This is a genomic window from Rhizobium sp. NXC24 (genome assembly GCF_002944315.1).
Classification (GTDB): Bacteria; Pseudomonadota; Alphaproteobacteria; order Rhizobiales; family Rhizobiaceae; genus Rhizobium.
In genome coordinates this window covers 1,225,427-1,455,225 of sequence record NZ_CP024311.1, presented here as the reverse complement: position 1 = coordinate 1,455,225, position 229,799 = coordinate 1,225,427, and the positions used below count along the sequence as shown (strand labels likewise).

The 229,799-nt window shown below is 59.8% G+C and carries 212 protein-coding genes and 2 tRNA genes (1 of these 214 cut by a window edge); 117 read left to right on the top strand and 97 right to left on the bottom strand.

Going from position 1 to position 229,799, the window contains the following annotated elements; translation table 11 throughout:
• The 6 genes from NXC24_RS07180 to NXC24_RS35040 all read right to left on the bottom strand — a co-directional run.
• Positions 1–231, bottom strand: partial view of a sulfatase-like hydrolase/transferase gene (locus NXC24_RS07180; RefSeq protein ID WP_245463942.1) — the beginning only. It extends 1,347 nt beyond the left edge of the window; only the first 231 of its 1,578 coding nucleotides appear in the window; its start codon is at positions 229–231; the stop codon falls past the left edge of the window.
• A 135-nt stretch (positions 232–366) separates the two neighbouring features.
• Positions 367–1,218, bottom strand: a complete 852-nt coding sequence (locus tag NXC24_RS07175; RefSeq protein ID WP_104822677.1) for an SDR family oxidoreductase — start codon at positions 1,216–1,218, stop codon at positions 367–369.
• Between the two features lie 18 nt (positions 1,219–1,236).
• Positions 1,237–2,658, bottom strand: coding sequence for an aminotransferase class I/II-fold pyridoxal phosphate-dependent enzyme (locus NXC24_RS07170; protein ID WP_104822676.1), 1,422 nt, complete (start codon positions 2,656–2,658; stop codon positions 1,237–1,239).
• Positions 2,655–10,112, bottom strand: a complete 7,458-nt coding sequence (locus NXC24_RS07165; protein WP_104822675.1) for a type I polyketide synthase — start codon at positions 10,110–10,112, stop codon at positions 2,655–2,657. The genes NXC24_RS07170 and NXC24_RS07165 overlap by 4 nt, the downstream gene beginning before the upstream one ends.
• A gap of 344 nt (positions 10,113–10,456) precedes the next feature.
• Positions 10,457–11,635, bottom strand: coding sequence for a polysaccharide biosynthesis/export family protein (locus NXC24_RS07160; protein WP_104825053.1), 1,179 nt, complete (start codon positions 11,633–11,635; stop codon positions 10,457–10,459).
• Between the two features lie 448 nt (positions 11,636–12,083).
• Complete coding sequence (locus tag NXC24_RS35040; RefSeq protein WP_158704430.1) at positions 12,084–12,956, bottom strand: hypothetical protein; 873 nt, start codon at positions 12,954–12,956, stop codon at positions 12,084–12,086.
• A gap of 326 nt (positions 12,957–13,282) precedes the next feature.
• Between NXC24_RS35040 and NXC24_RS07150 the strand changes: the two genes are divergently transcribed.
• The 6 genes from NXC24_RS07150 to NXC24_RS07125 are packed head-to-tail and all read left to right on the top strand — an operon-like array spanning position 13,283 to position 20,964.
• The gene (locus NXC24_RS07150) at positions 13,283–14,368 is read left to right on the top strand and encodes a hypothetical protein (RefSeq protein ID WP_104822674.1); all 1,086 of its coding nucleotides are present in this window, start codon (positions 13,283–13,285) and stop codon (positions 14,366–14,368) included.
• Entirely contained in the window at positions 14,349–15,647 is a 1,299-nt protein-coding gene (locus NXC24_RS07145; RefSeq protein WP_104825051.1) for a capsule biosynthesis protein, read from the top strand. Before NXC24_RS07150 ends, NXC24_RS07145 begins: the two co-directional genes overlap by 20 nt.
• A gap of 10 nt (positions 15,648–15,657) precedes the next feature.
• Positions 15,658–16,311: an ABC transporter ATP-binding protein gene (locus NXC24_RS07140; protein ID WP_104822673.1), complete on the top strand. Its 654-nt coding sequence runs from the start codon at positions 15,658–15,660 to the stop codon at positions 16,309–16,311.
• 29 nt (positions 16,312–16,340) lie between these two features.
• Entirely contained in the window at positions 16,341–17,606 is a 1,266-nt protein-coding gene (locus tag NXC24_RS07135) for a capsule biosynthesis protein (RefSeq protein ID WP_104822672.1), read from the top strand.
• Positions 17,603–18,724, top strand: a complete 1,122-nt coding sequence (locus tag NXC24_RS07130) for a hypothetical protein (RefSeq protein ID WP_245463941.1) — start codon at positions 17,603–17,605, stop codon at positions 18,722–18,724. Before NXC24_RS07135 ends, NXC24_RS07130 begins: the two co-directional genes overlap by 4 nt.
• A gap of 53 nt (positions 18,725–18,777) precedes the next feature.
• Positions 18,778–20,964 (top strand): glycosyltransferase family 2 protein, encoded by a 2,187-nt coding sequence (locus NXC24_RS07125; protein ID WP_104822670.1) that lies wholly within the window; start codon positions 18,778–18,780, stop codon positions 20,962–20,964.
• A 41-nt stretch (positions 20,965–21,005) separates the two neighbouring features.
• Here the strand turns inward: NXC24_RS07125 and NXC24_RS07120 are convergent, their stop codons facing one another.
• The 3 genes from NXC24_RS07120 to NXC24_RS07110 form a co-directional block, all read right to left on the bottom strand.
• Positions 21,006–21,401 carry a cupin domain-containing protein gene (locus NXC24_RS07120; protein ID WP_104822669.1) on the bottom strand — a complete coding sequence of 132 codons (396 nt, stop codon included), beginning with the start codon at positions 21,399–21,401 and terminating at the stop codon, positions 21,006–21,008.
• 108 nt (positions 21,402–21,509) lie between these two features.
• A complete protein-coding gene (locus tag NXC24_RS07115) occupies positions 21,510–24,971 on the bottom strand; it encodes a YhaN family protein (RefSeq protein ID WP_104822668.1) in 3,462 nt (1,153 codons plus the stop codon).
• Positions 24,972–24,974: 3 nt separating this feature from the next.
• On the bottom strand, positions 24,975–26,210 hold the full coding sequence (locus NXC24_RS07110; RefSeq protein WP_104822667.1) for a DNA repair exonuclease: 1,236 nt from the start codon (positions 26,208–26,210) through the stop codon (positions 24,975–24,977).
• Positions 26,211–26,429: 219 nt separating this feature from the next.
• On the opposite strand from NXC24_RS07110, the gene NXC24_RS07105 reads away from it, so the two are divergent.
• Both NXC24_RS07105 and NXC24_RS07100 read left to right on the top strand, forming a co-directional pair.
• Entirely contained in the window at positions 26,430–27,416 is a 987-nt protein-coding gene (locus NXC24_RS07105) for an aldo/keto reductase (protein WP_104822666.1), read from the top strand.
• A 209-nt stretch (positions 27,417–27,625) separates the two neighbouring features.
• On the top strand, positions 27,626–27,973 hold the full coding sequence (locus NXC24_RS07100; RefSeq protein ID WP_104822665.1) for a hypothetical protein: 348 nt from the start codon (positions 27,626–27,628) through the stop codon (positions 27,971–27,973).
• Positions 27,974–28,098: 125 nt separating this feature from the next.
• Here NXC24_RS07100 and hupB read toward each other — a convergent pair whose 3' ends face one another.
• From hupB to clpP, 4 genes are all read right to left on the bottom strand, one after another.
• A complete protein-coding gene (gene hupB / locus NXC24_RS07095) occupies positions 28,099–28,374 on the bottom strand; it encodes a DNA-binding protein HupB (protein ID WP_104822664.1) in 276 nt (91 codons plus the stop codon).
• 205 nt (positions 28,375–28,579) lie between these two features.
• Positions 28,580–31,000 (bottom strand): endopeptidase La, encoded by a 2,421-nt coding sequence (gene lon, locus NXC24_RS07090; RefSeq protein ID WP_104822663.1) that lies wholly within the window; start codon positions 30,998–31,000, stop codon positions 28,580–28,582.
• Positions 31,001–31,421: 421 nt separating this feature from the next.
• Positions 31,422–32,699, bottom strand: coding sequence for an ATP-dependent Clp protease ATP-binding subunit ClpX (gene clpX / locus NXC24_RS07085; RefSeq protein WP_028753990.1), 1,278 nt, complete (start codon positions 32,697–32,699; stop codon positions 31,422–31,424).
• A gap of 302 nt (positions 32,700–33,001) precedes the next feature.
• Positions 33,002–33,634 carry an ATP-dependent Clp endopeptidase proteolytic subunit ClpP gene (gene clpP / locus NXC24_RS07080; RefSeq protein WP_104822662.1) on the bottom strand — a complete coding sequence of 211 codons (633 nt, stop codon included), beginning with the start codon at positions 33,632–33,634 and terminating at the stop codon, positions 33,002–33,004.
• A gap of 409 nt (positions 33,635–34,043) precedes the next feature.
• Between clpP and NXC24_RS07075 the strand changes: the two genes are divergently transcribed.
• A complete protein-coding gene (locus NXC24_RS07075; RefSeq protein ID WP_104822661.1) occupies positions 34,044–35,297 on the top strand; it encodes a GGDEF domain-containing protein in 1,254 nt (417 codons plus the stop codon).
• A 41-nt stretch (positions 35,298–35,338) separates the two neighbouring features.
• Positions 35,339–36,583, top strand: coding sequence for a cytochrome P450 (locus NXC24_RS07070; protein ID WP_104822660.1), 1,245 nt, complete (start codon positions 35,339–35,341; stop codon positions 36,581–36,583).
• A gap of 171 nt (positions 36,584–36,754) precedes the next feature.
• On the opposite strand, the gene pstB is transcribed toward NXC24_RS07070, so the two are convergent.
• From pstB to NXC24_RS07035, 7 genes are all read right to left on the bottom strand, one after another.
• A complete protein-coding gene (gene pstB / locus NXC24_RS07065) occupies positions 36,755–37,513 on the bottom strand; it encodes a phosphate ABC transporter ATP-binding protein PstB (RefSeq protein ID WP_199773566.1) in 759 nt (252 codons plus the stop codon).
• A gap of 107 nt (positions 37,514–37,620) precedes the next feature.
• Positions 37,621–38,472 carry a phosphate ABC transporter permease PstA gene (pstA, locus tag NXC24_RS07060; RefSeq protein ID WP_104822658.1) on the bottom strand — a complete coding sequence of 284 codons (852 nt, stop codon included), beginning with the start codon at positions 38,470–38,472 and terminating at the stop codon, positions 37,621–37,623.
• A gap of 11 nt (positions 38,473–38,483) precedes the next feature.
• Entirely contained in the window at positions 38,484–39,455 is a 972-nt protein-coding gene (pstC, locus tag NXC24_RS07055; RefSeq protein WP_104822657.1) for a phosphate ABC transporter permease subunit PstC, read from the bottom strand.
• 74 nt (positions 39,456–39,529) lie between these two features.
• Complete coding sequence (gene pstS, locus NXC24_RS07050) at positions 39,530–40,501, bottom strand: phosphate ABC transporter substrate-binding protein PstS (protein ID WP_245463973.1); 972 nt, start codon at positions 40,499–40,501, stop codon at positions 39,530–39,532.
• Positions 40,502–40,827: 326 nt separating this feature from the next.
• Complete coding sequence (locus NXC24_RS07045) at positions 40,828–41,172, bottom strand: cupin domain-containing protein (RefSeq protein WP_104822656.1); 345 nt, start codon at positions 41,170–41,172, stop codon at positions 40,828–40,830.
• 34 nt (positions 41,173–41,206) lie between these two features.
• Positions 41,207–42,490 (bottom strand): O-acetylhomoserine aminocarboxypropyltransferase, encoded by a 1,284-nt coding sequence (locus NXC24_RS07040; protein ID WP_104822655.1) that lies wholly within the window; start codon positions 42,488–42,490, stop codon positions 41,207–41,209.
• A gap of 175 nt (positions 42,491–42,665) precedes the next feature.
• Positions 42,666–43,094: a CoA-binding protein gene (locus NXC24_RS07035; RefSeq protein WP_028753980.1), complete on the bottom strand. Its 429-nt coding sequence runs from the start codon at positions 43,092–43,094 to the stop codon at positions 42,666–42,668.
• A gap of 111 nt (positions 43,095–43,205) precedes the next feature.
• On the opposite strand from NXC24_RS07035, the gene NXC24_RS07030 reads away from it, so the two are divergent.
• The 8 genes from NXC24_RS07030 to NXC24_RS06995 all read left to right on the top strand — a co-directional run bounded on the left by NXC24_RS07030 (position 43,206) and on the right by NXC24_RS06995 (position 50,402).
• Positions 43,206–43,535 (top strand): hypothetical protein, encoded by a 330-nt coding sequence (locus NXC24_RS07030; protein WP_104822654.1) that lies wholly within the window; start codon positions 43,206–43,208, stop codon positions 43,533–43,535.
• A 463-nt stretch (positions 43,536–43,998) separates the two neighbouring features.
• Positions 43,999–44,835 (top strand): EamA family transporter, encoded by an 837-nt coding sequence (locus NXC24_RS07025; RefSeq protein WP_104822653.1) that lies wholly within the window; start codon positions 43,999–44,001, stop codon positions 44,833–44,835.
• Between the two features lie 238 nt (positions 44,836–45,073).
• Entirely contained in the window at positions 45,074–45,538 is a 465-nt protein-coding gene (gene rplM, locus NXC24_RS07020; protein ID WP_104822652.1) for a 50S ribosomal protein L13, read from the top strand.
• A gap of 2 nt (positions 45,539–45,540) precedes the next feature.
• Positions 45,541–46,008: a 30S ribosomal protein S9 gene (gene rpsI, locus NXC24_RS07015; protein ID WP_028753976.1), complete on the top strand. Its 468-nt coding sequence runs from the start codon at positions 45,541–45,543 to the stop codon at positions 46,006–46,008.
• A gap of 192 nt (positions 46,009–46,200) precedes the next feature.
• The gene (locus NXC24_RS07010; RefSeq protein WP_158704429.1) at positions 46,201–46,473 is read left to right on the top strand and encodes a hypothetical protein; all 273 of its coding nucleotides are present in this window, start codon (positions 46,201–46,203) and stop codon (positions 46,471–46,473) included.
• Between the two features lie 102 nt (positions 46,474–46,575).
• Positions 46,576–47,529, top strand: coding sequence for an agmatinase (speB, locus tag NXC24_RS07005; RefSeq protein ID WP_104822650.1), 954 nt, complete (start codon positions 46,576–46,578; stop codon positions 47,527–47,529).
• 83 nt (positions 47,530–47,612) lie between these two features.
• Entirely contained in the window at positions 47,613–48,545 is a 933-nt protein-coding gene (gene argC, locus NXC24_RS07000) for an N-acetyl-gamma-glutamyl-phosphate reductase (RefSeq protein ID WP_104822649.1), read from the top strand.
• 450 nt (positions 48,546–48,995) lie between these two features.
• On the top strand, positions 48,996–50,402 hold the full coding sequence (locus NXC24_RS06995; protein WP_104822648.1) for a tlde1 domain-containing protein: 1,407 nt from the start codon (positions 48,996–48,998) through the stop codon (positions 50,400–50,402).
• A gap of 34 nt (positions 50,403–50,436) precedes the next feature.
• Here the strand turns inward: NXC24_RS06995 and NXC24_RS06990 are convergent, their stop codons facing one another.
• The gene (locus NXC24_RS06990; protein WP_104822647.1) at positions 50,437–51,540 is read right to left on the bottom strand and encodes a COX15/CtaA family protein; all 1,104 of its coding nucleotides are present in this window, start codon (positions 51,538–51,540) and stop codon (positions 50,437–50,439) included.
• Between the two features lie 112 nt (positions 51,541–51,652).
• On the opposite strand from NXC24_RS06990, the gene NXC24_RS06985 reads away from it, so the two are divergent.
• Together NXC24_RS06985 and NXC24_RS06980 are read left to right on the top strand one after the other, a co-directional pair.
• Positions 51,653–51,862, top strand: coding sequence for a DUF2842 domain-containing protein (locus tag NXC24_RS06985; protein WP_104822646.1), 210 nt, complete (start codon positions 51,653–51,655; stop codon positions 51,860–51,862).
• A gap of 145 nt (positions 51,863–52,007) precedes the next feature.
• Positions 52,008–53,246: a GNAT family N-acetyltransferase gene (locus NXC24_RS06980; protein WP_245463940.1), complete on the top strand. Its 1,239-nt coding sequence runs from the start codon at positions 52,008–52,010 to the stop codon at positions 53,244–53,246.
• Here NXC24_RS06980 and NXC24_RS06975 read toward each other — a convergent pair whose 3' ends face one another.
• Positions 53,247–55,466, bottom strand: coding sequence for a Wzz/FepE/Etk N-terminal domain-containing protein (locus NXC24_RS06975; protein WP_104822645.1), 2,220 nt, complete (start codon positions 55,464–55,466; stop codon positions 53,247–53,249).
• Positions 55,467–55,658: 192 nt separating this feature from the next.
• On the opposite strand from NXC24_RS06975, the gene NXC24_RS06970 reads away from it, so the two are divergent.
• The 6 genes from NXC24_RS06970 (at position 55,659) to NXC24_RS06945 (ending at position 61,877) form a co-directional block, all read left to right on the top strand.
• Positions 55,659–56,234 (top strand): polysaccharide biosynthesis/export family protein, encoded by a 576-nt coding sequence (locus NXC24_RS06970; protein WP_104822644.1) that lies wholly within the window; start codon positions 55,659–55,661, stop codon positions 56,232–56,234.
• An 11-nt stretch (positions 56,235–56,245) separates the two neighbouring features.
• Positions 56,246–57,391: a glycosyltransferase family 4 protein gene (locus NXC24_RS06965; RefSeq protein ID WP_104822643.1), complete on the top strand. Its 1,146-nt coding sequence runs from the start codon at positions 56,246–56,248 to the stop codon at positions 57,389–57,391.
• A 76-nt stretch (positions 57,392–57,467) separates the two neighbouring features.
• A complete protein-coding gene (locus tag NXC24_RS06960; protein WP_104822642.1) occupies positions 57,468–59,030 on the top strand; it encodes an undecaprenyl-phosphate glucose phosphotransferase in 1,563 nt (520 codons plus the stop codon).
• Positions 59,027–60,289, top strand: a complete 1,263-nt coding sequence (locus NXC24_RS06955; protein WP_104822641.1) for an O-antigen ligase family protein — start codon at positions 59,027–59,029, stop codon at positions 60,287–60,289. The genes NXC24_RS06960 and NXC24_RS06955 overlap by 4 nt, the downstream gene beginning before the upstream one ends.
• A gap of 2 nt (positions 60,290–60,291) precedes the next feature.
• Entirely contained in the window at positions 60,292–61,491 is a 1,200-nt protein-coding gene (locus NXC24_RS06950; RefSeq protein WP_104822640.1) for a glycosyltransferase, read from the top strand.
• Positions 61,492–61,586: 95 nt separating this feature from the next.
• Positions 61,587–61,877, top strand: coding sequence for a DNA-binding protein (locus tag NXC24_RS06945; RefSeq protein WP_104822639.1), 291 nt, complete (start codon positions 61,587–61,589; stop codon positions 61,875–61,877).
• A 3-nt stretch (positions 61,878–61,880) separates the two neighbouring features.
• On the opposite strand, the gene NXC24_RS06940 is transcribed toward NXC24_RS06945, so the two are convergent.
• On the bottom strand, positions 61,881–62,900 hold the full coding sequence (locus NXC24_RS06940; protein WP_245463939.1) for a PHB depolymerase family esterase: 1,020 nt from the start codon (positions 62,898–62,900) through the stop codon (positions 61,881–61,883).
• 211 nt (positions 62,901–63,111) lie between these two features.
• Entirely contained in the window at positions 63,112–63,324 is a 213-nt protein-coding gene (locus NXC24_RS06935; RefSeq protein ID WP_104822638.1) for a hypothetical protein, read from the bottom strand.
• Positions 63,325–63,580: 256 nt separating this feature from the next.
• Between NXC24_RS06935 and NXC24_RS06930 the strand changes: the two genes are divergently transcribed.
• Both NXC24_RS06930 and NXC24_RS06925 read left to right on the top strand, forming a co-directional pair.
• Positions 63,581–63,973 carry a hypothetical protein gene (locus NXC24_RS06930; protein WP_104822637.1) on the top strand — a complete coding sequence of 131 codons (393 nt, stop codon included), beginning with the start codon at positions 63,581–63,583 and terminating at the stop codon, positions 63,971–63,973.
• Positions 63,974–64,066: 93 nt separating this feature from the next.
• On the top strand, positions 64,067–64,741 hold the full coding sequence (locus NXC24_RS06925; RefSeq protein ID WP_104822636.1) for a hypothetical protein: 675 nt from the start codon (positions 64,067–64,069) through the stop codon (positions 64,739–64,741).
• Between the two features lie 37 nt (positions 64,742–64,778).
• Here NXC24_RS06925 and NXC24_RS06920 read toward each other — a convergent pair.
• Positions 64,779–64,855 (bottom strand) — tRNA-Pro (locus NXC24_RS06920).
• A gap of 114 nt (positions 64,856–64,969) precedes the next feature.
• The gene (locus NXC24_RS06915; RefSeq protein ID WP_104822635.1) at positions 64,970–65,359 is read right to left on the bottom strand and encodes a BA14K family protein; all 390 of its coding nucleotides are present in this window, start codon (positions 65,357–65,359) and stop codon (positions 64,970–64,972) included.
• A 169-nt stretch (positions 65,360–65,528) separates the two neighbouring features.
• On the opposite strand from NXC24_RS06915, the gene NXC24_RS06910 reads away from it, so the two are divergent.
• Positions 65,529–65,789, top strand: coding sequence for a hypothetical protein (locus NXC24_RS06910; RefSeq protein ID WP_104822634.1), 261 nt, complete (start codon positions 65,529–65,531; stop codon positions 65,787–65,789).
• Between the two features lie 152 nt (positions 65,790–65,941).
• Here NXC24_RS06910 and NXC24_RS06905 read toward each other — a convergent pair whose 3' ends face one another.
• Entirely contained in the window at positions 65,942–67,042 is a 1,101-nt protein-coding gene (locus NXC24_RS06905; RefSeq protein ID WP_104822633.1) for a porin, read from the bottom strand.
• A gap of 393 nt (positions 67,043–67,435) precedes the next feature.
• Between NXC24_RS06905 and NXC24_RS06900 the strand changes: the two genes are divergently transcribed.
• A complete protein-coding gene (locus NXC24_RS06900) occupies positions 67,436–67,723 on the top strand; it encodes a hypothetical protein (RefSeq protein ID WP_104822632.1) in 288 nt (95 codons plus the stop codon).
• Between the two features lie 66 nt (positions 67,724–67,789).
• On the opposite strand, the gene NXC24_RS06895 is transcribed toward NXC24_RS06900, so the two are convergent.
• The 6 genes from NXC24_RS06895 to NXC24_RS06870 form a co-directional block, all read right to left on the bottom strand.
• The gene (locus NXC24_RS06895) at positions 67,790–68,329 is read right to left on the bottom strand and encodes a MerR family transcriptional regulator (protein WP_104822631.1); all 540 of its coding nucleotides are present in this window, start codon (positions 68,327–68,329) and stop codon (positions 67,790–67,792) included.
• A 227-nt stretch (positions 68,330–68,556) separates the two neighbouring features.
• The gene (locus NXC24_RS06890) at positions 68,557–68,895 is read right to left on the bottom strand and encodes an integration host factor subunit alpha (protein WP_104822630.1); all 339 of its coding nucleotides are present in this window, start codon (positions 68,893–68,895) and stop codon (positions 68,557–68,559) included.
• A gap of 107 nt (positions 68,896–69,002) precedes the next feature.
• Positions 69,003–69,974, bottom strand: coding sequence for a beta-ketoacyl-ACP synthase III (locus NXC24_RS06885; RefSeq protein ID WP_104822629.1), 972 nt, complete (start codon positions 69,972–69,974; stop codon positions 69,003–69,005).
• A 19-nt stretch (positions 69,975–69,993) separates the two neighbouring features.
• Positions 69,994–71,040, bottom strand: a complete 1,047-nt coding sequence (gene plsX, locus NXC24_RS06880; protein ID WP_104822628.1) for a phosphate acyltransferase PlsX — start codon at positions 71,038–71,040, stop codon at positions 69,994–69,996.
• A gap of 102 nt (positions 71,041–71,142) precedes the next feature.
• A complete protein-coding gene (locus NXC24_RS06875; protein WP_104822627.1) occupies positions 71,143–71,700 on the bottom strand; it encodes a DUF177 domain-containing protein in 558 nt (185 codons plus the stop codon).
• A 9-nt stretch (positions 71,701–71,709) separates the two neighbouring features.
• Positions 71,710–72,324, bottom strand: a complete 615-nt coding sequence (locus NXC24_RS06870; protein WP_199773535.1) for a ubiquinol-cytochrome C chaperone family protein — start codon at positions 72,322–72,324, stop codon at positions 71,710–71,712.
• A gap of 223 nt (positions 72,325–72,547) precedes the next feature.
• Between NXC24_RS06870 and NXC24_RS06865 the strand changes: the two genes are divergently transcribed.
• Entirely contained in the window at positions 72,548–73,057 is a 510-nt protein-coding gene (locus NXC24_RS06865; protein WP_104822625.1) for an outer membrane protein assembly factor BamE, read from the top strand.
• A gap of 72 nt (positions 73,058–73,129) precedes the next feature.
• Here NXC24_RS06865 and NXC24_RS06860 read toward each other — a convergent pair whose 3' ends face one another.
• The 3 genes from NXC24_RS06860 to NXC24_RS06850 all read right to left on the bottom strand — a co-directional run bounded on the left by NXC24_RS06860 (position 73,130) and on the right by NXC24_RS06850 (position 76,460).
• On the bottom strand, positions 73,130–75,268 hold the full coding sequence (locus NXC24_RS06860) for a sodium-translocating pyrophosphatase (RefSeq protein ID WP_104822624.1): 2,139 nt from the start codon (positions 75,266–75,268) through the stop codon (positions 73,130–73,132).
• A 249-nt stretch (positions 75,269–75,517) separates the two neighbouring features.
• Positions 75,518–76,000, bottom strand: a complete 483-nt coding sequence (gene nusB / locus NXC24_RS06855; protein ID WP_104822623.1) for a transcription antitermination factor NusB — start codon at positions 75,998–76,000, stop codon at positions 75,518–75,520.
• A 4-nt stretch (positions 76,001–76,004) separates the two neighbouring features.
• Positions 76,005–76,460: a 6,7-dimethyl-8-ribityllumazine synthase gene (locus NXC24_RS06850; protein WP_104822622.1), complete on the bottom strand. Its 456-nt coding sequence runs from the start codon at positions 76,458–76,460 to the stop codon at positions 76,005–76,007.
• A 201-nt stretch (positions 76,461–76,661) separates the two neighbouring features.
• Here NXC24_RS06850 and NXC24_RS06845 point away from each other — a divergent pair, with 201 nt between their 5' ends.
• Positions 76,662–77,165, top strand: coding sequence for a cupin domain-containing protein (locus NXC24_RS06845; RefSeq protein WP_104822621.1), 504 nt, complete (start codon positions 76,662–76,664; stop codon positions 77,163–77,165).
• Between the two features lie 4 nt (positions 77,166–77,169).
• Positions 77,170–77,739, top strand: a complete 570-nt coding sequence (locus NXC24_RS06840) for a GNAT family N-acetyltransferase (protein ID WP_104822620.1) — start codon at positions 77,170–77,172, stop codon at positions 77,737–77,739.
• Between the two features lie 44 nt (positions 77,740–77,783).
• Here NXC24_RS06840 and NXC24_RS06835 read toward each other — a convergent pair whose 3' ends face one another.
• The 7 genes from NXC24_RS06835 to NXC24_RS06805 form a co-directional block, all read right to left on the bottom strand.
• Positions 77,784–78,404 (bottom strand): riboflavin synthase, encoded by a 621-nt coding sequence (locus tag NXC24_RS06835; RefSeq protein WP_104822619.1) that lies wholly within the window; start codon positions 78,402–78,404, stop codon positions 77,784–77,786.
• On the bottom strand, positions 78,404–79,513 hold the full coding sequence (ribD, locus tag NXC24_RS06830) for a bifunctional diaminohydroxyphosphoribosylaminopyrimidine deaminase/5-amino-6-(5-phosphoribosylamino)uracil reductase RibD (RefSeq protein WP_104822618.1): 1,110 nt from the start codon (positions 79,511–79,513) through the stop codon (positions 78,404–78,406). Before ribD ends, NXC24_RS06835 begins: the two co-directional genes overlap by 1 nt.
• A gap of 2 nt (positions 79,514–79,515) precedes the next feature.
• Positions 79,516–79,992 (bottom strand): transcriptional regulator NrdR, encoded by a 477-nt coding sequence (gene nrdR / locus NXC24_RS06825; RefSeq protein WP_028753312.1) that lies wholly within the window; start codon positions 79,990–79,992, stop codon positions 79,516–79,518.
• A 9-nt stretch (positions 79,993–80,001) separates the two neighbouring features.
• Positions 80,002–81,300, bottom strand: a complete 1,299-nt coding sequence (gene glyA, locus NXC24_RS06820) for a serine hydroxymethyltransferase (RefSeq protein WP_104822617.1) — start codon at positions 81,298–81,300, stop codon at positions 80,002–80,004.
• A 177-nt stretch (positions 81,301–81,477) separates the two neighbouring features.
• Complete coding sequence (locus tag NXC24_RS06815; RefSeq protein WP_104822616.1) at positions 81,478–82,788, bottom strand: L,D-transpeptidase family protein; 1,311 nt, start codon at positions 82,786–82,788, stop codon at positions 81,478–81,480.
• Positions 82,789–83,306: 518 nt separating this feature from the next.
• Entirely contained in the window at positions 83,307–83,822 is a 516-nt protein-coding gene (locus NXC24_RS06810) for a MarR family winged helix-turn-helix transcriptional regulator (protein WP_028753315.1), read from the bottom strand.
• A gap of 131 nt (positions 83,823–83,953) precedes the next feature.
• Positions 83,954–84,391: a DUF6163 family protein gene (locus tag NXC24_RS06805; RefSeq protein WP_104822615.1), complete on the bottom strand. Its 438-nt coding sequence runs from the start codon at positions 84,389–84,391 to the stop codon at positions 83,954–83,956.
• Between the two features lie 145 nt (positions 84,392–84,536).
• Between NXC24_RS06805 and hemB the strand changes: the two genes are divergently transcribed.
• From hemB to NXC24_RS06775, 6 genes are all read left to right on the top strand, one after another.
• Positions 84,537–85,550 (top strand): porphobilinogen synthase, encoded by a 1,014-nt coding sequence (gene hemB / locus NXC24_RS06800; RefSeq protein WP_104822614.1) that lies wholly within the window; start codon positions 84,537–84,539, stop codon positions 85,548–85,550.
• Between the two features lie 175 nt (positions 85,551–85,725).
• On the top strand, positions 85,726–86,184 hold the full coding sequence (locus tag NXC24_RS06795; RefSeq protein WP_104822613.1) for an RDD family protein: 459 nt from the start codon (positions 85,726–85,728) through the stop codon (positions 86,182–86,184).
• A gap of 186 nt (positions 86,185–86,370) precedes the next feature.
• The gene (locus NXC24_RS06790) at positions 86,371–87,147 is read left to right on the top strand and encodes an arginyltransferase (RefSeq protein ID WP_104822612.1); all 777 of its coding nucleotides are present in this window, start codon (positions 86,371–86,373) and stop codon (positions 87,145–87,147) included.
• The gene (locus NXC24_RS06785; RefSeq protein WP_104822611.1) at positions 87,148–88,029 is read left to right on the top strand and encodes a DMT family transporter; all 882 of its coding nucleotides are present in this window, start codon (positions 87,148–87,150) and stop codon (positions 88,027–88,029) included.
• A gap of 62 nt (positions 88,030–88,091) precedes the next feature.
• Positions 88,092–88,313 (top strand): AbrB/MazE/SpoVT family DNA-binding domain-containing protein, encoded by a 222-nt coding sequence (locus NXC24_RS06780; RefSeq protein ID WP_104822610.1) that lies wholly within the window; start codon positions 88,092–88,094, stop codon positions 88,311–88,313.
• A complete protein-coding gene (locus NXC24_RS06775) occupies positions 88,313–88,702 on the top strand; it encodes a type II toxin-antitoxin system death-on-curing family toxin (protein WP_104822609.1) in 390 nt (129 codons plus the stop codon). The genes NXC24_RS06780 and NXC24_RS06775 overlap by 1 nt, the downstream gene beginning before the upstream one ends.
• A 95-nt stretch (positions 88,703–88,797) precedes the next feature.
• On the opposite strand, the gene parC is transcribed toward NXC24_RS06775, so the two are convergent.
• Positions 88,798–91,053: a DNA topoisomerase IV subunit A gene (gene parC, locus NXC24_RS06770; protein ID WP_104822608.1), complete on the bottom strand. Its 2,256-nt coding sequence runs from the start codon at positions 91,051–91,053 to the stop codon at positions 88,798–88,800.
• 225 nt (positions 91,054–91,278) lie between these two features.
• Between parC and NXC24_RS06765 the strand changes: the two genes are divergently transcribed.
• Positions 91,279–92,466, top strand: coding sequence for a hypothetical protein (locus NXC24_RS06765; RefSeq protein WP_104822607.1), 1,188 nt, complete (start codon positions 91,279–91,281; stop codon positions 92,464–92,466).
• Between the two features lie 66 nt (positions 92,467–92,532).
• Here the strand turns inward: NXC24_RS06765 and NXC24_RS06760 are convergent, their stop codons facing one another.
• Positions 92,533–93,189, bottom strand: a complete 657-nt coding sequence (locus NXC24_RS06760; protein ID WP_199773534.1) for a TetR/AcrR family transcriptional regulator — start codon at positions 93,187–93,189, stop codon at positions 92,533–92,535.
• 66 nt (positions 93,190–93,255) lie between these two features.
• On the opposite strand from NXC24_RS06760, the gene NXC24_RS06755 reads away from it, so the two are divergent.
• Positions 93,256–94,422: a serine hydrolase domain-containing protein gene (locus NXC24_RS06755; protein ID WP_104822606.1), complete on the top strand. Its 1,167-nt coding sequence runs from the start codon at positions 93,256–93,258 to the stop codon at positions 94,420–94,422.
• A 71-nt stretch (positions 94,423–94,493) separates the two neighbouring features.
• On the opposite strand, the gene aspS is transcribed toward NXC24_RS06755, so the two are convergent.
• Entirely contained in the window at positions 94,494–96,284 is a 1,791-nt protein-coding gene (aspS, locus tag NXC24_RS06750; RefSeq protein ID WP_104822605.1) for an aspartate--tRNA ligase, read from the bottom strand.
• A 266-nt stretch (positions 96,285–96,550) separates the two neighbouring features.
• Here aspS and NXC24_RS06745 point away from each other — a divergent pair, with 266 nt between their 5' ends.
• The 4 genes from NXC24_RS06745 (at position 96,551) to NXC24_RS06730 (ending at position 102,052) form a co-directional block, all read left to right on the top strand.
• Positions 96,551–97,945, top strand: a complete 1,395-nt coding sequence (locus NXC24_RS06745) for a multicopper oxidase family protein (protein ID WP_104822604.1) — start codon at positions 96,551–96,553, stop codon at positions 97,943–97,945.
• Positions 97,946–98,113: 168 nt separating this feature from the next.
• The gene (rnd, locus tag NXC24_RS06740) at positions 98,114–99,259 is read left to right on the top strand and encodes a ribonuclease D (RefSeq protein WP_104822603.1); all 1,146 of its coding nucleotides are present in this window, start codon (positions 98,114–98,116) and stop codon (positions 99,257–99,259) included.
• A gap of 206 nt (positions 99,260–99,465) precedes the next feature.
• Positions 99,466–100,518, top strand: a complete 1,053-nt coding sequence (locus tag NXC24_RS06735; protein WP_104822602.1) for an adenylate/guanylate cyclase domain-containing protein — start codon at positions 99,466–99,468, stop codon at positions 100,516–100,518.
• A gap of 175 nt (positions 100,519–100,693) precedes the next feature.
• A complete protein-coding gene (locus NXC24_RS06730; RefSeq protein ID WP_104825046.1) occupies positions 100,694–102,052 on the top strand; it encodes an esterase-like activity of phytase family protein in 1,359 nt (452 codons plus the stop codon).
• 38 nt (positions 102,053–102,090) lie between these two features.
• Here NXC24_RS06730 and ppx read toward each other — a convergent pair whose 3' ends face one another.
• From ppx to NXC24_RS06710, 4 genes are all read right to left on the bottom strand, one after another.
• On the bottom strand, positions 102,091–103,611 hold the full coding sequence (ppx, locus tag NXC24_RS06725; RefSeq protein WP_104822601.1) for an exopolyphosphatase: 1,521 nt from the start codon (positions 103,609–103,611) through the stop codon (positions 102,091–102,093).
• 10 nt (positions 103,612–103,621) lie between these two features.
• A complete protein-coding gene (locus NXC24_RS06720) occupies positions 103,622–105,823 on the bottom strand; it encodes an RNA degradosome polyphosphate kinase (RefSeq protein ID WP_104822600.1) in 2,202 nt (733 codons plus the stop codon).
• A 77-nt stretch (positions 105,824–105,900) separates the two neighbouring features.
• Positions 105,901–106,614 carry a DnaA regulatory inactivator HdaA gene (gene hdaA, locus NXC24_RS06715; protein WP_104822599.1) on the bottom strand — a complete coding sequence of 238 codons (714 nt, stop codon included), beginning with the start codon at positions 106,612–106,614 and terminating at the stop codon, positions 105,901–105,903.
• A gap of 1 nt (position 106,615) precedes the next feature.
• Entirely contained in the window at positions 106,616–107,746 is a 1,131-nt protein-coding gene (locus NXC24_RS06710) for an AI-2E family transporter (protein ID WP_104822598.1), read from the bottom strand.
• A 221-nt stretch (positions 107,747–107,967) separates the two neighbouring features.
• Here NXC24_RS06710 and purM point away from each other — a divergent pair, with 221 nt between their 5' ends.
• Positions 107,968–109,041 (top strand): phosphoribosylformylglycinamidine cyclo-ligase, encoded by a 1,074-nt coding sequence (purM, locus tag NXC24_RS06705; RefSeq protein WP_104825045.1) that lies wholly within the window; start codon positions 107,968–107,970, stop codon positions 109,039–109,041.
• A complete protein-coding gene (gene purN, locus NXC24_RS06700; RefSeq protein WP_104822597.1) occupies positions 109,038–109,715 on the top strand; it encodes a phosphoribosylglycinamide formyltransferase in 678 nt (225 codons plus the stop codon). Before purM ends, purN begins: the two co-directional genes overlap by 4 nt.
• An 11-nt stretch (positions 109,716–109,726) precedes the next feature.
• Here the strand turns inward: purN and NXC24_RS06695 are convergent, their stop codons facing one another.
• The 3 genes from NXC24_RS06695 to NXC24_RS06685 form a co-directional block, all read right to left on the bottom strand.
• The gene (locus NXC24_RS06695) at positions 109,727–110,896 is read right to left on the bottom strand and encodes an alpha-D-ribose 1-methylphosphonate 5-triphosphate diphosphatase (RefSeq protein WP_104822596.1); all 1,170 of its coding nucleotides are present in this window, start codon (positions 110,894–110,896) and stop codon (positions 109,727–109,729) included.
• Positions 110,897–111,057: 161 nt separating this feature from the next.
• Positions 111,058–111,651 (bottom strand): NUDIX domain-containing protein, encoded by a 594-nt coding sequence (locus tag NXC24_RS06690; RefSeq protein WP_104822595.1) that lies wholly within the window; start codon positions 111,649–111,651, stop codon positions 111,058–111,060.
• Positions 111,648–113,789: a molybdopterin oxidoreductase family protein gene (locus NXC24_RS06685; RefSeq protein ID WP_104822594.1), complete on the bottom strand. Its 2,142-nt coding sequence runs from the start codon at positions 113,787–113,789 to the stop codon at positions 111,648–111,650. The genes NXC24_RS06690 and NXC24_RS06685 overlap by 4 nt, the downstream gene beginning before the upstream one ends.
• Positions 113,790–113,852: 63 nt before the next feature.
• Between NXC24_RS06685 and NXC24_RS06680 the strand changes: the two genes are divergently transcribed.
• On the top strand, positions 113,853–114,704 hold the full coding sequence (locus NXC24_RS06680) for a 23S rRNA (adenine(2030)-N(6))-methyltransferase RlmJ (protein WP_104822593.1): 852 nt from the start codon (positions 113,853–113,855) through the stop codon (positions 114,702–114,704).
• Between the two features lie 24 nt (positions 114,705–114,728).
• On the top strand, positions 114,729–115,325 hold the full coding sequence (locus tag NXC24_RS06675; protein WP_104822592.1) for a glutathione S-transferase: 597 nt from the start codon (positions 114,729–114,731) through the stop codon (positions 115,323–115,325).
• Positions 115,326–115,336: 11 nt separating this feature from the next.
• On the opposite strand, the gene NXC24_RS06670 is transcribed toward NXC24_RS06675, so the two are convergent.
• Positions 115,337–116,239 (bottom strand): LysR family transcriptional regulator, encoded by a 903-nt coding sequence (locus NXC24_RS06670; RefSeq protein WP_104822591.1) that lies wholly within the window; start codon positions 116,237–116,239, stop codon positions 115,337–115,339.
• 124 nt (positions 116,240–116,363) lie between these two features.
• On the opposite strand from NXC24_RS06670, the gene NXC24_RS06665 reads away from it, so the two are divergent.
• Positions 116,364–117,206, top strand: a complete 843-nt coding sequence (locus tag NXC24_RS06665) for an oxidoreductase (RefSeq protein WP_104822590.1) — start codon at positions 116,364–116,366, stop codon at positions 117,204–117,206.
• 71 nt (positions 117,207–117,277) lie between these two features.
• Here NXC24_RS06665 and NXC24_RS06660 read toward each other — a convergent pair whose 3' ends face one another.
• Positions 117,278–117,910 carry an outer membrane protein gene (locus NXC24_RS06660; protein ID WP_104822589.1) on the bottom strand — a complete coding sequence of 211 codons (633 nt, stop codon included), beginning with the start codon at positions 117,908–117,910 and terminating at the stop codon, positions 117,278–117,280.
• A 360-nt stretch (positions 117,911–118,270) separates the two neighbouring features.
• On the opposite strand from NXC24_RS06660, the gene NXC24_RS06655 reads away from it, so the two are divergent.
• The 5 genes from NXC24_RS06655 to NXC24_RS06635 all read left to right on the top strand — a co-directional run bounded on the left by NXC24_RS06655 (position 118,271) and on the right by NXC24_RS06635 (position 122,606).
• Entirely contained in the window at positions 118,271–119,038 is a 768-nt protein-coding gene (locus tag NXC24_RS06655; protein WP_104822588.1) for an SDR family oxidoreductase, read from the top strand.
• Entirely contained in the window at positions 119,035–121,077 is a 2,043-nt protein-coding gene (gene uvrC, locus NXC24_RS06650) for an excinuclease ABC subunit UvrC (protein ID WP_104822587.1), read from the top strand. Before NXC24_RS06655 ends, uvrC begins: the two co-directional genes overlap by 4 nt.
• Before the next feature lie 211 nt (positions 121,078–121,288).
• Positions 121,289–121,876 (top strand): CDP-diacylglycerol--glycerol-3-phosphate 3-phosphatidyltransferase, encoded by a 588-nt coding sequence (gene pgsA / locus NXC24_RS06645; protein ID WP_104822586.1) that lies wholly within the window; start codon positions 121,289–121,291, stop codon positions 121,874–121,876.
• Positions 121,876–122,130 (top strand): molybdopterin converting factor subunit 1, encoded by a 255-nt coding sequence (moaD, locus tag NXC24_RS06640; RefSeq protein WP_104825044.1) that lies wholly within the window; start codon positions 121,876–121,878, stop codon positions 122,128–122,130. The genes pgsA and moaD overlap by 1 nt, the downstream gene beginning before the upstream one ends.
• A 5-nt stretch (positions 122,131–122,135) precedes the next feature.
• On the top strand, positions 122,136–122,606 hold the full coding sequence (locus tag NXC24_RS06635; RefSeq protein WP_104822585.1) for a molybdenum cofactor biosynthesis protein MoaE: 471 nt from the start codon (positions 122,136–122,138) through the stop codon (positions 122,604–122,606).
• A 19-nt stretch (positions 122,607–122,625) separates the two neighbouring features.
• Here NXC24_RS06635 and NXC24_RS06630 read toward each other — a convergent pair whose 3' ends face one another.
• A complete protein-coding gene (locus tag NXC24_RS06630) occupies positions 122,626–123,522 on the bottom strand; it encodes a branched-chain amino acid ABC transporter permease (RefSeq protein WP_104822584.1) in 897 nt (298 codons plus the stop codon).
• A 64-nt stretch (positions 123,523–123,586) separates the two neighbouring features.
• Between NXC24_RS06630 and NXC24_RS06625 the strand changes: the two genes are divergently transcribed.
• Positions 123,587–124,138, top strand: coding sequence for a CGNR zinc finger domain-containing protein (locus NXC24_RS06625; RefSeq protein WP_104822583.1), 552 nt, complete (start codon positions 123,587–123,589; stop codon positions 124,136–124,138).
• Positions 124,135–124,644 carry a hypothetical protein gene (locus tag NXC24_RS06620; RefSeq protein WP_104822582.1) on the top strand — a complete coding sequence of 170 codons (510 nt, stop codon included), beginning with the start codon at positions 124,135–124,137 and terminating at the stop codon, positions 124,642–124,644. Before NXC24_RS06625 ends, NXC24_RS06620 begins: the two co-directional genes overlap by 4 nt.
• 73 nt (positions 124,645–124,717) lie before the next feature.
• Here NXC24_RS06620 and ndk read toward each other — a convergent pair whose 3' ends face one another.
• Complete coding sequence (ndk, locus tag NXC24_RS06615; RefSeq protein WP_104822581.1) at positions 124,718–125,140, bottom strand: nucleoside-diphosphate kinase; 423 nt, start codon at positions 125,138–125,140, stop codon at positions 124,718–124,720.
• A 227-nt stretch (positions 125,141–125,367) separates the two neighbouring features.
• Here ndk and NXC24_RS06610 point away from each other — a divergent pair, with 227 nt between their 5' ends.
• The 6 genes from NXC24_RS06610 to NXC24_RS06585 all read left to right on the top strand — a co-directional run bounded on the left by NXC24_RS06610 (position 125,368) and on the right by NXC24_RS06585 (position 133,000).
• A complete protein-coding gene (locus NXC24_RS06610) occupies positions 125,368–125,877 on the top strand; it encodes a DinB family protein (protein ID WP_104822580.1) in 510 nt (169 codons plus the stop codon).
• Between the two features lie 160 nt (positions 125,878–126,037).
• Complete coding sequence (locus NXC24_RS06605; RefSeq protein WP_104822579.1) at positions 126,038–126,544, top strand: hypothetical protein; 507 nt, start codon at positions 126,038–126,040, stop codon at positions 126,542–126,544.
• 47 nt (positions 126,545–126,591) lie between these two features.
• A complete protein-coding gene (locus tag NXC24_RS06600) occupies positions 126,592–128,481 on the top strand; it encodes an ABC-F family ATP-binding cassette domain-containing protein (protein ID WP_104822578.1) in 1,890 nt (629 codons plus the stop codon).
• A 194-nt stretch (positions 128,482–128,675) separates the two neighbouring features.
• On the top strand, positions 128,676–129,566 hold the full coding sequence (locus NXC24_RS06595) for a polysaccharide deacetylase family protein (protein ID WP_104822577.1): 891 nt from the start codon (positions 128,676–128,678) through the stop codon (positions 129,564–129,566).
• 123 nt (positions 129,567–129,689) lie between these two features.
• A complete protein-coding gene (locus NXC24_RS06590; RefSeq protein WP_104825043.1) occupies positions 129,690–131,750 on the top strand; it encodes a prolyl oligopeptidase family serine peptidase in 2,061 nt (686 codons plus the stop codon).
• Between the two features lie 143 nt (positions 131,751–131,893).
• On the top strand, positions 131,894–133,000 hold the full coding sequence (locus NXC24_RS06585) for a TRAP transporter substrate-binding protein (RefSeq protein ID WP_104822576.1): 1,107 nt from the start codon (positions 131,894–131,896) through the stop codon (positions 132,998–133,000).
• Between the two features lie 80 nt (positions 133,001–133,080).
• Here NXC24_RS06585 and NXC24_RS06580 read toward each other — a convergent pair whose 3' ends face one another.
• Both NXC24_RS06580 and NXC24_RS06575 read right to left on the bottom strand, forming a co-directional pair.
• Positions 133,081–134,850, bottom strand: a complete 1,770-nt coding sequence (locus NXC24_RS06580) for a TRAP transporter large permease subunit (RefSeq protein WP_104822575.1) — start codon at positions 134,848–134,850, stop codon at positions 133,081–133,083.
• Positions 134,850–135,425, bottom strand: coding sequence for a TRAP transporter small permease subunit (locus NXC24_RS06575; protein WP_104825042.1), 576 nt, complete (start codon positions 135,423–135,425; stop codon positions 134,850–134,852). The genes NXC24_RS06580 and NXC24_RS06575 overlap by 1 nt, the downstream gene beginning before the upstream one ends.
• 232 nt (positions 135,426–135,657) lie before the next feature.
• Between NXC24_RS06575 and NXC24_RS06570 the strand changes: the two genes are divergently transcribed.
• The gene (locus NXC24_RS06570) at positions 135,658–136,581 is read left to right on the top strand and encodes a Gfo/Idh/MocA family oxidoreductase (RefSeq protein ID WP_104822574.1); all 924 of its coding nucleotides are present in this window, start codon (positions 135,658–135,660) and stop codon (positions 136,579–136,581) included.
• 71 nt (positions 136,582–136,652) lie between these two features.
• On the top strand, positions 136,653–137,201 hold the full coding sequence (locus tag NXC24_RS06565) for a GrpB family protein (protein WP_104822573.1): 549 nt from the start codon (positions 136,653–136,655) through the stop codon (positions 137,199–137,201).
• A gap of 29 nt (positions 137,202–137,230) precedes the next feature.
• Here the strand turns inward: NXC24_RS06565 and NXC24_RS06560 are convergent, their stop codons facing one another.
• Both NXC24_RS06560 and NXC24_RS06555 read right to left on the bottom strand, forming a co-directional pair.
• Entirely contained in the window at positions 137,231–137,680 is a 450-nt protein-coding gene (locus tag NXC24_RS06560; protein WP_104822572.1) for a DNA polymerase III subunit chi, read from the bottom strand.
• 32 nt (positions 137,681–137,712) lie between these two features.
• Positions 137,713–139,209: a leucyl aminopeptidase gene (locus NXC24_RS06555; RefSeq protein ID WP_104822571.1), complete on the bottom strand. Its 1,497-nt coding sequence runs from the start codon at positions 139,207–139,209 to the stop codon at positions 137,713–137,715.
• Between the two features lie 314 nt (positions 139,210–139,523).
• Here NXC24_RS06555 and NXC24_RS06550 point away from each other — a divergent pair, with 314 nt between their 5' ends.
• The 7 genes from NXC24_RS06550 to rsmA all read left to right on the top strand — a co-directional run bounded on the left by NXC24_RS06550 (position 139,524) and on the right by rsmA (position 147,955).
• Positions 139,524–140,201 carry a phosphatase PAP2 family protein gene (locus tag NXC24_RS06550; protein ID WP_245463972.1) on the top strand — a complete coding sequence of 226 codons (678 nt, stop codon included), beginning with the start codon at positions 139,524–139,526 and terminating at the stop codon, positions 140,199–140,201.
• A 103-nt stretch (positions 140,202–140,304) separates the two neighbouring features.
• The gene (locus tag NXC24_RS06545) at positions 140,305–141,480 is read left to right on the top strand and encodes an LptF/LptG family permease (protein WP_104822569.1); all 1,176 of its coding nucleotides are present in this window, start codon (positions 140,305–140,307) and stop codon (positions 141,478–141,480) included.
• A complete protein-coding gene (gene lptG / locus NXC24_RS06540) occupies positions 141,477–142,562 on the top strand; it encodes an LPS export ABC transporter permease LptG (protein ID WP_104822568.1) in 1,086 nt (361 codons plus the stop codon). The genes NXC24_RS06545 and lptG overlap by 4 nt, the downstream gene beginning before the upstream one ends.
• Positions 142,563–144,938, top strand: a complete 2,376-nt coding sequence (locus tag NXC24_RS06535) for an LPS-assembly protein LptD (RefSeq protein ID WP_104822567.1) — start codon at positions 142,563–142,565, stop codon at positions 144,936–144,938. It abuts the gene before it with no gap.
• Positions 144,939–145,199: 261 nt separating this feature from the next.
• On the top strand, positions 145,200–146,090 hold the full coding sequence (locus tag NXC24_RS06530) for a peptidylprolyl isomerase (protein ID WP_245463971.1): 891 nt from the start codon (positions 145,200–145,202) through the stop codon (positions 146,088–146,090).
• A gap of 12 nt (positions 146,091–146,102) precedes the next feature.
• Entirely contained in the window at positions 146,103–147,128 is a 1,026-nt protein-coding gene (pdxA, locus tag NXC24_RS06525; RefSeq protein ID WP_104822565.1) for a 4-hydroxythreonine-4-phosphate dehydrogenase PdxA, read from the top strand.
• Complete coding sequence (rsmA, locus tag NXC24_RS06520; RefSeq protein WP_104822564.1) at positions 147,128–147,955, top strand: 16S rRNA (adenine(1518)-N(6)/adenine(1519)-N(6))-dimethyltransferase RsmA; 828 nt, start codon at positions 147,128–147,130, stop codon at positions 147,953–147,955. The genes pdxA and rsmA overlap by 1 nt, the downstream gene beginning before the upstream one ends.
• 7 nt (positions 147,956–147,962) lie before the next feature.
• Here rsmA and gmk read toward each other — a convergent pair whose 3' ends face one another.
• The 7 genes from gmk to fabD all read right to left on the bottom strand — a co-directional run bounded on the left by gmk (position 147,963) and on the right by fabD (position 154,681).
• Positions 147,963–148,625, bottom strand: a complete 663-nt coding sequence (gene gmk / locus NXC24_RS06515; RefSeq protein ID WP_104822563.1) for a guanylate kinase — start codon at positions 148,623–148,625, stop codon at positions 147,963–147,965.
• 3 nt (positions 148,626–148,628) lie between these two features.
• Positions 148,629–149,516, bottom strand: a complete 888-nt coding sequence (locus NXC24_RS06510; protein WP_104822562.1) for a YicC/YloC family endoribonuclease — start codon at positions 149,514–149,516, stop codon at positions 148,629–148,631.
• A 102-nt stretch (positions 149,517–149,618) separates the two neighbouring features.
• Positions 149,619–150,857 (bottom strand): endolytic transglycosylase MltG, encoded by a 1,239-nt coding sequence (gene mltG / locus NXC24_RS06505; RefSeq protein ID WP_199773533.1) that lies wholly within the window; start codon positions 150,855–150,857, stop codon positions 149,619–149,621.
• Positions 150,858–151,060: 203 nt separating this feature from the next.
• Entirely contained in the window at positions 151,061–152,323 is a 1,263-nt protein-coding gene (fabF, locus tag NXC24_RS06500; RefSeq protein ID WP_104822561.1) for a beta-ketoacyl-ACP synthase II, read from the bottom strand.
• 114 nt (positions 152,324–152,437) lie between these two features.
• Positions 152,438–152,674, bottom strand: a complete 237-nt coding sequence (locus tag NXC24_RS06495) for an acyl carrier protein (protein WP_003547058.1) — start codon at positions 152,672–152,674, stop codon at positions 152,438–152,440.
• Between the two features lie 295 nt (positions 152,675–152,969).
• Complete coding sequence (gene fabG / locus NXC24_RS06490; protein ID WP_104822560.1) at positions 152,970–153,707, bottom strand: 3-oxoacyl-[acyl-carrier-protein] reductase; 738 nt, start codon at positions 153,705–153,707, stop codon at positions 152,970–152,972.
• Between the two features lie 29 nt (positions 153,708–153,736).
• Positions 153,737–154,681 (bottom strand): ACP S-malonyltransferase, encoded by a 945-nt coding sequence (gene fabD / locus NXC24_RS06485; protein WP_104822559.1) that lies wholly within the window; start codon positions 154,679–154,681, stop codon positions 153,737–153,739.
• A gap of 193 nt (positions 154,682–154,874) precedes the next feature.
• On the opposite strand from fabD, the gene NXC24_RS06480 reads away from it, so the two are divergent.
• From NXC24_RS06480 to rplI, 9 genes are all read left to right on the top strand, one after another.
• Complete coding sequence (locus tag NXC24_RS06480) at positions 154,875–155,918, top strand: aldo/keto reductase (RefSeq protein WP_104822558.1); 1,044 nt, start codon at positions 154,875–154,877, stop codon at positions 155,916–155,918.
• 251 nt (positions 155,919–156,169) lie between these two features.
• A complete protein-coding gene (locus tag NXC24_RS06475; RefSeq protein WP_104822557.1) occupies positions 156,170–156,559 on the top strand; it encodes a hypothetical protein in 390 nt (129 codons plus the stop codon).
• Positions 156,560–156,613: 54 nt separating this feature from the next.
• Positions 156,614–157,465: a helix-turn-helix transcriptional regulator gene (locus NXC24_RS06470; protein WP_104822556.1), complete on the top strand. Its 852-nt coding sequence runs from the start codon at positions 156,614–156,616 to the stop codon at positions 157,463–157,465.
• Between the two features lie 202 nt (positions 157,466–157,667).
• On the top strand, positions 157,668–158,114 hold the full coding sequence (locus NXC24_RS06465) for an SRPBCC domain-containing protein (protein ID WP_104822555.1): 447 nt from the start codon (positions 157,668–157,670) through the stop codon (positions 158,112–158,114).
• 119 nt (positions 158,115–158,233) lie between these two features.
• On the top strand, positions 158,234–159,292 hold the full coding sequence (locus NXC24_RS06460) for an adenylate/guanylate cyclase domain-containing protein (protein WP_104822554.1): 1,059 nt from the start codon (positions 158,234–158,236) through the stop codon (positions 159,290–159,292).
• A 309-nt stretch (positions 159,293–159,601) separates the two neighbouring features.
• Positions 159,602–160,048, top strand: a complete 447-nt coding sequence (gene rpsF / locus NXC24_RS06455; protein WP_028753379.1) for a 30S ribosomal protein S6 — start codon at positions 159,602–159,604, stop codon at positions 160,046–160,048.
• A gap of 12 nt (positions 160,049–160,060) precedes the next feature.
• A complete protein-coding gene (gene rpsR / locus NXC24_RS06450) occupies positions 160,061–160,309 on the top strand; it encodes a 30S ribosomal protein S18 (RefSeq protein ID WP_004122103.1) in 249 nt (82 codons plus the stop codon).
• A gap of 166 nt (positions 160,310–160,475) precedes the next feature.
• Positions 160,476–161,456: a DUF2232 domain-containing protein gene (locus tag NXC24_RS06445; RefSeq protein WP_104822553.1), complete on the top strand. Its 981-nt coding sequence runs from the start codon at positions 160,476–160,478 to the stop codon at positions 161,454–161,456.
• A gap of 20 nt (positions 161,457–161,476) precedes the next feature.
• Positions 161,477–162,055: a 50S ribosomal protein L9 gene (gene rplI, locus NXC24_RS06440; protein ID WP_104822552.1), complete on the top strand. Its 579-nt coding sequence runs from the start codon at positions 161,477–161,479 to the stop codon at positions 162,053–162,055.
• A gap of 96 nt (positions 162,056–162,151) precedes the next feature.
• On the opposite strand, the gene NXC24_RS06435 is transcribed toward rplI, so the two are convergent.
• From NXC24_RS06435 to NXC24_RS06425, 3 genes are read right to left on the bottom strand one after another with little or no spacing between them, the layout of a single operon-like run.
• On the bottom strand, positions 162,152–163,216 hold the full coding sequence (locus NXC24_RS06435) for an HlyD family secretion protein (RefSeq protein WP_104822551.1): 1,065 nt from the start codon (positions 163,214–163,216) through the stop codon (positions 162,152–162,154).
• A 17-nt stretch (positions 163,217–163,233) separates the two neighbouring features.
• Entirely contained in the window at positions 163,234–164,880 is a 1,647-nt protein-coding gene (locus tag NXC24_RS06430) for an MFS transporter (RefSeq protein WP_104822550.1), read from the bottom strand.
• 8 nt (positions 164,881–164,888) lie between these two features.
• Complete coding sequence (locus tag NXC24_RS06425) at positions 164,889–165,332, bottom strand: MarR family transcriptional regulator (protein ID WP_104822549.1); 444 nt, start codon at positions 165,330–165,332, stop codon at positions 164,889–164,891.
• Positions 165,333–165,676: 344 nt separating this feature from the next.
• Here NXC24_RS06425 and NXC24_RS06420 point away from each other — a divergent pair, with 344 nt between their 5' ends.
• Entirely contained in the window at positions 165,677–167,173 is a 1,497-nt protein-coding gene (locus tag NXC24_RS06420; protein WP_104822548.1) for a replicative DNA helicase, read from the top strand.
• Positions 167,174–167,280: 107 nt separating this feature from the next.
• The gene (alr, locus tag NXC24_RS06415) at positions 167,281–168,444 is read left to right on the top strand and encodes an alanine racemase (protein WP_104822547.1); all 1,164 of its coding nucleotides are present in this window, start codon (positions 167,281–167,283) and stop codon (positions 168,442–168,444) included.
• Between the two features lie 17 nt (positions 168,445–168,461).
• Here the strand turns inward: alr and NXC24_RS06410 are convergent, their stop codons facing one another.
• On the bottom strand, positions 168,462–169,097 hold the full coding sequence (locus tag NXC24_RS06410) for a LysE family translocator (RefSeq protein ID WP_104822546.1): 636 nt from the start codon (positions 169,095–169,097) through the stop codon (positions 168,462–168,464).
• A 154-nt stretch (positions 169,098–169,251) separates the two neighbouring features.
• Here NXC24_RS06410 and radA point away from each other — a divergent pair, with 154 nt between their 5' ends.
• The 11 genes from radA (at position 169,252) to rarD (ending at position 180,653) form a co-directional block, all read left to right on the top strand.
• The gene (gene radA / locus NXC24_RS06405) at positions 169,252–170,655 is read left to right on the top strand and encodes a DNA repair protein RadA (RefSeq protein ID WP_104822545.1); all 1,404 of its coding nucleotides are present in this window, start codon (positions 169,252–169,254) and stop codon (positions 170,653–170,655) included.
• A gap of 94 nt (positions 170,656–170,749) precedes the next feature.
• Positions 170,750–171,364, top strand: coding sequence for a CvpA family protein (locus NXC24_RS06400; protein ID WP_104822544.1), 615 nt, complete (start codon positions 170,750–170,752; stop codon positions 171,362–171,364).
• A 165-nt stretch (positions 171,365–171,529) separates the two neighbouring features.
• Entirely contained in the window at positions 171,530–173,014 is a 1,485-nt protein-coding gene (gene purF / locus NXC24_RS06395; RefSeq protein WP_104822543.1) for an amidophosphoribosyltransferase, read from the top strand.
• A 51-nt stretch (positions 173,015–173,065) separates the two neighbouring features.
• Complete coding sequence (locus NXC24_RS06390) at positions 173,066–173,806, top strand: SDR family NAD(P)-dependent oxidoreductase (protein ID WP_104822542.1); 741 nt, start codon at positions 173,066–173,068, stop codon at positions 173,804–173,806.
• A gap of 348 nt (positions 173,807–174,154) precedes the next feature.
• The gene (gene cysS / locus NXC24_RS06385) at positions 174,155–175,546 is read left to right on the top strand and encodes a cysteine--tRNA ligase (protein WP_104822541.1); all 1,392 of its coding nucleotides are present in this window, start codon (positions 174,155–174,157) and stop codon (positions 175,544–175,546) included.
• Positions 175,543–176,022, top strand: coding sequence for a GFA family protein (locus NXC24_RS06380; RefSeq protein ID WP_104822540.1), 480 nt, complete (start codon positions 175,543–175,545; stop codon positions 176,020–176,022). The genes cysS and NXC24_RS06380 overlap by 4 nt, the downstream gene beginning before the upstream one ends.
• The gene (locus tag NXC24_RS06375; RefSeq protein WP_104822539.1) at positions 176,019–176,510 is read left to right on the top strand and encodes a GFA family protein; all 492 of its coding nucleotides are present in this window, start codon (positions 176,019–176,021) and stop codon (positions 176,508–176,510) included. Before NXC24_RS06380 ends, NXC24_RS06375 begins: the two co-directional genes overlap by 4 nt.
• Positions 176,503–176,979 carry a GFA family protein gene (locus NXC24_RS06370; protein WP_104822538.1) on the top strand — a complete coding sequence of 159 codons (477 nt, stop codon included), beginning with the start codon at positions 176,503–176,505 and terminating at the stop codon, positions 176,977–176,979. The genes NXC24_RS06375 and NXC24_RS06370 overlap by 8 nt, the downstream gene beginning before the upstream one ends.
• Entirely contained in the window at positions 176,976–177,935 is a 960-nt protein-coding gene (gene pip / locus NXC24_RS06365; RefSeq protein WP_104822537.1) for a prolyl aminopeptidase, read from the top strand. The genes NXC24_RS06370 and pip overlap by 4 nt, the downstream gene beginning before the upstream one ends.
• 79 nt (positions 177,936–178,014) lie before the next feature.
• Positions 178,015–179,631, top strand: a complete 1,617-nt coding sequence (gene cimA / locus NXC24_RS06360; RefSeq protein WP_104822536.1) for a citramalate synthase — start codon at positions 178,015–178,017, stop codon at positions 179,629–179,631.
• Positions 179,632–179,741: 110 nt separating this feature from the next.
• On the top strand, positions 179,742–180,653 hold the full coding sequence (rarD, locus tag NXC24_RS06355; RefSeq protein WP_104822535.1) for an EamA family transporter RarD: 912 nt from the start codon (positions 179,742–179,744) through the stop codon (positions 180,651–180,653).
• Positions 180,654–180,691: 38 nt separating this feature from the next.
• Here the strand turns inward: rarD and NXC24_RS06350 are convergent, their stop codons facing one another.
• The gene (locus NXC24_RS06350) at positions 180,692–181,042 is read right to left on the bottom strand and encodes a hypothetical protein (RefSeq protein WP_104822534.1); all 351 of its coding nucleotides are present in this window, start codon (positions 181,040–181,042) and stop codon (positions 180,692–180,694) included.
• Between the two features lie 83 nt (positions 181,043–181,125).
• Positions 181,126–181,749: a TIGR00730 family Rossman fold protein gene (locus tag NXC24_RS06345; RefSeq protein ID WP_104825040.1), complete on the bottom strand. Its 624-nt coding sequence runs from the start codon at positions 181,747–181,749 to the stop codon at positions 181,126–181,128.
• Between the two features lie 155 nt (positions 181,750–181,904).
• Here NXC24_RS06345 and NXC24_RS06340 point away from each other — a divergent pair, with 155 nt between their 5' ends.
• The 6 genes from NXC24_RS06340 (at position 181,905) to NXC24_RS35440 (ending at position 189,241) form a co-directional block, all read left to right on the top strand.
• Complete coding sequence (locus NXC24_RS06340) at positions 181,905–183,968, top strand: LysM peptidoglycan-binding domain-containing protein (RefSeq protein ID WP_104822533.1); 2,064 nt, start codon at positions 181,905–181,907, stop codon at positions 183,966–183,968.
• Between the two features lie 199 nt (positions 183,969–184,167).
• The gene (locus NXC24_RS06335; protein ID WP_104822532.1) at positions 184,168–186,054 is read left to right on the top strand and encodes an ABC transporter ATP-binding protein/permease; all 1,887 of its coding nucleotides are present in this window, start codon (positions 184,168–184,170) and stop codon (positions 186,052–186,054) included.
• 131 nt (positions 186,055–186,185) lie between these two features.
• Positions 186,186–186,884, top strand: coding sequence for a phosphatase PAP2 family protein (locus NXC24_RS06330; protein WP_104822531.1), 699 nt, complete (start codon positions 186,186–186,188; stop codon positions 186,882–186,884).
• A gap of 311 nt (positions 186,885–187,195) precedes the next feature.
• Positions 187,196–187,894 (top strand): phosphatidylserine decarboxylase, encoded by a 699-nt coding sequence (locus NXC24_RS06325; RefSeq protein ID WP_104822530.1) that lies wholly within the window; start codon positions 187,196–187,198, stop codon positions 187,892–187,894.
• Positions 187,895–187,914: 20 nt separating this feature from the next.
• Positions 187,915–188,775, top strand: a complete 861-nt coding sequence (gene pssA / locus NXC24_RS06320; RefSeq protein ID WP_104822529.1) for a CDP-diacylglycerol--serine O-phosphatidyltransferase — start codon at positions 187,915–187,917, stop codon at positions 188,773–188,775.
• Between the two features lie 325 nt (positions 188,776–189,100).
• Positions 189,101–189,241, top strand: a complete 141-nt coding sequence (locus NXC24_RS35440) for a hypothetical protein (protein WP_199773532.1) — start codon at positions 189,101–189,103, stop codon at positions 189,239–189,241.
• 31 nt (positions 189,242–189,272) lie between these two features.
• On the opposite strand, the gene NXC24_RS06315 is transcribed toward NXC24_RS35440, so the two are convergent.
• Both NXC24_RS06315 and NXC24_RS06310 read right to left on the bottom strand, forming a co-directional pair.
• Positions 189,273–190,037 carry an SOS response-associated peptidase gene (locus tag NXC24_RS06315; RefSeq protein ID WP_104822528.1) on the bottom strand — a complete coding sequence of 255 codons (765 nt, stop codon included), beginning with the start codon at positions 190,035–190,037 and terminating at the stop codon, positions 189,273–189,275.
• Positions 190,038–190,080: 43 nt separating this feature from the next.
• Positions 190,081–190,401, bottom strand: coding sequence for a YnfA family protein (locus tag NXC24_RS06310; protein ID WP_104822527.1), 321 nt, complete (start codon positions 190,399–190,401; stop codon positions 190,081–190,083).
• A 133-nt stretch (positions 190,402–190,534) separates the two neighbouring features.
• Here NXC24_RS06310 and NXC24_RS06305 point away from each other — a divergent pair, with 133 nt between their 5' ends.
• The 7 genes from NXC24_RS06305 to NXC24_RS06275 all read left to right on the top strand — a co-directional run bounded on the left by NXC24_RS06305 (position 190,535) and on the right by NXC24_RS06275 (position 194,696).
• A complete protein-coding gene (locus NXC24_RS06305; RefSeq protein ID WP_104825039.1) occupies positions 190,535–190,954 on the top strand; it encodes an NUDIX domain-containing protein in 420 nt (139 codons plus the stop codon).
• Between the two features lie 102 nt (positions 190,955–191,056).
• Positions 191,057–191,494, top strand: coding sequence for a TIGR02301 family protein (locus NXC24_RS06300; protein ID WP_104822526.1), 438 nt, complete (start codon positions 191,057–191,059; stop codon positions 191,492–191,494).
• A gap of 104 nt (positions 191,495–191,598) precedes the next feature.
• Entirely contained in the window at positions 191,599–191,856 is a 258-nt protein-coding gene (locus NXC24_RS06295) for a hypothetical protein (RefSeq protein ID WP_028753410.1), read from the top strand.
• Positions 191,857–191,871: 15 nt separating this feature from the next.
• On the top strand, positions 191,872–192,639 hold the full coding sequence (locus NXC24_RS06290) for a hypothetical protein (RefSeq protein WP_104822525.1): 768 nt from the start codon (positions 191,872–191,874) through the stop codon (positions 192,637–192,639).
• A gap of 73 nt (positions 192,640–192,712) precedes the next feature.
• Complete coding sequence (locus NXC24_RS06285) at positions 192,713–193,552, top strand: folate-binding protein YgfZ (RefSeq protein ID WP_104822524.1); 840 nt, start codon at positions 192,713–192,715, stop codon at positions 193,550–193,552.
• The gene (locus tag NXC24_RS06280; protein ID WP_104822523.1) at positions 193,549–194,166 is read left to right on the top strand and encodes an HD family hydrolase; all 618 of its coding nucleotides are present in this window, start codon (positions 193,549–193,551) and stop codon (positions 194,164–194,166) included. Before NXC24_RS06285 ends, NXC24_RS06280 begins: the two co-directional genes overlap by 4 nt.
• The gene (locus tag NXC24_RS06275; protein ID WP_104822522.1) at positions 194,163–194,696 is read left to right on the top strand and encodes a tyrosine phosphatase family protein; all 534 of its coding nucleotides are present in this window, start codon (positions 194,163–194,165) and stop codon (positions 194,694–194,696) included. Before NXC24_RS06280 ends, NXC24_RS06275 begins: the two co-directional genes overlap by 4 nt.
• A gap of 59 nt (positions 194,697–194,755) precedes the next feature.
• On the opposite strand, the gene NXC24_RS06270 is transcribed toward NXC24_RS06275, so the two are convergent.
• From NXC24_RS06270 to NXC24_RS06260, 3 genes are all read right to left on the bottom strand, one after another.
• Complete coding sequence (locus tag NXC24_RS06270) at positions 194,756–195,172, bottom strand: hypothetical protein (RefSeq protein WP_245463938.1); 417 nt, start codon at positions 195,170–195,172, stop codon at positions 194,756–194,758.
• Between the two features lie 262 nt (positions 195,173–195,434).
• Positions 195,435–195,941: a superoxide dismutase family protein gene (locus tag NXC24_RS06265; protein ID WP_104822520.1), complete on the bottom strand. Its 507-nt coding sequence runs from the start codon at positions 195,939–195,941 to the stop codon at positions 195,435–195,437.
• 143 nt (positions 195,942–196,084) lie between these two features.
• Positions 196,085–196,417: a hypothetical protein gene (locus NXC24_RS06260; RefSeq protein WP_104822519.1), complete on the bottom strand. Its 333-nt coding sequence runs from the start codon at positions 196,415–196,417 to the stop codon at positions 196,085–196,087.
• A gap of 301 nt (positions 196,418–196,718) precedes the next feature.
• Here NXC24_RS06260 and NXC24_RS06255 point away from each other — a divergent pair, with 301 nt between their 5' ends.
• From NXC24_RS06255 to NXC24_RS06235, 5 genes are all read left to right on the top strand, one after another.
• Positions 196,719–199,472, top strand: a complete 2,754-nt coding sequence (locus tag NXC24_RS06255) for a DUF2339 domain-containing protein (RefSeq protein ID WP_104822518.1) — start codon at positions 196,719–196,721, stop codon at positions 199,470–199,472.
• Between the two features lie 73 nt (positions 199,473–199,545).
• Positions 199,546–200,199, top strand: coding sequence for an HD domain-containing protein (locus NXC24_RS06250; protein ID WP_199773531.1), 654 nt, complete (start codon positions 199,546–199,548; stop codon positions 200,197–200,199).
• Positions 200,200–200,208: 9 nt separating this feature from the next.
• The gene (locus NXC24_RS06245) at positions 200,209–201,057 is read left to right on the top strand and encodes an MOSC domain-containing protein (RefSeq protein ID WP_104822517.1); all 849 of its coding nucleotides are present in this window, start codon (positions 200,209–200,211) and stop codon (positions 201,055–201,057) included.
• A 125-nt stretch (positions 201,058–201,182) separates the two neighbouring features.
• On the top strand, positions 201,183–204,428 hold the full coding sequence (locus NXC24_RS06240) for an adenylate/guanylate cyclase domain-containing protein (protein ID WP_104822516.1): 3,246 nt from the start codon (positions 201,183–201,185) through the stop codon (positions 204,426–204,428).
• A 73-nt stretch (positions 204,429–204,501) separates the two neighbouring features.
• Positions 204,502–205,182, top strand: a complete 681-nt coding sequence (locus tag NXC24_RS06235) for a peroxiredoxin-like family protein (RefSeq protein ID WP_104822515.1) — start codon at positions 204,502–204,504, stop codon at positions 205,180–205,182.
• Positions 205,183–205,237: 55 nt separating this feature from the next.
• Here NXC24_RS06235 and recO read toward each other — a convergent pair whose 3' ends face one another.
• The 11 genes from recO to rpoZ form a co-directional block, all read right to left on the bottom strand.
• Entirely contained in the window at positions 205,238–206,014 is a 777-nt protein-coding gene (gene recO, locus NXC24_RS06230) for a DNA repair protein RecO (protein ID WP_104822514.1), read from the bottom strand.
• 59 nt (positions 206,015–206,073) lie between these two features.
• Positions 206,074–206,607, bottom strand: a complete 534-nt coding sequence (locus NXC24_RS06225; RefSeq protein ID WP_311319439.1) for a response regulator — start codon at positions 206,605–206,607, stop codon at positions 206,074–206,076.
• A gap of 200 nt (positions 206,608–206,807) precedes the next feature.
• Entirely contained in the window at positions 206,808–207,560 is a 753-nt protein-coding gene (locus NXC24_RS06220; RefSeq protein WP_104822512.1) for a Crp/Fnr family transcriptional regulator, read from the bottom strand.
• An 82-nt stretch (positions 207,561–207,642) separates the two neighbouring features.
• Positions 207,643–208,584 carry a GTPase Era gene (gene era, locus NXC24_RS06215; RefSeq protein ID WP_104825037.1) on the bottom strand — a complete coding sequence of 314 codons (942 nt, stop codon included), beginning with the start codon at positions 208,582–208,584 and terminating at the stop codon, positions 207,643–207,645.
• 28 nt (positions 208,585–208,612) lie between these two features.
• Positions 208,613–209,332, bottom strand: coding sequence for a ribonuclease III (gene rnc / locus NXC24_RS06210; protein ID WP_104822511.1), 720 nt, complete (start codon positions 209,330–209,332; stop codon positions 208,613–208,615).
• Entirely contained in the window at positions 209,329–210,075 is a 747-nt protein-coding gene (gene lepB, locus NXC24_RS06205) for a signal peptidase I (protein ID WP_104822510.1), read from the bottom strand. The genes rnc and lepB overlap by 4 nt, the downstream gene beginning before the upstream one ends.
• A gap of 115 nt (positions 210,076–210,190) precedes the next feature.
• Positions 210,191–210,595 (bottom strand): holo-ACP synthase, encoded by a 405-nt coding sequence (acpS, locus tag NXC24_RS06200; RefSeq protein ID WP_104822509.1) that lies wholly within the window; start codon positions 210,593–210,595, stop codon positions 210,191–210,193.
• Positions 210,596–210,635: 40 nt separating this feature from the next.
• On the bottom strand, positions 210,636–211,223 hold the full coding sequence (locus tag NXC24_RS06195; protein ID WP_104822508.1) for a DUF2062 domain-containing protein: 588 nt from the start codon (positions 211,221–211,223) through the stop codon (positions 210,636–210,638).
• Positions 211,224–211,452: 229 nt separating this feature from the next.
• The gene (locus NXC24_RS06190) at positions 211,453–211,602 is read right to left on the bottom strand and encodes a DUF3563 family protein (protein WP_104822507.1); all 150 of its coding nucleotides are present in this window, start codon (positions 211,600–211,602) and stop codon (positions 211,453–211,455) included.
• A 190-nt stretch (positions 211,603–211,792) separates the two neighbouring features.
• A complete protein-coding gene (locus tag NXC24_RS06185) occupies positions 211,793–214,018 on the bottom strand; it encodes a bifunctional (p)ppGpp synthetase/guanosine-3',5'-bis(diphosphate) 3'-pyrophosphohydrolase (RefSeq protein ID WP_104822506.1) in 2,226 nt (741 codons plus the stop codon).
• Between the two features lie 99 nt (positions 214,019–214,117).
• Complete coding sequence (gene rpoZ / locus NXC24_RS06180) at positions 214,118–214,522, bottom strand: DNA-directed RNA polymerase subunit omega (RefSeq protein ID WP_104822505.1); 405 nt, start codon at positions 214,520–214,522, stop codon at positions 214,118–214,120.
• A gap of 311 nt (positions 214,523–214,833) precedes the next feature.
• Between rpoZ and NXC24_RS06175 the strand changes: the two genes are divergently transcribed.
• A complete protein-coding gene (locus NXC24_RS06175) occupies positions 214,834–215,418 on the top strand; it encodes an NYN domain-containing protein (protein WP_104822504.1) in 585 nt (194 codons plus the stop codon).
• Between the two features lie 253 nt (positions 215,419–215,671).
• Here NXC24_RS06175 and smpB read toward each other — a convergent pair whose 3' ends face one another.
• On the bottom strand, positions 215,672–216,151 hold the full coding sequence (smpB, locus tag NXC24_RS06170; RefSeq protein ID WP_028753433.1) for an SsrA-binding protein SmpB: 480 nt from the start codon (positions 216,149–216,151) through the stop codon (positions 215,672–215,674).
• A gap of 138 nt (positions 216,152–216,289) precedes the next feature.
• Entirely contained in the window at positions 216,290–217,174 is an 885-nt protein-coding gene (gene dapA, locus NXC24_RS06165) for a 4-hydroxy-tetrahydrodipicolinate synthase (RefSeq protein WP_104822503.1), read from the bottom strand.
• A 218-nt stretch (positions 217,175–217,392) separates the two neighbouring features.
• Between dapA and NXC24_RS06160 the strand changes: the two genes are divergently transcribed.
• A complete protein-coding gene (locus tag NXC24_RS06160; RefSeq protein ID WP_104822502.1) occupies positions 217,393–219,447 on the top strand; it encodes a lytic transglycosylase domain-containing protein in 2,055 nt (684 codons plus the stop codon).
• Positions 219,448–219,531: 84 nt separating this feature from the next.
• On the top strand, positions 219,532–220,422 hold the full coding sequence (locus NXC24_RS06155) for an alpha/beta hydrolase (RefSeq protein ID WP_104822501.1): 891 nt from the start codon (positions 219,532–219,534) through the stop codon (positions 220,420–220,422).
• Between the two features lie 126 nt (positions 220,423–220,548).
• Here the strand turns inward: NXC24_RS06155 and NXC24_RS06150 are convergent, their stop codons facing one another.
• The 5 genes from NXC24_RS06150 to NXC24_RS06130 all read right to left on the bottom strand — a co-directional run bounded on the left by NXC24_RS06150 (position 220,549) and on the right by NXC24_RS06130 (position 226,503).
• Positions 220,549–221,643 (bottom strand): porin, encoded by a 1,095-nt coding sequence (locus NXC24_RS06150; protein ID WP_104822500.1) that lies wholly within the window; start codon positions 221,641–221,643, stop codon positions 220,549–220,551.
• Between the two features lie 476 nt (positions 221,644–222,119).
• Positions 222,120–223,181 carry a porin gene (locus NXC24_RS06145; RefSeq protein ID WP_104822499.1) on the bottom strand — a complete coding sequence of 354 codons (1,062 nt, stop codon included), beginning with the start codon at positions 223,179–223,181 and terminating at the stop codon, positions 222,120–222,122.
• 618 nt (positions 223,182–223,799) lie between these two features.
• Positions 223,800–223,890 (bottom strand) — tRNA-Ser (locus tag NXC24_RS06140).
• Between the two features lie 128 nt (positions 223,891–224,018).
• Positions 224,019–225,236 carry an FAD-dependent oxidoreductase gene (locus tag NXC24_RS06135; RefSeq protein ID WP_104822498.1) on the bottom strand — a complete coding sequence of 406 codons (1,218 nt, stop codon included), beginning with the start codon at positions 225,234–225,236 and terminating at the stop codon, positions 224,019–224,021.
• A 148-nt stretch (positions 225,237–225,384) separates the two neighbouring features.
• Positions 225,385–226,503 (bottom strand): Gfo/Idh/MocA family oxidoreductase, encoded by a 1,119-nt coding sequence (locus NXC24_RS06130; RefSeq protein ID WP_104822497.1) that lies wholly within the window; start codon positions 226,501–226,503, stop codon positions 225,385–225,387.
• Positions 226,504–226,736: 233 nt separating this feature from the next.
• Here NXC24_RS06130 and NXC24_RS06125 point away from each other — a divergent pair, with 233 nt between their 5' ends.
• Together NXC24_RS06125 and iolC are read left to right on the top strand one after the other, a co-directional pair.
• On the top strand, positions 226,737–227,612 hold the full coding sequence (locus NXC24_RS06125) for a MurR/RpiR family transcriptional regulator (protein ID WP_104822496.1): 876 nt from the start codon (positions 226,737–226,739) through the stop codon (positions 227,610–227,612).
• Positions 227,613–227,800: 188 nt separating this feature from the next.
• Positions 227,801–229,735, top strand: a complete 1,935-nt coding sequence (gene iolC / locus NXC24_RS06120; protein ID WP_104822495.1) for a 5-dehydro-2-deoxygluconokinase — start codon at positions 227,801–227,803, stop codon at positions 229,733–229,735.
• The last annotated feature ends 64 nt before the right edge of the window (positions 229,736–229,799 follow it).

Here is a 229,799-nt window from a genome sequence, read left to right as displayed (position 1 = left end):
CTGCGCACCATAAATCGGACGCCAGGAGATTGCGAAGAAGAAGCCGTAGATGAGAGCGATGACGGGAATTCTTGCCGCCCATTCGAACGCCAGCCGCTTCAAACTTCTCTCTGTATGATTTTGTTTGTTGACTGCGGCAGGCATCGCAAAAGGGTCGGTCAGGAAAATGACCACGCAGGAAAAAGCGAAGCAACCAAGCGTCAACAGCGCCGGAAAATCATGAAGTTTCAAAACTAAACCGTCCAAGATATATAGTCTGCGGCAGCTCGCTCCAAAAACCGGAAAAAGCCGCCAATTCCAAAATTCTATCGTTCTATGTGTCTCACCAGGCGCGCTGGAGCATGACATAAATTATGGAAACTTCGTTCAGCCCCGATCAAAGCCTTTGTCGATCGAGCGGGCAAGGCTTCCATCCCGTCCTTGCTCAATTATTTTTCGAAGCTTGCGAGAATACCACCATATCAACAGCGGCTTTATCAAGGGCCCGAAATAGGCGAGAGCGGTCAGCGACCATCCAAAGTGGATTCGGGCCTTGCCGCGGTCGAGACCGCCGACGATTTTTGCCGCCACGGCTTCGGCGCTCCACGGCTTGACCGTACCCATCAATAGCTCCGCCTCGGCGGGCCGCATCGACATTTCACGGTGATATTGCGGCGTGAGCGTATCCGGCGGAAAGCAGATCGCGACACGCACCCCGGCGATGGCCGCTTCTGCGCTCAGGGCTTCGGCAAAGCCGATCAGCGCCGACTTGGAGGCGCAATAGGCGGTGTAGCCGTAAATGCCGATCAAAGCGGCGCCAGAGGAGATCATCATGATCTTGCCGCTGCGACGGGTCTTCATGCCCTTATAGACAGCGCGCACGATATTCGCCGTTCCCAGGAGATTGGTGGCAATCTGCTCGTCGAAAACTACGGCCGGCATAATATCGAAAGCAGATGGCTCGACGATGCCGGCAGACGCGATCAGGACGTCGCAAGGTCCGAAAGCACGCTCGCAGGCCTCAACGGCTTCCAAAACCTGTTTGGCGGATGCGACATCGACGGAGGCAATCTGGATGCAAGAAAGATCGACGCCTGCCATGGTCGCAATCTCAACACGCGCCTCTTCCAGACGCCCGGGGTGGCGAGCAAGAAGAGACACCCGGTCGCCTCTGATGGCATAGAGCTTGGCGATCGCCAGACCGATCCCGCTTGAGCCTCCGGTGACGATGACATGCATGACCTGATCGCCTTAAGTCTATGGCTTGCCGGCGGCCTGGCGCGCCGGCAACAACTGCATCACCTTGTCCATATCGATGGACGCCAGGCCGAAATTCCGATCCTGTAAATCCTGGAGTTTCCGGGCCGTTACGGCGACTGAACGGCGGATTTGCTCTTCGGTGTGATTGCAGGTGATGAAGAAGCGCAGCCGCGCCATGCCTTCGGGCACGGCCGGGTGAATGATCGGCAGCACATTGATGCCTTCGCCCAGCAAATCATTGGAAAGCTGCACCGCTCGCAGCGAATCGCCGACGATGACGGGAACGACGGAAAAGCCAAGACTCAGACCGGTATCGAGGCCCGCCTCCCTGGCACGCTGCAGGAAGAGGCTGCCATTGCGCCTGAGCCGAGCGGCCCTCTCCGGTGCGGACTCCAGAATTTGTAAGCCGGCGATGGCCGCCGTGGCCAGAACCGGGGCAAGACCGACGCTATAGACGAAGCCGCCTGCCTCCGCCTTCAGGATATCGGCGAGCGCGCTGCTGCCGGCAATATAGCCGCCGCAGCTCGATGTCGTCTTCGAAAGCGTTCCCATCCAGATGTCGACATCGCGCGGATCGAGGCCGAAATGCTCGAAGGTGCCGCGTCCCTTTTCGCCGAGGATGCCGAGCGCATGAGCCTCGTCCACCATCAGCCAGAAGCCGTACCGGGCCTTCAGCTCCAGAAGCGCCGGGAGATCGGCGACATCGCCGTCCATGGAATAGATGCCTTCGACAATGACCAGGATACGGCGAAAGTCGGAAGACAGTGTCTTCAGGATGCTTTCAAGATTTTCTGCGTCATTGTGCTTGAACAGGCGCCGCGCCGCGCCGGAAAGCTTGATACCGGCAAGCGCGCTGTTGTGGATGAACTCATCGTGGATGACGAGGTCCTGCGGCCCCAGCAGACAGCCGATGGTCGCCACATTGGTCAAGTAGCCGCTGACGAAGCAGACAGCAGCATCGACGCCATAGAGCTTGGCGAGCTGCTGCTCCAGCTCGACATGCACCGGCCGCTCTCCGGCGACAAGGCGGCTGGCGGAAGCTGAGATGCCGAAACGGTCGATGGCTTCCTTGGCACGGGTTGCCACGAGAGGGTCGGTATTGGTGGCAAGGTAATCATAGGAGGCGAAATTGACGAATTCTCGTCCGCCCATCTTTGTCGTCGCGCCGGCGGCGGTATCATGCGAGCGGTAGAAAGGATTAGCGATACCGGCCATCTCGCCGGCAATCTTCTGCGTCATGACGCGCTTATATTCCGGCAAATCCTCGAAGCGCTGAGCCTGACGAACCGGCTGCTGCGGCTGCCTGTTCAACCGCTCCGCCCGGTTGCGTCCGGAAGATTCGTTGGCGCGGCGCATCTGCTCCAGCAGGCTGCTTTTCTTGTCGCCGGGCGGAACAACCCCATTGGCATCTTGCGTCATGAGCGTGCGGCCTTCTTCTGAAGGGAGTGGCTTTGGACCAATCGGCTGACCACTTGATCCTCGCTCGCCGCCGAACCCTCGACCTCCCCGCCACCACGATTCATGACCCTGTCACGCAAGCGGCTGACGACGTCGCTGACCGTCGTCCCCTCCCCGATCCCACTCAAGGGAATGTCGAAACCGGTCTTCTGCTGGAAGCTCATGCCGAGTTCCATCGCCATCAGGCTGTCGAGGCCGATATCCTTCAGCACCTTGTCGGGTGTAATCGTATCTTCGGTCACGCGCAGGATCGCAGCAATTTCCGAAGCCACGATCACGTGCAAAGCGGATTGCGCCTCCTCCTCGGATTTACCTTTGATCAATTCGCTGAGATCGATGATGTCGCCATCGTTCAGGGACTGATGATCGCCCGCATGGCGCATCAGCGGTTCGAACAGCGACCGGGCGGCGATCGGCAGCATGCGTGCCGCACTCCAATCAATTTCGGCGATCATAACGGCTGCGGCATCGATCTCGCCGGTATCGGCCAGCATGTAACGTTCGACCTGCTCCAACGCATCGCGCGCCTTCAAGGCGGCCTTGCCGATGCGCTTGGACAAGAGCTCGTTGACCTCGATATTGCGGGCAAGAAATCCTTTGTCCGCAATGGCGCCGAAGCCAACGGCGAGCGCCGGCAGACCGGTGGCGCGGCGCGATCGCGCTAAACCTTCGAGATAGCCGTTCGCTGCGACGTAATTCGCTTGCCCAGGATTGCCGAGCATCGTCGTCGCGGACGAAAACAGCAGGAACAGATCGAGGCTGTCATTCCGGGTCAATCGATGAAGATTGTCGGCACCCCTGACTTTCACCTCGATAACCGGCCGATTGCGCTCTGGTGTCAGGTTGGCGAGAAGTCCATCGTCCAAGACCATGGCGGCATGGATAATGCCCTTCAGCGCACCCTCGGAACGAAGCGAGCCAAGCAGTGCCTCGACAGCAACCTCGTCGGTGATGTCGCAGGCGTGCAGCGTTGCCACGACGCCTTTCTTCTCCCATTCACCAACGGTGTTCAGCGTCTCCTCATCGGCGACGCCCCGGCGCGAGCACAGAGCGATGCGGCGCGCACCCTTGGACACGAGCCAGTTGGCGGCCGCGAGACCGAAACCGCCGATACCCCCAGCCACGAGGAAAATGCCGGCGGGATCGAGCCGCAGCGATTTAGCCGGCGCCGGCAAGACAGGATCGACACCGAGAACAGGCGGGCGAACGACGATCTTGCCGATATGACCGGCATTCTGCATCAGCCGGAAAGCACCGGCGATCTCATCATAGCCGAAGGCACGATAGGGCAGCGGAGTGAGCTTGTGATCGGCAAAGAGCTGACCGATCTCCGCAAAGATCCGCTTCGTTAAGGCGGGAGCGTTGACCAGCAGTTGATCGGCGTCGATGCCGAAATAGCTGATATTGCGGCGGAAGGGGCGCAGACCGATCTTGCGGTCGGAATAATAATCGCGCTTGCCTAATTCCAGGAAGCGGCCGAACGGCTTGACCAGCTCGATGCTTCGCTCCATCGCCTCGGAAAACAGCGAATTCAACACAAGATCGACGCCTTCGCCCCGGGTAATGTGGCGAACGCCCGCAACGAAATCCAGCGAGCGGGAGTCAAGCACGTGGTCGGCGCCGAGCATTTGAAGGAAGCGGCGCTTCTCGACCGTGCCGGCGGTGGCGATCACCTTAGCGCCCTTGAGCTTAGCGACCTGCAACGCGGCAAGGCCGACACCGCCGGCAGCGCCATGGATCAGGATGGTTTCACCCGATTGGATACGCCCCAGCTCGACCATAGCGTAATAGGCGGTCAGGAAGGCGACGGGCACCGTGGCCGCGGCAAGCGTGTCCATCGTCTCCGGCAGCTTGGTGACACCATCGCGGCGCACGCGCACGTGGGTCGAAAACGCAGCGGGACCAATGCCCATGACCTTGTCGCCCGGCTGGAGGTCGCCGACGGCAGAGCCGGTTTGCAGGACGCGACCGGCGAACTCCATGCCGATCGTTGCGCCGGCAAACCCATCCTCCAGCGCTTCTTCTGGCAACAGGCCCATCGCCCACATGACGTCACGGAAATTGAGGCCGGTGGCTTCGACGGCAATGATGACCTCGTCATCCGACGGCGCCGACAAATCCGCCTCTTCCCAAACAACGCTGTCCAACCGGCCACTCGTATGTTGCCGGATCGCCGCCGAGGCTACATCGCGGCGGTTCATCTCGGTCGCCGCAAAAGGCCCGGCCACGGCCCGGATTTCGCGGATCTCGCCGGTTACCCTGTCGAGCATCCACTCCCGGTTATTGGTCTCGGCGAAAAGAAGGGTCTCAACGGCTGCGATCGCCCGCTCATCGTCGGTTTCGGCATCAAGCAGGTGCACGTCGAAGCCATCATATTCATTCTGCAGCACGCGCGCGAAGGCCCACAAGCCGGCATTGGCGCCATCAACCCGCTCTTTGGCAAGCGGCGAACCGCCCGGAGCCGCGATTACAAGGCGCGGTCTGTCACCCTCCGCATATCTCGTCAATGCATCGGCCAGCTCTGCGAACACGTCGAGCCGCATCCGCGACAGATCGGACGCGCCGCGCTCGCCCTCCCGCTCTGCCAGATAGAGAATATGGCGCGGATGGTGGGACGCGAGGACCTCGGCGAGGTTCGAAGACGCTGCTCTGACGTCGACTGCGATCATCCGCATATCGGAAAGGCCGATGCTCGCGCCACGCTCGGACAGAACTAAAAGCGGTGCGTCGGCGCGGGATACAGCAGGCTCGTCTTCGACTTGACCTTCGGATGCAGCCAACGCCGTGATCAGCACCCCTTCGGGGAATACCTGCTCCTCGATCCGAGGCTTGCCGAAACCGAGCGCCGCAAGGATATCCTCGACCTGCTGCAGCGTACCCAACTGGCCTACAGGGAATTCCGGCGACTGACTGTCGGCGAACCATCCCTCCGACAGGCCAAACGCGAAATCGTTGAAGACGCTCGGCGCTCGATCGGCAAACAGGAGTTGCGCGCCACGCGCGGCAGCGCTGCGGATGGCGGCTTTCAGCCCGTCGTCATGGGATAGAAGATGCTGGCTCTGATCACTACACGCAATGATAACGTCGGCGAGTGGCTGATCGGCAAGCTTGCCAGGCTCCGCGACGATGACATGTGCGGCACCCTCGAAGGCGATTTCAAGTGCACGGCGCACCTGCTCTCGCGGCTCGGTTATGATCAGGCTGGCGCCGGCCTTGGCGGCGATCGCGGCCAACCGCTGGCTAAAGGCTGCGGATGTCGACCCCGCTTCCAGAATAAAACCAATATCGCCGGGATTGGTCTCGATGGACACTGCGAGGGCCTCGGCAACAAGCGAAAGCCGCCTGCTGCTCAAGGGCGAGTGAACGAGCACATGCTCCAGCGTCGCTCCGCCAGTCGTATGAACAGTTGCCTCGGCCCGCTTTTGGCCAAGCACATGTCTATGAACGGCGGCCAGACGCTCCAGGGTTTCGCGATAGGCATTGTTGACGAGAATTGCTTCGGCGACCCGGCCGGCATCTTCGCGATAGAGCTCCTGCAGCACTTCGCCCACCGGCGGCAGAGTAAAATCGAGCGGAATATGCCATTTGCCATCATCAGCCGAAGCGATGCCGGCATCCTCCAAAATATAGAGGCAGTTGATCAGGAACGGGTGGAATTCCGGATCGTCCGGAAGGTTTGAAAGCGAAACCGCACCATCCCTGCCCGCGATCGCCAAGGCGATCTCATGGCATGCCCGGTAAATTGCTGCGTCAAGAAGCAGGGTTGCATTATTGAGCGAATGGTTTCCATTGAGACCGCGCAGTGCCGAAGCATCTGGCATAACCATGTCCGATGCGGATCGGCGGCCAAAAATCGCCGATGGCACGGTCTCATAGTGAAAGGAGACGGAATCGAGCGTCATATGCCGGCGCAGATAGGTGCGGCGGAAGCGGCAATCGTCGAAAACGGCAACCTCATCGCCGTCGCCGTCGAACATCCGGAAGCGGGCCTTGATCGAATTCCGGCTGAACCGATCGATCTCAATGACCGCTTTGACAACCGGTCTTCCCTTGCCAGCTACCCGCACAGTGCCGAAACGAACCGGGATATAGGGAGCTCCCGCCTCATCGCCCGACAGTTTATCGAAGAGCGCGACGAGGCCGTGGAACGCCGCATCGATCGACATCGGATTGAGGTTGTAGGTTACGAACGGATGGGCGGGAGCGGCAGCCGGCTTCAGCTCCACTTCAATGACGCTGCGCCCGAAAGCGACAGCCTTCGATAGAAGCTGGAAATGCGGACCATATTGCAGCCCGAAACGCTCGGCCGTTTCATAGGTCTTCTCGGACGTGAGAATGGATTTCTCTTCCTCGAACCGCCATGCGGCTCTGTCTTCGGCATCGCCCTTCCCGATCGGCTTGCGGCCGCGCGCGACCGCATGAACGGTCCAGTCGTCGTTGCTCAGCCTCTCACGCGAGCGGATCTCGATATCGCCCGTCTCCGGGGAAAGGATGGTCGACAGTTCCACCATCCGATCCTGCCGCAGTTCCAAGGGTCTGACGATTTCGAGATTGCCGATCTCAACCGCATCCGTCTGGTAATATCGCTGAGCTGCCGTGACGGCGATCTCGATGAAACCGCTGCCCGGCAAGATCGACTTGCCGTCGACGACATGTTCGGCGAGATCGGCGAAGAGATGCGCATCCAGATGGTTCTTCCAGGTGGAGGCGTTGGGGTCCGTGCGCCAGCCCAGCAGGGTGTAAGGGCTCTTGCCGTCGCGGCCAAAAATGTCGATTTCGTCCGTTGTTGGCTGCGAACGCAGCTCCACCGGTTCGAACGGCAAAGACGGCAGCTTAACGAAGGCATTGCGCGTGGCGCTGCCGCGCGAACGCAGCGCCGACGCGCCATGTGCGACAGCGCGCGCAAAAGCCTGCGAAACCGGATCCCGCCCGGAGAGCGGCGGCTCCCGCAGCAATGTCGGTATGGCAACCGCCTGGACGGACGCCTGCTTGGCGATCTCCGTCATGTAATTCGAAAGGATCGGGCGCGGCGCGATTTCAATGAACAGGTTGCATCCCATCGCCATGGCCGCCTGACAGGCCGTCTTGAAAAGCACGGGATCGCGAACATTGCGCCACCAGTATTGAGCATCGAGCAAACGGCCGTCGCAGGCAGCGCCGGTTACCGTTGAAATGAAGGTGCCGCTGCCGGCATCCGGTGCGACGTCAGGCAGATCGGCCAGAAAGGCGTCCTTTGCCCGATCGATGATCGGATGGTGAAAGGGATAGTTGATGTCGAGGATATGCGCGACGATCTGCGACTTGCGAGCTGCCTCCTTGAATGCTTCGATCTCATGGACCGGGCCAGAAATCGTTATCGAATTCGGCGCGTTGATCGCTGCGATGCAGATGTCGTGGAGACCGTGCAATTTGGCGAAGGCGAGCGCCGCATCCTCGTTGAGAACGACCGCAGCCATCTTGCCTTCTCCGGCGAGAAGATCCTGATGCAGCGAACGCTTGGCGACGATCGCGACCGCTTCGGCTGCCGTCAGCGCTTTGGCCGCATAGGCGGCGGCGATTTCGCCGACGGAGTGGCCAAAGACGGCATCGGGCTTCACACCGAGCGCCGAGAAGCAGTCCGATAGGGAGGCTTGAATTGCAAAAAGCAGAGGCTGCGCGATCTTGGTGTCGGCGAGCCGCATGGATAAATCGGAGGAAACCAGGATATCCGTAAGCTTCTCGGCGAGATAATATTCGAAGAGCGCGCTGAACGACTGAAAACACTGCCGGAAATGGCTGTTTTCCCGATAAGCCTCGACGCCCATGCCCGCCCATTGCGAGCCGTTGCCGGAAAAGACGAAGGCGATCTTGATCGCCTGTCCCGGCACTTCGCCGACCTCACCAACGGAATTTTCACCGTCAAGATGCGCATCGATCGCCGCAAGCACTGCGGCGCTGTCTTTGGCCTTGGCGGCGAAACGGTGGCGCATCGGTTCGCGATTGGCAGCGGCGGCCGCGATGATCTGCCGGGCTTCCTTGGGCTCTGCCCGTTCGAGCCGGCTCCTGTAGTCCTCGAGCAGCTTCGACAGCGCCGAAGCCGTATGAGCGCTCGCAACGAAAATCGTGCCCTCGCCCCGCAATGGTGGTTCGGGCGGAGCGACCGGATCGGGATCGCTGATGACGACATGGGCGTTCGTGCCCCCGAAGCCGAAGGAATTGATGCCGGCAAAGCGCGGCCGTTTGGCCGGAAGGAGCTCGATGGCCGATGTATTGACCCGAACGTTCAATCCTTCGAAATCGATGGTTTCATTCGGCTGCTCGAAATGCAGCGATGCCGGCAGAAAATTGTTCTCCAGCGCGATCATCGCCTTCAGCAGGCCGAAAAGACCGGAGGCGGGCTCGGTATGGCCGATATTGGACTTGATTGAGCCGACCGGCACCGGCGCCCGGCGGTTCCGGCCAATGATATTGCCGATCGCCCAAATCTCGGCGGGATCGCCAACCTTAGTCCCCGTACCATGACCTTCGATGAAGGCTATGCGGTTGACGTCGATGTTCTGCCCTTCATAGATCGAACGCAGCAAAGCGGCTTGTGCATCGCGCGACGGCAACGAAATCCCATTTGTACGGCCGGAAGAATTCACCCCGATCGCATGGAGCCGAGCGTAACTGCGATCCTTCTCACGCAAAGCGCGATCTGTCCTGCGCAGGATGATGGCCGCGCCGCCTTCCGCGCGAACGTAACCGCGGCCATTATCGTCATAGGCGCGGCAAAGCCCTTCCGGCGACAGCATGCGCGCCTGGGAAAAGCCGACGAACGATAGCGGGTGAACCAGAAGGTTGATGCCGCCGACGATCGCAGTATCGATATCGCCGCATTCCAGCGCCCTCACCGCCTGATCGAGCGCCACGAGCGACGACGAGCAGGCCGTATCGATCGTCATACTCGGGCCATGTAGGCCGAAAATATGCGAAATGCGGTTGGAAACGATCGAGAGCGTGTTGCCCGTCATGAAATACGGGCTGCCAGCGGCCGGATCTTCGGCGGTGAGATTGCCGTGGTCAAGCGAGGAAGCGCCGACATAGACGCCGACCCTTTCGCCTTCGAAGCTATCGACGGGCAAATTCGCATCTTCCAAAGCCCGCCAGACGAGGTTCAGAAGGATGCGCTGCTGCGGATCCATCTGCATCGCCTCACGCTGCGAAAGACCGAAGACTGCAGGGTCAAAAGAGTAGATGTCGGCCATGACGCCGGCGGCGTAGCTATAGGTTTTCCCTTGCGTACCGACGACGGGGTGCCAAAAACGTGCGAGATCCCAGCGTTCATCGGGGATCCGGTTGACCGTGCAACGTCCTTCCTTGAGGACGAGGTGCAGTTCTTCAATCGAATCCGCGCCCGGGGCAACACTCGCCCGTCCGATAATTTCAACCGTCATAGTATCTCGGCGTCGTCTCTAAAATTACATAGGATGAAAGTAGCCATATTTGCTTATCACCCGTTCACACCACAATTGTCCGCGGTTGTCACCTGCAAAAACCGAGGGCTGAACACCATATCGACAAACAACACGACCCTGATCCGAAGCGGGACAGGGTCGGCTCACCACAACCCTTCCTAGAAGAACCACCATCGGAATCTCAAAAGGAAGACGCATCCCGCCGGCTCTCGCAATCCTCTGTTGCTCAATGAAAGCCAGTCTTTCGACGATGCGATATGCTGACGTCGGCATTGAAACTGCGGCTAGGCGCGTTCCGCGCCGCCTCCGCGATCAAGCCAATGTCACTGCCCCAGATTGGCAGCGGTGGCAGCACCCTGCGAGGCAATATTAAGCGGCGCACCGACCAGCGTCAGGAATTTCCGAATGTCGACCGAGGGATGACGCGATACATAGATGACGTCCCGGCTCTTGACGGGGAACGTTTGGCCGACAATGAGACTGTCGGGATGCGACATGTCGAATCTATAGACGATCGGATATCGTCCCTTGGAATCCGGCGCCATTCCCTTACGCACCAGCTCCTGGAAACGAGCGGCACCGAGGAGGTTCTGAACGATTTCCGGTTCTTCGTACCGGAACAGGAAGAACCCTTGCGCATTGGCGGCTTCATCCACCGCGCCATGGCCCAGAGCGACAGCCTCCAGCAGGTTCAAGTCGTTGGCCCCGAACTCAAGGCGGCCGTCACCCTTAACGGCGCCAAGAAGGGTAAAGGTCCTGGGATCACGCACGAGGAAAATCTGATCGCCAGGCTGAACGTAAATATCTTCAGTGGGATGTTCGATGATCGACTTTAGAAGAACCGTTCCGGTCCTGTTGCCCCGAACCAAGGTCACATAGGTCTCATAAGGCTGAGTGACCGGTCCGCCAGCCTTGGCAATGACCTGGGTGATCTTTTCGCCGATCAGATCCAAAGGAACCATCGACGGACGGCCGACGGCGCCGGAAACGGTCACCGTGCGCGATGACGTACCGGTACTCGTCACGATAACGTCCGGCTCGACCGCCTTGGTAGCCAGCGCCGCCAGGATCGCTTGACGGGCCTGTTCCAATGTCTTGCCCGCAAACTTGACCGTGCCGGCATAGGGGATGGCTGCAGTCCCATCCGGCTGGACGATAATATCCAGGGATACCTGCTTCGACTGGGCCGTCGAGAACAAACCGTCGGCGCCAGCCTCGAAGATCGTCACTTTCAGCGAATCGCCGACACCGATAACGACACGTCCGACAGGGCCGCCTATCCCGAACCGACGATTGAGTGCGCTGGACACATAGTCCGAGACAAAGCGCGCCGTGCGGCTGTTTATATCGACGACATCGAAGACGGCCGCATTCTTGCGCCCGAGTTCCACGCCCGATTGCCCGGCATCATCATCTATCGCACCGGCCAGCGGCCCTTCGCTCGAGACGGAATTACATCCCGCCAGAACCACGCAAACGAGTAACGCCGCTCCTACGCGAATCAATTGAAAAACCTCAAAATCAATATCGGCTGCTGTTACCGAGTCGGTCAGGCCAGCGCATTATTCATAAAATCAGTCGGCGTCCTGAAAAGCATAGTGAGCGCCCCTCAACAAGCCGATTTTGCACTAATGCCGTTAAAAAAATTTATGTGCGTTCTTATGAGCATACTTCCGAACTCACGCCATGGCAGCACTACCTATGCGATATAGGCTGAAAACGGAAATAAGGCAATTTCTACCGAAATTCTCCAAGTAATTTAATTAATATTCACTGAATGATAAAGGAATTCCTTAAGTAATGACATCAAGCAAGATTGGAAATCTTGCACGTCCGAAACGGAAAAAACGGATCTGAGAACCTCCTCGTTTTTATGAGGGTACCTTGCTTATGATAGCCTCGCGCTCTAAACCGTGCCCGATATAGGCAGCCAAATAAGACAACCCAAGATTAGCCGAACGGCAGATTTATTCTTTGCAGATAATAGGGAAAATCGAAGCAAGGTTGGGTAAAGCTTATTCCCGAAAAAAGACCGTGACGTGGATTGTGCCGACCACTCAAGGCGCCGCGGCGATGTGGATCAGAGCGGTAGAAAATCGGCCTCTTATGCCGGCTTAGAGGCGCCTCGAAAACCGGACGAAAATACCGATGGAAATGAAGGTGCAATCGATGCTCGGTTTTGCAAAGCGATCCAGGAAAAAGGTGACGGGGAATTCTCTGGAGGCGATATTTGACCAATATGAGCAGGGCAAACCCGATCATCAGAATGCGATCGACGCCCTTCCCGGCTGGAACAGCGCCTTTCCCGTCGCCCTCAATTTGAAAGCCGGAATACATCATCTTTATGCGGACGGCCGAATAGATTGGGCGCTGCGGTCGTTTGGTTCGATTGAGGGAAAGACGATTCTGGAAGTCGGCCCGCTCGAGGGGATGCATACTTATATGCTGCACCGCGAGCGTCCGGCACGAATCGATGCCATCGAAGCAAATCGGCTCTGTTTCCTGCGATGCCTGGTGACAAGGCAAATACTCGATATCAACACCGCTTCGTTTTTGTTGGGCGATATTCAGGCGTGGCTTACCGACCACGATGAGGTTTATGATTTTGCCGTCGCTTCCGGCGTCCTCTATCACATGGCCGATCCCGGAGGGTTTTTGAGACTGTTGGCCCGCCGCGCGAGTGCCGTTTTCATCTGGACGCATTTTTTTCTCGAAGAGGCTATGCCGGCGGGCGATGTGCGTCGCAATCCTTTCAGCGGAAAGGTCGAAACGAGGATGATCGAGGGCGTTCCGGTACGCTACTACGAACGCAGCTATCAGCATGCCAACTCGAACGCGTCCTTCTGCGGTGGTATGAAGGACCGGCATTTTTGGATGCACAGAGACGATATATTAACGCTGTTGGAAAAGCTTGGATTCAGCGACATCCTAGTCAAGGATCAGGATTTCGGCCATTCCGGCGGACCGTGCTTTTCTCTCCTGGCACGCAAAGCGCAGGCGGCTCCCTGACGGGAACGCATGCCGACGCTCGGCGCCTGAGAGTATTTTGGATAATCTTGACGTGTTTGAAGGCACCTATGACAATCTGACGGCTGTTGAAGGCCAACGCCTCGCTCCTGCCTGCAAGCTTGAGACGCCGGAGGGCATCCGTGCTGTTTAATCTCGAATATGATCGGGGCACAGTTCTGGAAGGCTATCTCATTCCGGACGGATTTTCCGATCTGCCGCATATCAGGGTATCGGATGCGGATGGCGAGCTGATGGTCTTGCCCTGCGATCAGATCAAGCAAGCGGTGGTGGATTCGGGTCGACATGAGAATGGGCGGGTCGGCTTCAAGCTAAATGCATCGATCATTCCGGATATTGCCGAGCGAAATACGCTCATGATCCACGATGCCAAGTCCGGCTTGCTGATCTATCGGCGGCCGCAGGTGTCGCGACTGGTCCCGTTGAAGATCCTGCGGCTGGAGACCCAACTCCTGCCCATGGCCAAGTTCGACTATCACTGCGGCCGCCATTTCCAATATGAGCTGTCGTCCGTGGAACGCTTCGGCCATGAAACCGCGCTGCAAGCCTTTCATCTCAATGCCATCCAGTCGATCTACATCAGTGGGCGGCTGCTGCTGCGGAATTATGAGGAGTTTCTCGACAAGGGATTCAAGGCCATCGTTCTGCTTACGGACCCATATTACGAATTGGCCCTGCGCATATTCCTTTTGAAACGAATGGCAAAGACCCAGATCTCCTTCTTCGGCGACCGAGACAGGATCATCCTGGCGCCTGCGGCCGAACACTTCGCCGACGTCAATCTCGAAAGCGAGGCGTCCCTTAAATCGGCGCTCAAGAAAGCATCGCAGAACGTCAGAAACGTTCTGCTGTCCCCCGTTACCCGCCAACTGGTCGCGAAAACCCCGGAGCAACTCGTCACGCGCGGCGATGTCGCCGCGGCGGTCGACCTGCTGTCGCGTTTCACCATTGTCGGGCACGATGCCGACAGCCTTCACTTTCAGGACGCGATCGGTGAGCTGCTTGGCATCTCCGTAGGCGATCTTCCACTGCTCTCGCGCCATACCGCCCTGGAGGACGTTGCGACGCGATTGCGCTCATTGCATATTGCCGAACTGATACTCGAGGAAGATTTGATTTTTGATCATTATGTGCGTGAGGCGATGAAACCCACCGCGCCGGAATTGCGGAACACGAATGCAAGCCGACATGCCCAAAATAGCCATTGAAGAGACAATCGATCAGCCACATCCGCGGGTAAAACCGGCACGTCATATCCTGCCGTCATTGTTTCGACGCAGGGTGCCGGAACGGCTCCGGCCCAATGATCTGGAAGACATCGAGTATTTGCCGGTACCTGGCACGCACGACCCCGTGCCCCAAGCCGGCGGCAAGCCGCCGCTCCGACTCATCAGCTTCCTGTTGATCGTTATCCTGCCGTTTCTGGCGAGCTTGATCTATTACGTCTTCATTGCTTCGGATCAGTACGTTGCCGAAGCCCGTTTCGCCGTCCGCGCGCTCTCCGGCACCAGTTCGGATGACAAGGGCGACGGCAGCGGCGGATCCGAGAGTGGCGGCGGGGCGTCAGGCCTTCTCAACATGCGCTCCGCCTCACAGGATGCCTATGTCGTCACGAGCTTCATTCACTCCACCGAGATCCTCAGACGGATCGGTGAGAAACTCGACTATCGATCCATGTTCGCGCGGCAGGATGCGGATTTTATATCTCGATTTCGCTCTTCGGAATCCGATGAGGAGTTTCTGACCTATTGGCAAAACCATGTCAGCGCCTACATCGACGTGTCTTCCGGCATCATCACCTTGAAGGTGCGTGCATTCACGCCGGATGATTCCGTAAAGCTCTCCGACGCCATCATTCAGGAGAGCGAATCGCTGATCAACGAGCTCTCGCAGCGCGCACGCAACGATATCGTGCAAAGCATGCGGGCGGATGTCGAAAAGAGCGGGAAAGCCTATAGCGATACCCTGGCCGCGCTCAATCAGTTCCAACATCAATCCGGGCTTCTCAGCCCACAGACCCAGGCCAAAGACAGCAGTACACTGCTAACGGGATTGCTTGCGCAGAAGCTCGAATTCGAAACACGCCTGTTCGTGATGAAGCAGTCGCATGCCGAGGGGTCTCCGACCTATCAGCAGCTCAGCCTTGCCTTGCAAAGCCTTGACGCTCAGATCGATAAGAAGAAAGCGGAGCTCACCGGGCCGGAAAATGCGAGCCTTGCCCAAGCGCTGTTGGAATACTCCAAGCTCGACACAGACCGGATGATTGCGGAGAAGCTCTATGAGGCCTCCCAAAGGAATTACGACGCAGTGCTTGCGGAAGCACTGCGCAAGACGCTCTATTTGGCCGTCTTCGTAAAGCCGGCGCTTCCGGACGAAGCCATATTTCCGCACCGCGTCACCACACCGCTGATCATATTGCTTGGTTTGGCGGTTCTCTGGACCACCCTTTCATTGATTTGGGCGTCGGTGGAGGATCATCGGATATGAGAAATACGCGATGATCCGCTTCAAGAACGTGTCGAAACACTTCAAGACGCAGAATAGCAAGAAAGTCATCCTGGATCGTGTGAGCTGCGAATTCATGCCTGGCTATTCCTATGGTCTGCTCGGCGTGAACGGCGCTGGAAAGTCCACGACGATGCGGATGATCGCCGGCACCATGCTGCCAAATTCAGGCAAGATCACCAAGGACGTTCGGGTGTCCTGGCCGCTGGGCCTTGCCAGCGGCTTCAATCCTTATATGACCGGCCGTGCCAATCTTCACTTCGTCGCCCGCGCCTATGGAGAGGATGTCCGGCGAGTTTCCCGGTTTGTCGAAGAGTTCGCCGAACTTGGCGACTACATCAACGCGCCGGTGCGCACCTATTCTTCGGGCATGGGCGCACGATTGGCCTTCGGGCTCTCCATGGCGATCGAATTCGACTGCTATCTTGTCGATGAAGTTCTGGCCGTGGGCGACGCCCGGTTCCAGGAACGCTGTCGCATCGCATTTGAGAGCCGGCGGAAATATTCCGACGTGATCATGATCTCGCACAGCATGAGCATGATCAAACAGCATTGCGACAAGGGAATGGTGCTCGTCGATGGCAGGCTTATGGTTTTCGATCAGGTCGAGCAGGCCATCGAAGCGTACTACAGATTGAACAGATAAGATGCGACGGATTGTCAACAAGGTCCCATATGGCTCACGATACCGGAAAGACGTCTGAAACTGTTCAGCTCAGCGCGATCCAGCACAGCCGCGATGTTGCCGCGAAACTGTCGGTGACTGCGCGAAAGTTGCGCTTTTCGACATCGAAGCGAAGCCAGTTTTACAAAGCAGTCGGATTGCGCCCCCGCCCGCTGGAGCAAATTCTCAGCAGAGCGATACTGGCTTCCACGCTATTGCTTCTTGTCATCCCAAACGCCGCTTCGATCTATTACTTTGCGCGTATGGCCTCGGATCAATTTCAGTCCGAAACGCGCTTTACCGTCCGGTCGTCGACGCCGGCGCTCGGCAAGGACCAACTGGCCAAGGTAACCGGCTTGCCATCGGCACAAATCGTTCAGGATACCCAAATCGTTACCAATTTCATCGCCAGCAAGGACATGGTGACTGCTCTCCAGGCCAAGATCGACTTCCAGACACTCTACGGAAACGCGGAAATCGATCCGTTGGCGAGGCTGAAGCAGGATGCGTCATCGGAAAAGATGCTCGACTATTGGAAGGATATGGTCTCCGTCAAAACCGACCCCAACAGCGGTATCGTGACGGTCAAGGTCCGTGCCTTTTCGGCGACCGATGCGCAGAAGCTGTTGCAAGAGGTTGTTGCGGCTTCCGAAGCCGTGGTCAACGATGTCAACAACCGCATCTGGCGTGATGTCATCACCACCGCTCAAACCAATTTGGACAATGCGAAGAATCAACTGCAGACAACGCGGCAGAAGCTTCAGCTCGCCCGCAACCAAACGGGCGTCCTCAGTGTCGAGGGATCATCGGCAATCCTCACGGGCCTGATAACCAGCGTTCAGACCGACAAGGTCAATCTTCAGCAGAAATACGATGCTTTGGTCCGGACGGTATCGCCCAATGCGCCGCAAATGAAGGTTCTGAAGCGCGAAATCGACAGCAAGGAAAAGCAACTGCAAGATCTGAACAGCCAGGTGGCGGGGCAGAATAAATCCGAGCAGAACCTTGCCGACGTGTCGGTCGAGATGTCTCAGCGGGAGTTAGAACAAAGCCTGGCCGAACAGCAATTCGCCACAGCCATGAAAACGCTGGAGCAAGTGCAGTTTGTCAGCAAGCAACAGCTTCTCTATCTCGACACGTTTCTTGCCCCCGATCTGCCGGACGAAGCGGAATATCCGAAACGAGGGCTTTGGATCGGCGGCATTTTGGCGGCGACCCTGTTAATTTGGGGCATTGTCGTCGGCGTGCTGACCACAGTGCGAAATCGTTTGGGGTGATCACGCTTCAACCACCCATGCAAAGTCTGCGCAGCGCCATCTACGGATTGATACCCAGACCGCAGCCTTCGGCCGCGTCCGGTATTCGCCCGCCGGCAAAACGGCTGCTCATCCTGTCGCGATACCCCAATCCCAGCGTCAGCTATTATCTGGATGAGCGAAGCAAGGCCCTTGCCGATATTCCCGTCATCCTGAAGGGGCTCGACGACGGATTGGGCGACGTCGATTGCGAAGGGCTTTTCGTCATCATCTGCCGCTATATCAAGGCGCCGCAATTGCGCTGGCTGGAGCAGAGGCATGGACGCCTGGCGGGGATAGCCTATTTCGTTGACGACGATATCCCCGCCGTTATCGCGGGCGACGAAGCCAGTTGGCCCTATAAATTCAGGCTGCTCAATTTCGCCATCCGGCCACTCCCGCGCCTCAACCGATTGCTGACCCACCTTTGGGCATCCACTGAGCACCTAGCTGGGACGCTCACAAACTCGGACCATAAGGTCGACATTCTCGCACCCATGCCGGCGCAGCCCTCTCAGAAATCACCCGCCATGATCGGTGAAACGGCTGCGTCGCTAAAGATGGTCTATCATGCGACCGGCATTCACCGTCATGAGCACGAGTTCCTGATGCCGATCGTCAGGTCTGCCATGAACAAGCATAAGAATTTGCATTTCGAAGTCTTTGCCGATGGCGACCTTGCGCGTCGATGGCGTCGTCAGGGCATTGAACCGGCTAGGATGACGGTAAGCCCGCAGTTACCGTGGTCGTCCTATCTCGCGAGGACCACCAATCATGGTGCCGACATTGCCTTGGCGCCGCTCCTGGCGGGAAGGACCAACGACAGCCGCGCAGACACCAAGCGGATCGATATAAGCCGCATGGGGGCCGCCGCCATATTTTCCCGATGCGCGACATTCGCGCGTTGCGCCGTCGCCGGAGAGATTCACATCGGCAACACAGCCGAGGAATGGCTGACGGCAATCGACCAGCTTGTGGAGGATGGGCATCGGCGAGAGATCGCGTTCAATGCCACACTACAGTCCCTGGAAAAAATGCGACAGAGCGCGACGCTGGCATTTCCAGGCATACGTTTCGATGGGTTCGGTGATACGGCTTGATGGCCGGCCGTTGAGGCGCTATCCGCTGTTGGGATTTGGATATCAAGACATCAATGACACTTAAGATTTTACCCAACGACGATCTTGAACGCGCGATTTCTGCCGGTGCGAATTCCAATCTTTGGAAATCCCTTGGCGACGATCCTGCCTTCGAAATTCGATTCGCACCGGTCCGGAAAAGGCTTGTCGTTATTCATATAGCCAGCACCGATGAAGCCATCGACCCGAAGTTCTACGTCAATCGCGGTCGCGGCTTTCGGGAAAAGGATGCGGTCACGCTGTCGGCGGGGAGACGCTTCATTATTACGGCGGATGTGGGAGCCGTCGGAACCATCTGCTCGCTGCGCGCCGACCCCGCAAGTTTCCCCATCACCTTCAGCTTCGACGTTGCTGCCTTTTCTTCGGCGAAATCGGCCGAGAAGCATATTTCAACTCTGCTCGGCACACATGGGCAGGCAGAGCGGGTCGATCTCGGCAAACTTGCGCAATATTGGACGAAAATGCCGAAGCTGCCCTTCGGCAAGCGTTCGCCGAGCGCGGCGATACAATATGCGGAGGCGAGCTATCGGCTTGCTGCCGATCTTGCAGCATCACCCGTTTCCTCGACGGCGGGAGTGTGGCTCAGCGTTGTCGTTCCGGTCTACAACGCTCCCTCACGCTATCTCGACGATCTCATAAGCTCCTTCGAAGCACAAAGCGAAGCGGGTACGGAACTCATTCTGAGTGACGACGGCTCGACCTCGCCGGAAACGCGGCGATGGTATGAGACGCAAAAATCGAGGAACAACGTCCGTTTCGTTCTGAACGAGAAAAACGGCGGCATAGCGATCGCGACCAATGCCGGGCTTTTGCAGGCGCGCGGCCTGTGGGTCGCTTTGCTGGACCATGACGACGTGATCGCTCCTCACGCCTTCAAAGTCGTGCGGCATACGTTGGAGCAGAACCCCAATGCAAACTTCCTCTATACCGACGAACTGGTTGTCGACGATAGGCTGAAACCCAAGGGCTTGATGTTGAAGCCGGCCTATGACCCCGTTCTTCTGACGGGCGTCAACTACATCAACCATTTCTCCATCTACCGCCGCAGCCGGCTTCACGAGATCGGCTATCTCCGCACCGGATACGACGGTTCGCAGGACTATGATCTCCTGCTGCGCTATCTGGAAGGGCTGCCCGACAATACCGTCCTTCACCTGCCCTACCCCGCCTATTGGTGGCGGCGCAACGGCCACACCTATTCGCGGAAATTCATGGATGCCGCGACCGCCAATGCCAGGAAGGCGATCGTGGAACGATTTGAGCGTCAAAAGCAGCCCATTCATGTCGAGGAGGCCTTGACGAATACCCTGCATCGCGTGGTGTTCGAACGTTCGGAGACTTCATGGCCGAAGATCTCCATCATTATTCCCAGCAAGGATAGTTTCGACCTGATTTCCCGCGTTCTGAAGGATATCTTCGAGCAAACGGACTATGACAATTTCGAAGTGCTGATCATCGACAACGGTTCTTCGGACAAGGCCGTGCTGGACCTTTACGAGCACTACCGCGAAACGCAGCCGACGTTTTCCGCGACGATCACGCCCGAACCCTTCAATTTCTCCCGTTCGATCAATCGCGGTTTGCGCGCCGCCAAAGGCGAGCACTATCTGATCCTCAACAATGACGTCGAGATTATCGAGCCGGGCTGGCTGAAGGAGATGGTGGCCTGTCTCGCTTTCGAAAAGACCGGCATTGTCGGCGCCAAGCTTCTCTATCCGAACGACAAGATCCAGCATGCCGGCGTCCTCGTCGGCTTCGGCGGACTGGCGGGTCATTGGTACATGAACAAGCCCCGGGATTTCGGTGGCCCGATGAACAGGCTGCATGTCCGCAATTCGATGAGCTGTGTGACCGGGGCGGTGATGCTGATTTCCGGCGACTGTGCCGAAGCAATCGGCACGTTCGACGAAGAAAATTTCGCCGTCGCCTACAACGACGTCGACTATTGCCTGCGCGCCCACAAGGCCGGGTTTCGCATCATATGGACGCCATTCGCCTGCCTTTACCACCATGAATCGGTTTCACGGGGATCGGACAAATCGGGAGAACGGAAGAAACGATTTGAACGGGAGAAAGACAATCTGCGCCGGCTGCATGGGACGCAGACGTTTGAAGACCGCGCGATCAATCCAGCCTATAGCCGCGATAAATCAGACCCGAAGATCTTGATGCCAACGAAGCTGCGCATTCCATCGATGTAAGGTCTCGGCTGCTATCCCATCCAAACCACCGCGAGCCGCTTTTATCCGCGATATTGCTCTTCGGTTACATATTCCATCCAGTCGGCGGCCTTGCCGTCCTGCATTTCCTGAATGGCGATATGCGTCAGCGCGGTGTCCGGCCCGGCGCCGTGCCAATGCTTTTCGCCCGGGGCAAACCAGAGCACATCGCCGGCATTGATCTCGCGGATTTCGCCGCCCCAGCTTTGCGCAAGTCCCCTGCCGGAGGTCACCACCAGTGTCTGCCCGAAGGGATGTGTATGCCAGGCTGTGCGGGCGCCAGGATCGAAGCTGACATTGACCACCTGAACACGGGCCGGTGCCTGCGCCTGCATCAATGGTTCCTGGCGCACGCTGCCGGTAAAATACTCGGCCGGCGCATTGAAGGACGGACGCGATCCATTGGGCTTGATCTCCACGGCGTTTCTCCTGCTTCCACCAGCGCAGCGCCTGCCGCGCCTCGTTCTCTGCCGCAAGCCTATGCCATTCGATGACGTCATCCAAGCGACAACGCCGATGTCGGCGCTTTACAGTTGGATCAGGTCCAAGTCCTTGCCGATCTCCCGTTTGGCAATCTCGACCAGGCTCATTTCATGGGTGAAGAGAATAGTCTGGAAACGCTCCGCCGTGCCGGCGAGCGCCTTCAGGCCGGCGCTGGCGCGGTCATCGTCGAAGGTCTGGAAGATGTCGTCGACGATCAACGGCGCGGGCTCGTTGCGGGAGGAATAATCTTCGAGGAAGGCGAGCCGCAGCGCCAGATAAAGCTGATCGCCGGTCCCCTCGCTCAAGCCATCCAGCGGCACGCGCTCGCCACCTGAGCGCTCCGCCAGCAGTTGCAGCGCATCCCTCTCGTCATGTTCCTCGACCAGTCGCGCGAAGCGGTGGCCGGTCAGCAAGGAGAACAAATCCCCTGCCCGCTTGATGACCGGATCGGCCTGCCGCTCGCGATAGGCCTCCATCGAGCTTGCCAGCATCCGTGCCGCGAGTTTCAGCACCACCCATTGCCGCGCAAGGTCCTTGGCCTCCTGCTCGGCGGAGAGCTTCTCGAAGACGGCATGTTCGGCGCTGACACCGGTTTCCAGCGCACGCTGCTGGCGCTGGTTTTCCGCGTGGCGCGCCACCAGCTCGCCATGGGCGGTGAATTGCCGGAGATCTTCGGCGGTCAGCCGCTCGATTTCCAGCTCCGCGGCGATGCGCTCGAAGCCGGCGAGCTGCGCGCGGCTCTCATCCTCGCTGCCGCCATCGGCCTGCTGGCGGAAACGGTCGCGGCTTTCCATCAGCCTCGTGTTCAGCCGGGCACGTTCGCGCAGGCGCGACAGCAATGCCGGCAGATCGGCATCCTCGGGCAGATCGGCAGTCAGACGAGCAAGATCAGCCACCACCGTTGCAAGCGCGTCACTGCAGCGGAGGGCCTGTGCCTCGGCGCGCTGACGCTCCTCATCGAGCTGGTCGCGCTTCTTCTGCTCACCGCGCGCCCCATTGGCACGAGCGTGCAGCGCCTCGGCCGCGGCGTCCGGCGGCAGGTGGTCGAGTTCATAGCCGGCGGTTGCGGCAAGTGTTGCAAGCCGACGCTCGAAATCGGCCATGTCGCGGCGCATGCCGCTGACACGGCGTTGACGATTGTCATGCTCCGCCAAGACATCCGGCAGTTCCATCCATGCCTTCAAGGCAGCGGCAGCCATCTCCAGCGTCGCATCTGCGGGAAGACCGAACGGGAGGACAGCTTTACCAAACGCGTCGCGCCAACCGGCCTGCCGCCGCTCGATATCTTGGCTCTGTTCACCAAGACGCGTCAGCCGGTCGCGCGCCGAGGCGATCTCGCCTTCGCGCGTGCGACTTTCATTCCAACGCTCCGAAAGCAGGCGAAGATGTTTTCGCAACCCTTCCGCCATGGCGCCTGACGGTAGCCGGCCGCTCTTATAGCCGGTGGCGTCGGCGATATCTTTTAGCGCCGGAGACACACGCGCTTCGGCACGGGCAGCTTCATCCCGCTCGTCCACCAGATCGCGCAGAGCCCGACGCTCGCGGAACAACCCTTCAACCGCGCGCCGCCATTCCAGCATGGCCGCTGGATCGAGCGCGGCGATACCGCAGGGCTCGAAGAGCGCGGCAAAGGTGGCGAGCGCTTTTGCGGATTTCTCTTCGCACTGTTGCAGTCGCTTTGCGGCCGCCTCACGCTCCTGCTGCAGCCGCGCGCGGCGCAATAGATTATCCGCATGGCGAGAAACACGGTCCGCATCACTCAGCGCCGCATCGGCCAGCCGATCCGCTTCCGCAAGGCTCGTCGTGAACCTGGCGATGGCTTTTCCATCGGGAGCCGGTCCACCATCCGCCAGCCCGTCGCGGATCGATTGCCATAGGCCATCGCGAGCATTGCGTGCGCCGGCGATCTGTTCACGTGTGACGATCGGGCCCGTGCGCTCAGCATCCTCCAGCGCCTGCTCGATCTCAGCCAACTGCTCATCATGGAGGCGCACCTTGTCGGACGCCTCACGCAGGCTGCCGCGGGCAGCATCGATAGCCTCGCGATGCGTGGCGATCTCGGCACTGTCCGGCAGCGGCGCGGAAAATAGCGCCTCGACATCGGCAACAGGAGGACGCAGGCGGGCAGCGGCCTCGCCAAGGTCTGCCTCGGCACGGCGGATATGCGTCTCCAACGCGTCGAGACGGGCAAGAGCGGTTAGATCACCGGTCAGTGACTCCAGTTGGTCGACGTGGGGCCGGGGATCGATCAAACGGCCGGCAAGGCCATCCCTCTCCAGCGCCACGAGCTGCCCGCGCTCGCTGTCCAATTGCTCTGCAATTGCCTGGGCACGGAGCAGCAACCGCCTGCCCTCTTCCACCAGTTCCGAGAGGCGCGCGCGGTCGGCATCGCTCGGTTGCCGTTTTTCCAATTGCGCAACATCTGAAAGGCCGAGGCGGCGGGCAAGCTGTGCGAGCTCCGCATCATAGCTCGCCAACTCCTGATCGACACGCGGCAGGTCATGGCGCTGGCTGCGATAATTGCCGCTATCGGCAAAAAGCTGCGTGATGTCGTTCGATATCCGCAGCAGCGTTTCGTCTATCTCAATCAGCGACAGCTCTTCGCCGGTGCGTGCGGCCAATTGCTGGGCACGGCGCAGCTCGTCCTCGGCGGCGCGCTTGTCGCTCAGGCTTCGCTCCAGTCGATCCGCAAAATTGTCCGGTAAAACCGAGAGATCAGCGAGGCGGTCGAGAGCTGCGATCTCGCCATCGATTTCGGCCAGCAGCGGCTGCAGCGTCTTCAATCTCTGCAGCCGGTCTAGCGCCTGACGCGTCTGGCGACGCAGGTCCTGCAGGCGCTCCAATTCGCCTTCCAATTCGACGGCTTCCGCCAGCAACTTCTTCCAGTCACCGGATTTGAGCTCATTGTCGCGTTCGGCCCTACGGGCCTCGTCATGGCGGTCCAGAGCGCGGTAGAAACTGCGATCCTTCGACCGCCGCTGGGCATAGATGCCGTCCGCTTCACCATCGAGAGACTGCCGCAGCCGCGACAGGCCGGTGAGGCCCGAGGCGGCGGAAAACAACAGGCTGCCGATCTCGCCGCCGCTGCGCAGCATGGCCGTCGCGCCTTGCCGCAATCGGAGAGAATCGAGCCCGAAAGCGCGCTCGAAGACATCGCGGCTCAAATGGCCGAGGAACGGCGCCAAGGCATCTTCCGCAAGTGGCCCCTCCTTGTCGTCGGGGGCGAGCAGAGTGTTCTTGCGCCCGCGGCGGCGGCGGAAAGCCAGCGACGCACCATCCCGCGCGCTGATTGCAGCGCCGACACGAAGGCTCGTCGGCTCATGCAGGAAGCTTTGTTCGGCGGCAACGGGAAAGCCGAAAAGCAGATCCGAAATGGCACTGAGCGCCGAGGATTTCCCCGCCTCGTTCGGCCCATAAATCACATGCAGTTTCGCACCTGCACGAAAATCGAGCGTGCGGTCGGTGAGCGCGCCGTAGCGGAGAATGTCGAGCCGATCGAAGCGCATGGGTCAGCCTGCCCCCTGCCCGCGCGCCAGCAGCAATTGCCGCGCCTCCTCGATCAGCATCTCGATGGTGTCGTCAAGCGGCAACTCCGCTGCGCCGAGGCCGGAGGGCAAGCGCATCGCGATTTCGCCAACGAGCCTTTGCGCTTCCGCGACGATATCCGCATCACCGGCATGTTCGGCCAGCAATTGGCCGAGATCGAGCGTGCCGTTGGCCTCGACAGCGCTTGCGACAGGTGGCTCCAGGCGCAGTTCTAGCTTCTCCAGCCAGATATCCTCATGCACGCGATGGCAGGCGGCCTCGACCTCGTCGCGCCATTGCCGGCGATTGGCGGCAATGGCGCCCTGCAACGGCGTGATGCCCGATAGCCGAACGCGCAGCGCCGTCATGCGTCCCGCCATGTCACCGGCAAGTGGCTGCACCGCCTGCTCGACGCGGCGCAGGATTGCGGCCTGATCGTCCTCGGGATCGACGGCAATATCGGCCTGCGCAAACCGCGCCTCGTCGACGATCAAGCGTTCGTGGCTGACGCAGCCTTCCTCGACCGTGACCAGCACGGCGCCCTTTGCCCCGCGCTCGCGAATGCTGCGGCCCTGCAGGTTGCCCGGAAAAACCACCAGCGGGTCGTTTGCCACCACCTCATAGTCGTGCACGTGGCCAAGCGCCCAATAATCGTAACCGCGCGAACGCAGATCATCGACCGAACACGGCGCGTAAGGCGCGTGCGGCTCGCGGCCGGTGAGCGAGGTATGGAGAATGCCGATATTGAACCAGCCGGACACGGGCGCCGGATAGGCAAGCGCCAGATTATCGTTGGCAGAGCGCTCGGCAAAGCCCTGCCCGTGCAGCGCTACCTGCAACCCATCCAGCCTGACGGAGCCGGGCTTGTTGGTCGGGAATTCATGGACATTGGCTGGCAGGGTAATGGTCTTGGTGATGACGCTCGCCGCGTCGTGATTGCCGCGTAGCAGATAGACCCGGATGCCGGCCCGCTCCAGCCGCGCCATTTCCCGATTGAAGAACAGGCCGATCTTGTTGTCCTTCCAATCGCCGTCATAGACATCGCCAGCGATAAGGAAGAAATCGACCGCTTTCTCGATCGCCAGCCCCACCAGCGTCGAAAAGGCCTTGCGGCTCGCTTCCACGAAGACGGCGGCGATAGCAGCATCTTTCAACGCCAGCCCCTGAAAAGGACTGCCGAGATGCAGATCGGCGGCGTGGATGAAACTGAAAGAGGGCATAAGCTCCGGTCATCGTCAGATATCTGGCACCTTCTTTTTACGGAAATACGGGGCCGATGAACACCATGCGGGAGAGGTCATCCAACGCTTTCATCTATTGCCGGGTCCTGTCATGCTCCTATGTCACGCGATTGCGATCTTGCAATGTCGCCCCAGGCTTGTCCGCACTCTGAGCGGCTGGTAGTGCCTTGGCATTTCATCACGAACGGAGACAATTCCATGAAACACGATGCTTTTGGCCGCACGCCCTTTATCGTTACAAATGTCGGCTTCGGCGCCTGGCAAATCGGCGGCGCCTGGGGTGATGTCAGCGAGGCGGACGGCCGCGCCGCCTTGAATGCTGCGCTCGACGCCGGCATGACCTTCATCGACACGGCCGACGTCTATGGCGACGGCCGCTCAGAAAAGATCATCGCAGACGTGTTGAAGGCGCGCGGCGGCACGCACCCGATGGTCGCGACCAAAGCCGGCCGTCGACTCAACCCGCACGTCGCCGACGGCTATAACAAGGCCAATCTCGAAGGCTTCATCGACCGCAGCCTGAAAAACCTCGGCGTCGACAGCCTGGACCTCGTGCAGTTGCATTGCCCGCCGACAGAGGTGCTCTACCGCCCCGAAGTCTTTGCCGGCCTTGACGAGCTACAGAAGACCGGAAAGATCAAGGGCTACGGCGTCAGCGTCGAGAAAGTCGAGGAGGCGCTGAAGGCGATCGAATATCCGGGCGTGCTCAGCATCCAGATCATCTACAACATCTTCCGCCAACGCCCGGACCACCTGTTCTTCAAGGAAGCCAGGCGCAAGAACGTTGCGGTCATTGCCCGTGTGCCGTTGGCCTCCGGCCTGCTTTCCGGCAAGATCACCCGCGATACCCAGTTCGCCAGCGACGATCATCGCAACTTCAACCGCCACGGCGAGGCCTTCGATGTCGGTGAGACCTTTGCCGGCGTTCCTTTTGAGGTCGGCCTGCAGGCGGTCGAAGAAGTGCGCAAGCTGGTTCCGGCGGGCGCCAGCATGGCAGCGTTCGCACTGCGCTGGATCCTGATGAGCGAAGCAGTCACCGTCGTCATCCCCGGTGCGCGCAATGCCGAGCAGGCCAGAGCCAATGCGGCAGCCGCCAATCTTGCGCCGCTTTCGGCCGATGTCATGGCGGCAACGCGCGAGATCTACGAACGTCTGATCGCCCCGCACGTTCATCACCGCTGGTAACGATAGGAGTTTCTAGGAAAACGCATGGCCGGGTGCAGATCCGGCCGCAGATTTTTTGTCCCAACGCTTCTTTGATCGCCCTCTGGAATTCCGAGCCTCCACTACGCCAGCAATTGAGATTGCCGGGCAGCGAAAGTGGTGCATAAATCACGATCGGACATCAGGAAATGGGGGCTACAAGCACCCTCCAGGCGGGATAGGGAATTGATATGATTGTTCGTTCTTGGCGGGCCGTTGCTGGCTCTGACGAGGTGCTGGCAGCTTATGCGAAGCATCTTGAGACGACCACCTTTGTTGAAATGGCGCTGCTTCCCGGCCATCTTGGGGCGACCCTCGCCCGCAGGGTTCGTGGCGAGAACAATGAGCTGGTGGTTATGAGCTTTTGGGCCGATATGGCCTCTGCCGGTCACTTTGGCAAAGGTGATTTTGACGATGCGGTGGTGAAGGCAAGTACCCAGAAGCTTTTGCGCTCCTTCGATTTGAAGGTCGAGTATTTCGAGACCGTGGTTTCGACCGGGCTCGTCTCCGGTCATGATCGCCCCCGCAGCGGCGAGTAGAGTTGGCGTACCTAGCCGAAAATAGTCATTGGTGGCATTGCTACAAAAAAGGGGGTCCGAAATGCTTCGAACCCCCTATATCCTCCGCCACGGAGCAAAAGCCCCAATAGGCGGGTGAAAACGGATCAGCCGTTGACGGCGTCCTTCAGGCCCTTGCCGGGCGTGAACTTCGGCACGTTACGAGCCGCGATATCAACTTCAGCGCCGGTGGACGGGTTACGGCCCTTCGTAGCTGCACGGTGGGAAACGGTGAAGCTGCCGAAACCTGCGAGACGAATGTCGCCGCCCTTCTTCAGTTCAGACTGGACGGTATCGAAAACAGCGTCAACAGCGGAAGCAGCGTCAGCCTTCGTAATACCGGCCTTCTCGGCCACTGCGGACACGAGCTCATTCTTATTCATGTTTCCACCCCTTTCTACTGGTATGAAACGACTCATCTTGTAAGCGGGGCGCAGAATACGAGTGCTCTAGCCCGCCGCAACCCCCAAAAGCCCTGCAAATCAAGGAAAAGCAAGCGCTGTCAAAAGCTTTTCACAAAAAAGACCGGCATTTTGCCGGTCTTTTCTGGTTTCATGTCAATTCGGCGCAAATGAGGCTCAACCACGCCTAGTGCGCGATGGCAGCACCCACATCGTCGACGCCTTCAACCGTTGCGATCACGGGCGTTTCAACGGTGCCATCCCACTCGATCGGCTCCGGTCTGCGGATCAGCGCATGCTTGATCACCTCGCCCATGCGCGATACCGGAACGATCTCCATGTTGTTCTTCACGTTGTCCGGAATCTCCGCCAGATCCTTGGCGTTTTCCTCCGGAATCAGCACCTTCTTGATGCCGCCGCGAAGTGCAGCAAGCAGCTTTTCCTTCAGGCCGCCGATCGGCAGCACGCGGCCACGCAGCGTGATTTCACCGGTCATGGCGACATCCTTGGAAACGGGGATGCCGGTCATGATCGAGACGATGGCGGTCGCCATGGCGACACCAGCCGAGGGACCATCCTTCGGCGTCGCACCTTCCGGCACGTGCACGTGGATGTCGCTCTTGTCGAAGAGCGGCGGCTGGACGCCGAAATCGACGGCGCGCGAGCGGACATACGAGGCCGCCGCGGAAATCGATTCCTTCATGACTTCCTTCAGGTTGCCGGTGACCGTCATGCGGCCCTTGCCCGGCATCATCACGCCTTCGATCGTCAGCAACTCGCCGCCGACTTCCGTCCAGGCGAGACCGGTGACAACGCCGACCTGATCGTCGCGTTCCGCTTCGCCATGGCGGAAGCGCGGAACGCCGAGATATTCGTCGATATTCGCAGCGGTGACCGCGACGGACTTGGCCTTGCCCTTGATGATCTCGGTGACCGCCTTGCGGGCGAGCTTCATCAATTCGCGCTCGAAGTTACGCACGCCGGCTTCGCGGGTGTACTGCTGGCTGATCGCCATCAGGGCGTCGTCGCTGACCGAAAATTCATTCGGCTGCAGCGCATGTTCCTTGATGGCCTTCGGCAGCAGGTGCCGCTTGGCGATTTCGCGCTTCTCGTCTTCGGTGTAGCCGGCGATACGAATGATTTCCATGCGGTCCATCAGCGGCGCAGGGATGTTCAGCGTGTTCGCCGTCGTGATGAACATCACGTCGGACAGATCGTATTCGACTTCCAGGTAGTGATCCATGAAGGTCGAGTTCTGCGCCGGGTCCAGTACTTCCAGCAGGGCCGAAGACGGATCGCCGCGGAAATCCATGCCCATCTTGTCGATTTCGTCGAGCAGGAAGAGCGGGTTGGACTTCTTGGCCTTCTTCATCGACTGGATGACCTTGCCGGGCATCGAGCCGATATAGGTGCGGCGGTGACCGCGGATTTCGGCTTCGTCACGAACGCCGCCAAGCGCCATGCGGACATACTCACGGCCGGTCGCCTTGGCGATCGACTGCGCGAGCGAGGTCTTGCCGACGCCCGGAGGGCCAACGAGGCAAAGGATCGGGCCTTTGATCTTCGTCGCGCGCGCCTGGACGGCCAGATATTCGACGATGCGCTCCTTGACCTTGTCGAGACCGAAATGATCCGCTTCAAGGATCTTCTCGGCATTGTTCAGATCGGTCTTGATCTTCGACTTCTTGTGCCAGGGGATGCCCAGCAGCCAGTCGAGATAGTTGCGCACGACGGTGGCTTCCGCCGACATCGGGCTCATCTGACGCAGCTTCTTCAGCTCCGCATCGGCCTTTTCCTTGGCTTCCTTGGAGAGCTTCGTCTTGGAGATGCGCTCTTCCAGTTCGGCCATCTCGTCGCGGCCTTCTTCGCCGTCGCCGAGTTCCTTCTGGATCGCCTTCATCTGCTCATTCAGGTAGTATTCGCGCTGGGTCTTCTCCATCTGGCGCTTGACGCGCGAGCGGATACGCTTTTCGACCTGCAGAACCGAAATCTCGCCCTCCATGAAGCCGAGCGCCTTTTCGAGGCGGCCCTTGACGCTGGTGGTTTCCAGCATTTCCTGCTTCTCGGTGATCTTGATCGACAGATGCGAAGCGACGGTATCGGCGAGCTTCGAGTAGTCGTCGATCTGGCTGGCGGCGCCAACCACTTCCGGCGAAATCTTCTTGTTAAGCTTCACGTAGCTTTCGAATTCCGAAACGACCGAGCGGCTCAGCGCTTCCAGTTCGACCGGATCTTCATTCGGCTCATTCAGGACATGGCCGAGGGCCTCGTAAAAATCCTCGCGGCCCGTATAAGTGTCGATCTCTGCGCGTGCCCGGCCCTCGACCAGCACCTTGACGGTGCCGTCTGGGAGCTTCAGGAGCTGCAGCACATTGGCTACCGTGCCGACCCTGTGGATTGCGTCCGGGGCGGGATCATCGTCGCTGGCATTGATCTGGGTGACGAGCATTATCTGCTTGTCGGACCCCATGACCTCTTCCAGCGCGCGGATGGACTTCTCCCGTCCGACGAACAGCGGCACGATCATGTGGGGGAAAACCACGATGTCGCGCAATGGCAATACCGGATAGGCAATGCTCTCATTTGCCGCAGACGTTTTCTTAGTCATGTCATTTCCTTTCCGTCGTCCCGTTCCCGGGCTCTTCTGCCGGCATGGGGGGAATTAGCCGGCTCTCTCACTTGGGTTAGAAGTGGAGCTTCACATCATTCATTTCAAGTCGCGCAAAACGCGCTGCAGGGTGGCGAAACGCGCATGTCACGAGGAGGAACGCAACAACAAATACCGGGCCACGGCTACTCGAACATTGCCGGCAACACGGGCCCCACAAGGACCGAAGCCGGACGCAAAATCATATCCGCCGAGGATTCCCAGAATCACGCCATCATGGCCGCGGCAAGCGCTCTTCACAACCGGTTTCGTCGGCGTTCCAATAAGCTTATCCCGGACTTTATCAGGAAACTGTACGATTTTTCAAATAGAAAGGGGCCCGTCAACGACGAGCCCCTGATTTCAACCGCAAATCCGGCAATTAGGCAGTGGCGTTTGCCTTTTCTTCCTGCCGGTCGGCATAGATGTAGAGCGGGCGGGCGGAGCCGCGAACGACCTCTTCGGAGATGACCACTTCGCGAACACCTTCCAGCGCCGGCAGATCGAACATGGTGTCGAGCAGGATCTTTTCCATGATCGAGCGCAGGCCGCGAGCGCCGGTCTTGCGCACGATCGCCTTGCGGGCGATTTCGCGCAGCGCATCTTCGTGGAAAGTCAACTCGACATCTTCCATCTCGAACAGGCGCTGATACTGCTTGACGAGCGCGTTCTTCGGTTCCGACAGGATCTGGATCAGCGCATCCTCGTCGAGGTCTTCCAGCGTCGCCAGAACCGGCAGACGGCCAATGAACTCCGGGATCAGGCCGAACTTGACCAGGTCTTCCGGCTCCAGTTCGCGCAGCACTTCGCCGACGCGACGGTCATCCGGTGCCTTGACAGCGGCGCTGAAGCCGATCGAGGTCTTTTCGCCGCGGGCGGAGATGATCTTGTCGAGACCGGCAAAAGCGCCGCCGCAGATGAACAGGATGTTCGTGGTGTCGACCTGCAGGAATTCCTGCTGCGGATGCTTGCGGCCACCCTGGGGAGGAACCGAAGCGACCGTGCCTTCCATGATCTTCAGCAGCGCCTGCTGCACGCCTTCGCCCGAAACATCGCGGGTGATCGACGGATTGTCCGACTTGCGCGAGATCTTGTCGACTTCGTCGATGTAGACGATGCCGCGCTGAGCGCGCTCGACATTGTAGTCGGCAGCCTGCAGCAGCTTCAGGATGATGTTTTCGACATCTTCGCCGACGTAACCGGCTTCGGTTAGCGTCGTGGCGTCAGCCATGGTGAACGGCACGTCGATGATACGGGCCAGCGTCTGTGCGAGGTAGGTCTTGCCGCAGCCGGTCGGGCCGACGAGCATGATGTTCGACTTCGCCAGTTCGACATCGCCGTTCTTCGACGCATGCGCGAGACGCTTGTAGTGGTTATGAACTGCCACTGACAGGATCTTCTTCGCCTGCCTCTGGCCGATGACGTATTCGTCGAGAACCTTGATAATATCCTGCGGTGTCGGCACGCCGTCACGGGATTTCACCATCGAGGACTTGTTCTCCTCGCGGATGATATCCATGCAGAGCTCGACGCATTCATCGCAGATGAAGACGGTCGGTCCGGCAATAAGCTTCCGGACTTCATGCTGGCTCTTGCCGCAGAATGAACAATACAGGGTATTCTTGGAGTCGCCGCCGTTGCTGCCGCTGACTTTGCTCATATCATTTTCCTTCCAGCACGCCGCTGATTCCCAGATTGAAATCGCGGTCCACTCAATGCGCCCACCGGACCTGCCCCTCGTTTATCAGCAGATCGCGGCGCTCTTCGGGGTACTGAACGTAGCCCAGACAACATATCCGGGCTGCGGTGGCAACGAATCCCCCTTCGAATGCCGAATGCTATGTCATAAAATCGCTACATAGCATTAATGCTTACTATTACCGTGTTCTACACCACATTAAACCCCTATTCGATCACAAATGGGATAGAACTGTGGCGTAGAAGACACCGCCCGTGGATAACTCAGGCGGGGGTTTCACCTTCCATTTCAGTACGAGACGTCAGCACCTTGTCGATCAGACCCCATTCCTTCGCCTCATCGGAGGACATGAAATGGTCACGATCGAGCGTTTGTTCAACCTCTTCGTAAGTCCGGCCGCAATGCTTGACGTAGACTTCGTTCAGGCGGCGCTTCATCTTGATGATGTCGCGGGCGTGACGCTCGATGTCCGAAGCCTGACCCTGGAAGCCGCCGGAAGGCTGGTGAACCATGATGCGGGAATTCGGCGTGGCGAAACGCATGTCCTTGTCGCCGGCCGCAAGCAGCAGCGAGCCCATCGAGGCGGCCTGGCCGATGCAAAGCGTGGATACGGCGGGCTTGATGAACTGCATGGTGTCATAGATTGCCATGCCGGCGGTGACAACGCCGCCCGGGGAATTGATGTAGAGCGCGATTTCTTTCTTCGGGTTTTCCGCCTCGAGGAAGAGAAGCTGGGCGCAGACCAGCGTCGCCATTTGATCTTCGACCGGGCCCGTCAGGAAGATGATGCGTTCCTTCAGCAGGCGAGAATAGATGTCGTAAGACCGTTCCCCGCGGTTGGTCTGCTCAACAACCATCGGCACCAGAGCCATAGCTGTATCGACTGGATTTCTCATGTGCGTCCTTTACCAAGCTTGCCCCGGCGGCGAAAACGCCGGGAATCGAATAAAATCCCTTACCCTACATAGAGTGTCACTGCCCTGCACTTCAAGACGCGCGAAAGGATAACGTCAAAAAGGCCTAATGGCCCAGGAGATGTTGAGGAAGCGTTTCTAACCGCTGATTTCCTCATGCCAATAGCTCCGATGACGCTCTTCGCGCGGTCCACCGCTTTTCCCAACTGCAGGGTGAAGGAAGGATGAAGCGCAGACGAGCTTGGCACAGCGTAATCCCATGCGCAGGTAAAATTTACCAAGCGACTTAAGGAACTCACCATCTTATTCGGCGATGATGCCTCCATTGCAAGCGTTACCGTGTCCTTTGCGCCGACGAAATCCGCGCCACGGTAAAGGAGAAACGCATATCGTGCTCAATATCACAACGGGCCTCACCATCTGGTGTTCGGAAGCGATTACGCTCGCAACCGTGCTTTTCTTTGCCTGGCGGCATGATCGCCAGACGCCTGCCTATTTGATGTGGTCGCTGGGCTTCACCGTCAGCGCCGTCGGGTTCGCCCTCGTGGCAGCGCGCGGCTTCATTCCGGATTTCCTGTCGATCGAAGTCGGCAACGGCATCGCTCTGCTCGGCGAAAGTGCCTGGATCGCCGGCTTTTGCTGGATGGACAATCGCCGGCTGGACTGGCGGGCGCTGTTCCCGCCGGCCATCTGGTTTGCCGGGGTCGAACTGCCTTGGATTCACGAGAGTTTCGTCAATCGCGTCATCCTCTACGATCTCGCTGGCGCGGTCGGCGCGACGTTGCTCGCCGCTGCGGTCCGCCCGGCGGAAGGCCGGCGCGAAGGGGTGCGCGGTCTGCTCGGCTTCGTTTTCATGGCGCTCGCCTGCCTTTGCTTCGTTTCCGCCATGTCGATGACGCTTCTGCAGCTCAACCTTGAGGAAGCGCAGAGCTATCGCAGCTACTCCGCCCTTGGCAGCGCGTTGCTGATCACCACGGCAATCGCACTCACTGGCAAGCTGATGATGGAGCGGTCCGAACGACGCTGGCGGGCTATATCGGTCACGGATACGCTGACGGGCGTGCTGAACCGACGCGGCCTGCAGGATTATTTCGAACTTGTCGCCGGAAAGACGACCAAAGACTCGCAGAAGATCGCCACGCTGCTGTTCGATCTCGATCACTTCAAGGCGATCAACGACCGTTATGGCCACCAGACGGGCGATATCGTGCTTGCCGAATTCGCTCGCATCGGACGACAGTTCGTGCCTCGCAACGGCGCATTCGGCCGCATGGGTGGCGAGGAATTTACCGCCTTCATCCTCGTAGACGACCAAGCGGAGGCCGAGGCGATCGCCGAGACGATCCGCCTGGACTTCTGCCGTGTGCCGCTGCTTGCCGGCCGCTCGTTAGTGCCAGCGACCGTCAGCATCGGTCTGGCGATCATGCCATGCGAAAACGCCAATTGGGACCGATTGGTTTCCGCCGCAGATCGGGCGCTTTATGCCGCCAAGCGCGGCGGCCGCAATTGCACGATCGTCTTCAGCGAGGCGGAAGCGGCAATGGCCACCGATACCCCGCCCGATCCGAACGGCGGCGAGCTTGTGCCGACACTCGATGATCAGATTCATGCGCTGCGCCGCCTCGGTACGCTGGCACGGATGTAACGGCCTTTTCCCATCCGCTTTATTCCGATAATCCTTTCGTCATGACCACATCCTCCGTTTTCTCCATCGATCCCGTGGCGCGTCGCGTGTCCCTCAATGCGCGCGATCCCGCCTTCTACAACAATCCGAACGCCGTCTATGCCGCCCTGCATGCCGAATGTCCCACCTTCTATTGGGAACAGCAGAAGCAATGGTATTTCACCGGCTATGACCATGTGAACGGCCTGCTGCGCGACCGCCGCTTCGGCCGGCAGATCCTGCATATCGCCAGCCGCGAAGAACTCGGCCTGCCCGCGCCGCAGCCGCATCTCAAAAATTTCGATCTTGCCGAACAACATTCACTGCTCGAAATCGAGCCGCCCGAGCACACGCGGCTGAGAACCCTCGTCAACCGCGCCTTCGTCTCCCGTCACGTCGAGAAGATGAAGCCGGAGCTGGCGGAGCTCGCCAACCGGCTGATCGATAATTTCGAAGAAAAAAGCGAAGTCGAACTGCTGTCGGCCTTTGCCGATATCATTCCCGTCACCATGATCGCGCGGATGATCGGCATTCCGGAAGAGATGGGGCCGCAATTGCTGAAGTGGTCGCATGCCTATGTACGCATGTACATATTCGGCCGCACGCCCGAAGACGAGCTTGCCGCCGATCAGGCAGCCAAGGAATTTGCCGACTACGTGAAAACGGTCATTCGCGAGCGCCGCGCCAATCCGCAGGACGATCTCCTCACGCATATGATCACAACCGAGCATAAGGGCCAGTATCTGACCGAGGACGAGCTGGTCTCAACGACGATCGTGCTGCTCAATGCCGGCCACGAGGCGACGGTGCATCAGATCGGCAATTCCGTCCGTGTCATTCTGGAGAACGGCTACGCACCTGCCGCGCTTTTCAAGGATGAGGCGACGACGGAGCGTACTGTCGAGGAAACGCTGCGAATCTGCGCGCCCGTGCATGTCTTCCAGCGCTGGTGCCTGGAGCCGGCAGAAATCGACGGCGTGTCCTTCCAGCGTGGCGATAAGGTGGCGTTGATTCTCGCCGCCGCCAATCTCGACCCCACGAAGTTCTCCGATCCCCTCACCTTCAAGCCCGACCGCAACGAAGCACCCAATCTCTCCTTCGGCGCCGGTATCCATTTCTGCATCGGCGCGCCGCTGGCGCGGCTGGAATTGAACGTGGTGCTGCCGATCCTGTTCGAACGCCTGCCCGGCCTGACGCTCAAGAAGACGCCGGAGGTCAAGGATCTCTATCAATTCCACGGCCTCGACAAGCTGGAACTGAGCTGGTGAGTTAAGTATTGCCTTTGGCCGAGAGCCCGCCAATCCCGATTGCGCGTTACGCCTTGATTGCAGGACTATCCGCTAGGTTCATTGATCGCCTAAAACGCAAAATGGCGCGCCGGGCGGGCGCGCCATTGCAAAACCCTTGGCAGCGGGCGGCATGCGCCCGCCTCTGCCATATCAGCCGTAACGGCCGGTGATGTAGTCTTCCGTGCGCTTGACCTTCGGCGCCTGGAAAATCTGCTCGGTCGCGCCGTATTCGATCAACTCACCTAGATACATGAAGGCGGTGTTGTCGGAGATACGGCTCGCCTGCTGCATGTTGTGCGTCACGATGACGACCGTGAACTCGCCCTTAAGCTGCGAGACCAATTCCTCGACCTTGGCGGTCGAGATAGGATCGAGAGCCGAAGTCGGCTCGTCGAGAAGCAACACGGATGGCTTCACCGCGATGGCGCGGGCGATGCAGAGACGCTGCTGCTGGCCGCCGGAAAGGCCAAGTCCGCTCTGGTGCAGCTTTTCCTTCACTTCGCTCCAAAGCGCAGTTTCAGTCAGCGCCGCTTCGACGCGGGCGTCCATTTCCGCCTTGGAAATCTTCTCATAGAGCCGGATGCCGAAAGCGACGTTTTCATAGATCGACATCGGGAACGGCGTGGGCTTCTGGAACACCATGCCGACCTTGGCACGCAAATCGTTCAGATCGACGTCCTTGGCGAGGATATTGCGGCCATCCAACAGGATCTCGCCGCCAACAGTCTGGCCCGGATAGAGATCATACATCCGGTTGAAGGTGCGCAGCAGCGTGGACTTGCCGCAACCCGAAGGGCCGATGAAGGCGGTGACCGCATTTTTGCGGATGTTCATGTTCACACCCTTCAGAACGCGATGGCCGTTCTGATAGGTGAAATCGAGGTTCTTCACCTCAAGTTTCGCGAGCATGTCGGGACCCGACTGTGAAACGGCGTCCTTCCCCGACTGTGCGTTGACGCTCTGGAAATTGCTGTCGCTCATGTTCATGGTTTCATTCCTATCGTTCGGCGGCTGCGTCACTGGCGGCGCCCACTCAAGACACGGGCAAGGATGTTAAGGGCTAGGATGGCAACGGTGATGATCAGCGCGCCGGCCCAAGCCAGTTGTTTGAGATCCTCACCTGCATCGGCGGCGAGCGTGTTGATGGCAACCGGCAGCGTGGCGATTGGACCGGTCACGCCCGCATTCATAAATTTGCTGTAACCGGCGGTGAAGAGAAGCGGCGCGGTTTCGCCGCTGATACGGGCGACGGCCAGCAGGATGCCGGTGAGGATGCCGGTCCAGGCGGAACGGTAGATCACCATCATCATGGACTTCCAGCGCGGCGCGCCGAGCGCGGCGGTCGCCTCACGAAGCGCATTTGGCACCAGCAACAGCATATCCTGCGTCGTGCGGTTGACGACCGGAAGGGCGATCAGCGCCAGCGCGAGGATGCCGGCGATGGCGGAGTTGCCGTGCATGGGCACGACCACGAGGCCGTAGACGAACACGCCGATGATGATCGAGGGTGCGGACAGCAAGATGTCGTTGATGAACTTGGCGGCCTCGGCAAGCTTGGTGCCGTTGGCATATTCCACCAGATAGGTGCCGGCGAGAATGCCGATCGGCGCGGCGATCAGGATGGCGCAGCCCGTGACCAGCACGGTGCCATAGATCGCGTTGATCAGACCACCGCGCGAGCCCTGCGCCGGGATCGACATCGTGAAGACGTCGAGGCTGAGTGCCGATACGCCGCGATAAAGCAGGGTCACAAGGATCACGCTGAGAAAGAATATGCCGAGGATGGCCGCGAGGAAGCACAAGGCCATCATCACGCGGTTCTTCCCATAGCGCCTCGACACGAGATTCTGACGAATTGCATTTTCCATGGGTGTTTTCCTCAATGCGCGTCGCCGCGGCCGATCATCCATCTCGCCGCTGCTAGCACGCAGAAGGAAAGGACGAACAGGAGCAGGCCGAGCGCGATCAGGCTCGACAATTGTAGACCGTCGGCATCGCCGAAGTTGTTCGCGATCTGGGCGGAAATGGTGGTGGACGGCGAAATGATCGACGATTGCAGGCGGCTCACCGAGCCTACAACGAAGGTGACGGCCATGGTTTCGCCGAGCGCGCGGCCGAGGCCGAGCATGATGCCGCCGACGAGGCCGCGACGTGTATAGGGGATCAGGATGTGGCGGGCCACCTCCCATGTGGTCATGCCCATGCCGTAAGCGGATTCACGCAACATCGGCGGCACGGTGCTGAACACGTCGCGGGCAATCGCGGTGATGAACGGCAGGATCATGACAGCCAGCACGAGGCTTGCCGTCAACAGGCCGACGCCTGGGGCCGGCGGCTGGAACAGCAGGCCGATCAACGGCACCTGGCCGATCGTCATCATAAGGAAGGGCAGGATATAGTTCTGCATCAGCGGCACGAGAATGAACAGACCGACGATACCGTAGATAATGGAGGGCACACCGGCCAAAAGCTCGATGGCCGTGCTGATCGGACGTCGCAGGCTGCCGGGGCAAAGTTCCGTGAGGAAGATGGCAATGCCGATGCCGAGGGGAACGGCAATCAGCATGGCGATGAACGAACTCACCAGCGTACCGACCACGGCAGGCACTGCACCGTAAATATCGACGGGAGCGCTCCACTTTGTGCCAAAGAGGAACGATAAGCCGAAGGTCTGGAAGGTTGGCAAGGCATCGATGACAAGAACCACCAGGATTGCCAGCAGCAGAAGCACGACGAGAGTAGCCGAGCCAAGCGTCATAAAATAGAAAATCCGATCCTGCATCCGGAATTTTCTGGTGCTGGCGGTGGTATCTATAGCCTGGAAGGCAGCCGTCTGAGTCGCGTCAGCCATCGATTTCCCCTTGTCCGTGACGAAAGGCGGACAGGGCTATACCCTGTCCGCCGCAACTTCTCACCCAGCACAAATTACTTCGTGCCGAAGTCCTTCTGCCAGGACTTCTCGACAATCTCGACGACATTGTCCGGGACTGCCAGATAAGACAGGGCGGTCGCGTCCTTCTGACCGTTCTGATAGGACCACTTGAAGAACTTCAGGGCCTCTTCGTTCTTAGCGGCATCGGCCGGCTTCTTGTAGAGCATAACCCAGGTCGAAGCGGCAATCGGCCAGCTCTTTTCGCCCGGCTGATTGGTGATGATCAGGTTGAAGTTCTTGGCATGAGCCCAATCGGCGTTGGAAGCAGCAGCCTTGAATGTATCGAGGCTAGGCTCGACAACCTTGCCGGCAGCATTCTTCATCTTCGCGAAACCGATATGGTTGGCGACGACGTAAGAATATTCAACGTAAGAGATCGAACCAGCCGTCTGGTTGACAGTGGTGGAAACGCCTTCGGAACCCTTGGCGCCAAAGCCGACCGGCCATTCAACTGCCGTGTTCGAACCAACCTTTTCTTTCCACTCCGGCGAAACCTTCGACAGGAAATCGGTGAAGTTGAAGGTCGTGCCCGAGCTGTCGGCGCGATAAACGACGGAGATCGCGGTGGAAGGCAGCTTCACGTCGGGGTTCAGGGCCTTGATGGCTGCATCGTCCCACTTGGCGACCTTGCCGAGGAAGATGTCGGCCAGCGTCTTGCCGTCGAGAACGAGTTCGCCCGGCTTTACGCCTTCAACGTTATAGGAAACGACGATACCGCCGGAGATCATCGGGAACTGGGCAATGCCGTTCTTCTCGAGGTCAGCGTCGCTCATCGGCTTATCCGAAGCGCCGAATACGATCGTCTTGTCGAGGAGCTGCTTGATGCCGGCGCCCGAACCGACCGACTGGTAGTTGACGACGTTGTTCGTCGCAGCCTTATAGCCTTCAGCCCACTTGGACATAACCGGCGCGATAAAGCTCGAGCCGGCGCCCGTGATGTCGGCAGCCGAGGCCGACACGGACATAGCCGCGATGAAGCCTGCAGTCAGGCAAAGCGAACGAAATTTCTGATTCAACATGATTGAACTCACTTCCTCAAGTGATGAATGGATGGCGAGCAGGATCTGAGCACGGAACGTCCCCATCGGTTCGTAACCCCCACCTCAATCTCCTGGCGACAGTGATGGCTCTAATCTCGCAGTGTTTCAGTTTGATGACAGTTTGGTGAAAGGCCAGTGACACAACTTGCGGCAATGAAAACGGCTATTTGCGCTGGCCGGCTAACAAATGCCTGCGCGCGTCCGAACGGCGCTGGCCGTCCTGATTTGATTCGACCGGCTTTGCGGCGCCGTCAGAGACGGATCACATAATCCTTTCGGGTGGTTTCAATGACTTCCCACGTCCCCTTAAAGCCGGGTCTCAGAATCATGCGATCGCCGGCACGCAGGTGAAAAGCCTCGCCATTTTCGGCAGTTACCACCGAGTAGCCGGAAAGGATATGGAAATACTCCCACTCGTCATAGACGATTCGCCATTTTCCGGGCGTTGCCTCCCATATGCCCGCGTAGAGGCCGCCATCAGCTTCCTCGACATTCCAGGTGCGGAACTTTGGCGCCCCGGAAACGATGCGATCGTCGGCGGGAGCACCGGTTTCCGGCTCGACGCCTTCGGGGTCCAATCGTAAATACGTTGTCATAAATCTTCCGTCCCGATCTGGAAACGCTTCCGTGTCATGCCTTCGCCAGCGCCTGCTCAAGGTCGGCGATGATGTCCTTGACGTCCTCGATGCCGATCGACAGGCGCACCACATCCGGACCGGCGCCGGCTGCGATTTTCTGCTCGTCGGTGAGCTGCTTGTGCGTCGTCGAGGCAGGGTGGATGACCAGGGAGCGCGTGTCGCCGATATTGGCGAGATGGGAAAAGAGCTCCAGGCCTTCCACAAATCCCTTGCCCGCTTCATATCCGCCCTTCAACCCGAAAGTGAAGACGGAACCCGCCCCCTTGGGCGAATAGCGCTGTTGCAGCGGATGGTTCGGGTCGTCCTCAAGGCCGGCATAGTTCACCCAGGCCACCTTGTCCTGCCCTTTCAGCCAGCGGGCGACGGCGATCGCATTGTCGGAATGGCGCTGCATGCGCAGCGGCAACGTCTCGATGCCCGTAAGGATCAAGAAGGCATTGAAGGGGGAGATGGCAGGGCCGAGATCGCGCAGGCCGAGGACGCGGCAGGCGATGGCGAAAGCGAAATTGCCGAAGGTGGCGTGCAGCACGATGCCGTTATATTCCGGCCTCGGCGTCGACAGCATCGGATAATTGTCTGACGCGGACCAGTCGAAGGTGCCGCCATCGATGATCATGCCGCCCATGGAATTGCCGTGGCCGCCCATGAATTTGGTCAACGAATGGATGACGATGTCGGCGCCATGCTCCAACGGCCGGATGAGATAGGGGCTGGCCATTGTATTGTCGACGATCAGCGGCAGGCCGTGCCGGCGGGCAACGGCGGCGATCGCCTCGATGTCGACGAAGGTACCGCCGGGATTGGCGAGGCTTTCAATGAAGATGCCGCGGGTGCGGCTGTCGATCTGTGTCTCGAACGTGGCCGGATCGGCGGAGTCGGCCCAGCGCACATGCCAATCGAAATTCTGGAAGGAGTGGCCGAACTGATTGATCGAGCCACCGTAGAGCTGCCTGGCGGCGACGAAATTGTCGCCCGGCTGCATGATGGTGTGAAAGACGAGCATCTGAGCAGCATGACCAGAGGCGACGGCGAGGCCGGCCGTGCCGCCTTCGAGGGCTGCCACCCGTTCCTCGAGTACGGCCTGGGTCGGGTTCATGATACGCGTGTAAATATTGCCGAACTGCTGCAGCCCGAAGAGTGCGGCGGCGTGGTCCGCATCCTGAAAGACGAAGGAGGTCGTCTGATAGATCGGTGTCGCGCGGGCGCCCGTCGTCGGGTCCGGCTGCGCGCCCGCATGAATCGCCAGCGTGTCGAAACCTGGATTGTTGGTCGGCATGCCCTCTCCTTCCGCCCATACTATTATAACGGGAGGATCATAGCGTCTCAGGCCTTAAAGTTAACCGCGAACTTTGCCGAGCTTTTCCGCTCACGAAAAAAACCTGCCATCTTTCGGCGATATCGCGCGACAAAATGGTCAGCTTTTCGCAGTAGTCAGGCGCAGGCTGTCGGGGTCAGGCGACCAGGCGCGGATATTCGATGGCCGGGCAGCGATCCATGACGACCTTGACGCCGGCCGCTTCCGCTCTCGCAGCGGCGGCGTCGTCTCTGACGCCGAGCTGGCCCCAAATGACCGGCGGCCTCGGCTCGATCATGATCGTCTCCTCGACCACCGAGCGCAGATATTCCGGTGCACGGAAGACATCAACCATGTCGACCGGCTCGGGAATATCGGCCAGATGACCAAAGACCCATTGTCCGAGGATCTCCTTGCCGGCCTGCCCGGGATTGACGGGAATGACGCGATAGCCTCGCGCCATCAGGTAGGCCATGACGCCGTTGCTAGGCCGCGCGGGATTGGGCGATGCGCCAACAAGCGCAATGGTCCGTACGGATAAAAGGATATCGGCGATATAAGAATCCTCGTAGCGGTCATGGTTCATCACGGAGCCTCCCTTTGGATCACACTTGCGTTTTGCCACAAATCCGGAAACCACGGCCGCGGCTTTCGCGTATATATAGGTATTATAACAATTTCAGGGAGAATTGCTCCGATGAAAAAAATCATCCTGCTGAGCCTGCTGATTGCCTCCGCCGCCAGCCCGGCCTTGGCGATCTCACGGTACAACTCCATGTCCTTCACCTGTGGCCAGGCTAAGGCGATCATAGACCGCGAACGGGCGGTAATCATGCGCTATCCGTCCACCAGGGTGCGCAACATGACGCTCTATGATCGTGTCGTTTCTGACAGCAATGCCTGCGATCCCGGCTACTATGCCTATCAGGACTATATTCCGACCAAGGACAGGCCCAACTGCCCCGTCTACACATGTCGGCCGTCGACCGATTTCGACGACGATGATTTGCTCATCCCGCATCGATAGCAGCAGGGCAAAGCAGGTTGCTAGCCTCTCTCGATCTCGATTTGCGCATGGGATTGTGGTTCAGCCTGCATCGCGTTGATCGCGATGCGGTGCAGTTTTGCCCCGCGGCCGCAATTTGGTTACTCCCCAAAACGTTCCGTTCCTTAATCATGATAGCACGATAACATCCTCATAGCGCTTTGGATGTTATCGGAATAACCCCAGACAATGCGTTCACCCGGCATGCAATTTTTGTTCTCTCTTCATTCCCCTGTAAATTAGAAACACCTCATGGTTGCGCGAATAAATAGAACAAATAGCGAACGCTCAACCGCACTTTTCTATGGATTTATTGAGGAAAGCAACAGCCAGAAGCATGTAAACCCACACATGTTGTTGCTTTTGGAGTATTGAGCGTCAATGGCATCCCGTATACCCACAAATCATCAAACTCTCGCCCGTTGCCGCGCAATTCGAGGTCTCCGTGTCCGCTGACGTTATCGCTCTCGTCCTCTTCGGCGCCCTGCTGCACGCAACGTGGAACGCAATCATCAAGGCGGGAACGGAGAAGTCCCTGGATGCCGCGATGGTTGCAGCAGGCGGCGCGGTCACTGCCCTGCCCTTTCTGCCGTTTCTGCCGTTGCCGGCTTCGGCCGCCTGGCCCTTCATCGGCGCCTCGGCGATCCTGCAATTTGCTTATTTTCAGTTGGTAGCCGCGGCCTACCGCGCCGGCGACATCGGTCTCGTCTATCCGCTGATGCGCGGGGTGGCGCCGCTGATCATCGTTGCGACCAGCGGCTTCATCCTTCGGGAGACGCTGTCCAGCGGTGCTCTGCTCGGTACGATGACGATCTGCGCCGGAATATTGACGCTTGCCTTCGAAGCCCGGAAGGGCGGCCGGCAGGCCATCGTCCTTGCTTTGTCGAACGCGGTGGTCATCGCCACCTATACCTATGTCGATGGTATCGGCGCACGCCTTTCCGGCAATTCCATATCCTATACGCTGTGGATGTCGCTCCTGCCGCCGGTGCTACTGTTTGCCTGGGCAATCTCGCAGCGCGGCTTTTCCGTTGTCGCCGCCCATGTCCGCTACAATTGGTGGCGCGGCCTGATCGGCGGCGGCGGTTCGCTGACGTCCTATGGCCTGGCATTGTGGGCGATGACCAAGGCGCCCGTCGCCATGGTGGCGGCGCTACGCGAGACATCGATCCTATTTGCACTGGTGATTTCGGTGGTCATCCTGAAGGAGCGATCGAGCATCTGGCGTTATGTCGCCGGTGCGATTATTGCAGGCGGCGTGTTGGTTCTAAGGCTGGCCTAAAGATGAGAAATATGGGGTATTGAAATACCGTATATTTAACATATTGATTCTGTTCACGAATTTTTCAGACAGCCAAATCCTGTCTTATTGACCTCAACAGCTATTCCCTTTATAAGCCGCGCCAGATCGCAGCCTTTCCGGGCTGCTTTCTTTTTGGCGCGCGTTTCGCTCGCCAAACCAAGCAACAAGAAACGCCCTGATGCCTTCGGGTCCAGGGTCCCAAAAGAGAGTATTCAACATGGCAACCTTCTCCCAGAAGCCTGCAGAGGTGGAGAAGAAGTGGGTTCTCATCGACGCCGAAGGGCTCGTCGTTGGCCGTCTCGCTTCTCTCATCGCAATGCGTCTGCGTGGCAAGCATAAGGCTACCTTCACGCCGCACGTCGACGACGGCGACAACGTCATCGTCATCAATGCCGACAAGGTCGTCTTCACCGGCAAGAAGTACGAAGACAAGGTTTACTACTGGCACACCGGTTACGCCGGCGGCATCAAGGAGCGCACCGCTCGCCAGATCATCGAAGGCCGCTTCCCGGAGCGCGTTCTCGAGAAGGCTGTCGAACGCATGGTTCCGCGCGGCCCGCTCGGCCGTCGCCAGATGAAGAACCTGCGCGTCTACGCCGGCTCCAACCATCCCCATGAAGCCCAGCAGCCGGTCGTTCTCGACGTGGCCAAGCTGAACAAGAAGAACGTAAGGAGCGCCTGATAATGGCTGATCTCTCTTCCCTGAAGGATCTCGGCACGGCATCGGAAGCTGCTGCTCCGGTTCACGTCCGCAAGGTTGACTCGCTTGGCCGTTCCTACGCGACCGGCAAGCGCAAGGACGCCGTCGCCCGCGTTTGGGTCAAGGCCGGCTCCGGCAAGATCATCGTCAACGGCAAGGACTACACGGCTTATTTCGCCCGTCCGGTTCTGCAGATGATCCTGCGTCAGCCGATCGTCGCAGCTGCCCGTGATGGCCAGTTCGACATCGTTGCAACCGTTGCCGGCGGCGGTCTTTCCGGCCAGGCCGGTGCCGTTCGCCACGGCCTGTCCAAGGCGCTCACCTACTTCGAACCGGGCCTGCGCTCGGTCCTGAAGAAGGGCGGCTTCCTGACCCGCGACAGCCGCGTCGTCGAACGCAAGAAGTACGGCCGTGCCAAGGCACGTCGTTCGTTCCAGTTCTCCAAGCGTTAATCGCTTATCCGAGATCGGATTTTGGAAAGGCCGGGTTCGCCCGGCCTTTTTGTTTATGTGATGTGCCGTCCCGGCTTAGGTCTTCCGGTCGTTCAGCCAGCCCGGCAATGTCAGGATGGGTTAGCGCTTTTTTGCTTCCTGATCGTATGATCGATTATAGAGGAGCGGGACAGGAACCGTACGGGGACGGAAATGAGATCTGACGGGCTAAGCTTGATCTCTTCGCTGGCGCTTGCGGTTCTCTGCGCAACCGCGGCTTTTTCAGCGGATACCGTAACGACGATCGAGGCAACGCCGGTACCCATGGAAAGCATGCGGGATTTCCTGCAAGCCAATCCGGACTGTCAGCAATTTACCGATCAATGTTCGATCTGCACCGTTGCCAACGGAAAGGCCGAATGCTCCACGCCGCAAATCGCATGCGTGAAAAAGGCGTATCAATGCACTGCACGCGCAAAGCAGTAGCTGGGAAAGCCGCCTGCTTGCAATTAGCGCCGATGTCTCCTAACTCGAGTCAGCCGAAGGCACATCACGACCCGGGCCTAGTTTCCACGCAAGGAGAATCCCATGCCGAGCACGTCGATCGATCACGCCTTTTCAGCCACCAGCCTGACGTCGGCGGCCAGCGATCCGACTTTTGCGGGCGCGCTCTCCTTCATGCGCCGGCGATTCACCAAGTCGCTTGAGGGCGTCGACGCCGTCGTCTGGGGCATTCCCTTCGATGCGGCCACATCCAACCGCCCCGGAACGCGTTTCGGGCCGCAGGCGATCCGTCGCGCGTCGGCAATCTTCGACAATGATCCGCAATATCCTTTCCATCGCGACCTCTTCGCCGAAATGGCCGTCATCGATTACGGCGATTGCCTGCTCGACTACGGCAACCACCAGGAGACGCCGGCGGCGATCGAGCGGCAGGCCAACACGATCCTCGATAGCGGCGCATTTTTGCTGACGCTCGGCGGCGACCATTTCGTCACCTGGCCTTTGCTGAAGGCGCACGCAGCCAAACATGGCCCCTTGGCGCTGGTGCAGTTCGATGCGCATCAGGACACGTGGTTCGACGACGGCAAGCGCATCGACCACGGCTCCTTCGTCGCACGCGCTGCCCGTGACGGCTTGATCGATGCCGACCGGTCCATCCAGATCGGCATCCGCACGCATGCGCCGGAGGATTATGGCATTCGGGTTCTCTACGGCCATGAAGCCGAGGATATGAGCGCTGCCGATATCGCGTCGGCGATCATCTCCCATACCAAAGGCGCGCCCGTCTACCTGACCTTCGATATAGACTGCCTCGATCCGGCCTATGCGCCCGGCACAGGCACACCGGTCGCTGGTGGTCCGTCGAGTGCGAAAATCCTCTCGGTACTGCAGCGCCTGCGTCAGCTCGACATCAGGGGCGCCGATGTCGTCGAAGTCTCCCCTGCCTATGACCATGCCGACATCACTGCCATTGCCGGAGCAACGGTGGCGATGTATATGCTCGGTCTCCACGCCGAAAGGCGTGCGATCAGCCGCTGACCGCGACTGTTATCATTTTGAATCAACTCCATGGCAAACTGAGTCCGGAAACACTCTGAACCTATTGAAAGAGCAGGATTAAAATGGCACCGAAAATCTTCATCGACGGCGAACACGGAACCACGGGCTTGCAGATCCGCACGCGCATGGCCGACCGCCGCGATGTCGAGCTTCTGTCTATTCCGGAAGCCGAGCGGCGCAATGCCGCGATGCGCGAAGACATGCTGAACAACGCCGATATCGCCATTCTCTGCCTGCCCGACGATGCGTCGAAGGAAGCGGTGAAGATGGTTTCGGCCAACAACAATGTCCGCGTCATCGACACCTCCACCGCCCATCGCGTCAATCCCGGCTGGGCCTATGGTTTTGCCGAAATGGACAAGGATCAGGGCGACAAGATCAAGGCCGCCCGTTTCGTCGCCAACCCCGGCTGCTATCCGACCGGCGCCATCGGCCTCATCCGGCCGCTGCGTGCTGCCGGCATCCTGCCCGACGGCTATCCCGTCACCATCAATGCCGTTTCCGGCTATACCGGCGGCGGCAAGCAGATGATCGCGCAGATGGAAAATGCCGATCATCCCGATGCGATCACCGCACCGCACTTCCTCTATGGCCTGCCGCTGACCCACAAGCATGTGCCGGAGATGACGACGCATGGCCTGCTTGACCGCGCGCCGATCTTCTCGCCGTCGGTCGGCAAGTTCCCGCAGGGCATGATCGTGCAGGTGCCGTTGCATCTCGACGATCTCGCTGAAGGCGCGACGCTGGAAAGCATCCATGCTGCGCTGGCCGCCCATTATGCCGGTCAGGATATCGTGCAGGTCATCTCGCTGGCGGAGAGCCGCGCGTTGCCGCGCGTCAACGCCATCGAACTGGCCGGCCAGGATACGATGAAGCTGTTCGTATTCGGCACGCCAGGCACCACACAGGTCAACCTCGTCGCCCTGCTCGACAACCTCGGCAAGGGTGCTTCGGGAGCTGCGGTCCAGAACATGGACCTGATGCTGAGCGCCTGAACTTCCCACCCTAATCAACATCCAAAATTAAGAGAGCCCCAGCCAATCACCTCATGCAGGTCGATCGGCTGGGCTCGATCTATTCCAGACTGAAGTCACCTTCGGTGCGCCTGCCATTTGGAATCATCCCGGGTCACTGACGGCAACGATTTGCAATGCGCAGCGATGTCGATCCGGCCGATCGTTGGCTTTCTGATATATTTGAACGCACTTTATTAGCCTCTCGCCACAAATCAGCCCCGATCACCTGTTCGGGCTTTCGCCGCCGCAATAGTCGCGGTCATGGCAACAGACAATTCCAAGATCGGGTCGGCGTAAAGGAATTGGTTACCATAATTCGGCATGCTTTCCGACAGTCGGCAATGTCACGACCGGACGCAGGTTTTGTGTCCCGGCGTAGGCACTTTTGTGAGCCGGCATGGTGCGTATGTAGTTTGGATAACGAGTATCATGGCGTTTGCGACCGAGACGTTCGGTAACTTCAATTCCCGTTCCGGGTATGCTCTGCGCCGGAAAAAATCCCGAGGGATCAGTCCGGGTACGGCCATCACCGGCGTCGCGGTGGTGGTGTTCGCATGGGTGGCCGCCACTTTGATGACCACGCAATCGATGGTTCTGTCTCTGCCCGGTGCCGATATTTCGTCGGAGACTTCGCTGACGCCGAGAGCATCCGCCTTCATCGTGCCACAGGGGAACATCCCACATGCGGCGCGCCTTGCCAGTCAGACCGTGCCCATGGGCGGAAGAATACGGGTAGGAGGTATGTCCGCCGACGAGAAGCGAGAAGCCATTGCACACTCCAAAGCGATCCTGGCGCGCGCACTGATCAAGCAGCAATTGGCGAGCGCGCTATCGCAGCAGGCCTCAGATCTCGCACGGGCTCAAACCGCGTCGGCCGTTGCCAAGAACGACGCACCGACCTCGCCGGAAACGGTCGTGCATCTGCGCGATGCCGAGGTTGCGCTGGGCAAACCCGCAATCCAGGCCGTAGGGCCAAATACGGCTGCTCTGGATCATCCGGGCAAGGACGGTCTGCCGGTCGCAGCGCCCGCAAGCGATGCACCGCCCACCGAGATGGCGTCGGCCGCCGGAACGATCGACCGCGCGGTTGCGGAGAGCCTCGCGACGACGGCTTCCAGCGATCTTGCATCGCAGCCTTTCAACATCATCCCGATGCCACGTCCGGACCTGGTGCCCGCCACAGATGGCGCATCATCGGACGCCGGAACCATCGATCTTGCGGAAGCGGAAGACATGTCGGCTGTCGAGGACTTACCTTCCGTCGTGCCGCTGCCGCGCCCGGCCCATGTTGTTGCAAGGGCCACCGCCTCGGACGCTGCCGACGAAGCTGACACGTCGCCGACGCAAGAGTTGGCCTATGCCAAGCCGGAAGAAGAGGTGAAGCGGTCGCGGCCGTTCCTCAACCCGTTCGCCGCCCTTACCCCGCGGGGCGGCACCGCCATCTACGATATTTCGGCCGGAACCGTCTACCTGCCGAGCGGCGAACGCCTCGAAGCGCATTCCGGCCTCGGCCACATGCGCGACAATCCTCGCTATGTCGACCGCAAAAACACCGGCCCGACGCCGCCTGAAACTTATAACCTGACCTATAGGGAAAGCCTGTTCCACGGCGTGCAGGCGCTGCGCCTGACGCCCGCAAACGGCGCCCGCGTCTATGGCCGCGTCGGCTTGCTGGCTCACACGTACATGCTCAGAAGCGGCCGTGGCGAATCGAATGGCTGCGTGGTCTTCAAGGATTACAGCCGCTTCCTGGCTGCCTTCAAGCGCGGCGAAATCAAGCGTATACAAGTGGTGGCGCGTCTGTCGTCGGCACCCAGCAATATTGCATCGCGCTGAGTTTTGCGAAACGGGAGCGAGGCGATTGTCCGCCTCAGTTCCTCACAGCGATGACTGTCTGATGCGGATATTCGCCATAGAAACCGCGCCAATTGGCGATGGCAAAGCCGAAGACGATGAGGGCGCCGGCCTGATGAGCCAATGCCAGGTGTAGCGGCACCTGCAGGAGCAACGTCGAAATGCCGAGGATCGCCTGGATCAACACTAGAACGAACAGCACGACCGAACGGCGGGCATGCGTCGTCTGCGCCGCAGCAAGCAGCGAGATGATCATGTTGATGGCAACCACGGTAAAAAGCGCATAGGCGCCGAGACGGTGGACATATTGCACCATCTTCGGGTTTTCGAAGAAATTGATCCAGCCCGGAGATTGCGCGAACAGCCCGCCCGGCACCACAGCGCCATCCATCAGCGGCCAGGTATTATAGGAGAGACCGGCGTCGAGGCCGGCAACCAGCGCGCCGAGATAGATCTGGAATAGCGCCATGAAGGTGATGAGGCCGGCAAGCTTTGCCGAATAACGCGTCGGCGCCGGGTCGTTGGAATGCGGCGACAGCGCGCGCATGAACCACATGCAGGCGGCAAAGATCAGGCAAGCGGTAACGAGATGAGTGGCGAGGCGATACTGGCTGACGTCGGTGCGCGCTTCGAGGCCGGACGAGACCATCCACCAGCCAATCGCCCCCTGCAGGCCGCCGAGCACGAAAATACCACCGAGCGGCAGCCATAGCTTGCGCTCAACGCGGCCGGTCAGAACGAAGAACAGCAACGGCAGGCCGAAGATGACACCCATGGCGCGGGCGAGCAGCCGATGGGCCCATTCCCACCAGAAGATGCCTTTGAACTCATCGACCGTCATATCCTTGTTCAACTGCTCGAACTGCGGGATGCGTTTATAGAGGTCGAATTCCTCCTGCCATTCCTGCGCATTGAGCGGCGGGATGACACCATGGATCGGCTGCCATTCGGTGATCGACAGGCCAGAATTGGTCAAACGCGTCGCTCCGCCGACGAGCACCAGGGCAAAGAGCGCCAAAAGCACACAGGCAAGCCAGATGCGGATAGCGCGGCGATTGCGGTCCTGGCGGGCCACTTCGTTCAAAACGGCCTGTTCCGACGTGAAATTAGCGACAACCATGGGATCTCCCTTCAATCCGGCTGTTGATTTGCCTGATAGGGGCGTGCAAAACAAGTCCCGAGACTTTGCGGCATGCCGTCGCGGCACGCCGTCGAGAGAGGAGAGACCAACCTTGCCCCTTCGCCTGCGCAAATTCATCGGCATGATCCTGCTCGTTCTGCTGGTCGTCATCTATGCGATCGTGGCGATGATCGTGGCGGTGCGCACGCTTGGCGACCAACCCGGCTGGGTACATTTCCTCTATTTCCTCATCAGCGGCATCATCTGGGTGCTACCGGCGATGGGCATCATCAAATGGATGGCCGGGCCTCGTCCACAATAGGCCCCACCTTATTCAAGCGATTTCGGATTTACTTAGGGATAACCGTGATCAACGGGAAACCTGTCTGATCATCTCGCCTTAAACCAAAAATAAGTCGCCTGCGCTGAAGACTGCGTGCAAATGCCGTCCGATTGGAGACGCCCAAATGCAGGCGCAGAAGATGCAAACGCAGAAGCTCGATATCGGAGCCATGCCCGTTGCGGCTGCGATAGGCGACGGCATGCGCCTCGACGTCTTCGACAGCATGGCACCGCTTGAGGCCGAATGGCGGGCGCTGGAACAAGACGATCTTGCCTCGCTACATCAGAGCTACGATTGGTGCGCCGCCTGGGTCGAGACCTTTGGGTATCCGCTGGCAATCATCCACGGCTCTTTCAACGACCGCACCGCCTTTATCCTGCCGCTCGAAATCATCCGCACCCAGGGTATCCGCCGTGCCGAATTCATCGGCGCGCGTCACAGCAACATCAATACCGGCCTGTTCTCCGGCGAATTTCTGGAAACAGCGGAGAATGGCCTGTCGGCAGCGCAGCAGGCAGAGATCGCGCAGGCATTGCGAGGCAAGGCCGACCTGATGGTTCTGCGCAACGTGCCGCTGGAATGGCGCGGCCGCAAAAGCCCCCTCGCCTCGATGCCGGCTATCGAGAACCAGAACCATGCCTTTCAATTGCCGTTCCTCGGCACTTTCGAAGCGTCGCTGAAGCAGGTCAATGCCAAGCGACGGCGCAAGAAATTCAAACATCAGACCCGCATTCTCAATGAAAAAGGCGGCTACGACTATGTGATCGCGGCCCCTGATGAGCGGGATGCCCTGCTCGATCTGTTCTTTCGGCAGAAAGCGGTGCGCTTCGAAGCGGCGGGCCTGCCGGATGTGTTTCAGGATGCGCCGACCCAAACAGTGCTGCACAGGCTGCTAGAGCTTGATAACAAGGAGCGATCCTATGCTGCGCTGGAAATGCACGCGCTGCGGCTGAAGGGTGAGCATGAGGGGCATATCCCTGCGGTCGCCGCTCTGTCACGCAAGGGCGATCATGTCATCTGCCAGTTTGCCTCGATCGACGAGACGCTGGTTGCCGAGGCGAGCCCTGGCGAACTGCTGTTCTGGCTGATGATCGAGCGGTTTCACCGCGAAGGTGTCAGCCTCTTCGATTTTGGCATCGGCGACCAGATCTACAAGCGCTCCTGGTGCCCGACAGAAACGACACAGCACGACCTGATCCTGCCGGTTTCGGGGATCGGCCATGCGGCGGCTTTCGCGCAACGGGGAGTGACGCGCGCCAAGGCGGCCATCAAGGCCAATCCGCAGCTCTATGGATTCATCCAGCGGCTGCGAGCGCGGCAAGGCGGCAGAGACGCCCCTGCGGCGGAGGCTGAGAAGGACTGATCAGGCGGCGTGCTGGCGCGCGTCAGGGCCATGTTCCTGACGCCAGCCGGACATCAGGATGATGTGCTCATAGCCGGCCTTCTGGAATTCCGTCATTGCCGTCATGAATTGGTTCTCGTCCGGCTCCGGCATGGAGAGGATGATTTCGGTATCCTTGCTGCGCGTCAGCCGGGCGACGCCCGAGACGTCCGCGGCGCCACACTCGACCAAGACGATATCATAGGCCGAGCCGAGTGCATCGAGGATGAGGGACAGGCGGTCGGCGCCGCGCATGGCCCGCCCGAGATCGCTGGTGCCTTGGGGCACGAGATGGGCATCGGAAAGACGGTCGGGATGAATGGTATCGGCAAAGGCGGCCTCGCCGCAAAGCAGATCGGTTACCCCGGAAAGGCCGGCAGTTTCGGCCATCAATCGCGACGGGCAGCCCGTTCCAGTCATATCGACCAGCACGATGCGGCGTCCGGCATCCGATATGGTGCGGGCCAGCATCACGGTCGCCGTGGATCCATTGTCGCCGGTCGGCGATATGGCGATGGCGAGGCGGGAGTCGCGTTCGATCAGATAATCGGCAACCGACTGGATGGAAAAATCCTCTTCGTCTTCCACCTCGTCGATGATCTCTTGTGGCCGATGACCAAGATCGACCGCTGCTTCCATCTCCCGCGCCAGTGCCTCGTCGGCAACGACGGAGAGCATGCTGGCGGGCACGTCTCCTCGACGGGATGCGGGAACGACTTTGGCGGGGACGCCGTCGATTACGGTTTCCGCAAGAGCGGCAGGTTCCTTCCGGGCCACGACTTCGGGCTCGAGCGGGCCAACCGGACGCAACGCACGGCCGCTGAAGAGTTCGGCCAGCATGATGACGATTGAGGTCAGAATGAAGGTTGCAAGCGTCGCGACGACGACGATCGGACCGATCTTCGGGAAATAGGGATCGACCGGTTCGACGGCCTGGGAGACCACGCGGGCATCCGCCGGGCTCGAATTCTTGTCGACGCGGGAAGCGGCTTCGCGGTAGCGGGCGAGATAGGTTTCCAGCAATTGCCGCTCAGCGGTCGCTTCGCGTTCCAGTGCGTTGAGGCCGACTTCATCTTCCCCTGCCCTGGCGCTATCAGCCTTCAACGTGTTCGACTGGCCGACGAGCTGCTGCTCGCGCAGTTGCGCCACCTTGGCTTCATTCTCGATGCTGGCAAGGATCTTCTTAGTTTCACGGTCGATCTGCTGGCGGATGTCGGCGAGCTGAGCGCGCAGGCTCCTCAGCCGCGGGTGGCCATCCATCAGCGTCGTGGAGAGATCAGAAATCTGCGATTCCAGATTGGACTCTGTCGCCTTCAGCCGCTGGATCGTCTGCGAGCCCGAAACATCGGCGAGCGTATCGGTGGAACGGCCGGTGGCCAGTGCGCTGCGAACGGCCTGGGCCCGTGCCTCGGCATTGGCCCTCTCGCCGCGCACCTGCGCCAGTTGGCCGGAAATGTCGGCAAGCTGCTGCGTCGCGAAGGTATTGTTATCGCTGGTTTGCAAGAGACCGTTGGCGGAGCGATAGTCGGCGACCTTCTTCTCGGCTTCGTTGACCTTGTTGCGCAGATTGGCGATCTCGGGCTCCAGCCAGCGGGTCGCCTCGGTATTGGAATCAAGCTTGGCACCGCTTTGCATCGACAGGTAGACCTGCGCCATAGCGTTCGGAACGCTGGCCGCCAAATCCGGAGCGCGGGAGGTGAAGCTGATACCAATGACGCGCGAGCTGTTGATCTGATAGACCTGAAGCTTACTGGTGAAGGCGTCGAGCATCCGCTCTTCCGGCGCCTTGTCGAGCGGGCTCTTTTTCAGGTGCAACATGACAAGAATGTCGGAAAACGCCGAGCTCTTGGTGGCGGCATCGAACTCCGGGCGCTCGTAGAGCTTCAGGTTGGTAATCACCTGCTTGATGAGATCGGCCGATTGCAAGATCTGCACCTGGCTGGCGATGTTGAGTTCATCGAGCAGCGGACCGGAGCTGGCATCATTGTTCTGCGTCGTGGTCGCAAAGGCCGGCGCACGCTGTTCGATCAGAATGCGCGTTTCGCTGCGATATTCCGGCGAGACGATCTTGGCAACGGCAAATGCCAGACAAGCGCCGACCAGAGTGATGGCGATGACGCGTACCCGGCGCTGCCAAACGGCGCGAAAAAGCTGCGCTAGGTCAATATCGACATCCTGCTGGCTGCTGTTGACGCCGGGCATACACAAGAACTCCGTAATATAAAGCCGATTGAAGTGTAAACGACTATGGTAACCCAAGCGTTAATTGTATTTTTCATGTATTATTTTCGAGTTACCTAATAAAGAATGTAGAATTTTTCTTGCCCTTTACCGACCGTTAACCCTAACGGATCGATAACGGCGCTAGTGATTTTCCTCTCCTGAGAGCGCGAAATGCCCTTCGCAACGCCAAAGATTGTCCTGGCACTCGGCATGGCTGCCGTGAGCGCTGCGCTCAGTGGCTGCAATACCTATCAGCCGGCGCCGAAAGCCTTCAGTGAAGCAACGATTCAGCCTTATACGCTTGACAGCGGCGACCGCCTGCGCGTCACCGTGTTCGACCAGGAAGGCTTGACGAATACCTATACAGTCGATCAGGCCGGTTATATCGCCTTCCCGCTGATCGGCCAGGTCCCTGCCCGCGGCCGTACGCTGCAGCAGCTTTCCGGCCAGATCGCGCAGAAACTTCGCCAGGGCTATATCCGCGATCCCGATGTCACCATCGACATCGATCGCTATCGCTCCGTCTATATCATGGGTGAAGTCGGCCAGCCCGGTCAGTATTCCTACGTGCCCGGCATGACGATACAGAATGCCATCGCTGTTGCCGGCGGCTTTACCAGCCGCGCGAACCAGTCAAATGCCGACGTTACCCGCAAGATCAATGGTCATGTCATGACCGGACGGGTCGGCATCTCCGATCCGGTGCTGGCAGGCGACACGATCTACGTCCGCGAACGGCTATTCTGACCGCCCCGATCATGGCTAGACCGCTCCGCATCCTTCATTGCTTCAGATCTCCGGTCGGCGGGATATTCCGCCATGTCCGCGATCTGGCGGAGGAACAGAGCAAGGCGGGACATGCGGTCGGCATTCTCTGCGACAGCCTTACCGGCGGGGCGCATGAGGACCGGCTGTTCGACGATGTCAGACCTTTCCTGTCGCTCGGCGTGACGCGCCTGCCGATCCGGCGCCAGATTAGCCTGTCGGACGCCACGACGCTCTGGGACAGCTACAACAAAGTCAAAAGTTTGCGGCCGGATGTGCTGCATGGGCATGGCGCCAAGGGCGGCCTGCTTGCGCGCATCATCGGCTCAGCCTTGCGGGTGAACAGGTATCGCGTTGCCCGCCTTTATACTGCGCATGGAGGCAGCTTGCATTTCTCGCGCGCCTCGCCCCAAGGCATGCTGGTGCACAGCTTGGAGCGGATGCTGGAGTTTCTGACCGACGGACTGATCTTCATCTGCGAATTCGAGCGCCGAAGTTACGAAAGCAAGATCGGCAAGCCGCGGACGCGCACCGCAATGATCTACAACGGCATCAGTGGGCGCGATTTCCGGAACATACCCACACGATCTGACTCTGTGCATTTCGTCTATATCGGCATGCTGCGGGACCTGAAGGGTCCCGATCTGTTTGTGGAAGCCTTCGCCAAGACCGAACGGCGGATCGGCCGGCCTTTGTCCGCATTGATGATCGGCGACGGACCGGACAAGGACAAATACCGTACTATGATGATACAGCGTGGCCTTGGTCACCGCATCGGCATGCTGCCCGCCATGCGCGTGCATGAGGCCTTCGCCATGTCGCAGAATGTCGTCGTTCCCTCACGCGCCGAAGCCATGCCCTATATCGTGCTGGAGGCTCTCGCTGCCGAGAAGACGGTGATCGCCTCGCGCGTCGGCGGCATTGCCGAAGCGCTTGGCGAGCAAAGCCCTGCGCTTGCCGAAGCAGGCGATGCCGACGATCTCTCCCGTGTCATGGCGGCGGCAATCAGCGAGCCGCAATGGCGTCAGCACACCATGCCGAAAATCGAGACGATCCGGTCGGCATTTTCGGCGTCCGTCATGGCGAAGGAAACTATAGACCTATATTATGATATACTTGAATTGGGCGGCAAACATTAGAATACAATCAAGTGTTGTAAACGTTTATTAGCTCATATCTGTTAGGCCATCTCCGGTAACGACCGGATGAATTGCCATGAACCATATTGAAGAGTCCTCGCAATTTAACTTGGACAATATTCGCAAGCAGGTCTCGGAAATTCGCACTCGCGGCACTGAGGAACAGAGCGGCGATCATCAGGCCGGCGACATCAACGCCTATGCCCGCCAGATCGCCGAACAATTTCGCGAGAGCAATCAGACGCCGGCCATCATCATCGGGCAATACCGGCTTTTCGAATTCCTGTCGTTGCTTGCCGTGGGGCTGGCGGTTCTCTTCTTCCAGACCACGCCCGGCGCCCATCCCTTCCTGTCGCAGGCGGCGGTGACGATCGCGCTTTGCGGTCTCGCCATCGTCTTCCTGCAGGTGGCCGACGCCTATCAGATCCCGATACTGCGCGCGCCGCATCGTTTCCCGCAGCGTATCCTGGTGTCATGGGTGGCCGCGTTTGCTGTGATGGTTCTTGCCCTCCTGCCCTTCGACGTCAACCATATCTATTCGATCCGCGCTCTCGGGATCTGGCTTGCCGCCGGCACAATCTTCCTCGTCGCCGCACGTGCCGTGTTCGCCTATGGCATCCGCAACTGGGCCCGCAACGGTCTCATGGAGCGGCGCGCCGTCATCGTTGGCGGCGGTGAACCGGCCAAGGAGTTGATCCGCGCGCTGGAGCATCAGTCTGACAACGATATCCGCATCTGCGGCATCTTCGATGATCGCGGCGAGAAACGTTCGCCGGTGATGGTCGCCGGTTACCCGAAACTCGGCACTGTCGCCGAGCTGGTGGAATTCGCCCGGCTAACGCGCATCGACATGCTGATCATCGCGCTGCCGATCAGCGCCGAGGATCGCATTCTGCAGCTTCTCAGGAAGCTTTGGGTGCTGCCCGTCGACATTCGCCTGGCAGCGCATGCCAATAAGTTGCGCTTCCGCCCGCGCTCTTATTCCCATGTCGGCGCGGTGCCGATGCTCGATATCTTCAACAAGCCGATCCGTGATTGGGACGGCGTCGCCAAGCGCATTTTCGATGTCTTCTTCAGCCTGCTCGCGCTCTGCCTGCTCTGGCCGATCATGCTCGGAGCCGCAATTGCCGTGAAGGCGACATCGAAGGGACCGGTCTTCTTCATGCAGAAGCGCCACGGCTTCAACAACGAGATCATCAACGTCTTCAAGTTCCGCTCGATGTACACCAACATGAGCGACCCGACGGCCCGCATTGCCGTGACGAAGAACGATCCCCGGGTGACACCGGTCGGACGTTTCATCCGCAAGACCTCGATCGACGAATTGCCGCAGCTCTTCAACGTGCTGCTCGGCAATCTGTCGCTCGTCGGCCCGCGCCCGCATGCCGTATTGGCGGCGAGCCACAATCGCATTTATGCCGATGTGGTCGAAGGCTATTTCGCCCGCCATCGCGTCAAGCCCGGCGTCACGGGCTGGGCACAGATCAACGGCTGGCGCGGCGAGATCGACAGCGATGACAAGATCAAGTTCCGCACGGCTTACGATCTCTACTATATCGAGAACTGGTCGCTGTATTTCGATCTGAAAATCCTGTGGCTGACTCCCTTCCGCCTCCTCAACACGGAAAACGCCTATTGACCGCGATCGATCTCCCCTATCGGCGCGTCGACCGACCTCAGCTCGCAGCATTGCGGCTGGTCCGCACGGCTTGCGTTGCTTTCGGGGTCTTTCTATCGGGCTTCGTCATCGCCGAACCGGCGCCCTATGAGCTATGGGTCGCCTTTCTCATCGGCACCTGGTTCATCCTTGGGCTGAAGATCTCACGCAATGTCGCGCCGCTTCTGGCGCTGTTCCTGACGTTCAACGTCGGCGGCATGCTGTCGCTGACGCAGATGCGCGACCTCGGGGCAAACTCCCATCTCGACGGACCGATCTATGTGGCCGTTTCCACCTTCCTGGCGCTGAGCTCGGTCTTCTATGCCGCGATTATCGAAGACAGCGAAAAGCGGTTGAAGCTAATCTTCAACACCTGGGTAGTCGCCGCGCTGATTACGGCAAGCCTCGGCATTCTCGGCTATTTCCACGCCTTTCCAGGCGCTGAAATCTTCACCCGCTATGACCGCGCCATGGGCGTATTCCAGGACCCCAATGTCTTCGGTCCCTACCTGGTGACACCGAGCATCTATCTCATGCACGGCATCCTGATCGGCGACCTGAAGAAGGCGCCGATCAAGGCGCTCTGCCTGTTCGTGCTGGCCTTCGGCATCTTTCTCTCCTTCTCTCGCGCCGCATGGGGCTTGTTCTCCTTCGCGTCGGCGATGCTGATCTTTTGCATGCTGCTGCAGCACCGCAGCAATGCCTTCCGGCTGCGCATTCTGGTGATGTCTTTGGCGGCAATCATTTTCATGGTCCTGCTCCTGGTCGTCGCGCTGCAGTTCCATCAGGTGAGCGACCTGTTCTCGACGCGCACCCAGCTCGTGCAGGATTATGATGGCGGTCATCTCGGTCGTTTCGAGCGCCATCGCATCGGATTCATGCTGTCGATGGAAAGGCCGCTCGGCATCGGCCCGCTCGTCTTTTCCACCCTGTTTCGCGAGGACGAGCACAATATCTGGCTGAAGACGCTGACCACCTATGGCTGGCTCGGCTTCTTCTGCTGGGTCAGCATGATCTGCTGGACCATCTATATCGGCTTCCGCAACTTTTTGAAGGACCGGCCCTGGCAGCCCTACTTGACGATCGCCTGGATCGTCATTCTCGGCCATGTCGGCATCGGCAATGTCATCGACACCGATCATTGGCGCCATCTCTACATGCTGATCGGCATCGTCTGGGGCTGCGGGGCACTCGAGCAACAGTATCAGCGTAGCTTGGCCCGAAGGGAAGCAGCATCGTGAACATGAATGTCGGCATCAAACGCCTGTCGCTGCTGCAAGTTCTCGAACCAAGCGGCGGCGGTTCCGGGCGGCACTTCCTCGATCTCTGCCGCGCCATGCAGCGCCGCGGCCATTCGGTGACGGCGATCTATTCGCCTTTGCGCGCCGAAGCAGCTTTCGTCGCCGAATTGGAGGGGATGGGCCTCGACAGCGTCATCTCTCTTGCCATGCGGCGCGCGCCGGGACCTTGGGATATCACCGCTTGGTGGCAAATTCGGAAAATCGTCGCACAGCACGGGCCGTTTCATCTCATTCATGGCCACAGCTCCAAGGCCGGAGCGCTGACGCGGCTGAGATTACCAGGCCCGCATATCCCGGTGCTTTACACCCCGCACGCCTTCCGCACCATGGACCCGACACTCGGAAGCCGGGGCCGGATGATCTATGGCGGCATCGAGAGGCTGCTTGGTAACTGGCTGTCCGACCGCCTGATCTGCGTGTCCCGCGATGAATATAATCATGCGCTGTCGATCGGTATTCCGGAGGGGCGGCTGCGGATCGTCGTCAACGGCGTCAGCGCCCCGCCATCCGGTCAGCGCGCCGCCATCCGTGCGCGTTATGGAATACCGCAGGACGCCCTGCTCTTCGGTTTCGTCGGCCGGCTGACGCCGCAGAAAGCGCCGGAGCGGCTGGTCGAAGCTTTTGCCCGCGTCGCCAAAGACTTACCACAGGCGCGCCTGCTGATGATTGGCATCGGCGAACTGGCCGAGACCGTCGGCAGCATGATCAAGGCCGCCGGCCTCGAAGATCGCGCCCATCTCGATAGCTCTATTCCCGGCGCCACCGCGGTCGACGCCTTCGATGTCGTCGTCATGCCGAGCCGCTACGAGGCCATGTCCTATGTCATGCTGGAAGCTGCCGCCGGCGGCAAGCCGCTGCTGCTGACCGATGTCGGCGGCGCACGCACCGTGATCGAGCCCGGCAAGAACGGCTATATCGTCGCCAACAGCGACGACCCCGCAGAACTGGCCGCGGCGATGATGCGCTTTGCCGATCCCAAATTGCTGCGCAGCTTCACCACCGAGGCCCGGCGACGCAAGGACGGCTATACGCTCGCCGGCATGGCGGATGCGACGGAGGCAATCTACTTCGAATTGCTCGGCCATCGCGTCCCTAACTTCCTGAGAACGCCGGAAAAAGTGGCGCTGCGCAGCGCGTCCTGAAGCAAGCGACGGGAATGCAACCACATCTCAAATTTGCGCATGATCCGATCCGAAAATCGGTTCCGATTTTCAGATTTATGCGCTAAATTTCAGTCATGACCACATCAGCGCAACTACGCGGCGCACGCGCCATGCTCGGACTGACAATAGAAACGCTTGCCGTCGAGAGCAAATTGTCCGTAACGACGATTGAAACGCTGGAAGAGGACGTCAGTTCGGGGGATGCCAAGGCGTTGGTCGCCTTGCGTACCGCCCTCGAAGCCCGCGGCATATCGTTCATCGCCAGCGGGAGCGACGAAGCCGGCGGCGCCGGCATCCGCTTCAAGCATTGGGCGGAAGATGGCGGCATCCGGCCGGAAAACCTGAACGCCACCAACGACGATTGAGGCTTACGCCAGGCCCCAGTTCCGAACCAGTTGCTCTGGCGCGGAGAGAGCAGCGCGCAAGATGAAGCGTTCGGTATCGTTGGCCGGCTCCCTGCCCTCGGCGATGGGACCAATCGGCAAGCCATGGCCGAAATCGTTCAAAGTCACCAGTTCCAGCACGATATCGCCATAGTCGTTACGCCATTCGCGCCGCTCGCCGCCTTCGAACAGGCGCAACCGGCCCTTGGTCTGCGGCCGCCCATGCACGGCCAGCCACTGCGCCACCGACGCTTCGGCATTGCCGAACGAAACGACGCCGTCATCGGTCCCATGCCAGATGGAGACCGCCGGAAAACGGGTGGCATCCGGCGAGGCTTCGCGGACGAGTTCGGCCCATTTTTCGGCCGGGCGCGCGGCGGCTCTCTTCATCACATCCAGCGCAGACATGGCATCGCGGGCGGCACCGAAAGGTAAGCCGCCGATGACGGCGCCGGCAGCAAACAGCTCCGGATAGGTGGCGAGCAGCGCCGACGCCATGGCGCCGCCGGCCGACAGGCCCATGACGAAGATCTTGCTGTCGTCGATATCATGCAGCCGGCGGCTGAAATCGATCATCTCGCGGATCGAACCCAGCTCGCCGCGATCGCGCGTCACCAGGCTCGGGCGGAACCAATTGAAACAGAGATTGGCATTGTTGGCCGGCTTCTGCCCGGCATAAAGCACGGCGAAACCGTGCTGGCGCGCCAGGGCCGTCCAGCCGCTGGCGCGATCGAAATCCTCGGCATTCTGGTGACAGCCATGTAAGACGACGACCAGCGGCATCGGACCTTGGACACCTGCCGGCACATATTCCAGCATGCGCAGATCGCCAGGGTTGCGCCCAAACCACAGGACCTCCGTCAGACGCTGCGGCACTAGCTGCGTGGAGACGCGCCGGCGTGCCGGCTGCGATCGCGGCCGCGTCACGGGGAATTTGAGCTGTGGCAGCTCAACGGAATCAACGAGCAAACGGCGAAGCCGGCTCGGAACTTTGAAATTCATCATGGACCTTTCAAATTATCCGCGCCCACCGTAGTTGATTTCATTTGGCGGGCGGGCCGCACATCGACCCCGCGGGGCAACGAGATCGAGTAATCGACTCTCCTTGTGCGATGCAGCAAATATAAGGCAGCGACGCAGGTTCGAGCAGGCACAATGCGTCATTGCTGCTATGTGAAATCGGCTTAAAGCGATCAGATGATTGAAGAAAAAAGCGTCAGAGATAGGCTTTCGCAAGCGCAAGAAGCTTTGCATCTTCTTTCACGCCCTGGCGATAGAGCTGAATCATCAGGGCACCCAGGCGTTCGCCCTCCTGGCTGCGGGGACTAATGCCGCGATCCATGCAGACGGCATCCAACACCTTTTCCAAACGATCCAGATCGTCGGAAAACAGGGGTAGATCCTGCGGGTGAATGGAGGTTTCTAACATGGCGCCGCCTCGTCCGTCGGGCCGCACGCAAATACGGTCGCCGGTGCCCGTTTGTTTAACCGACGATACAGAAAGTGACTATGCGCCCTGCCCGGAGGCTTGGCAAGCAAGGTTTTGTGGGAACGGCTCTTTATCTCGAAGCACTCTGACTCCGAGGAATATGCTCGCAATTCTCACAAGACTACAATTTTAAGTTACGCCATCACCAAGCCTTCACCGATGCCTGACATAAAGGACAAGAAACGGAGGCTTCCTGATGAACAAACGTCTGATCTCGGCGACACTTTGCATGCTTCTGCTCGGCGCCGCGGCGCCGGCCTCTTCGCAGTCCCTTTCGGCGTTGCCGCTGCGCAACCCGCGCCAGGTTCCCGATGGCTATATCTCCGTGCAATCCGGGATATCGCTTTCCGTCCCGATCACGGATGGCAGCGATGAAAAACAGCAGCAGGATGCGATCAAATCCTTCTATCGCATCGCCGCCAGCAACTGCACCGTGCTGCTCGATACTATTGCCGACGATTGCCAGATCAACGCGCTTTCCAGCAACACCGATGTCACCAATATGGACGGTCGCGGGCCGAAGCTGACAGTGCGCGGCCAGATCACGATGGCTGTCAAGCTGAAGCCTACCGCCGGCGCCGCGAAGTGAATAAAGGTTCCGCTTAGGCATCCGGCAGCAGGGAAGCCAACGGATCGGTAAGAAATCTTGGCGATAATTTCCTCGCAATTGAGGAATGAAGCCATGGCAAAAACGAAACGACGCACGCGGCGCAAGCCGCAAGCTAAAGCGGGCAATTCGATGTGGCTGTGGGGCACGGTCGGTCTGGCCGCCATAGCAGGCATTTTCGCCTATGAGCATCGCCGGGATATGCCTTCGTTGCAGGGCTATGCCGGCGCCGCCGCCGTTCGGCACGTGCCGCAGGACGCGCCGTTGCCGACGGCCAAGCCGAAGCCCAAAATGGTTGCCGTCGTTCCCGAACACCCGACCTCGGCGCTGCCGGTCCCGCCAAACGTTATTCCCGTTGCCGTGCCGGCGGATCGGACGCTGGCCGCTGCCCCGCCTGAAGCCGCCGGACGATTCGGCCTGTGCGGCGGCGAAACCGGCATCAACTGCGTCGTCGACGGCAACACCTTCTGGCAGAATGGAATCAAAATCCGCCTGGCGGATATCGATGTCCCTGACATCGAGCCCTCGCATTGCGCCGGCGAGCGGCAAAAAGCCACCGCCGCGAAGCTGCGACTGCAAGCCCTTCTCAACCGCGACACCTTCGTGCTCTCCGCCAGCGGGCGGGGTGACGATCAACAGGGTAGCAAATTCCGCATCGCCATGCGGGCCGGCCGATCCATCGGCGATCAAATGGTTGCGGAAGGACTGGCCCGCCGCTGGACGGGGCAGACAACATCGTGGTGCAGCTAAATCAATGAAAATTTGATTGGGAGTTCAAGGAGATAAATGGTCGGGGCGACTGGACTCGAACCAGCGACCCCTTGACCCCCAGTCAAGTGCGCTACCGGGCTGCGCTACGCCCCGACCTGCCGAAAAGGCTTGATTGCATTAGTCTGTCGGGCATGGCAGCGCAAGAGGTAAAATCGCACGTCGGGATAAAAACGGCATCAAGAGCGAGAAAAATTCTCGCTCTGCCGATCACCTGCATACGCGCCGAGGCCCGTGGCTAGGTTGGTATGTGTTGTCCGAGACGCGGTAGGACGGGTAGCGGTCGGCGCAGGCTTGCGCATGGCTGTCGTAGTAGCCTTCCGTGCGCTGCCTGTTGAAAAGCGTGCCGGTCACGAAGGATTTGAACAACACACCGCTGTCGGAATCATCCTCATAGTAACCGTCGAAGCCATGGTACTTATGGCCGCCGCGCCAATGGTTATGGCTGTGGCCATGCCCATGGTCGTGGACCTGAATGATATCGGATTGCTCCGGCACCGAGAGCGTGGGCATGGTGATGGCGCCGGCGGGCACAGCGGCGCTTGCTGCCAATAACAGACCAAAACCCAAGGCCGCTGCCGATCTTTTGATCGTACGCATGTGCAACTCCTTCGAATTCCAGCAGCAGCAAGCTCAACTTCGTAAGAGCCTTGCCGCCGACCACTCCGGCATTAGCTTTATATAGTGGCTTTGAACCAAGCTCACAGATGCCTTGCCGTCTTCCAGGCGGATTTTTCATTGAATAAGAAGTGATTAGAAAGTTACGGCGATGAAGCTCCTGATTGCCTTGCTGCTGTGCGGACCTTTGCTTGCCGCATGCACGACGACCAACCAATCCCTGCAGCCGATTCCCGGCAGCATCACCTATGGCGGCCAGCCGCATTTGAAGCTGACGCTATCGCCTCCGGGCACCCGATTGCCGCACCATTTCGTCAATCAGTGGGGCCAGGATGTCTATGAAACTTACATCATCCAGCCCGATCGCAGCCTGAAGCTCGTGAGTAGGGAAGAGATAACCCGGCCGTTCTAGCAGCGGCGGCACCCATCAACAAAAAACTCCGCCGGCGCAACACCGGCAGAGTTTTCATTTTTCGGCGAGATGATAGCCGTGGTGGTAGTGATTGTCGCTGACCGCAGCGCCGACGAGGACGTCGCCCGCTTTCGGTCGAAGATCGCTTCCGCTTAGAAATTCCGTTCGAAACGGAGGATGCCGGCGACCGTATCATCACTGATGAAGTCATAGTGCATGTAGGTCAATTCCGGCTCGATGAGCAGATCCTTGACCGGATTGAACTTGACGTTGGTGGTGGCCTCGAAAATCTTCGACTCGGTGTAGGCAAGCTGCAGGTTCCACTTCAGCTTTTCGTTGATGGGCACGCCCACGCCGCCCCATACGGCCCAGTCACCCCAGCCGCACTTTGCCCCGTGAACGACACCATCTGACGTCGTGCAGGCCGATTCATCCTGATAGGAGCCGGCATACTGGTTGAGCTTGTCACCATCCGTATTCCAACCGCCCATCAGGAATGCTTCCACGCCGCCGAACTTGGCATCGATGCGGGCCTTGATGGCACCCTCCTCGACGATTGAGTCATAACCACCGACGATTTTGAAGCCGAGGTTGCCGGTCGTGTAGCCCAAACCTGCAACAACGTCCGGCAAATAATGATCGGCCTTGGAGGTTACCCAAGCACCGCCATAGCTATCGGAATCCGATGTCGAGTTGCTGTCTTCCAGCGAAATGACGCCGGTGAAGCCGTTGCCGGCGTCATAGTTGTACGTCAACTGGTTGAGCTCATAGGGGCCGTCATAGATCGCATCGTCGTTGATGACGTCGCCGGCGTAACCGGCATAGAGGTTATACTGCGAATCGAGCTTGCCGACGGTGAAGCCGCCAAGGCTGATATTGGCAAACAGCAGCTTCGACGCGGTATCGCCTCCATCGTTCCATTCCCATCGCAGGATAAGATTTGTCTTCAGAGGACCGTATTCCGTGTCCGTCGCCGTATCGACCTTGAGCTCCGCGCGGTCATGCCAGAGCGTGCCGACCCTGCTGTTCGGATTATAGGCATCGTACCATTGGCCTTCCGTACGAACTTTGCCGCCGATCTTGAGGCAGGTTTCCGTGCCTGGAATGAAGAAATAGCCGGTGCCGTAGGCGTCGCAAATGCGCACATATTCCAGCGGCTCGGGTTCTGCCGCGACAACGGCGTCTGCCGCATGGGCACCGCTCACCGATGCCAATGCGGCGGCGGAGCCGAGAAGAAGGCTCTTGATGTTCATGGTGTCTCCATTCGAATATCCACCAGGATGGCTTTGCGGCGGGTGGTATCGGGCCGTGCCATAACCTGATTTAAGTCCCCTCATCTCGAGGGCGAAGCAACGAAGCTTCATCGCCGAAGCTGGACCCGGTATCGGGAGCTTGCAAGTTAATAAGCAGAGCAAACCAATCGTCACATTAATGTCGAATTCCATACGTGACAAAAATAACACTTACATTTGCTCAGTCGTCTGGCAAATGCTCGACATCCACATCTAAGAACTGACCCGGTTCAGCCAGCACGTATTTTAGCTGTATTGAATGACAGCAATAAATAATTACAATCCGCCGGTCGGGATTACCATCGTCTGCTGCAACCGGAACGGTGCAGATGACCAGATCAGCGGGAAAAGCCCATGTTTCTCAGAGTGCTCAGCATATCTCTCCTCACTGTCGGCATGGTCACGACAGCTATGGCAGCGTCAAGCGGTCATGGAGCTGGCGGCGATCGCGGTGGCTGGGGCGACAGTCCGGGCGCGGACGACCCTGGCAATTATCGCAACACCATTGTCGGTGATCGCGACACGAGCGACACGGTGGAGAAGGACCCGAACGCATGCTGGACGCTCCCTCGCTCCGCCGATGGAAAATCCATCGTTGCGCCGAGCCAGGCTAATCCCACTGTTCCACGCAGGTGCAACTGACCTCTGAAAATCATAACAGAAACTCAAACGTTGCAGGTTGTCAGCTTTTCCGGCGCGACCTCTGTCTTACCGCACCTGATCGAGCAAGCGCTTGCATTCCAGCAGGTCATAAAGCGTTTCCTGCAGCAGCGCCCGATCTTCCTTGCCGACGCTCGACTTGCCGATGGAAACATCGGGAGCTTCGTCTTCACCGCTGACGAAGTTGAAGAAGCGACGGCTGATCGGCGCCTTGGGACGGCCGACGATTTGGTCGTCGTCCGGAGAGCCGACGCGCGGCTCGGCTACGACCGGCTCCTGCGCAGTGGCCAGCGCCTCGACGCTCGCAAGATCGCCATGGCCGACGGCGATGACGAATTTGTTGCCATTGGTCTTCAGAAGCTTCTGAACGCCCTTGATCGTATAGCCGTGGTCATAGAGCAGATGACGGATGCCGTTCAGCAGATCGACGTCTTCCGGGCGATAGTAGCGCCGGCCGCCGCCGCGCTTCATCGGCTTGATTTGCGGGAAACGGGTCTCCCAGAAACGCAGGACATGCTGCGGCAGATCAAGGTCTTCCGCGACTTCGCTGATCGTGCGAAATGCATCCGGGCTCTTGTCCATCGTCATACCCCCACAGCATGGTTCCGGCGCCAGTCAGGCCGGATCATGCGAAACCCGATATCCGCACCGCGCCTTATCGCGATACGACTCATCATATTTCAACGGTTTGCCGGGAGAAATTCAAGTCGCCTCTTCAGCTCTTTCACAAGCAAGCCGAAAAATAACCGCGAACAGTCTGGAAAACTGCGTGCCAGAGCACATGCCCCGGCACAGCCAATATCTGTTTTGATGGATCAGGAAACGGGATTTGCCGGCCGGACTTTCGCCTTGCGGCTGGCATGGGCCTTCAGGATACGCGTCTTAAGGACGTTGGACGCCTTGAACGTCATCACACGGCGCGGAGAGATGGGCACCTCTTCGCCGGTCTTCGGGTTTCGACCAATGCGTTCGTTCTTGTCGCGCACCTGAAACGTCGCGAAGGAGGAGAGTTTTACCGTCTCGCCACGCACGATGGCGTTGCAAATTTCATCAATCACCGTTTCGACCAGTTCCGCCGACTCAGTCCGGGAGAGGCCAACTTTCCGGAATACCGACTCCGCCAAGTCCGCGCGCGTCACTGTCTTGCCCGTCATAGTTCCCCGCCCATATTGCTACGTAATTTTATCTAAGCTGCAAGAGACTATTGCCCTTGCACCAAACGGTCAAGCTCTTGTTAGGAATCGGATTTTAGAGACGCGGCCTACCAGCGCAGCAGGACGGCGCCCCAGGTAAAACCGCCCCCCATGGCTTCCAGCATCACCAGATCGCCCTTCTTGATCCGGCCGTCGCCTGCCGCTACGGCAAGCGCAAGCGGGATCGACGCCGCTGACGTATTGCCATGGAGATCCACGGTAACCACAACCTTCTCGGGAGCAATTCCGAGCTTCTTGGCTGAGCCGTCGATGATGCGGCGGTTTGCCTGATGCGGCACCAGCCAGTCGAGATCGTCCGCTGTCACTTCCGCCGCTTCGAAGGTGGCCTGGATGACATCGGTGATCATGCCGACGGCATGTTTGAACACTTCCCGGCCTGCCATATGCAGCACGCCAACCGTTCCTGTCGAGGAAGGGCCGCCATCGACGTAGAGCTTGTCCTTGTGGGCACCGTCTGAACGCAGGCTCGCTGTCAGCACGCCACGATCAGTGCTGACGCCGGTCCCCTCGCCTGCTTCGAGGATCAGCGCGCCGGCACCGTCGCCGAAGAGGACGCAGGTCGTGCGGTCCGTCCAGTCGAGAATGCGGGAGAATGTTTCGGCGCCGATGACGAGCACGCGCTTGGCAACGCCGCCACGAATATAGGCGTCGGCGGTCGTCACCGCATAGACGAAGCCCGAACAGACAGCCTGGACATCGAAGGCAAAGCCATGATGCATGCCGAGGCGGTTCTGGATGTTCACCGCGGTGGCGGGAAAGGTGTTATCCGGCGTCGAGGTGGCGACAATGATCAGGTCGAGATCGTCGGCCGTCAGGCCGGCATTGGCAAGGGCTGCCCGCGCCGCCTGCTCACCGAGCGAGGCGGTGGTTTCGCCTTCGCCGGCAATGTAACGCTGGCGGATGCCGGTGCGCTGGATAATCCAATCATCGCTGGTGTCGACGACTTGCTCCATCTCGCGATTGGTCATGACGCGCTTGGGGAGCGCCGAGCCAAATCCGCGAACAACTGAACGGATCATTCTTGTTATACCCCGTCGCTCATGCCGCTTCCGGTCCGATCGGCGGCTGCCGTTTGGCATGATATTTTTTCAGATCGTTTTCTATCTTTTGGGTGAGGCCATTCTTGGCCATGTCATAGCCGACATCGATGGCCGCCGCAAAAGCCTCGGCATTGGCGCCGCCATGGCTCTTGATGACGATACCGTTGAGGCCGAGGAAGACGCCGCCATTGACCTTGCTCGGATCGAGCTTCTCGCGCAGCAGGTCGAAGGCGCCCTTGGCAAAGATATAGCCGATGCGGGCCAGCAGCGTGCGCGTCATGGCCGCGCGCAGATAAGCGCCGATCTGCTTTGCCGTGCCCTCGGCCGCCTTCAATGCGATATTGCCGGAGAAACCCTCCGTCACCACCACATCGACGGTGCCCTTGCCGATATCGTCGCCCTCGACGAAGCCGAAATATTCGAGCGATTCGAGATTGGCTTCGCGGATCAGGCGGCCGGCTTCCTTGACGTCTTCCTGGCCCTTGATTTCTTCAACGCCGACATTCAGCAGGCCGATGGTCGGTCGCTCGATCTCAAAGAGCGCGCGCGCCATGGCGCCACCCATCAAGGCGAAATCCAGCAATTGCTGCGAATCGGCGCCGATGGTCGCGCCGACATCGAGCACGATGCTTTCGCCCCGCAGCGTCGGCCAGATTGCGGCGATCGCGGGACGTTCGATGTTGGCCATCGTGCGCAGGCAGAATTTTGCCATAGCCATCAGCGCACCGGTATTGCCGGCGGAAACGACGACATCGGCGTCGCCGACCTTCACTGCCTCGATCGAGCGCCACATGCTGGAAATATAGCGGCCGCGGCGCAGGGCCTGGCTCGGCTTTTCATCCATGCTGATGGCGACATCGCATTCATGAAAGACGGATTTTTCCCGAAGTTTCGGATATTTGCCGAGGACCGCTTCGCAACGATCCTTCTGGCCATACATGACGAACGTAATGTCGGGATGCCTATCCAGCGCCTTGGCCGCGCCAGGAATGACAACCTCAGGGCCGAAGTCGCCACCCATTAGGTCAAGAGAAATTCTGATCACGCGTCCCTAGTCCTTTTTGTCCGCCGGGCCCGGCGAATTTGGCGTCAAAATACCGGTTTCTCCTCGCGTTACAACTGAATTGTGTTCAATTGCCAGAGGGGTCTATTCCTTTTTCCAGTCTTTCAGGACAGCGAAAGGCGACGGTTTCTTGTCATCTTCACCACTGTCCTCGATATGACCTTCGAACTCGATGCCGGGCTTGCGCGGATAGGGATCAATGGCGAGCGCGGCAAATTCGGTAACGACTGCCCCGGCATCGATCGTATCGCCGATGAAGGTTTCCGGAAGATCCGGGCCGTCGGGGTCGAGCACCATTTCGCCTGCATCCATGGACGGCGCCCGCGCGAGCTTCGAATCCTCGGGGATGAAAATATGCTCGAAATCCTCGTCGATCTCCGATTCGACCGGCTCCAGCGTCACCACACAGGCCTGGACGATCTTTGCGCGAACATTGCCCTTGAGGCGGATGCCGTCGCGCTTCCAGCGGGAAATCTTCAGATCTGCCGAGAGGCTCTCCACGGAAAGCACATCCCAAAGCGCAGCCAAGCCAACAAGCTCCCTCTTGTCGGCTTCGAGATGCACGTCCACCGGGTTGGCGGAGATATGGCCGACCTTCACCGGATAGGAAAAGGGCGTTTCGTCGGAGTTGGTTCTTTTCATTTTTGTCTCCTAAGGTGCGTCTTTGCCGATTTCAGGCGGCTGCGGCAGCGTTGCGGAGCCGGTGGCGATCTCGGTTTCTGCGATCCCTGACAGATGCGTCTCGGCGGTCATCATCCAATCCGCAAGAGCAATCATCGAGGGAGCTCCCTCGCCTGCCTTGGGATAGATATTGCGCCGGAGGGCAGCGGCCAGCGCGACACGGTCGTTCCCGTCCATCGCGGCGGCATAGCTCTCCAGCCGCCCGTAAAACATACCGGCCAGTTTCTTCATCCGCTTCGGCACGCTGTTGTCGCCGATTCCGAGTTCGCGGATCGAATAGTCGATATCCTCAAAAAAGGCATCGACGATTTCCTGGGCAAGCTCCTGGCCGCTGGTTTCAGACGAACGTGTACGGCGGAAAAATAGGATCATCACCGCCGACAGCAGCTCGAAACGACCCATCACCGTGTCCGGCACATCATAATCCGTATAGAAAACCGGCAGGCGCGCCATCGCGGTCAGGGTGTCATATTGCCTGACGACGATGAGCTGGTTGTGATTTCTTTTGCGGAAGAGCCCAAAAATCATGAAAATTCCCGGAATTGGCTCATTCAGAGCGCCCCGTTGCGCTCGGCCTTGTTGCATCCACTTGAAAGCTGGTTTACCGAAGCAGGCGCGAATTGCAATGCCGTTTGTGCCCGCTTCAAGGTCCCGCCCCAGCCGTCGTCACTCTCCGTGCATGATTGGTGATGAAGAGTGCCGAACAACATCGTTGAGCCTTCCGCAATCGCGGAATGGCCACAATGATGTGCACAGCAAGGTCATATCGGCCGTTCGGCCATCGGTTTGATTCATTAGGGGAGATGAGATGTCGTTGACGAGACGGTATTTCAAGTCTGACAGAACTTTCATCAGTAGTGCCGCTATCGCTCTGGTGATTGCCACCGCGGGGCTCGCGGGCTGCCAGACCAGCGAGGTCATGAACAACGGCTACATCTTCGACCAGCAAGCGCTCAATCTCGTGCCCGTCGGCTCGAGCCGCGAGCAGGTGCTGCTTTCGCTCGGCACGCCGTCGACGACGGCGACCTTCGATGGCGAAGTCTTCTATTACATCTCCCAGAAACGCACGCGCGCCGTGGCCTTCATGAAGCCGAAGCTGGTCGACCAAAACATTCTGGCGATCTATTTCGACAAGGACGGCGTGGTGAAGCAGGAAGCCAACTACACGCTGAAGGACGGCCGGGTTTTCGACATGATCAGCCGCACGACGCCGACCGGCGGTCGCGACATGACCTTCCTGCAACAGATCCTGCAGGGCGGCGGCAACGGCATCAACGGCGCGAAGAACTTCCTCAACAACCTCAACGCCGGCCAATAAGCTGGCGATACCCCATCAAAAAACCCGCGAAGCGCAGGCTTCGCGGGTTTTTCATTTGTTCAGCCCTCGCTCTTATCCGGCGAGAACGGCAAGCAGCAGCAGCGCGACGATATTGGTGATCTTGATTGCCGGGTTGACGGCGGGACCGGCTGTGTCCTTGTAGGGATCCCCGACAGTGTCGCCCGTGACGGAAGCCTTGTGCGCCTCCGAGCCCTTCAGGTGACGCGCACCATCCTTATCGACGAAACCGTCTTCGAAGCTCTTCTTGGCATTGTCCCAGGCACCGCCGCCCGACGTCATGGAAATGGCGACGAACAGGCCGTTGATGATGACGCCCAGCAGCGAGGCGCCGAGCGCGGCAAATGCCGAAGCTTTCGAGCCGGAGATCAATAGCACGCCGAAATAGACGACGATCGGCGCCAGTACCGGCAGCAGGGACGGAATGATCATCTCGCGAATGGCGGCCTTGGTCAGAAGGTCGACAGCGCGGCCATAATCGGGGCGTTCGGTGCCCTTCATGATGCCCGGCTTTTCACGGAACTGCTTACGCACCTCTTCGACGATTGCGCCGGCCGCACGGCCGACGGCCGTCATGGCGATGCCGCCGAAGAGATAGGGAATCAGGCCGCCAAACAGCAGGCCGGCGACGACATAAGGGTTGGAGAGATCAAAGGATATCGTACCCACATTCGTGAAATAGGGGAACTGATCGCCATGGGCCGCGAAATATTTCAAATCGTTCGAATAGGCGGCAAAGAGCACCAGAGCGCCGAGACCGGCCGAGCCGATGGCATAACCCTTCGTCACCGCCTTGGTGGTGTTACCGACAGCGTCCAGCGCGTCGGTCGATTTGCGCACTTCCGGCGGAAGATGCGACATTTCGGCGATGCCGCCGGCATTGTCGGTGACCGGACCGAAGGCGTCCAGCGCAACAATCATCCCGGCGAGACCGAGCATGGCTGTGACCGCGATACCGGTGCCGAACAGGCCGCCGAGCTGATAGGTGGCAAGGATACCGCCGACGATGACGATTGCCGGCAGTGCCGTCGATTCGAGTGAAACGGCGAGGCCCTGAATCACGTTGGTGCCATGGCCGGTGACCGAGGCCTGGGCGATGGAATTGACCGGGCGCTTGTTGGTGCCGGTATAATATTCAGTGATGACGACGATCAGCGCCGTGACGATCAGGCCGACGATACCGCAAAAGAACAGCCTCGTGCCGGTGACTTCGAAACCTGCGGTAGCGCCGATCGAACCCCAGCCGACGGTCACAGACGTGGCGGCAGCAAGACCAATGATCGACAGAACGCCCGTGGCAATCAGGCCCTTGTAGAGCGCGCCCATGATCGAGCCGTTTACGCCGAGCTTGACGAAGAAAGTGCCGATGATCGAGGTGATGATGCAGGCGCCGCAGACCGCCAGCGGATAGATCATCGCGGAGGCGAGAATTGGCGTGCCGGCGAAGAAGATCGCGGCGAGCACCATGGTCGCCACGACGGAGACCGCATAGGTTTCGAAGAGGTCGGCGGCCATGCCGGCGCAGTCTCCGACGTTGTCGCCAACATTGTCAGCGATGGTGGCGGGATTGCGCGGGTCATCCTCGGGAATGCCGGCTTCCACCTTGCCGACGAGGTCGCCGCCGACATCGGCGCCCTTGGTGAAGATACCGCCGCCGAGACGGGCAAAGATCGAGATCAGCGAGGCGCCGAAGCCGAGCGCCACCAGCGCATCGATGACGTCGCGCGAGCCCGGCTCATGGCCGAGAATACCCGTCAGCACGTAGAAATAGATGGAGACGCCGAGCAGAGCGAGGCCGGCGACCAGCATGCCGGTGATGGCGCCCGACTTGAAGGCGATGTCGAGGCCGGCCGACAGGCTATGCGAGGAGGCCTGTGCGGTGCGGACATTGGCCCGCACGGAGACATGCATGCCGATGAAACCGGCGGCACCCGACAGGATAGCGCCGATCAGGAAACCGATGGCGGCTTCGCCCGACAGGAGCAGCCAGGCCAGGATGAAAACGATGACGCCGACAATGGCAATGGTTCTGTATTGACGCGCCAGATAGGCTTGCGCGCCTTCTCGAATATAGCCTGCAATCTCCTGCATGCGTGCATTGCCCTGGTCGGCTGACAGCACCGACCGGGTTGCCCAGACGGCGTAGATCACCGAGAGCAGTCCGCACGCGATAACACCTAACAGAATCGACATTTCGCTTTTTCCCTCCAAAAAAGCCGGCGGTTCACTCCCCCTCCGGCCGCCCGCGACAATGGCCTGCCCCCTCCTCCCAAGGGGGTCGGCAAATGTGCAAGGGGAGATTGCGTTTGGGAAAACGTCGCGTCAAGACCGCCCGCGGGTAAAACACCCGATGGAAGTTCAAAAGAATGTCGCTTGGTGAAATCAGGCGCGAGCGAAAGAAACGAAACCGGCAGGGATCAAGCGCCGGCCTGACGTCGGGCCTTATTTCTTGGCTTCGCTGCGAACCTGCTTGGCGATTCGGTCGAGCACGGCGTTGACGAGCTTCGGCTCATCCTCTTCAAAAAAGGCGTGAGCGATCTCGACATATTCGGTGACGATGACCGGGACCGGCACGTCCTTGCGGTCGAGAAGCTCGAAGGTGCCGGCACGCAGGATGGCACGCACGGTGCTGTCGAGACGCGATAGCGCCCAATCGTCCTGCAGGGCGGAGCCGATCAGCGGATCGAGCCGGGTCTGCTCGCGCACGACACCGGCGACGATGGAACGGAACCAGGATGCGTCGGCCTTCAGATAGGTCTCGCCGTCCAGCTCCTGTCCGAGACGGTGTGCCTCGTATTCGGCTACCACCTCCAACACGCCGGTACCGCCGATATCCATCTGATAGAGCGCCTGAACGGCGGCAAGGCGTGCTGCCCCCCGCTGGTTCGCGGTCTTTGCCGGTCGCTCGTTATCCTGATTGCTCATGAACTTATGCACCCAACTTTTGTTTCAGCGCGATCATCGTCAGCGCTGCGCGGGCGGCGAAGCCACCCTTGTCCTTGTCCGAGCGGCGCACGCGCACCCAGGCCTGATCGTCGTTTTCGACCGTCAGGATCCCGTTGCCGATCGCCAGAGATTCGCTGACGGCCAGATCCATCAGCGCACGCGAAGATTCGTTGGAGACGATGTCGAAATGATAGGTCTCGCCGCGGATGACCATACCGAGGGCGACATAGCCGTCATATTCGGTGCCCCCGTTGTCGGCGCCGTCAAGTGCCATGGCGATGGCGGCCGGAATCTCCAGGGCGCCGGGCACGGTGACGACGTCATAGGTCGCGCCGGCTTCTTCGAGCGCGGTCTTGGCGCCGTCGAGAAGAGCGTCGGCCATGTCATCGTAGAAGCGGGCTTCAACGATGAGGATGTGGGCATTGGTAGAGCTGGACATACGTCACCTGCTAAATGAGAGGGCGGGCAGCACCTTGATAAGGGCGGGTCAAACCACGGCGGGCCGCGCTTGGCAAGTGTTTTTCGGATGCCTGCGCCAATTCTAATCCGGATTTGAGGAACATTGATCCGTGCCAGAAATTGTATCTTCCGCCAGCTCACTCGCTTCGCTAATAATTTGCTACTGGCAGGGAGGAACCTGATGACAGAAAAAACCAGATGCGCTGTCAACCTCGGCGAGCTACACCTCGATCATTGGCAGCAGGGAGATTTTTTTGCCGGCAGCGATGTCTCCTTCGGCGCACTGCTCGGGCTGAAGGATCTTGGCATCAGCTACAATGAAGTGCCGCCCGGCAAATCCGGCTGTCCATTTCACAATCATCACGTCGAGGAAGAGCTCTTCGTCATTTTAGAGGGCGAAGGCGAATATCGCTTCGGGAGCGAACGTTTCCTGGTTGCGAAAGGCGATGTCCTCGGAGCGCCCGCCGGCGGCCAGGAAACTGCCCATCAGCTCATCAATATCGGCCCGAGCGTGCTGATCTATCTCGTCATCTCAACCAAAGCCAGGACGGAGATCGTCGAATATCCCGACTCCGGCAAGTTCATGGCGAAAACCAATCGCCCCGGCGAGGCGCCGCGACGCTTCAGCTTCATCGGGCGCGAAGACGGCGCCGTGGATTATTGGGACGGCGAGCCGGGAGCATAAACAGATGCACATGAACGCAGAAACGGCAGACAGGAAGGAAGCCGCTCCCGCCATGACCATAATTCCGACGCTGATGACCGAACGCCTCATCCTCCGCTCGCACCGGCTGGAGGATTTCGAAGAATATACCGCCTTCTGGACGCAGGAAGATCTTGTCCGCTACATCGGCGGCGAGACGTCGACGCGCGAACAGGCCTGGTCGCGCCTGCTGCGTTATGCCGGTATGTGGCACCATCTGGGCTTCGGTTTCTTCGCCGTCGAAGAACGTCAGAGCGGCCGCTTCATCGGCGAAGTCGGCTTCCTCGACCTGCATCGCGACATGCACCCGACCACTACGGAGGGGACCTTGGAATCCGGCTGGGGGATCACACCAGCGCTGCAGGGCAGAGGTTATGCAACGGAAGCCGTCAAGGCGGCGATCGCCTGGGCTGACGACACCTTCCCCGGCCGACGCATGACCTGCATCGTCGATCCAGAAAACAGGCCGTCACTGCGGGTCGCCGAAAAGGTAGGATTCCGCCGGATCGGCGAAGTCTTCTATAAGGACAAGCCCAACGTCATGTTCGAGCGGTAGTGGCGGAACCGACCGCGGAGATTGGGGCCGCGAGAAACCTACAATCAGCTTTCCCGCGCCACCGGGAATTCCGCCAGCCTTGCGGCATAGCGGGCCATGGTGTCGACTTCGAAATTGACGAAATCGCCGGCCTTACGTTCGCCCCAGGTGGTGACCTCCAGAGTGTGGCGGATCAGGAGCACGTCGAAATCCGTGCCGTCGACGGCGTTTACCGTGAGCGACGTGCCGTCGAGAGCGATCGAGCCCTTAGGAGCAACGAATTTTGCGAGATGCGCCGGGGCGCGCAGGCGAAAGCGGGTGGCGTCGCCCTCCGCCGTCACCGACAGGATTTCGGCCTTACCGTCGACGTGGCCGGAGACGATGTGGCCGCCGAGCTCATCGCCGATCTTCAGCGAGCGCTCGAGATTGATATGGCTGCCAGCCTGCCAGGTGCCGATGGTGGTCAGCCGCAGGGCCTCTTCCCAGGCCTCCACTTCGAACCAGCGGCCGTTGCTGCCGGCTTCCGGCAGGCCCGTCACCGTCAGGCAGACGCCGGAATGGGAGATCGAGGCACCCATATCGATCGTTGCCGGATCGTAATTGGTGGCGACCCGCAGCTTGATGCCTTCCTTGAGAGGGGAAACGGATTCGATCTTGCCGATATCGGTGACAATTCCGGTAAACATCAAAAACCTCTTTCAAATTCGTCGCAGCGATCATCGCCAAACCGGCTCGCGCGGATATGCCTGAAACTGGGTGGGATATTGGTCTTCGTGATCGGCGATGCAATACCACCCTCGCCGATGGTAGCCGGCCCCTGGAACAGAAGGATGCGGTCGACGAGGTCGGCATCAAGGAAGCGCTGCGCCGTCCTTGCCCCGCCTTCAACCAGCAAAGAAGAGATGCCGCGCGTTCCCAGCGCTTCAAGCAGCTCCCCCAACTCGCCGGAATCGGATTGCAGCACTTCAGCGCCGGCGGCATCCAGCGCGGCGCGGCGGCCCATGAAGGCCTTGTCAGTGTTTTCATCGAATGGCGGCGGATCGCCGGCGACGATCATCAACCCATATTGCTCAGCCGTCTTCACGAGCTTGCTGCCAAGCGGAAGCTGAAGCTGGTCGTCGATGACGATACGCAATGGCGTACGGCTTTCTAGCCCCGGCAGACGGCAGGTCAATTCCGGATCGTCTGCCACCGCCGTGCCGATGCCGACAAGAATCGCGTTGCTTTCGGCGCGCAGGACCTGCACCTGGGCGCGGGCGATATCGCCGGTGATGCGCACCTGCCCCTCGCCGGTTTTGCCAATCATCCCGTCTGCCGAAACAGCAAGTTTGAGAGTCACATACGGCCGTTTTCTCGTCTGGCGCATGAGGTAGCCGGCAAGAGCACGCCTGCCCTCCTCCTCGAGAATACCGGCATCGACCTCGATCCCCGCCTGCCGCAGCAGCGCGATGCCGCGGCCGGAAACACGCTGATCGGGATCGGTGACGCTGATGACGACGCGGGCGACGCCGTAGGCGATGAGCGCCTCGGCACAGGGCGGCGTCTTGCCGTGGTGCGAACAGGGTTCGAGGGTGACGTAGGCCGTGGCGCCCCGCGCCGCTTCGCCGGCCTCGGCCAAAGCTTGCGGCTCGGCATGCGGCCTACCGCCAAGCGCGGTAACGGCGCGGCCGATGACAGCACCATCCTTGACAATCAGACATCCGACGGACGGGTTGGTGGAGGTAAGCCCCAGATGCGTGCGCGACAGACGGATCGCCGCGGCCATGAAACGCTCGTCTTCAGGCCGGAGCGCCATGGTCAGGGATCCAGCGGATCGCGGGCGATCTTGGCGTTGATCTCGGTGATCACCTGCTCGAAATCCTCCGCATGCGAGAAATCACGATAAACGGAAGCATAGCGCACGAAGGCGACATCATCGAGGCTCTTCAAGGCTTCAAGCACCTGCAGGCCGATCTGCTCCGAACTGATTTCCGTCTCGCCGGAGCTTTCCAGGCGGCGGACGATACCGGAGACGGCACGCTCAATGCGATCGCGGTCGACCGGGCGTTTGCGCAGTGCGATTTCGAAGGACCGCACCAGCTTATCCCGGTCAAAAGGCACCTTGCGGCCGGTCTTCTTGATGACCATCAGCTCGCGCAGTTGCACACGCTCGAAGGTGGTGAAGCGGCCGCCGCAATCCGGACAAATACGCCGCCGGCGGATGGACGTATTGTCCTCCGCCGGACGCGAATCCTTGACCTGCGTATCTTCCGAACCGCAATAAGGGCAGCGCATGCGCTCTCCTTAGCCCATGTAGCCGTACATGGGGAAGCGGCCGGTGAGGTTGACCACCTTCTCGCGCACTGCGGCCTCGACGGCGGCATTGCCTTCATCGGAGTTGGCGACCTTCAGGCCATCGAGCACTTCGATGATGAGATTGCCGATTTCGCGGAACTCAGCTTCCTTGAAGCCGCGCGTCGTGCCGGCCGGCGTGCCGAGGCGGACCCCAGAGGTGACGAAAGGCTTTTCCGGGTCGAAGGGGATGCCGTTCTTGTTGCAGGTCACGTAAGCGCGGCCGAGGGCAGCTTCGGCGCGCTTGCCGGTGGCGTTCTTCTTGCGCAGGTCGACCAGCATCAGGTGGTTGTCCGTGCCGCCGGAAACGACGTCGACACCGCCGGAAATCAGCGTTTCGGCAAGAGCCTTGGCGTTCTTGACGATCTGCGCCGTATAGTCCTTGAACTCCGGCTGCAGTGCTTCGCCGAGCGCCACGGCCTTAGCGGCGATGACGTGCATCAGCGGGCCACCCTGGAGACCGGGGAAAACGGCCGAGTTGAACTTCTTCGCCAGATCCTCTTCATTGGTGAGGATCATGCCGCCGCGCGGGCCGCGCAGAGACTTGTGGGTCGTGGTCGTTGCAACGTGGCAATGCGGGAACGGCGACGGATGCTGGCCGCCGGCAACGAGGCCGGCAATATGGGCCATGTCGACCATCAGGTAAGCACCAACGCTATCGGCGATCTCGCGGAAGCGCTTCCAGTCCCAGATGCGGGAATAGGCGGTGCCGCCGGCGATGATCAGCTTCGGCTTGTGCTGCTCGGCCTTGCGCTGCACTTCATCCATGTCGAGAAGGTTGTCGCCTTCGCGCACGCCGTAGGAAACGACGTTGAACCACTTGCCGGACATGTTGACCGGCGAACCATGCGTCAGGTGACCGCCCGAATTGAGGTCGAGGCCCATGAAGGTGTCGCCCGGCTGCAGCAGCGCGAGGAAGACGGCCTGGTTCATCTGGGAACCAGAATTCGGCTGAACGTTGGCGAAGTTGACGCCGAACAGCTTCTTGGCGCGCTCAATGGCGAGCTCTTCGGCGATATCGACGAACTGGCAGCCGCCATAGTAGCGCTTGCCCGGGTAACCTTCAGCGTACTTATTCGTCATGATCGAGCCCTGCGCTTCCAATACGGCGCGCGAGACGATGTTTTCCGAGGCGATCAATTCGATTTCGTGCCGCTGACGACCCAACTCCTTGCCGATCGCGCCAAAGATTTCCGGATCGGTATCGGCGAGCGAGCGATTGAAGAAAGGTTCGGTGGAAGCATTGGTCATCGTGGAAGCTCCTGAACAGGCCGGAACGGCAATGGAGACGGTATTAGCGTCAGGGTAGCCCGAGAGCAATACGATCAGCGACATTTGCTGAGCATTCTACGATGGAGGTCCCCAGCAAAGAAAAAAGCCGCATCCGAGGACGCGGCTTTCTGAGACTGTCGTCGCTATGGCGCCGGATTATTGAACCGGCTGCTCCATGCCCTGTGTCGTATCCAGCGCTAGCTGGGAATTGCCGTCGAGCTGATAGATATCGTCGCGGAACTGAACGATGCCGTTGCCAGCGCCCCATGCGGAGATATAGACGAAATAGACCGGCACTTCCGTCGCCAATGTGATCGGCGTGTTGACGCGGGTCGAAATGACCTGCTCGATATGCTGGCGCGGCCAGCCCGGCGTTTCGGCAAGCAGCCAGTTCGTCAGGTCGCGCACGTTCTGCACGCGCACGCAGCCCGAGCTGTCGAAGCGCATCAGCTTGTTGAACAGGCCCTGTTCGGGGGTGTCGTGCATATATTCGTTGTTGGGGTTGTGGAAGTTGATCTTCGTAGACGCCATGGCGTTGTTCTTGCCCGGATCCTGGCGGAACATCAGGTCCGGCGCCTTGTCCGAATTCCAGTCGATCGTCTCAGGCGCAACTTCCTGGCCCTTGCCGTCGAGCAGGCGGATATTGTTCTTCGTCAGGTAGGTCGGATCCTTGCGCATCAGCGGCATGATGTCCTTGACGACGATCGAGCGCGGCGCCGTCCAGTACGGGTTGAGAATGACCTCGTAGATCTTGGAATTGATGAGGTGCGTCGGGCGTGAGATGCGGCCGACGATCGCCTCGTGACGCAGCGCCACCTGACCGTCCTCAACGGCTTCGATATAGGTCGCCGGAACGTTGACCATGACGTGACGTCGACCGAGGTCGGACGGGAACGTCTGCAGGCGAACGAGGTTGGTGTTCAATTGCTGCAGGCGGACTTCGGCGGGGATGTTCATCGCCTTCAGCGTGAATTCGCCGATCACGCCATCCGGCGGCAGGCCATGGCGGGCCTGGAAGCGCTTGACGGCGCCATCGACGTAGGAATCGAACGCCGAGGACATGCCGGCTTCCTTCGGCAGGTCGCCGGTGACCATCAGGCGCTGGCGGAGCGCCTGTACGGAACCGTCGGTGACGCCGAGCTGAAGCTGCTGCTCGCCAGGATTGATCTGCGGCCAGCCGCCATTGGCAGCGATGCTCTGATATTGGGCGATCGCCTGCTGGATGTTCGGTACGGAATCAGGCCCGAGGATCGGCGTGTTGGAAACAACCGCTGCGGCAGTGCGCGCGGCAGCCTTCGCATCAAACTGATCGTCCCAGTTGCCGCGGGCGCGGTTGTTGATCAGCGCATCGAGAGGCGTCTGGTCCTGTGCGAAAGCCGGGGCTGCCAAAGCGGCCACGCCAAAAGTTGCCGCAGACCGCAGGAAGGAGCGGCGCGAGAAGGGTTCAATTCCGGTTTTCTTCGACATATCCCACCGTTCGACGCTGCGACCCAATTATCCGCAGCCAAGAGAGAAAGCAGTAAATCACTGCAGCTCGCGCCAAGTAACGCAGCTCTGTGTCAATCCGTTGCCTTAGCGCACACTAAAACTTCGCTCCGGACCATCACAATATTGCGAGCCCAAAGCGCTAAGGCATGAAGATCAAGACTTGAAAAGCGCCGTTTGCCGTTCGTTTCCGCTGTCATAGCAATATGGCCAATTCGTGTCGCCCGGCATGAAACTTGCGTTCGCCTGCCGTAGCGGAAGAAACTCCATTTTGCGTTGCTAAAATACCACTAAATGATTGTGGTTCATAGCGCGTGCTAATCCGGCGTCAATGGCGCAGATGCAGCATACATGGTGTGCATCGCAACGTCGCGGCGGGGGCGTGGCAAAAAGCGCACAGCCGATGTGGGATCTTTTGCTCGGAACGAGCACAGCCGGACACGCAGGGAACGTATCCGGTCTGTTTGCTGGAGGTTCCGCGGCAACTCCGCCGCGGTGACTTACAGGCGATACAAAATCTGATCGTTCCAGAAGCGGTCGAGGCGCTGCAGGAGCTTGTTCATCTGGGTGAACTCGTCCGTGCCGATGCCGCCGACCTTGTCGATGGAGGCGATGTGGCGCTCGTAGAGCTTGGCGACGGTTTCGGCGATGTCCTGGCCGGTTTCCGTCAGGCTGATGCGGACCGAGCGGCGGTCGATGCGCGAGCGCTGATGGTTGATGAAGCCGAGGTCGACCAGCTTCTTGACGTTATAGGAAACGTTGGAGCCGAGGTAGAAACCGCGGGAGCGCAGCTCGCCGGCGGTCAGCTCGGAATTGCCGATGTTGAAGAGGAGCAGCGCCTGGACGGCATTGACGTCGTCGCGGCCTTGGCGGTCGAATTCGTCCTTGATAACATCGAGGAGACGGCGGTGGAGACGCTCTACCAGGTGGAGCGATTCCATATACAGACCACGGATATCTTCGATCTGCTGGTCCCGAGCATTCGCAACTGCCTGCGGCTTGATTTTCGTGTTCATCATGACTTGGCCTCACTGTTTTGTTTGGCGGTGTCGTTTTCTTCCCGCCTTGAGTGAGACCCTATCGAATACACATAAAATTCTACTTAAACTGCAGGCTTAACAGCACCTTACCAGGAAGTCTTGGTGTCTCAGGGTAAATCAACCATTACCTGCTGTTCGCGTCGGCGCTTCTCCAGCCAGAGCAAAACACGGAAAATACAGTAGAGCACGGCGACGCCTGCATGCAGGATGACGATCAACGGATTGGAGCCGAAAATCTGTGGCCAGAGGCCATACATCAGCGCCTGACTGCCAGCCGCCAGCACCCAGATAACCGGTCCCCAGGAGACCGTCAGCCATAGGCCGAGGGCGGCGACCGGGAAGACGACGGCCAGCCCGGCGCCCGCCACCTTCCAGGGCAGGTTGAGGAGATCGAAACGCGCCTGGCCGTCCAGCGAATAGCCGACCAGCATCGACCAATATTGCAGGCCAAGCCAGAAACAGGCGATCGCAATCAGCCGCAGGAACAATACGAACAGAATGTCGGTCAGCGTATTCTTGGGTATGGTCGGAGAATCGGGTTCCATGCGCAGACAATAAGTAGAAGGCCAAAGGCTCGCCAGCGCTATAATAGCTGCGGCCTTTCGCCGGGTTTTGTTTCCGGGGGACAGCGTGATAGGTACGCTGCTCACCAATTGAGGCCATAGATAGACTAAAAAGGATGGCGGCACCATGCAGGACAAGACGCATCTTGTTGACGAGATCACCGGGCACCGGCGCATGCGGCGCAACCGCAAGGCCGACTGGACGCGCCGCCTGGTGCAGGAAAACCGCCTGACCGTCGACGACCTGATCTGGCCGATCTTCCTCATCCCCGGCAGCGGCATCGCCGAACCGATCCCCGCCATGCCCGGCGTCTTCAGGCTGACGGTCGACAAGGCCGTAGAAGCGGCAAAGGAAGCAGCCGATCTCGGCATTCCCGCGCTCGCCACCTTTCCGAACATCGAAATGGAGCTGCGCGACGAGACCGGCTCGAACAGCCTGGAAAAAAACAACCTCATCAATCTCGCCACCGCCGCCATCAAGAAAGCCGTGCCGAATATCGGCGTCATCACCGATGTCGCCCTCGACCCCTTCACCAGCCACGGCCATGATGGCATTTTGCGCGGCAACGAAATCGTCAATGACGAGACTGTCGAGCAGGTGGCGCGCGCCGCCGTCTATCAGGCCGATGCCGGCGCTGATATCATTGCGCCATCGGAAATGATGGACGGGCGCATCGGTTTCATCCGCCGCGCGCTCGACGCCGCCGGTCACCAGAGCGTCGGCATCATGAGCTATGCCACCAAGTTCAGCTCCGCATTCTACGGCCCCTATCGCGAGGCGATCTCGACGGGCGGCCTGCTGAAGGGCGATAAGAAAACCTATTATATCGATCCGGCCAACGGCACAGAGGCGGTGCGCGATGCCGCGCTCGACGTCGAAGAGGGCGCAGACATGCTGATGGTCAAGCCCGGCCTGCCCTATCTCGACATCTGTTGGCGGCTGAAAGAGGCTTTCGGCCTGCCGACCTTCGCCTACCAGGTCTCCGGCGAATATTCGATGGTCAAGGCTGCCGCAGCCAGTGGCTGGATCGATGGCGAAAGGGTGATGCTGGAAACGCTGCTTGCCTTCAAGCGGGCGGGCTGTGACGGCATTCTCACTTATTTCGCACCGGAAGTGGCAAGACTGCTGGCAAAGAGGTAATTCCCGGCCACAAAGCTTATTGCATTTGCCGGACCTCACACCATATGTTCGGCAAATGTTTCCCTGCTGCCTGCGCACCCTATCGAACGCGCAAGGAATGCAGTGGGATCTTTAGGCTGCGCATAAGCCTTTTCATCGGAGCGATAGAAAGGGTTATGCGCGAAGGAGAAAGACAATGAGCCTCAATCCAACCCCGCTTTATGCAGCACCGGACGACTGGCGCGCCTATAGTGGTGTGCTGAGCCGGCGCATCTTCGCCTTCATTCTCGACTATGTCATCGTCGGCTTGCTTTGCATCCCGGCAGCGGTGGTATTGTTTTTTGTCTCCATCCTGACGCTTGGGCTGGGCTTCGTGCTCTATCCTGCCCTCTTCCTCATCGTCGCGGGTCTCTATTTCGGCTGGACGCTCGGCGGACCGCATCAGGCCTCGCTCGGTATGCGCGCCATGGGCATCGCCATGGTGCGGATCGATGGCCGGCCGATGGATTTTCTCACCGCGATCGTACACTTGGCGCTGTTCTGGATCCTGAACTCCGTGCTGACACCCCTCATCCTGCTTGCAGGCCTATTCATCGAACGCAGCCGCCTAGTGCATGATCTCCTGCTCGGCACGGTCATCGTCCGAACGGCGTAAACCAAGGTTATTCCACTCAACCTCATACCCAACGGTTTGGTTGTCCCCATCATCATAAGAAAGCCCGCTTGCTTCTGAAGAAGCTGGGAAACTATGGCCTTGGACAAAGGACATAGTTGACGTTTTCTAAACTTGGGCCATGCTTGTGAGGAGTCGAATGCCGAACGGAAGGTTAATCAACGGCAGATGAACACGCAGTCGACGCCATCCCCGCAGTTTTATCTGACGGCACCGGCTGCCTGCCCGTACCTGCCGCGGGAGATGGAGCGCAAGGTCTTCACCCATCTCGTCGGACCGCGCGCGGCGGAGATGAACGACATTCTGACCCAGGGCGGCTTTCGTCGCTCACAGAACATCGCCTACCGCCCCGCTTGCGAATCCTGCCGCGCCTGTATTTCCGTTCGCATTCTCGCTCAAGAATTCGAACCCAGCCGGTCGATGAAGCGCGTCCTGTCGTCGAATAGCGATATCATCGCCACCGAATTCCCGGCGCAGCCGTCCAGCGAGCAATATTCCCTCTTCCGCCGCTATCTCGATTATCGTCATCAGCAGGGCGGCATGTCCGACATGACAGTGCTCGACTACGCGATCATGGTCGAAGACACCCACGTCAACACCCGCATCATCGAATATCGTCGGCGCGAGGAAGGCTCCGGGCTGGAGCAGCGGCCCAAAGGCGAGCTGCTGGCGGCAGCATTGACCGACGTGATGAGCGACGGGCTGTCGATGGTCTATTCCTATTTCAATCCCGATCTCGACCAACGCTCGCTCGGCACCTTCATGATCCTCGATCATATCAAGCGGACCAAGGCGCTCGGGCTGCCGCATGTCTATCTCGGCTATTGGGTCAAGGGCTCCCGCAAGATGGACTACAAGACGCGGTTTCAGCCGCAGGAACATCTGACGCCGCGCGGTTGGGAGCGCTTCAATCCCGCCGACGCCTGCCAAGATCCCCCTCGCTGAATGGTCTCCCATCTCTCAGATCACCGAAAAGGCTTGCTGCTGACCACGATCGGCGGCCTTGCGTTGTCGATGGACATTCCGCTGATCCGGCTTTCGAGCGGCGACGTCTGGTCCGTCCTGTCGGTGCGCAGCATTGCGACGATCATCGTTGCGCTTGCCGCTCTGATCGTCATCCGCCGCGTTACAGGATCGTTGCGCACCACGCTGCCGGGCTGGATCGGGCTTCCCGTCGGCCTTTTCTACGGCCTGACGACCATCACCTTTCTCCTCGCCATCTACTATACGACGGCGGCGAATGTGGTGTTCATCATCGCTCTCAACCCGATGTTCGCTGCGCTCTTTTCCTGGATTTTCCTAAGGGAACGCCCCGCTCTTTCCACCATCGTCGCCATGATCGCGATGATCTTCGGCGTCGGCCTGATCGTGTGGGACGGCATGGAGGGCGGCCATTTCCTCGGTGACGCACTGTCGGTTCTAGCGTCTTTCTTCATCGCCTGCGCCATTACCATCGGCCGCGCCTCGCGAAGGGATATGGGCTTCGCCTCTCTCTTGTCCGCCATCGTCCCTGCCGCAGTCGGACTCTATCATGTCATGCCTTCGGGCATCGCCATCGATCATCCCGGCTGGATCCTGCTCGACGGCGCAGTTCTGATGCCCCTCTCCTTCTGGTGCCTTGCTACCGGCACACGCTTTCTCTCGGCACCGGAGGTGGCGATGTTCTATCTGCTGGAAACGATCCTGGCGCCGATCTGGGTCTGGCTGATCTTTGCCGAAGCGCCAAGCGACATGACGCTTGCGGGTGGGCTGGTGCTGATCGTGGCGCTTGCGGCGCATTCGTTGTGGCAGGCACGGGTGAGAGCGAGAGTGATGGCGGCGGGGTGAGCCGCGTTGCGACCGCGATGGCCCTATGTTATAACAACGTTATTACATAGGGAGCAGACACCATGAACGTCGTGATCCGCAAGATTGGCAATTCCGAAGGGGTGATTATTCCTAGAGAAATTCTTGATCGTATGGGTCTTGAAGCCGGCGACACGCTGGAACTCAGCATGCAAGATGGCGAACTGCGCCTGCAGCCTACGGACGCAGATTTTGCGCGTCAAATGGAACATGCGCAGCGTTTCATGGATCAATACAAAGTGGCGCTGAAAAAATTGGCAGAATAATGCCTATTATTTTCCTGACGCGAACGCTCGTCGAACAGTTGCACAAGATACAAATCAAACGATTTGGAGGCTCGTACGGGTTAAGGGACGAAGGTGCCCTCGAATCCGCATTGGCGCGTCCTATCAACAAAGCTCAGTACGGCAGCGACGATGTTATCGAACTTGCAGCAGCCTATCTGTTTGGCTTGGAGAAAAACCATGCATTCGTTGATGGCAACAAGCGTATCGCCATCGTGGCGGCTGCGATCTTTCTCATGGACAATGGTTACGAGATCCAGACAACGGACGCTAATCTCTACAGCTTTGTTCTTGCCATAGCCGCCGGTGAAATTGATGAAGAAAGCGCTATCCGTTTCTTCAGAGACGTCTGCATTCCCTATGCGGGCTGATGGCTCATGTTCTGCCCCACCCCTTCGCTCAAGCTCAGGGCGTTCGTCCCTCGAAACGCCCCACCGGGCGTTTCGTCGGTTACGCCGACCGCTCCTCACCCCGAAAACTTGCCGCTTCTCGGGAAGCCTTTCGGCACCGTGCGCCCGGCCGAGGCGCGTTCGGCAAGCCATTCTGTCAGTTCGTCCCTGGTCTTGGTGAAGGTGCGGCCGGCGCTGTCTTCCCAGGTCAGGCCATCGGCTATGGCGAAGCACTTGATATCGCCGACGCCGCCGTCCTTGTAGCGTTGCAGGCGCACGCCTTTGCCGCGCGACATTTCCGGGATCTGGGACAGCGGAAACACCACCATCTTGCGGTTCTCGCCGACGACAGCGGCGTGATCGCCCGAGATCGGCACGAGCAGTTTCGTCTCATCCGGCGTCGTCAGGTTCATGATCTGCTTGCCCTTGCGGGTATTGGCGACCAGTTCCACTTCCGGCACGATAAAGCCGTTGCCGGCGGTCGAGACGACCAGTTGCTTGCGCTGCGGATCGTGGACGAAGGCGGTCAGCACGTCCTGGTCGTTTTCCATGTCGACCATGATGCGCAGCGGCTCGCCGTGACCACGGCCGCCGGGCAGCTTGTCGCCGCCAAGCGTATAGGCCTTGCCGCCGGTCGTGACGATCAGGATCTTGTCGGTCGTCTGCGCCGGGAATGCCACCTTCAGCCCGTCGCCCTCTTTGAAGGTGAGCGTCGATGTATCGGAGATGTGGCCCTTCAGCGCGCGAATCCAGCCCTTTTCTGAAACGACGACTGTGATCGGTTCCTTCTCGATCATCGCCTGCTGGATAGCAGCGTCGTCGGCCTCAGGCGCTTCGGCGAACTGCGTGCGGCGGCGGCCGATCTCGGTCGCTTTCGCAAATTTCTTCTTCACCTCGCCAATTTCCCAGGCGACTGTCTGCCACTGCTTGTCGTCGGAGGCGAGCAAGGCCTCGATATCGGCCTTCTCCTTGGTCAGGCCGTCGAATTCCTTGCGGATCTCGAATTCTTCGAGCTTGCGCAGAGAGCGCAGCCGCATGTTGAGGATCGCTTCGACCTGATTGTCCGTTAGGCCGAACCGCTCCATCATCACGGGTTTCGGCTCATCCTCCTCGCGGATGATGGCAATGACCTCATCGATGTTGAGGTAGGCGATCAGGAAGCCGCCGAGGATTTCCAGGCGTTTTTCGATGGCCGCGAGCCGGAAGCGCGAACGGCGCAACAACACTTCACGCCGATGATCCAGCCATTCCTTCAGCACATCGTTCAGCGCCATGACCTTCGGGATGCGGCCCATGGAGAGAACGTTCATGTTCAGCGGAAAGCGGCTTTCCAGCTCCGTCAGCTTGAACATCGATTCCATCAGGATCATCGGGTCGACGGTGCGGCTCTTCGGCGTCAGGACGACGCGGATGTCCTCGGCGGATTCATCGCGCACGTCCTCAAGCAGCGGCAGTTTCCGCGCCAGAAGCAGCTCGGCGATCTTTTCGATCAACCGCGATTTCTGCACCTGGAACGGGATTTCGGTAATGACGATCTGATAGCCGCCGCGGCCGAGATCTTCCGTTTCCCACTTGGCACGGACGCGGAAGCCGCCGCGGCCGGTCCTGTAGCTTTCGATGATGCTGTCGCGATCGTCGATGATGATGCCGCCGGTCGGGAAATCCGGGCCGGGGATGAACTCCACCAGCTTTTCGACGGTCGCGTCGCGATCACGGATCAGATGCAGCGCCGCGTCACAGAGTTCGTGGGCATTGTGCGGCGGGATCGAGGTCGCCATGCCGACAGCGATGCCCGAGGAGCCGTTGGCGAGCAGGTTCGGGAAAGCACCGGGTAGGACGACCGGCTCTGAATTCGACTCGTCGTAGGTGTCACGGAAATCCACGGCATCCTGGTCGATGCCTTCGAGCAGCAGTTCCGAGACTGCCGTCATCTTGGATTCGGTGTAGCGCATCGCGGCGGGGCTATCGCCGTCGATATTGCCGAAATTGCCCTGGCCGTTGACCAGCGTGTAGCGTTGCGAGAAATCCTGGGCCAGGCGGGCCAATGCGTCATAGATCGACTGGTCGCCATGCGGGTGATAGTTACCCATCACTTCGCCGACGATCTTGGCGCATTTGCGGAAGGCGGCGTTGGGACGCAGGCCCATCTCGCTCATCGCATAAACGATACGGCGATGGACTGGCTTCAGGCCGTCGCGAACATCCGGCAGAGCGCGATGCATGATCGTCGACAAGGCATAGGCCAGGTAGCGCTCTTCGAGCGCCGCCTTGAGATCGACCGGAAGGATGCTGTCGTCGTCGCCGCCACCGGGCGGTAAAAGATTTTGTCCCATGGCCCTTGACTACCCGAGAAGCCGATTCCCGGCAAGAAATCAGTGGAAAGCATTTGTGGATGAAGTCTCAGTTCAAGCACGATCTGACGTAAGGTCAGACATAATTCTCGTGCATATATTTGCCATGATCATGGCATTGGAATTTTAGACGAACGCGAATATAAATCGCGCACTACACGCAAAATATGTATACCCGCCTACACCAGCTCAATGAGGAAAAGCCATATGACTTTTTATCGGACAACACGGCTGATGCTGTCCAGCGCCGCCATACTGTCTTTCGCCAGCTCCGCCTTCGCGCTCGACGGTAACGATCTTCTGAAGAAGATCAATGACGTCTACGGGCTGCAGGGCGCTTCGATTGCCGCCACGGGCATCGATATCGACGGTAGCACGGTCACGCTAAAGGGCGCCAGCTTCAAGGCAGCCGGAATGGACGACGGCCTCCCGCTCGGCGACATCACGATGGACGGTGTCGAAGAGAATGACGGCGGTTACACGATTGACGAAATCGCTTTTGCTGATGTCGACCTCAAAAAGGATGGCGCTGCCATTTCCGCCACCGACCTCACGCTGAGCGGCGTCGAAATTCCAGCCGACGCGACCAAGGGCGATCTCAGTTCGCTGCTCTATTACAAGAGCGCTCATGCCGGCGCCGTATCCGTCACCAAGGACGGCACCAAGGTATTTTCGCTCGACGATGCCGACGCCACGATGGATAGGCGCGAAGACAAGTCGGGCATCGACTTCGACGCCAAGATCAACGGAGTCAAAGCCGATCTCAGCAAAGTCGACGACGCGAAGACCAAGGACGCGATCGAGGCGCTCAAGCTGCAGCAGATCAATGGCGCAATCGCCATGAAGGGTAGCTGGGAAATCGGACCCGGCACGATCGACATCACCGAATACTCCTTGAACTTCAATGACATCGGCAAACTGAACCTCGCCTTTAGCATTTCCGGCTACACGCCTGCTTTCGCGAAATCATTGCAGGAAGCGCTCAAGACGGTCCGTTCCAATCCGAACCAGCAGGAAGCTCAGCAGTCGGCTGGCCTCGCCATGCTGGGCCTCCTCCAGCAGCTAACTTTCAACAGCGCCCAGATCCGCTTCGACGACGCTTCGATCACCGCACGTGCGCTCGATTTCGCCGGCAAGCAGCAGGGCGTTTCCGGCAAGCAGCTCGCCGACACGCTGAAGGCAATGACGCCGATCATGATGGCGCAGCTCAACATTCCGGAGCTGCAGAATGCCGTTTCCACTGCCGTCAGCGCCTATCTCGACAATCCGAAAAGCCTGACGGTCAAGGCTACGCCGGACAAGCCGGTGCCGGTGCCGATGATCATCGGCGCTGCCATGGGGGCCCCGCAGTCGATCCCGCAGGTCATCGGCCTCAAGGTTTCCTCGAACGACTAAGCTGTCGTTCTCCAAGCTATTCGAAAACCCGGCGATCTCGGTCGCCGGGTTTTTCTTTGCCGCTGGTCAGATCTCCGGCCGAAGCTGATATTTCTTCAGTTCACTGAGAGCATGAGCCATCAGCGCAAGCAATTCATCCGTCGTTGCACCGTCGCGCGCCTGGACGGACATGCCCTGCACGATTGCGCCCAGAAAGCGCGCAAGCGATCTGGCGTCGGCATCCGGCCGCATGTCGCCCTCGGCGATACCGCGCTCGATCCGTGCCGTGAAAATAGCCAGCGCCTGTAGGCGCATCGATGCGACGTGATGGGCGATCGGCTCGTTTTCCTCTGCGCAGTTCAGCACCGCCGTCGATATCATGCAGCCTTTTGGATGCTCCGGCGCCGTGAAGATCTTGGCGGAATTCGTCAAAAAGCGCTCGAAGGCGGTCACCGTATCCACCTCGTCCGTAAACGGGTTCCCGGGCTCCGGTCGCGGCATGCGCCGATATTGCTCGAGCGTTTCCCGGTAGAGCTCGGCTTTAGAGCCGAAGGCGGCATAGAGGCTTTGCGGCGTGATCCCCATGGCCGCCGTCAGATCGGCGATGGAGGAACCATCATAGCCATGCTTCCAGAACGTGTTGCGCGCGGCGGCAAGAACCGTCTCGCGATCGAAAGCGGGTGGGCGTCCACGCTTCCGAGGCACGGAATTTTCGGCCTCTTCATTATTTTTCACAATGGTCACTCTAGAAATAATCTCCGATCTGGTTTATTCAGGAATGGTCATTGTGATTATAGAAGGTTTTGCCCCATGAGTCTTCCCCTGGAAAATTCCGCATACCGGAGCGGCAGCCTTGCTGAAGGCGTCGATGCTGCGATTGATTCCGCCCTGGCGGATGAGAGGCTGGTCGGCACCGTAGTCCTCATTGCCCGGGACGGAGAACTGATCTACGGCCGCGCTGCCGGCCTGGCGGATCGCGAGAACGAGGTGGTGATGCGGCGGGATGCCATCTTCCGTCTGGCCTCCATCACCAAGCCGATCGTCGCTATTGCCGCCATGCGCCTCGTCGAACAGGGTCGCATTGGGCTGGACGATCCGATCACCAAATGGCTGCCGGACTTCCGGCCGCGGCTGCCCGACGGAGGCGAGGCCGTTATCCGTATCCGGCACCTTCTCACGCACACATCCGGACTGAGTTACACATTCGCCGAGGAGCAGGACGGCCCGTATCATCGCGCCGGCGTATCCGACGGCCTGGACATACCGGGCCGGTCGCTGGCCGATAACCTCACGCGTCTCGCCAGCGCTCCCCTTCTCTTTCCGCCCGGCGAAGCCTGGCATTATTCGCTGGCAATGGATGTGCTCGGCGGCATCATCGAAAAAGAAACCGGCGGTGCTCTCGGCGATGCCGTTGCGGAATTGGTGATGAAGCCGCTCGGCCTTTCCGACACGGCCTTTTCGGTCCGTGACCGCAGCCGCCTGGCGGCCGCCTATATGAATGGTGCATCGGGGCTGCAGCGGATGCGAGATGAGACGCTCGTTCCGATACTTGACGGCATGATCCGCTTCGCGCCGGACAGAATATTCAATCCCGGCTCCTATCACTCCGGCGGCGCGGGCATGGCCGGAACGGCAAGCGACCTCCTCACTATTCTGGAAGCGGTGCGCAAAGGCGGTGCGCCGCTGCTAGCGGCCGACACGGTGAAGATGATGACGACCGATCAGGCTGGCGGCCATATGCAGACGCTGCAAGCCGGCTTCGGTTTCGGCTATGGCTGGTCCGTCGTCACCGACCCCGTTGCGGCGCAGGCTCCATTCTCCAAGGGCACAATCAAATGGGGTGGAGTCTACGGCCATAGCTGGTTCGTCGATCCCGAGAAACGGATCACCGTCGTGGCGCTCACCAACACCGCTCTCGAAGGCATGTGGGGCCAATTCACGATCGATCTTCGCGATGCGGTCTATGCCGCTCACTAGGTTCTAACAGAGCACGAAAAACCCGGCGATTTCGGTCGCCGGGTTTTGTATTTCATCAAGCTTGAAAAGCCTCAGTCCTTCTTGACTGGCGGTACCGGACGGATTGCCAGTTCGCGCAGTTGCGTCGGCGTTGCGGTCGAGGGAGCGCCCATTAGCAGATCCTGCGCCTGCTGGTTCATTGGGAACAGCGAGATTTCGCGCAGGTTCTTGGCGCCGACCAGCAGCATGACGATGCGGTCGATACCGAAGGCAGCGCCGCCGTGCGGAGGCGCGCCGTACTGGAAGGCGCGGTAGAGGCCGCCGAAGCGCTCCTCGACATCCGCCTGGCTGAGACCGACCTTTTCGAAGGCGGCAACCATGGTTTCCGGCGACTGGTTACGGATCGAGCCCGAAGCGATTTCGAAGCCGTTGCAGACGGCGTCGTACTGGAAGGCCTTGATCGTCAGCGGATCCTGGCTCTGCAGCGCCTCAAGGCCGCCCTGCGGCATGGAGAACGGGTTGTGTGCGAAATCGACCTTCTTCTCTTCCTCGCTCCATTCGAAGAACGGGAAGTCGACAATCCAGCAAAGCTCGAAACGGTCGCGGTCGACCAGGTTCAGCTCCTCGCCGGCCCTGGTGCGGGCCTCGCCGGCAAACTTGTAGAACTTGTCCGGATCGCCAGCGACGAAGAAGCATGCATCGCCATCATCGAGACCGAGCTGGGTGCGGATCGCATCCGTGCGCTCCTCGCCGATGTTCTTGGCAAGCGGGCCGGCGCCTTCGAGCTTCTCGCCTTCCTTGCGCCAGAAGATATAGCCGAGACCCGGCTGGCCCTGGCTCTGCGCCCAGGCGTTCATCCGGTCGCAGAAAGCGCGCGAACCACCGGTCTTGGCCGGGATCGCCCAGACCTGAACCTTCGGGTTCGAGGCGATCATGTTGGCGAAAACCTTGAAACCGGAGCCGGCGAAATGGTCTGTAACCGCTTCCATGACGATCGGGTTGCGCAGGTCCGGCTTGTCCGAGCCGTATTTGCGGATCGCTTCGTCATAGGGAATGCGCGGCCATTCCTTGGTGACGGGCTTGCCTTCGGCAAACTCTTCGAACACCTGGGTCATCAGCGGGCTCATGGTGTTCCAGACGTCTTCCTGCGTGACGAAGCTCATCTCGAGGTCGAGCTGATAGAATTCGCCCGGCAGACGGTCGGCGCGCGGATCTTCGTCGCGGAAACAGGGCGCGATCTGGAAATAGCGGTCGAAGCCGGCAACCATCAGGAGCTGCTTATACTGCTGCGGTGCCTGCGGCAGGGCGTAGAAGGTGCCGGGATGGATGCGGCTCGGCACGAGGAAGTCGCGCGCGCCTTCCGGCGACGAGGCCGTCAGGATCGGCGTGGTATATTCGGTGAAGCCCACTTCGCCCATATGGCGGCGCATGGAGGAGATAACCTGCGTGCGCTTGACGATGTTCCGATGCAGCGTTTCGCGGCGCAGATCGAGGAAGCGATACTTCAGGCGAACGTCTTCCGGATATTCCGGCTCGCCGAAAACCGGCAGCGGCAATTCCTTGGCAGCGGAGAGCACTTCGATCTCCTGCGCATAAAGCTCGATTTCGCCGGTCGGCATGTTCTTGTTGATCGTGTCTTCGGTACGGGCCTTCACCAGACCGTCGATGCGGATGACCCATTCGCCGCGCACGGTCTCGGCAAGCTTAAAGGCCGGAGAATCCGGATCGGCGACAACCTGGGTGATGCCGTAGTGATCGCGCAGATCGATGAACAACACGCCACCATGATCTCGGACGCGATGAACCCAGCCGGAGATGCGGACGGTCGAACCGACGTCGGACTTGCGCAGGGCGGCGCATGTGTGGCTGCGATAGCGATGCATAGTATATATCCTGGACTTGGCGGACGGCGGCGAATGAGGACAAAAGCCCCTCGCCTGCCGACGAGAAAATCGGGCGGAAAAGCGCATGGTGCGCCTGATTTGTCAAGGCTCGAACGCCAGCGAGTAGGTTTAAAGCTGCTTTCGTGAACTCGCAACATCGACAGCCGGAGGTAGGGATGCGGCAATTCAGCTACCCCAGCCCTATTGCTGAAGACCATAGTCAACTTTAAACAGGCAGGCACATCCCCGTGTCCCCGGAGCTTCGCATGCCCATCCTTACCCGCCGCAATCTTTTGAAAGCCTCGGCCGTTGCCGGTGCCTATGGCGTGGGGCTTGGCATCGCCAGCAGGTTTGGCGGCAGCGCGGTAGCAGCGCCGGAGCCGCAGGTGCTGAAGGCTGCGAAGATCCAAGCCAGTTTGATGGACGTCGGAGCCACCAAGGATGTCCTGACCTATGGCGACGCCGGCATGCCGCCCGTCCTGCGCATGAAAAAGGGCGAGCCCTTCGCCGCACGCCTGATCAACGGCATCGATGACCCGACGACGATCCACTGGCATGGTATCCGCCTCCCGAACAAGATGGACGGGGTGCCCTTCCTGACGCAGCCCTACGTCTACATGGGCGACCATTTCGATTATGCCTTCACGCCGCCCGACGCCGGCACCTTCTGGTATCATCCGCATTGCAACACGCTGATCCAGATGGGACACGGCATGACAGGCGTCATCGTCGTAGAAAATCCGAAGGATCCGGCATTCGATTCGGAAATAGTTCTCAATCTTCGCGACTGGCGGCTCGGCGGCGACGGCCAGTTCATCGCTCCGTTCCGCCCGCGCGATTCCGCCAAGTCCGGCACTTATGGGACGGTGCGGACGGCCAACTGGCAGCAGCAGCCGCAATATGACGCGCCCTCCGGCGGGCTGGTGCGGCTGCGGCTCGCCATCACCGACGTCACGCGCATCTATTCTTTCCGCATGGATGGAGCCGAGGCAACGGTGATCGCCGTCGACGGCAATCCGGTGCCGCAGCGCTTCCCGCTCGATCTGCTGCAGCTCGGACCCGGTCAGCGGCTGGAATTGGCCGTGCGCATGCCCGATAACGAGGGTGCAATCGTCAAGCTCGAGGATATCAAGGGCACCGATCCCAAGGTGCTCGCAACGCTGCGATCAGTCGGCAGCTCGCTGAAGCGCGACGTTCGCGATCTGGCGCCCCTCGAAGGCAATCCGGTCGCAAAAGCCGATATCGGCTCGGCGGAGCACATCCCGCTGATTCTCAGCGCCACGGCGGAAAATACCGCCGACAACAGCATTTGCGGCTCGCTTGGCTACAGCTTCTGGGCCATCAACAAGGTGCCGTGGCCGGGCGATACGCCCGATCCGACCGCACCGCTCGCCGAATTGAAGCTCGGCATGAGCTATGTCATCGACATGGAAAACGTGACGCCGCATTCGCATCCGATTCATCTGCACGGCATGAGCTTCACCGTGCTCTCCTCTTCGACGCGCCAGGTGCAGCCCTTCGTCTCCGACACCTACCTGATCCAGCCCAATGAAAAGGTGCAGCTCGGCGTCGTCGCCGACAATCCCGGTGACTGGGTGTTGCATTGCCACATTATCGAACATCAGAAAACGGGCATGACCAGCTATGTGCGCGTGGCTTAGGCACGATCCCGAAACGTGCTTCATGCTCGCTCAGGACGACCCCAAGTACTTTCCGCAATTCCACTTAAAAGCGGCGGCCGTACCGGGCTTGCCCTTTCGACGTATTGACATCTCCCATCGAAAGGGGAAGGAAGGTTAACGGACTATTTTACCGATGAATGTGTTGATATGATCGAAACTACCGCCCAATTGGAGGCGGCCTGCCAAGAGCTGGCCAAGTCAGAATTCATTACCATCGACACCGAATTCCTGCGCGAGACGACCTTCTGGCCGGAGCTTTGCCTGATCCAGATGGCGAGCCCCACGACCGAAGTGCTGGTTGATCCGCTGGCCAAGGGCCTGGACCTGAAACCCTTTTTTGAGCTGATGGCCAATCCCGCCGTCATGAAGGTGTTCCACGCCGCACGCCAGGACATCGAAATCATCTTCAATCGCGGCAACCTCATACCGCATCCGATCTTCGACACCCAGGTGGCCGCCATGGTCTGCGGCTTCGGCGATTCGGTCTCCTACGATCAGCTCGTCAGCCGCACCAAGAACGTTCACATCGACAAGTCTTCGCGCTTCACCGACTGGAGCCGCCGGCCGCTGTCGGAGAAACAGCTCGACTATGCGCTGGCCGACGTCACTCACCTGCGCGACGTCTATCTTTCGTTGAAAGAGCAGCTCGAACGTGAAGGCCGCGCCTCCTGGCTGCTCGAAGAAATGGCGATCCTCGAAGCGCGCGAGACCTACGATCTGCATCCGGACGATGCCTGGCAGCGGCTGAAGATGCGGCTGCGCAAGCCGCAGGAACTGGCCGTTTTGAAATATGTCGCCGCCTGGCGCGAACGCGAGGCGCGCGCCCGCAATGTGCCGCGCGCCCGTGTGCTGAAGGACGATGCAATTTACGAAATCGCCCAGCAGCAGCCGAAGGACATGGAAGCGCTCGGCCGCCTGCGCACGATCCCGAAAGGTTGGGAGCGATCCGCCTCCGGCACGGCCGTATTGGAGGCAATCAATCAGGCCCTGGCCTTGCCCAAGGCCGAAATGCCGCATGTACCGCGCCACCAGCAAGCGCCGGAAGGCACAGCCGCAGCGGCTGAACTGCTGAAGGTTCTCCTGAAGCTCATCGCTGAAAAACACGGCGTCGCCCCGAAAGTCATCGCCAACAGCGAGGATCTGGACAAGATTGCCGCCGAAGGCGAGAAAGCCGAAGTGGCCGCCCTCACCGGCTGGCGACGCGATCTTTTCGGCGAGACGGCGCTGCAGCTCATCCAGGGCCAGGTGGCCTTACGCTTCGTCGGCAAGCGGGTCGAGACGGTCAGTTTGTAGTCACGTGACCTTTGCCGATCGGTCGGCGATGCCGAACATTTGGCGGTTGCGCGCCATTTAAAAATAGAGATGCTGGTTGCGGACGCGATTGTGCCGCACATCCGCCAGGATGGGCGCTTAGCGCAATCACATAATTGATGGCGCACAGGCCTTTTCCCGAACCAATCCCGGTTTGGAGGCGCGCCGGCTCTTGGCGGATCGGCAGCATGGGAAGATTCCCCTCAGCGCTCAACTGGATTTTGACCGCGGCCGTCGTCGCCGCAAGCGGCGTCCTCTATGGCAAGCTGTTTTTCCATGCGTCACCGCTGTATATCGGCGCAATCTACGCATTGTTCTGCGGCATGCCGGCGCTGGCCTTCGAACGCCGCATGATTCTGCCGCGCTTGAACCATTGGATGCATAGCCTGCCTACGCCGGCCTTCATCCTATCAGCCTTGATTGTCGATTTCGCCTTGATCGCCATCGGTTTTGCAATGGCCGGCGGCCTGATGAAATCGCTGAACCTGATCAACGACACCTGGGCCAACGTCATGCTGCTGCAGGTCGATGTCTATATCTATGCCGTCCTGGTGACCGCGATGATCATTTTCGTCGGGCGCGTGCGGGAGCTGCTTGGCCGCGACGTCTTCCTCAGCCTGTTGACCGGCCGTTATCGCAATCCGATGCAGGAAGAGCGCGTGTTTCTCTTCATCGATCTCGTCGGTTCGACGGCCTTCGCCGAGGAGCATGGCGACCTCAGGACACAGCAATTTCTAGGCTCGGTATTCAGCGCGTTCGCCGAGCCGGTGAGGCGATATAAGGGTGCGATCGACGACTATATCGGCGATGCCGCCATCATCACCTGGCCTCTTCGGCGTGGCGTGAAGAATGCCCGTTGCATTCGCTGTGTCTTCGACATCCTTGCCGATATCGAGGCGAATGCGGAGACATGGCTGAAATCCTACGGCAGGGTGCCGCGGCTGAGGGCCGCCTTGCACGGCGGCAGCATCGTCACTGCCGAAATCGGCATCGACCATCACAAGATCGCCTATTTCGGCGACACGGTGAATACCACCGCGAGGCTGGAATCGCTCTGCAAGACGCTGGAGCGACAGGTGCTGATCTCAGCCGATCTTGCAAGACGGATCGAGCTTCCCGACGATATCGCCAGGGAAGACCTTGGCGACCATGCCGTTCGCGGTCGCGACCAGACACTCGGGGTGATTGCCCTGCATAGGGCGAGGAGGCCAGAGCGGAAGGCGATAGGTGGGAGGTCGTAGGCAGGGAGTTATTATCTTCCTTGCCTATTGCCTATTGCCTATTGCCTAGTCCCCAAGACCCTACACCCTATCGGTTGTCCACAGTCACCAAAGCTTCACCTAAGCGTTAATTCGCCGACATAGCTCGCCTGTTAAGCGGGAGTTGTTTGCCAATCCCCGCCAACAAGGTGACATGATGACCCGAATTCTTTTCGCTTCCACGGCACTTTTTGTTCTGATTGCCGCCTCGGCCCAGGCCGATGAAACGCAGTTTCCCGCAAAGCTGACCTCGCAGGCCATCCTGCCCGCCAACACGATTGTCGCGGCACCGGTCGACGCGCCGGAATTTCTGAAGACCTCCGGCAAGTTCACGACGCCGGATCGCAAGCGCACGGAGGCCCTCGGCACGGTTCCGGGCAAAGACGGCGCCCGCGTGACCGATCTGAAGCTGCCCTTCAATGGCCAGGCGATCCAGGGCTTTTCCGGGATCAAGACCATGCCGGACGGCACCTTCTGGACGCTGACCGACAACGGCTTCGGCTCCAAGCAGAATTCGAGCGACTCCATGCTGTTCCTGCACCAAATCAAATTCGACTGGGACAATGGCAAGGTTGATGTCGTCAAGAACCTGTTCCTGTCCGACCCGAACAAGAAGGCTCCCTTCCCAATCGTCCTCGAAGGCGCCGACAAGCGCTATCTGACCGGCGCCGATTTCGATATCGAATCAATCCAGCCGGTTGCCGACGGCTTCTGGATCGGCGACGAATTCGGTCCCTATCTGCTGAAGTTCGATATGAACGGCGCGCTGACCGACGTTTTCCCGACGACACTCAACGGCAAGCCCGTCATGTCTCCGGACAATCCGCTGCTGCAACTGCCGGCCAACCCGACGCAGAAGATGCCGGCCTTCAACCTGAGACGCTCGGGTGGCTTCGAAGGCCTCGCCATGTCGAAGGACGGCAGCAAGCTCTATGGCCTGCTGGAAGGCGCGATGTATCAAGACGACGGCAAGATGGAAAGCGTCGACGGCCACACCGCGATCCGCGTCATCGAATTCGACGTCGCCTCGAAGAGCTGGACCGGTCGTAGCTGGCTCTACCCCTTCGCAGACAAGGGCACCTCGATCGGCGATTTCAACATGCTGGACGACAGCACCGCTCTGGTGATCGAGCGCGACAACGGCGCCGGCACGAAGGACAAGGCTTGCGCCGATCCGAAGCAACCGAAGCCGGATTGCTTCGAAGCGCCGGCCGAATTGAAGCGCGTCTATAAGATCGAATTCAACGACGCCAATGTCGGCAAGGCCGTCCGCAAGATCGGTTACATCGATCTGCTGCATATCGAAGATCCCGACCACAAGCGTCGCCAGGGCGGCGGCGAAGGCTTCTACGACATGCCCTTCGTCACCATCGAAAACGTCGACCGCGTCGATGCCACCCACATCATCATCGGCAACGACAATAACCTGCCCTTCTCGGCCGGCCGAGCTGTCGACAAGGCAGACGACAACGAGTTCAGCATTCTCGAAGTCGGCGATTTCCTCAACGCTAAGTGAGCGATACCCTACCTTCTCCCCATCGGGGAGAAGGTTTTTTACTCAAACCGGAATGCAAGCCGTCTATTCGTCAGCTTGCCCAGTTGTTGCAGCCGGCCTTCCAGCCGCTCGCCGGCGAAATCGTGGTATTCGGCTGGAACGACGAATTCGAGATCCAGCTCCGGGCTCGGCGAACGTCGAAATGTCAGATTGCGGACGACGCCTGGCATGGAAGCCGAAAAGAGATAGACGACGCGCAATAGGCCGCCGAGCAGTTTGGCGCGTTCGACGAATTGCGGCGTGGCGATCGCTGCCAGCGGTTCGGTGGCGCCGTCATCGTGAAGGCCCTCGAAACGGTAGTAATTGGCGAGAGCGATAAAGGCGCGGCCGGCGTGGGTGATGCCGACGAAGGACGTGTGGGCGATGATGTTCAGCGCCTGCAGGCCGCGATAGTCGGGATGGGCACGCCAACTGATGTCGGCAAGCAAGCAAGCGGCCTGGCGATAGCGGCTCTCCTCCTCCGTCTCGGTAACGCCGAAGAAGGGCATCATGCGACCGGTCCACTCGGCAAGTTCCCGCGCATGCTCCGGCGAACGGGCGCGCAGGATCGCAAGTTCGCCGGCGGCGACCAGCAACGGGTCGCTATGGCGTTCCGCCTCGGTCAGCAGCGAATAGAGGTAGCCTTCACGCACGCCCTGGGCCGAGAAGGATATGACGGAGGGCTTCATTTCCGCCAGCACCTCGCGCATCGCCACCGCGCCGAAGGGCAGCAGCGAACGGCGATGCTTGGAGATGGCCATCAGCGCCGGCTCTTTCGATTCCTTCGCCTCGCTGATCTGATCGAGGAAACGCATCATCTCGTCCAGCGGCACTTCATAGCCCTGCATCATATGCAGCGCATATTTACGCATTTCCATGTGCAGCTTGGCGATGTTTCGCCAGGTGCCGCCGACCGCATAAAAGGTGCGTCCCTCGCCCTTGCTCAGCAGTTTCGCTGTTTTCACATGCTTGCGGGCAAAGCTGCGCGCCCTGGCGAGCGAACCGTTGGCATATTCGGAAAGCCTGAGGCCGCCGAGCGGCAGGGTGATGCCCTTGCCGATCTCCTTGCCCTTGATGTCGATGAGCTCGAGCGAACCGCCACCGAGGTCGCCGGCGATGCCATCCGGGTGGAAAAAGCCGCTGATGATGCCAAGCGCGGAAAAACGCGCCTCTTCCTCGCCTGAAAGCACACGCACCTTGCGCTGCAGGATCGATTCTGCCTGATGGATGAATTCCGGACCGTTGCTTGCCTCGCGGGCAGCCGCCGTCGCCAGAACGTAGATGGTCGATGCGCGCGCCTGGTCGGACAGCGCCTTGAACCGGTGCAGGGATGCGAGCGCGCGCGCGACGCTCTCCTCATCCATCTTTCCGGTCAGCGCTATGCCCCTGCCAAGGCCGCAAAGCACTTTCTCGTTGAAAAGGATGGTCGGCGACCGCGAATGGCCTTCATAGACGACGAGACGAACCGAGTTCGACCCGATATCGACAACGGAGACCGGGGCAATACCGGGAAGGCGCCCCTGGGCTTCTGATTCAACCATGCAGGTCCAGTTATTTCTTGCGGCCCGACAACAGCCCGGCGATCAGTTTCGGCGCACTGGATTTCAGAGCTTCACCACGGCCGGAAAGGCTGGGATTAGTCATGAAATACTGCTGCGCGTTGAATGGCTCTTCCCCCTTGCGCACCTCCATGCGCCGCGAAGTACCGTCCGGCAATATCTCGTAGCTCTGCTGATTGTCAATGATGTTGCCCAGCATGATCTGCGAAAGAACCTGCTCGTGCACGGTCTTGTTGGTCAGCGGAACAAGGGTTTCGACGCGGCGGTCGAGGTTTCTCGGCATCATGTCGGCGGAGCCGATATAGACCAGCGCCTTCTCCGACGGCAGGCCCTGGCCATTGCCGAAGCAGAAGATGCGGCTGTGTTCGAGGAAGCGGCCGACGATGGACTTGACGCGGATATTTTCGGAGAGACCCGGCACCTGCGGACGCAGGCAGCAGATGCCGCGCACGACGAGATCGATCTCCACGCCGGCATTGCTTGCGCGGTAGAGCGCATCGATGATGTCGGGGTCGACCAGCGAATTCATCTTCATCCAGATCGCCGCCGGCTGGCCGTTTTTGGCGTGCTCGATCTCCTCCTCGATATGCTGGAGGATGCGCGAGCGCAGCGTATAGGGCGAAACTGCGATCTTCATGCCGTCTTCCGGCTCACCGTAACCGGTGATGAAGTTGAAAATGTTCGCCATGTCATGGGCGATCTTCGGATCGCAGGTGAAGTAGGAAAGGTCGGTATAGATCTTGGCGGTGATCGGGTGGTAGTTGCCTGTGCCGAGGTGGCAATAAGTGCGCAGCTTGCCGTCCTCACGGCGCACGACCATCGACATCTTCGCATGCGTCTTGAGCTCGATAAAGCCGAAGACGACCTGCACGCCGGCGCGTTCGAGGTCGCGCGCCCAGCGGATATTGGCCTCTTCGTCAAAGCGGGCCTTGAGCTCGACCAGCGCCGTGACCGATTTGCCGGTATCGGCGGCATCGATCAGCGCGCGGACGATCGGGCTGTCGTTGGAGGTACGATAGAGCGTCTGCTTTATCGCCAGAACGTCAGGATCGCGCGCAGCCTGGAGAAGAAACTGGACGACCACGTCGAAGGATTCGTAGGGGTGGTGGACCACCATGTCCTTTTCGCGGATCGCGGCGAAGCAATCGCCGGCATGTTCGCGGACGCGCTCAGGAAATCGGGCATTGTAGGGCTCGAAGCGCAGATCGTCGCGCGGCGCCTTGGCGATTTCGGACAACGTGTTGAGGGCCAAAAGGCCCGGCAGAACGGCGATGCGGTTTTCCGGCACGTTCAGCGATTCCACAACGAACTGGCGCAGCTCGAGCGGCATTTCCGAATCGGTCTCGATGCGGATCACCGAACCGCGGCGGCGGCGCTTCAGCGCCGTTTCGAAGAAGCGCACCAGATCTTCGGCTTCTTCTTCGACTTCAATATCGCTGTCTCGGATGATGCGGAACGTACCCGAACCCTGCACTTCATAGCCCGGATAGAGCCGGTGAATGAAGATGTTCACCACGTCTTCCAGCGTGATGTAGCGGATGACGTTGCTGGCGTCCGGCAGGCGAACGAAGCGGTCGAGCGCCGGCGGCAGGCGCAACAACGCCGTCATCGGCTCGCGGCCGTTCATGCTGTTCAGTTGCAGCGCGATCGAGAAGCCGAGGTTCGGAATGAACGGGAACGGATGCGCCGGATCGATAGAAAGCGGCGTCAGGACCGGGAAGATCGCCTGATCGAATTCATTGGCAAGCCATTGCCGGTCGACCTCGGAAAGGGCCGGCGGGCGCACGATCAGGATGTCTTCCTTGGCGAGATACTGCTGCAGCACGGCAAGCGAGGCCTGCTGTTCCATCTGCAGATTGTCGATCTCGCGCAGGATGTCGTCGAGCTGTTCGGCGGGTGTCTTGCCGTCCGGGGTGCGCATGAGGATCTTCTGGCGGACCTGGCCTTCGAGGCCGGCGACGCGCACCATGAAGAATTCATCGAGGTTGGCGGCGGAAATGGAGAGGAAACGGATGCGCTCCAGCAGCGGATGCGCCGTGTTCAGCGTTTCCTCGAGAACGCGGCGGTTGAACTGTAGCCAGGAAAATTCGCGGTTGATGAAGCGCTCTGGGCTCGTCAGAAGCTCATTGATCGGCGGCGCGGCCTCCGGCGCTTGCTGGTTGGCTTCCTGATGTTCCGTTAGTGCCGAGTCCATGTTCCACCTGCCTCATCTTATAACCTTGCGCCACGTATAGCAGTTTGACGACGGAACTGTGACAGTTCATCGAGCACTCAATCAGCCGGAGCGGAATTACCCAATTCATTCAATACCTCAGCAGCCAGAATGCGTGTGATCCTGGTGCCGCGGCCGAGCGCAAGGCGGTCCAGCCGATCGACGATCAACTGGGCAGCGTTTAGGGACCGTTCCATGCGGTTGACGATATAGAGAACAAGTTTGTCATCGATATAAAGCTGACGGTCCGCAAAGAGCTTTACGATAACTTGCGACAACAATTCCTCGTCCGGCTCGCCGATCTCCACCACCGTCGCCGCCTTCAGCCGAGAGCGCAGATCGGGCAGCGTCACCGGCCAGGACATCGGCCAGAGCCTGCTGGTCATCAGCAACCCTGTGCCATTTTCCCTGACGCTGTTGATGACATGGAAAAGCTCGGTGTCGTCAAAGCCCAGGCGATCGACATCCTCGAAGATGACCGGGCCGTTCGCCGCCGCCACGGCTGCGCCGGAGCCGGCTTTCGGATGAATAGCGATCGCGCCGCTTCTCTCGCGCCAGATATTGGCAAGGTGCGATTTTCCCGAACCGACCGGCCCAGCGAGAATGACCACGGGCGACGGCCAAGATGGCCATGAATCGACGATCTTCACCGCCGCGCTCAAGGGATGGGCGACCAGCAGGTCGTCGCGGCCGCTCGCGGCGTCGTGCGCAAAAGCCAGGGGTAGCTGTTCGGCGGGCTTGCGCCTCAAATCAGCGTTCTTCGCGTCGGTCATGCTATTTGTTCTCAGGATTGCCGGCCTTGGCTTTGCGCGCCTTGCCGGCTTCCGAGCGTCCATAATAGAGGTCGCTTTGAAGGTAGCGCGAAAGGGCAAAACGGACAAGGACGCCACAGGCGGCTGCGGCCGGAACGGCAACCAGCAGACCGACGAAACCGAAGAGCGCGCCGAAGGCAAAAAGGGCGAACATCAGCCAGACCGGATGCAGGCCGACGCTTTCGCCGACCAGCTTCGGCTGCAGCACATTGCCCTCCAGGAACTGGCCGGTGAAAAAGACGGCGAGCGTGAGGCCGACCCATAGATAATCGGGCCAAAACTGCACCAGGGCGACGCTCAGTGCCATAAACAGGCCGACGAGCGAACCGACATAGGGGATGAAGCTGATCATGCCGGCGAAGAGGCCGATCAACAGGCCGAAGTTCAGCCCCACAAGCGACAGGCCGACGCCGTAATAGACACCGAGGATAATGCAGAGCGAGCCCTGCCCGCGGATGAAGCCGGCGATCGCCTGATCCACTTCCCGGGCGATCTCGCGCACGGTCGAGACGTGATCGCGTGGCACCCAGGCATCGACCTTGGCGATCATGCGATCCCAGTCGAGCAATATATAGAAGGCGACGACCGGCGTGACGACCATCAGCGAGATGATGTTAACCAGCGCCTTGCCGGAGCTCCATATTTGCGCGAACAGGCCGCCGACAAAGCTCAGCCCATCCGACAATATGCTGGAGAAATTATCCTTGATAGCACCGAGCTGATCGCGAATCCAAATCGGCAGCATCGTCGTCTGCGTATGGGCGATGAACTTCTGGAATTGCTGCACATAGCCCGGTATATGTTGAATGAAATCATTGAACTGATTGATGATGATCGGGATGAAGATCGTCAGTGCCAGCGCAAAGACCAGCACGAAGGCAACGAGGATCACCACCGTCGCCATGAAGCGGCTGAGGCCGATCCTTTCCAGCCGGTCTGCGACCGGATCGAGGAAATAGGCGACCGACATGCCGGCGATGAAGGGCAAGAGGATCGAGCTGAAGAGATAGAGAAAGACAATGAAGAGGACGAGCACGATCACCCAGAAGGTGACCTGGCGCTTGAGGCTCGCCCCGCTGACTTGTTGCTCCATCGACTTCCCCATTCTTCGCCGCCCGTTGCCGCCCGCTTAGGACATAGGATGACGCCGCAATTATGGTCAAGCCTGCGGCCGGAAATCGGCCTTGGAGCGCTGTGAAGCGGGGAAAATCGAGGGTTTGCCTGCGCTAGCGCCTTGCATAAAGGTTCCTGTCATGCAATGGCGACCCGATTAAAATTGTTCCAATTGGAACGATGGCCACCGGAGGCGAAAGCATGAGCCAGTCTGGAAAAAACGGTCTGACCTATAGCGACGCGGGCGTCGATATCGATGCCGGCAATCTGCTGGTCGAAAAGATCAAGCCGGCGGTTCGTTCGACCCGCCGCCCCGGCGCCGATGGCGAAATCGGCGGTTTCGGTGGCCTCTTCGACCTGAAGGCTGCGGGCTTCACCGATCCGGTGCTGGTGGCCGCCAATGACGGCGTCGGCACCAAGCTGAAGATCGCGATCGACGCGAACTATCACGACACCGTCGGCATCGACCTCGTCGCCATGTGCGTCAACGATCTTGTGGTCCAAGGCGCCGAGCCGCTGTTCTTCCTCGATTATTTCGCGACCGGCAAGCTCGATCCCGATCAGGGTGCCGCGATCGTCGGCGGTATTGCAGCCGGCTGCCGCGAGGCGGGTTGCGCGCTGATCGGCGGCGAGACGGCGGAAATGCCGGGCATGTATTCCGATGGCGATTACGATCTCGCCGGCTTTGCCGTGGGTGCGGCCGAACGCGGGCAGCTTCTCCCCTCCGGCGATATCGCCGAGGGTGACGTCATTCTCGGTCTTGCCTCCTCCGGCGTTCATTCCAACGGGTTTTCGCTGGTACGCAAGATCGTCGGCATCTCCGGTCTTGGCTGGGACGCGCCGGCTCCCTTTGCCGAGGGCAAGGCGCTCGGCGAAGCCCTGCTGACGCCGACACGCATCTATGTGAAGCCGCTTTTGAAGGTGATCCGCGAGACGCATGCCATCAAGGCGCTCGCCCATATCACCGGCGGCGGTTTCCCGGAGAATATTCCGCGGGTGCTGCCGAAGCATCTTGCTGCCGAGATCGATCTGGCCGCCGTCCAAGTGCCGCCGGTCTTCTCCTGGCTCGCCAAGACAGGCGGCGTCGAGGCCAAGGAAATGCTGCGCACCTTCAATTGCGGCATCGGCATGATCGCTGTCGTGGCGGCCGAGAATGTAGCGGCCGTCAAGGCAGCGCTTGAAGCCGAGGGCGAAAGCATCGTCACGCTCGGCCGTATGATCGCCCGCGACGAAGGCGCTGCCGGCACCGTCTACAAGGGCACGCTGGCAATATGAGTTCGAGCCGCAAACGCGTCGTCGTCTTCATCTCGGGCAGCGGCTCCAATATGATGGCGCTGGTCAAGGCTGCGGCGGCTTCGGATTATCCAGCCGAAATTGTCGGTGTGATCTCCGATAAGGCAGATGCCGGCGGTTTGGCGAAAGCCGCAGCCGAGGGCATTGCTACCTTCGCCTTCGTCCGTAAGGATTTTGCCAGCAAGGAGGCCCATGAGGAGGCAATCCTTGCGCAGCTCGAGGCGCTGTCACCCGATATCATCTGCCTCGCCGGCTATATGCGTCTTCTCTCCGGGCGCTTCATTCAGCGCCACGAAGGCCGGATCATCAATATCCACCCTTCGCTGCTGCCGCTTTTCCCCGGGTTGCACACGCATCAACGCGCCATCGACGCCGGCCAGCGGATCGCCGGCTGCACCGTGCATTTCGTCACCGAGGGCATGGACGAAGGCCCGGCGATCGGCCAGGCAGCCGTGCCGGTGCTGACCGACGACACGGCCGAAACGCTTGCCGCCCGCGTGCTCACGATCGAGCACCAGCTTTATCCGCAGTCGCTTCGGTTGTTGGCTGAGGGCAAGGTGCGCATGGAAGACGGCAAGGCAATTGCTGCCACCAAGACGCCCGTTGCCCGTGCCCCGCAGATTATTTCACTGCTCGGTGACATCGATCAGATCTAGCCGCTTTCCCCTTACGCAGCCATTGCCATCAGGGGATGAAGCGTACCGTCGCTGTAGACGACGCGGCCGTTGCGGAAGGTGGCGCGGATGCGGTGAACAGCACCGTGCTCGACGGCAACCAGATCGGCCTTCTGGCCGACGGCGATCTCGCCGCGATCAGTGAGCCCCGCAGCGCGCGCGGCACCAGCCGTCGCCATGGCCACGGCTGCCGGTAGACCACCACTGGCAACCTCAGCGATCTTGAAAATGGCCGGCACGAAAGCGGCCGGGTGATAATCGGCAGCGATGATGCCGAGAAGGCCAGCGCCGGCCGCATCAAGCGCACTCAGATTCCCGGACATGGATTGGCCGCGCAACGCGTTCGGCGCCCCCATCAGCGTCCAGAGGCCGCGACGACGCGCCTCTTCGGCGGCCGGCAGCGTCACCGGGAATTCGCTGATCGTGACACCGAGATCGAACATTTCGGCCACCTTTTCGGCGCTGTCATCGTCATGCGAGGCGAGCGACAGCTTGTGCTTCAAGGTTAGGCCGATGATATCGCGCAGTTTCAGCTCGATATCCGGATCCTGCCGCAGGGCGATGCGCCGGGCCAGCACTTCCTCGGCCGCTTCACGGGTGATGCCGCGGCGCTCCGACATGCTGAGAAGATAGGCTTCAATATTGTTATATTGCCCCTGCCCTGGCGTATGGTCCGTCAGCGAGACCATATCGACGACACCATCTTCCAGGAGCCGCTCCAACGTGGGCGCCGCGCCGACATTGGTGATCTCGTAGCGAGCATGAACGCGGTGGTCGATCAGCAGGTGATCACGCAGGCTGTTGATGCCCTTGATCACCGCCGAGGTGGTCTCCAGCGAGCGGACATGGCCATAGACACTTTCTGTGGCGAAGGAGACGGCGGCATAGGCGGTGGTGACCCCGGCGGCGGCGAGTTTCTTGTCGAGTTCATGGATACCGAAATCGATCGGCATCGTCGCATTCGGCCGCGGAGCGATTTCGCGCTCGATCATATCGCCATGCAGATCCACAAAGCCCGGCATCAGCAGCCGTCCGCCGCCATCGAATGTCGCAGCTTCCACCGGTTCGGACCGGATCTCGGCGATCACGCCATCTTCGATGCGGATAGCCCCCTGATCGACGACTTCATCGGGAAGAACGAGCGTGAAATTGCTGAGCCACATCGGCTTTCTCCTGAAATAGCGTCAATCGTTTTGAAGGTATGGCTGTGGACCGGACCTTTCCGGCGAGCGCCCCTCGGTAGTCGCGATTCGTGACATCATAATGAAAGCTGCGACGCTGATTTTGGCAGCCATTAAGCACCGCCGAACGGTCTTATTTCAGGCTATTTCAGGCTTGCCTTGTTCAACATCGCCCATTGCAACAGCATGATCGTCTTGGCGTCGTAGATCTCGCCGGCTTCGATCATCGCCATGGTTTCGGCGAGCGGCACTTCGAGCACCTCGATATCCTCATGTTCGTGGGCAAGCCCGCCGCCGTTGCCGATGCGGTCCGTCGTATCGACCACAGCAGCAAAGAAATGAATGATCTCGGTAACAGCGCCCGGCGAGGTGAATGCCTTGAACAGGAAGCGGACATCACGGACGCGGAAGCCGGTTTCCTCCATTGCCTCGCGGCGGATCGCCTCTTCCGGATGATCACCGTCGAGCAAGCCGGCGGGTACCTCGATCATCCAGGCTGGAAAGCCGGTGAGATGGGCCGGCAGGCGGAATTGCCGCACGAGGATGACCGTTTCGCGCTTGGGGTCGTAGAGCAGAATGCAGGCGGCAGGCGTGCGGTGATAGATTTCCCGCTTCACCCGATGCGTCTCGCCCGTCGAATCCGTGTAGTCGATGTCGAAGCTGCTGAGCCGCGTCCATTGGTCCGAAAGCGTCTTCTCACTGACGATCTCGGCCTTCGCCTCGTCGAACTTGTTCATGCTCTATCCTTGCGCAGCCAGACCTTGTTGTCGTGAACAGCCGCGCCGCCATAAGGGGCAACAGGATCGGCGCCGGTCAGAACATTGATCCCTTCGCCGTCCACATGCGCCTTGTTCGGCCATAAGCCTTCGGCGATCAGCACGCCCGGCTTCACCTCGGCCGTGATGCGCGCATGAATGCGGATATCGCCCCTGAGATTGCCCAGCTGAACGAGGTCGCCATGGGCGATGTCCAGCGCTGCGGCATCCGCGGGATTGATCATAACTTCCGGGCGACCTTCCTTCTGGCGAGAGGTCTTCGTTTCCGCGAAGCTCGAGTTCAAGAAATTGCGCGACGGCGATGTGGCAAGCCGGAATGGATGATCGGGATCGGCAACTTCGATGACGTCAACCTGATCCGGAAACTCCGGCAGCGCGACATGAGGGCCGAGCAGGCCGACAGCTTCCGGCGGCCGGTTCGGAGCCGGCTGGTTGATCCAATCGGGACGGAAGCGGAACTTGCCATCGGGATGGGCGAAGCCATTGAGGAAATGCGCATCCTCGAAAGCCGGCTGACGATCGAACCATTTGTGTTCGAGGAAATGATCGTAATCCGGCAGACCGCTTCGCTCCAGAATGCGGTCGATCATCTCGCGGGCCGAAAATCCGAAGCCGGGACGATCGGCGACGCCGAGGCGCTTCGCCAGTTCCTCGATGACGAAGAGATTGCTACGCACCGTCGGTGGCGGCTCGACCAGCTTCGGGCCAAGCAGGATGTGGTTTTGCCCGCCGGCGCGGTAGATGTCGTCGTGCTCGACGAACATGGTGGCCGGGATGACGATATCGGCCATCTCGGCAGTATCGGTCATGAATTGTTCGTGCACGGCGACGAAGAGATCGTCGCGCGCAAAGCCGCGCTTCACCAGCCGCTGTTCCGGCGCGATGTTCACCGGATTGGTGTTTTGGATCAGCATCGCCGTCACGGGGCCGCGATGGCGCAAAGCGACGGCATCGCCGGTCAGTGCCCGGCCGATCTGCGACTGGTCGATCGTGCGGATATCCGGGTCCAGCATCGACCGGCCGGTCAGCTCGCTCGCGTCCATGCGGAAGATATCGCTGTTGGAATGAAAGGCGCCGCCGCCCTCATATTGCCAGGAGCCGAGCACGGTGGCGACGGAAGCTGCCGCGTGCATCGCGACCGCGCCGTTGCGCTGGCGGGTAAAGCCGTAGCCGAGGCGGAAATAGGTCTTCTTCGTCGTGCCGACCAGCTTGGCAAAGGCTTCGATCTCATCGACGGATAAGCCGGTGATCGCAGCCGCCCATTCCGGCGTCTTCGTCTTGAGATGCGCTTCGAGACCTGCCGGTTCGTCGGCAAATTTGGCCATGTAGGCATGATCGGCATAGCCGTCGCGGAAGGCGATGTGCATGACGGCGCAGGCGAGCGCGGCATCCGTGCCCGGCTTGACGATGAGCGCTAAGTCGGCCTGTTTCATCGTCGGATTGTCGTAGATATCGATGACGACGATCTTGGCGCCGCGCTCCTTGCGCGACTTCACGGCATGGGTCATCACATTGACCTGGGTCGCGACCGCGTTTGTCCCCCAGATAACCACGCAATCGGTACGGCCCATCTCGCGCGGATCAGGACCACGCAGCGTGCCCGTCGCCATGGTGAAGCCGGTCCAGGCGGGGTTTGTGCAGATCGAGGAAAAGAAACCGGAATAGCGCTTGGCATGGCGCAGCCGATTGATGGAATCGCGCTGCACCCAGCCCATGGTGCCGGCATAGTAATAGGGCCAGATCGCTTCGCTGCCGTCTTTAGCCTCAGCCTTGACGAAAGCATCGGCAATTTCGTCCAGCGCGTCGTCCCAGGAGAGTTCCTGCCACTGGCCCTCTCCCTTCGCCCCGGCGCGGCGCAAGGGCTTCGTCAGCCGGTCCGGATGGTAAAGCCGTTCGGCATAACGGGCGACTTTGGCGCAGATGACGCCTGCGGTATAGGAATGATCGCCCGCGCCACGCACGCGGCCGATCCTGCCGTCCTCCGTCAGATCGATCTCCAACGCACAGGTGGAGGGACAGTCGTGCGGACAGGCCGTGTGGCCGACCGGGGATTTGGCGTGAATGGGGGTCGCAATGTTCATGCCGTTTGTATATTTCATGCCTTGTCCGGCCAAAAGGCATAATCTGGCCCATCGCAACAATTCATGCGGACTTCACCGACAATGAACTATCGGCATATCTACCACGCGGGCAATTTCGCCGATGTGCTGAAGCACGCGGTACTAGCCCGTCTCATCCGCTACATGCAGAACAAGGACAAGGCTTTCCGTGTTCTCGACACCCATGCAGGCATCGGGCTCTACGATCTCTCTTCGGAGGAGGCGCAGAAGACAGGCGAATGGCTGGATGGTATCGGCCGGCTGCTGAAAGCCGAACTTGTGCCGCAAGTGGCCAATCTGCTGGAGCCCTATCTGACCGCCGTCCGCGAGCTCAATCCCGAAGGTGGCCTGCGGTTCTATCCGGGCTCCCCGAAGCTTGCCCGCATGCTGTTCCGCCCACAGGACCGGTTATCGGCGATGGAGCTGCATCCGGAGGATTTCCAGCGGCTGCATCGGTTGTTCGAGGGCGATCACCATGCGCGCATCACCGAGCTCGATGGCTGGCTGGCGCTCGGCGCGCATCTGCCGCCGAAGGAGAAGCGCGGCATCGTGCTGGTCGATCCGCCGTTCGAAGAAGACGGCGAATATGAACGGCTGGCGGACGGACTTGCGAAAGCCTGGCGCCGCTTTCCCGGCGGCACCTATTGCCTATGGTATCCACTCAAGAAGGATGCACCGATCAAGGCTTTTCATGAGGCATTGCAGGCTTTGGAGATTCCGAAGATGCTCTGCGCCGAGCTGACGGTCAAAAGCGATCGCGGCTTCACCGGACTAACCGGCTCCGGCCTCATTATCGTCAATCCGCCATTTACGCTGAAGGACGAGCTGCATGCCTTGCTGCCGGCCCTGAAGGATATGCTGGCGCAAGACCGCTTCGCCTCGCAACGCGCCTTCTGGCTGCGCGGCGAACACTGATATTTCTTTCGCCCAGGTGATCCCATGAAGCTTCTCTGCTCGCCCGCTTCCCCCTTCTCCAGCAAGGTGCGGATGGCAGCCCGCCACCTCGGCATCGAGTTCACCGAAATCCATGTCGACACCAATGCCGGTCCGGCCCTGCTGGTCGACAACAATCCGCTCGGCAAGATTCCGACGCTGCTGACGGAAGACGGCGTGTCGATCTTCGACAGCCGCGCGATCATGCATCATTTCCATCGGCTGAAGGGCAAGACGCTTTATCCTGCCAAGGAGAGCAAACGCATAGACGCCGAGGTGCTGGAAGCGCTTTGCGACGGCACCAATGACTGCCTCCTGTCGATCGTCTACGAGCGGCGCTTGCGCGATCAGGACAAGCAGCATCAGCCATGGATCGACCGGCAGTGGACGAAAGTGAGCCGCGCGCTCGCCCACCTCAACGCCGAACCGCCGAAGATCGGCAAGAAACTGCATGGCGGGCATTTCGCTCTAGCGTCCATGATAGGCTATCTGCAACTGCGCTTCGAGGGACAGTGGGAAGCGGACCATGCTGACCTTATCGATTGGGCAAGCAAGTTCGAAAAACACTTTCCGGACTATCAGGCTATGAAGCCGCGGGCCTGACGGCGCCTCTCTTAGCCCTGGCGCGAACTGTCGATTTTGATGAAATCGACGAAGGCGCGCAAGGCGGTCGGCAACTGCCGGCGGCTTGGATAATAGAGAAAGAAGCCGGGATAATAGGGGCACCAGTCCTCCAGCACACGGATCAGCCGGCCATCCTTCAAAGCCGGCAGCGCGAGATCCTCGAACATGAACGCAAGACCGGAGCCGTTGACGGCGGCTTCGAACATCATGTCGAGGTCGCCGAGCGTCAGCGGCCCCTGTACCTCAATCTCCAGCTCAATGCCGCCGCGTTCGAATTCCCAACGATAGTAGGTGCCGCTCGGGAAACGATAGCGGATGCACGGGTGATCCTTCAGATCATGCGGCGTGACCGGTTTGGCGAAACGCTGAAAATGTTCGGGCGAACCGACGATCGCAGTCCGCTGGCGGGGGCCGATGGCGATGGCGATCATGTCGGCGGCGATGCTTTCGCCGAACCGCACGCCGGCATCGAAGCCGCCGGAAACCGTGTCCACGAGCGCATCGTCCGCCACGATTTCCATTTCGACAGCGGGATAAGCCCTCAGGAAACGGGATACGATCGGCAACAACACCATCTTGGCGGCGGGGCGCGGGGCGTTGATACGCAGCTTGCCATAGGGTTGGCCGCGGAATTTATCGAGATCCTCAAGCGCATCGTCGATATCGAGGAAGGCCGGGCGGATACGCTCGAACAGGCGCTCGCCGGCCTCCGTCAAGCCGACGCCGCGGGTGGTGCGATTGACCAACCGCACGTCCAGCCGTTCCTCGATCGCCCGCAGCGAATGGCTGAGCGCTGAAGCCGTCACGCCGAGTTCGACCGCGGCTTTGCGAAAGCTGCGGTGTTGGGCGATGGCCAGGAAAATTGCCAGATCGGTTGAACGGATGCGCCGCATTGATGAGATTTTCTCAGCACTTCAAGGAGGAGAAGATAGATTACCTCATCAGAGCCATCAAGCTATCTTTCCCCTGCAAGCAAATTCCGCGCACGGAATTGCAACCCCACGAAAGGAGAAAGTCATGCGCGTTTGGTTCATTACGGGTGCATCCCGCGGCTTCGGCGCCCTCATAGCTCAGGAAGCCCTCAAAGCCGGCGACGCCGTTGTCGCCACGGCCCGCAACCCCGCAGGCCTTGCGGAAAAGTTCGGCAATCATCCGAACCTCCTGCCCGTTGCCCTCGACGTTTCGAACGAGGCACAGGCCCATGAAGCGGCTGCAGAAGCCGTCAAGCGCTTCGGCCGGATCGACATTCTTCTCAACAATGCCGGCTACGGCCTGTTGGGTGCAGTTGAAGAGGCTACAGCCGAAGAAATCGAGAAGATCTATGCCACCAACGTCTTCGGCCTGCTGAAGGTCACGCGCGCCATCCTTCCGCACATGCGCCGCCAACGTTCCGGCCATGTGATCAACATGTCGTCGGTCGGTGGCTACCAGAGCTTTGCCGGTTGGGGCGTCTATTGCTCAACGAAATTCGCAGTCGAAGCTCTGTCCGAGGCAATGGCGTCGGAACTGCAGCCGCTGGGGATCAAGGTCACGGTTGTCGAACCCGGCTTCTTCCGGACCGACTTCCTTGACGAAAGCTCGCTCGCCGTCAGCCCGAGCTCGATTGGCGACTACAAGGACACGCCTGCCGGTGCGATGCGCGATTTCGCCGCCGGTCACAACCACGGCCAGCCCGGCGATCCGGCACGGCTTGCAAAGTCGATGATCACGCTTGCACATTCGGCCAACCCGCCGCTGCGCATGCCCTTCGGCTCCGATACGGTCGGCGTGATCGAGACCAAGAATGAATACGTCGTCAAGGAACTAGCCGACTGGCGCGAACTGGCCGTCTCGACGGACTTCCCGAAGGACGCCGCGTAAATATCAGAACCATGAAACGGAAAAAGCCGGGGCGAGAACCCCGGCTTTCGTTAGATTATGCCATCAAATTATCAGAACTTGACGCCGATACCGACCTTGACGCTCTGCTCGTCATAACCGCGCGAGAAGCTGCCGGAGTCGAGGTTGAAATCCTTCTTGCCGTAGTCGGTGTAACGGTACTCAAGACGAGCCGTGATGTTGTTGGTGATGAAGGTTTCAGCACCTGCACCGACCGTGTAGCCAACAGCCGTCTTGCTTTCAGACGAGGTAGCGTCCTCGAGCTTGTTCTGGCCGATTGCCAGACCGGCAGTGCCGTACAGCATGAACGGGTTGAAGTCGTAACCGATACGGCCGCGAACCGAGCCGTTTACGCCGTTCTTGGCGGTAAGGCCATTGCGGGTCGAGTCGGAGTCGGCGTAGCCGAGGTCGCCTTCAACACCATATACGATCTGGCCCTGCTGCCAGTTGTAGCCGGTGAAAGCCTCACCGCCGAAAGCGTAGGAGTTGCCGTTGTGATTGAAGTGGCCGGCATTCCAGTCGCCAGCACCACCGATGTAGAAACCGGCCCAGTTGTTGACAACCGGCGGAGCCTCCTGGGCGACGGGCGGCTGCGGAACCTGCTCCACAGCGTCGGCTGCATGAGCCGCGGTGAAGCCGCCGAGGGCGAAACCAGAGACCATGAGGGTCGTGATGAGAGTACGCATACTTTTCTCCTTTCAGTCCCGTGTTCTTCGTCTACTGATGACCTCGAAGCACCACGAGCAATTACAAGATGTCCCTCCCGGATCGGGACTGAAATTGGAATGCAAATGAGGAATTCGAAGAGCTAAAATATGATATCATTGTGGCGCAGAGGTGGCTGAATTTCGATGTTGCTTGAGCGCAACAGACGAATTGTTAACCCTAATGCTTGGTTAAAGCATGTATACTTATTTTAATCGAAATATAACTGAAGTTTTACATAGGTCGCCGCTGCGGATCTCCGTGCAGAAGCATCTTTTCATATGGTGTATCGACGACCTATATGAGTGCCAGTTGGGTAATGGCGACGAAAAGGCAGCATCTTGAGCCAGGAAAAACTACGCACAGCGCTTATATCAGGTGCATCAAAAAGAATAGGCCGGGCAATCGCAGAGGATTTGTCGGCTAACGGCTTTGCGGTGGCGCTGCATGCCAATCAATCGTTCGCCGAGGCAACCGAAGTCGTGGCGAAATTGCGGCAACAGGGCAGAAAGGCAATTGCGATCAAGGCCGACCTGCAAAATTCGGCGGAAACATCGACGCTGATCGAAAGGGCCGTTTCGGAGCTTGGACCGCTGGATCTCCTGGTCAACAACGCCTCCGTTTTTCAGGGTGATTCCGCCGACAACTTCGACGCCGAAGCCTTCGACGCGCATTTTGCCGTGCATGTCCGCGCGCCCTCCATCCTCGCCGCGGATTTCGTGCGGCAGCTTCCGGAAGGCATCCCGGGGTTGATCGTCAACATTGTCGATCAGCGCGTCTGGGCGCTGAACCCACGCTTCTATTCCTATACCTTGTCGAAGGCCGCCCTGTGGACGGCGACCCAGACGATGGCGCAGACCTTTGCGCCGCGCATCCGCGTCAACGCCATCGGCCCCGGTCCGACGGTGCGCAGCGTCCGACAGACGGAAGAGGACTTCCAAGCGCAGATCGATGGTCTCATATTGAAGGCTGCGCCCGGCCTCGAGGAATTCGGTCGCACCGTCCGCTTTCTTTTTGACACGCCTTCGATCACGGGCCAAATGATAGCGCTCGATGGTGGCCAGCATCTTGCCTGGGAAACGCCCGATGTGTCGGAGAGCATGGAATGAACGGACGAAAGCTGCCCGACGGCGGCATTCTCTATGACGAATCAGAGGACATTGAGGACGACATCGAGGTGGAAGCCGATGCCGGCGCTTCCCCCGTCGTGCCCGTCGACTGGAACGAAGGCGGGAAGAATGAAACCGGCCTTCAGGGCGCGGAACTGATCGCAGAATTCGTCAAGCGCCTGCCGAACAATCCCGGCGTCTATCGCATGTTCAACGAAGCCGGCGACGTGCTCTATGTCGGCAAGGCGCGCAGCCTGAAGAAGCGTGTTGCCAACTACGCGATGGGCCGCGTGCATTCCAACCGCATCGCCCGCATGGTGCGCGAAACCGCCAATATGGAGTTCGTCACCACCCGCACCGAGACCGAAGCGCTGCTGCTGGAAGCGAATCTGATCAAGCGCTTACGGCCGCGCTTCAACGTATTGCTGCGGGACGACAAGTCCTTTCCCTATATTCTCATCACCGGCGATCATCGGGCACCGGCGATCTTCAAGCATCGCGGCGCGCGTGCCCGCAAGGGTGAGTATTTCGGCCCCTTCGCGTCAGCGGGCGCCGTCGGCCGCACCATCAATTCGCTGCAACGCGCCTTCCTGATCCGCACCTGCACCGACAGCGTTTTCGAGACCCGGACCCGACCCTGCCTGCTCTATCAGATCAAGCGCTGCTCAGGGCCTTGCACCCGCGAGATCAGCGATGAGGGCTATGCGGAGCTGGTGCAGGAGGCGAAGGACTTTCTCTCCGGCAAGAGCCAGAACGTGAAAGCCCATATGGCGGAGGCGATGAACGCTGCCGCTGAGGATCTCGATTTCGAGCGCGCCGCCGTCTATCGCGACCGGCTGGCGGCGCTGTCGCATGTGCAAAGCCATCAGGGCATCAATCCCGCCGGCGTCGAAGAAGCCGACGTCTTTGCCATCCATCACGAGGGCGGCATTTCCTGCATCCAGGTCTTCTTCTTCCGCACCGGGCAGAACTGGGGCAACCGCGCCTATTTCCCGAAGGCTGACCCGTCGCTTTCCGGCGCCGAAGTGCTGAATGCGTTTCTGGCGCAATTCTACGACGACAAGCCGGTGCCGAGGCAGATCCTGCTATCGGAGACGGTCGAGGAAATCGAGCTGCTGGCAGCAGCGCTCGGCGAAAAGGCCGGGCACAAGGTCACGATCCTGGTGCCGCAGCGCGGCGAGAAGCGCGACCTCGTCGATCACGTCGTTGCCAATGCCCGCGAAGCGCATGGCCGCAAGCTTGCCGAGACCGCCTCACAATCGCGGCTGCTCGAAGGCTTCAAGGAGACATTCCAGCTTCCCTATGTGCCGCAACGCATCGAGATCTATGACAACTCGCACATCATGGGCACGAATGCGGTTGGCGGTATGGTGGTGGCTGGGCCGGAAGGGTTCGTCAAAGGCCAATACCGCAAGTTCAACATCAAATCGACCGACATCACGCCCGGCGACGATTTCGGCATGATGCGCGAAGTCATGACCCGGCGCTTTTCTCGCCTGCTGAAGGAAGAGGGCAAGCCGGACCGCAGCCCGAATACGGAGAGCGCAGCCGTTGACGCTGCGGATCAGCCCTTCCCCGCTTGGCCGGACGTCATCCTCATCGATGGCGGCCAAGGACAGATGACAGCGGTGCGCGCCATTCTCGAGGAGCTCGGAATTACCGACAGCGTCATCGCCATCGGCGTCGCCAAGGGTGTCGACCGCGATGCCGGACGCGAGCGCTTCTTTGCGCCCGCCCGCGAGAGCTTCACCCTGCCGCCCCGTGATCCCGTGCTCTACTTCATCCAGCGCCTGCGCGACGAGGCCCATCGTTTTGCCATCGGCTCGCATCGAGCACGCCGCAAGAAGGAAATGGTGAAAAACCCGCTGGACGAAATCGGCGGCATCGGCCCTTCGCGCAAGCGGGCGCTGCTGCAGCATTTCGGCACCGCAAAGGCCGTGTCGCGCGCGGCCCTATCCGACCTGATGGCCGTCGAAGGCATATCCGAAGCCGTGGCGCGGCAGGTCTATAACCATTTTCACGAGGACGCCGCGAAATAAGAAAAGCTGGTCGCAAATTCCACGCAATGACGGTGAAAAAACAGAAACAATATTGACGGCAAGCTCCTCAAACCGCCATCTAAGGCATGATCTCAAGAGGTGCGGGACGGTTTTTGGATAAGATCATGCTAAATCAAATAGCTGGAACGAGATGACGCCTTGGGGGAAGGCTATTTTAGTCCGGTGAAACAACTGAAACGAAACGATTTCCATGGCTTCGCGCGCATATAGCATTCCCAATCTGCTCACCTATGGCCGCATTCTCTGCGTGCCGTTGATCGTCCTGTGCTTCTTCGTCGAAGGCAAACTGGAGGGGTCCGATTTCGCGCGCTGGGTGGCGCTGTGGATTTTCATCATCGCCTCGATCACCGATTTTCTGGACGGCTATCTCGCGCGCATCTGGAATCAGACGTCGAATATCGGCCGCATGCTGGACCCGATCGCCGACAAGCTGCTGGTCTCGGCGATCCTGCTGCTGGTCGCTGCCGACGGCACGATCGCCGGCTGGTCGCTCTGGGCTGCCATCATCATCCTTTGCCGCGAAATTCTCGTCTCGGGCCTGCGCGAGTATCTGGCGGCGCTGAAGGTCAGCGTGCCGGTGACGCGCATCGCCAAATGGAAAACGACCGCTCAGCTCGTCGCCATCGCCTTCCTGCTGGCTGGGCCGGCCGGCGACAAGGTGATACCCTATACGACGGAGATGGGCATTGTCCTGCTCTGGGTCGCAGCGCTACTGACCATCTACACCGGCTACGACTATTTCCGCGCCGGCTTGAAGCATGTGGTGGATGAGGAATGATGACGAAGCTCGTCTATTTCGCCTGGGTACGTGAGCGGATTGGCAAGGGAGAAGAAGAGATTTCTCTTCCCGCCGAGGTGATCACCGTTGGCGATCTCTTGAATCATTTGAAGAGCTTGGGCGAGGAATACGAGACGGCGCTTCAATTTCCGGAGGCGATCCGCGTCGCCATCGATATGGAACATGCCGATCATGACGAACCGATTGCCGGGGCGCGCGAGATTGGATTGTTCCCGCCGATGACGGGTGGGTGACGACCATGGCTGCCGGGCCGTTTGTCAGGGTTCAAAGCGACGATTTCGACCTTCAGGCCGAGATCGACCGCCTGACCGAAGGACGGCATGATATCGGCGCTGTCGTGACCTTTTCCGGCCTCTGCCGCGACGAAGGCGGCATGCTCGACGCTCTCGAACTCGAACACTATCCCGGCATGGCGGAGGCGGAAATCACCCGCATCGCGACGCTCGCCATCGAACGCTTCGAGCTTCGCGGCCTGACCGCCATCCATCGCTACGGCAAAATTGCGCCGGGAGAAAACATCGTCCTCGTCATCGCCGCCGCCTCGCATCGGCAAGCTGCCTTTGACGGCGCCAATTTCGTCATGGACTTTTTGAAGACTTCGGCGCCCTTCTGGAAGAAGGAACATGCAAAAGACGGCAGGCAAGGCGATTGGGTTTCGGCCAAGGATGCGGACGATGCCGCGCGGGCCAAATGGGCCGATAAAGAATAGGCTTTAGAGCGCAATTGCTCTACGGGGCCACACGCTCCCGCCGGCTCAACACCAGCAGCAGGACGAGCAACGAGAAGATCACGAAATCGCGCCAGAGGAACGGCCCGTAGGCGCCCCACATGGTCTCGAAAAGGCCGAGCAATGCCGCGCCACCCGCCGATTTCAGCGGATCGGAATAACCGCCGACAGCGGCAATCATCAGCACCTTCAGCCCGAACATCAGCCCGGCGCCGAAATCCATCGTGCCGTAATAGCAAGTCGCCAGCAGGCCGCAGGCGGTTGCGACCAATGCCGAGGCCATATACGCCAGGAGAAAGACGCGGTTGGCACTTGTGCCGCAAAGCTCGGCCGCCAGCGCATCATCCGTCACCGCCCGCCAGATGCGCCCCCATCCGGTATATCTCAGCACATAGGCGCCCCCGAGGATCACCACAACCATTAGCGCCGTATTGATGAGCTGGATCTCGGTCAGCGTCACCCGGAAATTGCCGCTGTCCCAGAAGACGATCATCTCATTGAGGAAAGGCGGTAGCCAAATACCGCGTGTATTGGAGGCCAGTCGCGCAGTCTCCATCAATATGATCATCATTCCGAGGGCTGCGACGATGATCGTATTGGGCGATTTGCGCGACAGCGGCAGCATGACCGAACGGCCGATGAGGAAGCTCGTCCCCAGCGTATAGGCGAGCGCAATGACAGCGCCGAAGGCGAGTGCGGCCGGAAGAATGAGAAACATCCTCGTGTAGCCGACGTCGGTGAACAGGACCAGCATCTGGCCGGCAAAGGCGAACAGCGCGCCATAGGTGATATCGGCCCGCTTCATCACACCGAAAGCAACGGCATAGCCGAAAGCCAGCGCCGCATAGAGTGCGGCAAGCGGAACGGCATTTGCCAATTGCTGCAGGAGATAGGCCATGGAACCTCCGGATATCGACGAATAGTAACTAGTAAAATCCATTTTACTAGTTATAATTTTGAGCATGAGCTTTTCCTGGACCCCACATCGGTTTTCCGGCGGCGCACTGGCGCTGGACGTCGCCAACAGCGTCATAATGCGCCACGACGATGAGCGGCGCACCGATCGTTTCGAGGCGCCGGGGCAGATGGAAAGCTTTCCGAAAGCGGCGATGAATTTCTGCGCCGAGCGGGCCTTGTTCGGCGATATCCTGCCGGTGAGGCAGGAGAATAGATCCGGCTTTCTCGATCTGCGTGAAGCGATCGATCGCTATTTTCGCGCCCGCATCCTCGACCGTGACGCCGACGCGCTGTTGGCCGATCTGCTGGAGGCGCTGTCGAAGGTGCTGCGTCGGGCCACCTCGCCCGATGGGCTCGACGCCGCGACGGTGCATTCGACGCTGCGGCTCATTGCCATGCCTGATCCGGACCGCATGAAAATCTGCCGCAACTGCGGCTGGCTGTTCATCGACCGCAGCAAGAACAAAAGCCGGGCCTGGTGCGACATGGCGGTCTGCGGCAACCGCGCCAAGGCGAACCGGCACTATCGCCGCAAGAAGGAGGAGAGTGCGCCATGAGAACCCAGGCGATCGTCTTGATGGCCGCAATTGCGGGCCTTGCGCTTGCCGGCTGTCAGCGGCAGGCCGACAACGGTCCGACCGAACTCAGCGGCCGGCTCTTCGTCTTCAACTATCGCGTCGCGAGCGCGAGCTACATGATCACGCTGAAGAAGATCGCGCCGATCCCGGAGGGCACGACGGCGGTCGCAGAATTCGAAAACCCGATGGGCGGCGATCCACTGGTGGTGCGGGAGAAGATCTATACGTTCTGGGACAAGATCACGCTCGAAAGCCCGGATCTGCGCTGCGTGCGAAAGGACCGCCCCTATTCCGTCTCGATCAAGCTGGTCGATGCCAGCGACAAGACGATCCAGATCATCAAGACCGAGGTGAAATCCGATCTCGACCAGACCGTGCTGCCGACGAGGCCGCTCGTGGTCGGCCCGAGCTATACAAAGAACCCGGATGTCTTCAAAGCCGATGGCAGCATAGACTATGGCCACGACCAGGCCTGCCCGGCATGAAAAAGCCGGAGCGCAAGACCCCGGCTTTCTTCTATGAATTCAATTGCTTCAGCGCGCAGGCTGAATGACTGATTCAGCCGACGATTTCGGTTTCGGAGAACCAGTAGGCGATTTCGATCGCAGCGGTTTCCGGAGCGTCCGAGCCGTGAACGGAGTTTTCGCCGATCGACAGAGCATGGATCTTGCGGATCGTGCCTTCGGCAGCGTTGGCCGGGTTGGTCGCGCCCATGATTTCGCGGTTCTTCAGGATGGCGCCTTCGCCTTCCAGAACCTGAACGACGGTCGGGCCGGAGGTCATGCCTTCGACGAGCTCGCCGAAGAAGGGACGGTCCTTATGAACGGCGTAGAAGCCTTCGGCTTCGCGCTTGCTCATCCAAACGCGCTTGGAAGCGATGACGCGCAGGCCATTGTCCTCAAAAATCTTGGTGATGGCGCCGGTCAGGTTACGCTTGGTTGCGTCCGGCTTGATCATCGAAAAAGTGCGTTCAATCGCCATGGGTCACGTCCTTGTCGTCAGAGAAAAGTGGGCGGTCTTTACCCGCCCCACAGCCTGAAAACAAGGGGGACGCGCCAATTTCACGCTGCTGTCACACTCAGGATGCCCGATTCGGAGCGAGACTGACGGCCAGTTGACAACCCATCAGCAAATTTCGTGGGCGCCATCAGCCCCATTTACTCCTTTCCATTTTATGCTTGCTTCATTGCTTTTGGAGGAAGGCCGGGATGCTGAGACATTACAGAATGTTCGCCGATTACAACCGCTGGGCCAACGCCCTGCTTTACGATGCCGCCGCTGAGCTCAGCGATGCCGAGTATCGCGAGGACCGAGGCGCCTTTTTCGGCTCGCTGCACGGCACGCTCAATCACATTCTGGTCGGCGATCGCGCCTGGATGCATCGCTTCACCGGCATCGGCGAAATGCCGGCAGCCTTGGACATCATATTGCACGACAATCTTACGGATCTTCGTGCCGCTCGCGAGGCTGAGGACCGGCGCATCATCGATTGGATGGACACGCTCGATGATGAGGCGCTTGCTGCCGACATCACCTACACGCCGATTACCCGGCCAGGTGTCATCACCCATCCGTTGATGCCGGCGCTCACTCATTTCTTCAACCATCAGACCCACCACCGCGGCCAATGCCACATGATACTGACGGCAATGGGCAAACCGTCGCTAAGTCTCGATCTGATTTATTTCGTGCGCACGGACGGAAAGCGCTGGATGTGAAGCAGGGCGCGAGCCAGCATTCCCCAATACAGTTTGGCGTTGTTCGACTGTCTAATTTTATTGCAATATCCCGCCAGTATGACGTTCTGTTCATGTTGCCTTAACCTGCGCACCTGCAATTTGCGAAATATATCAGGTAGCGGATCATCAGAGAGCAGGCATGAAGAGTTCGCAGGCAGGTGTTTCAGCATATCCCATCGGCAATGACGACATCGAGGCAGCGACCGACCTCGAGATGATCGGCCGCCATATGGCCAAGCTGAAAGTCAAAGCCCTGCCGCGCAATTACCAGCTTTTCCATGAAGCGCTCCACGGTTCGGATCGCAAGATCGCCAGCGAGATCGCAGCGCTTGGCCCCGCCCCCTCGCAAGCCAGCCTCGACGATATCGGCTTGAAACATCGCCTCGTCAGCCATTGCGGCCTGGTCGCGCGGAAATCCGAGGCGGATGCGGCCGAGATGCTGCGCGAAGTCGCCGCGCAACTGGCTGAGGGGCTGATGAAGAAACAGTGCTTTGCCCGCGAGATCGAAACGGCGCCGCATGTCGCCGCCGCCATGGACAGTCTCAACGCGTCACTGAGCAACCTGCTGCTTTACGAAACCGAGCTGACGGAGCGGCTGAGAGACTGCGCCGGCCTGCCGTCGCGAGCGGGCGGCACCCGCGCCTAAGCGCTCCGGCTCTTGCCTTCGGCGCGGAGTTCGGCCAAAACCGCGCCATGATTTCGATTTCCGATCTTTCCGCCCGCATTGCCGGCCGCCTCCTCATCGACCATGCCAGCGTGACGCTTCCGGCGGGCACGAAGGCGGGGCTTGTCGGCAAGAACGGCGCCGGCAAGTCGACATTGTTCCGTGTGATCACCGGCGATCTTGCCGCCGAAAGCGGCTCGGTCTCCATTCCGCGCAATGCCCGCATCGGCCAGGTGGCGCAGGAAGCGCCGGGTACCGAGGAGCCGCTGATCGAGATCGTTCTGAAGGCCGACAAGGAACGCACCGCCCTGCTCACGGAAGCCGAAACGGCGACCGATCCGCATCGCATCGCCGACATCCAGACGCGCCTTGCCGATATCGGCGCCCATTCGGCCGAAGCGCGCGCCGCCAGCATTCTCGCCGGCCTCGGCTTTGACCATGAGGCACAGCACCGACCCGCCTCCTCCTTTTCCGGCGGCTGGCGCATGCGCGTGGCGCTCGCAGCGGTACTTTTCTCCGAGCCGGACCTGCTGCTGCTCGACGAGCCGACCAACTATCTCGACCTCGAAGGCACGCTCTGGCTGGAAGATTACATCCGCCGCTATCCGCACACGGTCATCATCATCTCGCATGACCGCGATCTTCTGAACACGGCCGTCAATTCCATCGTCCATCTCGATCAAAAGAAGCTGACCTTCTATCGCGGCTCCTACGACCAGTTCGAGCGGCAAAAGGCGGAGGCCGACGAGCTGCAGATGAAGGCGAAGGCGAAGAACGAGGCGGCGCGCAAGCACCTGCAGAGTTTCATCGATCGCTTCAAGGCCAAGGCAACCAAGGCCCGGCAGGCGCAATCGCGTGTCAAGGCGCTGGAACGCATGGGCACGGTCGCCGCCGTCATCGAAGATCATGTGATGGGCTTCAGCTTTCCGGAGCCGGAAAAGCAGGCAGCGTCGCCGATCATCGCCGTCACTGGCGGCGCGGTCGGCTACGAGCCCGGCAAGCCGATCCTGAAACGCCTCAACCTGCGCATCGACGCCGACGACCGCATCGCCCTGCTCGGCTCCAACGGCAACGGCAAGTCCACCTTCGCGAAATTCGTCTCCGGCCGCCTCGATGCCGAAAGCGGCGATGTGAAGCTGGCGCCGAACCTGAAGATCGGCTTCTTTGCCCAGCATCAGCTTGACGATCTCGTGCCCAACCAGACCGCCGTCGAGCATGTGCGGCGCCGCATGCCCGACGCGCCGGAAGCGAAGGTGCGCGCCCGCGTCGCCCAGATGGGCCTTGCGACCGAGAAGATGGACACGCAGGTGAAGGATCTCTCCGGCGGCGAGAAAGCGCGGCTGTTGATGGGGCTTGCCGCCTTCGATGCACCGAATCTTCTGATCCTCGACGAACCGACCAACCATCTCGACATCGACAGCCGCAATGCGCTGATTCAGGCGCTGAACGACTATTCCGGCGCGGTCATCCTGATTTCGCACGATCGCCACCTCATCGAGGCCACTGTCGACCAGCTGTGGCTCGTGCGCGACGGCACGGTTGCCACCTTCGACGGCGACCTGGAGGACTATCGCAGCCTCGTCGTCGCCAGTCCCAAGCCGAGGGACGACAAGGGTAAGACCAATGGCGCTGACGATTCCGTCTCCAAGGCGGATCAGCGCAAGCTCAATGCCGACCGCCGCGCCTCGCTGGCACCGCTCAAGAAAAAGATCAACGAAATCGAATCCTTGACCGGCAAGCTGGAGAAACTGATTCAGGCGCTTGATGCGGAACTTGCAGATCCCGCCCTCTATGAGAAGGCACCTGCAAAGGCGGCCGAGAAAGCCAAGCAACGCTCCGACGCGGCGGAAAAGCTTGCAGCCGCGGAAGAGCAATGGCTTGAGCTTTCGTCTGAATATGAAAGCGGGATGGCCGGCTAGAGCATCCCGCATCACCAACAAACGGATGCCTTATATCCAAAATATCGGAGCGGTCTTGCTCGTTCGGAAGGACGCGCAGCCCTCTTCAAATGGTTAATTCCCTCGGCATCCGTGCGTCAATCCTAACCGATCATTAACCATAATCGGAAAAAATACGCCCAACATTCATTGACCTATATTGTTGAGCGATTCCCATGACCTTCCGTCTTCTCTTGGCCGGCCTTGCCGTATCCCTATCCCTTGCCGGCTGCGCCACAAAACCGGGCAACGAGGCGTCACTGAAGACGAGTTTTGCAGCGGAAGAGCTGCGTCATAAGCCGCTGAAGGCCAACGACCCAGTCGAAATGGAGCCGACCAAATGGGCCAGCGCCGAGCTTGAAACCAGGGAGACGGTCGATAACGGCGGTCCGCATCACCTCGCCGGGCGCACGCTGGAAGTTTCTTCGCTGCACGATCTGAAGCTGGACGACAAGGAAGTCATTCTCAGCTTCGACGACGGTCCGGCTCCGGGCAAGACGGAGCGCATCCTCTCCACGCTCGACAAATTCGGCGTCAAGGCGGCCTTCATGATGGTCGGCCAGATGGCGGAGGCGCACCCGGCCACCGCCCGCAAGGTCTTTGCCGACGGAGACACCATCGGCAGCCACACCTTCCGCCATCCCGATCTCGACAAGATGAGCTTCGACATGGCAATGGCCGAGATCACCCGCGGCGAGCACGCCGTTGCCAAGGTCATCGGTACGGATGTTTCCTTCTTCCGCTTCCCCTATCTCGCTGATTCCAAGCACCTGCGCACCGCCGTCGCCATGCGGGATCTCGTCGTCATGGATGTGGATATCGACAGCAAGGACTATTTCAACTCGACGCCCTCAGCCGTCGTAACCCGCACCATGAACCAACTGTACAAGCGCGGTCGCGGCATCATCCTGATGCACGACATCCACCAGCGCACGGCCACCATGCTGCCAACCCTACTGTCGCGTCTCGAAAGAGAGGGCTACAAGGTCGTGACGCTGAAGTACAAGGGCACCTCCGCACCTGCAACCAACCTGATCGCTCAGGCCAGCGTCACGGTTGTGCGCTGAAGACGGGATAAGCCTCGGAAAACTGTAAGATGAAACACATTCGGGGAAGCACTGTTGCTTCCCCGAATGTATTTTGATTTGATTATATATGACTCACTTCATCAATGGCATATCAGGTCCCTTATGAATCTCCATCTCGAGCATGACGACGATCCACTGACACTGCAATTCGTCGCTGAAAGGGATGCACAGTCTGAACAGGCGCTGATGACGCCTGAGTTCGAGGTGGACCGGGCGGCGATCAAGGCTTTGATCGAGCGTAAGGACCGGCTGATCCAGGTGGTACGCCGCGGCAAGTGGTTGTTCGACTTCCACCGCAGCGCAGATCACCCCCTCGGCATGTGGTTCCGATTGCCTGCCAATCTCGCCCCTTTGCCCGACGCACCCTGGGAGCCGATCTTCGATCTCGACGCTTTCTGCGCATCGGAAAACAAGCTTTGGCTCTGGCGTGGCGCAATCACCTGCCCTTGGGAACCGACGCGGGTATTGCTTTGTCTTTCCGACGGCGGCTCCGATCTTGGACGCCTGCTGGAGTTCGATTGCGAAGCCAAAAGCATTGTCGAAGGCGGATTTGACACGCCGCCGACACGTTGCCACGCCACCTGGCTTAATCGCGACGAGATCGCCTATTTCGGCTCGATTGACCGCCTCTCCTCGACCCGCTCCGGCTGGCCCCGCGTCGGTCGCCGTCTGAAGCGTGGCCAGGCGCCGGCAAAGGCACCCTTGCTTTACGCAACCGCCGATACAGACGTCTATGGCTCCTGCCTGGTCTTCGATCCGGTGCTTGCCGGCATCGCAAAGAAAGGTACGGCCAAGCCGATCCGGCTGTTCATCACCGGCCACGAAATCGGCAATTCCAGCGTTTTCGTCAAAGAGCAGGATTTTTCGCTGCGGCGGATCGATCTGCCGAGGGACATCGACGTCCAGCTCAACTATTCCTATTGCCTCTGGCTCGCCAAGACCGACGAGCGCATCCCGGCCGGCAGCCTGGCGCTGCAACCCTTACCGCGGGAGGCTACCGATGCCGGCGCCGAGGCGATGCGCGTGTTGTTTTCGCCCGGCGAGCGACAGTCGGTGTCTCAGTTCCTGCTGATGCGCGAATGGTGCGTCTTCGTCGTCTCCGACAAACTGCAGCCCCGCCTTTTCGTCTTCGACCTGACCAGGGCCGATGCGGCGATCGAGGAAATCACGCTGCCGGCCGATGTTCAGACTGTAACAGTCTGGCCGCTCTATTCCGACCTCCATCTCGGCGACGACACGCTGCAGGTCTATGGCGAAGGCTTCCTGCAACCGCCCTCCTGCTATCGCCTGGAGCTTGCCGACCGCAGAAAGCCGCTTGAACTCATTCACGCCGCGAGCTCCCCGGCCTATTTCGATACCGACGGCATGACCTCCGAATTGCTCGAGGCCACGTCAGAAGATGGTACGAAAGTGCCGTACCGCCTGGTATTGCCGAAGACATGGACCCACGGTGAACTGCCGGTCTTGATGTATGGCTATGGCGGCTTCGATTTTTCGGTTCGTCCGCAATATTCGGCAGTCATCGGCCGCTGGCTGGAACAGGGCGGTGCCTATGTGCAAGCCTATATCCGCGGCGGCGGCGAGCTCGGTCCGAACTGGCATCGTTCCGCCAAGGGGCATGGCCGCCACAGAGCTTTTGCCGATTTTGTCGCCGTCGCCCGCGATCTCGTCAACCGCGGCTACACCAAACCACAGCGCATAGCCGTCAATGGCGGCAGCAATGGCGGGCTGCTGACCGGCGTGATGCTGACACGCTATCCGCACGACTTCGGCGCGGCCTGGTGTCAGGTGCCGGTGCTCGATATGTCCCGCTTCCACGTCTTCCCGGCCGGCAAGGCCTGGATCGACGAATATGGCAATCCCGACGACCAGGCGGACCGGGACTATCTGCTTTCCTATTCGCCACTGCACAATCTCAAGCCGGCTTCGGAGATCACCTATCCGCCCATCTACATCGAGAGTTCCAGCAATGACGACCGGGTTCATCCCTCCCATGCGCGGCGGTTTGCTGCGCGCATGGAGGAACTCGGCCATCATCCGCTGTTCCACGAATTCCACTCGGGCGGCCATGGCGGCGACGGCGCATCGACGCAGCTCGCGGCGCGTATCGCGCTGGGTTACAGCTTCCTTCGCGAGACGATCGTGAAGCCGCGTGAGAATTGAAATCAGTCCTTTAGACATCAAACGAAAATCGGCAGTTGTAAGATTATTCGACGCGCTTGAAACGCGCTTGACGACATGATTAGTTGCGGCGTGATCACGAAGAGCGGGCCAAACCGCCCGCTCACCTCTGGGGGAGTAGATAGATGGATCGTCGTTCATTTCTGAGGAAAGCCGGTGTTGCCGGCGCAGGCTCGGTTGCTGCCGCAGCCCTGGCGGCTCCGGCCATTGCTCAGAGCAATCCGAAGATCAACTGGCGTTTGACCTCGTCGTTTCCGAAATCGCTCGACACGATCTATGGCGGCGCCGAGGTGCTGTCCAAATTTGTCTCGGAAGCGACCGACGGCAACTTCACCATCCAGGTCTTCGCCGCCGGCGAAATCGTGCCCGGCCTGCAGGCTGCCGACGCAACATCCGCAGGCACGGTCGAGGCCTGCCACACGGTCTCCTACTATTATTGGGGCAAGGATCCGGTTTGGGCGCTGGGCGCGGCCGTTCCTTTCGCGCTCAATGCCCGCGGCATGAACGCCTGGCAGTACCATGGCGGCGGCATCGACATGTTCAACGAATTCCTGGCGACGCAAGGGCTGATTGGTTTTCCGAGCGGCAATACCGGCGTGCAGATGGGTGGCTGGTTCCGTAAGGAAATCAATACCGTAGCCGACCTCAAGGGTCTGAAGATGCGTATCGGCGGCTTTGCCGGCAAAGTGGTGGAGCGCCTCGGCGTTGTGCCGCAGCAGATCGCCGGCGGCGATATCTATCCGGCGCTGGAAAAAGGCACGATCGATGCGGCCGAATGGGTAGGCCCCTATGACGACGAAAAGCTCGGGTTCTACAAGGTCGCTCCCTATTACTACTACCCCGGCTGGTGGGAAGGCGGTCCGACCGTACACGTCATGTTCAACAAGGCCGCCTATGAAGGCCTGCCGAAGGCCTATCAGTCGCTGCTGCGCACCGCCGCCCAGGCAACAGATGCCGACATGCTGCAGAAATACGACTATCTCAATCCGGCAGCCATCAAGCGTGTCGTGGCCGAAGGCGCGAAGCTGCGTCCGTTCAGCACCGACATCCTGAACGCCTGCTTCGACAAGTCGAACGAAGTCTACGCCGAGATGGAAGCATCGAACCCGACCTTCAAAAAGATCTGGGAATCGATCAAGGCGTTCCGCGGCGGCCACTATCTTTACGCGCAGGTCGCCGAATACAGCTACGACGTGTACATGATGACGCAGCAACGCGCCGGAAAGCTCTGATCATTGGATTCGAAACAAGAAACCCCGGAGCGATGCTCCGGGGTTTCTCTTTGGAATGCGGCAGCCGCTTCGTCCCCTGCTCAATTGAATGACGGCGGCTGACTGAGATCATTCGCAGGCGGGTTCTTCTTTTCGCCGCCCTGATCTGCCGGCTTGTTGTCGAGCGGATTGGCACCCGGGAGCTGCAGGCCGCCCGGCAAACCGAGACCGCCGCCATTATCCTGGCCGGGCGCACCAAAGCCGGGCACTTCGATCTTGATGGTATTGGGATCTATCCCGGCGCCCGCTCCCTTGTAGTGTGTGACCATCTGCGGAAACATGATCGTCAGCGCCACCATCAGGATCTGAATGCCGACAAAGGGTACCGCCCCCCAATAGATCTGTCCCGTCGTCACCGGCGCCGTCTTCTTGCCGGTGACCTTGTCGAGGTAAGGCACCTTCGCAGCCACCGAGCGCAAATAGAACAACGCAAAGCCGAAGGGCGGGTGCATGAAACTCGTCTGCATGTTGACGCCGAGCAGGACGCCGAACCAGATCAGGTCGATCCCGAGCTTGTCGGCGGCGGGCGCCAGCAGCGGCACGATGATGAAGGCGAGCTCGAAGAAATCGAGGAAGAAGGCCAGCACGAAAACCAAAAGGTTGACGGCGATCAAGAAACCGACCTGCCCACCCGGCAGCGACACCAGCAAATGCTCCACCCAGACATGACCGTTGACGCCGTAGAAGGTCAGCGAAAATACGCGCGAGCCGATCAGGATGAACAGCACGAAGGAGGAGAGCCGTGTCGTCGATGCGAGTGCCGAGCGAACCACATCCATGTTCAGCCGCCCCTTCGCTGCCGCCATCACCAGCGCGCCGGTTGCCCCCATCGCGCCGCCCTCCGTCGGTGTTGCGATGCCGAGGAAGATGGTGCCGAGTACGAGGAAGATCAGCGCCAAAGGCGGGATCAGCACGATGATCACCTGCTGGGCCAGCCGCGACATCAGGTTGAACTTCAACGTCTTATCGATGACGGCGACGACATAGATGAAAGCGACGCCGACGGTTGCACCAAGAATATCGGCATTCTCACCGTAGATCGGCGTCAGGTAGACATGAGCCGCATAGGCAACGCCGCCGCCGACCAAGAGCGCGATGAAAAGCGAGGTCACCCCGGAGCCGAGCGAGCGCGCCTCCTTCGGCAGCGCCGGCATCGAATTCGGCCGGACGATCGACATGATCAGCACGTAGAGCATGTAAATGCCGGTCAGCACCAGACCGGGGATCAGCGCGCCTGCATACATGTCGCCGACCGAACGGCCGAGCTGGTCAGCCAGCACGATCAGCACAAGCGACGGTGGAATGATCTGCGCAAGCGTTCCAGACGCGGCAATGACACCGGACGCAAGGCTGCGGTCATAGCCGTAACGCAGCATGATCGGCAACGAGATCAGGCCCATGGCGATGACCGAGGCCGCGACGACGCCGGTGGTGGCGGCAAGCAGCGCGCCAACGAAGATCACCGCGTAAGCAAGACCGCCACGAATCGGGCCGAAGAGCTGGCCGACGGTATCGAGCAGGTCCTCCGCCATCCCCGAGCGTTCCAGCACGATGCCCATGAATGTGAAGAACGGGATCGCCAGCAGCGTGTCGTTGGACATCACACCCCAGAACCGATCCGGCAGCGCGTTGAGCAACGGCCAGGAGAGATGGATGGAACCGCCCGAATAAGGCGCCAGCTCGACGCCGATCCAGAAGAACAGCAGTCCGTTGGCGGCGAGCGCAAAGGCGACAGGATATCCGATCAGTAGGAAGATGATTAGCGAAGCGAACATGATCGGGGCCATGTTCACGGCAATGAATTCAATCATCAGCGCGCCTCCCCGGCAGGCGTTTCGGCATCAAGGGGCGCGTGCGTCGGCACGTATGGTGTCGGGTCCTCCATATCGCCGCGCATGACGGCGATCTTCTTGATGATTTCGGAAACACCTTGCACCGCCAATAAAAGGAAGCCTACCAACAATAGCGCCTTGCCCGGCCAGATAATCAGGCCACCAGCACTGGACGAAACCTCGCCCGATAGGAAGGACGTGCGAACATAGGGCACGAGGTCATAGACCATCAGAAGCACGAAGGGCATGAGGAACAGGCAATGACCGAGCAGATCGATCCAGTGCTGAACGCGCCGCGGTAAGGCGCCGTAGACGATATCGATGCGGATGTGCTCGTTCTGCCTGAGCGTATAGGCGGCGGCGAGCATGAAGGCGGCGCCGAACAAATACCATTGCGCTTCCAGCCAGGCGTTGGACGAGGTGTTGAACACCTTGCGGACGATCGCGTTTCCGGCGCTGACAAGCACGGCGACCAGAATGAGCCAAGAAACCGATTTGCCAATGAATTCGGTGACAGCATCCACGAGCCGGCTGAAGCCGAGCAATGCTTTCATCATTTTTCTCCCCCGCAGCGGTCTTCCCCGAGATCTCCTTGCCGCGTACAGGCAGAGTGCCGATTTTACGCTGTGAATCAAGAGTGTAAGCTGGTTTTCCAAATGTGACAGCGCAGCAGCAAGAAATGCCAGGCGTCCACCTGATTGCCAGCAATTGCGCTTGCCGGCCTTGCCCGCCCGCTGCATTCTGATAAAAGATCATGCAAATAATCATACTAATCGAGAGACACCCATGTCCCCCATCAACCTCGCCATCGTCGGCGTCGGCAAGATCGTCCGCGACCAGCACCTTCCTTCCATCGCGAACAATTCGGATTTCAAACTGATCGCCACGGCGAGCCGCCACGGCACCGTCGACGGCATTCCGGCCTTCACCAGCATCGAGGCCATGCTGGACGCCGTTGCCGGGATCGATGCCGTCTCGCTTTGCATGCCGCCGCAATATCGCTATGAGGCTGCCTACAAGGCTCTTCAGGCCGGCAAGCATGTGTTCCTGGAAAAGCCGCCGGGCGCCACGCTGAGCGAAGTTGCCGATCTCGAGGCGCTTGCCAAGGCAAAGGGCGTTTCTCTCTTTGCGAGCTGGCATTCGCGTTATGCGCCTGCTGTCGAGGCCGCGAAGGCTTTTCTCGACGCGACGACGATCAACAGCGTCCATGTCATTTGGAAGGAAGACGTGCGCCACTGGCATCCGAATCAGGAATGGATCTGGCAGGCCGGCGGCCTCGGCGTCTTCGATCCGGGCATCAATGCTCTATCGATCGTCACCCACATCCTGCCGCCGCTATTTCTGACGGGCGCAGTACTGGAATTCCCCGAAAACCGCGATTCGCCGATTGCGGCCGACCTGCAGTTCAAGAGTGGCCAGGGACTTGCCGTCCATGCCGAATTCGACTGGCGCCAGACCGGCAAGCAGAGCTGGGATATCGTCGCTGAAACCGAAGCCGGCCAGATGGTGCTCTCCGAGGGCGGCTCGAAGCTTTCGGTGAACGGCGAATTGAAGTTCACCGCCCCCGAGGCGGAATATCCTTCGCTCTATCGCCGCTTCGCCGAGATCGTCAAAGCCGGCACGTCTGATGTCGACCTGGCGCCGCTTCGCCACGTCGCCGACGCCTTCATGCTCGGCAAGCGCAAGTTCGTCGAGGCTTTCCACGACTAAGCTCCATTGACCGATGAGATGCGCCGCGCAGAATGCTAAAGTGGCGCATCTTCATGGGTGGGGAGATTGCGATGTCGTCCGAAAGCGGGGAAAGCTTCGGGCTGGGCGTAAGACACAAGCTTGTCACGCTGGCCGAGCCGAATGCAAGATGGCGGGAAGCCTATGCTCTGGAAGAGATCGCTATCCGCAAAGCCCTCCGCGATCTCGCACTCGACATCCAGCATTTTGGCAGTACGTCTATACCGGCGATCAAGGCCAAGCCAATCATCGATATCGCCGTTGGTGTTAGGCGTTTCGACGAAGGATTCCGTTGCATCAAGCCAATGGAAAAGATTGGTTATGAGTATGTCGGCAACGACATCGTCCCCGACGATCATATTTTCGGCCGCGGCATCAAAGGCGAAACGCGCACCCATCTCGTTCACATTGTCGAACATGGCGGCGCCCAATGGAACCGGTTTATCCTGTTCCGCGACAGGCTCCGCGCAAATCCCGCTCTCGCCCAAGCCTATGAGGCACTGAAAATCGGGCTAGCCGACGAATATGCCGACAATCGTGCCGCATATACGGAGGCGAAGAAGGTCTTTATTGACAAGATTGTTGCAGCGACTGGTGATTAAGCCTTCTCCCAACGGGAAAAGAAGAATGATCACGCCTTCTTCTCCCAGCGCCCATCCTGGGTCTGCTGCCAGTAGGTGAGGTTATGCCCCTCGCCCTTCAGCTTCTTCCACTGCGCCCTGGCGCCTTCCAACTGCTCTTGGTCGTAGCCATCGAACATGAAAACAACGCGCTGATAATTCTCGATATCCGAGGCTTCGGCGCCATCGACGAAGAAGCGGACCGTGGCGTTGTTCGCATTGTCGGGCGAGACGGTCAGCAACACCGGCTGTTTGTCCGGCATGTCTCCATCATCCGTGCCATGCGGCAGAAAACTGTCCTCGCGATAGGTCCAGAGATGCACGTCAAGAGCATCCCGCCGCGCCGCTTCGCGTGCCTGGATGGCAACCTGCCAACCGCGCTCGACACTTTTGTCGATCAGCGGAGGAAGGGCGTCTTCCAGCTTCGATTCGGTCAGGTGATAGAAGAGAACGTCGGTCATGCCGTTCCTTCTATCTCAAACACCTTCGAAGGTCACGATTCGTAATTCTGGCGGACCAGCTCGTCGAGCAGGCGCACGCCGAAACCCGAGCCCCAGGACTGGTTGATTTCGTCCTGGATCGAGCCCATGGCCGTGCCGGCAATATCGAGATGTGCCCAAGGCGTTTCCTGGACGAAACGCTTGAGGAACTGCGCGGCGGTGATCGAACCGGCATGGCGGCCGCCGGTATTTTTCATGTCGGCGAACTTGCTGTCGATCATCTTGTCGTAGTCCTTGCCGAGCGGCATGCGCCACAGGCGCTCGTTGGTGGCAAGGCCGGCGGCGGTCAGTTCGTTCGCCAACTTGTCGTCATTGCAGAACAGGCCGGCATGCAGATTGCCGAGCGCGATGAGAATGGCGCCGGTCAGCGTCGCGAGGTTGATCATGAACTGCGGCTTGAAGCGGTCGTTGGTATACCAGAGCGCATCGCAGAGCACGAGCCGACCTTCCGCATCCGTATTGATCACCTCGATCGTCTGGCCCGACATGGAGGTGACGATATCGCCGGGACGCTGGGCATTGCCGTCCGGCATGTTTTCGACCAAGCCGATGACGCCGATGGCGTTGACCTTGGCGCCGCGCGCCGCGAGCGCGTGCATCAAGCCGGTGACAGCGGCAGCCCCACCCATATCGCCTTTCATGTCCTCCATGCCGGCAGCCGGCTTGATGGAAATGCCGCCGGTGTCGAACACCACGCCCTTGCCGATGAAGGCAATCGGCTTGTCTTTCGGTTTGCCGCCCTTCCACTGCATGATCACCAGGCGTGGCGGACGCACGGAACCCTGCGCCACGCCAAGCAGCGCCCCCATGCCGAGCCGGCGCATTTCACGCTCCGTCAGGATCTCCACCTCGACACCAAGCTTTTCCAACCCCTTGGCTTTGGCGGCAAACTCGACCGGGCCGAGAGCGTTCGGCGGCTCGTTGACGAGATCGCGGGCCAGAATCACGCCGTCGGCGATCGCTTCCGATGCCGCGAGGAGCTTCTTCGCCGCAGCGGCATTCGAGGTAACGATCGTCACCTTGACGGACTTCGGCGTGCCGTTCTTGTCCTCGTCGTCGTTCTTCTTCGTCTTGTAGGTATCGAAGCTATAGGCGCGCAACAGCATGCCGAGGGCGAAATCGGCCGCTGCCGTGGCCTCGGTCTCACCGTCATGTGCATCGATGAAGATCGCAGCCTTTTCCACATTGCGGATTTTCGCGGCCGCGCCGCCGCCGAGCTTCAGCCAATCATGCGCATTCAGCTCCTTCGCCTTGCCGGTGCCGATAACGATGATACGGTCGACCGGCGAGCCTTCGGGCGCGACGATATCGAGGCTGCTCAAGCCTTTGGCGGTGAACCGGGCAATCCGTGCGGCCTTGGCGAAAACATTTGCCGGATCGGCACTTTCTGCCCCTGCCGGCAACTCGCTGTCCGTGTCTTTCAGGAGAATGGCCAGACCGCCAGTCAGCCGAACCGATTTGGCAAAGGAAATCTCGAATTTCACAGACATTTCTGCTCCGATAATACGTGTCGTGCAAAATAGAATTACACACTCCGGATCATTCAAGGTTTCCATATCAAATACAAGCTTTTGGCGAGGCATTCCGCGAAGAAACACCTTGAGACATTCAAATCCCTGTCATCTACCGCCGCTAGTTTGCCGGAGCATCTATTGGGTCTCGCCGCCTGCGCGACGCGATCATCTATCGGAACGCCGCCTTGATCATAGACTCCGCCAGCTTCGATCATCGGGATCGTTTCCCCGAAATCCTGCGGCCGCGCACGGCGGGCGATGCCTTCGTCGTTCTCTTTTGTCTTTGGTGGATGCTGCTCGGGCTGTTTTCGATTCTTCCACAGATCGATCTTGCTGTGGCCAATATGTTCTTCCTGCAGGAACAATGCGCCACTCCCGTCAGGCCCGGCCAGATCTGCGGCATTTTCCCTTATAATGACGATGCGCACATGCGTCTGCTCAGGGAAGTTTTCTTTCAGGTTCCCTATATCGTCGCGATTGCTCTCTGTTGGATGCTGGTCGAGTGCTGGCAGCAACACGGCGCAACCTTCCGGACGCTGCGGGCCCGCAATTTGAAAATCGCGCTCGGTTCGTTGTTTCTCGGCCCCGTGCTGATCGTCAATCTCTGGCTCAAATCCTTCTCGGGCCGTCCTCGGCCACGGCAGACCGATCTCTTCGGCGGCATGCTCGATTTCGTTCATGCCGGCTCTTTTGCCGGGAAATGTGTGAGCAACTGTTCCTTCATTTCCGGAGAATCCGCCGCTGCCGGCTGGCTGTTTTGCCTGATCTTCATCATCCCGCAGCCGGCGCGGACGGCCATCGCCCTGCCGATCGCAGCCGTGTCTATTCTCATTCCAGCCCTCCGAGTAGCCTTCGGCGGTCACTACCTCTCGGATGCCGTTTTGGGTTGGCTTTCCTCGCTTGTCATATTCACCGCTCTCATGGCGTTATCCCAAACGACACACAGCAGAAAAAATTCAGAAAATTAACGAATTTTTTGCGAGTGGGCTGTCGCCAAAAAAACGCAAACGGCGTAGAGGAGGATGAATCTCTGCCGGCTCGCACGGCGGAGTGTTGCGTTTAAGGGCCGGCATGAAGTTATTCGAAACATATATCGTACGGCGTGTCGGCATGATGTTCCTGGTAGCGCTGCTGCCGGTGCTCGCCATCATCTGGACGACCCAGGTGCTGCAGCGCATCAACCTCGTGACCGACAGCGGCCAGTCGATCGGCTCGTTTGCTAAGCTTGCGACTCTCATCCTGCCGACGATCATTCCCGTGGTTCTGCCTTTCGCTCTGGTGATCGGCATCACGCAGACGCTGACGGCGATGAACAGCGATTCGGAACTGACGGTTATGGAGGCGGCGGGTGCGCGGCGCAGCATCATCGTCCGCCCGATCATGATTCTCGCGATAGCTATCAGCGTTTTCTCATTTGTGGTCGACAATATGGTCGAGCCGAAAGCGCGTGTAGCCGCCCGCGAGATGGTCGCAGAAGCCTATGCCGACCTTCTCTCGACCGTCATCGAAGAGAAGAATTTCCGCCGTATCGAAGACGGGCTTTATGTGCAGATCACCCAGCGCCTGTCGGGACGAATCCTGAAGGGCCTGTTCGTGGTGGATTCGCGCGATCCCACTTTCGATCTCATCTATTATGCCAAGGAAGGCGCCGTCGATGCGAGCGGCACGTCGCTTTTGATGAAGGATGGCGAAGTTCACCGCAAAACGCCTGACGGCAACGTCTCCGTCATCAATTTCGACTCCTATTCCTTCGATCTTTCCGACATGACGCAGAGCCGCGGCCAGGCAACGCTGCGCGCCGGCGACCGCGGTCTTGGCTTCCTGCTGAACCCGGATCCGAACGATCCAGATTATAAAGCAAAACCAGGCGGCTACCGCGCGGAGCTACATCGGCGTCTCACCGACTGGGCGTTGCCGGCAATCTTTGCCCTGATATCCCTGGTGATAGCCGGCGATGCGCGATCCCATCGCGAAGCACGGCTGCATCCGATGGTGTCGGCGCTTACCATTGCTTTTGCCTTGCGCTGGGCGGATTTTTATGCGGCAAACCAGATCGAGAATGCTCCCTATTTCATCGGCGTTCTCTATGCGGCCAACATCTGCGCAGCTTTGATTGCGATCGCCCTGCTGTTCAGGAACCGGAAGATGTCGGTGCCCAGGTCCATCCGCAACCGCTTCGCCAATCTGCGGCAGAAGATCCAGGATCGCATGCCGGCGCCCGGCGGCTCGAATGGGGGCGGCGCATGATCTTCAATACGCTCGGCCGCTACTTCTTCATGCGCTACGTCGTGACAACCTTCTGGTTTTTCCTCGGCGTTGTCTCGATCGTCTATCTCGTCGACTTCAGCGAGACCGCCGGCCGGCTTGCCGGCCTTCCCGGGTACACGGTCAGCCTCGGCTTGCTGATGACGGCCGTCAGGCTGCCGTTCATCCTGCAGCAGACGGTGCCGTTCATCGCCCTGTTCGTCGGCATGACGGTGCTGATCGCGCTCAATCGGCGTCGTGAGCTCGTGATTGCGCGTGCGGCCGGCATCTCCGTCTGGCAGTTCATGACGCCGTTCGTGATCGGCGCATTCTTTGTCGGCCTGCTGACCATGTTTGCCCTCAATCCTGTTGCGGCGTGGGGACAACGGCAGGCGGAAACGATGGAAGCCGACCTACGCGGCGATCCATCCTATCACAACAAGCTCTCGATTCCGTGGCTGCGCCAGTCGAACGGCAAAGACGACGTCATCATTGGCGCCAAGGCCGTTCTCGACAACGGAACGACGCTGATGAACGTCGTGTTTATCCACTTCGATTCACAAGGGAATATCGTTCTCAGGCAGGACGCGCAGTCGGCAAAGTTGCAAGATGGTTACTGGCTTCTTAACAGTGTCGTCGAGCGCAGACCGGGCGAAATTCCGGATCATAAGAGTACGGTACAGGTTCGTACGAATCTGAAACAGGATTTCGTCTCAGAGCGCCTGGCACAGCCGGAAACCATTGCTTTTTATGATCTTTCTAATCGAATAAAGATTGCAAAGTCCTTTGGCATCTCAACCAAAGCTCTTGAGACCCAATTTCACTCGCTGCTGTCGCAGCCATTCCTTCTGGTGGCAATGACGCTGATCGCCGCCACCGTCTCGTTAAAATTCAGTAGATTCAACCAATCGCGCTCCGTGATTCTGGGTGGAATCCTCTCAGGCTTCGTGCTTTATGTTGTCACCGTGCTGGTAAAGGCATTCGGGAGCAGCGGAGTGGTTCCTCCTTTCGTGGCGACATGGATACCCGTGATCGTCGCTTTGGCATTCGGAGCAACGATCCTGCTTCATCAGGAGGACGGCTAAGTGGCGGCAGGCAACCGCAAGAGTATCAAGGAATTTGTCGCTGCCCTCGTCATGGGCGCGGCTGCGTATGCATTTGTCATGAGCCCGGTCGTAGCTTACGCCCAGGACAACAATAATAACGGCGGCGCTGGCGCTGCGACCTCTCCCGTTAAGGTCAAAGTGCCGGAAGGCTCCAAGCTGATCCTTTCGTCAAACGAACTGGTCTATAACAAGGATACTCAAATCGTTACCGCCAGCGGTGCGGTTCAGATCAACTATGGCGGCTACAAGATGGTCGCGCAAAAGGTTGAATATAATCAAAAAAGCGGACGGATGACGGCGATTGGCAATGTGGAGCTGATCAGCCCGGACGGCAACCGGATGTACGGTGACAAAATGGATGTCACCGACAGCTTCTCCGACGGTTTCGTCAACGCTCTGCGTATCGAAATGCCAGACAATACCCGCATGGCCGCCGAAAAGGGCGAACGTGTGGGCGGCAACCAATTGATTCTGACGAAGGGCGTCTATACCGCCTGTTTGCCGTGCTCCGAGCAGGGCCGCGCGCCGCTATGGCAGGTCAAGGCTCAGCGCGTGGTGCAGAACGGCGTGACGCATACCGTCCGTCTCGAGCATGCCCGCTTCGAACTGTTCGGCCAGCCGATCGCTTATGTTCCCTGGATCGAAGTTCCCGACAATACGGTGAAGCGCAAATCAGGCTTCCTGTTTCCGTCGATGAGCTATTCGGAGAACCTCGGCTTTGGCGTGAAGGTTCCCTACTATTACGTCATCTCGCCGAGCATGGACGCGACGATCAGCGCCACCGGCTATACAAGCCAGGGCTTGCTGCTCGAAGGCGAATTCCGGCAACGCTTTGAAAACGGTACGCATATTCTGCGCGTCGCCGGTATCAATCAGATGAGCCCGGACCAGTTCACCGCCAATACCAGTGACGCCGAGCACAAAACCCGCGGCGTGATCTCGTCGAAGGCCGATTTCAGAATCAATCCTCGCTGGACGTTTGGCTGGGATGTCATGGCGCAAAGCGACAATAACTTTTCGCGCACCTATGGCTTGCAAGGTCTCAGCCAGAGCACCCACACGAACGACATCTATTTGACGGGTCTCGGCAAGCGCAATTATTTCGATATGCGCGCCTTCTACTATGACATTCAGGACGCTGACGACAACAGCACCGCCGAAAAGCAGCAGGCGGTCGTCTATCCGAGCGTCGACTATCATTATGTCGATCCGAACTCGGTCTATGGCGGCGAATTGTCCGCGACGATGAACTTCACGCATTTGTCGCGTGACAAGGCGTCGGTGCTCGACAACGTCAACAATCTCGGCGACGCCAGCCTGAACGACCGCTTCCTCGGTCTTTCCGGCAGCTATACGCGTCTTACCACCGAGCTACAGTGGCAGCGCACCTTCACGACCGATCAGGGTCTGGTCTTGACGCCGCTTGCCGCAGCTCGCGGCGACATCTATGGCCTCGGTATGGATGCGCCTAACGGCGACTATTCCGGCAACTATGACACCAGCGATTACGCGACGCGCGGTATGGTAACGGGAGGCCTCGAAGCCAAGTACCCGTTCCTCATTTCCACCAGCAACAGCACGCATGTGTTCGAGCCGATCGCACAAATCTATGTGCGTCCTGACGAGCAACTTGCAGGACGGCTGCCGAATGAAGACGCCCAGAGCTTTGTTTTCGATGCGACCAACTTGTTCGATCGCGACAAATTCTCCGGCTTCGACCGTGTAGAAGGCGGCACGCGCGCCAACGTGGGTTGGCGCTATACGGGCAGCTTCGACAGCGGTTACAAGTTGCAGCACATCTTCGGCCAATCGTACCAGCTTGCCGGACGAAACTCGTTCGCAACCGACGATCTGGTGGGTGCCGGTTCGGATTCGGGACTTGAAACCACCCGCTCCGACTATGTGACCATGTTCGGCCTCACGACGCCGCAGGGCATCTCGCTTTCGCAGTCCTACCGCTTCGACGAAAAGGACTTCGCGTTCCGTCGCGGCGATACGCAGGTCGGCTTTGCAAACGACGACTTCCAGACCTCGGTGACCTACACCCATATCGCCGCTCAGCCGCAATATGGCTTCACCTCGGACCAGGACGAAATCCAAACCCGCGCCCAGATCAAATTCAAGAATTATTGGTCTGTCTTCGGCACGGTCAGCTATGATCTCAACGACAGCGAGATCACGCGCCAGGGCATCGGTCTTTCCTATGAGGACGAATGCACGATCTTCAGCGTCTCCTTCCTCGACAAGAAGGATTCGACGAACCAGTCGGGAAGCGACTGGTCGATCGGCGCCCGCATCACGTTCCGTACGCTCGGCGACGTCAATCTGGGCAATGTCCAGGACGCGACGTTCTGATCACTCAAATCCAAAAGGGCCGGCTCCAAAGCCGGCCCTTTTGCTTTGAAGCGATCGCCATGTCTCTCCGCGTCATTGTTTCGCCGCAAGGATTTTGCAATTCGTCGTGCTTGTTGTAGATATTGGCGCGAATTTGCCGTATTGCGCCAATGGCGTTCCAATGTGACGCAGTGCAGACAAGGACCTTTGGGAAGGGGTTAGTTGATGTTCTCTGGAAAGACACCGATGCGCGCTGTGCTATTCGGCGCCGTAGCGTTGGTTATGGCTTCTTTTGCCGTGCCAAGCAGCGATGTTGCCTTCGCGGCAAGTGAGGTGAAGGTCGTCGTCAACAATACGGTGATCACATCAGGCGATGTCGCCAAGCGCATCAACTTCCTGAAATTGCAGCACGCGAAAGGCGACCTCAACAAGCTGGCGCAACAGCAGCTCGTCGATGAGACCCTAAAGCGCTCGGAAATCTCCCGCGTGCGCATGTCGGTATCGACGACGGACGTCGACAACGCATTTGCCCGCTTCGCCGCCAGCAACAAAATGTCGCCGCAGCAGCTTGGACAGATCCTGGACAAGATGGGCGTCACCGTCGACCATTTCAAATCCTATATCGCCATTTCCATGAGCTGGCCGCGCGTCGTCAATGCCCGCTTCGGCTCGAGCGGCGGCCGCATGTCGAATGATGCCCTCGTGACGCGCATGACGGAAAACAAGACAAAGCCGGTCACGACGGAATATTTCCTGAAGCAGATGGTCTTCGTCGTCCCGTCTGCCAAGCGCAACGCAATTCTCGGTAAACGCAAGGCCGAAGCGGAAGCCTCGCGTGCCAAGTTCCCCGGTTGCGACCAGGCGAAAGTCTTTGCCGCGACGATGCACGACGTTTCCGTCCAGGATCTTGGCCGCGTGCTTGCGCCCGATCTGCCGGAAGCCTGGAAGCCGCTGCTTGAGAAGGCAAAAGGCAACACGACCGATGCGATCGTGACCGATCGCGGTGTTGAATATGTTGCCATCTGCTCGCAGCGCCAGGTGAACGACGACATCGCCGCCGCGGCCGTTTTCCGCGCCGAAGATCTCGGCAAGGCGAATGCCCAGGGCGTCAGCGCCAACGACAAGAAGTATATGGATGAACTGCGCTCCAAGGCGCAGATCCTCTATCGCTGATCGTTCCTTCCGATGCCCTCCCGCCCTTCCCGCCCCCTTGCACTCACGCAAGGGGACCCAGCAGGTATCGGACCTGACATCACGCTCGCCGCCTGGCTTCGCCGCGGCGAGCTTGGTTTGTCTCCCTTCCTGTTTCTCGGCGACCCGAACGTTCTTTCGGCGCGAGCGCGCCAGTTGAACCTGACCGTGCCGCTTCAGGAAGCCGACGCATCGACGGCCTCCGGCGTCTTTGCCGATGCCTTGCCGGTGCTGCCGATTGCCGCCGGCATGGATGTGGTTGCAGGCGAACCGCATGTCGTTACGGCGAAAGCCACGATTGCGGCTATCGAGATGGCGGTCTCGCTCAGCATGAAGGGAGATACCTGCGCGGTCGTGACCAACCCAATCGCCAAGTCAGTCCTTTACGACGCCGGCTTCGGCTTTCCCGGCCATACCGAATTCCTCGCCGATCTTGCGACACGCGCGACAGGCAAGCCGGTAATGCCGGTAATGCTGCTCGCCGGACCGAAGCTGCGGGCGATTCCCGTCACCATCCATATTCCGCTGAAGGATGTGCCGCAGGCGCTGACCTCGGATTTGATTGTCGAGACCTGCCGGATCACCGACCACGACCTCAGGACTCGTTTCGGCATCGCAAAACCGCGACTGGCCGTTGCCGGCCTCAATCCGCATGCCGGCGAGAACGGCGCGATCGGCACGGAAGATGAGGCCATCATCCGTCCGGCGATCGAGGCACTGCGCAATGAAGGCATCGATGCCTTTGGCCCCCTCCCCGCCGACACGATGTTCCACGACGATGCGCGCCGTCACTACGATGTCGCCGTCTGCATGTATCACGATCAGGCTTTGATTCCGGCCAAGGCGCTCGGCTTCGACGATTCCGTCAATGTCACACTCGGCCTCCCCTTTGTCCGCACTTCGCCGGACCACGGCACCGCCTTCGGTATCGCCGGCAAGGGTATCGCCAAAGAGGACAGCCTCGTGGCGGCGCTCAAGCTGGCGAGCGAGCTCAGCCGCGCGACGGGAAGCAATCGCTGATGGCTGCACTCGACGGTCTGCCGCCGCTTCGCGACGTAATCCAGCGCCACGGCCTCGACGCGCGCAAGGCGCTCGGCCAAAACTTTCTGCTGGATCTTAATCTGACCCAAAAGGTTGCCCGCACCGCCGGATCGCTGGAGGGCGCCACCGTCTTCGAAGTCGGCCCAGGGCCAGGGGGGCTGACGCGCGCCATCCTTGCGCTTGGCGCCGCCAAGGTCATCGCCGTTGAGCGCGACGCGCGCTGCCTGCCGGCGCTCGCCGAGATCGCCGATCACTATCCCGGCCGGCTCGAGGTCATCGAAGGCGATGCGCTGAAGACGGATTTCGCGGCACTGGCGCCAGAGGGACCGGTCAAGATCATCGCCAACCTGCCCTATAATGTCGGGACGCAATTGCTGGTGAACTGGCTGCTGCCAGGCCATTGGCCGCCCTTCTGGCAGTCCCTGACGCTGATGTTCCAGAAAGAGGTCGGCCAGCGGATCGTTGCCGACGAGGATGACGATCATTACGGCCGCCTCGGCGTCCTCAGCGGCTGGCGCACCAATGCGCATATGGCCTTCGATGTGCCACCACAGGCCTTCACGCCGCCGCCGAAGGTGACCTCGACGGTCGTGCATCTGACGCCCAAGGAAAACCCGATCCCCTGCTCCGTCGACAATCTGGAAAAGGTGACGCAGGCCGCCTTTGGTCAGCGGCGCAAGATGCTGCGCCAAAGTCTGAAATCGCTTGGCGGCGAAGCACTGTTGCGGAAAGCCGACATCGACCCTCAGCGACGCGCCGAAACGCTGTCCGTCGAAGAGTTCTGCCGGTTGGCAAACTCGCTTTGATCGCGATTTACAGCTTCGGCGTTTCTTCCAGCAGACCACGAACGAAGTCGAACATGCCGTGGCGGCGGTCGCGGCGCAGGCGTTCGGCCTTGACGATCGACTGAACCGCGTCGAAAGCGGCGTTCAGATCATCGTTGATGATGACATAGTCATACTCGCGCCAATGGGCGATTTCGGCTCTGGAATTGGCAAGCCGCGTGGCAATCACCTCTTCGGAATCTTCGGCGCGGCGGTGCAGGCGCGATTGCAGCTCCGTCATGGTGGGCGGCAGCACGAAGATCGATACGACGTCGGCCGGCATTTTCTCCTGCAGTTGCTGCGCACCCTGCCAGTCGATATCGAAGAGCATATCGCGGCCCTCGGCCATCGCCGTCTCTACCGGCTCGCGCGGCGTGCCGTAGAAATTGCCGTGTACCTCCGCCCATTCGAGCAACGAGTCGGAATCGCGCAGCCGCTCAAATTCCCGCAACGAGACAAAATGATAATGAACGCCGGCAATCTCGCTCGGCCGCCGTTGCCGCGTCGTGACGCTGACGGAAAGACCGATCTGCTTATCGGTCTCCAGCAAGGTGCGCGCAATTGTCGATTTGCCCGCACCGGATGGCGAGGAAATGGCAAGCATCAGCCCCCGGCGCGCAATCGGAATGGATGTGGATATCGCCGGCTTCATGGCTTACTCCAAATTCTGGACCTGTTCGCGGAACTGGTCGATGACCACTTTCAACTCGATGCCGGCGGCGGTGACCGCTGCGGCATTCGACTTCGAACAGATAGTATTTGATTCCCGGTTAAATTCCTGTGCAAGGAAATCGAGTTTGCGTCCGACCGGTCCACCCTTGGCGATAAGGTCGCGAGCTGCCACCACATGCGCCTTCAGCCGGTCGATCTCCTCGCGCAGATCCGCTCTGGTGGCGATGAGAGCGGCCTCGGCATGCAGCCGGTCACGATCCAGGCCGGAGGTTCCGTCCAGAAGCATGGCAATCTGCGTCGCAAGCCTCGCGGCAATCTCCTGCGGCGAGCGGGACGGATCGCTCTCAACCGTTGTCGTCAGCGTCTCGATGGCGCCGACATGGCCGAGCAGGATTTGACCGAGCGCCTGCCCTTCCCGACGGCGCATATCGCTGAGATCGGCGAGCGCGGCTTCGAGACCCGCCATGATGTCGGCGTCGCGTGCGGCAAGCGCATCGTCGCTCTCTTCAGCTTCCTTGAACTCTACGATGCCGCGGATTGCGAGCAGCGTGTCCAGCCGCAGCGGCGCAGGATCGATGACGCCTGAGAGCTGACCGCGTAAGGCCAGCACTGTCGCCAGCGCGTCCTGATTGACGACCGCCTCGACGCGGCTTTCATCGACGGACAATGAAAGACCGACCTGCAGGTTGCCGCGCGCAAACCTGTCGGTGATGAGCTTGCGTATATCGGTTTCCAGCCGCTCCAGCCCTTGCGGCAGGCGCAGGCGGAAATCGAGACCCTTGCCATTGACCGATCGCAATTCCCATGCCCAACGAGAGCGCCCACTCGTTCCCTCACGCCGGGCGAAACCGGTCATGGACTGCAATACCATGCAAGCCTCCGATAATTCTTGTCCACAATCGCTCAACAATCATGGACCAATGCAAGGTGAGACTACGCCGTCCGTTCGATCGAAAGCACAGCGCAGCAGAGATCAGTTCGTCTTCTTTTTTTGCTGTGTGCCGGAAGGGGCCGTACCGGCTGCGGCTCCGCTATCGTCCGGCTGACCGTCAACGGCGATCGCGCTGGGATCCTCGCCCTTTTCGGCGACGAGCTTGCGCCAGCGCTTAACGTTGGCATTGTGATCTTCCAGCGTCGCGGCGAAGACGTGGCCGCCCGAGCCATCCGCAACGAAATAGAGGTCCTGCGTCTTCCATGGGTTGGCAACGGCATCGAGTGCGTCCTTGCCCGGATTGGCGATCGGCGTCGGCGGCAGGCCCTTGATCATGTAGGTATTGTAAGCCGTTTCTTTTTTGAGATCCGACTGGAAGATCGGGCGATCGGCCGGCTTGCCGTCGCCACCGAAGAGCCCATAGATCACCGTCGGGTCGGATTGCAGACGCATGCCCTTGCCGAGACGGTTGAGGAAGACCGACGCCACATGAGCGCGCTCATCCGCAAGCCCGGTTTCCTTTTCAACGATCGACGCCAGAGTGACCAGATCCTGTTTATTGGTCAGCGGCATCGACGGATCGCGCTTGTCCCATATCTGGTCGACGAGCTTTTCCTGCGCTGCCTTCATCTGATCGATGATTTCCGTACGCTTGGCGCCACGCGTGAATTTATAGGTATTAGGCTCCAGGCTACCCTCCGGCGGCAGCGCCGATGGCAGTTCGCCTTCCAGCACCGGATCGGCCTGCAGCTTGTTGAAGATCTGCCGCACGGTCAGGCCTTCCGGCAAGGTAACCGAATAGAGGATCGATTTGCCGGATTTCAACAGCTCCATGATGTCCTTCATGGAGGCGCCGGCCTTGATCTCATATTCGCCGGACCGCAGCGTCTCGCCATTGTGTAGATAGGTGGCCGTCAGGTAGCGGAAGATGCGGGCATCGGAGATGATGTTGTTGGCTTCGAGCCGGCCCGAAATCTCGGCAAGGCCCCAGCCGTTGCGCACGATGAAATTGGTGTTGGTCGCCAGCGGTCCGGGGCTCTGGTAGGCGGAGATGGCGTAATAGGTGCCGACGATCGCGAGAACGATCACGAAGACGACCAGCGTCATCAGAAAGTTCAGGAAAATCACCATCTGGCTGCGGGCTTTGCGGGAGCGCTTCGGCGGATCCGGAACACGCTCCGGACGCAGAGCTTCGTTGGCCGATTTCGGGATAATCGGCCCCTTCTGCCCGTTCGGAGTTCCGTTGTTCTGGTTCGTATCGCTCACCGGCAATCCCTTCATTTGTCATTGCCTGCTCTTTGACCAAGCAATGCGGCAAAAAACAGGTTCAGAAGATAAAGCGGAGCCTGGTGAAGATCCGCTTTCGACCGATTAGACATTGCTGCGGCGCATCCATGGGACACGCAAAAAAACACAACAACATTCAAGGATCGCGCATAGTTTTGCCGAAAAACGCTACAGCTTTCCGGAGTTATGCGCTGTTATTATGCCTCATAGCGACGCAGGACAAGTGATGCGTTCGTACCGCCGAATCCGAAGGAGTTCGACAGCGCGACATTGATGTCCCGCTTACGGGCCTTATGCGGCACGAGATCGATGGCCGTCTCCCGCTCCGGATTGTCGAGGTTCAGCGTCGGCGGCGCGATATTGTCGCGAATGGCAAGCGTCGAGAAGATCGCCTCGATCGCACCGGCCGCCCCCAGGAGATGGCCGGTCGCCGACTTGGTCGACGACATCGAAATCTTGGAAGCAGCATTGCCGACCAGCCGCTCGACAGCGCCGAGCTCGATCGTATCAGCCATGGTCGAGGTGCCATGGGCATTGATGTAGTCCACATCAGCCGGCGTCAAGCCGGCGCGCTTGAGGGCCGACGTCATGCAGCGGAACGCGCCCTCGCCATCCTCGGACGGGGCAGTAATGTGATGGGCGTCGCCGGAAAGGCCGTAGCCGACCACCTCGGCGTAAATCTTCGCGCCGCGTGCCTTGGCATGTTCCAGCTCTTCGAGAACAACGATGCCGGCGCCCTCGCCCATGACGAAGCCGTCACGGTCACGATCGTAAGGACGCGAAGCCTTCTGCGGATTGTCGTTATAATCGGTCGACAGAGCCTTGCAGGCGGCAAAGCCGGCGAGCGAGATGCGGCAAACCGGAGCTTCGGCGCCGCCGGCGACCATGACGTCGGCATCGCCGAGCATGATCAGACGGGCCGCATCGCCGATCGCATGCGCGCCGGTGGAGCAAGCCGTGACGACGGCATGGTTCGGGCCGCGCAGCTTGTGGCGGATCGAGACCTGGCCGGAAACGAGATTGATGAGACGGCCCGGAATGAAGAAGGGCGAGATGCGGCGCGGACCCTTGTCGCGTAGCGTATATCCTGCCTCGACAATGCCCTCCAGGCCGCCGATGCCGGAGCCGATCATGACGCCTGTTGCGATCTGGTCTTCATCGGAGGTCGGATGCCAGTCGGCATCGTTCAGCGCCATATCGGCCGCTGCCATGCCATAGATGATGAAAGGATCGACCTTTCGCTGTTCCTTCGGCTCCATCCAGTCGTCGGCATTGAAAGTGCCGTCGCTGCCATCACCGACCGGAACGCGGCAAGCGATCTTTGCGGCGAGATCTTCGACCTCGAATTCCGTGACAAGACGCGCGCCGTTGTGCCCAGCAATCAAACGCGACCAGGACACCTCAGTGCCACAGCCCAAAGGTGATACCATGCCGGTACCCGTGATAACGACACGTCTCATCGCCCGCAGACCCCCGTCTTTTTATCATGCCATGCGTATGAATATGATCCGTCCGACCTCGCCGGACGAAATAGGGCGGACTCAGAGAGCCCGCCCGTGACAAAGCGCAAAAGATTAGGCCTGGGCCTTTTCAATGAACTTTACCGCATCGCCGACCGTCAGGATCGAGTCGGCAGCGTCATCAGGAATTTCAACGCCGAATTCTTCTTCGAAGGCCATGACCAGTTCGACCGTGTCGAGCGAGTCCGCGCCCAGGTCGTCGATGAAGCTTGCGCTTTCAACAACCTTGTCGGCGTCGACGCCAAGATGATCAATAACAATTTTCTTTACGCGTTCTGCGATATCGCTCATGTCGGTTTCCTCGACCTTATTTATGTCCTGATCAGAATGCCGTGTGACATCCCTACCCTGTTCAAGCCTGCAGCACCTGCATGGCGCCGCTGGCAAACCCGTTCAACCCGGCCTTCACATCCGGTCCCGGCCGCCGTACACGCGGCCCGGTCCATCTGCATTTTCGGGACGACTGATCACAGTCATGGCCCGCTTAACACGGTTTAAGTCTGTCGCAAAGCCAGAAAATCGCCGCTTCCAGGTTGCTCAACATGCTATTGGAGGGGAAAGCTCCCCCCAACAGACTTTTCCTTTTTCAGATCATTGCCATGCCACCGTTGACGTGGATCGTCTGACCGGTGACGTAGCTGGCTTCGGAGGAAGCGAGATAGGCGACGGCGGATGCGACTTCTGCACCGCTGCCCATGCGCTTCATGGGAATGGCGCCCATGATCGCCTCTTTCTGCTTGTCGTTCAGCTTGCCGGTCATGGCGCTCTCGATGAAACCGGGAGCGACGCAGTTGACCGTGACGTTGCGCGTTGCGATCTCCTGTGCCAGCGACTTGGTGAAGCCGATCATGCCGGCTTTGGAGGCGCAGTAGTTGGCTTGGCCGGGATTGCCGGTGACGCCGACTACGGAGGTGATGTTGATGATGCGGCCATAGCGGCGGCGCATCATCGGATGCGTCAGCTCGCGCGTCAGGCGGAAGACGGCCGTCAGGTTCACTTCCAGTACGGCGTCCCAGTCCTCGTCGCTCATGCGCACGAACAGGCCGTCCTTGGTGATGCCGGCATTGTTGACGAGGATGTCGACGCCACCGAGTTCTTCTTCAGCCTTGGCGCCGAGCGCCTTTACCTCGTCGCGATCGGAAAGGTTGGCCGGAAAGATCTTGACGCGGTCGCCAAGTTCGGCAGCCAGTGCCTCGAGCTTCTCGACGCGCGTGCCGTGCAGGCCGACGATAGCGCCCTGCTTATGCAGCAGCCTTGCGATTTCTTCGCCGATACCACCGGAAGAACCGGTTACAAGGGCCTTGCGGCCGGTCAAATCGAGCATGTGGTGTCCCTCGTTCGTTAATTTATGTATCAGCCAAGCAGGCCTGCGAGAGCTGCGTCGATGTCGGCCGCCGTGTTGACGGCGATGCCGTTCACCGATTTGTCGATGCGCCGGGCAAGACCCGTCAGCACCTTGCCAGCGCCGATTTCATACAATGTTGTCACATTGTTGGCGGCGAACCATTCCACCGTCTCGCGCCAGCGCACTTGCCCCGTAACCTGCGCAACCAGCAGATCGGCGATCTCGCCGGCGTCCTGCACCGGGGCGGCGCGGACATTGGCAACGACGGGCACGACGGGATCGGATTTTGCCACTTCCGCCAAAGCGGCGCGCATCGCCTCGGCGGCGGGCGCCATCAACGACGAATGGAAGGGTGCGGATACCGGCAGCAGAATGGCGCGCTTGGCGCCCTTTTCAGCCGCAAGCTCGGCAGCCTTTTCGACGGGAGCCTTCTCACCGGAGATAACGATCTGACCGCCGCCATTGTCATTGGCGATCTGACAGGCGCCGATGGCCGAAGCTTCCGTGCAAACCGCGACGACATCGGCATGTTCCAGGCCGATGATCGCCGCCATGGCGCCGACGCCGACCGGAACCGCAGCCTGCATGGCATTGCCGCGGATGCGCAGCAGCCGCGCCGTATCGGCAAGCGAGAAAGTGCCGGCGGCACAAAGCGCCGAATATTCGCCAAGCGAATGACCGGCAACATAAGCAACCTTGCTCTTCAGATCGAGGCCGCGCGCCTGCAGAACGCGCATGACAGCGATCGACACAGCCATCAGCGCCGGCTGCGCATTCGCCGTCAGCGTCAGCCTATCATCCGGGCCGTTGAAGATGATGTCGGAAAGCTTTTCACCGAGCGCTTCATCGACTTCCTCGAAGACGGCGCGCGCTTCGGCGAAATTATCAGCAAGATCCTTGCCCATGCCGACGGTCTGGCTACCCTGGCCGGGAAATGTGAAAGCAACAGTCATTATATCGGGCTTCCTTAGGGGTCGTTTCGCTTCCCAATGACATTGTTTGCGGTGGAGTCAATAGCGCAGCCCCTGCAGTCACTGCCTTTTGCGTTTGCGAGGAGTTTCTATTTTCTTCTTGCGCTTGCTCATTTCCCACCTAGATTTACGCGATCTTTCCCCAGACTTTTTCCGCAAGCATCAAGGTTTTCCCATGAACTATAAGAATTTAGGCCGCACCGATATTTCGGTTTCGCAGATTTGCCTGGGCACGATGACCTGGGGCACACAGAACAGCGAGGCAGAGGCGCACGAGCAGATGGACTATGCCCTTCACAAGGGCGTCAATTTCTTCGACACGGCTGAGATGTATCCGACGACGCCGGTCGGCGCGGAGACCCAAGGCCGCACCGAGGAATATATCGGCACGTGGTTCGAAAAGACCGGCAAGCGCAGGGATATCGTTCTTGCCACCAAGGTCGCCGGCCCTGGCCGCGACTATCTGCGCGGCGGCCAGGGCGCCGATGCCGCCAATATCCGCGCGGCCATCGACAGCAGCCTGAAGCGGCTGAAAACCGATTATATCGATCTCTATCAGGTGCATTGGCCGAACCGCGGCCATTTCCACTTCCGCCAGAACTGGCGCTACAACCCCTTCACCCAGGATCGCGAAAAGGTTGTCGGTAACATTACAGATATCCTGGAAACGATGGGCGAATTGGTGAAGGCCGGCAAGATCCGCGCCATCGGCCTCTCCAACGAGACGACCTGGGGCATCCAGAAATATCTGACGATCGCAGAGCAGAAGAGCCTGCCGCGCATTGCCACCACGCAGAACGAATACAATCTGCTTTACCGCCACTTCGACCTCGACCTCGCCGAGTTGTCGCACCATGAAGATGTCGGCCTGCTCGCCTATTCGCCGCTCGCCGGCGGCATTCTCAGCGGCAAATATGTCGGCGGCGCACGCCCGGCCGGTTCGCGCGGCTCGATCAATACCGACATCGGCGGCCGTCTGCAGCCGTTGCAGGAGCCGCCGGTCAAGGCCTATCTGGAGATCGCCGCCAAATATCATCTCGATCCGGCCAAGCTGGCGCTCGCCTACTGCCTGACCAAGCCCTTCATGACCTCCGTCATCATCGGCGCGACCTCGATGGCCCAGCTCGAAACCGACATTGCCTCAGCCTATGTGACGCTGCCCGAAGAGGCGATTGCCGAGATCGAAAAAGTACACCGGCAGTATCCGATGCCGATGTGATCAGTGGAAGCGCCTTGCCGCGGTGGCAAGGCGCAACCTGGCAATCGGCACAATGACGGCCAAACAAGCCGCGAAAGTATGACCCCTGACGTAATTGAGGCGCGTCATACCCACGCGTAATTTTGGGACATCTCCACAAGAGATAGGCACCGAACCGGTGCCGCTAAGAGACCATACCTCAAGCGCCGGCGGCTTCGCTCCGGCAGCTCCGGTCTCTTCGTGCCCCAAGCAAATACGTCAGGAGACATACTATGAATAAGATGATTTTCACGAAGCGCGAAACACCGGACTGGCTGTTGGCCTTCTGGAGGGAAATTGACGACAAGACCTTCGGCTCCGGCTTCGACTGCTTCGCAGAAGACGCCACCGCCAATTTGGGTATTGCCGAATGGAAGGGCCGCGAGATTATCCGCGAAAGTCTGCGCGCTTTCATCGACACCGGATTTACCGCCCTTCATGATGTGACCGAATATTGGGACGGCGGGTTCCTCAAGGTCTTCCGCGGCTTCGTCACGATGACCCCGGACGATCCGAACCATCCTGTCGTCAGGCCCGTCATGACGCACTTCTTCTACATGGACGAGGCTGATCACACTAAGGTGCGCCACTGGTTCGGTTCCGTCGGGCCGGTGCAATTCTGATCTTGCCGAACCAGGCATAAGATGCCGCAGGCATAGCCCACAAAGAGGCCCTCCATGACGAACAGCAACACAGCGATATCGGTCTCGAAACAGCTTGGACCGTTGCTGCGCCACTGGCGGGAGGTGCGCGGCAAGAGCCAGCTCGACCTTTCGATGGAGACGGGCGTTTCGCAGCGTCACATCAGCTTCGTTGAAAGCGGCCGCAGCGTTCCCAGCCGCCAGAGGCTGCTGACCGTTGCCGAGGCACTCGATGTGCCATTCCGTGAACGCAACACGCTGCTGCTCGCCGCAGGCTACGCGCCGATCTATTCGGACGATTCCTGGGACGCACCGGAAATGCAACCCGTCGCGGATGCTCTGCGGCGGATGTTGCGTCAGCATGAACCTTTCCCCGCGGTTGTCATGGACCGCTATTGGAACGTTCTGCTGTCCAATACCGCCGTGCCCCGCTTCTTCAATTGCTTCGTCGATATGGCGGCGCGCAAATCGCCACGCAACCTGCTGCATCTGATGTTCGATCCTGTCGGGATGCGCCCCTTCATTCGCGACTGGCCGGAGACATCGAGAAGCTTGCTGGCGCGCGTCCATCGGGAGTCCATCGGTCGGGTGGTCGACGATAAGACCCGGGAGCTGCTGAAAGCGCTGCTTGCCTATCCGGATGTCGATGTCGACTGGAAAGCACTCACCGCGCCCAGCAGCACACCCGTCATTCCTCTGGTCTTTGTGAAGGACGGCAAGAACCTTGGCTTCTTCTCACTGATAACGACAGTCGGCACTCCGATGACCATTGCATCGCAGGAACTGAGGCTCGAATGCATGTTCCCGACGGATCAGCAGACCGAACGGCTTTACGCCGAAATGATGGAGGATGCGCCGATGCCGATATTTCCCGCGGATCATTATTAGAATTGCCCAGGATAGTGTCGCTTTCCGCCCGTTGCGAACATTGAAGATCGAGCGCACAGCGCGGCAACACCATCGAAGACAACGCTCTTGTTGAGGGCGAGCCTGCCCCAAAATGCTGTCGCGTAAGGACGTTCCGCGATAGGATGCGCCTGTCCATTCTCCGCCTCCGGTGAGGCAGGCCATGCAACCCAAGGAGAGACCGATGCCAGAGCCCCTTGTCGTCCGCCAAGAAAAGCGCATCCCGGCGCCACCAGCCGCGGTGTTCGCCCTCCTGACCGATCCGGAGAAGATATTGCGCTGGATGGGAACGGAGGCACAGGTCGAGCCTCAGCCCGAGGGGCTCTATCTCATCAACGTCACCGGCGCTCGCTTCGCTCGCGGTTCCTTTCGCGAGGTGGTACCAGTACACCGCCTGGCCTATAGCTTCGGCTGGGATGGCAGCGAGGTGGTTCCACCGGGATCGAGCCTGGTCGAAATCGACCTGATCGAGCAGCCGGACGGAACGCTGCTGCGCCTGACCCACACCGGCCTGCCCAATGCCGAACAATGCGCCGGTCACGCTGAAGGCTGGGCTCACTATCTCGGACGGCTGGCCGAAGCTGCAGCCGGGCGTGACCCGGGTCCGGACCCCATGGCTGGCAGGAAATGACCGCTTTCCGTTCCCGAACTCACTAGTCCCGAGCGGCAGTTTCGTGGACCAGCATCACACGCAGGAGCACCACCGCAACGGCGGATGACAGCCTGCGGCTGCCGTGGCATGATCGACAGATGGATCTGCCCACCCCTCTTGCCTGGCTGGTTGATGAGGCCGATGCCTCTCCCGGCCCTGAACGGTTTCTGGCCGAGCTCGGCGGCCGGCTGTTGGCTGACGGGCTGCCGCTTGCCGGAGGAGCCCTGACGCTCGCCGTGCCGCATCCGATCATCGCCCGGCGCATCTGGCTATGGCGGGCGGAAACCGGGGCCGTGATCGAGGCGTTGGGCTTCGCAGGAGGTCCATCCAGCCAAGCCGGACACGAGTGGCTGGCCGGGCTTGGCCCCGTGCATGAAGATACGGTCGGTACGGCTGCGGATAGTCCGGTGCTCGGCTGGGCCGGGCTCCGGCCATTCGATCCTGCCGAGGCTGACCGTCTGCGGCAAGCCGCGCGCTTCGCCGCAGCACCCTTGAGCGCCCTCGCCGCGCGGGCGGCGCTGGCAGCGCTGCTCGAGGCCTATCTCGGCCGGCGCAGCGCTGCGCGGGTACAGGCCGGCGCGCTGCAGCGCGGCACCGGCGAAACCATCCGGGCCGCTTTGCTCTGCGCCGATCTGCGCGATTTCACCGCTTTGTCCGAGGCGACGGAACCAGCGGCGATGATTGCTTCTCTCGACGCCTGGTTCGACCGCGTTGCAGGAGCGGTGCACGCCTTCGGAGGCGAGGTGCTGAAATTCATCGGCGACGGCGCGCTGGCAATTTTCCCGGTCACCGGCACGCCAGGCGATGCCTGCGAGGCGGCGCTGCGCGCAGTCGTCGCCGCTCGCGCCGGCATGGCTCATCTCGATGCCGTGCGGCAAGCGCAAGGGCTGCCGCCGCTGCCCTTTGGTGCCGCATTGCATTTCGGCGAGATGCTCTGGGGCAATATCGGCGCGGCCGACCGGCTGGATTTCACCGCCATAGGCCCGGCGGTAAACCTGGTGAGCCGGCTCGAAGGCCTGTGCAAGCCTCTTGGCCGCAGTGTACTCGTCTCGGGCGCGGTTGCGGCAGAGACGAAAACCGACTTGATCCCCTTGGGCGAATATTCCTTGCGGGGCATCGCCGACCCCTGCGCCGTCTTCACCTTGCCGGACGATTGAAGCCGCCTACCTCGGCCTGGGCAAGGGCGTCCGCTGTCGGACGGCGCAATTTCGCCCCTTGCCTTTCCCGCAAAAATCCGTATAAGCCGCCCTGTTCGCAACCCGGTCTTCTGGCTGGTGGCTGAACGGAGGGCCGGTTTTCTTCGCTGAAAATCGTTCGGAACGGAAGTGTTCCAGCCTCCCGTGTCTCCGCTCTCGACCGTCTCGGAAACGCTTTTCTTGCTTGGGGTCTTCCCTCTCAGGAGCAGTCGTTGAGGCTTAGCCGCCGAATATCGGGTTCAGACCAACGCAAGAAAGGCAAAGCTATCCATGGCTCTTTACGAACATGTATTCCTTGCCCGGCAGGATATTTCCGCTCAGCAGGTCGACGCCCTCGTAGAACAGTACAAGGGTGTTATCGAAGCTAACGGCGGTAAAGTCGGGCGTATCGAAAACTGGGGCCTCAAGTCCCTCACCTACCGCATCAAGAAGAACCGCAAGGCTCACTACGCCCTGATGGACATCGATGCACCGGCCGCTGCGATCCAGGAAATGGAACGCCAGATGCGCATCAGCGAAGACGTCCTGCGCTACATGACGATCGCTGTCGAGAAGCACGAAGAAGGCCCGTCGGCCATGATGCAGAAGCGCGACCGTGACGACCGTCCGCGCCGCGATGGTGACCGTCCGGAGCGCAGCTTCGGCGATCGTGGTCCGCGCCCGGATCGTGGTGACCGCGAAGACCGTCCGCGCCGTCCGCGCGAAGACCGCGTTTAAGGAGATTTGAGAATGTCTGAAGTTTCCTCCGCACCGGTCCGTCGTCCGTTCCATCGCCGCCGCAAGACCTGCCCGTTCTCGGGCGCCAATGCGCCGCGCATCGACTACAAGGACGTCCGTCTCCTGCAGCGCTACATTTCCGAGCGTGGCAAGATCGTTCCGTCCCGCATCACGGCCGTTTCCCAGAAGAAGCAGCGCGAACTCGCCCAGGCGATCAAGCGCGCCCGTTTCCTCGGCCTGCTGCCCTACGTCGTCGCTTAATCGCGCCGGCGCTGCACGAATGAATTGAGGGAAGGCAGCGATGCCTTCCCTTCTCCCTTTCGCGATGGGCGCGGATCGGAACCTTAAAACCCCATGTTGGGGACGGCTTTCAGACCGGAGTGTCGGAAGCATCCTCTAACTGCTCGATGCGAAGCAGGACAGCGACGTGCAACAGATGAACCCGAAAGTGCTGGCCATCGGCGCCCTCGCCGGTCTTACCGCCGCCCTACTTGTGTATGGCGCGACGGCTCAGCCATTGCTGTTCATTCTCTTCGGCGCTCTTTCCGCGCTCCCGATCCTGATTGTCGGTCTTGGCTGGGGTAACGCGGCCGTCATCACCGCCGTTGTGGTGGCGAGTGTCATCGGCGCCATCTGGCAGTCGGTATATTTCGGCATATTTACGCTCGTCATGACGCTGATACCGGCCTGGCTCAGCCATCTCGCCAATTTGGCGCGTCCGGCTTCCGAACTCGGCGGCCCAGACCACCTGATGGCTTGGTATCCGCTCTCCGACATCATGCTGCATCTCTGCGGCCTCACGGCGGCGACCGTCGTCATCGTCGGCGCGATCATGGGCTACAATGCCGATCTGGTCGGCCAGGTTGTCGACGCCTATGTCGGCGCGGTGAACCAACAGTCCCCCGATCTTCAGCTCGATCCGATTGCGATCGCAAAGATGAAGTCGCTGATGCTTTACACGATCCCGATCGCGTGGGGCATGATCTGGGTCATGATGCTACTTGCCGCCTATTATGTGGCGATCCGCATCGTTGCAGCTTCAAAGCATAATCTGCGCCCGCGGGAGGATATCCCCTCATCATTGCGCATGAATCGCAACGCGATCTTTGTCTTTCTCGTAGCGATCGTCGCGATATTCTTCGGCGGCGTGATTGGCCTGATCGCCGCCGCCATCCTCGGTGCTTTCGGTGCTGGCTTCCTCATTTCCGGCTTCTCATCGTTGCATTTTCGCACGCGCGGCAAGGACTGGCGCATACCCGTGCTCTTCCTCTGCTATCTGGCGTCATTCCTGCTGACGCTACCGCTCTTCATCATCCTTGTTCTCGGCCTCTACGATACTCGCAAGGCGATATCGCTGACCCCGAACAAGAATGCCGATACATCCAAACCAACAAACACGAAAATCTGACATCAGAAAGGAACAACAAAATGGAAGTCATTCTCCTCGAGCGCATCTCCAAGCTCGGCCAGATGGGCGAAGTGGTCAAGGTTCGCGACGGCTTTGCCCGTAACTACCTGCTGCCGCTCGGCAAGGCGCTGCGCGCCAACCCCGCCAATAAGGCTCGCTTCGAAGCCGAACGCGCAACCCTGGAAGCCCGCAACTTGGAGCGCCGCAGCGAAGCCCAGAAGGTTGCCGACGTTCTCGGCGGCAAGTCCTTCATCGTAGTTCGCTCGGCTGGCGAAACCGGCCAGCTGTACGGTTCGGTCGCCGCTCGTGACGTCGTTGAAATCCTGGCCGCCGAAGGCTTCAACATCGGTCGCAACCAGGTTCACCTGAACACGCCGATCAAGGCTATCGGTCTGCACAATGTTGCCATCGCGCTTCACGCCGAAGTCGAAATCACCGTCGAGTTCAACGTTGCCCGTTCCGCTGAAGAAGCCGAGCGTCAGGCCAAGGGCGAAACCCTCACCTCCGCTGATGCCATCTACGGCGTCGACGAAGATGCCCTGCGTCCGGAAGACTTCTTCGATCCGGAAGCTGACGGCAACGCCGAAGACGAAGCTTGATTCAAGCCGTCGCATCGACTGCGAACATGAGAAAGCCTGGGTCTCGCGACCCAGGCTTTTTATTTGACCACAAGGCTTAGCGACGCATCTGCCGTCTCAATTCGCCGCAGTATCCTGCAACGGTGCCGAATCCTTGTCGACGGAGACGACCACCGACATGCCGGGCGCAAGATCTTGCGCTTCCTGCTGATTTTCGTCGATCTTGACCCGTACGCCGACGCGCTGCGCCACTTTGGTGAAATTGCCCGTGGCATTGTCGGGTCTGATAACGGCGAATTCCGAGCCCGCCGCCGGCGAGAAGCGCTGGATATGACCCTTGAGCTCGCGGTGACCGAGCGCGTCGACGGAGATCGTCACGGGCTGGCCGACCTTCATGCCGTCGAGCTGCGTTTCCTTGAAATTGGCGATGACCCAGACGTCCTTGGGCACCAGACCCATGAGCTGGGTTCCGGGCGTCACATATTGGCCAAGGCGGACCCCGACTTCGCCGATACGGCCATCGCGCGGCGCGGTGATCGTTGCATTTTCCAGATCGATATCGGCAAGCTGCACGGCCGCTTCCGCGCCGCTGACGCCGGCCTCCAGCGAGGCCCGGTTGACGATGATCGTCGTCAGGTTTTGCTGCGATACGTCGAGGCCGGCCTTCGCCTGATTGACCGCAGCCTTTGCCTGTTCCAACGTCGCCTGCGCCTGCTCGGAATCGCTGGTGGTCGACACGCCCTTGGCGACCAGGGTCGCCACACGATCCCAGGCAAGCTGGGCGCGCTTCAGCGCAGCGTTGGCGCTGTCGATCTGCGCTTCGCTAGAGGCGATGCCGGCACGGGCCGCCTGTTCCTGCTGTCGCGAATTGGCAAGTGCTGCCTTTTGACCGTCCAGCGTCGCCCGCGCCTGCGCCACCTTCTGCTGATAGATGCGATCGTCGATCTTGGTCAGCACGTCGCCTTGCTTAACGAGCTTATAGTCCCTGACCGGCACGTCGGTAATGTAGCCGCTGACCTGCGGGCTGATGGTCGTGACATAGCCTCTGACATAGGCATCGTCCGTCGTCTCGACGGAACTTTGGAAAGGCGGCAGGTGCCAGGCATAAAGCACGAGCATGACACCGCCGACACCTGAGAGGACGGCGATAACTTCGATGGGGGAGCGAACGAGCTTCGACATGGAGCTATTTCATATCCTCACGGGTTGGAAGCCATGGTCTGCGGCCGATCGTCGACGAGCCGCGCCTTGATGAAACGGTAGAATACATGCAGCGAAAGTCCAGCAAGCGACACGACCGCGATGACACCGGCAACGAAGAAGGCATCGCTATAGGCGAGCGTATTGGCCTCGCGGGTGACCTGTGCGCCAAGTAGCGCCAACCCCTCGCCCTTCAAAAGCGCGCTGTCGCCAATCACCCTGCCGTAAGATGAAGAGAGCTGGCCGACACGGTGAGCAACATCGGGGTTGGTCAGCAGCACATGTTCCGTCAGGACGGCGGAATGGAATTTTTCACGGATGGTGATCAGCGTGCCGTAGAAGGCAGAGCCGATCAGGCCGCCGATGCTTTGGGTGAAGGTGAAGACGACGAAGAAGGTCACCAGATAGGGGGCGCCCTTGGAAAAGGCGGCCTTGAACCCCTGGGACATGGACGGCGGCAGGAAAAGAGCGGCGCCGGCCGCCACCAGCGCCTGGCTGAGATACATCTGTTCCGGCCGGGTCAGCGTGGTGACCTGCGAATCCATGAAGGAACCCGCCCCCATCATGACGAGGGCGACAAACTGGATCTGCCAACTCAGGCCATAGCTCATCAGTACCGTGCAGATGAGGCCGCCGATGACCGAAAAAGCCAAGATGATCCAATAGAGCATCGCAAGCTGATCGTAGAGCAGGCCGACGGCATTCTGATAGAAGGTCATGATGACCGAGGTCTGTTCGGCGGCGATCATGCGGAAGACCAGGAGAATGCCGGTCAGGTGCAATATCTCCGGACAGAGTAGCCAGCGGACATCGATCAGAGGCGTTGGCCGACGCAATTCGATGACGATGGCGAGCGTCAATGTGGCGATGCTGACGGCCAGCAACACGCCGAGCCAAGGCACTTCCAGCCACCAATAAAGCCGCCCGACGGAAAGAACGATGGCCAGTGAGCCAAAGGCGACCGCAACCAGCAGATAACTGATGATGTCCCCAAAGACGATCACTTTCATCCGCGGCGGCGGCGTCAGCGGCAGCAGATAGATGATCGGCATCACCAGCAGCGCCAGTGCCATTTCCAGCGTGTAGAGCCCGCGCCATTCGCCGTAATCGAGGAGCGACGGCGAGACGAGACGAGTGATGGGTGCTGCCAGAAGCGTATTCGTCATCGCCAGGCTGACGCCGATCGTCAGCTTCTTGGCCGGTTCGAAAGCCTCCAGCATATAGAGAAAGCCGAGCGTCGAGAGCGGCGCGCCGGCAATGCCGCTCAGGAAGCGGACGACAATGGCCGAATGCAGGTCGGAGACGAAGAGATTGAGCAGCGAGGCGACGACGAAGCCGAGAATGCTGACCTCGGCGAAATTGCGCACGCCGTATTGCAGACGGATCTTCACCAACGCGATGGCAAGGCTGACATTCGGCGCCATATAGGCCGCCGACAGCCACGCGGATTCGGTGGTCGTGGCGGCGATGGTGCCCTGGATCTGCGTGAGATTGGCGAAGGCGAGATTGAGACCGAGGCCCTGCGTCAGGAAGAACATGACGGAAGCGCCGATATAAAGCGGCACCTTCCAGCGCGGCACGGGCGGTGGGGCAGCAGGCGCGGCGGTGTTGGCTTCCGCATTGATCGGGCCTGGGTCACCGCTCATACACTACCTCATGACTTACCCACATTCTGCAGATTGGCGGTCATGGCGCGGATGACCTTGAGGGCCATGCCGACATCATCGTCCGAAATCCCCTGAAGGATATCCGCACGTACGCTGGTGGCAAGAGCCTCAACTTCGGCCGCCACCACTTTTCCGGATTCGGTCATGAATATCTGCTTGGCGCGGCGGTCCGACTGCACCGCACGGCGCTCGATGAAGCTCTGCGCCTCCATGGCGTCGAGGATACGCACCAAGGTTGGAGTCTCAAGCTCCAGCTCATCGGCGAGTTCGCGCTGATTGATGCCATCGCGCTTGGAAAGCTTATGGAAAACCCGGGCGCGGGCCAATGTCATCCCGTGCTCGCGCACCAGGCTGTCGAACGCCGCCCTCAGCTTTCGATTGAAAGCAGAAAGCTCGTCGAATAGTTCTCGGCGTGATGGCGCACCAGACATTATTGCTACTTTATACTATTAGTATCCTACCCTATTTCAACGAAATAGCGGGGTTCTCACAGCTTTTCAAGCACGATTGCCGCCTGCCGGATGTCAGCCGGGACAGATCGGGCTAAAATCACCCATGGACGTTTTTGTATGTGATTCGCGTGTCGGACATTGCGTTGCAAAGCGGCGACAACGGGTTTTTTTAATGCGGAGCGTTTGTCCCTGTGGATGAGTGGAACAACGTGAATAGCTCAGTCGAACCAGTTTCCTGCGACACACCCTTGCCCTTCCGCAATTGACCATGACGCCGGATCGTCGCAAACCAGTCAGCACTCAAGAATACGAAGAGACGGAAAATGAACGAAGCCGCGCGCAAGATCGCTGCCATTGCTCCTGCCGAACCGCATTACCGCGAAGCGCCCAACAATATCGAGGCGGAACAGGCCCTGCTCGGCGCTATCCTCGTCAACAATGACGCCTATTACCGTGTCTCCGACTTCCTGAAACCCATTCATCTCTACGAGCCGCTGCACCGGAAGATCTTCGAGGTGGCGGGCGACATCATTCGCATGGGCAAGACCGCCAATCCGGTGACGATCAAGACCTTCCTTCCGGCCGAAGAGAAGGTCGGCGACATGACGGTGGCGCAATATCTCGCCCGTCTCGCGACCGAAGCCGTCTCGATCATCAATGCCGAGGACTATGGCCGCGCCATCTACGATCTGGCGCTGCGCCGCGCGCTGATCACTATCGGCGAGGATATGGTCAACATCGCCTTTGACGCCCCGCTCGATATGCCACCGCAGACGCAGATCGAGGATACGGAGCGCCGGCTGTTCGAACTTGCGGAAAACGGCCGCTACGACGGCGGCTTCCAGGCCTTCAACGATGCCGTTGCGCTGGCGATCGACATGGCGGCCGTCGCCAAGGAGCGCGACGGGGGTCTATCCGGCATTTCCACCGGCATTCACTCGCTCGACAGCAAGATGGGCGGCCTGCAGCGTTCGGACTTGATCATCCTCGCCGGCCGTCCCGGCATGGGCAAGACCTCGCTCGCCACCAATATCGCCTATAACATTGCCGCCGCCTATGAAGGCGAGGTACAGCCCGATGGCTCCACCAAGGCGAAGAACGGCGGCGTCGTTGGCTTCTATTCGCTGGAAATGTCGTCCGAACAGCTCGCCACCCGTATCATTTCCGAGCAGACGGAAGTCTCCTCATCGAAGATCCGTCGCGGCGACATCAACGATGCCGATTTCGAAAAGCTGGTTGCCTGCTCGATGATGATGCAGAAGGTGCCGCTCTATATCGACCAGACCGGCGGCATCTCCATTGCTCAGCTTTCCGCGCGTGCACGGCGCCTGAAGCGCCAGCGCGGCCTCGACGTTCTGGTGGTGGACTACGTTCAGCTCATGACCGGCTCCGGCAAATCGAATGAGAACCGCGTCCAGGAAATCACCCAGATCACCACCGGCCTGAAGGCGCTCGGCAAGGAGCTGAACGTTCCGATCATCGCGCTCTCCCAGCTCTCGCGTGCCGTCGAAAGCCGTGACGATAAGCGTCCGCAGCTCTCGGACCTGCGCGAATCCGGTTCGATCGAGCAGGACGCCGACGTGGTGCTCTTCGTGTTCCGTGAGGAATATTACGTCAAGAACTCCGAACCGCGCGATCCGGCCGACCCGAAATATGCGGAATGGGAAGCCCTGTTCGACAAGGTGAAAGGTACGGCCGACGTCATCATCGCCAAGCAGCGTCACGGGCCGACCGGCACTGTGAAACTCGCCTTCCAGTCGGAGTTCACGCGCTTCGCCGACCTCGCGGACTCGTCCTTCCTGCAATATGAAGAGCACTGATGAAGGCTGCCTGCGGCGCATATGTGCACTGCAGCACTTTCTCTTTCCATCGATGATCACTATTCTGGCCGGAGCAGCATCCCTCCGTCCCTTTTTTAGGCGGCTCCATGACAGATAATTTCGAAGACATTGACGCTTTCGCCTCCGCCGGCCTTCGGCTGACGGTCGATTTGGGCGCCCTCGTCGAGAACTGGCGTGACATGGCCCGCCGTTCCGGCAGGGCCCGCACCGGTGCCGCGGTGAAGGCCGACGCTTATGGTCTGGGGATCGAAGATGTCGGCGAGGCACTTTATCTCGCCGGCGCCCGTGATTTCTTCGTCGCCACCGCCGAGGAAGGCGCCACACTCCGGCTCTACGCCCCGGATGCCCGGATTTTCGTGCTCAGCGGTATCTGGCCGGGGACAGAGCGGCAGTTTTTCGAAAACGATCTAGTGCCCGTCATTGCTTCCGAAGAGCAATTGACCTTCTGGATGTCGGTGCTGGCCGACCATGGCGATCACCCTTGCGCGCTGCAGGTCGATACCGGCTTCAACCGGCTGGGACTGCAGGTAGAGGATGCGATCGCGCTCGCCAACGACGTCTCTCGCCCGGCGAGTTTTGCGCCTGTTCTGGTGATGAGCCACCTCGCCTGCGGCGACGACCCGGCACACGCGATGAACAGGCAGCAGCTCGAAGCGTTCCGCAAGGTCAGCGCCGCCTTCGAAGGCATCGAGGCGAGCCTCGCCAATTCCGCCGGTATCTTCCTCGGCTCCGAATATCATTTCGACCTTACCCGTCCCGGCATTGCCATCTATGGCGGCCAGGCGGTCGGCAATATGGCCAATCCGATGCGACCGGTCGCCACAGCAGAGGCGAGAATCATCCAGACCCGCTCCGCCAAAGCCGGCGAGACCGTCAGCTACGGCGGGGCGTTGAAGCTGACGCGCGACAGCCGCCTCGCCATTGTTTCGGCCGGCTATGCAGATGGTTACATGCGCAGCCAGTCGAACAACGGCGTGCCGCTGCGCCAGACCGGAATTGCCGGCGGCCAGGGCTTCATCGCCAGCTACAAGGTGCCTGTTGCCGGTCGCATCACCATGGATCTGACAATCTTCGACGTGACCGACGTCCCCGAAAAACTGGTCCGCGCCGGTGACTATATCGAGCTCTTCGGCAAGAATATCCCCGTTGACGACGCTGCCCGCGCGGCCGGGACGATCAGCTACGAGATGCTGACCGGCCTGGGATTGCGACATGAGCGGCGCTACATCTTTGACGAGGCCGACGAGTAGGAGCGCATCACCACCGCCTAACGCGCGCTGACCGCCAAGCGGACCCCCAGCGCTACAAACAATGTTCCAAGCCCCCGGTCCAGCCACAGGCCCGCGTTTCGATTGCGCCGTAGTGCCTCGGCAAGACGACCTCCAAGAAGAATGAGGGGCGGTTCGATGAAGGCGGCGACTACTATGATGAGGCTGCCGTGGAGCAAGAGCTGCGCCCAGACCGGGCCTGCCCCTTCAACGACGAACTGCGGCAGGAAAGCGAGAAAGAAGATGGCCACCTTCGGATTGAGCAGCGACACTAGGATGCCTTGCCGATAGATGCGGCTCCAGGGCACTGCCCTTCCGGCCTCCTTGATCCAGGCGCCTTCGCCCTTCGAGCGCAGCGCCTGTATCCCAAGCCAGATGAGATAGGCCGCGCCGGCCCATTTTACCGCCGAAAACGCGATGGCCGAGGCCGCCAATATCGCCGATAGCCCGGCTGCGGCCATCAGAACATGGACGCAGGCGCCGCTCCATATGCCGAACAGCGCGGCAAAGCCGGAGCGTATGCCGCTTCTGATCGTGTGACCGAGAATGAAGGCAATATCCGGTCCCGGCGACAGATTGAGCAGAACGGCGGCCGAAAGAAACGCGACCCAATGTGCAAGCGTATAATCGAACATCCGTCACCATCGATCGAAAACCCAGCATAAAGGCTGACACAATCGCCGTTGATGCGGAAATCATTAGTTTTGATCTGACGCGAAAGACATTATCTGACAGCCAGCCGCGATTCGCTTCGCACTGCGAAGCACAGGACATTGAGAACAGCATCTGATGGCAAAAGCCCGTACACAATTCATCTGCCAGAACTGCGGCACGGTCCATAACCGCTGGGCAGGCAAATGCGATGGTTGTGGCGAATGGAACACCATCGTCGAGGAAGACCCGATGGGCGGCATCGGCGGTGGTCCCGCCAAGGTGCCGAAGAAGGGGCGTCCAGTAACGCTGACGGCGCTGTCGGGCGAGATCGAGGAAGCACCGCGCATTCACACCGGCATCTCCGAACTCGATCGGGCGACCGGCGGCGGTTTCGTGCGCGGCTCGGCAGTGCTCGTCGGCGGCGATCCCGGCATCGGCAAGTCGACGCTCTTGATGCAGGCGGCCGCTGCCCTTTCCCGAAGAGGCCACAAGATCGTCTACGTCTCCGGCGAAGAGGCGGTGGCGCAGGTTCGGCTTCGCGCCCAGCGGCTGAGCGCTGCCAATACGGATGTGATGCTCGCCGCCGAAACCAATGTCGAGGACATCCTCGCAACGCTCGCCGAAGGCAAGCGGCCGGACCTCGTCATCATCGATTCCATCCAGACGCTATGGAGCGAGCTTGCCGAATCGGCGCCCGGGACGGTGACGCAGGTGCGCACCGGCGTGCAGGCGATGATCCGCTTCGCCAAGCAGACGGGCGCGGCAATGGTGCTGGTCGGCCACGTCACCAAGGACGGCCAGATCGCCGGCCCGCGCGTCGTCGAACATATGGTCGACGCCGTTCTCTATTTCGAGGGAGATCGCGGCCATCACTACCGCATCCTGCGCACGGTGAAGAATCGCTTTGGCCCGACCGACGAGATCGGCGTCTTCGAAATGTCCGACAAGGGCCTGCGGGAAGTGGCCAATCCGTCCGAACTCTTCCTCGGCGAGCGCAATTCCAAATCGCCGGGCGCGGCCGTCTTTGCCGGCATGGAAGGCACCCGGCCTGTGCTGGTCGAAGTGCAGGCGCTCGTTGCCCCGACATCGCTCGGCACGCCGCGTCGCGCTGTGGTCGGCTGGGATTCGGCGAGGCTGTCGATGATTCTCGCGGTTCTGGAAGCGCATTGCGGTGTTCGGCTCGGTCAGCACGACGTTTATCTCAATATTGCCGGCGGTTATCGCATTTCCGAGCCGGCTGCGGACCTTGCGGTCGCCTCTGCACTGGTTTCATCCCTGGCTGGTCTTGCCCTTCCGGCAGATTGCGTCTATTTCGGCGAAGTCAGCCTGTCGGGCGCCGTCCGGCCGGTTGCGCACACCGCTCAGCGCCTCAAGGAAGCCGAGAAGCTGGGATTTTCTGCAGCGCTTCTCCCCACCGCCTCCTCCGACCTGCCGAAAGGCAATGGCGGGCGCTGGAACGAGATCGAAAGCCTGCCGGATCTGGTGGTGCGCATAGCCGGATCGAGGGGCGCGCTCAAGCGTGCAGAAGACGAAGACTGAGCCTTCCTTAAACCGTTCTTGACGGGGAGAGAGGCACATATTTGAGGCCGATGGCAGCCATGCTTGGCATGGCAAGTCTTGGAGTGGATTATACATGCCCATTACGATTTTTGACGGTATTGTTATCGGCGTTATTTTGTTCTCCGCCGTTCTGGCCATGGTCCGCGGCTTTTCCCGCGAAATTCTCTCGATCGTCAGTTGGGGCGGCTCGGCCGTCGCCGCCTATTATCTCTATTCGCTGCTGGTGCCCTATGCGCTGCACTATACGGCGGACACCCGCATCGCGACCGTTGCGTCTGCTGCCGTCATCTTCCTGATCGCACTGATCATCATTTCCTTCATCACCATCAGGATCGCCGACTTCATCATCGACAGCCGCATCGGCGCGCTGGATCGTACGCTCGGCTTTCTCTTCGGCGCCGCCCGCGGCCTGCTGCTGATGGTCGTCGTCGTGGCCTTCTGGAACTGGTTGGTTGCGCCGGCCGCACGTCCGGATTGGGTCAACAACGCCAAGTCGAAGCCTTTCCTCGATTCGATGGTCGAAAAGCTCAAATCGGCGCTTCCGGAAAACATTCAGGCGATGCTTCCCGCCGAGATCATCAACAAGATCGCGCCGAACCAGCAGCAGCAACAATCGCAGCCGCAGGATGGCTCAACGAACGATACCGCGCCCTCCGATGACGCGCCTGCGCCGCAGACGAACAATTAACAGTGCGTTTACAGGCTTGACCCGCAGAGCGATAATCGCCATGTGAGCGGCACGAAATCCGAAAATCCGGCCGGATATTCTTTCCGGCCGGATTTTCAGTTATTTTTGCATTCAGTCGCGACGCCGCCCTGACCCGTCCCATGTTGAGAGCAAAGGCCTGCAGCCATGAACCATTCCCTTTCCATCGAGGATGATATCGACGGCGACACCCTGCATGAGGAGTGCGGTGTATTCGGCATTCTCGGCCATCCCGACGCCGCGACGCTGACGGCGCTCGGCCTGCATGCCTTGCAGCATCGCGGCCAGGAAGCGGCCGGTATCGTCTCCTTCGATGGCCAGCGCTTTCATTCCGAGCGGCGCATGGGCCTTGTCGGCGACCATTATACCGATCCCGCCACCCTCGCCCGCCTGCCCGGCGACCGTTCGATCGGACATGTGCGTTATTCGACGACGGGCGAGACGATCCTGCGCAACGTGCAGCCGCTGTTTGCCGAACTGGAAGTCGGCGGCATCGCCATCGCTCACAACGGCAATTTCACCAACGGCCTGACGATGCGCCGTCAGTTGATCGCCGACGGCGCCATCTGTCAGTCGACGTCCGACACGGAAGTCGTTCTCCATCTCATCGCCCGCTCCAAGCATCCCTCCTCCTCCGATCGCTTCATCGACGCGATCCGCCAGATGGAAGGCGGCTATTCGATGCTCGCCATGACGCGCACCAAGCTGATTGCGGCGCGCGACCCGATCGGCATCCGGCCGCTGGTGATGGGCGAACTCGACGGCAAGCCGATCTTCTGCTCCGAAACCTGCGCGCTCGATATTATCGGCGCCAAATACGTTCGCGACGTGGAAAATGGCGAAGTCATCATCTGCGAGATCCAGTCGGACGGATCGATCACCATCGATGCCCGCAAGCCCGACGTTTCCCAGCCTGAACGCCTCTGCCTGTTCGAATATGTCTATTTCGCCCGTCCCGATTCCGTGGTTGGCGGCCGCAACGTTTACGTCGCCCGCAAGAATATGGGCATCAATCTTGCCAAGGAAGCGCCCATCGAGGCCGATGTCGTCGTGCCGGTGCCGGATGGCGGCACGCCGGCGGCGATCGGCTATGCACAGGCAAGTGGCATTCCCTTCGAACTCGGCATCATCCGCAACCACTATGTTGGCCGCACCTTCATCGAGCCGACGCAGCAGATTCGTGCCTTCGGCGTCAAGCTGAAGCACTCCGCCAATCGGGCCATCATCGAAGGCAAGCGCGTCGTGCTGGTGGATGACTCCATCGTGCGCGGCACAACATCGGTCAAGATCGTGCAGATGATCCGCGATGCCGGCGCTCGCGAAGTGCATATCCGCGTCGCCAGCCCGATGATCTACCATCCGGATTTCTACGGCATCGACACGCCGGACGCCGACAAGCTGCTCGCTAACCAGTACGGCAGCCTGAAGGCGATGTGCGATTTCATCGGTGCCGATTCGCTGGAATTCCTGTCGATCGACGGTCTCTACCGCGCCGTCGGCGGCGCGCCGCGCGACAATGCGCAGCCGCAGTTCACCGACCACTATTTCACCGGCGATTATCCGACACGCCTGCTCGACAAGGAAAGCACCAGCAATGTGCGCAAGCTTTCCGTGCTCGCCAGCAACGGCTGACACGGGGCTTTTCACCGCTCTCCTTCTCCAGCGCATTCGGACCAAGACAGCATGAGCATAGACCTCAAGGACAAAATCGCCCTGGTGACCGGCGCGTCACGCGGTATTGGTTATTTCACCGCGCTGGAGCTGGCCAAGGCCGGCGCGCATGTGATCGCCTGCGCCCGCACGGTCGGCGGACTTGAGGAGCTGGACGACGCCATCAAGGCTGCCGGCGGTTCGGCAACGCTGGTGCCCTTCGATCTTGCCGACATGAACGCGATCGATGCGCTCGGCGGCTCCATCTTCGAGCGCTGGGGCAAGCTCGATATCCTCGTCGCCAATGCCGGCGTACTCGGCGTCATCTCGCCGATCGGCCACGTCGAGGCGAAGGTGTTCGAAAAGGTGATGACCATCAACGTCACCGCGACCTGGCGGCTGATCCGCTCGGTCGAACCGCTGCTGATGCGCGCCGACGCGGGCCGCGCCATCATCCTCTCATCGGCCGCAGCCCATCGCTGCCGGCCCTTCTGGGGTCCCTACTCGGCATCCAAGGCGGCTGTCGAGGCACTTGCCCGTACCTGGGCCGGAGAAACCCAAAGCACGGCGCTACGGATCACCAGCGTCGATCCCGGCGCCACCCGCACCGCGATGCGCGCCCAGGCAATGCCCGGCGAAGATCCGGACACGCTGCCGCATCCGCGCGACGTCGCGCAAGCCATCCTGCCGCTCGCGGGTCCGGATGTCACCGAAACCGGCAAACTCTTTGTCGTGCGCGAAAACAAGCTCGTCGACTACCGGATGCCGGAATAATACGATCTTCGGCCCGCCGGGGGAGAAGGTCGCGCGCAGCGCGGGTTGAAGGCGTGATACACCGCCGGGAACCTTTCGCTTGCCGCTTTTCTTTGCTCCTCGCGCCCTCCTCATCCGCCCCTTCGAGCCACCTTCTGCCCACGCGGAGAAGGCGACATCCCCCCTTGACCAAATCCCCTACTCGCGCGATAAAGCCGCCCATGAAAACGGTTATCTGCATTATCTGCCGGAAGATTATTCGCTAGCGTTTCGCTGGCCTGGCCGTTTTCGTCTCCCAAAATTCAAGATGATAAACGTCCGGCCTGCCGGTGACGATATTTTTCGGATTTATGCCTTTGGGAGAGTGAAATGGGCACCGAGCCGCACCTTAAATTTTACAACACGCTGACGCGCGAAAAGGTCGACTTCCAGCCGATCGACCGCGAGAACGTCCGCCTGTATGTCTGCGGCCCGACGGTTTATGACTTCGCCCATATCGGCAATGCCCGGCCTGCGATCGTCTTCGACGTGCTCTTCCGACTGTTGCGGGAGGTCTATGGCGAAAATCATGTCACCTATGCGCGCAACATCACCGACGTCGACGACAAGATCAACGCGCGGGCACTGCGTGACCATCCTGGACTGCCGCTGAACGACGCGATCCGCCTGGTCACCGAAAAGACCGAGACGCAGTACCGCCAGGACGCAATTGCGCTCGGCTGCCTTGAGCCGACGATGCAACCGCGGGCGACGGAAAACATCGCGCAGATGATCGAGATCATCGAGAAGCTGATCGCCAAAGGCCATGCCTATCAGGCGGCTGGAGAAGTGCTGTTCGACACCAAATCCATGGCGGATTACGGCCAGCTCTCAAAACGCAATCTCGAGGAGCAGCAGGCCGGCGCTCGCGTTGCTGTCGACGCGCATAAGAAAAGCCCGGGTGACTTCGTGCTCTGGAAGCTCTCGGACGAGAGCGAGCCCGGCTGGGAAAGCCCCTGGGGCCGCGGCCGTCCTGGCTGGCATATCGAATGCTCCGCCATGAGCGGGCGCTATCTCGGCGACGTCTTTGACATTCATGGCGGCGGACTGGACCTGATCTTCCCGCACCATGAAAACGAGATCGCCCAATCGCGTTGCGCCCATGGTACCGAGGTGATGGCAAATGTCTGGATGCATAACGGCTTCCTGCAGGTCGAAGGCCGCAAGATGTCGAAATCCGAGGGCAATTTCGTCACCATCTACGAACTGCTGCACACCGAAAAACTCGGCGGGCGGGTATGGCCAGGCGCGGTGCTTCGGCTTGCCATGCTGATGACACACTACCGCGAGCCGATCGACTTTTCCGTGAAGCGGCTGGAAGAGGCTGAACGGCTTCTGGCGAAATGGCCGGCGGCGGATGTCGGCGATGCCGCGCCGGATGCTGCCATCGTGGCGGCCCTGGCCGACGACCTCAACACCGTTGCCGCCATCCAGGCGCTGCATGCTCTGGCGCAAGCCGCCAATGCCGATGCGAGCGTCCTGCCCACCTTCGCCGCAAGCGCGGCACTTCTCGGCCTGTTGCCCGAGAAGGTGGAGATGGACGACGCCGTTGTTGCGGAAATCAACAGGCGCGTGCGGGAGCGGCTGGAATTGCTAAAGGCGAAGAACTTTGCCGAAGCTGACAAGATCCGCGAGGTGCTTTTGGCTGAAGGCATTCAGTTGAAGGACGGCAAGGACCCAGCGACTGGTGAGCGTAAGACGACCTGGGAGGTGAAGAGATGACTGAAACCTTCACCGGCGGCTGTCAATGCGGCGCGGTTCGCTTCCGTATACGAGGCGAGCTCAAGGATGCGTCGATCTGTCATTGCCGTATGTGCCAGAAAGCCTTTGGTGCCTATTATGCGCCGCTCGTCTCTGCCCGCGGCGCCGAGCTCGTCTGGACGCGGGGGGAGCGCAAAAAGTTCCGGTCGTCGAATTTCGTCGAGCGTGGCTTTTGCGGTGATTGCGGTACGCCGTTGACCTATGAGGCGCCCGATGGCGTGGCGGTCGCGGCTGGCGCATTCGATGATCCGTCGCTATTGCCGCCGGTGGTGCAGTTCGGCGTGGAAGGCAAGATAGACTTCGTCGACAGGCTGCATCTGCTGCCGGGGCATCGGACGGAAGAGGATGCGGAGCAGGCACCCTTCGTGTTGGAGATCGTGTCTTACCAGCATCCGGACCACGACACGGCAACATGGCCACCGGAAACAGGCAAATGACGATGGCGATGAGATATAGCGGCGGTTGCCAGTGCGGCGCGGTCCGGTATCGCGCGGCCGGCGCGATCGGCTATCCCCATCTCTGCCATTGCCGCATGTGCCAAAAGGCTTCGGGCAATTACGCTCTGCCGCTCGGCAGCGCCCAACGCTCCGATTTCGAGCTGACGCGCGGCGAGCCCTCGTGGTTTCATTCGTCCGATCTCGTACGCCGCGGCTTTTGCAGCGCCTGCGGTACGCCGTTGTTCTACGACATTCCGGGTACGGATTTCATCAATCTAACGCTCGGTTCCCTCGACGAGCCGATGGCGGTGCAGCCGGTCGCCCAATCGAATCTTGCGGGAAAAATGCCATGGTTCCATGCGCTCGATGCGCTGCCAGTGGAACCGGATGGCGATGGTTCGGATCGTGATCTGGCGATCCGGTCATCCAACCACCAGCACCCCGATCACGATACCCAAACCTGGCCACAGGAGAAGAGCCATGACTGAAACCATCAGAAGCGGAGGATGCCAATGCGGTGCCGTGCGGTTTCGCATCCACGGTGAGCTCGGCCGCCCCTCGATCTGCCATTGCCGCATGTGTCAGAAGCAGTTCGGCAACTTCTTCTCCGCCCTGGTCACGGCGCCGGATGATGGCCTCGAATGGACGCGGGGCGAGCCCACCTATTTCCAGTCTTCCGTCAACATCGACCGCGGCTTCTGCAAGAATTGCGGCACGCCGCTGACCTACCGCCATCCCGGCGGGCTGGAGATCGCCATCGGCGCCTTCGACGAGCGCGACGATTTGGCGCCGCAGATCCAGGTGAACTACGCCTCGCGCCTGCCCTGGGTCGACACCATATTTGAGCAGCCGGTCCATCAGGATCCGGATTTTTACGCACGGCAGGAGCAGATCATCTCCTTCCAGCACCCTGATCACGATACCGACGTCTGGCCCGCCGAGGGATTGAAAATATGACGGAAATACCGCGTACGCTTTATCCGGAAATCGAGCCCTACGCCTCCGGCCATCTCGATGTCGGTGACGGCCATGTCGTCTATTGGGAGCGCGTCGGCACGCCTGGGGCCAAGCCTGCCGTTTTCCTGCATGGCGGCCCGGGCGGCGGCATCTCGCCGACGCATCGCCGCCAATTCGATCCGGCGCTTTATGACGTCACGCTGTTCGATCAGCGCGGCTGCGGCAAGTCGACGCCGCACGCGGGGCTGAACGCCAATACGACCTGGCATCTGGTCGCCGATATCGAGCGCTTGCGCGAAATGGCCGGTGTGGACAAGTGGCTGGTATTCGGCGGCTCCTGGGGCTCGACGCTGGCGCTTGCCTATGCGGAAAAGCATCCCGAACGGGTTTCCGAACTGGTCGTGCGCGGCATCTACACGCTGACCAGGGCCGAGCTTGACTGGTATTATCAATTCGGCGTCTCGGAAATGTTCCCGGACAAGTGGGAGCGCTTCATCGCGCCGATCCCACTGGAAGAGCGTCACGAGATGATGCTTGCCTATCACCGCCGGCTGACCCACGAGGACAAGGCCATGCGCCTGAAGGCCGCCAAGGCCTGGGCGATCTGGGAGGGTGAGACGATTACCCTGTTGCCGGATCCTTCGACCAGCGGAAAGTTCGAGGAAGCCGAATATGCGCATGCCTTCGCGCGCATCGAAAACCACTTCTTCGTCAATGCCGGCTGGATGGAGGAAGGCCAGCTCCTGCGCGATGCCCACAGACTGAAGGACATTCCCGGGGTCATCGTCCACGGCCGCTACGACATGCCCTGCCCGGCGAAATACGCCTGGGCTTTGCACAAGGCATGGCCAAAGGCGGAATTCCATCTGATCGAAGGGGCCGGCCACGCTTTTTCCGAACCGGGCATTCTCGATCAGCTCATCCGCGCGACGGATAAGTTCGCAGGGAAAATTTGAACCCTTCCCCGCTTCGCTAGGCCGAGGCGGGAGAGGAAGCGACTAGATAAGAGGAAACCGGTTCGCCGGAGGAAACCGAATGACACGCGAAAAAATCTATCTCTTCGACACGACCTTGCGCGACGGGCAGCAGACGCCCGGCATCGACTTTTCGGTCGAGGACAAGATTTCCATCGCCAACATGCTGGACGAATTCGGCCTCGATTATGTCGAGGGTGGCTATCCCGGCGCCAATCCGACCGACACCGCCTTCTTCAATGAAAAGCGGACGCAGACTGCCTCCTTCGTCGCCTTCGGCATGACCAAGCGCGCCGGCGTTTCCGCCTCCAACGATCCCGGTCTTGCCAGCCTCCTGCAGGCAAAGTCCGATGCTATCTGTTTCGTCGCCAAGAGCTGGGACTATCACGTCAAGGTCGCTCTCGGCTGCACCAATGAGGAAAATCTCGAATGCATCGCCGAAAGCGTCAAAGCGGCCATCGGAGCCGGCAAAGAAGCGCTTGTTGACTGCGAGCATTTCTTCGACGGCTACAAGGCCAATCCGACCTATGCGCTCGCCTGCGCCAAGACGGCCTATGAAGCCGGCGCGCGTTGGGTCGTGCTATGCGACACCAATGGCGGCACGCAGCCGCCGGAAGTCCGCGCCATCGTTGAAGCCGTGATCGCCGAGGGCGTCCCCGGCGACTGTCTTGGCATCCATGCCCATAACGACACGGGCCAGGCGGTCGCCAATTCGCTCGCTGCCGTCGAAGCCGGGGTGCGGCAGATCCAGGGCACGTTGAACGGCGTCGGCGAACGCTGCGGCAATGCCAACCTAATCACGCTGATCCCGACGCTGGCGCTGAAAAGGGCCTATAGCGAGCGCTTCGAAACGGCGATCGACGGCGAACGGCTCTTGGGCCTGACCGGCCTGTCGCATGCTTTCGACGAGCTGCTGAATCGCTCGCCCGATCATCAGGCGCCCTATGTCGGCGCCTCGGCCTTCGCGACCAAGGCCGGTATCCATGCGTCTGCATTGCTGAAGGACCCGCGCACCTACGAGCATGTGCCGCCGGAAAGCGTCGGCAATTTCCGTAAGGTCATGGTATCAGACCAGGGCGGCAAGTCGAACTTCATCAACGCGCTGAAGCGGCGCGGCATCGAGGTCGGCAAGGACGACCCGAAGCTCGATCGGCTGATCCAGATCGTCAAGGAGCGCGAAGCGTCCGGTTACGCTTACGAGGGCGCCGATGCCAGCTTCGAGCTTCTGGCGCGCCGCACCCTTGGCACCATTCCGGAATTCTTTGCGATCGACGGTTTCCGCGTGATGGTCGAGCGCCGGTTCGATTCTCACGGCCGGGTAAAGATCGTCTCGGAAGCGGTGGTCAAGATGATCATCGACGGCCAGACTATCATGTCGGTTGCCGAAGGCGATGGCCCGGTCAACGCGCTCGACCTGGCACTGCGCAAGGACTTCGGCAAATACCAGCATGAGATCGACGATCTGGTGCTCGCTGACTTCAAAGTGCGCATCCTCAACGGCGGCACGGAGGCCATAACCCGGGTCCTGATCGAATCCACCGACAGCAGCGGCGTGCGCTGGTGGACGGTCGGGGTTTCGGAAAACATCATCGACGCCTCTTTCCAGGCGCTGATGGATTCCGTCATCTACAAGCTGATGAAAAACCGGCACATGGCGGGCAAGATCGCGGCGGAGTGATCCGCCGCCTATCAAAAACCTTGACGATGCCGTCAAGGAAATGAATTGGCCCCACAAGGCGCATTGGAGTAAGCCCGTCGTAAAAGAAAATATTACGGCGGGAAATACCAATGGCTACCGATACGGTCGCACCTGATATCAAGAACGAGGAAAGCCCACGCGGGTTCGGTTTCGTGCTGACGGCCTATCTGATCTGGGGCGTCCTGCCGCTCTACATGAAGGCCTTGGCACATATTCCGGCGACAGAGGTCATTGCCCACCGCATCCTATGGTCCGTTCCGGTCGCCGGCGCCGTGCTTCTGGCGCTCGGCCGCACGGGCGATGTGAAGGCGGCGCTGACGAACCCGCGCACGCTCGCCATGGCGTCGCTGACGGCGGTGTTGATTACCATCAACTGGGGCACCTATGTCTGGGCCATCGGCGCAGGACATTCGCTCGATGCAGCCCTCGGCTATTTCGTCAATCCGCTGTTCAGCATCGCGCTTGGCGCCTTGCTGCTGAAGGAGAGGCTTGCGCCGGCACAGATCGTTGCGATCGGCCTGGCGGCCGCAGCGGTCGTCATCCTGACTGTCCAAGCCGGCACCCTGCCCTGGGTGGGGTTGTCGCTGACCTTCTCCTGGGGCTTCTACGCCTTTTTCCGCAAGACGCTGCCGGTCGGGCCGAATCAAGGTTTCTTTATCGAGGTGTTGCTGCTCTGCATCCCCGCGCTGCTTTACATCATCTATCTGGAGGCGCGCGGCGAAGGCCATCTTTATCGCACGGGCGTCACGGATATGGCGCTTCTGCTCGGTTGCGGGTTTGTGACCGCCCTGCCGCTGATGATCTTTGCCAATGGAGCGAAACTGCTGAAGCTCTCCACCATAGGCATCATGCAGTATATCGTGCCGACCATGGTCTTCCTGATCGCCGTCTTCCTGTTCAAGGAGCCTTTCGGCACGACCCAATTGATCGCCTTCTCGCTGATTTGGGCGGGGCTGGCGCTTTATAGCTGGTCTATGCTGCGTCAGAGCCGGGGGCGCTGAGACTCAGCGTGGCTGCTGAGCCACACGTCAACCATGCATTAAGCAGTTTCGCCAACATTCGGAGTCGGAGCGTAAGAGGCTTTCCCGCCTATTTCGCGATACTGCCGCGCGAATTCGATGCATTCGTTCAAGCTGTCGCGGATCCTGATGGCCGTCTCAATATCGAAGTTGATATAGTTTTTGACGTCACCTTCAGGACCTGCGTAGCTATCAGGGCGCATCTTGACGCCTATTAGGACATCGGACTTGTCGAGTAATTCTTTGACGCGCCATTCGAAAAACGAAAATCGGGATGTTCCGCTTTCCCATGCCGTCGCAAAGATGACATCGCCAGCCATCACGTTGAATGGTTTAATACCCGACAATAATGCCTTGAAAACCGACCACATATTTACTCGCCCATGTCCAATCAAGACTGAGCCGCACAATATCCTATTGCCACAATCCGACAAGCTGTCAGGTGGATCCAAAATTACAGCTTCGAGATAACGGCCTCTTCGCCACCGCGGTCGCCATGCGCCTCGGCCGCATGCTTGCGAATTGCGGGAATGATGTCGGCGACCTTGTCGATGACCAGCGGCTGCACACGATGAGCGGTGTGGACGAAGCCCTCCTCCGTCATATGGCGGATCAGCTCCATCATCGGGTCCCAGAAACCGTTGATATTGGCGAAGACCATCGGCTTTTCATGGCGGCCGAGCTGGCCCCAGGTCATGATCTCGACGATCTCCTCCAGCGTACCGATGCCGCCCGGCAGCGCTACGAAAGCGTCGGCGCGCTCGAACATGGTGTGTTTGCGCGTATGCATGTCCGGGGTTATGATCAGTTCGTCCAATTGACCGAGCGAATGGCGCGTCGCTTCCATATCGACGAGGAACTCCGGAATGATGCCGGTGACCTGACCCCCATGCGACAGGACGCCGCTCGCGACAGCGCCCATGATGCCTTTCGTGCCGCCGCCATAGACTAGGCGCAACCCGCTCTCGGCGATGCTCTTGCCCAGCTCGCGGCCCGCAGCCATGTGGGAAGGATCGCGACCCGGCCTGGAGCCGCAATAGACGCAGATGGATCGAATTGGCACAGAATCGTCAGTCATGAATGCAAACAACTATGCTGCAAGTGCTCAGTCAAGAATTTTCAAAAGAAAACTTGTGCCAGAGCACGCTGAAATGACTGAGAAAGCTTGTAAAAGCAGGCGAAATCGTTAGCAATTTCAAGAGTGGAGATGACTCCGCCGCTTGGAGAGAAATGATGATGAAGAACCGTGCCGGCTTGCTGGCTCTGTTGGTACTGGTAGTTGCGACCGTCCTGATGGTCTTCTTTGTGATGCCGCGCATCAACGGCGATAAGAAGTCAATCGGTGACGCCATCAATCAGGCGAGCGACGCGGTGAAGAACACCATCACGGAAAATGGCCAAAAAACAGGCGACGCCGTGAAAAAGGCCGGTGAAGCAACGCAGGGTGCCGCCACGACCGCAATTAACGCCGCCGATGTCACCAAGAAGCTCACCGATCTCAGCGGCACGGCCGTCACCTCTCTTGCCGATCTCAAAGTGCTCTTCAAGGACGGCAAGGGGCCGACCGAGGACGTCTTCACCACAGCCAAGACGAAGACGGTCACTGGGCTGCAGGCGATCGTCGATTTTACCGCTCCCCAAGGGACGGATGCCACGACGACCGCCCTGGTCAACAAGGCACATGACGGCGCCGGCAAGGCACTTGCCATCATCCAGTCTCTTCCAGAGAACATCGCCGATGCCGCCGCCGCGATCGACAAGGCGCGGGCAGCACTCACTGGCGAGGCCGCGCCGCAAACGCAAGCGGCGGGACCGGTAACCCCGTCCTTCGACGTGCTGCGCGTCGAGCCGGATGGTTCCACCGTCATCGCGGGCTCGGCCGAGCCCAATTCCAAGCTGGAAATCGTCGACGGCGACAAGGTGGTGACGACGACCGAGGTCGGGCCGAGCGGCGATTTCGCCGCCGTGCTCGACAACCCGCTGCCGCCCGGCGATCATGAACTGGTGCTGCGCGCAACGGGCAAGGACGGCAAGGCCGTCACTTCAGAGGAAGTTGCTACCGTATCGGTTCCGAAGGACGATAAGAGCCAGCTTCTCGCCATGGTTTCCAAACCCGGCACGGCAAGCCGCATCATCACCGCGCCGTCAGCCAAGCAAGGGCGCGTCGCAACCGACCAGCAAGCGTCGGCAGCCGATACAGCCGCGAATGGTGCAGGCGGGGCGACCGCCAATGACAGTACCGGCACCAAGCCACAGGACAACACCGCCGCTGCCTCCGCCACCGGCAACGGCGACTCGGCAACCGCGCCTGCAGCGACGACCGCTAGCGCACCTGAAGTTATGGTCAATGCAGTCGAGATCGAAAACAACCATATCTTCGTTGCTGGCACGACGAAGCCGAACGCCAAGGTTCGCGCCTATGCCGACGACAAGCTGATCGGCGAGATCGTGGCAGGAGCCGACGGGCATTTCGTCGTCGACGGCACGATGCCGCTGACGGTCGGCGACCACAAGATCCGTGTCGACGTCCTCGACGGCTCCGGCAAGGTCACGGTGCGCACCAGCGTCAATTTCACTCGCCCCGAGGGCAACCAGGTGACGGTCGCGGCGCAAACACCGGCGGCTTCCGGCAGCAACGGCAACGCTGCCGCCACCACCATGGTGCCACTCGACGAAGGTGAGCTTGGCAAGCTGAGGGGGGACGCCGGCAAGGCTTTCATCCTGCTGAAGGACCTTTTTGCGGATGGTAAGCAGCCGAATGCGGAACAGCTCGCCGCTGCCCGCTCGGGCACGGAAATTGCGCTGAAGTCGCTTTCGGAATTCCGTCCGGCGATCGATGCCAGTGCGACGCTGAAACAGGCCGCCACCGATGCCGCAAACGCGGCTGGCCGGGCGCTGACCGTGCTGCAGGCTCTACCGAAGGATCCGAAGTCGGTCGGCGATGCCCTGCCCAAGCTCGGAGAGATGATGGCCGCCGTTACCAAGCCCGAGAATGCAGCCCCTGCGCCGACGAGCGTCGAAACCTCCTCCAACGGCGGCGGCCCCAAGACCCTCCAGCAAGCACCGCTCTCGCAGGATACCAATGCCGTCATCATCCGCCGCGGCGATACGCTCTGGCAGATTTCCCGTCGCACCTACGGCGCTGGCGTGCGCTATACAACGATCTATCTCGCCAATGAGGACAAGATCAACAATCCGGACCGTATCCTGCCCGGCCAGGTCTTCGGCCTGCCGAAGGATGCGCTGCCCAATTCTGAAGAGCTGCACCGCAAGCGGCTTTCAGGTGGGCATCTATAGGGCATAGCCCCTCACAATAAGACCGATGCAATATGGCCAGGCGCAATCAACGCCTGGCCGCTGCTTTTACCCGACATAAAAATAGTATAATCGTGCCGCCGACCCCCATTGCCCCGCTCATTACCTGACGGGGCCCTCCAGCCAGGCTGCGCAACTACGCCATTGCCCCGGCTGGCTCAGATATTCGCCGGAGACGGACATGGCAGACCGCAAGAAGACCATATCGGCGGATTCCAGCAATCCATTGAATACGATCGTCAATCTCTGGCCCTACATGTGGCCGGCAGGACGGATGGACCTGAAGATGCGGGTCGTCTGGGCGACCGTCTATCTGTTGATCTCGAAATTCTTCCTGCTGCTGGTTCCCTATTTCTTCAAATGGTCCGTCGATGCCCTGAACGGCAAGCTGGACATGCAGGGCATCCTGCCGGCCTTCATGGTGGGCGCCATCGCACTGATCGTCGCCACCAATGTTACGCGCCTCATTCAGCTCGGCCTCAACCAGTTGCGCGACTCGCTCTTTGCCAGCGTCGGCCAATATGCCGTGCGCCAGCTCGCCTACCGGACTTTCGTCCACATGCACGAGCTGTCGTTGCGCTTCCATCTCGAGCGCAAGACCGGCGGCCTGTCGCGCATCATCGAACGCGGCACCAAGGGCATCGAGACGATCGTCCGCTTCACCATTCTCAACACCGTTCCGACCTTTGTCGAATTCCTGCTGACTGCGGTTATCTTCTGGCGTGGCTACGGTTTTTCCTATCTTGCCATCACGGCGATCACGGTCTGGCTCTACATCTGGTTCACCGTCCGCGCGAGCGACTGGCGCATCTCCATCCGCCGCTCGATGAACGAGAGCGATACCGACGCCAATACCAAGGCGATCGATTCGCTTCTGAACTTCGAAACGGTCAAATATTTCGGCAATGAGGAAATGGAGGCCCGACGCTTCGACCAGTCGATGTCGCGCTATGAGAAGGCCGCCACCGATGTTTGGACATCGCTCGGCTGGCTGAACTTCGGCCAAGGCTTGATCTTTGGCCTCGGTACCACGGTCATGCTGATATTCTCCGGCTGGGCCGTTCTTAACGGGCATCAAACGGTCGGCGATTTCGTCTTCATCAACTCCATGCTGCTGCAGCTTTCGGTGCCGTTGAACTTCATCGGCTTCGTCTATCGCGAAATCCGCCAGGGCCTGACCGACATCGAGGAGATGTTTGATCTGCTCGAAGTCAAGCCGGAGGTGACGGACTCTCCCGACGCCAAGGAGCTGGTCATCGGCCACGGCGCCATCTCCTTCAAGGATGTGCATTTCGCCTATGAGTCTGCGCGGCCGATCCTGAAGGGTATTTCCTTCGAAGTGCCAGCCGGCAAAACGGTCGCGGTTGTCGGCCCCTCGGGCGCCGGCAAATCGACCCTGTCACGGCTTCTCTACCGCTTTTACGACGTACAGAGCGGCACGATCACCATCGATGGCCAGGATCTGCGCAAGGTGACGCAGAAGAGCCTGCGCAAGGTGATCGGCATGGTCCCCCAGGACACGGTGCTCTTCAACGATACTATCGCCTACAATATCCGCTATGGTCGACCGGGTGCGAGCGAGAACGAGGTGACGGCCGCTGCGGAGATCGCTCAGATCAGTGACTTCATCCGTCATTTGCCAGAGGGCTTCGACACCAAGGTCGGCGAGCGCGGCCTGAAACTGTCCGGCGGCGAAAAGCAGCGCGTCGCCATTGCCCGTACCATCCTCAAGGCGCCGCCCGTGCTGATCCTCGACGAGGCCACCTCGGCGCTGGATACGACGACCGAACGGGAAATTCAGGCAGCACTGGACGTCGTCTCCAAGAACCGCACGACGCTGGTCATCGCTCACCGGCTCTCAACCGTCATTGGTGCCGATGAGATCATCGTGTTGAAAAGCGGCGAAATCGCCGAACGCGGCACGCATGCCGCCCTCTTGGAGCAGAACGGCCTCTATGCGTCGATGTGGAACCGCCAGCGCGAGGCTACTCAGGCGGAAGAACATCTGAAGCAGGTGCGCGAGAGCGACGATCTCGGCGTGGTCAACCGGCTGGCGCCTGCAAGCTGAAGAATGGCGTCGCCGCGACGTTGCGCGATCGTTGTGGGCAAGTGCGGCGCAGCGATGTTGCGGACTTCGCTTGTCACGTAGTTGAGATAACAGCTTGATAGGTACGGGTCTCACATCAAGGGAGCCCCCAAATGCGTAATTTTGCCAAGGCCTTGACGCTGTTGCTCGTCGTCGGCGTCGCTTCGCCGGTTTTTGCCGAAGATGCCAAGCCGTTTGCGGATGCCAGGGAGATCAACCTCCTCAACCTGCTGCCGCCGCCGCCGGCTAATGATTCGGCGCAGATGAAGGCCGAACTCGGCGAAATCCTGACAATCCAGGTTACCCGCACGCCAGAAATGGCGGCTCGTGCCGTTGCCGATGCGGAAGAGAACGTCTGGCGCTTCTCCGATGTCATCGACAACCCGAAATTCACCAAGGAAAATCTGCCGAAGTTCTCGGCATTCTTCGATCGTGTGGTCGAGACCGAAGGCGCCGTCGTCGATCCGGCGAAGGATGTCTGGAAGCGCCCGCGTCCGCATCTCTACAGCGATCTCGTAAAGCCGATCGTACCGCTCTCCAAGTCCGGCTCCTATCCATCCGGCCACGCCACGGTCGGCACGCTGATGGGCATTGTGCTCGCGAATATGGTGCCGGAGAAGCGCGCCGCCATCATGGCCCGGGCCTGGGAATACGGCCATAACCGCGTCGTCGGCGGCATTCATTACGCCTCCGACATCGAAGCCGCCCACATCGCAGGCACCGTCATCGCCGAAACCATCATGACGCATGACGACTACAAGAGCGAATATGAAGGCGCCAAGGCCGAGTTGCGCGCCGCTCTCGGCCTCTAAATTCCGTCCTGTCATCACAGGTCATGAAAGGCCGTCGCTTCCCGTCGGCGGCCTTTCATGACGCCCGGTGTCGAGTTTCCACAGGCAACGCTTTTCAACGCTACGGATCGTTGGCATCTTGGCCCCGCGCGGATTGCGCTGGGGGCGAGCGTGCGAAAGCATTGCCCATGACAGAGTTTGCCTGTAGTCACGCTCAACTAGTAATCAGAGCAAGACCGCGTATCTTGCTTTCATTCTTTTGACTGGCATGATCTCGTCCGACAACCGGACCCCGGTTTTCGGTGAGGGTGCCCTAACGGAGTAGGCCGTAGATGAGCTTGTTGAACAGTGTACGCAACGTCATCGTCCCGGTGCATAAGGAAGGCTATCCCTTTGTCGCGGGTTTCTTTGTTGCGTCGCTGGTTCTCGGCTGGATCTTCAAGCCGCTCTTTTGGATCGGCTTGATCTTTACGCTCTGGTGCGCCTATTTCTTCCGCGATCCCGAGCGCATGACGCCGCAGGACGACGATCTCGTCGTATCGCCCGCCGATGGTAGGGTTTCCGGCGTGCAGATGGTGACGCCGCCGGCCGAGCTCAACCTCGGCCACGAGCCGATGCTGCGCGTTTCGATTTTCATGAACGTCTTCGATTGCCATGTGAACCGTTCGCCGATGCGCGGCCGCATCACTACTATCGCCTATCGTCAGGGCAGCTTCCTCAATGCGGAGCTGGACAAGGCCAGCGAGCAGAACGAGCGCAACGGCCTCGTCATCGAGACGAAGCATGGCGAGATCGGCGTCGTGCAGATTGCCGGCCTCGTCGCCCGCCGCATTCTCTGCTTCGTCAATGAGAACGAGCCGGTCGACGCTGGCGAGCGCATCGGCCTCATTCGCTTCGGCTCGCGCCTCGATGTCTTCCTGCCGGCAGAAGCGGCGGCGCGCGTCGCAGTCGGCCAAAGGGCAATCGCCGGTGAAACCGTGATTGCCGAATTCGGCTCGTTGAAGGGCCCCATCCTTAGCCGCCGTAGCTGAGCCCGGAGAAAACGAGCGAGATGAAGACGCCTTTTCCGCCCTTCGAGCCGCATGGTCCCAACGACGAGGCGCGCGGGCCGCGCCTGCGGGAAATCCCGCTACGGCTGATGGTGCCGAACATGATCACCGTGCTGGCGATCTGCGCGGGCCTGACCGGCATCCGTCTCGCCTTCGAAAATCGTTACGAGCTCGCGGTCGTGGCCGTGCTTGTCGCCGCTTTCCTCGATGGCATCGACGGACGCGTGGCACGGCTGATGAAAGCCACCTCCAAGTTCGGCGCGCAGATGGATTCGCTTGCCGACATTGTCAACTTCGGTGTCGCGCCGGCGCTCGTGGTCTACGTATTCCTGCTCGATCAGGCCCGCTCGCTCGGCTGGATCGCGGCGCTGATCTACACCATCGCGGCCGGCCTGCGCCTTGCACGCTTCAACGTCATGGCGGAACGGGAGAACAAGGCATCCTGGCAGTCTGAATATTTTGTCGGCGTACCGGCGCCGGCCGGGGCGATGCTGGTATTGCTGCCGGTCTATCTCGGTTTTCTAGGGCTGGCACCCACCAGGACCTTTGCCTATTGGGGCGCCGCCTACACCGTGTTGATTGGCTTCCTGCTGGTCAGCCGCCTGCCCGTCTGGTCCGGAAAAACGGAAGGCAGCCGCATTCGCCGCGATCTCGTGCTGCCGATCATGCTTGCCCTCGTCGTCTATGTGGCGCTGCTGATGAGCTATACCTGGCATGTCATGGTGGTCACCGTCGTTGCCTATCTCCTGTCGTTGCCCTTGGGCGCCCGTTCCTGGACACGCAAATACGGCACCTTCACCATCAACGGCCCCGCCGATCCTGATGTGGATGATTCAAACGACGATATCGGCCGGCATATCTAGCGCCTAAAACCAGGCCCGATTTGACGTCGGCAATCGGGTTGTAGTTGTGGTGCAGCAGGAATTGGGAGGGCCAATCGTGATAAAATCGCGGTCGCCAATCACTCTCTCCGGCCAAATTCCGTTGTGGTTAACGCAACTCATTAACGAAAAATAAACAACTAAATTAGATATGTTTTGCGTTAAATTTCGCGCCACCCTCGCGAAATATGGTCGGTGTTTACAAAAGCTGATTGGCGAATGCCTTTGATTTGTCATGATTTATGACAAAACAACATCGCACGGCAGAATCAAAAAACACCCTGGGAACACGTTGAGGAGGTAACACATGACCACGAAAAAAGACGAATCAGCACAACCGCAAGTTAAGATCGATCCTACTCTGCTCTATCGCCCGCTTGGCCTCAAGGCTGTCCTGGCAGCACATCTGATGCTGAAGACCCAGCCGCTGAAGAAGAAGATCGCTTAAAGCCTGCCGCATCCGATCGAATGCAAGCCGTTCAGAGAAGGCTCAACTGGCCATCGCCGGGATCAAGCTTCTTCGACGGCTTGGCAGGAGGTTCGATCGCAACGGGTACCTGCAGCTCCGGTCCCATATTGGCGACCTTGTTGACGCGATCCGAAACCGGAATCGCCTCGAAAAAATCCTCCTGAACCGGCCCCATCAGATCGAGGACCTCACGCGGCTCCTGCGTCTTGCAATCGAGCCAGCGCGTGAAATCTTCCGGCTTGACGACAACAGGCATCCGGTCGTGAATCGGACGCATCGTTCGGTTCGCTGATGTCGTCAGGATCGCACCGGTATCGACCTCGGAACCATCGGCTGACGACCAGGTCTCCATCAGTCCGGCAAAGGCGATGACGCCACCGTGGCGTGGACGGATCCAATAGGCCTGCGATTTCTCGCCGCTCTCCTTCGACGGACGATGCCATTCGTAAAAGCCCGATGCCGGGATCAGGATGCGCCGATGGCGCATGGCGGCGCGGAACGATGCCTTGCCGATCGCGGTTTCTGCGCGGGCATTGATCAGCAACGGAAATTCCTTGGGATCCTTCACCCAGGCCGGCGTGAAACCCCAGCGCACCAGCAGCGCGCGGCGATCCGGCAAATTGCTGCCCCGCTCCGGCCGATCGCCTGAAACGACGACCAGAATCGGTTGTGTAGGGGCAATGTTGAAGCGCGCGGGAAAGTCTTCATGCTCGAGATAACCGAGCAATTCCCGTACCTTCTTCTCCGTTTCGGTCAACGCAAATCGTCCGCACATGCAGCTTGTTTTGCACCCGCAAGGCGCCCGGTCAAGAACAAGGTCAGTTGCGAGGACCAAAGAGAATGATGGTCGCGCCCGCAAGGCAAACGGCAGCGCCGGAGAGATCCCAGCGATCCGGCGAACGCCCCTCGACAAGCCAGAGCCAGAGTAGGGAAGCAACGATATAGACGCCGCCATAGGCGGCAAAGGTGCGCCCCGCCACATCGCTCGGCACCAACGTCAGCAACCAGGCAAACAGCGCCAGCGACACCAGGCCGGGCGCAAGCCACCAGATCGGCTTTGCCAGCCGCAACCACGCCCAGAAGGCGAAACAGCCGGCAATTTCGGCCAGCGCCGCGAGCGCGTAAAGTCCATAGGTCATCATGATTTTCGGCAGTCTGGCTGGCGAATCCGAATCGCCGCCATTCTCATTCGTAATTAAAAGAGCTTTTATCTCGGACGACAAGCGCCGTATCCTTTGCCTCCGATATCTTCATCAGAACCCGAATCGATCCATGACCTCCATCCCTCGCCCCGCTTCCTCCGCCATCCTTGAACGTGACGGCCGGTTCCTGCTGGTGCTGCGGCGCAATCCGCCATCCGCCGATATGTATGCCTTTCCCGGCGGGCGGGCCGAGGATGGCGAAACGCCCGCGGAAACGGCATTGCGGGAGTTCAGGGAAGAGACCGGAATATCAGCCCGAAACCCCCGCCTCTACGAGACCTACGATCTCAGGAGCCATGCAGCAGACGGGAGGCTCGTCAGCCATTTCGTTCTGTCGGTCTTTCTGGTCGATGCCGACGAGGATGCGATTGCCGAAGCTGCCGACGATGCCGCGGCGATTGGCTGGTATTCACTGGAAGAGATCCGCGCCCTGCCCGTTCCGGCGAGCGTGCTCGAATGCGCCGAACGGCTGACGGCTGCTCGGGTCTAACAAGATATTCGAAGCCCCAGCGTTAACGATGCGTAACAATAACGGCGTGGAAAGTGAGGCTTTCGCCTTGCTCCGGTCATGCTTGGCATATCAACTGTGTGTATGAATCACCGTCGCCTCATCAACCTGTTCCCGGTCTGCGCCGCGTTTGTGGCCGCATTTCCGGCCTTTGCGCAGCCTCCGGCGAGCGTTCCGGAGGCGCAGGTGCCGGGCAACACCGATAATGCTGAGCGGCCGACGCCCTATGACGATCAGTTGTCACGGCTCGCCGAAATTCTCGGCTCGATCCACTATCTGCGCAATCTCTGCAACACCGGAAAAGAAGATTCCTGGCGGGCCGATATGCAGCGATTGCTGGACGCAGAGACGAAAGACGAGCCGAAACGCAAGGAAAAACTGACTGCCTCGTTCAACCGAGGATATAGATCCTTTGCATCGGTTTACACGGATTGCACGCCGCAGGCTATCGTGGCTGAGGAGCGCTACCGTAACGAAGGTGCAACACTTGCCACAGAAATAACCGCTCGCTTTGGAAATTGACGATTTATTAACCCCTTTTCATGCCGAGCCGTGTCGTTTTAGGAAAAGGCTGATAAAGTCGTTAATCAAGCGGTAAGGACATGGACGTCTCGAGGAACGAAACAATGGAACCAAGCCTGAACGACATCGACGACATGATTGTCCACGAAAAAAGGCAGGCAGCGCTGGAATACCAGAACGAGGCCTGGGCTGACGGGATGGCTGACGGCATCGAGCCGGAAATCATCGCCGACGCTGCAATTGCCCATGCCATCCGCGAGACTATTCGCATTCAGGGAGAACAGGGCGCAGAAGCCTTGCTCGAATCACTTAGGGACCGCATGCTTGCTGGTGAATTCTCTCCGAACCGCACCCTGCAATAACAGCCAGAGATCCCTATGCACACCGTACCGGGCAATGAGTTTCGACGTTCCATTGCCTCGCTTGCCGTAGCGACCATGTTTTTCGGCAGCCTCGCCCTACCTTTGCCGGCCTTTGCCTTCTCCCAGCTCAATCCGCCCGCCGCCCAGCCGGGCGTTGCCGGGAAATCAGCGCAGCAGCGCAATGACAAGCCGGTCGAAGAGGCGCTGGAGGCACCCTCAAAAACAATTCCCGCACCCGATCCGCTGGTTAACAACCAGGCCGGACAGAGCAGTGGTGCCGCATCGAGCAGTGCACCGAATGGCGGCAAGCAGGCGGAGATTCTCTTCGATATCAGCAAGGCGCCTGAGCCGGTGCGCAAGCTGCGGGAAGCGATCGTCGAGGCGGCCGCCTCCGGTGATCTAGAGCGTCTGCGTCCGCTGATGAACGTCGGCGGCGGCCTCAAGCAGACGCAGGTGACGGCGGACGATCCGACCGAAGACCCGATCAAGACGCTGCATGATCTTTCCGGCGACCCCGACGGCATCGAGATCCTCTCCATTCTCCTTGACATCATGTCGTCCGGCTTTGCGCATGTCGGCCAAGGCACACCGGATGAAATGTATGTCTGGCCCTATTTCGCGGAGAAGGACATCAAGTCCCTGACTGCGCCGGAAAAGGTCGATTTGATGCGCATCGTTACCGCCGGCGATTTCTCCGACATGCTGGAATTCGGCGGCTATAATTTCTACCGCGTCGGCATCACACCCGATGGCAAGTGGAAATTCTTCACGTCGGGCGAATGATCCCTGCTCAGAACTTGCGGTTCCCGACCGGAGGCCTTACCTCTGAGCGATAGGCCAAATTAGCGGGTCCACAATGCCAGCCGTATTCCTCAGAGATCGCTCCTTTCTTCGCGTCACCGGCGCGGAGGCGGAAGCCTTCCTGCACAATCTCATCACCACCGATCTTGCCTCGCTCGGCACGGACGAGGCCCGTCCCGGCGCGCTGCTCACACCGCAAGGCAAGATCCTGTTCGATTTCATGATCTGGCGGGATGGCCCCGGCTTTCTGTTGGAGACCGATGCAGCGCAGAGAGAAGGGCTTCTGAAGCGGCTCACCATGTACCGCCTGCGCGCACCGGTCGATTTTGCTGTAATAGAGACGGAAGGCGTCACGGTCGCCTGGCGCGAGAATGCGGCTGAAAGCCGGAAGGACAGCCGTTTCGCCAAGGCAGGGATCACGCTTACGCGCACGCCCGGCCAGCACGGCGACGATGCGGAGGCGCTCTACCAGACGCTCCGCATCTCCAATGGCATTGCAGTTTCCGGCCAGGATTTCGCCCTGCAGGATGCTTTTCCGCATGACGTGCTGATGGATCTGAACGGCGGCCTCGGCTTCCGCAAGGGCTGCTATGTCGGCCAGGAAGTGGTGTCCCGCATGCAGCATCGCGGCACGGCGCGCCGACGGGTCGTCATCGTCAGCGGCAGCACCGATCTGCCCGCCACCGGTACCGAGTTGACTGCTGACGGCAAGCCGATCGGCACGCTTGGTTCGACTGATGGCGCCAAGGGCCTTGCCATCGTCCGCATCGACCGCGCCGGCGAAGCCATCGCCGCCGGCACGCCGATCCTTGCGGCAGATCGCGAAGTTTTGCTCGCGCTGCCCGCCTGGTCCGGCCTCTCCTTCCCCACGCAGAGCGATGAGGCTTCGGCATGACAGCGGGTAATATCCCGCGCGCCTGGCAGCGCATGTTGTCCGGCCGCAGGCTGGATCTGCTGGACCCTTCGCCGCTCGACGTCGAGATCGGCGATATAGCCCACGGGCTTGCCCGCGTGGCGCGCTGGAACGGCCAGACCTCCGGGGATCACGCTTTCTCGGTGGCGCAACACAGTCTCGTGGTGGAGACGATCTTCCGGCATCTCAACCAGCCGACGCCGGACGAGCAGTTAGCGGCGCTGCTGCACGATGCGCCCGAATATGTCATCGGCGACATGATCTCGCCGTTCAAATCCGTGGTCGGCGGCGACTACAAGGTGGTGGAGAAGCGCCTGGAAGCCGCGATCTACCGACGCTTTACCCTGCCGCCGCATTGCGGGCCGGCATTGAAGGAAAAGATCAAGAAGGCCGATACGGTCTCTGCCTATTTCGAGGCGACGCTGCTTGCCGGTTTCACGCCGCAGGAAGCGCGCAAGTTCTTCGGCCAGCCTCGCGGCATTACGCAGGAGATGTTGCCGATGGAACCGATGCCGGCGATCGAAGCGCAACGCCTCTTCCTGGCGCGCTTCGCAGCGATCGAGGCCGAACGCGCCACCGTGAGAACTGACGCATGACCGCCATCGTCGTATCGCCGCTGGCACGCATCGCCGAGATGGCCGTTCGTCACGGGGCATCCGAAATGATCAGCTTGATGGCCAGGGAACAGACGTTTCACCGGCCGGCGGTGATCAAGGCAGAACGGCACCTGCTGCTTGGCATGAACGACATCAGCTTTCCCGGCACCGGCGACCTCGTGGCACCGCAGGAGACACATGTCCGCGATATCATCGATTTTGCCAGAAACTGGGATCGCACGGCACCGCTGCTGATCCATTGCTGGATGGGCGTGTCGCGCTCCCCCGCTGCCGCGCTGATCGCAGCGCTTGCCGTCCATCCCGAGCAGGACGATCTGGCGCTTGCCCATCGGCTGCGCACCGCCTCGCCCTATGCGACGCCGAATGCACGGCTGATCATGATCGGTGACCAGATGCTTGACCGCAAAGGCCGGCTCGTCGACGCCGTCAAGGCGATCGGCCGCGGCGCGGATGCGGACGGCAACGCGCCCTTTGTCCTATCGCTACAAGCGGAAATCGGCGTCATATAAAAACGGAGACTGCGCTTGCGCAATCTCCGTCCATTTTCAGCTTTTACGAGAACGGCCGATCAGGCGGCAACGCTATCCGACTGATCGGGATCGTATTGACCGTAGGTATTCTGATAGACATTCATCGAGGCCTCCATCTCTTTGATGAAGACTTCCAACGCATTCTGGCTGGTATTGTCACTGGTGGCCGTGCCGCCGCTACTGCTGCTGGACGTCTTTTCCACGGATGAGGTGTCGGTGGCAGACGAATCAGTGCTGGTCTCGCCACTGCCGCTGCTCTGCTGCATCTGCAGCAGCATAGACGCCAGATTGCCCGAGAAAGCGCCCGTGGCGCTCTGATCGCTGCTGTCGTCACTGTCCTCGTCGGCAAGAACGCTTGCAGACAGGAGGCCGGATTGTGCTGCTTCCTGCAGCTCCTGGGCGTCCACAACGCCATCGTGATTCTTATCAAGGGGATTGTACGAGGCAGCGCTCATGCTGCTTCCAACTGAAGAAATACCACTCATCCAAATCTCCTGAAGTAAACGCTGTCAGGCGTTTTCGGTGGGACGCAGTACGCTCGTTGAAATGCCGATTGGCATAGGCCGATTTTCGGAGGCGGTCAAAGATAGGTGTTAATTGATCATTAACCCCAATTGACAGGCAGCGAATCATATTGGCGGTGGGCCTCTACGAGCGAGAGACAACCGCTGCTTGGCGCAGATCACGACAATCGAGCGAATCACCCTTGGCGCAGGGCTATTCGATAACGGCGCAAGCCAGCCGTTTACCGGCGCCGCCGACAGGTTGGCTGCGGTAGTCATCCGACTCCGCATGGATCATCAGCGTTCGGCCGCGAATGCCGTTTTTGCCGTCCAGCAAGACCATGCCGTTGAAGACCTGCGCCCTGAGCTTGCCGTCCTGGTCGACATATTGATTGGGCATGTCGCCGGCATGCGGGCCATTGGCCGCAAGCAGGCCGTGTTCGGCATTTGCGGGATTGAAATGGCCGCCGGCGGATTCGAAGCCGTGCGTATGGTCGCAATGATTGTTCTCATGGATATGGAAGGCGACCCATCGATTGGCGGGCAGGCCGGACACGTCGAGTTCGATCAGCACGCCCGTCTTCGCTTCGGTCAGGACCGCCCGTCCCGCCTGTTTGCCGTCGACACCGATAAAATTGGCAATTGCCGTCTGCTTGTCCTGCGCAGTCGCGGGCAGAGCTGCCGCCAAGGCCAGGGCCGCAGCAATAATGATCGTCCTCATGGAACATTCTCCCGTTTGAGTCGTGAAGGCAACGCATCACAGGGTCGGGTGTTCCCGCGAGAAGAGAAATGGGCAGGTCTTGGACGCAAAAAGGCCCGCCACTGTCCGGCGGGCCTTTATGATGGCATGGCCAAGGCGACCGCTCAGGCCGCCATGCTGCTGTCCACGTCGTATTGGCCGTAAGTGCTGTTGTAAGCATCCATCGGCGTCAACAGATCGAGGTCGTAAGCATTACTGGCCGCGGACATTTTGCCCGTCGTCGCGCTACCGGTGGACATTTGCATCAGCTTTGCCATCAGGCTGCCCAATGCGCCATTCGCGCTACCGTTATCGACCGCATCGGTCTCGAGAATGCCCGGTCGCTCGTCGGCTTCGCGCTCTTCACGACTCAAAACACCGTCGTCATTCGCATCGAGCCGCGAAAGCGTACCGCGATAAGGATAGGTACTATTGGATGTGGAAGATACATGGGACATACAAACCTCCTTGGGTGAGGAGCCGCCTCATGCGACGTCGTTTGTACGCAATACGTTCTGGTTAACTATGAGTGTTGATAGGCTGATTTGCCGCCCGGGTAAAGACGAATTGTTAATGAGTATTAACAATAGTTTTCAAGTTATAAATCGCTATTTCCTAATAAGTCTATGATGGCCGACCGCGCAGTGCGTCCCGCTCCCTATCTGGTAATTCCCTGTAATCATAGGGAAAATCGGCCGACTGGCCCTTCCTGTCCTGGTCTTTTCGTATAATGTAACGATGGAAGCCCATGGAGTGGATATGACCGAACTGCTGCTGATCGTGATTGTGGTCGTGGGTATTTTGATACTGCGCAGCTACAACCAACGGCTACAACGGCTGGAAAGCCGCGTTTCAGAGCTGCAAAATGCGCTTGCTGGCCATGTGTTGTCGGTCGATTCGAGCGAATCAGCCGCGGCGGCAGAGTCTGTTGAAGAGGTAATCGAAGCGTCCGAAACCGCGGCGCAGCCGTTGACCGAAGCCGCCGCAGAGACAACGTCAGACATGGAGGAAGCCGCCTTTTCCGATGGCGGCACGCCAGAGCAACAAGAGGACATGGTCGCGGCCGCCCTTCAGCAGAAAGACGAAAGTCTGGAGAGCACGATTGGCGCCCGCTGGGCCGTCTGGGTGGGCGGTATTGCGCTGGCGCTCGGCGGCATCTTCCTGGTCAAATATTCGATCGAAAGCGGCCTGCTCAGTCCTGCCGTGCGGCTGGTGCTTGCCGCCATCTTCGGCTTGGTCCTTATCGCTGCTGGCGAAGTCATCCGGCGCCGGTCCGAGCCTATGCTGGCCAATACCTTCCAGAACGCGATGATCCCCGGCGTGCTGACGGCGGCGGGTGTCGTCGCGCTGTTCGGCTCGACCTATGCTGCCCATGGCATTTACGGCTTCATCGGACCGGCGGCCGCCTTCGTCCTTCTGGGGCTGATTTCGCTCGCCACGCTTGGCCTGTCGCTGCTGCATGGCCAGGCGCTTGCGGGGCTTGGGCTCCTGGCTTCCATGATCACCCCGGTGCTCATTGCCTCGACGGCGCCAAGACCGTGGACGCTGTTCGGCTATCTCGTCTTCACGTGGCTCGCCACCATTGCGGCATCGCGCCTGCGCCGTTGGCACACTGTACCGTCCTTCGCCAATGCCCTCCTCAGCATCTGGCCGCTGCTTTACATCTTCAATAGCGATGTCGTCGATCTGACCCCGGTTACTCTGGCCATGCTGGCGATGATCGCCGGCACGATTTTTATTTGGCCCGGACGCTATGGAGCAGCCGCAACGATCGAGAAAGATATAGATTCGGTCAAAACCGAGGGGTTATCGGTCGCACCACCGGCCAGCCATTGGGCCGCGTTCCTGGCGCGCGCACCGCTTGGAATGACGCTGACGGCATCGATCGGCAGCACTGCGGTCGCCCTGGCCTTCCTCGCTTACAGTCTTCTGTACGGATACCCGCTCCCGGACGCATCGCTGCTCTTCGCTGTGATCGTCGCAACCGTTGCGGTCTTCGGAGCCAGCCGCGTGTATGCGGCCTGGGCGGCAATCCTGTCGGCGATAGCGGCCGGCTTTGGCATGTTCATCGCCCTGATGCAGCCGGAGATCGGTGCGGAGCTGAACATAGCGCAGATCGTTCCGGCACTTTCCCATCTTGTCGTCTATGACGGTCTCGGCCTTGGCGCGATCTTTGTCATCGCCGGCTTCTTCTTTCTCAAGCGTTTTGGCGAAAGCGAGAAGCCCTTTGCCGCGCTATGGAGCGCGATCATGGTCGCCACGCCGCTGACGATCGCCGTGATCAGCTATGTCACCTTCGGCAACTGGATGCGCGACTGGCTGCATGGGCTTTATGGCATCGTGCTTGCTGCGGTCCTGATGGCGCTCGCCGAATTGCAGCACCGCCGTTCCCCGGAAGCCAACGGGGCCTTGCCGACCAATATCCTCGCGGCAGGCTCCTTCGCTGCCCTGGTCTTCGCTCTTCATACGCTGACCCATAACGCCACCCCGACGATACTGCTGCCGGTGCTTGGCATGGCATTTCTGCTCGCCGGGCGCGCCCGCTCCTGGCCGGCCCTGCCATGGACGATGGTTGCGGCGCTGCTCATCACCCTCGGGCGCATTGCCTGGCAGCCGACCATCGTCGACCCGGATGAACTCGGCACGACGCCGATCTTCAACATGCTGCTTGCTGGTTACGGCATCCCCGCGGCCCTCGCCGTCTGGGCCGCCTTCGAGCTCAGGCATTCGCAGGACCTCCGGCTGCGCAACACGCTGCAGGCGCTTGCGAGCTTCCTGGTGCTGCTGACCATCGCAATCCTGGTGCGCCATGCGATGAACGGCGGCGTCTTGAATGCAAACATTCCGACGCTCAGCGAACAATCGATCTACACATTGCTGGCGATCGGCGCCTCGGCGACGCTGATGGCGCTTGATCTCAGCGCATCGAGCCCCGTCTTCCGTTATGGCGGAATGGCGCTCGGTGTCCTCTCCGTCATCCTGATCCTGTCGTTGCATTTGCTCGGGCTCAACCCCTTCATGACAGGCGAAAGCACCGGCGGGATTCCTTTCTTCAACCTGTTGCTGCTCGGCTATCTGCTGCCGGCGATCGCCTATGGCGGCTTGGCGCTCTATGCGCGGGGCAGACGGCCACGGCCTTATGTGACGATGTTGGCCGTCGCCGGCGCGGTCATGGCCTTTGCCTGGGCGACGCTGTCGGTGCGCCGTTTCTGGCAGGGCGAATACATCCCGTTCTGGAATGACTTCATCCAGGGGGAAGTCTATTCCTATTCCGTCGTCTGGCTGCTGATCGGCATCGCCCTTCTTTGGCTTGGGGCGCGTTTCGATGCTCGCAGCCTGCGTATCGCGTCGGCTGCGCTGGTGTTCGTCGCTGTCGTGAAAGTGTTTCTGATCGACATGGCAAATCTCGAAGGCTTCCTGCGGGCACTATCGTTCATCGGCCTCGGCGCGGTGCTGATCGGCATCGGCCTGTTCTATCAGAAGGTCCTGACGGGGAGGAAAACGACGGAATGATTGCGGCGAATCTCTGCGCCCGGTAGGAACGCACGAGATCATTCCGACAGATCACTCCGACATGGGGCCGAAGATGGATACCAACAGGATGGCGCGGGCCTTTGCCCCGTTCGAGACGCTCGCCGCGCAGCTTATTCCACATGCGGCCGATGGCGACGACGGCTCGCACGACGTCGCCCACATCCTGCGCGTCTTCAAGAGCGCCATGTCGATCCAGGCCGAAGAAGGCGGCGATGCCCGCATCCTCGCCGCCGCCGTATTGCTGCATGATTGCGTCTCGGTGGAGAAAAATTCGCCGCATCGCGCCCAGGCATCGCGGCTGGCAGCCGAGAAGGCCTCGGGCATCCTGAGGGAGCTTGGATGGGCTGGCGAGGATATCGCCGCCGTATCGCACGCGATCACCACGCACAGCTTTTCCGCCAATATTCCGCCGGAAACGCCGGAGGCGAAAATGCTGCAGGATGCCGACCGGCTGGATGCGATCGGCATGGTCGGCGCTGCCCGTTGTTTCTATATCGCGGGGCGCCTGGGCTCGGGCCTCTACGATCCGTTCGACCCGCTCGCGACAGAGCGGCCGCTGGACGACAAGCGCTTCGCCATTGACCATTTCGAGACAAAGCTGTTCAAACTAGCGGATGGGTTTAAAACCGAAACCGGCCGCAGGTTTGCCGGCGAGCGGCACGAGCGGTTGAAGACGGTGCTGGCAATGTTCATCGACGAAATCTGAGGGCTATTCATGCGGATCAGCGATCTCTTCATCTATCCGCTCAAGAGTGCGCGCGGCATTGCCATTCCATCCGCCTCCGTCGACGCTTTCGGCCTGGTCGGCGATCGTCGCGCCATGCTGGTCGAACCATCAGGCCAATTCATCACGCAACGCGAATTGCAGGATCTTGCCCGCATCGACATCCAGCCTGGCCCCTCCTATCTGCGTCTGAAAATGGAGGGCAAGGCCGACATCATCGTGCCTCCGCCGCACCCGGACAACCGCATGGATGTCGTCGTCTGGAAATCGGATGTCAGCGCTTCTGTTGCCGACGAGGAAACCAACAAGGCCCTGTCGGCGTGGCTCTGTCGCGACGTCAAAATGGTCTTCTTCGACAGGCTCGCCAAGCGCGTCGCCAATCCGGAATGGGCCGGCGGCGACGCGCCGGTTACCTTCGTCGACGGATACCAGATCCTGATCACCACCACCGGCTCGCTGAAGGCGCTAAATGCCGATCTTGCCACCCATAGCGAGGGTTCGGTCGGCATGGAGCGTTTTCGCCCCAACATCGTCATCGACTGCGATGAGGAGTGGCCCGAGGACCGCTGGGCGGCGATCGAGATCGGCGGCATTCGGCTCGATCTCGTCAAGCCATGCGCCCGCTGCATCATGACGACGCAGGACCAGAAAACCGGCTCGCGCGACGTTCCGAACCCGATGCCCGCCATGGGCCGCGTCCGCATGTCTGCCGACCGCCGCGTCCCCGGTCCGCTCTTCGGCTGGAATGCCGCACCGCGCGGCGAAGGCACGGTAAAGATCGGCGATACGGTGACCGTGATCGAGGGGCGGCCCGAGGGCTGGTCATTCAAACGGCGATAGTGGTTCTACCACTTGTTTAGTGCTTGCGGGCATGAGGCAGCAGGTTCATGTTTATCGCCATATTGAAGACCGTTGGTTGCGGCTGAAGGAGCCGTGGCGCACCGGGCTTTTTCGAGGTGCGTCCGATGGAATGTGCGGGCTGCGGTTTCGATATTCAGAGCGGCTTTGCTTTCTGTCCGCGATGCGGCGCAAAGCAACCTATCTCCTGCGCTGCGTGCGGCTTTCCCTGCCAGCCTGATTTTGCCTTCTGCCCCCGATGCGGCGCCGCGATTTCCGACAAAGCCCCATCCGCAGCCAAGCAGATCATCGAGGCTCCGCCAGCAAAATCCGGGGACGATGCCGACCGGCGACCGGTAACCGTGCTTTTTGCCGATCTCTGTGGCTTCACGACATTGAGCGAGCAGATCGACCCGGAAGTGATGCGGGTGCTGCAGAACGAATTGTTCGAAGAGATGACCCAGGCAGTCGAGGCCTATGGCGGCTTTGTCGACAAGTTCGTCGGCGATGCGCTGCTGGCTCTGTTCGGCGCGCCGGTTGCCCATGAGGACGATCCGATGCGGGCACTGAATGCTGCGCTCAACATGATCGATCGGGCAACACAGGTCGGCGAGCGCTGGCAGCCTCGGGCCGGCGTGCCGCTGCGTCTGCATATCGGCATCAACAGCGGCCCGGTCGTCACCGGCGGCTTCGGCGCCGTTAGCACAAAATCCTATTCCGTCACCGGCGACACGGTGAATACCGCCCAACGCCTGCAATCCATGGCCGGCGAAAACGATATCCTCGTCGGGCCGCTGACCTATCGTCTCACCCGCCATGCCTTCGCTTTCGACAGCCTCGGCGCCCAAGCCTTGCGCGGCAAAAGCGGCAACGTGCTTGTCCATCGGCTGACAGGACCTTTGGAGGCACCGCATACGGCGCGCGGGCTAGAGAGTTTCGGCCTGCGGGCCCCGATGATCGGACGGGATACCGAATTGTCGCGGCTATTGACCTGTCTCGACCTTGCCTGCGGCGGTGCGGCGCAACTTGTCCGCCTCATCGGCGAAGCCGGCATCGGCAAGTCGCGGCTGGTCAATGAATTCATCGGGATCGCCGGCAATGCAGCCCGCTTTCAGGGCCTAGCCATCCGCAAGGCGACCTGCTCCCCTCTCGGCGAACAGTCCTATGGCACGCTTGCCGCGGTCGTGCGCAGTGCTTACGGCATCGGCGAGCGGGACAATCTCGACAGGACGCGACAATTGCTGGCGACGGGTTTCCGCGCGCTGGATCTCACGCAGGAGGATGTTGAGGGACTTTCGCCGCTCTTTCTGCATGTCCTCGGCCTCGGTGACCCCAGTGGAGCGCTGCGGCACATCGAGCCGGAACAGTTGCGGCGGCAGATCTTCTATGCGGTCCGCACGGTGTTCGAGCGGCGGCTGGCGCAAGGTCCCCTACTGCTTGTCATCGAGGATCTGCATTGGGCGGACGCGGCCTCGCTGGAAGTGCTTCGCTTCATGCTGGATCGGCTGGAGCGCAGCCGGCTGATGCTGCTTGCGATCTACCGGCCGACATCGCAGATCGACCCGCTGGACTCCAATCGCGTCAGCGTTACCGTCCAACGTCTTGGCCCACTCAACGCAACCGACGGGCAGAAGCTGCTCGCCGCGTTTTTCGGCGAGAGCCATAGCAAGCTGCCGGTCGCGATGCGCAAGCGCATCCTTGATCGCGCCGGCGGCAATCCGCTCTTCATCGAAGAGATCCTGCGGGGATTGATCGATATGGGCAGGCTGCACAATGACGGTCAACGCTGGCAAGTTGCGGCGGAAGAGACGGATGTCGATATTCCAGTCAATCTGCAGGCTCTCTTGCTTGCCCGCGTCGATCGTCTGCCGCAGGAGATTAGACGGTTGGCGCAGGAGGCGGCGGTGGTCGGCCCGAAGTTCGACACTGCCCTGCTCCGCTCCGTCGCCACCGACCCGACTGCCATCGATGCTGCGTTGGACTATCTCTGCGATGCAAATATCATCGAGGAATTGCGCGGGCCTGATGCCGGTGTTTCTCCCGCCTATCGCTTCAGCCAATCCCTGCTGCATGACGTCATCTACCATAATCTCCTGCTGCAACGGCGCATGGAGCTTCATCACCGGATCGGACGGGTTCTGGAGCGCCAATATGGCTCAGCGCCCGACCGGCCGGAGCATCTGTCACAGCTCGGTCATCATTTCAGCCTGACCACCGAGAAGGCAAAGGGGGCCAGCTACCTGATGGCTGCCGGCGATCTGGCGCGCAAGACCTACGCCAATGACGACGCGATGCGCCTCTACCGCCAAGCGCTTGCCGCCTTTGCAAACGAGCCGGAGGTGGCCCCGGAACAATTGGCGCTCCTGGAGCGTCTCGCCGATCTCTGCGGCCCTGCCGGTCGCCGCGACGCCGCCTTTAATCACTATCAGCAAGCGCTTGCGATCCATCGCACCGGAGACGATCGGATCGCTGCGGCGAGGATATTGCGTAAGATCGGCCGGCTGCACCTCGAGGCGGGCCGCCGCGATCAAGCGGAAGCACATTGCGCCGAGGCCGAAGCCATGATCGCGACGATCGATGCGCCGATCGAACATGCGCATCTCCTGCAGGAACGCGGTCATCTGGCGTTCCGCATGGGCGATCAGGCCGCTGCCGCTGAATGGGCTACGCAGGCCCTGCAGCGGCTGCAAACGCTACCGATCGACGGAACGACCGAGGCCGGACGGGAGGCAGCGCGAGCGATGGCGGAGGCGCTGAACACCAAGGGCGCGGCACTGGCGCGGCTCGGTCGTCGCCGCGATGCCGTACAGGAAGTAGAGCGCAGCCTTACCGTTGCCGAAAAGGCCGATCTGCAAAGTGCCGCGTGCCGCGCTTATTCCAATCTCGGCGTACTCTACACGATTGTCGATCCGGCCAACGCCATCAAAGTTTGCCGGCGCGGGCTGGAGGTCGCAACCCGGATCGGCGATCTCGGCTTCCAGGCACGCCTTCTCGCCAACCTCGCCGTTTCCTGCTGCACCTTCACGGATCGTTGCGCCGCCGAAGGTGTGCCGGCGGCGGAGAAGGCAGTGGAGATCGATCGCGCACTCGATCAGCGTGACCATCTCTCCGTACCGCTGATCGTCCTCGGGCAGATCCATCAATGCCATGGGCAGCCGAAGCTAGCTCGTAAGTATTACGAGGAAGCCCTTGAGGTCGCGAAGGAAATTGACGAACCGCAACTGCTTTTTCCGTGCTATGATGGCCTGGCGACACTGAGCCTTGAGCATGACGACATGGATGAGGCGGAACGGTATTTCTCGCTGGCACAGGATGTGTGCATCCGCCACAACCTCGATCCAGGCACACTCGTCGTATTGCCGTTTCTCGACTGATTGTCCTCGTCATGATGGTCGTCGGAGATCCATTGGGAGAATCGATTCAAGCACTTAAAGGGAGGAACGAACCATGCAGGAGAACCACGCCGGAAGACCATTGCAGCCTGGAGATCGCGCACCGAACGTCGTGCTGGATGCGATCACGCGGCAGGGCAAGGTCGCCATCGACGATTTTCGCGGCCAGAAGCCGGTGTTTGTCGGATTGTTCCGCGGGCTGCATTGCCCCTTCTGTCGCCGGCAGATCGCCGCCATGGCCGAGCTCACCGATGCATTGCAGGAAAAAGGCATAGACAGCCTGACCGTCGTCAACACGCCGATCGAGCGCGCCCGCCTCTACTTCCGCTACCATCCGCTTCCCAATCTGCTGGCGGCCTCAGACCCGGAACGGGTATCGCACAAGGCCTTCGGCCTGCCGAATCTTCAGTTTACCGAGGCTGAGAATGACTGGCCGCACAAGGTCAGCATGGATGCGGTGATGTCGATGCGCATCGATCTGCCGGGCGAGCTTCCAGAGCCCATGAACCCGATGGCAGCGATGGAATTCCTCGACAAGGCGGACGGCTATGAAGTCAACGAGGATGACAAGCGGATGATCGCCACCGGCGAAGGCCAGCTTGTCGGCGAATTCCTGCTCGATCGGGATGGTGTCATCCGCTGGTCGTTCACGGAGGTCGAAGAGGCTGGCCGCCATATGTTTGGCATTCCCGCCCCACGGGAAGTCATGTCGGCAGCATCGAATATGGCTGTTTGAAGCGCTTTTTCAGCTCTGAATTACGCCTTAGAGCATGATCCTTTCGGATTATGCTCTATCTTTTTGCGGCAATGCTCGGCCGCTCCTGTGCTTCTAAGGACGCCGCATTTAGCGCTTTCAACGCCGCCTGGACGAAGCCGTCGCGCGCTGCGGCGATCTCTATGCCACGCGGTTCGTAGACATGGCGATGCAGGAAAAAGCCGGTCAGGCGGAAGGCGGCAGCGAGACTGCCGGCATCCGCTGCTTCGACGGCGCCAGCGGCGAGGAAAGGCGGCAACACCAGCATCTTGTCGGCCCAAGGCAGGCCTGCGGCACGGCAGACGGCTCGCCCGGTCTTCGGCGAAACAAAGGCAAGATCGTCGTGCGTACCCGTCGCCGCGCACTCCGTCAGATCGAGGCCGAAACCCAGGTCATTGAGGACCGCCAGCTCGAAGCGGACGAAAAGTTCGCCGGCATCCATGGGGTTCTGCAGGTTTTCGAGAATCACATTCAGCGCATCATAGAGATGCGGATGCGGGTCACGCTCAGGCAGCAGGCGCAGCAGAGCGCCCATGGCTTGCACGCCATAGACGGCGGTCGCCGTCTCCATCAGCCTCGCCGCCCGCAATCGCACCGGCTCCATGCGGAACTCGCCGAGATGCTCATGCAGCCGTGCCCGCCAGGTCACTTCGACCAGATTGCCAGCCTGCAGCACCGGCTGCATGGCGCGGGACCGGCCGGAGCGCACCAACCCCATGTGCCGGCCGCGATCACGCGTCATCACCTCGGCGACGACACTCGTCTCGCCAAGGCGTTTGACGCCCAAGATGATCGCCTGATCCTGCCACTGCATCGGCCCGGTTCGTCCTATAGAATGTCGTGATTCGAGTTTAGGACAAACGGCAGGCGCTGTCACATGTCAGACGATCCGCTTGGTAGCGGGCTGCTTGATGGCTCTGCCGGTGCCAGCCTGTCGACGAACGCCCACATGGCGGCCTCGTCGAAAGGCTTGTTGAGCAACGGCACATGCCGCAAATCGGGTGGAAAATCGAGTGTATCGGGATAGCCGCTGACGAAGCCGAAGGCGATGCCGCGCTCCCTCAGCAACCGGGCAAAGCCGAAACTCATCGACTCCCCCAGATTGACGTCCAACATCGCAAAATCATAACGCTCGGTATGAATGGCGTTGACTGCCTGCTCCAGGTTCGAGGCGATTTCCACCTCCTTGACCCCAATGAGACGAAGGATTTCCTCCGCCTCCATGGCAATGATCAGATTGTCTTCCAAAATGAGAACGCGCTGAACCGTCATATCAGCGCCGTCCCCGCATCCCTGCGCCAAGCGGCGCCGTGCCCCGTAAACATTCCCACATCTATCCCTCCGGCGCCAATCATCGGCCCGTGTTGAATGGATGGCATTCCCCCATCCGTATTGGCTAGATCTCATGTGACATGACCTTGCCCTGACCCGCTTCGCACTTTTTGTCCCGCCGGACTATGGGCTCGTCATCATGCTCCAAACGCATCTGCCGCCGCGGTTAGTAAAAGGTGAAACTGGTCGAAAAGTGACGAAAATGTAGTCTATGCTGATACACTCGTCATGAACATTTAAAAAAGACATGTGGCGGCCACATCATTGCCACCACGTCAGATGAACGGTCGCACGCCCGCATCCAGCCCGTCCCACTCAGCGAGCGCGGCGAGTCCTTGACCATTCAACACGTCGCAGCCGCGTTCATGCCAGCGAATCAAGCCGCGTTCCGACAGCTTTTTCAATGTCTTGTTCGTATGAACGATGGAGAGACCGAGGGTGTCGGCGATGTGCTGCTGCGTGATAGGAATGACCTTGCTGCCGTCGAAGAGATGCAGGGCCTTAGCCCGTTGATGCAGGTAGGCGAGCAGATAGGCGGCTCTTTCCAGCGCGGACCTGCGACCGATGCTTAAGAGGTGTTCATCCAAAATGCGTTCTTCGCGCGCGGCGATCCACGTGAGATCGAAGGCGAGCGACGGATGCTTGTTGTAGAGCGCCATCAGTTCCGCACGCTCGAAAACACAGAGCGAGACCGGCGATAAAGCCTCGGTCGAATGCTGCATCTCGCCCATGATCGAGCCTTGCAGGCCGATGAGGTCGCCGGGCATCACATAGTTGAGGATCTGCCTGCGTCCGTCTTCGAGGGTTTTATAGCGAAAGCCCCAGCCGGAAAGGATCGTGAAAAGGTGGGCGCTGTGGGCACCCTCCAGAAAGATCGTCGCACCGTCGTCGACGACAAGCTCACCCTTCTTGAAATCCGAGACGAAACTCAGCTCATCGCGACTGAATTCGCGAAAATGCGGCAATCGCCGCAGCGGACAGAGCTGGCACGGCGTTTTTTTCCTGTGCATCGTCGTGGTCTTGACCATTCACGCCTCTTAGATCGCTTCGGTTGAAGCGATCTGTCCGATGGCAGTCGTAAGGTAAGACACTCAACGGGGAATTGTTCCCTCAGCGCGGAAACTCAAGTCCCATTTCGCGGAAGCGTTCCGGATCGTCGCCCCAATTCTCACGCACCTTGACGAAAAGGAAAAGGTGCACCGGCTGTTCGAGAATTTCGGACAGTTCCTTGCGAGAGGCCGTTGAGATCGCCTTGATCGTTTCGCCTGATTTGCCCAGCGCAATCTTCTTCTGGCTTTCGCGCTCGACATAGATCACTTGCTCGATCCGAACCGAACCGTCCTTGCGCTCTTCCCATTTTTCCGTTTCGACGTGCGAGGAATAGGGAAGCTCCTGATGCAGGCGCAGGAACAGCTTTTCGCGGGTTATTTCGGCGGCGAGCTGACGCATCGGCAGGTCTGAAATTTGGTCTTCGGGATAATACCAAGGACCCTCCGGCAGGGTCTTTGCCAGATAGTCCATAACATCGTCGCAGCCCGAACCGTTTTCGGCCGAAATCATGAAGGTCTGCTCGAAGGCGATCTTCTCGTTGGCGGCGGCGGCGAGCGCCAGCAGGTCCTCGCGACGGACGCGGTCGATCTTGTTCAAAACAAGGATCTTTGGCTGGGAAACTTCCTTCAATCCTTCGAGAATGGCTTCGGCATCGCCGCGTATTCCGCGCTCGCTGTCGATCAGGAGCATGATGAAATCCGCATCCTTGGCGCCGCCCCAGGCTGATGTCACCATGGCGCGATCGAGGCGCCGGCGCGGCTTGAAGATGCCGGGCGTATCCATGAAGACGATCTGCGCATTGTTGTGGATGGCGATGCCACGCACGATGGCGCGCGTCGTCTGCACCTTATGGCTGACGATCGATACTTTGGCGCCGACGAGCCGGTTGACGAGCGTCGACTTGCCCGCATTGGTCGGGCCGATGAGGGCCACGAAACCCGAATGCGTAGGGCCGATATTTTCAGCCGCACCTTCGCCGGCCGGGTCTTCCTGATTGGTCATTTTTTCCGTCATTTCTAGGCAGTCATTTTCATTTTTGAAGAGACTGGGGCTGCCATACACCTTCGCGCTCCAAAATCCGTGTCGCAGCCACCTGCTCGGCGGCGCGCTTGGAGCGTTCTATCCCGGTCTCGGGCGCCGTTCCCGCCACTTCCACCGTTACCGTGAAGCGGGGATCATGATCCGGTCCGCTGCGGTCATCAACCCTGTAAACGGGCGTGACGCCGAATTTCGCATGCGCCCATTCCTGCAATTCCGTCTTGGCATCGCGTCTGGCACCGTCCGCACGGATAGCCCGGCGCTCCCAGTAGCGCAGGATGAATTTGCGCGCCACCTCGAGGCCACCATCGAGATAGAGCGCCGCAATAAGGCTTTCCACCACATCGGCGCGCACGTTCAGCATGCGCTTGCCGGTCAACTTCTTTACATCGGCGCCCGTGCGGATGAAGAGATGCAGTTGCATCTCATCGGCGACTTCGGCGCAGGTCTCGGCGCTGACAAGCTGGTTGAGGCGCACCGAGAGCTCGCCCTCGGTCGCCGTGCCAAAGGTCTGAAAAAGGAGCTCTGCGATGCAAAGGCCGAGAACCCGGTCGCCGAGAAATTCCAGCCGCTCATAGTTGCCGGCCTTATGCGTTCGGGCGCTGGCATGCGTCAGAGCCCAGTCGAGGCGCCCCTTCTCAGCGAATTCGTGGCCTATGACGGCTTCAAGCCTGACACGATCCGCCTGCGGGAGCGTCTGGGTCTTCGTCATTCGACAACCTTGAAGATGCGGTCCCAACGCATGTTGGTCGGCCATTTCCAGATTTCGCGGAACGAGGTGTCGTGGCCGAGCGAGAAGAAAATAACGCTGGCACGGCCGATCAGGTTCTCAGCCGGCACGTAACCGACGTCGAAACGGCTGTCGTCGGAATTGTCGCGGTTGTCGCCCATCATGAAATAGTTGCCCGGCGGCACGACATATTCCTGGGTGTTGTCACCACGCGACGTCTGCGACAGATCGAGCGTGTCGTAGACCTTGCCGGTATCCGGCAGGCGCTCGCTGTAAACAGGGATGTCGTCGCCCGGCTCCTGGCTGTAATCCGAGGCGAAGGTTCCGTGCGGCTCCCGCGGGACAGCCTGGCCGTTGATGTAGAGGATATCGTTCTTCACCTGAATACGGTCACCCGGCAGGCCGATGACGCGCTTGATGTAATCGACATCCGGATTCGGCGGGAAGCGGAAGACCACGACATCGCCGCGCTTGGGTTCGCTGCCTAAGATGCGGCCGCTGAACAGATCCGGCGAGAAGGGCAGAGAATATTTCGAATAACCGTAAGCGAACTTATTGACGAAGATATAGTCGCCAACAAGAAGCGTAGGCATCATCGAGCCGGACGGAATGGTGAAGGGTTGAAATAGTACCGTGCGGATGATCATGGCCAGGACTAGAGCCTGTACGATGACCTTGATGTTTTCCCACAGGACATTCTGCTGTTTTTCGGCTTTCTCGGACACGCAGTCTTATTCCTTTTTCGCACCCCACCGGCGCACTTCACTTTCAGGCACTCTCTATCCGCTTCATACCACGGCGGCAATGGCGCAGGTATTAAAAGCGACACACGGTCGTCATTCAGCCCGCAATCGGCAGTGCTTCGATGATCACAAAGGCCTGAGCGAGAGGGAAATCATCGGTTATCGTCAAATGAATGGCGGCGCGATGATTTTCCGGCAGCATCGCCGCCAGCCTTTTGGCCGCACCGCCCGTCAACTGCATGGTCGGCTTGCCGCTCGGCAGGTTGACGACGCCCATGTCGCGCCAGAAAACGCCCTGCGCCAGACCTGTACCAAGTGCCTTGGAGCAGGCTTCCTTGGCAGCGAAGCGCTTGGCGTATGACGCAGCCTTGTTCTTGCGCCCTTCGGATTTGGCGCGCTCGATATCGGTGAAGCAGCGTTCGGTGAACCGCGAGCCGAAGCGTTCGATCGACTTTTCCACGCGGCGGATGTCGATAAGGTCGCTGCCTATCCCGATGATCATGAGAAGGCCCTCCAGCCAGCCGCTACGGCGCCGCGTTCCGTCAGACGCTCGATGCGTTCTCGGCAAGGGCCAGGCGTTCGCGCGCCCGCTCCATCAGCCGGGCCTTGCGGCGGCTCTTGAAGCTCTTCACGCCATAATAGGTCAACGCATAGACGACGACGCCCGTGACGATTGCCGGCGGAATGCCGCCGATCAGCATCGGCTTCAGGATCGGGTCCCAAATCTGCAGCAGATCGCCCTTATGCCACAGCGCCGGCAGATCGACGCCACCGCCCTGACCGCCGCTATCGCGCGCCAGGATCAGATGGCCGATTTCCCAGGTGAGGCCCCAGATGAAAGGATAGGTGATGGGATTGCCGGCCGCCAGACAGCCGAGCGCGGCCGCGATCACGTTACCGCCGACGACATAGGCGATAATAATCGCCATGATGAAGTGCACGCCGATGAACGGTGTCCAGGACACGACAATGCCGGCGGCAAAGCCAGCGGCCACCGAATGTGGCGACGCGGCAAGGCGCACAAGGCGTTTCCCAAAATATTGGAACGAGCGAATGAAACCCTTGCGGGGCCAAAGATGCTCCCGCAGTTTTTCACTCAACGTCAGTGGTTTTCGGCGGCGAAATAACATGCGGCTTATCTAGTGCAGGGAGGGCCGTCATGACAAGAGCGGCAAAGCGTATCTTGCGTCGATTATCCGGCCGCAGCGCCTGTACTCTTCAGAGCGCCACATGTTCAAGGAACATCAACGGGCCACTCCAGCTTTGTTTGAGGCGGAACATCCTGTCTGCTTTCGGCGGGATGCCCCAAGGGCGCAACAACAGGTACGCCCCTTCCCATTTTGCAAGTATTGTCAGCGATTAACGCTGGCGGAAGATACCGCGATCGACCTGACGCTGACGATATTCAAGGTCAAAACGGTCGTGCGAGCCATTCAGATAGGCCATTTCACGTTCTTCAGCACTCGGAACGCGCAGGGCGCGGGCGAATTTCTTGATAGGACCAAACATTGTCTTACTCATCTCTGTTTCGTTTCTTCGATGACCAGAAGATAGGCGTGACAAAAGTTAATTACCACAGCTCGAAAATAGAAGCAGCCATGCGTCAGGCGCATGCCTTAGGCCGAACTTAGGCAAATATGATCATTAAATGATCACAAACTATGCAATCGGCTTTCAATCGAGCCATCGCGAAAGATAATTATTCGTAAAGCCGCTTCACGGTGGCAATGCAATCCAGCTCCTTGAGCTGCACCAGGAGCTGATTGAGCTGGCGCAGATCCCAGACTTCGACATCCAGCGCCATCTCGGTAAAGTCGGCGGCAACGCGCACCGTGTTGAGAAGGCGGATGTTAACGTCGATGTCGGCGACCGTCTGCGCGACCTTGGCTAGTGTTCCCGGCTCGTTCAGCGCATTGATCAGAATGCGCGCGGTGAAGCGGGACTTGTTGGCCTCATCCAGATCCCAGCGTACGTCGATCCATCGCTCCGGCTGGTCGTCGAAACGCTGCAGGACCGGTGACTGGATAGGATAGATGGTGATGCCCTTGCCCTTTTCCATGATGCCGACGATACGGTCACCGGGAACGGCACCGGTCGGAGCGAAATGCACGTCGACATCCGCTGCTAGGCCGCGGATCGGCAGGGCATCCACGCCTTCGACGCTGGCGGCGAGATCGGCCTTGGTCTTGCCGGGGATCTTGAAGATCATGCCGGAGGCGCTGCGGACATTGAACCAGCCTTCGTCGCCGGCGGGCTTGATCGTGACGCGCTCATCCTGATGATCCGGATAGACGGCCCGCAACACATCGAGCGATGACATCTCCCCTCGCCCGACAGCAGCAATCGCGTCCTCGACATCCTTCTGGCCGAGGCGGTGTAGCGCCGGCTTCAGAGCTTCACGCGAAAAGACCTTGCCGGCGCGCTCGAAGGTGCGCTCCAGAATGCGGTGGCCGAGGCCGGCATATTGCTTGCGGATGGCAAGGCGCGTTGCGCGGCGAATGGCGGCGCGCGCCTTGCCGGTCACGACGATCTCTTCCCAGGCAGCCGGCGGCACCTGCACGCCAGAGCGGATGATCTCAACTTCATCGCCATTGGAGAGGCGCGTCACCAGCGGCATGATCCGGCCGTTGATCTTGGCGCCAACGGTGGTGTCGCCGATATTGGTGTGGACGGCATAGGCAAAATCGATCGGCGTCGCGCCGCGCGGCAGGGCGATCAACTTGCCCTTCGGCGTGAAGCAGAAAACCTGATCCTGGAACAGTTCCAGCTTGGTATGCTCCAGGAATTCTTCGGGGCTGTCGCCTTCGGCCAACGCCTCGATGGTGTGGCGCAGCCAGGAATAGGCATTGCTTTCGCGCGATAGCAGTTCACCATCGCCATTATTGTTGGTGCCGTCCTTATAGAGCGTATGGGCAGCGATGCCGAATTCGGCGATCTCATGCATGCGCTTGGTGCGAATCTGCAGCTCGATGCGCTGGCTGGACGGGCCGACGATAGTCGTGTGCAGCGAACGGTAGTCGTTCTGCTTCGGCGTGGAGATATAATCTTTGAACCGCCCGGGCACGACGCGCCAGCGCGTATGCACGATGCCGAGCGCGCGATAGCAGGAGGGAACATCATCGACGAGCAGGCGGAAGCCATAGACATCGGAGAGCTGCTCGAAGGAAAGCGATTTCGACTGCATCTTGCGGAAGACCGAATAGGGCTTCTTCTGCCGGCCCTTGACCATGGCGTTGGCGAGGCCGTTGGCGACCAGCAAGTCGCGCAGTTCCGTCTCGATCTTTTTCACCAAGCCTTCGTTGCGCCGCGACAGCTCCTCCAGGCGCTTGGTGACCGTGTCGTGCGCCTCCGGATTGATATGGCGGAACGAAAGCTCCTCCAACTCTTCGCGCATATCCTGCATACCCATGCGGCCGGCAAGCGGCGCATAGATATCCATCGTCTCTTCGGAAATGCGGGCACGCTTTTCCGGCGACATGTGGTCGAGCGTGCGCATATTGTGCAGGCGGTCGGCCAGTTTTACCAGGAGCACGCGGACATCGTCGGAAATTGCGAGCAGCAGCTTACGCAGATTCTCGGCCTGCTTCGCCTTCTTGGTGACGAGATCAAGCTTCTTGATCTTGGTTAGCCCTTCGACAAGACGGCCAATATCCTCACCGAACAGTTCGTCGATTTCGGCACGCGTCGCGGTCGTATCCTCGATCGTATCATGCAGGAGCGCGACGGCGATGGTCGATTCATCCAGACGCATGTCGGTCAGGATGGCGGCAACTTCGAGGGGATGGGAAATATAGGGGTCGCCGCTGGCACGCTTCTGCTGCCCGTGCTTCTGCATCGCATAAACATAGGCCTTATTGAGAAGCGCTTCATTGGCATCGGGCTTGTATTTCTGCACACGCTCGACAAGCTCGTATTGCCGCATCATTCCCAAGCTACTCCCGCAAAATAAAAGCGCGCCAGTCATAAGACCGGCGCACGCATTACTTCATCATATCGCTCTTGGTTAGAGCATCAAGCTCGACGATCAGTAATCGTCGCTTTTTTCTGGCGGAACAAGGCCTTCGATACCGGCAAGAAGCTCTTCTTCCGACATCTGATCGAAAGTAACGGCTTCCGGCTGATCTTCTTCCTCATCGCCCGAAGCAGAAGCGACAGCGCCAGCGGCCAGGAGGCTTGCCGGATCGGGCTCTGGCTCGTCGACTTCAACGTGCTTCTGCAGCGAGTGGATCAGGTCTTCCTTCAGGTCATCAGGAGACAGCGTCTCGTCGGCGATTTCGCGCAGTGCGACGACCGGGTTCTTGTCATTGTCGCGGTCGATGGTGATCGAGGAACCCTGCGAAATCAGGCGAGCGCGATGGCTGGCAAGCAGCACGAGCTCGAACCGGTTTTCTACTTTATCAATGCAATCTTCTACTGTGACACGGGCCATTGCCTGTCCTTTGCGGTCGTGATGTCGTCATCATGTCTCGGAGTAGCACGCCCGATACAAGCAAACGATGGCAAATTCAAGTTTTTCCTGCTTCGGGGCTGCCAATCCCTCCACATTGGGCTAAAATTCATTAGACAAATCGCGCATTCAACCTACAGTTGCTTGGAATATCATAAATCGTGCCCTAAATCTCGGATATATGAATAATTCATAAAGTAATACGAATTATTCTTGGGCGTCATACAAGACATTGTTTTGACTGCATTTTGGGTAAAAGTAATTGCGTTTTGGTAACAATGGATATGTAAGCGATGTTCGACCCACGCGAAAAAATTGCACTTTTTATAGACGGCGCCAATCTTTACGCTGCGTCGAAAAGCCTTGGTTTTGATATCGACTATCGTAAGCTGCTGAAGGCCTTCCAGAAGCGCGGATATCTGCTTCGCGCTTATTACTATACGGCACTTATCGAAGACCAAGAATATTCCTCGATCCGCCCGCTCATCGATTGGCTGGACTATAACGGCTACAAGGTCATTACCAAGCCGGCGAAGGAATTCACCGACTCCATGGGCCGCCGCAAGATCAAGGGCAACATGGATATCGAGCTGGCAATCGACGCCATGGAGCAGTCGGAAACCGTCGATCACCTGGTCATCTTTTCCGGTGACGGGGATTTCACCACCTTGGTGGAAGCATTGCAGCGCCGTGGCCGCAAGGTGTCCGTGATCTCCACGATGTCCACCCAGCCGCCGATGATCGCCGACGACCTGCGCCGCCAGGCCGATCACTTCATCGATCTTGTATCGCTGAAGGCCGAAATCGGCCGCGACCCCTCCGAGCGTCCGCAGCGCCCGGTCGAACCGGCGCCTGCTGCGGCAGAGGCCGAAGATTAATCCGGGATCGGCGGGAGCGTCTGTGTCTGCCGCCGCAGCCGGCCCTTCGCTTTGGCTCAGGGCGTTCGTCTCAGTGTGTTCGTCGCTGCGATCGATTGACTGCTGGCTTTGATTGTCGGCGAGGAATTTCATAGACGGTGGAGCTTTCCGCGTTTGCCGCGGCGGCCGGCCCTTCGCTTTGGCTCAGGGCGTTCGTCGCTGCAATCGATTCACTGGATCGATTGCTCGGGCTTTGCCCGACCGCTCCTCACCCTCACCCATTATCCTTGAGAAGCCGGTTCTTCTGCCGGTTCCAGTCGCGTTCCTTCTCGGATTCGCGTTTGTCGTGGATCTTCTTGCCCTTGGCGAGCGCCAGCTCCAGCTTGGCACGACCGCTATCGTTGAAATAAATCTTCAGCGGGATCAGCGTCATGCCTTCGCGATTGACAGCGGAGCGCAGCCGGCCGATCTCACGGCCGGAAAGCAAGAGTTTGCGGCGGCGCCGCGGCTCGTGATTGAAGCGGTTCGCCTGCAGATATTCCGGCAGATAGGAATTGATCAACCAGATCTCGCCATCCTCATCGGAGGCATAGGATTCCGCGATATTGGCCTTGCCTTCGCGCAACGACTTGACCTCGGTGCCTTTCAGCACGAGCCCCGCCTCATAGGTGTCGATGATCTCGTAGTTGAAGCGCGCCTTGCGGTTTTCCGCGACAATCTTCTTCACCACGCGTTGGCTGCCTTTGGGTGCCATGGTTCTTCTTCTTTTTCGTGCGTCAATTCCGGCAGCGGCCACCGGCGCGCCAAGGTTTCACCCCTTAAATAAGCGAGACCGCCCTCCTTGTGAAGAGAGCGGTCTTGCTAGAGGATTTCGTGAGAGCGTTGGTACCCGTCAGTTCAGGAGACCAGCGTGGCGCATGGCGGCATCGATGGCCGCTTCCGTGCCGGGCTCCAGTGTCGAGAGCAGTGGCGAGCGCACATTGCGGCTCATCCGGCCAAGGCGGGAAAGGCCGTATTTCGCGCCACAGAGCCCCGGCTCCAGGAAAATCGCCTTATGCAGCGGCATCAATCGATCCTGATAGTCCAGCGCCTTGGCATAATCGCCGGCAAGCGTCGCCGCCTGGAATTCGGCACAGAGGCGCGGCGCGACATTAGCCGTCACCGAGATACAACCGACACCGCCATGGGCGTTGAAGCCAAGCGCCGTCGCATCTTCGCCGGAAAGCTGGCGGAAGTCGTGGCCGCAGGTGATGCGCTGTTCGGAGACGCGCTCAATCTTGCCGGTCGCATCCTTGACGCCGACGATGTTGCCATGCGCCTTGACAAGCGCGCCCATCGTCTCCGGCGTCATGTCGACCACCGAGCGGCCGGGAATATTGTAGATATAGATCGGCAGCTTCACCGCTTCGGCAATGGCCGAAAAATGGGCGTAGAGCCCCTTCTGCGTCGGCTTATTATAGTAAGGCGTCACGACCAGAACTGCGTTCGCGCCAACCTTCTCGGCGTGCTGGGCAAGCTCGATTGCCTCGCGGGTATTGTTGGAGCCGGCGCCGGCCATGACCGGGACGCGCTTGCCAGCCACCTCGATGCAAAGCTCGACGACGCGCTTGTGCTCATCATGTGACAGGGTCGGCGATTCACCCGTCGTGCCGACGGGAACGAGCCCGCTGCTGCCCTCTTTGATCTGCCAATCGACATGGGAAGCGAAGGATGCTTCATCCACCTTACCGGCGTCAGTGAAGGGCGTAACGAGTGCGGGAATGGACCCCTGGAACATGCAAGTCTCCTCGCGGCGCCGCTTTCATGCTTCAGCCGCAATCCATGGTTATGAATCCGCGCACCATAGAGCGCTGCCTTGACGGCGACAAGCGCGCTTTCGATGGTAAAGGGCAGTTTCCGATATCATAATTGATTGAAATTCGGGCCAACGCTAAGGTTTCGTTAATATAAACTTCGGCAAATGGAGGGGGCCTGTTTTTTGTCGTGAGTAGCCGGATGAAAAGACCTGTGATGATCTTGACCGCTATGGGCGTGGCGGTCGCATGGAGCACTTTTGCCTCACAGCTTCCCGGCGAGCAGACATCGGCCCCCGAGACGACCGATGTGGCGATGACCATGCCGGATCCGTTGAATACCGGATCAATCCCGCGCGGCTCTGCAATAGCACCCGTCAGCGGCGACCTGAAAGCCGGTCTCGATGCCCTCTCCAGCAAGAACCCGATGCAGGCGCTCGCCATCCGCAACAGCATGAGCCAGGGTACGCTCGACCGTCACATTCTGACCTGGGCGATCGCTACCTCGGGCCAGCCCGGCGTTCCCTCCGGCGAAATCGCCGCGGCGGCGCGTGAGCTTACCGGTTGGCCGGGTCTCGCCAGCCTGCGTGGCAATTCCGAACGCGCGCTTTACGCTGAAAACCCGCCGGCCGACCAAGTGCTTGCCGCCTTTGGCAATTCGCAGCCGGAAACACCGGAAGGCGCTGTCATCCTGTCGCGCGCGCTGGTTTCGCGCGGTGCGTCAGCGCAAGCGGCCAAACTCATCCGCAAGATCTGGCGCAATGAGGGGCTCGATAAGTCCTTCGAAGACAAGATCCTTGCCGAATTCTCGAGCCTCCTGTCGCCGGCCGATCATAAGGCGCGCATGGACTATTTGCTTTATCGCGGCCGCACCGCTCAGGCCAAGCGTTTCGGCGATCTCGGCAGGGCGCAATCGCTCTACAAGACCTGGGCGGCAATCAACAATCGTTCCGCCAATGCCGGAACTTTGCTCGCCACTATCGATCCGCAATGGCGCAAGGACCCCGCCTATCTCTTCATGCAGGTCGAGAACCTGCGTCGCCAGGACAAATATGACGATGCCGCCAATCTGCTGATGCAGATGCCGCGTGACCGCAGCGTACTCGTCAATACCAGCCAATGGTGGGATGAGCAGCGCATCGTCAGCCGCGGCCTGGTGGATCAAGGTAAATTCAAAACCGCCTATCGCATCGTCGACGCCAGCGTCGCGGAGAGTGCGCAGGATGTCGGCGAGGCGGAATTCCATGCCGGCTGGTATGCGCTGCGCGGATTGCAGGACGGCGCGACGGCCGCAACGCATTTCCGCAAAATTCTGCAGATATCGAACGGTCCGATCTCGCTGTCGCGCGCCTGGTATTGGCTCGGCCGCTCCGCCGAAGCCGGCGGTCCGGGCAAGGCGGCGGATTTCTATGCCAAGGCCGCCTCTTATCCCAGCACATTCTATGGCCAGCTCGCGGCCGAAAAATTGGGCCGCCGGACGCTGAACGTCACCTACCCCTCGCCGACGACCGAGGACCGGGAGCGCTTCCAATCCCGCGAAGCCGTTCAGGCCATCGCGCATCTTGAAGCGGCAGGTCACGGCTGGCGGGCTGATGCCCTTTACCGGGCGCTGGCGAAACAATTGCAGAGCCCCGGCGAGATCGCCATGCTGGCGGCACGGGCCGAGCGCTCCGGCAATCATCAGCTTTCCTTGCAGGTCGGCAAGATCGCCTATGGCCGCGGCGTCGACGTCGCCGCGCTCGCCTTCCCGATCGGCGTCATTCCGGACAATGCCAATATTTCCGGTTCCGGCAAGGCGCTCGCCTATGCCATCGCCCGGCAGGAGAGTGCCTTCAACCCGGCAGCAGTCTCCTCCGCCAATGCGCGCGGTCTGCTGCAGCTTCTGCCGAAGACGGCCAAGGCCGTCGCCGGCCGTCACGGCATAGCCTATTCCGCGGACAAGCTGACGCAGGATGCCGGCTACAACGCGACGCTTGGGGCCCATTATCTCGGCGAGCAGATCGACACCTTCGGCGGCTCCTACATCCTGACTTTCATTGCCTACAATGCCGGGCCAAACAAGGTTCCCGAGTGGATCAGCCGCTACGGCGATCCGCGCGGCAAATCGATCGACGATGTCGTCGACTGGATCGAGCGCATCCCCTTCCCCGAAACGCGCAACTATGTCCAGCGCGTCATGGAGAATTATCAGGTCTACAAGGCCCGCCTTGGACAGAAAACCGATATCGAGCACGATCTGATCTACGGACGCGGCTAAACTCCGCGACGGCGCCAGCATCATTGTTCAAGACGACAAAATCGCGTTACATCCCTCGTGAAACGCCATCCACGAGGGCTATCGATGCGTAATGACGATGAGAGCGGCTTTGTTATCAAAACAATCACTGCACCGGACGGGCTGAGGCTTTCCGCACGCGATTACAGCGGCGATTCGCCGGCCTTAAACCTGGCCCCGATCGTCTGTTTGCCGGGTCTGACCCGCAACTCCCGGGATTTCCACGAGTTGGCGCTGCTTTTGTCGCGGGATCCGGTGGCACCGCGCAGGGTGATTACGCTCGATGCCCGTGGACGCGGTTTATCGGCCTGGGACGACGACAAGAGCCACTATAATCTCGTGGTCGAGGCCCAGGACGTGCTCACAACCTGCGCCGCGCTGAATATACCAAAGGCCGTCTTCATCGGCACCTCGCGCGGCGGTCTTGTCCTGCATCTGCTGGCGGCAGGCCATCCCGATATCCTGAGGGCCGTCATTCTCAACGACATCGGTCCCGTTCTTGAAAAGGAAGGGCTTGTCGATATCCGCGACTATCTGAACCGCAACAGGAAGCCAGCCAATTGGGACGATGCTGTCGAGATTCTGCGGGAGAATCACGGTCGCGCTTTCACGGCACTTACAGATGACGATTGGCGCGACATGGCTCGGGCGATCTATACGCTCAAGGATGGTAACGTCGTAGCGGATTTCGATCCCGCTATTGCCGTCCAGATGAAGTCGCTCGATTTCGAAACGCCGCTACCGGATCTCTGGCCACAGTTCGAGGCGTTTCAGAACATCCCCTTGATGGTGATTCGCGGGGAAAACTCCAAGCTGCTGACGACAGCCAGCCTAGAGGAGATGGCACGGCGCCATCCCGGCATGACGGCAAAGATTGCTATCGGGCAAGGACATGCTCCGATTCTGCACCTCGGAGATATTCCGGCCGCGATTCGGCGTTTTCTGGCAACGATCTGAGCTTGCGCACAGCACCATCGCCACGCGCCGCAGAATAGAAAAGGCCCGGTTGGGAAAACCGGGCCAATCCTCTTCTGATCGGAGGTCAGATCAGAGTGTATGCTAATTCGGTTTTTGATAACCGAATTAGAAGCTGCGCTGGAAGCGGAGGATACCAGCCCACTGATCCTGGTTTACAGAATCGAAGTTGGTGTAGGTAACTTCCGGCTCGATGAGCAGGTTCTTAACCGGGTTGAACTTGAGGTTCGTCGTGGCTTCGAAGATCTTCGAGTCGGTGTAAGCGAGCTGCACGTTCCACTTCAGCTTGTCGCTGATCTTATAGCCAACGCCACCCCAAACAGCCCAGTCACCCCAGCCGCAGAGGTCGCCACGGCCAACCGGGCAAGCAGATGCGTTCAGGTTCGAACCGGCATACTGGTTCAGCTTGTCGCCGTCGGTGTTCCAGCCGCCCATCAAGAAGGCCGTAAACGCGCCGAAGTCGGCGTCGATACGAGCCTTGATAGCGCCTTCTTCGACGATCGAGTCATAGCCACCGACAACCTTGAAGCCGAAGTTGCCAGCCTTGTAGCCAACGCCGGCAACGACGTTCGGGGCATAGTGGTCAGCCTTGGACTGAACCCAAGCGCCGCCGTAGGAAGACGTATCCGAACCGGAGTTGGAGTCTTCAAGCGAGACGACAGCCTTGAAGCCGTTGCCTGCATCGTAGTTGTAGGTGATCTGGTTCAGTTCGTACGGGCCGTCATAGACCACGTCGTCGTTGATGACGTCGCCGGCATAACCTGCGAACAGGTTGTACTGCGAGTCCTGCTTACCAACCAGGAAACCGCCGAGGCTGATGTTAGCCCAGAGCAGCTTGGTGGTCGTAGCGTTGCCGTCGTTCCAGTCGAAACGATAAACGGTGTTGGTCTTCAGCGGACCGTATTCGGTGTCCGTTGCGGTGTCGACGCTGAGCTGAGCGCGGGTGTGCCAGTAGGTGCCACGATCGCCGCCCGGACCCGGGTTGTAGGCGTTGTACCAGCCGCCTTCGGTACGGACCATGCCGCCGATCTTGAGGCAGGTTTCGGTACCCGGGATGAAGAAGTAGCCAGCGCCATAAGCGTCGCAGATGCGAACGTATTCAAGCGGCTCCGGCTCGGCAGCAACGACGGCATCGGCTGCATGAGCACCGGAAACTGCTGCCAGCGCAGCAGCGGAGCCGAGAAGAAGGCTCTTGATGTTCATAATAACTCCAGTTCTAAATATCGATTAGGTATGAGAATTCGCGCCGAGAAATCGACGGGCCCTACCCCACCCCTGTGTTCAAAGTTGACCCCTGATCTGGGAGAACCAAGACGCTAAGTCTTGCTTCCGAGTTGGACCCTACAGATCGAATTTTTCAGAGCAATATCAGAGACAAACTATAATCATATGTGACGTTCGTTTCGAATTTCGCGTTGCACAAAAATCACGTCGCAAAACTGTCACATAGTTTCCATGTTCAGAAATTGAACTCTACTAGGCAATACTCTCCGAGAACACTCAAGTTATAAAATCTATACTTAGTTAGTATATTATAAATCAATAAAATACTGAAGCACCGCTTCTCCGGTATCCAAAGCAGCGAAGATCGGACTGTCCGAAATACAAAAAGCCCGGCTCAAAAGCCGGGCTTTTCGTCACCAATGTGACAATCAGATTATGACCGAGGTCAAACCAGATTAGAAGGTACGCTCGAAGCGGAGGATACCAGCCCACTGATCTTCGTTGATCGAATCCCAGTTGGTGTAGGAAACTTCCGGCTCGATGAGCAGGTTCTTAACCGGGTTCCACTTGATGTTCGTCGTAGCGGCGAAGATCTTGGAGTCGGTGTAAGCGAGCTGCAGGTTCCACTTCAGCTTTTCGTTGATCGGAACGCCAACGCCGCCCCAAACTGCCCAATCGCCCCAGCCGATGTCAGCAGCGTCGCCGCCACCGTTCGAGCCAGCGTACTTGTTCAGCTTGTCGCCGTCCGTGTTCCAGCCGCCCATGATGAAGGCAGAGAGAACGCCGAAGTCAGCGTCGATACGAGCCTTGATGGCACCTTCTTCGACGATGGAGTCATAACCACCGACGACCTTGAAGGACCATGCGCCAGCCTTGTAGCCAGCACCGGCAACGACGTCCGGAGCGTAGTGATCCGAGCTGTCTTCGCCGTTAGAGCCATGTGCGCCAACGCCAGAGTTGCTGTCTTCCAACGAGATCACAGCCGTGAAGCCGTTGCCGGCGTCGTAGTTGTAGGTGATCTGGTTGAGTTCGTACGGGCCGTCATAGACCACGTCGTCGTTGATGACGTCGCCGGCGTAACCGGTGAACTGGTTGAACCAGGAGTCCGTCTTACCAACGGTAAAGCCGCCGAGGCTGATGTATGCCCAGAGAAGGTTGGTGCTCGTGGAGCCGCCTTCCTGCCAATCCCAACGCAGGATGGTGTTGGTCTTCAGCGGACCGTATTCGGTGTCGGTCGCGGTGTCGATGTTGAGCTCGGCGCGGGTGTGCCAGAGCGTGCCACGAACGTTGTTCGGGTTGTAAGCGTCGTACCATTCACCTTCGGTACGAACCTTGCCGCCGATCTTGAGGCAGGTTTCGGTGCCCGGAATGAAGAAGTAGCCAGCGCCGTATGCGTCGCAGATGCGAACGTATTCGAGCGGCTCCGGCTCAGCGGCAACAACAGCGTCAGCCGCGTGAGCACCGGAAACTGCTACGAGCGCAGCAGCGGAGCCGAGAAGAAGGCTCTTGATGTTCATTATTGACCTCCAGTCAAAGTTTCAATCGAGAATGAGAACTACCCGAAGGCATTCCCTGCCCCATCCTCGTGTTTCAAGAAGTGGACGATCAATCGCCCTCGCTTCCGAGATTGAAAATACAAGACGCGAACTGTCACGCAATCTACATCTTACCGGAAAGGGGGATTTGCGTGAGCCTTCCGTAATTCCTGTTGCCGAAAGGACACAAGTCCGCCACACGGGCCTTGGATTTGTTTATAGTTTGTTAAGAAAGCCCTTACGGTACCAGCACTTACAGGCCGCTTTTAAATGAGGACGTGGGCGCGGGGCCGGCCGTCACAATGGCCGATCCAAGGCGAAACCATGGCTGCCGCGACGTCGTGTTCGCTGTTTTCGACATTTGCCGGGATAGTCATCAACAGTGCGAAGCAAGCAAAATCACCTTCGCCATCTCAGCATAGCATCGAGAGCCAGTGATTCTGCCACGACCGATTCGATCGAGAATCGGTTTTATCGATCATGTGCCAGCAAGATTGCAGCGAAATGACAAAAAGAGAATCGGCAACGACTGACGTGAGAGGTCGTTTGATATCAACGGTGAAGGGGGAAAATAGCTGTCCTGCAAGGTGCAAAGCAGGATGGCGGAGAAGATGGGATTCGAACCCACGATACGCTTTTGACGTATACTCCCTTAGCAGGGGAGCGCCTTCGACCACTCGGCCACCTCTCCGGTGCGGCCCTGATACGGCCAATCATTTATCGACGCAAGCGCTTTTTCGCCTCCCTGCACGTTCTCCCTGCATTCGGCGGCGCGCGCATCCTGCAGGGAGAACTAGATAGCCGGCGTGCGGGTCCCTCTTAACGCAGTAACTCCTTAAGGTCCGCGGCCGAATCGGCCAGGATAGCCTTTGCCGGGTTGACGCCGCTTTCCAGTAGCTTCTTGCCAGTCACATAGGCCTTTGCGTCGTTGATAGCGTCGACGGCGATGAAGCGGCCCTCCTTGAAATACCAGACCGAAGCCGATCCTTCTCGAGCGCCGGCGCGCAAAAGGGTTTCGTCATAGCCGACGTTGAAGCCGGCGATCTGCAATTTTACGTCATATTGATCCGACCAGAACCATGGCTTCGGATCGTAGGGCTCGTTGCCGCCTGCAATGATTCCGGCTGCGGCTTCGGCCTGGTCGACGGCATTCTGTACCGATTCGAGACGGATGCGGCCGCCGTTCCAAGGCAGTTCCGCGCAATCACCCGCAGCGAAGATCGCGGGGTCGGAGGTGCGGGCAAACGAATCGACGATGATACCGTTGCCGACTTCCAGCCCCGCTTCCTTGGCCAGCCGGTCACTCGGGGCAACGCCGATGCCGACGATGACGAAATCGACATCTATGGTGGACCCGTCCGACAGCTCGGCGGCGACGACATGGCCGTTCTTGCCAACCAGTTGCTTCAGGCCCGTCTTTTCGCGGATGACGACGTCGTGTCCACGGTGAATAGTCCGCATGATGTCGGCCGTCTCCTTGGCGGCGACGCGCTGCAGGATCCTGTCTGCCATTTCTATAAGCGTGACTTCGAGGCCGCGATGGCGGGCAACCGCCGCCGCTTCGAGGCCGATATAGCCGCCGCCGATGATGAGAACACGGCGGCCCGCGCGCATTTCGGCGGCGAGCTGATCGGCATCGCGCTTGTCGCGGGCGAGATAGACGCCTTCAAGCGCGCCCCCGACGGAGGGCGGCAACTCGCGCGGCGTTGCGCCGGTCGCCAGCGCCAGCGTGTCATAGCCCAGCGCCGAACCGTCCTGCATGACCACCTGTTTTGGCACGCGATCAATCTGCTCGACCCAGGTGGACAAACGGATCTCGACATTGTTGTCGGCATACCAATGCTCAGGGCGGAACAAGAGCCGGTCGAAGGCCATCTCGCCGAGAAGATATTTTTTTGTCAGCGGCGGTCGCTGATAGGGAAGGTTTTCCTCCGCGCCGATGATAGTGATCGGCCTCGAATCTCCAAGCGCCCGCAATTTGGCGGCAAGCGCGAAACCGGCCTGCCCGGCCCCGACAATGACCAATCTGCCCGTCACGATCCTTACTCCATTATATATGGTTATGGCGGCTCGTTACCTTGATATAGGCGTCGCCCTCGCGGTTTTCAGGGGTAACGCGTACCCTTGCAAGCGTCAATCATAGCTGACCTTGCGCCAGAGATCGGGGGAAAATTGGGGCAGGACTTCAGGCCGGTATCTCGACCCAGCGGCGCTCATGGAATGATCGGGCCATGGCGTGCACCGACTTTTCGATGCGCAAACCGTCCAAGAAGCTTACGACGGACGCCGCGTCGCCGGAAATGGCGCGGATCAGCTCCCGGCATTCGATGATCTTCAGATCATTGAAACCGAGTCCGTGGCCAGGCGCAGGGATGAACCGGTCATAGGGTCGGTGCGCCGGCGCCGCAAGAATTCTGCGGAAGCCCTGTTCGGTTTGCCTGCCGTCCGCCTGATAAAGCTCGAATTCGTTCATGCGCTCCTGGTCGTAGACGATCGAGCCTTTCGAGCCGTAGATCTGCAGCGCAATGCGGCCCTTGCGCCCCCAGGCGGAGCGATTCGCCATCAGCACCGCAGAAATACCGCCCCCGAGCCGCATCAGCACATTGGCGAGATCGTGATTCTCAACGGCGCGGCGCCCGCCGTCCTTCAACGGCCGTTCGGCATAGGGCTTCACCATATCGGTGATGACAGCTTCGACATGGCCGAACAGAAACCAGAGCAGCGACAGCGGATGCACCGCGAAATCGTCAAGCGCGCCATAGCCGCCGGCAAGCTCGCTCTTCCAATAGAAGAGGCCCTCCGGATCGGCCATGAAGTCTTCATCCATTTCGACACGGACGTGATTGACCTCGCCGATCGCGCCTTCGCCGATCAGCGCCTTGATATGCCGCATCACGGGATTCTGAATATAGTTGTAGCCGAGGACGGCGACCTTGCCCGAGGCCTTGGCGGCGCTCAGCATGCGTTCGGCGTCGGTATAGGCCGGCGCCATCGGCTTTTCGCACCAGACATGCTTGCCGGCTTCCAGCGCGGCGATCGCCATTTCCGGATGGAATTGATTGGGCGTGGTGACGGAGACGACATCGACCTCGGGATCGGCGATCAGCTCACGCCAATCGGCGGTCGCCTTTTCGAAGCCGAATTCATCGCCACGCATTTTTGCCAGGTCGAGATTGGCTTCGGTAAGATGCACGAGACGCGGTCGCTCAACATCGCCGAAGACTGTCTTGACCGCATTCCACGCCAGCGCATGGCATTTGCCCATATAGCCGGTTCCGATCAATCCGACGCCAAGCGACTTCATATCCATTTCCTCCACCGGCTTCCTCCTGAAGCCCGCGGCGATTTTTGGAATATTTGGACCGTTTTGACAAGCCGGCGCATCGGCCAATTGCGCCACATCGTCAGCGGAATGGAATTTATTGAAGTAAATTCATACACTTAAAAATAATCGTGCCGAGTTATCCAAAATCCGTTATCGTGCAAAATATGGAATATTTGTTTCATTGACGGGTATGACGTCGAGAAGGGTGAGGCATGGACAACGAAATCGAAACGCGAACCAAGGTGCCGCGGGATTTTGAAAGCCTTCGCAGCATCATCATCGAGCGTAAGAATTCCATGCCGAAACGTCTGGCGCAAGTCGCGGCTTTCGCACTCGGCAATCCGGATGAAATCGCGTTCGGTACCACCGCAAGCATTGCCACCGCCGCGGATGTCCAGCCTTCGACGCTGGTGCGTCTTGCCCATCATCTCGGTTACGGCGGCTTCTCCGACCTGCAGAGCATTTTCCGCGAGCGGCTGCGCGACCGGACGCTGAGCTACGAAGAGCGGCTGATCACACTCGAACAATCCGGCATCGAGGATGAAGAGGCCGGGATTCTCTCAGGCTTTCTCTCTGCCGCCAGCCAGTCGGTCAACAAGCTTGCCGCCACGATCGAGACGGATACGTTTGCCAAGGCGGTGGATGTGCTCGCCGCTGCCGAGACGATCTATCTTATCGCCAAGCGCCGTTCCTATCCGCTGACGGCGCATATGACCTACGCCTTTTCCAAACTGAACATCCGCCATCAGATCGTCGCTTCGCCGAACGGCATCGACGGCGAGCTCGCCCGCTTTGCCACGGAAAGGGACGCGGCGATTGCCGCAAGCTTCTCTCCCTACGCTGCCGACAGCCTCGCCCAGGCGCAGGACCTCGCCGCACGCAACGTGCCGGTCATCGCTATTACCGATTCGGCCTTTTCACCGCTTACCGGCTGCGCCACCCACTGGTTCGAGGTGGCGGAGGCCGATTTTGCCGGCTTCCGCTCGCTGTCGGCATCCATGGCGCTGATCATGGCCTTCCCTGTCGCCATCGCCGAACGGCGGAGGAAAGAAGCGGTTGCAAAATTCCACAAAACCAAAATGGAATAAACATTCCGAATTGACAAAATTACGGAACCAATGTTTCATTACATCCATGAACGCGGCTGCGGGAGATGGCCGCAAAATAGACCAGAGCCCGGACGAAAACGAAGACGGACGGACCGGCACATTCAATAATGCGTGACCCCAAAGAAAACTGAAGAGTTATCGGGATCATGCCTGGACGGGAGGACATTATGGCACACGACAATCCTGGCGCCCAGCCGGAGCCGACACTCGACGTGATCACCATCGGCCGCTCCTCCGTCGATCTTTATGGGCAGCAGATCGGCTCGCGGCTTGAGGATATTGCATCTTTTGCGAAATCCGTCGGCGGCTGCCCGGCCAATATCGCTATCGGCACGGCTCGCCTTGGCTTGAAATCCGGCTTGATCACCCGCGTTGGTGACGAGCAGATGGGCCGCTTTATCCGTGAACAGACGGCACGCGAAGGCGTCGCGACAGAAGGGATCGCCACCGACAAGGAGCGGCTGACGGCACTGGTGTTGCTTGCGGTCGAGGCCGAGGGCGTGTCGCCGATGATCTTTTATCGTTCCGACTGCGCCGACATGGCGCTCGACGAGGATGATATCGATGAGAATTTCATTCAATCCTCTCGCGCCGTCCTCGTCTCCGGCACGCATTTTTCCAAGCCTAACACGGAGGCCGCGCAACGCAAGGCGATTCGCATCGCCAAGGCGAACGGCCGCAAGGTGATCTTCGACATCGACTACCGGCCGAATCTCTGGGGCCTCGCCGGCCACGCCGAGGGCTTCGAACGTTATGTGAAGTCGGATCGCGTGTCGTCGAAGATGAAAGAGACGCTGCCGGATTGCGACCTGATCATCGGGACCGAAGAGGAGATCATGATTGCCTCGGGCGCAGATGATGTGCTCGGCGCTCTCAAGGAAATCCGCCGCCTTTCCTCGGCAACCATCGTGCTGAAGCGCGGCGCCATGGGCTGCATCGTTTATGATGGCCCTATCTCGGATGACCTCGAGGACGGCATTGTCGGCCAGGGCTTTCCGATCGAGGTGTTCAACGTTCTCGGCGCCGGCGATGCCTTCATGTCCGGCTTCCTGCGCGGCTTCCTGCGCGACGAACCGCTGAAGACCTGCGCCACATGGGCCAATGCCTGCGGTGCCTTTGCGGTCTCCCGCCTGCTCTGCTCGCCGGAATATCCGACCTGGGCCGAGCTCGATTTCTTCCTGAAGACGGGCAGCAAACACCGGGCCCTGCGTAAGGACGAGGCGATCAACCATCTTCATTGGGCGACGACCCGACGCGGCGAGATCCCACTGCTGATGGCGCTTGCCATCGATCATCGCTCGCAACTCGTCAGCGTCGCCGACGAGCTGGGCATCGGCCATGACAGGATCGTTGCCTTCAAGCGGCTTGCGGTCGAGGCGGCGGCGCGCGTTTCGGGCGGTCGGTCCGGCTATGGCATGCTCATCGACGAGCGCTTCGGCCGCGATGCCTTCTTCGACGCCGCCGCGAAGAATTTCTCCTGGATCGGTCGTCCCGTTGAATTGCCGGGCTCGAAGCCGCTGAAATTCGAGTTCAGCCAGGATATCGGTTCGCAGCTCACCGAATGGCCCCTCAATCATTGCATCAAATGCCTCTGCTTCTATCATCCCGACGATCCCGCGGAGTTGAAGGCGGAGCAGCAGGAGAAGCTACGCACCCTGTTCGAAGCAGCGCGTAAGGTCGGCCGCGAGCTGTTGGTCGAGATCATTGCCGGCAAGAACGGGCCGCTGACTGACGATACGATCCCAACGGCGATGGAAGAGCTCTATGCGCTCGGCATCAAGCCGGACTGGTGGAAGCTGGAACCGCAGGAATCGACCGCGGCCTGGAAAAAAATCGATGCCGTGATCGCCAAAAATGATCCATTGTGCAGGGGTATCGTGCTGCTTGGCCTGGAAGCGCCGGCAGAAGAATTGATCCGCAGCTTCGAGGCGACGCTGGCCGCGCCCTCGGTCAAGGGTTTTGCCGTCGGACGGACGATCTTTTCCGATGCGGCGCGCGCCTGGATGTCGGGCGGCATGAACGACGAGGAAGCGATCGCCGACATGGCTGGCCGCTTCCGACAATTGACCCAGGCGTGGCTGAAAACCCGCGGCCTGGAATAGAAGGCGCATTGCTCCGAAAAGTTTCGGGGAAAGTGATGCGCAAACAATGGACTAAAATGCATTT

Coding starts and splice junctions, on each gene's coding strand:
- NXC24_RS07175 (WP_104822677.1), bottom strand. CDS start 1,218: ATGCATGTCATCGTCACCGGAGGCTCAAGCGGGATCGGTCTGGCGATC.
- NXC24_RS07170 (WP_104822676.1), bottom strand. CDS start 2,658: ATGACGCAAGATGCCAATGGGGTTGTTCCGCCCGGCGACAAGAAAAGC.
- NXC24_RS07165 (WP_104822675.1), bottom strand. CDS start 10,112: ATGACGGTTGAAATTATCGGACGGGCGAGTGTTGCCCCGGGCGCGGAT.
- NXC24_RS35040 (WP_158704430.1), bottom strand. CDS start 12,956: ATGCTGATAGCTGCGTTCGTAGTAGCGTACCGGAACGCCCTCGATCAT.
- NXC24_RS07145 (WP_104825051.1), top strand. CDS start 14,349: ATGCCCAAAATAGCCATTGAAGAGACAATCGATCAGCCACATCCGCGG.
- NXC24_RS07140 (WP_104822673.1), top strand. CDS start 15,658: ATGATCCGCTTCAAGAACGTGTCGAAACACTTCAAGACGCAGAATAGC.
- NXC24_RS07135 (WP_104822672.1), top strand. CDS start 16,341: ATGGCTCACGATACCGGAAAGACGTCTGAAACTGTTCAGCTCAGCGCG.
- NXC24_RS07125 (WP_104822670.1), top strand. CDS start 18,778: ATGACACTTAAGATTTTACCCAACGACGATCTTGAACGCGCGATTTCT.
- NXC24_RS07115 (WP_104822668.1), bottom strand. CDS start 24,971: ATGCGCTTCGATCGGCTCGACATTCTCCGCTACGGCGCGCTCACCGAC.
- NXC24_RS07110 (WP_104822667.1), bottom strand. CDS start 26,210: ATGCCCTCTTTCAGTTTCATCCACGCCGCCGATCTGCATCTCGGCAGT.
- NXC24_RS07105 (WP_104822666.1), top strand. CDS start 26,430: ATGAAACACGATGCTTTTGGCCGCACGCCCTTTATCGTTACAAATGTC.
- NXC24_RS07100 (WP_104822665.1), top strand. CDS start 27,626: ATGATTGTTCGTTCTTGGCGGGCCGTTGCTGGCTCTGACGAGGTGCTG.
- hupB (WP_104822664.1), bottom strand. CDS start 28,374: ATGAATAAGAATGAGCTCGTGTCCGCAGTGGCCGAGAAGGCCGGTATT.
- lon (WP_104822663.1), bottom strand. CDS start 31,000: ATGACTAAGAAAACGTCTGCGGCAAATGAGAGCATTGCCTATCCGGTA.
- clpX (WP_028753990.1), bottom strand. CDS start 32,699: ATGAGCAAAGTCAGCGGCAGCAACGGCGGCGACTCCAAGAATACCCTG.
- clpP (WP_104822662.1), bottom strand. CDS start 33,634: ATGAGAAATCCAGTCGATACAGCTATGGCTCTGGTGCCGATGGTTGTT.
- NXC24_RS07070 (WP_104822660.1), top strand. CDS start 35,339: ATGACCACATCCTCCGTTTTCTCCATCGATCCCGTGGCGCGTCGCGTG.
- pstB (WP_199773566.1), bottom strand. CDS start 37,513: ATGCTCGCGAAACTTGAGGTGAAGAACCTCGATTTCACCTATCAGAAC.
- pstA (WP_104822658.1), bottom strand. CDS start 38,472: ATGGAAAATGCAATTCGTCAGAATCTCGTGTCGAGGCGCTATGGGAAG.
- pstC (WP_104822657.1), bottom strand. CDS start 39,455: ATGGCTGACGCGACTCAGACGGCTGCCTTCCAGGCTATAGATACCACC.
- pstS (WP_245463973.1), bottom strand. CDS start 40,501: ATGTCCGTGTCGGCCTCGGCTGCCGACATCACGGGCGCCGGCTCGAGC.
- NXC24_RS07045 (WP_104822656.1), bottom strand. CDS start 41,172: ATGACAACGTATTTACGATTGGACCCCGAAGGCGTCGAGCCGGAAACC.
- NXC24_RS07040 (WP_104822655.1), bottom strand. CDS start 42,490: ATGCCGACCAACAATCCAGGTTTCGACACGCTGGCGATTCATGCGGGC.
- NXC24_RS07035 (WP_028753980.1), bottom strand. CDS start 43,094: ATGAACCATGACCGCTACGAGGATTCTTATATCGCCGATATCCTTTTA.
- NXC24_RS07030 (WP_104822654.1), top strand. CDS start 43,206: ATGAAAAAAATCATCCTGCTGAGCCTGCTGATTGCCTCCGCCGCCAGC.
- rplM (WP_104822652.1), top strand. CDS start 45,074: ATGGCAACCTTCTCCCAGAAGCCTGCAGAGGTGGAGAAGAAGTGGGTT.
- rpsI (WP_028753976.1), top strand. CDS start 45,541: ATGGCTGATCTCTCTTCCCTGAAGGATCTCGGCACGGCATCGGAAGCT.
- NXC24_RS07010 (WP_158704429.1), top strand. CDS start 46,201: ATGAGATCTGACGGGCTAAGCTTGATCTCTTCGCTGGCGCTTGCGGTT.
- speB (WP_104822650.1), top strand. CDS start 46,576: ATGCCGAGCACGTCGATCGATCACGCCTTTTCAGCCACCAGCCTGACG.
- argC (WP_104822649.1), top strand. CDS start 47,613: ATGGCACCGAAAATCTTCATCGACGGCGAACACGGAACCACGGGCTTG.
- NXC24_RS06995 (WP_104822648.1), top strand. CDS start 48,996: ATGGCGTTTGCGACCGAGACGTTCGGTAACTTCAATTCCCGTTCCGGG.
- NXC24_RS06990 (WP_104822647.1), bottom strand. CDS start 51,540: ATGGTTGTCGCTAATTTCACGTCGGAACAGGCCGTTTTGAACGAAGTG.
- NXC24_RS06980 (WP_245463940.1), top strand. CDS start 52,008: ATGCAGGCGCAGAAGATGCAAACGCAGAAGCTCGATATCGGAGCCATG.
- NXC24_RS06975 (WP_104822645.1), bottom strand. CDS start 55,466: ATGCCCGGCGTCAACAGCAGCCAGCAGGATGTCGATATTGACCTAGCG.
- NXC24_RS06970 (WP_104822644.1), top strand. CDS start 55,659: ATGCCCTTCGCAACGCCAAAGATTGTCCTGGCACTCGGCATGGCTGCC.
- NXC24_RS06965 (WP_104822643.1), top strand. CDS start 56,246: ATGGCTAGACCGCTCCGCATCCTTCATTGCTTCAGATCTCCGGTCGGC.
- NXC24_RS06960 (WP_104822642.1), top strand. CDS start 57,468: ATGAACCATATTGAAGAGTCCTCGCAATTTAACTTGGACAATATTCGC.
- NXC24_RS06950 (WP_104822640.1), top strand. CDS start 60,292: ATGAATGTCGGCATCAAACGCCTGTCGCTGCTGCAAGTTCTCGAACCA.
- NXC24_RS06945 (WP_104822639.1), top strand. CDS start 61,587: ATGACCACATCAGCGCAACTACGCGGCGCACGCGCCATGCTCGGACTG.
- NXC24_RS06940 (WP_245463939.1), bottom strand. CDS start 62,900: ATGATGAATTTCAAAGTTCCGAGCCGGCTTCGCCGTTTGCTCGTTGAT.
- NXC24_RS06935 (WP_104822638.1), bottom strand. CDS start 63,324: ATGTTAGAAACCTCCATTCACCCGCAGGATCTACCCCTGTTTTCCGAC.
- NXC24_RS06930 (WP_104822637.1), top strand. CDS start 63,581: ATGAACAAACGTCTGATCTCGGCGACACTTTGCATGCTTCTGCTCGGC.
- NXC24_RS06925 (WP_104822636.1), top strand. CDS start 64,067: ATGGCAAAAACGAAACGACGCACGCGGCGCAAGCCGCAAGCTAAAGCG.
- NXC24_RS06915 (WP_104822635.1), bottom strand. CDS start 65,359: ATGCGTACGATCAAAAGATCGGCAGCGGCCTTGGGTTTTGGTCTGTTA.
- NXC24_RS06910 (WP_104822634.1), top strand. CDS start 65,529: ATGAAGCTCCTGATTGCCTTGCTGCTGTGCGGACCTTTGCTTGCCGCA.
- NXC24_RS06905 (WP_104822633.1), bottom strand. CDS start 67,042: ATGAACATCAAGAGCCTTCTTCTCGGCTCCGCCGCCGCATTGGCATCG.
- NXC24_RS06900 (WP_104822632.1), top strand. CDS start 67,436: ATGTTTCTCAGAGTGCTCAGCATATCTCTCCTCACTGTCGGCATGGTC.
- NXC24_RS06895 (WP_104822631.1), bottom strand. CDS start 68,329: ATGACGATGGACAAGAGCCCGGATGCATTTCGCACGATCAGCGAAGTC.
- NXC24_RS06890 (WP_104822630.1), bottom strand. CDS start 68,895: ATGACGGGCAAGACAGTGACGCGCGCGGACTTGGCGGAGTCGGTATTC.
- NXC24_RS06885 (WP_104822629.1), bottom strand. CDS start 69,974: ATGATCCGTTCAGTTGTTCGCGGATTTGGCTCGGCGCTCCCCAAGCGC.
- NXC24_RS06875 (WP_104822627.1), bottom strand. CDS start 71,700: ATGAAAAGAACCAACTCCGACGAAACGCCCTTTTCCTATCCGGTGAAG.
- NXC24_RS06870 (WP_199773535.1), bottom strand. CDS start 72,324: ATGCAACAAGGCCGAGCGCAACGGGGCGCTCTGAATGAGCCAATTCCG.
- NXC24_RS06865 (WP_104822625.1), top strand. CDS start 72,548: ATGTCGTTGACGAGACGGTATTTCAAGTCTGACAGAACTTTCATCAGT.
- NXC24_RS06860 (WP_104822624.1), bottom strand. CDS start 75,268: ATGTCGATTCTGTTAGGTGTTATCGCGTGCGGACTGCTCTCGGTGATC.
- nusB (WP_104822623.1), bottom strand. CDS start 76,000: ATGAGCAATCAGGATAACGAGCGACCGGCAAAGACCGCGAACCAGCGG.
- NXC24_RS06850 (WP_104822622.1), bottom strand. CDS start 76,460: ATGTCCAGCTCTACCAATGCCCACATCCTCATCGTTGAAGCCCGCTTC.
- NXC24_RS06845 (WP_104822621.1), top strand. CDS start 76,662: ATGACAGAAAAAACCAGATGCGCTGTCAACCTCGGCGAGCTACACCTC.
- NXC24_RS06840 (WP_104822620.1), top strand. CDS start 77,170: ATGCACATGAACGCAGAAACGGCAGACAGGAAGGAAGCCGCTCCCGCC.
- NXC24_RS06835 (WP_104822619.1), bottom strand. CDS start 78,404: ATGTTTACCGGAATTGTCACCGATATCGGCAAGATCGAATCCGTTTCC.
- ribD (WP_104822618.1), bottom strand. CDS start 79,513: ATGGCGCTCCGGCCTGAAGACGAGCGTTTCATGGCCGCGGCGATCCGT.
- nrdR (WP_028753312.1), bottom strand. CDS start 79,992: ATGCGCTGCCCTTATTGCGGTTCGGAAGATACGCAGGTCAAGGATTCG.
- glyA (WP_104822617.1), bottom strand. CDS start 81,300: ATGACCAATGCTTCCACCGAACCTTTCTTCAATCGCTCGCTCGCCGAT.
- NXC24_RS06815 (WP_104822616.1), bottom strand. CDS start 82,788: ATGTCGAAGAAAACCGGAATTGAACCCTTCTCGCGCCGCTCCTTCCTG.
- NXC24_RS06810 (WP_028753315.1), bottom strand. CDS start 83,822: ATGAACACGAAAATCAAGCCGCAGGCAGTTGCGAATGCTCGGGACCAG.
- NXC24_RS06805 (WP_104822615.1), bottom strand. CDS start 84,391: ATGGAACCCGATTCTCCGACCATACCCAAGAATACGCTGACCGACATT.
- hemB (WP_104822614.1), top strand. CDS start 84,537: ATGCAGGACAAGACGCATCTTGTTGACGAGATCACCGGGCACCGGCGC.
- NXC24_RS06795 (WP_104822613.1), top strand. CDS start 85,726: ATGAGCCTCAATCCAACCCCGCTTTATGCAGCACCGGACGACTGGCGC.
- NXC24_RS06790 (WP_104822612.1), top strand. CDS start 86,371: ATGAACACGCAGTCGACGCCATCCCCGCAGTTTTATCTGACGGCACCG.
- NXC24_RS06785 (WP_104822611.1), top strand. CDS start 87,148: ATGGTCTCCCATCTCTCAGATCACCGAAAAGGCTTGCTGCTGACCACG.
- NXC24_RS06780 (WP_104822610.1), top strand. CDS start 88,092: ATGAACGTCGTGATCCGCAAGATTGGCAATTCCGAAGGGGTGATTATT.
- NXC24_RS06775 (WP_104822609.1), top strand. CDS start 88,313: ATGCCTATTATTTTCCTGACGCGAACGCTCGTCGAACAGTTGCACAAG.
- parC (WP_104822608.1), bottom strand. CDS start 91,053: ATGGGACAAAATCTTTTACCGCCCGGTGGCGGCGACGACGACAGCATC.
- NXC24_RS06765 (WP_104822607.1), top strand. CDS start 91,279: ATGACTTTTTATCGGACAACACGGCTGATGCTGTCCAGCGCCGCCATA.
- NXC24_RS06755 (WP_104822606.1), top strand. CDS start 93,256: ATGAGTCTTCCCCTGGAAAATTCCGCATACCGGAGCGGCAGCCTTGCT.
- aspS (WP_104822605.1), bottom strand. CDS start 96,284: ATGCATCGCTATCGCAGCCACACATGCGCCGCCCTGCGCAAGTCCGAC.
- NXC24_RS06745 (WP_104822604.1), top strand. CDS start 96,551: ATGCCCATCCTTACCCGCCGCAATCTTTTGAAAGCCTCGGCCGTTGCC.
- rnd (WP_104822603.1), top strand. CDS start 98,114: ATGATCGAAACTACCGCCCAATTGGAGGCGGCCTGCCAAGAGCTGGCC.
- NXC24_RS06735 (WP_104822602.1), top strand. CDS start 99,466: ATGGGAAGATTCCCCTCAGCGCTCAACTGGATTTTGACCGCGGCCGTC.
- NXC24_RS06730 (WP_104825046.1), top strand. CDS start 100,694: ATGACCCGAATTCTTTTCGCTTCCACGGCACTTTTTGTTCTGATTGCC.
- ppx (WP_104822601.1), bottom strand. CDS start 103,611: ATGGTTGAATCAGAAGCCCAGGGGCGCCTTCCCGGTATTGCCCCGGTC.
- NXC24_RS06720 (WP_104822600.1), bottom strand. CDS start 105,823: ATGGACTCGGCACTAACGGAACATCAGGAAGCCAACCAGCAAGCGCCG.
- hdaA (WP_104822599.1), bottom strand. CDS start 106,614: ATGACCGACGCGAAGAACGCTGATTTGAGGCGCAAGCCCGCCGAACAG.
- NXC24_RS06710 (WP_104822598.1), bottom strand. CDS start 107,746: ATGGAGCAACAAGTCAGCGGGGCGAGCCTCAAGCGCCAGGTCACCTTC.
- purM (WP_104825045.1), top strand. CDS start 107,968: ATGAGCCAGTCTGGAAAAAACGGTCTGACCTATAGCGACGCGGGCGTC.
- purN (WP_104822597.1), top strand. CDS start 109,038: ATGAGTTCGAGCCGCAAACGCGTCGTCGTCTTCATCTCGGGCAGCGGC.
- NXC24_RS06695 (WP_104822596.1), bottom strand. CDS start 110,896: ATGTGGCTCAGCAATTTCACGCTCGTTCTTCCCGATGAAGTCGTCGAT.
- NXC24_RS06690 (WP_104822595.1), bottom strand. CDS start 111,651: ATGAACAAGTTCGACGAGGCGAAGGCCGAGATCGTCAGTGAGAAGACG.
- NXC24_RS06685 (WP_104822594.1), bottom strand. CDS start 113,789: ATGAAATATACAAACGGCATGAACATTGCGACCCCCATTCACGCCAAA.
- NXC24_RS06680 (WP_104822593.1), top strand. CDS start 113,853: ATGAACTATCGGCATATCTACCACGCGGGCAATTTCGCCGATGTGCTG.
- NXC24_RS06675 (WP_104822592.1), top strand. CDS start 114,729: ATGAAGCTTCTCTGCTCGCCCGCTTCCCCCTTCTCCAGCAAGGTGCGG.
- NXC24_RS06670 (WP_104822591.1), bottom strand. CDS start 116,239: ATGCGGCGCATCCGTTCAACCGATCTGGCAATTTTCCTGGCCATCGCC.
- NXC24_RS06665 (WP_104822590.1), top strand. CDS start 116,364: ATGCGCGTTTGGTTCATTACGGGTGCATCCCGCGGCTTCGGCGCCCTC.
- NXC24_RS06660 (WP_104822589.1), bottom strand. CDS start 117,910: ATGCGTACTCTCATCACGACCCTCATGGTCTCTGGTTTCGCCCTCGGC.
- uvrC (WP_104822587.1), top strand. CDS start 119,035: ATGAACGGACGAAAGCTGCCCGACGGCGGCATTCTCTATGACGAATCA.
- pgsA (WP_104822586.1), top strand. CDS start 121,289: ATGGCTTCGCGCGCATATAGCATTCCCAATCTGCTCACCTATGGCCGC.
- moaD (WP_104825044.1), top strand. CDS start 121,876: ATGACGAAGCTCGTCTATTTCGCCTGGGTACGTGAGCGGATTGGCAAG.
- NXC24_RS06635 (WP_104822585.1), top strand. CDS start 122,136: ATGGCTGCCGGGCCGTTTGTCAGGGTTCAAAGCGACGATTTCGACCTT.
- NXC24_RS06630 (WP_104822584.1), bottom strand. CDS start 123,522: ATGGCCTATCTCCTGCAGCAATTGGCAAATGCCGTTCCGCTTGCCGCA.
- NXC24_RS06625 (WP_104822583.1), top strand. CDS start 123,587: ATGAGCTTTTCCTGGACCCCACATCGGTTTTCCGGCGGCGCACTGGCG.
- NXC24_RS06620 (WP_104822582.1), top strand. CDS start 124,135: ATGAGAACCCAGGCGATCGTCTTGATGGCCGCAATTGCGGGCCTTGCG.
- ndk (WP_104822581.1), bottom strand. CDS start 125,140: ATGGCGATTGAACGCACTTTTTCGATGATCAAGCCGGACGCAACCAAG.
- NXC24_RS06610 (WP_104822580.1), top strand. CDS start 125,368: ATGCTGAGACATTACAGAATGTTCGCCGATTACAACCGCTGGGCCAAC.
- NXC24_RS06605 (WP_104822579.1), top strand. CDS start 126,038: ATGAAGAGTTCGCAGGCAGGTGTTTCAGCATATCCCATCGGCAATGAC.
- NXC24_RS06600 (WP_104822578.1), top strand. CDS start 126,592: ATGATTTCGATTTCCGATCTTTCCGCCCGCATTGCCGGCCGCCTCCTC.
- NXC24_RS06595 (WP_104822577.1), top strand. CDS start 128,676: ATGACCTTCCGTCTTCTCTTGGCCGGCCTTGCCGTATCCCTATCCCTT.
- NXC24_RS06590 (WP_104825043.1), top strand. CDS start 129,690: ATGAATCTCCATCTCGAGCATGACGACGATCCACTGACACTGCAATTC.
- NXC24_RS06585 (WP_104822576.1), top strand. CDS start 131,894: ATGGATCGTCGTTCATTTCTGAGGAAAGCCGGTGTTGCCGGCGCAGGC.
- NXC24_RS06580 (WP_104822575.1), bottom strand. CDS start 134,850: ATGATTGAATTCATTGCCGTGAACATGGCCCCGATCATGTTCGCTTCG.
- NXC24_RS06575 (WP_104825042.1), bottom strand. CDS start 135,425: ATGAAAGCATTGCTCGGCTTCAGCCGGCTCGTGGATGCTGTCACCGAA.
- NXC24_RS06570 (WP_104822574.1), top strand. CDS start 135,658: ATGTCCCCCATCAACCTCGCCATCGTCGGCGTCGGCAAGATCGTCCGC.
- NXC24_RS06565 (WP_104822573.1), top strand. CDS start 136,653: ATGTCGTCCGAAAGCGGGGAAAGCTTCGGGCTGGGCGTAAGACACAAG.
- NXC24_RS06560 (WP_104822572.1), bottom strand. CDS start 137,680: ATGACCGACGTTCTCTTCTATCACCTGACCGAATCGAAGCTGGAAGAC.
- NXC24_RS06555 (WP_104822571.1), bottom strand. CDS start 139,209: ATGTCTGTGAAATTCGAGATTTCCTTTGCCAAATCGGTTCGGCTGACT.
- NXC24_RS06550 (WP_245463972.1), top strand. CDS start 139,524: ATGCTGCTCGGGCTGTTTTCGATTCTTCCACAGATCGATCTTGCTGTG.
- NXC24_RS06545 (WP_104822569.1), top strand. CDS start 140,305: ATGAAGTTATTCGAAACATATATCGTACGGCGTGTCGGCATGATGTTC.
- lptG (WP_104822568.1), top strand. CDS start 141,477: ATGATCTTCAATACGCTCGGCCGCTACTTCTTCATGCGCTACGTCGTG.
- NXC24_RS06530 (WP_245463971.1), top strand. CDS start 145,200: ATGGCTTCTTTTGCCGTGCCAAGCAGCGATGTTGCCTTCGCGGCAAGT.
- pdxA (WP_104822565.1), top strand. CDS start 146,103: ATGCCCTCCCGCCCTTCCCGCCCCCTTGCACTCACGCAAGGGGACCCA.
- rsmA (WP_104822564.1), top strand. CDS start 147,128: ATGGCTGCACTCGACGGTCTGCCGCCGCTTCGCGACGTAATCCAGCGC.
- gmk (WP_104822563.1), bottom strand. CDS start 148,625: ATGAAGCCGGCGATATCCACATCCATTCCGATTGCGCGCCGGGGGCTG.
- NXC24_RS06510 (WP_104822562.1), bottom strand. CDS start 149,516: ATGGTATTGCAGTCCATGACCGGTTTCGCCCGGCGTGAGGGAACGAGT.
- mltG (WP_199773533.1), bottom strand. CDS start 150,857: ATGAAGGGATTGCCGGTGAGCGATACGAACCAGAACAACGGAACTCCG.
- fabF (WP_104822561.1), bottom strand. CDS start 152,323: ATGAGACGTGTCGTTATCACGGGTACCGGCATGGTATCACCTTTGGGC.
- NXC24_RS06495 (WP_003547058.1), bottom strand. CDS start 152,674: ATGAGCGATATCGCAGAACGCGTAAAGAAAATTGTTATTGATCATCTT.
- fabG (WP_104822560.1), bottom strand. CDS start 153,707: ATGCTCGATTTGACCGGCCGCAAGGCCCTTGTAACCGGTTCTTCCGGT.
- fabD (WP_104822559.1), bottom strand. CDS start 154,681: ATGACTGTTGCTTTCACATTTCCCGGCCAGGGTAGCCAGACCGTCGGC.
- NXC24_RS06480 (WP_104822558.1), top strand. CDS start 154,875: ATGAACTATAAGAATTTAGGCCGCACCGATATTTCGGTTTCGCAGATT.
- NXC24_RS06475 (WP_104822557.1), top strand. CDS start 156,170: ATGAATAAGATGATTTTCACGAAGCGCGAAACACCGGACTGGCTGTTG.
- NXC24_RS06470 (WP_104822556.1), top strand. CDS start 156,614: ATGACGAACAGCAACACAGCGATATCGGTCTCGAAACAGCTTGGACCG.
- NXC24_RS06465 (WP_104822555.1), top strand. CDS start 157,668: ATGCCAGAGCCCCTTGTCGTCCGCCAAGAAAAGCGCATCCCGGCGCCA.
- NXC24_RS06460 (WP_104822554.1), top strand. CDS start 158,234: ATGGATCTGCCCACCCCTCTTGCCTGGCTGGTTGATGAGGCCGATGCC.
- rpsF (WP_028753379.1), top strand. CDS start 159,602: ATGGCTCTTTACGAACATGTATTCCTTGCCCGGCAGGATATTTCCGCT.
- rpsR (WP_004122103.1), top strand. CDS start 160,061: ATGTCTGAAGTTTCCTCCGCACCGGTCCGTCGTCCGTTCCATCGCCGC.
- rplI (WP_104822552.1), top strand. CDS start 161,477: ATGGAAGTCATTCTCCTCGAGCGCATCTCCAAGCTCGGCCAGATGGGC.
- NXC24_RS06435 (WP_104822551.1), bottom strand. CDS start 163,216: ATGTCGAAGCTCGTTCGCTCCCCCATCGAAGTTATCGCCGTCCTCTCA.
- NXC24_RS06430 (WP_104822550.1), bottom strand. CDS start 164,880: ATGAGCGGTGACCCAGGCCCGATCAATGCGGAAGCCAACACCGCCGCG.
- NXC24_RS06425 (WP_104822549.1), bottom strand. CDS start 165,332: ATGTCTGGTGCGCCATCACGCCGAGAACTATTCGACGAGCTTTCTGCT.
- NXC24_RS06420 (WP_104822548.1), top strand. CDS start 165,677: ATGAACGAAGCCGCGCGCAAGATCGCTGCCATTGCTCCTGCCGAACCG.
- alr (WP_104822547.1), top strand. CDS start 167,281: ATGACAGATAATTTCGAAGACATTGACGCTTTCGCCTCCGCCGGCCTT.
- NXC24_RS06410 (WP_104822546.1), bottom strand. CDS start 169,097: ATGTTCGATTATACGCTTGCACATTGGGTCGCGTTTCTTTCGGCCGCC.
- radA (WP_104822545.1), top strand. CDS start 169,252: ATGGCAAAAGCCCGTACACAATTCATCTGCCAGAACTGCGGCACGGTC.
- NXC24_RS06400 (WP_104822544.1), top strand. CDS start 170,750: ATGCCCATTACGATTTTTGACGGTATTGTTATCGGCGTTATTTTGTTC.
- purF (WP_104822543.1), top strand. CDS start 171,530: ATGAACCATTCCCTTTCCATCGAGGATGATATCGACGGCGACACCCTG.
- NXC24_RS06390 (WP_104822542.1), top strand. CDS start 173,066: ATGAGCATAGACCTCAAGGACAAAATCGCCCTGGTGACCGGCGCGTCA.
- cysS (WP_104822541.1), top strand. CDS start 174,155: ATGGGCACCGAGCCGCACCTTAAATTTTACAACACGCTGACGCGCGAA.
- NXC24_RS06380 (WP_104822540.1), top strand. CDS start 175,543: ATGACTGAAACCTTCACCGGCGGCTGTCAATGCGGCGCGGTTCGCTTC.
- NXC24_RS06375 (WP_104822539.1), top strand. CDS start 176,019: ATGACGATGGCGATGAGATATAGCGGCGGTTGCCAGTGCGGCGCGGTC.
- NXC24_RS06370 (WP_104822538.1), top strand. CDS start 176,503: ATGACTGAAACCATCAGAAGCGGAGGATGCCAATGCGGTGCCGTGCGG.
- pip (WP_104822537.1), top strand. CDS start 176,976: ATGACGGAAATACCGCGTACGCTTTATCCGGAAATCGAGCCCTACGCC.
- cimA (WP_104822536.1), top strand. CDS start 178,015: ATGACACGCGAAAAAATCTATCTCTTCGACACGACCTTGCGCGACGGG.
- rarD (WP_104822535.1), top strand. CDS start 179,742: ATGGCTACCGATACGGTCGCACCTGATATCAAGAACGAGGAAAGCCCA.
- NXC24_RS06350 (WP_104822534.1), bottom strand. CDS start 181,042: ATGTGGTCGGTTTTCAAGGCATTATTGTCGGGTATTAAACCATTCAAC.
- NXC24_RS06345 (WP_104825040.1), bottom strand. CDS start 181,749: ATGACTGACGATTCTGTGCCAATTCGATCCATCTGCGTCTATTGCGGC.
- NXC24_RS06340 (WP_104822533.1), top strand. CDS start 181,905: ATGATGAAGAACCGTGCCGGCTTGCTGGCTCTGTTGGTACTGGTAGTT.
- NXC24_RS06335 (WP_104822532.1), top strand. CDS start 184,168: ATGGCAGACCGCAAGAAGACCATATCGGCGGATTCCAGCAATCCATTG.
- NXC24_RS06330 (WP_104822531.1), top strand. CDS start 186,186: ATGCGTAATTTTGCCAAGGCCTTGACGCTGTTGCTCGTCGTCGGCGTC.
- NXC24_RS06325 (WP_104822530.1), top strand. CDS start 187,196: ATGAGCTTGTTGAACAGTGTACGCAACGTCATCGTCCCGGTGCATAAG.
- pssA (WP_104822529.1), top strand. CDS start 187,915: ATGAAGACGCCTTTTCCGCCCTTCGAGCCGCATGGTCCCAACGACGAG.
- NXC24_RS35440 (WP_199773532.1), top strand. CDS start 189,101: ATGACCACGAAAAAAGACGAATCAGCACAACCGCAAGTTAAGATCGAT.
- NXC24_RS06315 (WP_104822528.1), bottom strand. CDS start 190,037: ATGTGCGGACGATTTGCGTTGACCGAAACGGAGAAGAAGGTACGGGAA.
- NXC24_RS06310 (WP_104822527.1), bottom strand. CDS start 190,401: ATGACCTATGGACTTTACGCGCTCGCGGCGCTGGCCGAAATTGCCGGC.
- NXC24_RS06305 (WP_104825039.1), top strand. CDS start 190,535: ATGACCTCCATCCCTCGCCCCGCTTCCTCCGCCATCCTTGAACGTGAC.
- NXC24_RS06300 (WP_104822526.1), top strand. CDS start 191,057: ATGAATCACCGTCGCCTCATCAACCTGTTCCCGGTCTGCGCCGCGTTT.
- NXC24_RS06295 (WP_028753410.1), top strand. CDS start 191,599: ATGGAACCAAGCCTGAACGACATCGACGACATGATTGTCCACGAAAAA.
- NXC24_RS06290 (WP_104822525.1), top strand. CDS start 191,872: ATGCACACCGTACCGGGCAATGAGTTTCGACGTTCCATTGCCTCGCTT.
- NXC24_RS06285 (WP_104822524.1), top strand. CDS start 192,713: ATGCCAGCCGTATTCCTCAGAGATCGCTCCTTTCTTCGCGTCACCGGC.
- NXC24_RS06280 (WP_104822523.1), top strand. CDS start 193,549: ATGACAGCGGGTAATATCCCGCGCGCCTGGCAGCGCATGTTGTCCGGC.
- NXC24_RS06275 (WP_104822522.1), top strand. CDS start 194,163: ATGACCGCCATCGTCGTATCGCCGCTGGCACGCATCGCCGAGATGGCC.
- NXC24_RS06270 (WP_245463938.1), bottom strand. CDS start 195,172: ATGAGCGCTGCCTCGTACAATCCCCTTGATAAGAATCACGATGGCGTT.
- NXC24_RS06265 (WP_104822520.1), bottom strand. CDS start 195,941: ATGAGGACGATCATTATTGCTGCGGCCCTGGCCTTGGCGGCAGCTCTG.
- NXC24_RS06260 (WP_104822519.1), bottom strand. CDS start 196,417: ATGTCCCATGTATCTTCCACATCCAATAGTACCTATCCTTATCGCGGT.
- NXC24_RS06255 (WP_104822518.1), top strand. CDS start 196,719: ATGACCGAACTGCTGCTGATCGTGATTGTGGTCGTGGGTATTTTGATA.
- NXC24_RS06250 (WP_199773531.1), top strand. CDS start 199,546: ATGGATACCAACAGGATGGCGCGGGCCTTTGCCCCGTTCGAGACGCTC.
- NXC24_RS06245 (WP_104822517.1), top strand. CDS start 200,209: ATGCGGATCAGCGATCTCTTCATCTATCCGCTCAAGAGTGCGCGCGGC.
- NXC24_RS06240 (WP_104822516.1), top strand. CDS start 201,183: ATGGAATGTGCGGGCTGCGGTTTCGATATTCAGAGCGGCTTTGCTTTC.
- NXC24_RS06235 (WP_104822515.1), top strand. CDS start 204,502: ATGCAGGAGAACCACGCCGGAAGACCATTGCAGCCTGGAGATCGCGCA.
- recO (WP_104822514.1), bottom strand. CDS start 206,014: ATGCAGTGGCAGGATCAGGCGATCATCTTGGGCGTCAAACGCCTTGGC.
- NXC24_RS06225 (WP_311319439.1), bottom strand. CDS start 206,607: ATGAGATCTAGCCAATACGGATGGGGGAATGCCATCCATTCAACACGG.
- NXC24_RS06220 (WP_104822512.1), bottom strand. CDS start 207,560: ATGGTCAAGACCACGACGATGCACAGGAAAAAAACGCCGTGCCAGCTC.
- era (WP_104825037.1), bottom strand. CDS start 208,584: ATGACCAATCAGGAAGACCCGGCCGGCGAAGGTGCGGCTGAAAATATC.
- rnc (WP_104822511.1), bottom strand. CDS start 209,332: ATGACGAAGACCCAGACGCTCCCGCAGGCGGATCGTGTCAGGCTTGAA.
- acpS (WP_104822509.1), bottom strand. CDS start 210,595: ATGATCATCGGGATAGGCAGCGACCTTATCGACATCCGCCGCGTGGAA.
- NXC24_RS06195 (WP_104822508.1), bottom strand. CDS start 211,223: ATGTTATTTCGCCGCCGAAAACCACTGACGTTGAGTGAAAAACTGCGG.
- NXC24_RS06190 (WP_104822507.1), bottom strand. CDS start 211,602: ATGTTTGGTCCTATCAAGAAATTCGCCCGCGCCCTGCGCGTTCCGAGT.
- NXC24_RS06185 (WP_104822506.1), bottom strand. CDS start 214,018: ATGATGCGGCAATACGAGCTTGTCGAGCGTGTGCAGAAATACAAGCCC.
- rpoZ (WP_104822505.1), bottom strand. CDS start 214,522: ATGGCCCGTGTCACAGTAGAAGATTGCATTGATAAAGTAGAAAACCGG.
- NXC24_RS06175 (WP_104822504.1), top strand. CDS start 214,834: ATGTTCGACCCACGCGAAAAAATTGCACTTTTTATAGACGGCGCCAAT.
- smpB (WP_028753433.1), bottom strand. CDS start 216,151: ATGGCACCCAAAGGCAGCCAACGCGTGGTGAAGAAGATTGTCGCGGAA.
- dapA (WP_104822503.1), bottom strand. CDS start 217,174: ATGTTCCAGGGGTCCATTCCCGCACTCGTTACGCCCTTCACTGACGCC.
- NXC24_RS06160 (WP_104822502.1), top strand. CDS start 217,393: ATGAAAAGACCTGTGATGATCTTGACCGCTATGGGCGTGGCGGTCGCA.
- NXC24_RS06155 (WP_104822501.1), top strand. CDS start 219,532: ATGCGTAATGACGATGAGAGCGGCTTTGTTATCAAAACAATCACTGCA.
- NXC24_RS06150 (WP_104822500.1), bottom strand. CDS start 221,643: ATGAACATCAAGAGCCTTCTTCTCGGCTCCGCTGCTGCGCTGGCAGCA.
- NXC24_RS06145 (WP_104822499.1), bottom strand. CDS start 223,181: ATGAACATCAAGAGCCTTCTTCTCGGCTCCGCTGCTGCGCTCGTAGCA.
- NXC24_RS06130 (WP_104822497.1), bottom strand. CDS start 226,503: ATGAAGTCGCTTGGCGTCGGATTGATCGGAACCGGCTATATGGGCAAA.
- NXC24_RS06125 (WP_104822496.1), top strand. CDS start 226,737: ATGGACAACGAAATCGAAACGCGAACCAAGGTGCCGCGGGATTTTGAA.
- iolC (WP_104822495.1), top strand. CDS start 227,801: ATGGCACACGACAATCCTGGCGCCCAGCCGGAGCCGACACTCGACGTG.